This window comes from Hymenobacter qilianensis (assembly GCF_014489555.1).
GTDB classification, from domain to species: Bacteria; Bacteroidota; Bacteroidia; order Cytophagales; family Hymenobacteraceae; genus Hymenobacter; species Hymenobacter qilianensis.
On sequence record NZ_CP060784.1, the window covers coordinates 288,358 to 517,654 of the forward strand.

A 229,297-nucleotide genomic window follows, 5' to 3' on the forward strand; every position below is an offset into this window, starting at 1 on the left:
CTGCGTGGCGGCTTCTTTGGCCTGCCATAGTCGCCACCAAGGCAAATAGGGCTGATCATGGTGCTCATAGTGGTAGCCGAAGAAATAACAGCTCATAAAGGCCCACACGTGATGACGAAACTGGCTGCGCGACTTATGCGGGTTGTGTTCGGCGTGCTCGCCGCGGTGGGGCAGATAGGTACCAAAGAAAAACAGCTGTACCGTAGCCAGAATAGCCGGTATCATCCAGAAGGCAATGACATTCGCCTGTGGGAAAAACAGTTTTAGCACATTGTAGGTCACCGCCATAAGCACGACCTGCCACCACGTGACGTAGTTCCAGGCAAAGCGCGCCAACCAAGGCAAAAAACCGGGGTGATGCCCATCATGAAAATCGGGGTCGTCGAGGGTGCCTACGTGGCGATGATGCTGGTGGTGCTTGGGCAACATTCCAGGAAACCAATTGAAGGCAAATAGCAGCGCAGCCACGGTGCCCAAACCGTTATTTAGGCGCTTATCAGCGCTTACCACACCATGCATCGCGTCGTGGGCGGTGATGAACAGGCCAGTGTATAAGTGGGTTTGGATCAGCAATAGCAGATATGGCCACGGCGTACGCCAATTTGGCTCATAAAAAGCCAGCAGAAACGTCAATAAAGCCCCCCAACTCAGCATAATTACCCCCGCAACGAATACGCCCTTATTACCAACCGGAGCAGGCTTGAGACGAGTAACAGAAGGTTGAGCAGAGGTGGTGGCGTGCATTAAGTAGTGCTAAATTTATGTAGACCAGACGTTTGCTCTCGCAGACGTAGAGCCTTTTAAAGACCAAATACTGGTTTATAGTTCTTTTGACTATGGGTTTAAAGCGCCAGCAGAGCATCGCGCACATCTTCCATCAGCCACATAGGCGTGCTGGTAGCCCCGCAAATACCAACCGACTGCCCCGGCTCAAACCAACTGGCGCAGATTTCTTCCACCTTTGAAATAAAATGGGTTTGGGGGTTGGTATCCTTGCAGACCTGATAGAGCACTTTCCCATTGCTGCTCTTCGTGCCTGACACAAACACAATCTGGTCGAACTGGGCGGCAAACTTGCGCAGATCTTTATCCCGATTGCTTACCTGCCGGCAAATGGTGTCGTTGGCATTAATGGCGTAGCCTCGCTCCTCCAGTTCGCCCTTAATGCGGTAAAAGCTGTTGGTGCTTTTCGTGGTTTGGCTGTAGAGCGTGATGTTGGGGGCAATTCGTGACCCAGCAGTTCGTCCAGGTTCTCAAATACTACTGCGTTGCCGCTGGTCTGGCCCAATAGTCCCCGCACCTCAGCGTGCCCATGCTTGCCGTAAATGAAGATTTTCTCCTGCTTGTCGTAGCTGGTTTTGATGCGGTTTTGCAGCTTAAGCACCACCGGGCACGAAGCATCAATCAGAGTCAGGTTATTCTGTAAGCCGGTTTGGTAGGTGCTGGGCGGCTCACCGTGGGCCCGAATCAGCACCTTCTCGTCGCGCAACTGCGCTAGAGTATCGTAGTCGATGATGCGCAGGCCGCGCTCTTCCAGGCGCTCTACCTCCTCATCATTGTGCACAATGTCGCCGAGGCAGTACAGGTAGCCCTGTTCTTCCAGAATATCCTCGGCCATTTGAATGGCATAGATAACGCCGAAGCAAAAGCCAGAGTTGGGGTCGATACGGACGCTCAGATGGTGCGGCATAAATCGGTAACCAGGAAAACAGCCGGAAGGTTATTGGCCAAAACGTGTCATGCAGATAAGGTACGCAATAAGTTAGGCTTGTAGTTCAGCTTACGGCGCATAGAAGCTGATTATCTGTGTTCTACAATTTCGGAATTCCTGGCTTTTCTTCAAAAGGAAAATAACAAGATTAAGCAGTTGTGCACGTTAAAAGGCCTTGGGTGATGTAGCTTTGGGAGCCGATTTAGGTGAGCCTTCGCCCAGCCAACTGACCTTCCTTCTCTCCTACTGCCTCTTGCTTCGCTCCTTTTTTTCCATTACCCTGCTTCAAGTAATAGCATTCGTTTCGGCGGCCTCGGCACTCTGCTGTACCGGCACCACCGACTCCGATATGCCAGCCAGCCAGGCCATTAGCGGCAGCGTTACTAACCTGCGCAATGCTCGCGGCACCTGCTACGTGTCGCTTTATAATCGCAAAGAAGGGTTTCCGGGCAAAAAGTCCGTTGCCACTCAAAAAGTGCAGCTAACTGCCAAAGAGTGTGTTTTCGTCTTTGATAAGCTGCCCAAAGGCGACTACGCCATAGCTGCCTACCACGACGAGAACAACAACGGCCGCCTCGACACTAACTTTATCGGCCTTCCTACCGAAGGGTATGCCTTCTCTAATAATCCGCGCGCTCTGATGGGCCCACCGTCTTTTGCCGAGGCGAAAGTGGTGGTACACAGCAGCCGCGTGAAGGTGCAGCTAACGATGAAGTATTAGACTTCGGGATTAAGCTGCCAGTTGCTCTAGCTCTTGGGCCTGCTCAGCACTCACGTGGCCCCTGCCTATCAGGAAATTACGCACCGTATTGAACGCCTCTGCATCGAGGCCCGACTGTGGATGCTGCCGCAATGCATCCAGCAGATACTGCCGATCCTCTTCTACATGTGGGCTCAAACCCAAAAAAGCGGGTATATTACTTTCTACACTAAACCGTAAAAACCGGACCTCGGCACTGTTTGAGTCGGCAGCTACAGCTTGCTCGAAAATGCGAGCGGCCGCCTGCGCATAGGTCAACTTATTAAACATCGAAGCGTCGCGGGCCCTAATGGCCTCGGAGGCTGCTTTATAAGCCAGCGGCAAAGCTTCGCTGCCCTGGTAGCTGCTCATGAGCTTATAAAACTTCTCTCCGGCCGATTTATCGGCGGCGGCTTGCTCATAGTGGCTGCGTAGGGTAGCGAGGTCGTAAGAAGAATTCATAGGATGTGGGTGGGTTTCAAGTTCTGATGTGGAAGTGTCTGAAAAAGCCCCCCAACACCTAGCTGGGGGGCTTTTCTGAGATTATATAGCGCGAAGCCGGTAGCGGAAGTACGAGCCGACCAGCAGTAATAGTTTTGTATTGTCGGGAACGCGCACGCGGCCGCCAAGAATCTGCGTAGCTGGCAGCTGGCGAATTTTATGAAACAGCTTCAGGTAATACACATACGCCAGATATACGCCCAAGCGAGCCGACCGCGGCAACTGCACGATACCCGCGTAACCGGCCTCAAAATCAGAGCGAATGTCAGCCTCAATGTCGCGCTTCACGGCATCATTGAAATGCTCGTAGCTAACACCGGGGAAATACACTCGGCCCCGCTCCTCGTAGTCAGAACGGATGTCGCGCAGAAAATTGATTTTTTGAAACGCAGCGCCCAAGCGACGAGCCGGCTCGCGCAGGCGGTCAAACAAAGCAGTATCGCCCTCACAAAAGATACGCAAACACATCAGCCCTACTACTTCTGCCGAGCCGTAGATATAGTCATTATAGAGCGATTGATTGTAGTTGCGGTCCTCTAGGTCCATTTCCATACTCCGCAGAAAGGCCTCAATAAACTCCCGATCAATGCCGTAACGGTGCACCATCAACTGAAACGCGTGCAGCACCGGGCTCAGGCTGAAGCGCGTGTCGAGCGCCTCGTAGGTCTGGCGCCGAAAGTCCGCAAACAGCGCGGCTTTGTCGTGGTCATGGAAGGTGTCCACGATTTCATCGGCCCAGCGCACAAAGCCATACACGGCATACACCGGCAGGTGAAACCGCGGGTCGAGCGTGCGAATACCTAACGTAAACGACGTGCTGTAGCGCTTCGTAATCAGCTTACTACACGCCAAGCTGGTTTGATCAAAAAGGGCTACGTGGTCCAAGGCTATTGAAAGGCGAAGAGGTGAAATGGAGTGACTACCTCCCATAAGTTGGCTGGGGGGCAATTTGTTCGGGGCGGCTAGTCGATTGAGTATTCCTTGAATATTTCCCCTGCCACTACCTGCCCTGATATCAAAGAGGGCGGCACGCCGGGGCCGGGCACCGTAAGTTGCCCCGTAAAATACAGATTACTTACCTTTTTGCTTTTCAGCGTAGGCTTGAGAATGGCGGTTTGCTTGAGCGTATTAGCCAAACCATACGCATTGCCCTTGTAGCTATGGTAGTCGGCCACGAAATCGCTATGGGCGTAGCTTCGCTTGTATATCACCGCATCGCGGATGCTTTGGCCGGTAAGGCGCTCCAAACGGTCCATAATAAGATGGTAATAACGCTCGCGGGTTTTTTCCGGGTCAGCCAGGTCTGGGGCTACGGGCACCAATAAAAACAGGTTTTCGCAGCCTTCGGGCGCTACCGTAGGGTCGGTTTGGGAAGGCAGCGAGGCGTAAAACAGTGGCTTGCTGGGCCATTGTGGCTGCTCGTATATCTCCTGCGCGTGGCGGCCAAAGTCTTCATCGAAGAAGAGGTTGTGATGGCGTAGGTTCTTCAGGCGCTTATTTACTCCCAGATAAAACAGCAACGATGAAGGCGCCATCGTGCGCGAGTCCCAATACTTTTCGTCGTAGTGCCGATGCTGGGGGGCTAATAATTGCTGCTCCGCATGATGGTAGTCGGCCCCGGCCACCACAATGTCGGCCGGGCGGAAACCGGCAGCCGTTTGCACGCCCGTAGCACGGCCATTCTCCACCCGTATTTCCTGCACTTCCTGATTATACTCCAGCTTCACGCCTTGCTGCTGGGCCACCTGCACCATGCCCTCTACTATTTTGTGCATGCCGCCCCGCGGGTACCAAGTGCCCAGCGCTAGGTCGGCGTAGTTCATAAGCGAGTACAGCGCCGGTGTGTTTTCGGGCGTTGCGCCCAGAAACAGGACCGGAAACTCCATGAGCTTAATCAGCTTCTCGTGCTTAAAAAAGCGGCGCACGTGGCGGCTCATACTTTGCAGCACATCCAGACGCACGGCATCTACGAGCAAGCGCGGATCGGCAAACTCCAATAGGGAGCGGCCGGGCATATGCACGAATTTGTTGATGCCGACCTCATATTTATAAGCTGCCTGCCGCAAAAACTCATCGAGCTGAGCGGCACTGCCGGGCTCCAGCTGCTCAAACATGGCCCGAATGGCGGGCATAGCGGCCGGAATATCTAGAAAGTCGTTGTCGCCAAAAATCACAGCGTACGAAGGATCAAGGCGCACTAGATCATAGAAATCGGCTACCCGGTGCCCGAAGCGAGCGAAGTATTGCTCAAACACGTCGGGCATCCAGTACCAGCTCGGTCCCATATCGAAGGTGAAGCCCTCGGCCCGAAACACGCGTGCCCGGCCGCCAGGGCCTTCGTTTTTCTCCAGCACCGTGACCTGATAGCCGCGCTGAGCTAGGGAAGTAGCCGCTGACAGCCCCGCGAAGCCTGCCCCAATAACTAAAACGTGTTTACTCACAAAGTATCGATTATGCAGATCAAATGAGATAACCGAAGCCGAAGCCCCGCGTTTCCAAGCAAGTCAGAGTTCCTGACTGCCCTATCATACCGTTGAGTTGAGCAGAGGTTTACAGATTGCCACTTAAATCCGTGAATCGGCGACATTCTGCGAAATATGCGATAAAAAAAGCGGGCCGCAGACACGCCACCTTTCGGCTTTGTATTCTGCGGCCCGCTGTACGCCCGGGCGGCGGTATTATCTCTCCCTATACTCTACACACCGGGGCGTATACTTTCAATGCCTGCTTTAGCTCTTTGCGGGCAATGTGAATACGGTTTTTAACGGTACCAATCGGAATCTGAAGCTTCTCGGCAATCTCTAAGTACTTGTAGCCGATGTAGTACATCATAAACGGCGTCCGATAATCGGGCGAGAGCGTCGCAATTGCCTCGTTGATGTCGGTTACTACGAAGTCGCTCGAAGCGCCGTTGTGCGTGATGTAGTTCTCGTCGGTATTAAAGTATTGGAAATACTCCGTGCTGTCAATATTGCTATTACGCTTGGTGATCTTGTTATAGTTGTTGATGAAGGTGTTGCGCATGATGGTATACAACCATGCCTTCAAATTGGTACCAGCCTTAAACTTGTCCTTGTTCAACAACGCCTTGAGTAAAGTTTCTTGTACCAAGTCCTTTGCATCGTCAGCGTCGCGGGTCAGGTTCATCGCCACGGGCTTCAGCGAATAGGAAATCTTCTGTACTTGATTTGTGAATTCCAGAGAGGTCATGTTGTTTAGCTTTTCGTGGCAAAAAGTTAAACAAATATACGAGAATTTTTGAAAGTAGGATAGCTCGGAAGCAATTATTTTTCTGCGTCTTCTGTACTTGTTTTGATTAACCTAATGTACGAATGCGCTGATAATCAGGGGGAATTACAAAAGCTAAAATCGCTCTTCGCCTGTTTTTGGCTGATGAACTGTACACTTTGCCAGATCAACTCCCGTTTTCTCACGTTGGAGATTTCAAACCAGACTATACGAAAAATGCCTCGTAAAAGCGGGGCATTTTTCGTGTATTTGGGGCAATAAATTTTCTAAACCGCACGCCTTCAAGCCATACTGTGCAGCTTGGAAGCTATGTTGCTCCCTAATGGCGTCGCTCGTCGGCGAGAGCCAGAAAGTCGGTCATCAGGCGAAGGCGGGCGGCCTTGGGGGGCATTTCCAGCTCCTGATGCTGAGCCTGGCTCCCATACAGGATCACCTCACTTTCGGGACATAGCCTGGCTAGCTCATTCACATACGCCTGCACATGGTCGCGCTCAGGCAGCGCTGTCATTACACAGCATACAGCATGAGGCTTATATGTATTGTAAACCAATTCAAGGTCGTTAAGCGGCATGTTCTGCCCCAGATATAAGACATGGTGGCCACGGGAGCGCAGGGCATGGTTCATAAACAGCAGCGCCAGCTCATGCAACTCCCCTTCGGGCAGAAACAGCACCCAGCGCCTCGTGGTGGCCGGTGCTACCAGCGGCAGGCTATCGGTAGCAACCAGCATTTTCTGCCGCAAGAGGTTTGTTACTAAATGCTCCTGCGCCGGATTAACACTACCCGCCTGCCACAAAAGGCCGATCCGCTGCAAAAAAGGATACACCACGTACATGATGGCCGTTTCGAAGCCCAGCTGCCGGATGGTGCTGGTAAGCACTTTGGTTAGCTGGTGCTCGTTCATTTCGAGCATGGCGGCTAACAGCGCATTTACTTGGCGGGCATAATCATGCGGATCATCGGAGCCGGCCAGCACGGCCTGGGTCAACTCTTCCTCGCTAAGGCGGGCAACCTGCGAAATGCGCTGGCCACGGCCACATAAAGTAGCCACGTTGAGCAACCGACGCAAATCGGCGTCGCAGTAGGTCCGAATGTTGGTAGCAGTTCGTTCAGGGCGCAGCACATTATAGCGCTGCTCCCACATGCGAATAGTGGGCGCCTTAATACCTGAAAGATTTTCCAGGTCACTTATTGAGAATTGTCCCACTTGGCTTAATTATCAATTACTAACTACTAATTAATAATTTTCTTTCGGCGGCGGGCCAATGCAAAATACTTTGGTGATACCCATAGCATTCCAAACTCCTCGGAGCCGTCGCGGGCGGTGGTTTTGTGATGCATCTTATGGGCCATATTGAGAGCACGAAGGTATTCGCTGCGCGATTTGCGCCAGAATCGCAGACGCCCATGAATCAGGACATCGTGCACAAAGAAGTAAACGGTACCGTAGGCTGCTATACCAATTCCTACCCAAAAAGGCCAGTCTTTGGTTTCTGAGCTGTACATGATAAAACCCATGGACAGGGACCCATAAAACAGAAAGAACAGGTCGTTGCGCTCAAAGCGGTGCGGATGGCGCACATGGTGCGAGCGATGCAAAAACCATAATGCGCCATGGAGCACATACTTGTGCATAAACCAAGCGACAAATTCCATTCCCAGAAAGGTGGCCGTCGATACGGCAGCGGCTGCCAGTGGTGTCATGTGGAGTTAACCGAGGACCCGGATGGATGTTTAAAACGTGCTTTTGAACCTCAGCTGCTGAGCTTTAGAACCTCCACATGCTTTCAACGATTCGCATCCGTATCGGCATCCTCCCAGGTGATTTTCTCCTTATTTAAAAAAGCGGCAATACCCCGGCGGCAGTCGTTGGAGCCGCGGGCTTCGGCGTTCATCTGGGCCGCGTAGCGCAAGCTATCTTCCAGGGGCATTTCCGGAATGCGAGCCAGCATCTCTTTGGTCATTTCCATGCTTTGGGCTGAGTTTTCGACACAAAGCCGGCGCGCAAACGTGCGCACTTTTTCAGCCAGCTCTTCTTTGGGAGCCAGGAAATTAATCAGACCAAATTCAACCGCCGCCTGGGCCGAAATAACGTCGCCGGTGAGCAGCAGGTGCTTGGTGCGGGCCTCCCCGATTTTACGCAGCAGAAACACACTCACAATAGCGGGCAGGAAGCCAATCTTGACCTCGGTATAGCCAAACTTCGCTTCGGGCACGGCAAAGGCGAAGTCGCAGATGGTGGCTAGGCCGCAGCCACCGGCCAGGGCATGACCCTGAACCTGAGCAACAACGACCTTTTTGAGCGTATAAATCTGATGGAAAAGCTGCATCAGATGGGTGGAGTCCGACAGATTATCGGTGTAGCTGAATCCTTGCAGATCCTGAATATACGCCAGGTCGGCGCCGGCGCAGAACGCGTCGCCGTTGGCGCGCAGCACCACTACTTTGCAGGTCTCGTCGTCTTCGGCGTATTCAAAAGCCAGCTTCAGCTCCGATACCATATCAGAGTTGAGGGCATTGCGCTTTTCAGGGCGGTTGAGCGTGATGTATCCTATGGCTTCCTGGCACTCATAACGAATGTAGCGCAGGGCTTGCAGGTCCTCGGTTGGTGTGTTTTCCATGGTCGTTGGGCTTAGCAGTGTACGGGCAGCGCCGGGGAGTTGAGAAAAGCCCCCAGACGCCAAAGAGCCGGCGCGGTAGTCAAACCTAACAAAAATGGTGCGGTAAAAGAAACGGAACCAAGCGAAGCCGCCGCCCGCTTTCCGGAATTTACTGCCTCGGCTGCTGCCGAAAAGCCCCCTGCGCGGTCACGTCGTGGGTAAGGAATCCGGCCGCGCGCAGCACCGAATCCTGGCGGGCGACATACCAGCTCCGGCACGAAGAATCGAAGATGATGGGGGGCTTTTTGCCAAACACGGCCGCCAGCTCAGCCGGCCGCACGCGGGCATTGCGGCGCAGGATTACCACATCTACAGGCCAGGGCTGGCGGGCTGGGCTCAGATACCCCGTCACGAAAGCCAGCCGCAGGCCGCGCCACACTACCAGCACCAGTCCGTCATCGGCCTGCAAAGTAGCCGGAATGGGTGTCGCCTGCCAGCCCTGATGGTAGCTTACGCGGCGTGAAGCGCGCTGAATAGCGCCAGGCACGATGCGGTAAGTGCGCTCGGTTTCGGAAAGGGGCAGCGAATCGACGGATACGATGTCGGCGGCGGCTCCTTGCCAGAAGCCACACACCGAGCGGCGCGGAATACTGTAGATTATCAGCTCCTCATCGGTACTTGTGCGGTGGGCAGCCCACACGCGGCTGCCAGCAAATACACTCAGCAGCGCGCAGGCCAGCCCCAGCCAGGCAAGGCGTTTGACGGCCAAAAACAGGAGCAGCGAAAGGATGATGACAAACACCAGCCAGGTCTGGGGAGCCGTGAGCTGAACGCCGCTGATGAGGGCATGCGGCATTTGGCGCCCAATCCAGAAAATATATTCGTTGAACGCCCAGATTATATTTTCCAGCAGAACCGCTACCAGACGCGGCCCAGCTTCCACACTTGAAGCAAAGGCTGGCACCAATGCGCTGATGCCGTGCGTAATACCAGTCACGGCGAGCAGCCCCAGCCCCACATACAATGCCCCCGACGACAGCGGCACGGCCACCAGATTGGACAACAGAAAGCTAAGCGGAAACTGGTGGAAATAATACAGGCCCAGCGGAAACGTAGCCACCTGCGCCGCCAGCGTCAGGGCCGTGGCCTGCCATATCCATTCGGCCGACCAGCCGCCGGCCAGCCACAGATAGCGCACGGGGCGCGGCTGCCAGGGCCGTTGGCGGCGGGCTGCTAACTCCTGGAAGTCAAGCCAGCCGGCGATGCGCGGCTGTAGGTACACAATGCTGAGCACGGCCAGAAAGGAAAGCTGAAAGCCTACATCGGCCAGTAAATAAGGATCATAGCAGAGCAGCGCGAAAGCGGCCACGGCCAGTGTGTTGTACATCGTGCTTTGTCGCTCCGACACGCGCGCCACGATGATGAAGCTGAACATTACGGCCGCCCGCAGCACCGAAGCCGAGCAGCCCGTAATAAACGCGTAGCTCCAGATAACCGCCAAGCCCACGCCCGCCGACCAATATCGGAACCCCGGCGCCCCGCCAAACAACCGGCGCAACACCCAGGTAATCAAGCCAAACAGCAACCCCACCTGCAAGCCCGACACGGCCATAATGTGCGTGGTGCCGGTGTTGGCGTACGCCTGCTTGGTCTCTGAATCGATATCATTCTTGAGGCCCAACACCAGCGCCGAGGCAAGCGCATATTCCCGTTTGGCCGTGAGGTAGCGCCTAAAAACGCCATCTAGCACCTGCGCCACCCGCAAACTGACGGCGCGCACATAGCTGGGGGGCAAAAATGCGATTTGGCGGTATTGGTCGGGGTGAATAAACTGCTGATGATAGATCTGATGGTAAGCCAGATAGCGCCGATAGTCGAACTCGCCGGGGTTGAGGGGCGCTTTGGCCGGCGTGGGCTGCCCGCGCACCAGCCACACTTCGCCGTAGCGGGGCGTGGCTACGCCCACCTCGCGCGGCACCGAAACCCGAATGCCGCCCACCGCCGTTTGCCAGCGCCCGCCAACGCGTACCGCCGATACGCGCAAGGTAGTGGCGTAGGTAGCCGGCCGCACCACCGGGTTTTCATCCACCACCGCCCGATAAAACTCCACAGGACCCTGTAACTGACTTAAATGATTGGGCCTGCGCGACTCCGTGGCCAGCTGGGCGCTGGTAAGCCCCGCCAGAAACACGACCGCCAACGCCAACAACCCCATGGCATCGTTTGCACTAGCTGAACCGCTCTTGGCAGCCCACCATTGCCCAACAACAAAAAGAGAAATGCCCCCAGAAGCCAAGGCAGCAGTTCGGGCAGCGTGTGGCCGACATACAAATAAGTCAGAATGCCCGCCGCCAGCGCAACGACCAGCCGCACAAAAGCAAGTGGCGCCCAACTAAGCCGATTCTGCATGATAAGAAAAAAGGGCGGTGCTCCACCAAGAAAAATTAATAATCACGGGCACTAGTAACTGATAAAAATTCAAATCACCAACTGAAAATATGTATAGCGTCTGGGGGCTTTTTTGGAAAGCAAAAGTCCTTCCGACTTTACGTGGGAAGGACTTTTTACTGAAAGTGTGCAGGAGCAGCACAGCGGCTTACGCTGTCATTGTGCCGCGCCAAATCATCTTATAATGCTCAATATCACATTCCGTAAACTGCTCGCCCACTTTCTCAAACCCGTGGCGCTCATAAAAAGGAATGGCCCGCAGCTGAGCGTGCAAATACAGCGTGGCCTCGGGGTAAGCAGCGTGAGCATCTTCCAGCACCCGGTGCAGCAGCGCAGCGCCTACTTGCTGGTTGCGGTAGTCGGCGAGTACGGCGAAGCGCTCCAGCTTCACGCCTTTGTCGGTGGGGCGCCAGCGGGCAGCGCCGCAGGGCGTGCCGTCGGTAGCGCGGGCCAGGTAATGGGTGGCGTCGGTGCGGTCGTGCTCGTCGTATTCATCGTTCAGGGGCACGCCTTGCTCGTGCACAAACACGGTTTCGCGGATGGTAAAGGCGTCATCAAGGTCGCGCAGGTCGGTAATTCTTTCGGCGGTAATCATTAATCAGAAGTTTTGCAGATGCGGATAAGTCAAATTTCAGAGCTATTTGGCAAACAGCGTGATACCGGGCGTAGAGGCACAATATTTTGTGTCTCGTCATTGAACAGCTAATGCCTGCAACGACGAGACACAAAATATTGTGCCTCTACGCCCGGTATTGCAGGTTATTTTAAGTTGAACTACCAGGTCAGCTAAGGTACACGAAACAAAAAAGCTGCTTCCTGAGAGAAGCAGCTTTTTGATGCATTTCTAACTAATTACCGGCCAACAAAACTGGTCAGCAGCTATTAAAGCTACAACTGCTGCTCGTGGTTGACGGGCAGACTCGCATTGTTGGTTGAGGGGAAATCCGACTCAGGGCGCGAATCCGGATGCGGGCGGTACAGGTCGCGGAATGGGCGGGTGGCCTGCTCACGCTGCGTTTGCACGTCGTAGCGGTCGTAGGCGTACACGATTTCCTTGACCAAGCGGTGACGTACCACGTCCTCGGCCGTCATTTCCACAAACCCAATACCACGCACATCGCGCAGAATATCAAGTGCTTGCAGTAAGCCCGATTTCTGCTTGGTGGGCAAGTCGATCTGGCTGCGGTCACCGTTCACCATCACCTTCGCCGTGGGGCCCATACGGGTCAAGAACATCTTGAGCTGAGATGGCGTGGTGTTCTGGGCTTCATCAAGCAGCACGAACGCATTGTTCAACGTCCGGCCGCGCATGTAGGCCAAGGGAGCAATTTCGATGATTTTGTTTTCCTGGTAGAACTTCAGCTTTTCGGCCGGAATCATATCTTCCAGGGCATCATAGATCGGGCGCAGATACGGGTCGACCTTCTCCTTCATATCGCCGGGCAGGAAGCCCAGGCTTTCGCCGGCCTCCACCACGGGGCGCGAGATGATGATTTTCTTGACCTCTTTGTTCTTGAGCGCCCGCACGGCCAGCGCCACCGATACATAGGTTTTACCCGTACCGGCCGGCCCCAGCGCAAACGTCAAGTCGTGCTTCATGACCGTATCCACCAGCTTCTGCTGGTTGGGCGTCTTGGCCTTGATAACGCCACCTTTGGCCCCAAATACAATGACGTCGGCTATTGAGGCCGTGGCGATAATGCGCTCTTGCTGCTCATCATCGGCGGCGGCAATGTACTCGGTCACGTTGCGGTCGGTGATGGCGCCGTACTGGTGGTAGTGCTCAATGAGCGAGGATAGAATTTCGTTAATGCGGGCAATGACAGGCGTCTGGCCCTGGATTTTTATTTCGTTACCGCGGCTGATGATTTTGCTGCCGGGGAAAGCGGCCGCCAGCTGGCGTATGTTCTGGTTGTCGGGTCCGAGGAACTCGACGAGGGAGACATTTTCGAGGGTGATGATTTTCTCGACCAAATTATGAGTGCTTTAAGGCGAAGAAGATGATTAAAAAAACAAGCAATGGGGCGTTGGTAGGAGCAATTGCCTACTTTTGCCGCCCCCACCCCAGCTTATACCGGGGTCAAACAATAGTACGAAGAACTCAGGATTTCCGGCAATGGGGTTGATTACGTTTCTGTCCGATTTTGGCTACCGCGACCATTACGTGGCTGCCGTGAAGGCGCGCTTGCTACAATTAGCCCCCAGCAGCCCGTACTGGACATTTCTCATGCTATCGAACCCTTTAACATCGCGCACGCCTTACACGTTCTAAATGCGGTGTTTCGTGATTTCCCAACGGGCACAGTACACCTGCTGGGCGTCAATGATTACGGTGGAGCGCAGGGGCGATGGCATGCCGTAAAGTTTGAAGGCCATTATTTTGTGGCCGCCGATAACGGCTTGCTTACCCTGCTTACTGATGGTGGGCCGGCTGATGTAGTGCGCCTTCGCAATATGGAGACCCCCTCTCCCACCCGCGATATTCTGGCGCCTGCCGCCGTTCACTTAGCACAAGGCCATCCGCTTGAGCACTTGGGCCCCACCACCACAGAGCTATACCAGCTGCTCAACCGCCAGCTACGCATTCAGGATCATCGCATCACCGGCCACGTGGTGCACGTGGATCATTACGGCAACCTCATCACCAATATCACTCGCACCGCTGTGGAGGCAGTAGGCCACGGCCGTACGTGTGCCGTGCATTTCGGTCGCGAAACCGTGCGCGAAATTGCCCCCCACTTTCAAGCCACCGCGCCCGGCGAAGCGGTGTGCATTTTTAACAGCCAGGAAGTACTTTGCATTGGCATCAACCAAGGCAATGCGGCCGAATTGCTGGGGCTGTATTTTGATTCTCAGGTAGATGTGCGCTTCGCTCCCGAGCCAAGCTAGAGATCGACATCAGGAATAGCCGATCTTATTTAAAAACTGCATTTGCAGGCTCTAAACGCACATAATATTCTGTTTATATATTATGTTAAGTTGAATGCGCCAACCTGTCATGCCTTCAAATGCCTCCCCTGGGGGGCATTTCTTGTTTCATTTTAACTATTTCTCAATGCTTATCCGAATCGTGCGCATGACGTTTGCGGCAGAAAATACGCCTGCCTTTCTACAGCTTTTTCGCGCTACTGAACACCGCATTCGACAGATGCCGGGTTGCCAGCACCTGGAGCTTTGGCAGGATACTCATACGCCTCATATCTACTGCACGTATAGTCATTGGGAGTCAGAAGTGGCGCTCAATGCGTACCGCAAGTCGGCGTTATTCGGAGAAGTTTGGCCAGCCACCAAAGCCTTATTTGCAGCCCCGGCCCAAGCCTTTTCCGTACACCCGGTTGCCCCATAACCAGTTTGGCTAGGCTAATTCCTGCTTCCTTTTGTTTCTAGAATGCTTTCATTCATAGTCACCCTTGACTAGCGAGTTCATGTCATTCTCCAACTCAGCAATTCATGACCGATTACTTTGAATTCTACGATTTACCCGAGTCTTTTCTTCTGGATGAAGCTACGTTAAAACGGAAGTATTACGCCCTCAGCCGCGAGTATCACCCCGATTTTCATGCCACCGCACCGCAGGAGCATCAACAGGAAATTCTGCACCTGGCCACCCAAAACACCAACGCGTACCGCACCCTCTCCGACCCCGATCAACGTATGGCCTACATTCTGGGTCGCCATAATCTGCTGGAAGAAGGCAAACAGGAAATTCCTTCCGATTTTTTGATGGAGGTAATGGAGCTGAACGAACAGCTGATGGAGTTGGAGATGGAACCCGACCCAAATGTGGTGGCAAGCGTTGAGAATGAGGTAAATGCCATAGCCGATACCCTCGACGCAGGCATCGAACCAGTACTGGCTGGCTACCCCGGTTTGCCCCCCGATGTGCGTCCCCAAGCCCTGCAACAAGTGCGCACGTATTATTTGAAACGCCGATACTTGTTGCGTATTCGCGAAAGTCTGGCTAAGTTTGCCACCCGTTCCTGAGTCGTGGGAACGTAGTGAAGCCCAGATGGCGGAACCGGTAGACGCGTTGGTCTCAAACACCAATACCGCAAGGTGTGCCGGTTCGACTCCGGCTCTGGGTACAGAGTAGCAGAAACAAAAGCCTGAGAAATCGATAATCTGGAAGCAGATGCGGTTTTTCAGGCTTTTTGCATTCAGTGATTTAAAGCATTCACTCCGAATGACTCATTTAGAGATTGGCGGTTTTCAGATAGAGCTAGTGCGCAAAAACATTCGCACGCTACGCTTGACGGTATATGCCCCCGATGGCAAAGTGCGCGTGGCTGCCCCCATGCGTATGCCCGCCAGCACTATCGAAGACTTCATAATAGCGCGCCAAGTCTGGATTCTGAAGCACCAGGCAAAATTCGCGGCGCGGGAGCGACCTGTCGCGCATGCCTACGTCTCGGGCGAAACCCATTTCTATCAGGGGCAAGGCTACGAATTGCAGGTGCTGGCTACGACGGGGCGGGCCCGCGTGGCGCTGCGCGAGGAACTGGGGCAGTTGGAGCTGCACTTACCAGCAGAAAGCACGGCCGCCCAACGCCAGCAACACTTAGTCTGTTGGTATCGGGCGCAGCTGAAAGAGCAGGTGCCAGCGCTGCTGGCTAAGTGGGAGCCTGTAGTAGGGAAGCAGGCTACTACCTGGGGCGTGAAGCAAATGAAAACTCGCTGGGGTACCTGCAATATTCAGGCAAAGCGGATCTGGCTTAATCTGGAGTTGATAAAATGCCCCCCACGCTGCCTGGAATACGTGGTAGTGCACGAGTTGGTACACCTGCATGAACGCTATCACAACGCCCGCTTCTGGGGCTTCATGGACCAGTTTATGCCCGATTGGCGAACCCACAAGGCAGAGTTGAGCCAAATAACACTGGGCCCGGCTGCGGGGGCGGATGCAGATTAAAATATTGTTGTCAGTATAGCTTACATACAAAAATGGCCCGGAAGCAGGAAGCTCCCGGGCCATTTTCAGGTATTTGACTTATTTACTAAGCGCCTTCCGGGAAATCAGCTGAGTTGCCAGTTTCGGCTACTTCTTCCAACTCTTTCACCAAGCCAGTAAACTTGTCGCGGGCACCTTTTACGGCGGCTTTGCCGAGGGGCAGATGTAGCGGTGGATTCTCCTGACGCACGAGGTCATACATGATTTGGGCGGCGCGGTCGGGGTTGCCGGGCTGGCGGCCGCTGTAGCTCTGAATGCCTTTCAGGTTTTCACCTACCGTGGCGCGGTAGTCTTCAATCTGGGTATCAACGAAGCTGGCGGAACGGCCGGCCCAGTCGGTACGGAAGCCGCTGGGCTCAATGTTGGTTACTTTTACGCCCAACGGACCAACCTGCTGGGCCAGGCTTTCACCAATGGCTTCGAGCGCAAACTTCGAGGCATTATAGACACCCACGCCGGGGAAAGTTTTCAAGCCTCCAATACTGGTGATGTTGATGACGTGGCCGCTTTTGCGTTCGCGCAGGTGTGGCAGCACGGCCCGCAATACGTGCAGAGGACCGAATACATTCACGTCGAATTGGCGATGTACTTCGTCAGCCGTGATTTCTTCGATGCTGCCAAGAGAGCCATAACCGGCATTATTTACCACAACGTCGAGGTGGCCCAGTGCTTGAATGGCGTCGGTTACAGCCTGTTTTACCTCGGACTCCTTCGTAACGTCGCAGACGAAGCCGCGACCATTTTCACCGGCTTTTCTAGTAAACTCGTCGGCTTGCTCTTGCTGACGGAAGGTGGCGGCTACTTTGTCGCCTTTTTGTAAAAGCAATTCGGCCAGGGAAGCACCGAAGCCAGTGCTTACGCCCGTGATAAACCAGTTTTTAGTGTTGGTTGGCATTGTTCAGATAGACTAAGATTGGATAGGTAACGACCGTAAAAAGTAGGGCCGGCTTCTTTAACCCATAGGGGCAGCTTGAAGTTTTAAGAGTTGCCTTTAAGTGGTAGAAACGCGTATTCGCGTCTGCCCGTTATGTCGCCAGCTCTACCAGCACCGCCGTGGAGCCGCCGGCATCGTCGTCGGTGACGAGCAGCAACTCGTAGCGCTGGGGGGCAATTTCGCGGCGTACGGTTATGCTTTCCACTTTGCCGCGGTAGGGCTGGCCATTGGGCAAAATCAGTTGTGTGAAGCGCGTCTGTAAAGGCTGGTCCGAACGTTTTGCCAGGTCCAGCACGCCAACGAAACTACCCATCACTTCGCCATCGGCTACGGGGTCGCTGGTATCTTCTACGGAGGCTGTCACGAACAGCTTCTCCTTGTACGTGGTAGCACCAGAAAAGCCGGCCGGTTTCTCTGCGATGGCAGGCAATTGATAAAACTGCGTTTGAATAACAGGCAGCTGGCTTGAGCGGTGTTGAATGAACTCTAACGCCTCTTGCAGAGGCAGGCGAAATAACAAATTGCCCGCCCCCGAACCCACCGTACGCTGAAACAGCAGCAGCTCAGTAGTGGTGGCGGCCGCAGCCTCCAGATTTAGCACTACGCTCTTGGGCAAAACCTTGCGCAGGGCAGTGTATAAAGAACTCAGCGACAATGGGTATACCGTCGCTCCAGCACCCGCTTGCTTGGGAAGCGTTACCCAGAACCCCTTTTCCCGTTCCGCCGTGGCTCCCGATCCGCACACGAGCAGGGCCGCGTCGCCGCCGGTGGCGGGCACAGCCGTAAGGCACTCCAGGTCAGGCTTGAGGTTTTTGGGCAAGCGACCGGAGCTGAAATGCACCGTTTCGAAGAGAGTAATGCGGCCGTTGGGCTTCAGGGCCCGCGCATCGAAACAATAGAGGAAAGGCGAGTCGTCGCCGATTATGTAGGCTGTATCGCCCACTACTTCTATCCCTGAGGCGGAGGGTAAGTCGGGCAAATCAAACTGGCGCAGAATAGTTGCTTTCATGTGATAAGCTGCACAGGCTAACGTTGTTCTCGCGCTAGCATACGTACCCGCGCCGCTGGGGGGCATTTTTTGACACGAAACAGCCAACACCTCCCCTCTTCTACTTACGCGTATGCGTCTGTAGAATGAGCCAAAAGCCTCCTGGTTGAAAACGGCTTACTATTTCGTAATAGTGAACTCCACCCGCCGATTCAGGCGGCGGGTTTCTTCGCGCTCATTGCTGGCGCGGGGTTTCGAGCCGCCGTAGCCAACGGTGCTGATGCGGTCCTCGGCTACGCCACGGCTTACAAGGTAGCGCTTCACTTCCGCCACCCTATCCTCCGATAGCTTCTGGTTGAGAGCCGCATTACCTTGGTTGTCAGTATGGCCTTCCAGACGAATATTTACCGTGGGGTTATCGGTGAGAGTGCCAGCCAGTCGGTTCAGCTCCGCGTAGGATGCGCCAAGCAGATTGTATTTGCCTTGGGCAAAAATCAGCGTTGGCAACTCTAGTCGGGAGCCGACGCCTGCCGGTACCAGAAGAAGGTTGCGTGTGAGTGGCGCCGTAACAGTAAGCGTATCGGTGGCCGTGAGGAAGCCGCCACTTACGGCCGATAGCCGATAGCGGCCGGGCGGCAACGTGAACTGGTAGGTGCCGGTGCCGGCCTCTACGCGGGAGGTGGCATTGTACGAAAAATTGCCCCCCAGACTCGCAATTTTCACTTCGGCGGCTACTGACTGCTGGGTTTTAGCATTTATAACGCGACCCGATAAGAGCGCCCGCGGCGGGGCCACCGCAAACGTAGGCGCGGGCACTTTTTCCACTACCGAATCGGGCGGCACGACGCCCACTTCCGCCCGAAACAGGTCGGCGGGACCGTTGGCGGTGCGGGAGGCAGCGTAGTAGGCCTGCTTGCCATCGGGTGTGAGGCTGAAATAAGCATCAAAGCCCGGACCATTGAGGGTGGGACCCAGGTTGCGCGGCTCACTCCATTTAGTCCAGGAGTCGTCGAGGCGGGTGCTGGCGAAGATATCGGCGCTGCCGTAGCCACCGTGGCCGTAGGAGGAGAAGTACAGGGTTTTGCCGTCGGGCGAAAGCCAGGGGGCAAATTCAAAGCCCGGCGAGTTCACTACGTCGCCCAGGTTGCGCGGCTCCGACCACGAGCCTTTGCCCACGGGCTGACTGATATATATATCGTTGCCGCCGTAGCCCTCGGCGCGCTCCAGGGAAAGCAGCAGAACCTTCTCGTCGTTAGTTTGAAAAAAAGTGGTGGCCGTACCGGTGGAGTAATAGTTGATAATATCCAGCTGCTCGGTGCGGCTGCCATTTTTGCCCCCCACATTACGGGCAGCCCGCGAAATACCATCGTCGTGGAAGGTCCCGTCGCGCTCGTAGTAGCCGCGCACCAGCAGGTAGTAGCCATCCTTTACCACGGCCATCACGCCGTTGTGCTGGGGCGTATTCAGCCCATCGAAGCGCGTGGCTGGGTTCCAGGTGCGGCCCTGATCCACAGAGCGGCTCATCCAGATATCGCCCGATTCGGCGTTTCCTTCCATGTTGCCGGCAAACTTAGTGCGCACAAAAAACAAGGTCGCGTTGTCGGGAGCCAGCACGGGCTGCAACTCATTGCCGGAAGTGTTCAGCGTATTCAACGCTTGCGGCGGCCCAAAGCCGGGCAGGCTGGCATCCACGTTCAGACGAAGCTTAAATAAGCGCCACTGCTGCGTAGCCCGATTTGCAGGCTTCTGCGACACGATGGGCGTACCATTGGCCTTATCGGCCGAGGCTACGGAAATGCAGCGGTCGTTGCCCTTGCTGATGAGTTGCACGCTGCCTGCGGGGCCGCCCGGCACCAGGCGCCACTGCTGATAGAGGCTGCCCGTGTAGGGGCGCTGCACCAGGGGGGCATTTTCATCGGGTTTGTCTACTGTCAGGCACTTACCGCTTTGGCGCCCTTCAATTCGAAAATAGTCGCTGCCGGGCATCACGCGCACGAAGCGCCACTGCTGGCTGGGAGCGTGGGTAAACTCCCACTGCACCATGGCCGCCCCCGACTCAAGCGAGGAATTGGCTACGTCCAGCGACCGGCCGCTACTGCGGGCGGCAATGCCGTAGTAAGCCTTCTCGTCGGGAATGAAAGGCGTATTTTGGGCGAAAAGTGGGCCAGCCGTAGCGAAGGCTAATAAGAAGAGCAGAAAACGAAGCAGCGAAGGGAGCATGCACGCAAATGAATGGACTGAGCCGCAAGTTAGCGTAAATCTGAACTGGTTAGCCCCAAACAAGAACCGCCGCTCCTGCCAGAGGCAGGAGCGGCGGTTAATAATGATAAGTAGCTATAATAAATATCTATAAGGTTAAGCTCGCATAACCATAAAGCAGTAGTTAGCTAATAGCATTGTTAATGTACTTGAAGCGAACAAACCGGTCGTTCTCATAGATGGCCGCAAAGTGGCCGGTCGGAGCAGCGCTCTTTGCTTCTGACTTGCGCTCTGCAGAGCGGGTGCTAGGCATCGTCGGAACCGATGGATACGACCCAGGCATCATACCCGGCGCGTGGCAAATGAAGGAAAGGATCTTGGACGGCATAGTAAGTTTGCTTTATAGTGTGAAATTTGGTGTGTAAAAATTGTGGGGAAAGTGCTACCGGGGCGGAGGCAAAGCAGTTAATTTTTTGTGGTAGGCAACTATGAAGATTGATACATCTTTTTGAACGATGCTAAGGTAGATCATTTAATAGGCAAATGTAAATGCGTATAAGCCCGTAATTTTGTGTCTGGGGCAGTACGTAACCCTGTCTACGTACTAGCCCGGATGCCTCCTACGAATAGTGCATTTAAAGCTTAATTAAGGCCTTTATTGTCGCCGACTAAGTAGGTGGTCATTATGTAACCTAAAATAACGATTTGGCGTAGCGGCTGATTCCTGCACCAAAAAGCATAAAAAAAGCCCCTACAATCTGTAGAGGCTAGGCAGTTAAAAGAGGTTGCATTTACTGAATAAGTCTGTGGCGCAACGCATAGCGAATCAGGCCGATAATCGACTTTGAGTTGGTCTTGGTTAAGATGTTTTTGCGGTGCGTTTCCACTGTTCGCTCACTGATAAACAGCTTTTCGGCAATATGATGGTTGGAGTACTCTTTACTGATCAGCTCCAACACTTCCCGCTCACGTACAGTCAGTGGCACAGGATCATCGGCGGCCGGGGCTGGCCTCAATGCAGTGAGTTCCAGATTTTGCAGCAGCATAGAGCCTACTTCCGAGCTGAAGTACGTGCGGCCCGCAGCCACTTGCTCAATGGCTTGTACCAGTTCTTCCGGGCCCAGACTTTTTAGCATGTAGCCACAGCCACCGGCACTAAGCACGTCGGTTACGGAAGCGTGATCATAGAACATGCTGAGCGCCACAATACGCAGCTTGCTATTGATTTCACGCGCCGCCCGAATAAACTCCAGCCCCGACATCTGAGGCATACTCAGGTCAGTGAGTACTACCCGCACCTCCGGATGCTTAACCAGCAGTTGCAGCGCATCGGCGCCCCGGTTTGCTTCGGCCACCACCCGGATATTGGGTCTGGATTTCAGCAAGGTCTTGACACCCTCTATCACCATCTGGTGATCATCGAGCACCAAAACAGCAATAAAATCATCGGATACTAGCTCGTTCATATGGCGCAAATGGTCGGGCAGACAAACAATCTACGCAGTTGCCACACATAATAGATTGCAACCTGCCCGGATAAGTTGCCTACAACAGTAGATAGAAATATACGATAAATCTTCTAGTGTAATACTATTCCACGAGCCCCTATACCTCGCCTCAACGGCACATATCTGGCCTTACTTGGAATAGAAACTGGCAACGTCACTGGTTTTCTAAAGAGCCTAAACCTAGCGAAACTTTACCAAAGAAAAGCCTTTTTCCCCGTCCAAATGGCTTTTTTTATAAAACAAGCGCTACTGTCCTGTTTAACTTTTTCTGTTAAAAACCTCAACCTTTCGAATAAGCTGCTCGTTAACCAAACCCAGGAGTTTAATTATTCCGCTTGTCTTGTTTGACTTAAGTAGTTTATATGACTGATGCTCAGAGCAATATTATAACATCCGAATACTTTGATTTTATAAATACCAAAGAATTCCCATGTGTAGCTGCCAAAACCGCCCTTACCTGGAATCAGGTAAAATGCCTGGTGGTTGATCATATGGCTTGCCCTAAAGATGATGCGGCCATTCTGAAGTTCGTCTACGATTTTGTGGATGAGTACCGGCAGTCGACCAAGCTGTATCACAGTGTAGCAATAATCTTTAAAGGTCCGGAAGACCCGAATGAAGCCCAGTTTGAAGAGTTTCTGTGGCAGCGCCTACAGGCCCTATCCAACCTGGATGCGCAGCGCTACGGCTACGACAAGCGTGTAGTGTCCGATCCTAACTCTCCCGATTTTAGCTTTAGCCTGAAGGAGGAAGCATTTTTCATCATTGGTTTGCACCCCGGGAGCAGCCGGCTGGCACGACGGTTTAAGTACCCAACTTTGGTATTTAATGCCCACGCTCAGTTTGAGCAGATCCGGGCAAATAGTCGCTATGATGGCCTGCGCAACACCATCCGCACTCGCGATATGGCTTTTTCCGGCTCTATCAATCCGATGCTGGAAGATTACGGTCAAGCATCGGAAGTGTATCAATACAGTGGCAAGGTGTACGACCAAGCCTGGAAATGCCCTTTTTTAAGTCAACATGCAGCAGCTAACCATCATTCCGCCGCGTAGCGGCACTTCCTTCCTAGTAAAAAAGGGCCAGCATTTGCGAGTGGTCGATATTGAGGGCGAGCAGGTAGCCGATTTTGTGTGCTATAATTTGGCTGATAAGGCTGAATACCTGTCGTCGGGCCGCACGATTGACTACGCCGAAACCATCTTTCTGACCAAAGGCCACCCTTTCTACTCCAACCGCAGCAACATCATGTTCGACATGGTGGAGGATACGGTGGGCCGCCACGACTTTTTGCTCACGCCCTGTAGCGCCGATACGTTTCGCATCATCTACGGGCACCAGCAGCCGCATCGGGGCTGCTTCGGCAACCTGAGTGAGGCACTAGGCCAACATGGCATCAGCCCCGATGCTATTCCCATCTGCTTCAATATCTTCATGCACGTGACCGTGGATGGCAATACCGGCAAGGTGGATGTGCTGCCGCCCAAAAGCAAAGCAGGTGATTACGTGGTGCTTGAGGCGAAAATGGACTTGTTGGTAGGATTAACAGCCTGCTCGGCAGAAATGTCGAACAACTACGCGTTCAAGCCAATCGGCTATCAAATTGAAGACTGAATTGGTGGTTCTATCTAGCCAGCCTTACATATAAGACCGTCATGCAGGGCGGTAGCGCAGCATCTCGCGTGCTGATGTGAGGTTACTAATCTTACTAAACACGCGAGATGCTTCGTGCCTCAGCATGATCGCCTTGTTTAAAATAACCACACAAAAAAGCCCCCAGAATTCTTCTGGGGGCTTTTTTTGGCAGGTTAAATTAACTACTTCACTCCTACTGGCATTCCATACTTGCCCCGGAACTTCCGGTTCAGGTACACCTGCTTGTTTTCGGGACTGAAAGCGCGGCCCTCGATATAAGCGTGAGTGATGTTGTTGGTGCGCATGTCCAGCAGGTCGCCGCTGCTCACGACTAGGGTAGCGCTTTTGCCGTTTTCGAGGCTGCCGAAGTCTTTGTCGATGCCTAAGATACGGGCAGGGCTCAGCGTGACGGCTGTAATGGCCTGCTCTTGCGTGAGGCCGTGGCCAGCGGCCGTACCGGCAATAAAAGCTAAGTTGCGGGAGCCGGCCGTTTCCATACTTCCCTCATAATCAAGGCAGAAGCGAATACCGGCCTGCTGCAGCATCGCAGGCAACTTGTAAGGCAGATCGTAGTCGTCGCCGGGGCGGCGGGGCAGGGCGTGCGTGCGCGACAGAATTACGGCAATGTCGTGCTGCTTCAGGAAGTCCAGCATCATCCAGGCATCGCGGGCACCGATAACGGCAACTTTCTGCACGCCCAGGCGCTTGGCAAAGCTTACCGCTTCAATGATTTCCTTGCCGTAGTCAGCGTGGATAAACAAGGTCTTGGAGCCATCGAAAATGCCCCCCAAGGCAGACAGACGCAGGTTTTCGCGCCGGCTAGGGGGCAAATTCTTGTAAGCCGCCGCTTCCGTGAACATGGCTTCCAGCTCGCGCAGCTGCGTCTGCCGGTCCTTGATGCGCTTTTCCACCGCTTTCTCGTCTTCGGCCGGGTTCAGCTTCAAAATCATCTGCGGCCAGTTCAGGTGCATGCCATCATCGGTGCGCACGGCGGCATCCTGCCAGTTCCAGGCATCCAGTTGCACAATGCTGCTTTGGCCCGAAAGCATACCGCCGCGAGGCGTCACCTGGGCCAGCAGCACCCCATTGGTGCGCACCGTCGGGATGATGTCGGAGTCGGTATTGTAGGCGATGATCGAGCGCACATTGGGGTTCATCGTGCCCACTTCCTGCTCGTCCACCGTTGCCCGAATAGACTCGGTTTCGGTGAGCCCTAGTGTAGTGTTTGGCAAAATCAGACCCGGATAAATTTCCTGGCCTTTCACGTCAACTACCTCGTAGCCTTCGCGTTGGGTGAAGCCATTTTGGGCCCCAGCATACGTGATGCGGCCTTTATCGAAGGCCACGGCGGCATTGGGCACCACGGTGCCGTTGCCCACGTGCAAATTGCCCCCACCAGCAAAATGGGCCGACCTTGGGCCGGTGCGGGCATCGGAACCTGAGCCGCCGCTGATACGGCCGTGAGCAGGCTTAAAGAAAGAAGTATATGCTTCATGGTTGAGTATTCTATGGATGAGTAAGGCAGTTTGCCACCACAGAGGCGGAGAAAACCGACTTTACTTACTATTTATCAAGTTCTTTCTCCTCCCCTACCGAATCGCAGTGGAAATGGCCGGTTGCCTTGGTTACGGGCGTTTGGGTGGGCGCGCCACCCTTCTTGGCAGCCAGCATTTTCTGCACGATGCGCAGGCGCTCTTTCTCCATTTCCTGACGCATCACTTTGTCTGATTCGATGTCGAAGAGTTGACGGCCATCAACGAAAGTGCGCTCGGCGTGGGCATAAATGCTCAAAGGGTGAGCGCTCCACAGCACCACATCGGCGTCCTTGCCTTCCTTTATGCTGCCCATCTTGTTGTCGACGTGGAGCATTTTGGCCGGGTTAATCGTGACCAGCTTCATGGCTTCCTCTTCCGACAAACCGCCGTATTTCATCGTTTTGGCGGCTTCCTGGTTGAGGCGGCGGCTCATTTCGGCATCGTCGGAGTTGATGGCGACGGTCAGGCCGGCGTCGTGCATGATGGCGGCGTTGTAGGGAATGGCGTCGCGCACCTCGTTTTTGTAGCCCCACCAGTCGGCAAAGGTGCTGGCGGCTGCGCCGTGTGCCTTCATTTTGTCAGCCACTTTGTAGCCTTCCAGAATGTGAGTGAAGGTGTTCACCTTGAAGCCCAGGCGGTCGGCCACGTTGATAAGCATGTTGATTTCACTCTGCACGTAGCTGTGGCAGGTGATGAAGCGCTTGTTGTTGAGAATTTCCACCAGCGCATCCAGCTCCAGGTCGCGGCGCGGGGCTTCGGCTTTTTTCTGCTTGCCTTTGCTGAGCTTATTGTAAGCCGCCCACTCCTTTTCGTATTCCTTAGCCCGCGTGAAAGCATCAACAAATACCTGCTCTACGCCCATGCGCGACTGCGGGAAGCGCAGCACGTTGGCCTCACCCGCGTTCGACTGCTTCACGTTCTCACCCAACGCAAACTTGATAAACCCATCAGCGCCGGCCACTTTCAAATCCTCGGGAGTACCGCCCCAGCGAATCTTAATTAGCTGCGACTGGCCCCCGATGGGGTTGGCCGAGCCGTGCAGCAGTTGAGCCGCAGTCACGCCGCCCGCCAGGTCGCGGTACAGATCTATATCCTCCGGGTCGAGCACATCGCCAATGCGTACTTCCGAGGTAACGGCCTGTGTACCTTCATTTACGCCACCGATAACGGCAATGTGCGAGTGCTCATCGATAATGCCCGGCGTGAGGTGCTTGCCCGTCCCATCAATTAGGCGGGCATCTTTGGCTGATAGGTTCTTGCCTACTTTGGAAATTTTGCCCCCCACCAGCAATACGTCGGTGCCTTCCAGCTTGCCAGCTGCTTCGCTGGTCCACACGGTGGCATTTTTAATTAATACTGTTTCCTGCTGGGGCATGGCCGCGCGCCCGTAGGCTGCAAACGGATACAGCATAGAACCCAGCTGAATAGGCTCAGGTGCTTTGGCCGAGTCGCGCTTGGCGGCCTGGCTGGCTACCTCCTGCCGCTTCGCCGACCACTTCACCAAGGTAGCATCGGGCAGCTGGCCATCGCCCTGAAACTGGCGGGTTTCGGGGGTGAAGTAGCCGCTCAGGCGCACCGAAGCGGCTTTATCTTTAGGCGTCGGATTGTACACGATGGTTGCCAGCTCGCCCTGTACCGAAATTGCCCCCCGGACGGTGTCTTTCGGCGCCATGGCTATTTTCAGCTCCGGAGCCTCCGGCTTACCTGCCACCCGCATTTGCACGGCCGGGCGGTTGCCTACCTGCAACGTGTACACGCCACGGTAGTCGGCGGGCAGGTTGCTAAGCTGGTAGCGCTCTCCCTGCACCCAGTTGTCGAGCAGCACGTTATCCTCGGCAAACAGCCGATTCGAGCAAACCAGGAAATTGGCGGTCAGGCCGGGCTTCAGGCTGCCTACTTTGTCCTGGGCCTTAATCAGTTCGGCAGGCGTAGCCGTGAGGGCGCGCAGGGCCTGCTCCTCGCTCAAACCGTACTGAATGGCCTTGCGCAGATTAGGCAGAAACTTCTTTTTGTCCTTCAGATCGGTGGCTGAAAGTGTAAAAGGTACGCCAGCCTTCGCCAGTAAAGCCGCGTTGGCGGGGGCCATTTCCCAATGCTTCAAATCTTCCAGCGGAATGCGTGAGGCGTCGTACACGTCGTCCACATTGTACGCATCCGGGAAGTTGAGATTAAGAATAAACGGCGCGCCGGTAGCCTTAATGTCGGCGATGCGCTGGTACTCGTCGCCGCGGCCTTTGATGATGAATTGGGTTCTGAACTCGTCGCCAAGCTTGTCGGCCCGCAGCGCGTTCAGCTTGTCGCTCACCTCAAAAAGCTGGGGCAGGCGGCGCTGTTCCTGAAACGCACGCAACGACAGATTCTGTTCTTTGGTGGGGTTGCGCTGGTTCCATTCGGCGTCCAGGTAGGTTTGGCGCAGCAGCGCGATGCTGCCCATCAGGGAGCCGGGGTAGTTCTGGGTGCTGGTGCCTTTGTTAAAGGAAAAGCCCGCGGCGGCCCGATCCGTCAGAATAACTTCGTTTTCGCGGCGGCCGGTGGTGGCCAGCGTTACGAGAGCGGCCGTTCCACGCGCAATGCCATCGGGCTGCTGCGTGAGCACGGCTCCGAAGCCCAGCTTACGGTACGCATCGGCTTGTTCTTCATTGATTCTGAAGTCGCTGGCGGCGTCGGTTTCGGGATGCACGGCTTGGTTCCAGTCGTAGGCACCGCCTTTTTTGCTCTCAAACTGCGGCGGAGGCCGACGACCGGTTCGCTCGGCGGGCTTTACTTCGGGCAGACCATAGCCAGATGCCAGATCCACGAAGCCCGGATAGATGTATTTGCCTTTCAGATCCTGCACCACGGCGCCGGCCGGAATCTTCACGTTGGTGCCCACCGCCTCTACCTTGCCATCCCGAATCAGAAGCGTGGCGTCGGTGAGCTTGGTTTTGTAGTCAGTGAAAATGGTGGCGTGGGTGAAGGCGTACAGGCCCGGTCGCTGGTCGTACACGCCGTTGCGCGGGAAGGTGCTGGTTTGGGCGTAGGCGCCGAGGCTACTCAGCAGCAGCCCACTCACCAGCCCCAATCGGGGAATAGAAGTATGCATTAAGGGTTTGGGTTGATGGAAGAACGAAAAAGCAGGCAGACCAGCTGCGCAGCTGGCATCGAATCAAATGTAGAAAATAAGCCCCGTTACCGAACTGTATTTCAAAGTACTAATGCACAGATGATGAGCCCGCGGCCGGCCGGCTTTTACCTTTCTCTGCGGCCTTCATCGGGGAGCGGCCAATGCCGGCCCGCTTGCCCGATATTCATCCTTGCCTGCTGCGAAACAATGTGCTGACTACCTGAGTACAAGCTTTACTGCTACCTCAGCACTACGTACCAAGCACTAAGCCCCAAATTCCCATGCGCAAAGGCACCACCGTTACCTGGAAATACGGCACTGGCACAGCCAGCGGCAAAATCGAGGAAGTTCATAAGGAATCCATCACCAAAAAAATCAAGGGCAGCGACATCACCCGCAACGGCACCGCTGACAACCCGGCTTTCGTGATTGTGCAGGAGAATGGCGATAAGGTCGTGAAGCTGCAAAGCGAAGTGACGGCCGCCACTGACAAGAAGAAGTAACGTAAAGTTGGCTTCCACAAAAAAGCCCCCAGAGAATTTCTGGGGGCTTTTTTTATGCTCAGAATCGATCCTACAGGTTGTCCTTGTCGGGCTCGATGAAGGCTTGCTCTTCCATCTCCTTCGGCACTACTACAATGCCTTGCTGGAGCTTGCTGTTGCGCTGCCCGTAGATGAAATACACAATGATGCCGAGAATCATCCAGCCTAAAGCTACTTTCAGGGTGAATAAGTCGAGGGCGAGAATCATACCCAGACACACCACAATACCCATAATCGGTACGAAGGGGAAAACGGGCGACGAGAGCGGCGCACGGAACGGACGATGCTGCGCTGGATCGGAGCGGCGCATAATCCAAACCCCGCCGATACCAGCACGAAGGCCAGCAGCGTACCAAACGAGGTTAAGTCACCAGCCAAAGAGCCAGGTACGAAGGCGGCAAAACCACCCACAAACACCAGCAGCGCCAGGTTAGACTTGTAAGGAGTGCGGAACTTGGGGTGCAGCTCGGAGAAGGCTTTGGGCATTAGGCCATCATTTGCCATTGAGAAAAATACCCGACTCTGGCCCATGAGCATTACCAGAATTACCGACGAGAAACCGGCCAGAATAGCCACCGTCACGGCCGTAGCCAGCCAGCCGAAGCCCGGCATGTGCTGCGCAATAGCGTAGGTTACAGAAGCCTCACCGCCCAGAGCTGGGTCAGCGAATTCGCGCCAGTTAGCAACGCCCGTCAGTACGTGACCGAAGAGAATGTAAAGAATGGTACACACGGCCAGCGAGCCCAGGATACCGATTGGCATGTCACGCTTAGGATTCTTGGCTTCCTGAGCGGCAGTACTTACGGCATCAAAACCGATGAAAGCGAAGAATACGATGGCTGCGCCACCCAAAACGCCTCCCCAGCCGTGCTTATTCCAGGCTGTGTACTCGCGTACTACGGTGCCAGCAGCATTTTTCACTGGCTCCGCGTTTTCAGGAATCAGGTAAGGCGTATGGTTGGCGGGATCAATAAACTGCCAGCCAACTGCAATGAAGATCAACACGATAGCCACTTTCACCACCACAATAATGGCGTTGAACATAGCCGACTCTTGGGTGCCTTTAATCAGCAGCAATGACAACGCCACGATAACCAGCAAAGCCGGCAGGTTGATGATACCGTACTCCGTTACGCCATTTATCACGGCGCTCTCGAAGGGCGAGTGACACATGCTGTAGGGTATACTGGTGCCAAATTCTTCCAAGAGCTTGTTCAGATACTCGCTCCAGGCAATAGATACGGTGGCCGCGCCCAAGGCGTATTCCATAATCAGGGCCCAGCCGATAATCCAGGCTACAAACTCGCCCATGGTGGTGTAGGCGTACGTGTAGGCCGAGCCGGCAATCGGAATCATGGCCGCAAACTCGGCGTAGCACAAGCCCGCGAAGGCGCAACCAATAGCAGCCACAATAAAGGCCAGCGTAACGCCCGGCCCCGAGGCCTGCGCAGCCGCTGCTGCCGTGCGCACAAATAATCCGGCTCCGATGATGGCCCCGATGCCCAGCGCCATCAGGTTCAGGGCGCCCAGCGTACGCTTCAGCGTGCCTTCGCCGGAGGTGTTGGCTTCTCCCAGCAACTGAGCCAGGGGTTTTTTGGCGAAAATGTTTGCCATAGAAAAAGAAAAGAGGGGAGGTAGAAGGTGAGAATTGGAGTGAGAAGAGGCAATAGCGGCCTTAAAACAACGGCTGCGTGGCCCGAATATAGGCGATATTCCGGTTCAGGTAGCGCACGGAGGCATAATACCTCCTCGCTCCTACCCAATTAAACCATGGGGCGGCATCTGCATCCAAGCAGTAGAATTTCACCCACAGACTCTCTCCTAATGAAAAAGATGCTCATCCTGCTCGCCGCTTTCACATTAACTGCCGGCGCAGCTTCTGCTCAAACCCAACCTACCAAGCCTGCCCAAGCCCAAACCCAACGCGGTAAGAAATCGGCGGATCAGCGCACCAAAAAAACGCCCGAGCAGCGCGCCGAAGCACGTGCCGCCAACTTATCCAAATCGTTGGGCCTGAATGCCGAACAAACTGAAAAGGTGCGGCAACTGCATCTGACCCATGTCAAGGAAATGGACGCCGTACGGGCCAAGGATATTGAAAATCATCAGAAAGGTAAAGCCACCCGCGACCGTCATGAGGCCCAGCTCAAAACTATTCTGACTGCTGACCAATACGCCAAATACGAGCAGCAGCGCACCGAGCGCATGGCCAATCGCAAAGGAGGCAGAATGAAGGTCCGCGGCTAAGCCTGCACCATCGTAGCAAAAAAGCCCCCCAGTCAATTGACTGGGGGCTTTTTTGTGTCGGAGCAGAACAGTATCTGAGCAGTGCAATCAGAACGCTGGAAACGAGCCAACATGCTGAATCAGTTAGTATTCAAGCTCATCCGAACAGGATCTTACACTTAATTTAACCAAGCATTCGCTTGACAATCATTTGCTTAGTGGTTAAACTTAGGTTGGTTTTTTACAGTTTCTGTCAGAGAAGACCGCGCCTTCTTATATTTGAAAATGAGCGCCGGCCTAACCGCCGGCCGCATCTCCGCTACGGAGGGCGCCGCCTCGCCACCACAACCTACCACCATGAGCCCCTTGCCCAGTAGTACCGGGTCGGTACAGATTCAACAGTTTTATGATAAGGGCCTTGCCCACGCCAGCTACATTATCCGCTCCGGCCGCCAAGTGGCCATTATCGACCCAGCCCGCGATCCGCAACCTTACTACGACTTCGCCGACGAGCACGACGCTTCCATCGTAGCCATTATTGAGACGCATCCGCACGCCGACTTCGTCTCCTCTCACCTCGAAATAGCCGAGGAAACCGACGCCACTATTTATTGCAGCAAGCTGGTAAAAGCCCTTTATCCACACCAGTCCTTCGACGATGGCGACCGTATCACATTGGGTAATGTGGAGCTGCATTCCCTGAACACGCCCGGCCACTCGCCGGACAGCATTTCTATTTTGCTGATAGATGAAATGGGCCAAACCCGCGCCGTATTCACGGGCGACACGCTTTTTGTGGGCGACGTAGGGCGGCCCGACTTGCGCGAGGAAGAAGCCGTGAGTGGCCACAAGCGCGAAGAGCTTGCCGGCCTCCTCTACCAAAGCACCCGCCAGAAGCTGATGACTTTGCCCCCACAACGCGCGTGTATCCAGCACACGGCCCCGGCTCGCTCTGCGGCAAAACCACCAGCACCGACCTGGACAGCAGCATTGGCAAGGAGTTGAAAACCAACTATGCCCTGCAACCCATGTCGCAGGAAGAGTTTATTAAAGTGCTTTTGGAGGATCAGCCGTTTGTGCCCAAGTATTTCGGGCATGATGTGGTACTGAATCGCCTCGGCGCTCAGCCGTTTGAGGATAGCGTGCGGGCTGTACCGCGCGTGCATTCGGCCACCGAGCTGGTGCCCGGCACCCTCATTATTGATACGCGGCCGGCTGCTCAGTTTCGGGCCGGTCATTTGCCGGGGGCCATTAATCTGATGGACGGGGGCAAATTTGAAACCTGGCTGGGCTCTATAGTTGGGCCGAAGGAGAAGTTCTACCTGCTGGCCGACACTCAGATTGCCCTCGATACGGTGATTCGCAAATCGGCCAAGATTGGCTACGAAACCAACATTGAAGGCGCGCTGCTCACGCCCTCTCAGCTCCCGACCTCCAGCCCCGACCTCGACCTTGCCCGCGTGCGCGAGCGCCCCGACAATTTTACCATCGTGGATATTCGCAACCGTGCCGAAACTGAGCAGCCTATTTTCCCGGAAGCCCTAAAAATTCCGCTCCCGGAGCTGCGCGAACGAGCCCATGAAGTACCCACCGACAAGCCGATTCTGGTGCACTGCGCCGGTGGCTACCGTTCGGCGGCGGGCAGCAGCATTTTGCAAGTGGCCCTGCCGCAAGCTGAAGTATTCGATTTAGGCGAAGCCGTGACGGAGTTTCAGTCGCAGGCGGTGCATTAGTCGAGCCTTCTTAAAGACTTATTAGAGTAAAAACGCTGAGTCGCGCTGAGGTCATTTTATGATCTCTGGCGCGACTCAGCGTTTTTGTGCTGTGGGAACCTCCCGTTTGCGCTTTATCTTTGAAGTCTATGCGTGTACTACATACCGCCGATTGGCACTTGGGCCAACGCTTCAATGGCGGCCACGAGCGCACCGAGGAGCACCGTCACTTTCTGCGCTGGCTGGTCGAAACCATTCAGACGCAGCGCGTGGAAGTGCTGGTGGTGGCCGGCGACATCTTCGATACCGGCTCGCCCTCCAACGCGGCTCTGGAGCTTTATTACTCCTTTCTGCTGCAAATGCAGGCCACAGCCTGCCGCGACATCGTGCTGGTGGGCGGCAACCATGATTCCCCGGCTACGCTCAATGCACCGGCTCGCCTACTCCGCCATTTGCGCGTGCACGTGGTCGGCTGCGTACCCGATTGTTTTGAAGACCAGGTAATTGTACTGGATAACGCCGATGGCAAGCCGGGTCTCGTGGTGTGCGCTATCCCCTTCCTGCGCGACCGGGATGTGCGCCTGTCGGTGCCCGGTGAGGAAGCCGAGGAGCGGGAAGCCCGTATTCGCCAAGGCATTGCTGATCACTATTCGCGCATTGCGGAGGTAGAAATCGTGTGGCAGCTGAAAGCGGCCGGCGTGCCCGTACTGGCCACTGGCCACCTCTACGCGGCCGGAGCCTCACCCTCCGATTCAGAGCGCACCATTCATGTCGGGAACCTGGGCCAGGTCACCGCCGACCACTTCCCAACGGTGTTCGACTATGTGGCTCTGGGGCATTTGCACCGCCCGCAGCGAGTGGGCGGGCGCGAGCATATTCGCTATTCGGGCTCGCCTATTCCGCTGTCTTTTTCTGAGGTAGATCACCCCAAGGAAGTATTGCTGCTGGAATTTACCCCCCAGAGCCTTGCTATCGAAGCCGTGCCCGTGCCCGGCGCGCGGCGGCTGGTTCGCTTCCACGGCCCGCTAGATGAAGTGCTGGTGCGCCTGGCTGCTTACGAAAACACTGGCTACCAGCTACCTGCCTGGGCCGATGTAGAAGTTCGCTCTGAGCTTTCGCAACTGGAAGTAGCTGAGCAGCTCCTGGCCGTCATCACCCAGCTCGACCGCACCCAGCTGGAAGTGCTGGCGCGCCGCCACTTCCGCATGCTTACGCTCCGCCCTCTTGGCGAGGAGCCCGAACCGCTCACCCGCAGCCTCCACGATTTTACTGAACGCGAGGTATTCGAAAAACGGTTGGAGGAAGAGCCGGAAGAAGCACGGACGGAATTACTGAGCGCCTTTGATGAGTTGTTGGAATTGATGCGGCAAGGGTAGAAGGAAAGCGTATTATCCATACAATAAAAGGCTACACAAAAAGCAAAGTTTTACAAGAACATCATGCAGAGCGCCGCGAAGCATCTCGCATGCTTAAGTGAGAGTAGTAATCAGACGTCAGCACGCAAAATGCTTCGCGGCGCTCTGCATGACCGCCTGTCGACTGTCTGCTATTTGAGTTTATAAGTACATGAAAATACTCCGCGTCCGTTTTTCCAATCTTAACTCGCTGCGCGGACAGCACGAAATTGATTTCAGCCACTCGCCTCTTTCCGACGCGGGCCTATTTGCTATTACTGGCCCCACGGGCGCGGGCAAAACCACGATTCTCGACGCTATCACGCTGGCTTTGTATGGGCAGGTGCCGCGCCACGAGGGCGGCGTGGAGCAGGTGATGAGTCATGGAACGGGAGAAAGCTGGGCCGAGGTAGAGTTTCAGGTGAATGGGCGCCGCTACCGCTCGAAGTGGGGTCAGTATCGGGCCCGCAAGAAAGCCGAAGGCAAGCTCCAGGACTCGCGCATGGAGCTAAGTGAAGAGCCCATTGGTCCGACTGCTGATGCTTCTGATGAAAATTGGCCCATTATTGAGAGCTACAAATCCAGGGTGCCGGCCCGGGTGGCGGAGCTGAGCGGTTTGGAGTATCGGCAGTTTTTGCGCTCAGTGCTGCTTGCTCAGGGTGAGTTTACGCGGTTTTTGAAGTCAACCGCCGGTGAGCGGGCGCAGCTGCTGGAGAAGATTACGGATACGCGCAAGTACTCTGACATTTCGGTTTTTGCCTTCCGAAAAGCCAAGGAAGAGGCCCAACAGGTGGAGGTGCTGCGGACAGGGCTGGCGGGCGTTACGCTTTTCTCAAATGAAGAAGTAACAGCCATCGAAACCGAAATGGCGGCTATTGAGCAACAGGCGCAAACCAGCGCAGCCGCCCAGCAAAATCTACAGGAAGCCCAAACCTGGCTCACCAAGCTTGCTGACTTAGCTACCCGACAGCAGCGGGCCCAAACAACGCTGGCTACTCTCGCCGCTGAGGCGGAAACGTTAGCTCCTTTGCGTCAGCGCCTAACTGCGCACGAGCAGGCACTACCCTTCCGTACGCCGTGGGAATTGCTGCAAGCTGCCGATACCCGGTTGCAGCGGATGCAGCACGAAGCCACCCAAGCGCGGGAGCAGCGCCCACAGCTGCAACAGCAGCTAGACGCCGTGCAGGCTAGCCGAGCCACGACGCAACAGGCCCGCGACGAGGCTCTGGCGAATCAGGAGGAGCAAAACCCGAAGCTGCTGGAGGCGGAAAAGCTGGATGCCGTTATTCAGGCTGAGGAAGCCCAGATCACAAAGGAAAAGCAGGAATACGAACAGCGCAACGAGCAGTGCAAGCGGCAGAAGGCGGAATACGAGCAAGCCACTTGCCAGACACGCCGTCTGGGTGAGGAGCTGAAAGAACTTACCGCCTGGCTCACCTTGCATAGCCGCCGAACTGAACTACCCAACATCCGGCCCCAACTTGGCAGTCACCTGGAAGATCTGGCCGACGTAGACCGGGAGCTGCAAGAGCTGACAACCCAGCAAAAAGCTCAGAATTTGGCGCTGCAACAAGCCCGGCTGCTAGGCGCGCAGGCCACCACCCGCCAGGCCGATGCTGAAAAGCAGACCACCGAATTAGCAGCTGCCCAGCAGCAAACAGAAGCGGAGCGCGACACCTGGATGGCGCGCTTGCAACAGTTTGCAGCAGGCTTGCAGGCCCAGCACGCCGACCAGGAAAAACACCTGGCTGATTTGCGTAAGCTGCTTCAAGCCCAGCAGCTGATCTTAAGCCATGAGGAAGCGCGCCGCTACCTGGTAGCCGGCGAGCCGTGCCCCTTGTGTGGAGCCGCCGAGCACCCATTTGCGTTGGGCGCACTAGGTGTTACCACTGACTCTTTGCAGCGTGATAAAGAGCGGGAGGAATCGTTGGGCCAACAGGTTAGAGCCCTGAATGGACGCGTGCAGAAGCTGCTGACGGCGGCGGGCATGCTGGAGAATGCTGGGGGGCAAATTTCGGCGGAGAACCTACAAATTCACCGTCCGCTGACAACGGAGGAGGAAGAAATGGCCCCCAGGCAGGCGCGGGCCCTGGCGCAGCGCCTGCGTGAGTTGCAGGAGCAGCACCACGCGGCCATGGTGCTTCGCACCAAAGCCCACGGGGAGCAGCAGCTGGCCAGCGAGCAAAAGCGGCAGGCGGAAGCAAAGCTGAATGAGCTCACCGAAAAGCTGGAAGATGCCCGCGACCGGGCTCCCAAGATTCGGGAGCAGGTAAGCAGTATGCTGGCGTATTTCCAGCTCACCTTCACGGGCGATAATGGAGCAGCCCTGATGGGGCAGCTAGAGCAGCTTACCACGGAGTATGAGCAGCAAAAAGAGGCGATACATAAGGCCGAAAGCCAGCGCGCCGCTGCTCAGGCGCAGGGAGAAGAGCTAAAAAAAGCATTGGCCGAAACGCAGGAATGGCTTACTACCCGCAAAGCGGAGCTGGTGCGCCACCACGAGGCAATTCAGCGGCAACGCCAGCAGCGGCAGCAGTTCTTTGCCGGCCTGCATGTAGCGCAGGCACGCCAGCAGCTGATGGATACTGTAAAAGCTCTTACGGATGCCTACGAGCGGAGCCACCAAACATTCTGTGAGCACGAAAGCCAATTATCCCGCACCGATGAGCGGCTGCGGCAGTTGGAGCAGGAAACAGCCCGCGAGCAGCAGGAGCGCGACCAGCTCTACACTAAGCTGATAGCTGACCTGCAAGCCGCAAATTTACCCCCAGCCCGGAGGAGCTACGCACGCGCCTCCTTCCCGACGCCGAAGCGCGCCGCCTCTTCGATCAATTGCATACGCACGAGCGCGCCTTGCTCACCACGCAAAGCACACTTACGGAGGCCCTTCAGCAGCTGGATCTGGAGCAGCGCAAAGAGCTAACGGCTGAATCAGCGGAGGCAATACGGGAGCAACTGCGCGCGGCGGAGCGAAACCTGGCTGACCTGCACCAGCAGCTTGGGCAGCGGCGGCAGCGCCTCCACGACCACCATCAGGGACTGGCTCGTCACGCTGAGCTGGCAGCTACCCTGGAAAAGCAGCAGCAGGAAGCCAAGCGTTGGCGCCAGCTGGCGGAGCTTATCGGTTCGGCTGATGGCAAGAAGTTCAGCGAGTTTGCCCAGGGCCTCACCCTCACGCGTCTCACGGAGCTGGCCAACCGCCACCTCACCCGCCTCACCGACCGCTACCGCATCGCCCGCAACCCGCACGAGTACCTCGATCTGCTGGTCGTGGACCATTATCAGGCCGACAGTACCCGCTCCATGAGCTCGCTTTCCGGGGGCGAAAGCTTTCTGGTGAGCTTGGCGCTGGCGCTGGGCTTATCGGAGTTGGCTGGCCACAAAACCCAGATTGAGACGCTGTTTATCGACGAAGGCTTCGGCACCCTCGACGCCGATGCGCTGGAAGTGGCCCTCACTGCCCTCGAAATTCTGCAAGGCACGGGCAAGATGATCGGGATTATCTCGCACGTGGAAGCCTTGAAAGAGCGCGTAACCACACAGATTAATGTGCGCAAAGGTGTAGGGGGCATTAGCACCCTGCGCGTGGTTGGGTTTGGGGAAAGTGAGTAGCCATGCGCGGAATTCAGCTGAGGAGGGGAACTAGCTCTAGCTTTCTAACCCTAATTTCGCAGCACCAAATTCAGGTCACTTATTTGCAGCTTTTTACTCCTTCTCGGCCGCTTTCATCTCGGCCCACGTCCAATAGCGGCGGGGCGTAATACTCGCATAGCCTTTTCGGAAAAAGGTCACTACTTCCCGCTCCATCGTTTCGGCATCAATAGAAGAAATTTCGATTGGCCGCTGGTCGGGGTCGGCGTAGCGCTGGGCTTTGCTGAGCTTTTTGCCCCCCAGGCGCAGTAGCGGGCCCGTATCGGTGATGGCGTCGAAAACCCAGGCGCTGGGGGGCTTTTCTTGGCTAGTCAGACGCTCAGCTAGGGCGTTGAGCGGCAGGCGCGGCAGCGTGGGCCGCGATTCCAGGTCAATCCAGGTGGTGTACTTGTATTCCAGCTCGTAGCGCCGGTCATTGTAGCAACTTAGCACGATATCGAAGCCAGCAGTGGGGCCGAACAGGGCGTAATACGGCAGCGGCTCGGGCGTGTGCACAACCACCAAACCCAGCTCCGGGTAGCGCACGAGGCGCGTAGCAGAGCTTTGCATCACCTCGATAGCACTGCGTATCCGCGCGTATTCAGGTTCCCAGGCGGCGCGCCCCAGCTCCGGGTTTTCCAGAATGTCGCCGAAGGCAGGCAGAAACCAGGCGAATTTCTCGGCCGAAGCTTCGGCTTCGTTGCGTCGCAGAGCCGGCGCACCGAAGGGCGGATAAAACAGCTCCTTTTCCCTGGCATTGAGCCAGCAAACCAGCTTCAGAGCATCATCGGCCAGCGGATTAGTCCAGTCCAGTTCGCGGAAGTCGCCGAGCGTGGCTACCAGACGCAGCAATGGCTCGTGGAGCAGAGCTAACGCGGGATTGAGTAAACTCCACACGCCCACGAAACCATCCACGTCAAAATGGTTGGCACTCACGGCCTGTGCTTCCATCCCTGGCGTGTGGGGCGCACGCAAAGCTTTGAGCACCGAGCCAGCGCTGGTATCGTCGCGGAGGGCGACGGGCGTGGCGGCTCCGCGCCAGTGGGCCAATACCAGCGCCGCCCGCAGGCCCGTACTATCGACTAAAATGGTGGGCTGGTGCTTCGCCTTCGCGTAGGGAACGAAATAATGCGCCAAAAGCAGAACCTGTTGAGTGGAGATTGAGGAATTTCAAGAGCGAGAACAACTTCTCTCCTGAAACGATGCGCGCAGGTTAGCGCCGCCGCCGACGATTGGAGATATGCTCTATACGACTACGACGCACCCAATGCAAATATTTTTGAAGCTCCTCCGCTTCCCGCAAAGCCTCAACTGAAAAATATTTTTTAGCCAGCTCCCGGTTGGTGAGCAGCAGGTGTACGGTACTATGGCAAGGTTGGCAGAGAGCCACTGTAGGCCCATGCCGACCGCCTTCTTCACGCGGAATGAGGTGGTGGCGCGACACAAAACGCACATGCCGCTCACATAACTCACACTGAGACTCAGGACTTGCCACAGAATTAGTAGCAACATTTTCAAAGCGCCGACGAGACATAAAATGCAATTATGTAAGAAGTTGGCCCGATGATAGCAGAGAGATTTAGCGGAAGCGTGTTGTAATAAACAAGTTTCACCCTGAATGCTTATACTCGAATAAATTCTAAATCTGGTTTCAGAATCTCAACAGTCAAAACAAGTTCTCATATTTGCTATATTGCTTCTTTTACCATTATTCAGGGTATAATCAACCAATTTACCAACAACTGAAGTTCAAAAATTCATTAAAATAGTTCTAAACACAAATTTTGTCTTTTTCACCTCTTTTACCAATTTCCCTATGCAAACTCTTACTCTTCGCTTACCTCGGCGCTTTGCACTTTTACTGCGGGTCGCTGGTTTTTTCCTGGCTTTGATCTTGCTGACGCCGACCAAGGCCCACGCGCAAACCTGGTTGGTTTCGACCGATGCGTACATCAAATTGGGTGTAATGGACAAATTTGGGCAGTTGGGTACGTACTCCGCTACGTTTATTGTAGTAGATCAAACATCGGGTAGGGAGTATTTGCTAACCAAGGAAGTGGAGAAGGGCAAAAATGGAATAGATGTGCTGTTCCCATCGGAGCCTTCCGAGCCCGAGTACTTTAAAACCGAGAAAGGTGAGGCCGCCCGTGCTGTACCAGGTAAGTATGCCTGGGAGTGCCGGGTAGCGGGAAAGCGGGTTGTTGGGGGGCGTTTTGAGCTTCCTGCGGTAGCCAACGATGTGACGGTAGTGGATAACCGCAAATAATTCGCTTTTTTTGTTTTCTCCTTTCCTCACTTAGTACTAGCCCGGCGTTGCAGCGCCGGGCTTTTTTTGTGTGTCTGTGGTAGCAACGCGTCCCTTTTTGGTCGCAATTGCGTAGTAACAGGTTGGGCTGGGGGGCTTTTTGCTCGCCTGGCGGTTACTTATTTTCATAGTTCCAGCGTCGTTTATACCTCAGATCATGCCTAAAAAGTCTTTCGCCGAACTCATCAGCAGCCCCGGAATGCCGGTGCTGGTCGATTTTTATGCCGACTGGTGCGGCCCCTGCAAAACAATGGCTCCTATTCTGGAGCAAGTAGCCAGTCAGCACCAGGGAAAAGTTAAAGTGATTAAAGTGGACGTAGATAAGAACCCGGCGGCGGCCCAGCAATTCCGGGTGCAGGGCATTCCCACGCTTATTCTCTTCCACAAAGGCCAGCCCGTGTGGCGGCAGTCGGGGGTGGTGCCGGCCCAGCAGCTTAGTCAGGCTATCGGGTCTGTGATTCAGTAACGCACCAAATTTGCCCCCCAGCCGCCTTTTTTTCTTTTCGGCTGTTATCCCGCTGTAAAGTGGGCTAGCTTGTTTTGTGGCTATTACTCTCAGACCGAGAAGCTTCGTTTGTCAACCTGCCCAGAGCCAAGCACTTGTCTTTTGCAGTTGTTATCTTGTTTTTGTCTCCAAATGCCTTCCAGCCCGCATAGTACATTTATGATCCTGTTCGTTGTCAAGCTATGCGTGTAGTAGTACCCTTTGTTCAGTCCTTACTCTTCTTACTGATTCTGTGCACGTTGCCCCAGCTAGCATTGGCCCAGGCCACCGTTACGCTGAGTGGCTTCGTGCGCGACGCCACTGATCAAGGCGTGTTGCCGGGCGCCTCCGTGGCCGTGCCGGCTCTAAATACGGGCGTAACGGCCGATGAGCGGGGCTTTTATTCCCTGCCCCTGCCAGCGGGGCGCTACACAGTGGTTATCTCCTTCATCGGGTACGAAACGGTGACGCGGGAGATAAACGTGAATCGTACGCAGCGCATTTCCTTTGTTTTGCCGCTGGCCGCCAATGAGTTGGGCGAGGTGATAGTAGAGGGCTCGGGCACTTTGGAGCAAAAGCTGCAAACCACCCAAATGAGCGTGGAGCGCCTCACCACCCGCGAGGCCAAGCTGCTGCCGGCCTTGTTTGGGGAAGTCGATTTGCTGAAAACCTTACAGCTCAAACCGGGAGTGCAGAATGGTGGCGAGGGCACCAGCGGTCTTTTCGTGCGCGGCGGCTCCTCTGACCAAAACCTGTATCTGCTCGATGAGGCAGTGGTGTACAATCCTTCGCACTTGTTTGGGCTGTTTTCGGTGTTCAATCCGGATGCCGTGCAAAGCGTGGATTTATACAAAGGTGGCTTTCCGGCACAGTTTGGGGGGCGTTTGTCGTCGGTGGTGGATGTGAAGCTGCGCGAGGGCAACACCAAAAAGCTGGGGGTGAGCGGAGGTCTTGGCCTCATTTCCTCGCGCCTCACAATGGAAGGGCCCATTGTAAAGGATAAAGGCTCTTTTATCGTGTCGGGGCGGCGCACGTACTTCGATGTATTTACGCGCCAGATCAATAAGCTGAACGTTGACGATCCGGAGTACAATCCCATTCCCAATTATTACTTCGCCGATTATAACGCCAAAGCCAACTATAAGCTCGGCGCCAAAGACCAGATTTTTCTAACTGGCTACTACGGCCGCGACGTGTTTGGCTTCAACAGCGCGGGCAGCTTCAACTTCGATTTTACCTGGGGCAATACGGTGGGCGCCCTGCGCTGGAATCACGTGTTTTCGCCGAAGCTGTTTGTGAATACCACGGCGTCGTTTACGCGCTACGAGTACGACGTCACTAACAAAATCGACCAGTTTAGCTTCAACCTCGCCTCCGATATTCGCGATATAGCTCTGCGGACTGACTTTGAATACCAGCCCAATGAGCGCCACACGCTTAAGTTTGGCGCCACCGCCACCGACCATATTTTTGGCGTGGGGCGCCTGCAAGCCGGCAGCGACGATGGCCGCCTGGATATTGGCTCCGATGTAAGCTACCGCGGCCAGGAGGCCGCCCTCTACGCCAGCGACAACTTCAAGCCCACCGACAAGCTGCAACTTGAATACGGCCTGCGACTGACCGGTTTCCAGAGTGGCTCCGACCGTTACGCGGGCCTAGAGCCGCGCGCGGCGGCGCGCTACTCGCTTACGCCCAATACGTCGTTGAAAGCCAGCTACGCCCTTATGTACCAATATGTGCATTTGGTCACTAATTCCGGCGCTTCGCTGCCTACTGATATCTGGTACCCATCGCGGGAGTCGGTGAAGCCGCAACGCTCCCAGCAGGTAGCTACCGGGGTGAGCTTTTTGCTTGGTGGGGGGCAATTTTTGCTAACCAACGAGGTGTACTACAAGTGGGCTCAGAATCAGATTGACTTCAAAGATGGCGCCCAGCTGTTCGTGAATCCGGATCTGGATGAGGAGTTTCTGTTTGGCAAAGGCTGGAGCTACGGCAACGAGCTGTATCTGGAAAAGAAAACGGGTCGAACCACTGGTTGGATAGGCTACACATTGGCTTGGAGCCAGCGCAGATTTGCCCCCCAGCGCGGCACGACGGGCATTAATAACGGCGACGACTTCTATCCTACTTACGACCGCCGCCACAACCTCACCGTGGTGCTATTGCATCAGCTCACCGAACGTCTGAACCTGACGGGCTCCTTCGTGTATAGCTCTGGGGCGCCCACTACCCTGCCCCAAGGTCGTTTTGTATTTCAGGAAGTGTACGGGGCTGAAGCCGTGGCCGTACCCATTTACCCCGCCCGTAACTCATACCGTTTGGCCCCCTACCACCGCCTCGATCTGGGCCTAGTTTGGAATATGAAGCCCAACCGCTGGTTCGATGAGTCGGACCTGACTTTTAGCGTTTACAACTCCTATAATCGGCGCAACCCTTACTTCGTGTATTTCGACCAGGTAAAGGACCCCGATACGGAGCAGGTAACCGGCTACCGCGCCCGGCAGGTGTCGCTGTTCCCCATCATTCCTTCCGTCACCTACAATTTCAAATTCTGACCGATGGCTGTGGTTCAATCTATGGGACTTTATTTGAATAACATGCTGACTTTCAGCATCCGGCGCTTATTGCCCCTGGTGCTGCTGGCAGGGCTCGCGAGCTGCGATAATTTGCAGCAGGACATTGACGTGGTCATTCCCGATGGGCCAGCCCAGCTGGTGGTGGAGTGTTATCTGGAACCAAACCAACGCGCCCAGCTCACGGTAAGCGAAACGGCTCCTTATCTGTCATCGCCCATACCGGTGGTGCCGGAAGACGTGACGGTGGTGATAGCGGGCCCAAACCGGCAGCGCGAAACCCTGCTCTATGACCCCGGTTTCAACTTTGTGACCGGCAAAGTGTACACGCACCGGGGCCGAAACCGCCTTCTAATTCAGCCCGGCGATGTATTTACGCTGGAAGCAAAGGATAAGAAAGGTCGGGTAGTGACGGGGACTGCTAAAATGCCCACCCCGTGCCACTCGATACGGTTGAGTTCAACTTCAACGACCGGCCGGCTCAGCTGCGGGAGGCCATTGTGCTGGCTCGTTTCCGCGACCCGCTGGAAACGCTCGACTTCTACCGCTTCCAGATTCACCGCGACAGTATTTCCCAAGACCCGGAGGTAGACTACACCATTGAAGATCGCCTCAACGAGGGCAAGGAAGTGACGCTGGGTACTGCCTACATTTTCGACCCCGGCGACAACCTGATTATCTCGCTTTATCATTTCGATGAGCCGTATTACCGCTTTCTGCAATCGACTCAGAATGCGCGCAATGCCAACGGCAACCCCTTCGGCCAGCCCGCCGCCGTGCAGTCCACGGTGCAGGGCGGCATAGGCGTATTCACGATTCTGAGCTACGAAAGGCGCTCACTAGTGATTCCGTAAAGCAGCCATACCGCAAACCTTATCATATAAAAAAGCCCCCAGAAAATATCTGGGGGCTTTTTTGAAATGTTTAACCAGAATCTACTGGCGCTCCAGCACCGCCCGAATCAGGGCGGTGAGGCGGGGCTCGGCGGCGGCGGCGGCCCGCAGAATATCGGCTATGTCAACCTTCTTCAGCTTGCCGGGCGAGCACAAATCGGTGATGACGGAAATGGCCAGCACGGGCAAATTCATATGGCGAGCGGCAATGACCTCCGGCACCGTGCTCATGCCCACCGCATCGGCCCCGATGGTGCGCAGGTAGCGGTATTCGGCGGGCGTTTCGAGCATAGGGCCAGGCAAGCTGGCGTACACGCCACGGCGCACATAGTTGGTGAATCCCAGGTCGTGGGCGGCGCGCTGGGCCTGGGCCAGCAGCGTGTGGTCGTAGGGCTCCAGCATATCCGGAAAGCGCGAGCCCAGCTCGTCGAGGTTCGGCCCGATGAGCGGATTGGTGGGCAGCAAGTTCAGGTGGTCTTCAATGAGCATCAGGTCGCTCATCGCAAAGTCCGGATTTAGCCCCCGGCGGCATTGCTCACAAACAGTTTCTGAATGCCCAGCAGCTTCATCACGCGCACCGGAAACACCACCTGTTGCATGGTGTAGCCCTCATAGTAATGAAACCGGCCCTGCATTACCAGCACCCGCCGCCCGGCAAAAATGCCTCCCAGCAGCTTCCCCGAGTGGCTTTCGACGGTCGAAGTTGAAAAGTGGGGCAAGTCGTCGTAAGAGAACTCGTGCTGGATTTCCAGCTCCTTCACCAATGCACCAAGGCCGGTGCCGAGGATAATTCCGAATTCCGGTTGGAAGTCGCCGAGCTGGCGGCGGATAAAGTCAGCGGCTTCGCGCAGTTGCTGCATGGGGGGCTTTTTTGAACAAGAATTAGGGTAAAACGAATAGAAAGCAATTTGCTCAATTTGGTATAATTAAGAATGTCATGCAGAGCGCAGCGAAGCACCGCGCGTGCTGATGTTGCCAAGCTAAACAACTAAACACGCGAGATGCTTCGCTGCGCTCTGCATGACGTTCTTTTAAGAGATTGCGTTACTCAATGTTCATTTCAAACGGCATGCGGGCCTGCACGCCTTCCAGCTTGGTGAGCTTCTGATACTGCTCATACATAGGATAGAGCGGGCCTAGCTCCTGCTTCACCATTTGCTGCCGCGCTTCCAGGCCGAAGCTCTCGAAGATGTTTTCGACAAACGTTTTCTGGCGGGGCAAGCTTTGCAAGCGGTAGTCGCCCTCGTCTAAGTTGGCGCGCCGAGCGGCGATGCTCAGGGCATCCTCAAACGAGCCAAGCACATCCACCAATCCGCGCTCCTTGGCTTCCGAGCCCGACCACACACGGCCGGAAGCGTAGCCGCGCAGCTTTTCTACGGGCATGTTGCGACCCTTGGCGGCTTTGGTGGTGAAGTCGGCGTAGATGCGGTTCACTTCCGCTTGCAGCTGCTGCTGCTCGTAGGCCGAGAGCGGACGCGTGATAGTGGGCAGATCGGAGAATTTGCCGGTCGTTACGCGGTCGGTAGTAATGCCGAGCTTGTCGCGCAGCAAAGGCTGAATATTGGGTAACACGCCAAACACGCCGATGCTACCCGTAATGGTGTTCGGGTGGGCTACAATGGTGTCGCAGGCCATGGCAATAAAATAGCCCCCGAAGCCGCCACATCCGACATGGAGCACACAATAGGCTTCACTTTTTTGGTCAGCACCACTTCGCGGTAAATAATATCGGAGGCCAAAGACGAGCCGCCGGGCGAGTTCACGCGCAGCACCACGGCTTTCACTCTGTCGTCGAGGCGGGCCTGGCGGATGGCTTCGGCAAAACGGGTGCTGCCGATATCGTTGTTGCCGCCCTTACCGGTCACGATGTCGCCATCGGCATAGATGACGGCAATGCGCTTGGAGCCGCTGCCGCTGGTTTCGTCTTCGCCCCGCTGGTAAGTACCCAGGCTGACGAGGCCGAGCTTTTCGTCCTCGTCCACACCCACTTTCTTTTTCATAAAGCTCAGGGCCTGATCGTAGTAGCCGAGGTTGGTAACCAAGCCGAGGCGCTTGGCGTCGTCGGCGTTGTGCACCAGCATGGAGTCGGAAATCACGCGCAGACGGGCAGGCGCAATTTTGCGCGACTTCGCCACGTGGCTGAGCATGAAGTCGTTCATGGAATTGAGAAACGACGAGGTTTGCAGCCGCGCCGAATCCGACATGTTTTCTCTAAAATAAGGCTCTACCGCGCTTTTGAACGAGCCTACCCGGAAGATATACGGCTCGACGCCCAGCTTCTCAAACAGGTTTTTGTAGTAGTACGTCTCCGAGCTCAGGCCATTAAATTCCAGCGTGCCCTGCGGATTCAGGTAAATTCGGTTGGCGACGGAAGCCAGATAGTAGCTTTTTTCAGAAGCCAGATCATTATAAGCCACCACAAACTTGCCCGACTTTTTGAAGTCAATCAGCTCATTGCGAATCTCTTCCAAGGTGGCCATGCCGGCTTGCACCAGCTCCACGTTCAGGAAAATACCCTTGATGTTGTCGTCGTTTTTGGCGCGCCGTATGGCTCCTTTTATCTGATCCAGGCCACTGCTGGCACTGCTTCCGCCGCCTAGCAGGCTCCCGAGCGACTCCGGGTTCTCCCGCTCTGAAATAGGCTGGTCGAGCTTCAACTCCAGTACCGAGTTTTTGGCTACTTCCACCTCATCCTCGGAGCTGGCGGCCGTCACCAGGATGCCCACAATTATCAAAAAGCCGACGAAGGCAAACGCCATCAGACCGACCAGCGTGGCTAGTACGAATTTAAAAAACTGTCTCATTGGAAAGGGGATTATCTGAGTGCTTAACAAATGTAGAAGGGTTTGGTCAACGAAGCCTCACGCCTTCTTCTTCGCACCATCAATACTCGTATTTTGCCCCCACCACTGCCGCAGCCGCTCGCGCAGCTTTTGCTCGCTGGCATTGTGGCCGGGGTCGTAGAAGCGGGTGCCGCTGAGGGCCTCGGGCAGAAACTCCTGGGGGGCAAAATTGCCCTCGTAGTCGTGCGAATACTGGTATTGCTGGCCGTAGCCGAGCTGTTTCATCAGGCGGGTGGGCGCGTTGCGCAGCGGAATCGGGACGGGCTGCACGCCTTGCTCCCGCACCAGCGCCCGCGCTTCCCGGATGCCTTTGTAGCTGGCGTTGCTTTTCACGCTGGTAGCCAGATACACCACCGTTTGCCCCAGAATAATGTCGCTTTCGGGCAGACCAATAACCGTGACGGCCTGAAAGCAGCTTTGGGCCAGCATCAGGGCATTGGGGTTAGCATTACCAATGTCTTCGGAGGCCAGAATGAGCAGGCGGCGGGCAATGAACTTCACATCTTCGCCGCCTTCCAGCATCACGGCCAGCCAGTACAACGCCGCGTTGGGGTCGGAGCCGCGGATGCTTTTGATAAAAGCCGAAATAACATCGTAGTGCATCTCGCCACCTTTGTCGTAGCGCGCTAGGTGCTGTTGGGCCAACTCCTGCACAATGGCGTCCGTAATGACTGTTTCGCCGGTTTTCGCGTCTGCCGGGCTGGCTTCTACTACAATTTCCAGCAGGTTGAGCAGCTTGCGCGCGTCGCCGCCGGATATGGTGAGCAGAGCGTTGTACTCGGCCACGCGCACGTTTTTGCGCTGTAGAATCTCGTCTTCAACCAAGGCTTTATCCACCAAACCCGTCAGTACTTCCTTGCTCAGCGGCTCCAGCACGTACACCTGCGCCCGACTCAGCAAGGCCGGAATTACTTCAAACGACGGGTTCTCTGTGGTGGCCCCAATCAGCGTAACTACGCCGCGCTCCACCGCTCCCAGCAACGCATCCTGCTGCGATTTGCTAAAGCGGTGAATCTCGTCAATAAACAGCACCGTACCCGGCCGCGACTTGGCTTTCTCAATCACTTCGCGCACGTCTTTCACGCCGGCATTTATGGCGCTCAGGGCCACGAAGGGCTGTTTTAGCTCGTCGGCCAACAAGTGCGCCAGGGTAGTTTTGCCCACGCCGGGCGGCCCCCACAGCACAATGGATGGCAAACGCCCCCCGGCCAGATAGCGCCGCAGCACACCCTCCGGGCCTACCAAATGCTGCTGCCCGGCGTATTCGGCGAGCGTATGAGGCCGCCGCCGCTCGGCCAGGGGAGCATTTTGGGAAGGCTTGGCGGGTTGGGTCGGAGTAGGTACGGGGTCGAAGAGGGAGCCGGTAGTCATAATAAGTGCGGGAAGAAGTAAAAGTACGCGCAAGTAGAGCGTGCGGCCGAGGTGGTACCACGACTTTTCTCGTCGTAGTACCACTATCGTTGCTGATGCCCGCCAAAGCGCTGGATTGTTCAACGATAGTAGTATTACGAGGCTCGCTGGGCAACTCGTAGTACCACATGGTTACCCGTACCTTTGCGGCCGATGAAAAATTCCCTGCGCGTGCACGCGGCTTTGTTTCTGGTGGCCCTCATTTACGCCGCCAACTACAGTCTTTCCAAGGATGTAATGCCCGAGTACATGGGCCCCTTCGGCATCGTGACGCTGCGTATCGTGGGGGCCGCGCTGTTTTTTGCCGTCCTCAGCCGCCTAATTGCCCCCAGGACCGCATTCAGGGCCGCGCCGATAACGTGCGCTCCATCATCTGCGGAATCACGGGAATTGGAGTGAATCAGCTGCTGTTTTTCTCGGGACTGAATTACACGTCGCCCATTAATGCGTCTTTGCTGCAAACCATTGCGCCTATCGTGGTGGTCATTGCTTCGGCCGTTTTGCTGGGCGAAAAAATAACGAAGGCCCGCGTGGGGGCATTTTACTGGGTGCTGTGGGCGCGGCCACACTCATCATGAGCCGTAGCCCCACCGATGCCATTTACCCGAACGCTACGCTGGGCAATATTCTTATTCTGCTCAATGCCACCGCATTCGGCGTGTATCTGGTGCTCGTTACGCCGCTCATGCGCAAGTACAATGCCTTCACCGTGCTGGCCCGCATTTTTCTGGTAGGCGCGATAATAGCGGTGCCTTTCGGCTGGCGCGATGCCCTTACCACCGACTACGCGCACTTCCCGCTTTACATCTGGGCCGAGGTTGTTTATATGGTTTTGTTCCTGACCATTATTGCGTATCTGCTTAATAACTGGGCGCTCAAATACGCCTCTCCTGCCCTGCTCGGCGTGTATATCTACTTGCAGCCGGTGCTGGCCGTGCTTATCGCCGTGAGTTTGGGCAAAGACCATTTCACCTGGGGCCGCGCCCTGCAAGCCGCGCTGATTTTTGGCGGCGTATTTCTGGTAAGCCGCAAGCCAAGGCCCCAGGTACCGCTGGAGCCTGTGTTGGATTAAATGTTAACAAAAAAGCCCCCCAACATTGTGCTGGGGGGCTTTTTTGTTAAAACTGTGTCGACTTACAAGTGAATCACCTCGCCATAAGCCGCCGCCGCCGCTTCCATCACGGCTTCCGACATGGTGGGGTGCGGGTGTACCGACTTGATGATTTCGTGGCCGGTGGTTTCGAGCTTGCGGGCTACCACTACCTCAGCAATCATCTCAGTCACATTTGAGCCGATCATGTGGGCGCCGAGCCACTCGCCGTACTTAGCGTCGAAAATGACTTTCACGAATCCGTCTTTTACGCCGCCGGCGCTGGCTTTGCCTGAGGCGGAGAAGGGGAATTTTCCCACCAGAATATCGAGGCCCTTGTCGCGGGCTTCTTTTTCGGTCATGCCCACGCTGGCAATTTCGGGCTGGGCGTAGGTGCAGCCGGGAATATTCTGGTAGTTGAGCGGCTCGGGGTGGTGGCCGGTAATGGCTTCCACGCAGATAATGCCTTCAGCCGAAGCCACGTGCGCCAACGCCGGGCCAGGCACGATGTCGCCGATGGCATAGATGCCGTCCACGTTGGTTTTGTAGAACTCGTCAACGATGACGCGGCCCTTTTCTACTTTGATGCCCAGCTCTTCCAGGCCCAGGTTTTCGAGGTTGGTTTGCACGCCCACGGCGGAGAGCACTACGTCGCACTCAATTTGCTGGTCGCCCTTGGCGGTTTTCACCGTCACTTTGCAGCCGGCGCCGCTGGTGTCCACGTTGGTTACTTCGGCGCTGGTGAGAATGGTCATGCCCATCTTCTTGAAGGACTTTTCCATCTGCCGCGAAACCTCCTCGTCCTCTACGGGCACGATCCGGGGCATGAACTCCACGATGGTCACCTCCGAGCCCATGGCGCGGTAGAAGTACGCAAACTCAACGCCGATGGCGCCCGAGCCCACTACCACGAGGCGCTTGGGCATTTGCTCCAGCGTCATGGCCTTGCGGTAGCCGATGATTTTCTTGTTGTCGATGGGCAGGTTGGGCAGCTCGCGCGAGCGGGCACCGGTAGCCAGGATGATGTGCTTGGCCTCCACAGTTTCTTTCGAGCCGTCGGCTTTGGTAACTTCTACTTTGCCGGGAGCCAGCAGTTTGCCGGTGCCCGACACCGTTTCGATTTTATTTTTCTTGAACAGGAAGTTGATGCCCTTGCTCATGCCATCGGCCACGCCGCGGCTGCGCTGTACTACTGCCCCAAAATCGTAGCTCGGGTTTTCCACCTTCAGGCCATAGTCTTCGGCGTGTTTGAAATACTCGAATACTTGGGCGCTTTTGAGCAGCGCTTTGGTGGGGATGCAGCCCCAGTTGAGGCAAATGCCCCCAACGATTCGCGCTCTACTACACCTACTTTCAGCCCCAGTTGGGAAGCCCGAATAGCGGCTACGTAGCCACCCGGCCCACTGCCCACCACGACCAGATCATATTGCAATGCCATATTCTTGTGCTTGAGAAGAGAAGAAAAATTTCGTCCGGAAGGCCAGCCGCCCGAGCCGGGCAAAGATAACCAGCGTTTGTTACTCTCAACAATAAGGTTTTGGAGAGCTGATTTTAAGTTAAAAGCGCGTGAATTTGCCCCCCAGCCGTAGCCTCACCGTACAATACACAACCACGTGACAGCTGGTCCGGTTTGAGCTCCATTTTTACTTTCTGGTGTTATGAAAACCGCCTTACTCTCTTTATTGGGGGCCGCCGCGCTGCTGCTCACTACGCAATGTACCTCCACGCCCGAACAGGAAGCGCCAACCAAGTATAAGTCGACTCCATCGGCGCGCCGGGCCATAGAGCGTGAGCCCGCCGCTCCCCGCAACCTCGACTCCCTCAACACCACCCCACCTGACTCGACGCCTTAAAATTGGCTTATAAAGCTGCCCTCTAGACCGTCATGCAGAGCAAAGCATCTCGCGTGCTGAGGTTGGAGTACTAATCTAATGTCAGCACGCGAGATGCTTCGCTTTGCTCTGCATGACGGCCTTTTTGTGCTTTTGGTGTTTGAATTGCACAATTATTTGCCCCCCAGCAGCAGCTTCACATAGAAACTGGGCTGCCGCAGCCGCTCGCGCAGATTCAGGTCGAGGAACATATTGCTGATGGTTTCGGCCAGCGTAGGATTGTTGGCGGCGCGATTAGCTACCACATTAAACAGCCACGGAAACGCCAGCAGGCGCTGCATCGCCCGGCTCAAGCGCAGTTCCTGCCATAGCCGATTGTATACGGCCGCGTCGTAGCCTTTGAGGAAATCAGCGGAGAAATTATGCGCGGCTAAGGCGCGGCTGGCCCAATCGGCAGCGTGGCGGCCGCTGACCATAGCGTGGCTGATACCTTCACCGGAAAATGGGTCGATGAGGGAGCCCGCATCGCCGAGCAGCATGTAGGCCTCGCCTGAGAGAGAGCGGCGCTTGGAGCCCAATGGTAAGCCGAACCCGCGCACCGGCCCCAGGCGCTCCGCGTCTTTGAATCGCTCGCGCAGGGCGGGGTGCGTTTCCAGGATTTCCGCGAGCCGCTGCCGTAGGTTTATCTTCTTCTGCGACACGGTTTTGCTCAGCATTCCCACACCCACGTTGGCCTGCCCATTAGGCAAGGGAAAAACCCACAAGTAGCCGGGCAAAAACTCTTTGATAAAGTGCAGCTCGATAAAGTTGTCTTTGCTCAGGCCCGTCACGCCCTGATAATATGCCCGCAAACCCGCGCAATGATGGTCAGGCTCCAGTTGATGGCCGCCAATCTGGCGTGCAAACGCTGATTGCGCTCCGTTGGCCACGAGTAGCAGCTTGGCTTTAATTTCCACCGCTCCATCCGAAGTGCGTAAGTGCCAGCGGCCGTCAGCGGTACGCTCGTGGTGGGTGATGTCCACAGATTCCAGCAGCTCGATTTCGGGACGCTGGCGGACTTCATTTACCAAGAAATTATCAAAATCGATGCGCTTGGCGATGTGGCCAGCGGCGGGGTCGGTGGCTTTGTTGAAGTTGGGCCGAAACGGAATACCAAGGCGACGACCGTTGGGCGCAAAAAAGTCGATGCCCCAGGCGGGTAGCTGCGCGGCATCGGCGGCGAGTCTGGGGGGCAAATTTTCGTTGATACGGCGCAGCTCGCTCACTACTTTGCCGCTGAGCGCATCGCCGCAAATTTTGTCGCGGGGGAAGGTGGCGCGGTCGAGCAGCAGGCAGCGCTGGCCGGCGTTGGCCAGGTGCAGAGCCGCCGTAGCGCCGCCCGGTCCGGCCCCCAGAATGCAGATATCAATTTCACGCATAAGTCGGGGGCGAAGGTACGATGCCTTTTGAATGACAAGTAGCTGCCTCGCTCCGATTGGTTAGCGGATAATGCCCAGCCTTACTACCTTCGCCCACATGACAAAACTGCTCGACGGAAAAACCGCCCTCATCACTGGCGCCTCCAAAGGAATCGGCCGCGCTATTGCTACCCATTTCGCCCAACTTGGCGCCAATATCGCCTTCACTTACCTTTCCAGTGTGGAGAAAGGCCAACAGCTCGAACAGGAGCTTGCCGCCCACGGCACCAAAATCAAAGGCTTCCGCTCCGACGCCTCCGTGTATGCCGATGCTGAGAAGCTGGTCGATGATGTGATGACGGAATTTGGCCGCCTGGATATTCTGGTCAATAATGCTGGTATCACGCAGGATGGTTTGCTCATGCGCATGAGCGAACAGAACTGGGACCAGGTGCTGGCCGTCAACCTCAAATCGGTGTTCAACCTGACCAAAGCCGCCATCAAGCCCATGATGCGCGCCAAAGCCGGCAGTATCATAAATATGACATCCGTAGTAGGTATTAAAGGCAATGCGGGCCAGGCCAATTACGCAGCATCCAAGTCGGGTATTATTGGCTTCACCAAATCCGTGGCGCTGGAACTGGGCTCGCGCAATATTCGCTGCAACGCCATTGCCCCCGGCTTCATCGAAACCGAAATGACCGACGCCCTCGACCCCAAGCAAGTGGACGAGTGGCGCAAAGCCATTCCGCTCAAGCGAGGCGGCACCCCCGAAGATGTGGCCAAAGCCACCGCCTTCCTGGCTTCCGATGACAGCAGCTATATCACCGGTCAAGTGCTTCAGGTTGATGGCGGTATGCTGACCTAAACGTTAAGCTCACAAGCTAGCTTTAGTTTAAATAACCGTCATGCCGAGGCGGAGCCGAAGCATCTCGCGTGCTGATGTTGGGTTATTAATCCAGCTAAACACGCGAGATGCTTCGGCTCCGCCTCGGCATGACGGTTTTTAGTTATCATAGCTAATCTTACTGCTTCTGTGAGTAGCGATTAATAAGTCAGCTATCTTCTCCCCTCTTTTAGCAATTCAACATCCCTACTCTTCAACTCCCTAACTTCGCCACCAATCCCAGCATTTTCGGAGCCTTGTCTAAGGCACGCAACTCTATAGCCTATTTCGGGGTTTTTGGTACTCACACTCGCTGCTATTCTTTCTTTGGTTTCTGTCGCTGCTTCTCCCTGGTTGATTTTGTTGTGCCTGGCCGTGGGCGCGGGCTACGCGGCCCTGCTCTACTCGGCTAAAGCGCCCTGGAGCAAGGCCCTGAACTATGGGCTGGCCGCGTTGCGCTTCGTGGTCGTGAGCTTTCTGTGCTTTCTGCTGCTCTCGCCCTTCGTCAAAACGACCACGACCACGACTGAAGCGCCCACCATTATCTTGGCCGTCGATAACTCTCAGTCGGTGGGGCTTTTTACGCCGGCGGCGGTGCTGCGCCAAGCTACTACTGGCTTGCAGCAATTGGCTACTACATTGCAAGAAAAGGGGTTTCGGGTCGAGACGCAGATTTTGCCCCCCAGCCCGGCCCGTGCTGTCCGGCCCGATTCGGTGCGGTTTCAGGCACCTGCCACCGACCTGGACGGCTTGCTGACCAACGTGCGTGAGGGCTACGAAGGCCGCAATCTGGCCGGTGTGGTGCTCGTGTCGGATGGACTGGTGAACCAGGGCCGCTCGCCAGTATATTCCGAATTCAACTTCCCGATTTACAGCGTGGCCGTGGGCGACACGGTTCCTAAGCGCGACCTGAGTGTGCCCACGCTGAACTACAACCGGGTGGCTTTCAGCGGCAACCGCTTCCCGATTGAGGCCGAAATCGGATACGAAGGTTTTGGCGGCGGCACAGCTACGGTGCAGCTGCGCGAAAATGGCCGGGTGCTGCAAACCAAGCAGGTGAATTTGCCCCCCGGTCGGCGCCGGCAGAAAGCCACCTTCCTGCTGACTGCTCCGGCTCCCGGTAAGCGTCGCTACGAAGTTGCTATTCAGCCTCAATCCGGCGAATTTACGCCCCTCAATAACAGCCGCAACGCCTACATCGAAGTAGTGAAGGGCAAGCTGAAAGTGCTGCTGGCAGGCGCTGCGCCCCACCCGGATATCAAGGCGCTGCGGGGGGCAATTCTGCAGAATGACAACTTCGACCTGACCATTTATCTGCCTGGCATTGCGCCTCTCAAAGCCCAGGATTATGATGTGGCCATTTTGCACCAATTGCCGGCCCGCACGGGCGAAGGCGCCGACGTACTGGCCCAGGTGCGAAATCGTCGCATTCCGGCGCTCTTTATCATTGGCGCGCAGTCCGATTTGAATGCCTACAATAACCTTGGTGCCGGCCTTACCGTCGCGCCGCGCGGGCAGCAGACGGATGAGGTGACACCCGTGTTGAATGCGTCATTTTCGCGGTTTTCGTTTGAAGAAGATGCCTTGCGACGCTTCGCGGCGTATCCGCCCGCGCCGGTGCCGTTTGGCGAGTATCGTTTGGGCGGCGGGGCCGAAGTAGCGCTGTATCAGCAGGTAGGGCGGCTGAAAACGCAGAAACCACTGCTGGTGTTTGGGGGCTCGCCCGAGCAGCGCCGCGCTACCCTGCTCACCGACGGCGGCTGGCAATGGCGCCTGCAGGAAGCCGCCGACCACGCCGACCGCCCCGACGCTTACGACCGCCTTATCACCCGCACACTTCAGCTGCTGACGGCCAACGCCAACAAGAAGCGCCTCGACGTGTATCCCACCCAGGATGCCTTCACCACAGCCGACGAAATCACATTTGGGGCCGAAACCTACAACGCCATTTTCGAGCGCATCTACGGCCAGCAAATAGAGCTGACGCTCACCGACGAGCAGCAGCGCACCCGCAACTACTCCTTCACGAATAGCGAGGACGGCGCGCCGTTGCGCCTCGGCACCTTGCCCGGCGGCGTGTACCGCTACGTGGCCCGCGCCACGCTTGGGGGGCAAAATCAGCAGGATCGGGGCGAGCTACTGGTGCAGGAGCAGCAGCTGGAAGCCCTCAACGCCCGCGCCGACCACAACTTACTCTACCAACTCGCCCGTCGCAGCGGCTCGCGTCTGTACTATCCGCAGCAGTTCGACCAGCTCAGCCAAGATATTCAGAAAGCCAACTACAAGCCCGTGATTTACAGCCAGGAAAGCATCAAGGACCTGATAAATCTGAAGTGGCTGTTTTTCCTGTTGATGGCGCTGGTAACGGCTGAATGGGCGGCGCGCAAGTATTCGGGGGCATTTAATCGATCTGAAACTCCATTATTGGACCATAAACACTTCGTTTAACATGTCCATACCAGGAACGGTCGGATGCGAATAAGCGTCTCTATGGCTAGCTACAATATCTCCCCTACTTTGCTTACCCTATGAAATCCGCCCTTTTCTACACCTTCGCGCTAATTGCCTTACTGACCAGCTGCGAGCAGGCGCCCGCCGAACACGCGCAGGCCGCCGTTTCGGAATACGTGCAGCAGGGCATGAGCAAAACGGGCAACTACCGCTCCGAAACCTTTTACATTCAACCCTTTACCCGCCAGGACTCAATTGCCTATGTGGTGAAAGTGAATCAGCGCAACGAGGCCGCTGTTACGGCCGTGGCTAACAACGCGCAGGCCCCAACGGCGGACTTTACTCGTCGGGCTCAGGAGCGGCAGCAGTTGCTGGCGCGGCAGGCCGACACGTCGCGCATCGGTCTTTTCGTGCGCCATGTGTACCGCAGCGAAGACGGCGACGGAACCACACATCGTGACAGTGTAGATGCCGTGGTGTACCCGCCGCGCGACGTTGTGGTGCTGTTCAGTGGTCAGGTGGCGCTACAGCCAGCCAATCGCATAAAGGCCGAATAAAAGCCCCCCAGCCGCCTACTTTCTCCTTTTAGCTGAGTTCTAGCGCTAAAGCGGCTGCTTCTGCCGACCTTTGCTTTTTCGCTGCCTTTTGCGAAACTTGATTGAGGGCAGGGAAATCAAATCTGCTTTTACCTTTCCGCCTCATGCGCTACGTCCTGCTCAACAAACCTTTCGAAGTTCTTACCCAATTCACGGACGAAAACGGCCGCGCCACTCTTAAGGACTTCGTACCCATCCCTAAGATTTACCCCGTTGGTCGGCTGGATTTTGACAGCGAAGGTCTCGTGTTACTCACCGACGACAAGCCCCTGCAGCATCGCCTGTCGGAGCCGCGCTTTAAGGTGCCGAAAACATACTGGGTGCAGGTAGAAGGCGTACCCACGGAAGAAGCAATAGCTACTTTGCGGCGGGGCGTTGACATCAAAACCAGCTTCACGGCACCGGCCGAAGTAGAACTGCTGCCCGAGCCACCGGCTATCTGGGAGCGCGCTAAGCCTATCCGCTTCCGGGCGAATATTCCTACATCCTGGCTGCAAATCACGATTTCGCAGGGCATTAACCGGCAGGTACGCAAGATGACGGCCGCTGTAGGGTTTCCTACGCTACGCCTCGTTCGGGTGAAAATTGCTCATTTGGAAGTAGAAAATTTGGCCCCCGGACAATGGCGCGAGCTAACTGCCCCGGAAGCAGCCAAATTGAAAGCGGCTTTTTCGGCTACCAAAATGCCCGCTGAGCGTCAGGTGCAGTCGAAAGAGGCGAAAAGCAAAACCGCTTCCGGCCTTGCCGCACCCGGCCCTGGTGCGCCGGCCCGCAAAACCTTCAAGCCGGCTTCCTCTAGTTTTAAGCGCCCCGCCGGCTCAGATCAAGGCCCGAAAGGCTCCGGCGACCGACCAAAGCGCGGCCCCAAAACTTCCCGCCCCCGATGAAACGCCGCTGGCTGACCGCGGGTGCGTTGGCCTTCGTACTGGTCAACGCGGTAGCCTTCTTTCATGCCTGGCGCTTCACCCATTTCTCCGACGAAACCGGCGCCAAGCAGGCTAGTCCGGAGCAGCTTTCCGCTTTGCAGAAGGCGGCTTTGTTGCTCACGGGCGTTCAGAACCCCAAGCCGGTTAATCAGGCCACGCCAACCAAACGGTTGTGCTGAACAGCCCCAATGGGCGGCTGGAAGCCTGGTTTGGCCCCGTGTCCGATGCGCTGGGCCAAGTGGCGCTGTTTCACGGCTATACCGGCGACAAGTCGAAGCTCCTGACGGAGGCGGAGTTTTTCCGGAATCAGGGTTTTTCGGTTTTGCTGCTCGACTTTGCTGGCAATGGCGGCTCCGAAGGCGTGCAGACCACCGTGGGCTACCGCGAAGCCGACGACGTAGCCGCCGCTTTCGCGTTTTTGAAAGCGCAGCAGCCAGCGGCACCGCTCTTTGTGTATGGGGTTTCGATGGGCGCGGTGGCAATTCTAAGGGCGGAGAGCGAACTGGGCGTGCGGCCGACGGCGGCTATCCTGGAATGCCCCTACGGCAGCATGCTCCAGACTGCCAAAAACCGCTTTCATGCCCTGCAAGTGCCGGCTTTTCCGCTCGCTAACCTGCTGGTATTCTGGGGCGGCGTGCAAAACGGCTTCTGGGCTTTCGACCTCGATGCCCGCGCTTACGCCCGCCGCATTCAAACGCCCACGCTCCTACTCTACGGCCTCACCGACCCGCGCGTAACGCGTGAGGAAACAGACGCCATCTACGCCGCCCTCAGTGGCCCGAAGCAGCGCCGCTACTTTGCAGGCGTAGGCCACGAGCCTTATCACAGTAAGCACCAAGTAGCTTGGCGCAGCACTATTCAACGGTTTTTGCAGCGCAACATGCTGTAAAAAAGCCCCCCAGCCGCTTTCTCTGTTCTGAAGTAATGCAACCAGAACGTCATGCAGAACGCCGTGAAACATCTCGCCAGCGGTAGTCAGGATTATTAACTTTACATCAGCACGCGAGATGCTTCACGGCGTTCTGCATGACAAGCGATACTATAGGGGCGAGGCTCAGCTTTAATTCAAAACTACTCTAGCAATTCATCTACCTGACAGGTGCCGACAACTCTATGCTTACCACAAAGCCAGAGCGGCGGGAAATGGCTGGTTGAGGTATTCAAAAATGACAATGTGTCACGGAAATGGGCTGATTCAGCGGCTGGTACGCTGCTTGTCATTCACCCCACGCGAGCAAATCGCACGATACACTCTGACATTTCCACTTACTTAACTATACCATTCAGATGGGCAAAATAATTGGTATTGACCTCGGCACCACGAACTCCTGTGTGGCCGTTATGGAAGGCAACGAGCCGGTGGTTATTCCGAATAGCGAAGGCCGCCGTACGACGCCATCCATTGTAGCGTTTCTGGACGGGGGCAAAGGCGAGCGTAAAGTTGGTGACCCGGCTAAGCGTCAGGCCATTACCAACCCGCAGAATACGATTCAGTCGATTAAGCGCTTTATGGGCCGTGGCTTCGGCGAAGTAACTGAGGAATCGAAAATGGTTTCTTATGCTTTGGAGCGTGGCTCTAATAGCACAGTGGCTGTAAAAATTGGCGACCGGCAGTACACGCCGCAGGAGATTTCAGCAATGGTGCTTCAGAAAATGAAGCAGACTGCTGAAGACTATCTGGGCCAGACTGTTACGGAAGCCGTTATTACGGTTCCGGCTTACTTCAACGATGCTCAGCGTCAGGCTACGAAAGAAGCTGGTGCTATTGCTGGCCTTGATGTAAAGCGTATTATCAACGAGCCTACGGCAGCTGCGCTGGCTTACGGCCTCGATAAGAAGCACAAAGACCAAAAAATCGCGGTGTATGACCTCGGCGGTGGTACGTTCGATATTTCTATTCTGGAGCTTGGCGACGGGGTATTTGAAGTACTAAGCACCAACGGCGACACGCACTTAGGTGGTGACGACTTCGACCAGGTTATCATTAACTTCCTCGCCGACCAGTTCAAGAGCGACAACGAAGGCCTCGACCTGCGCCAGGATCCAATGGCTCTGCAGCGCTTGAAAGAAGCCGCTGAAAAAGCCAAAGTGGAGCTTTCCAGCTCGACTGAGACTGAAATTAACTTGCCTTATGTAACGGCTACCGCTTCGGGTCCAAAGCACTTGGTGGTAAAACTGAGCCGCGCTAAGTTCGAGCAGCTTGCCGACAACTTAGTGAAGCGCTCGATGGAGCCTTGCAAAAAAGCCCTCCAGGATGCTGGCTTGAGCACTTCGGATATCGATGAAGTAATCTTGGTAGGTGGCTCGACTCGTATTCCACGCATTCAGGAAGAAGTAGAGAAGTTCTTTGGCAAAAAGCCTTCGAAAGGTGTAAACCCCGATGAAGTAGTAGCCATCGGTGCTGCTATCCAAGGTGGTGTATTGACCGGTGAAGTAAAAGACGTGCTTCTGCTCGACGTGACCCCGCTTTCGCTGGGCATTGAGACCATGGGCGGCGTAATGACCAAGCTCATCGAGTCGAACACCACGATTCCGACCAAGAAATCGGAGACGTTCTCGACTGCTTCTGACAACCAGCCTTCCGTGGAGATTCACGTGCTGCAAGGCGAGCGCCCATTGGCTTCGCAGAACCGCACCATCGGTCGTTTCCACCTCGACAGCATTCCGCCAGCACCCCGTGGCGTACCGCAGATCGAAGTAACATTCGACATTGATGCCAACGGTATCCTGCACGTATCGGCCAAGGACAAAGGCACTGGTAAAGAGCAGAAAATCCGCATCGAAGCCAGCAGCGGCCTGACCGACGCCGATATCGAGCGGATGCGCAACGAGGCGAAAGCCAACGAAGAAAGCGACAAGCAGGAGAAAGAGCGTATTGAGAAGGTGAACGCTGCCGACTCGATGATCTTCCAGACTGAGAAGCAGCTTTCGGAGTATGGCGATAAGCTGAGTGGCGGCAACAAGACGGCCATCGAGAATGCGCTTGCTGACCTGAAGAAGGCGCACGAAAGCAAAGACCTCGGTGCTATCGAAGCCGCAATGACCGCTATCAATGCTGCATGGCAGGCTGCCTCGCAAGAGATGTATGCCGCTACGCAAGGTCAGGACCAGGGCCAGCCGCAAGGCTACCCCGGTGGCGAAGGCCAGCCAAACGGCAACGGCCAGCAAGGCCAGCCTGCTGATAACGTGACCGACGTTGACTACGAAGAAGTAGGCGGCAACAAGTAAGTTGCCGATGATAATAAAGCCCCCAGCCGCTGGTTGGGGGGCTTTTTTGTTGTATAGTCTCACTGTGGAGACGCGATACTTCGCGTCTGATCGTTGCTGACCTTGTTTCGTTAGCGCATTTTTAGTTGTTCAACCATTAGACGCGAAGTATCGCGTCTCTACATCATTCACTTAAATTTCCGGAAATAACAGCGTCACTAACACATGAATTTCATCATCGCTGGGGCGGGAATTGGAGGATTGGCCACGGCTTTGGCATTGCGTCAGCAAAACCATGGAGTGCAGGTAGTAGAGGCGGCCACTGAGCTGCGCGAAATTGGGGCAGGCGTAGTGCTGGGCGCCAATGCTATGCAGGCGCTGGACCGCCTGGGCGTGCACGATGCCGTGCGGGCTGCCGGGTTTCCTATTACCCGCATCAGCCTGCTTGACCGCCACGGCCGCATACTCAACGATATTGACACCACGCCCTTCACCCGCCGCATCGGCTACGAAAACCTCGCCATTCACCGCGCCGACTTGCAGCGTATTCTGCTGGCAAATTTGCCCCCCGGCATCGTGCAGCTAGGCAAGTCGCTGGAACGGTTTGAGGAAAAAGACAACCACGTAACTACCTACTTCACCGATGGCAGCCACCTTAAAGGGCAGGCGTTGATTGGGGCAGACGGAATTCGCTCCCGCGTGCGTCAGCAACTGCTTCCCGCGAGTCGGGCGCGCTACGCGGGCTACACCTGCTGGCGCGGCGTAATCGAAGCTCAGTCGCTGGGGTTACCGGCGGGACGCTCCACCGAAACCTGGGGCGGCAACGGGCGCTTTGGCGTGGTACCGTTAGGCAATGGACAGGTCTATTGGTTTGCCTGCATTAATAGCGCGCAAGCTCAGAATCCGCACTATCGCGCCTTCCGGCTAACTGATTTGCAGCGCCATTTCGCCGATTACCACCCCCCTATTCCGGAGCTGCTGGCCCTTACCACGGACGAGCAGGTTATCTGGGGAGATATCATTGATTTGAAGCCGTTGAAGCGCTTTCACTTCGGTCGTGTGCTGCTGCTGGGTGATGCGGCCCACGCCACCACGCCCAATATGGGGCAGGGCGCAGGCCAGGCCGTAGAAGATGCAGCCGTATTGGCCAGCTGTTTGGCCCAGGCAAAAGGCATCGAATCCGCCTTTCAAGCCTTTGACCATCAACGGCGCCCACGCACAACCCGCATTGTAAATCAGTCGTGGCAGTTGGGGAAAGTGGCCCAAATGGAACAGCCGTGGCTGGTGAGCCTGCGCAACGCCGTCATGCGCCGCGTGCCGGCCTCGGTGAACAACCGGCAAATGGAGTTTCTGTACAAAACTGATATTTAAGTCGCTAGCTCTTTCTTTTGGCCTGCGGCTTCCTCTAATTCCTCTTCACGCTCCTCCTGGAAGCCCTCCTTTATCTTTTCAGCGGCCTCTTCGTGATCCTCTTCGTCAGCTTGCTCCGCATTCTCCTTCTGAATGTGCTTATCGTGCGGTTCGTAGCTGAGCTTGATGTAGATGGGAAAATGATCGGAGCCAACGTAGTTCAGGCGTTGAATATCGTCTACTTTGAAGTCAGGCGACACGAATACGTGGTCGAGGGGCCAGCGCAGAAGGGAATAATCGGCGTGGAAAGTAGGCAACAGACCGCGGCCCACGCGCGGGTCCATCAGGCCGCTGATGCGCCGAAACAGCTCAGACGTGTGTGACCATGCCACGTCGTTCATATCGCCAAAAACGACTGTAGGTTCGTCTTTCTTTTCTATTTCTTTGCCTACCAACAGCAATTCAGCATCGCGCTTGGTGCTGGTTTTGGCTTCCTGAGGCGCTGGTGGTTTGGGGTGCAGGCCATACAGCCGAATCCACGTTTTGCCGTCGGGAAGCTGCACGTGGGTGTGCAAGGAAGGCACGTCATCATCGAGCAGATACTTGACGTGACAGTCGCGGACGGGCAGCCGCGAGAAGAACAGCAGGCCGTAAGTGTTGTCGAGCGGCTCGTGGCAAGTATAAGGGTGCGTTTTCTCCAGCGGGCGCAGCTGCTCGAGCCACCATTTATCGGTTTCTACGGCCATAATAATATCCGGGTCAATGCGCTCAAGCTCGGCCAGGGCTTCTTTGCCTTGCTTATTGTACTGAAGCACGTTCATCACGGCCAGGCTGAGATGGCGCCCGTCGTCGGGCTGGGTACTATCGCCCACTTGCTTGCCAGCCAGCGGAGTGTAGGGCACGATACGAATCAGTTGGTACACCACGGCAACGGCTAGCGCTACCAACAGGCCTATGCCCCAATAGTCAGGCAATTTGTGCCATTCCAGTACCAATCCGGCGGCAAGGGTAAGCAGGGCCAGACCAACAATTTGCAGACGTGGAAAGTCAAAAACCCGAATCCACCAGGCCTCCTCGCGTAGCAAAGGAAGAAGTGTGGCCACGAGCGCCGCAACCGAGAGCAGCAGCACGAGGCCGTGCGCAAGCAAAATCCAAAGTGGCGCGTCGAGGTCAGGCATGGGGCAGAAAATGTTCGGAATTTAAAATTTAATTGGTGAAAGAAAAAGCCCCCCAGCCGCCGCTGGGGGGCTTTTTCAGCTATTCTTCATTGAAGCCGCCCTTCCGCAGCTCATCAATTGTGCGCATCACTTTATCCTTCAGTGAGGTACGGTATTTCTCCAGCGCATCTACCAGGCGGGCATTGGTCAGGCCCAGAATCTGCGTAGCCAAGATGGCAGCATTGGTAGCTCCGTCAATCGCAACGGTGGCCACGGGCACACCGGCCGGCATTTGCAGCATGGAAAGCACCGAATCGAGGCCGCGAATGGAAGTAGAAGAGTTGATGGGCACGCCGATAACGGGCAGCGTGGTGAAAGCGGCCACCATGCCGGGCAGGTGAGCCGCCCCGCCCCCACCGGCAATAAGCACGCGCAAGCCACGCTTGCGGGCCGATTCGGCATAATCAATCAGACGGTGCGGGGTGCGGTGAGCCGACACCAGGGTGAATTCATGGGGAATATTGAACTGCCGAAACAGCTCGGCGGCGGCCATCATTACTTTGATATCAGACTGACTGCCCATAATGATGCCCACAATAGGGTTATCACGGGTTTCTTCAACAGGGCTCGGGGTAGCGGGAGTAGCGGGTGCGTTTGGGCTCATAGAAACAAAAGGAAACGATACGAGCCTCTTACGGCTGTATGCGACTTGTACGCGGCATTACTTCCGCGGTTGGTTCGTCAAACATAGCACTTTCCCGCCTTGCACCTCTCCTGCCGCCTCGTACCTTTATTCGCCTTTACCATGCCCCGCGCTTCATGGAAATTCTGCTTGCCACGTTTACTACGCTGTTTTCGGTCGTCAATCCCTTCGGGGCCATGCCCGTTTTTCTGACCCTGACCGAAGAAGATTCGGCCCAGGAGCGTCGCCAAATTGGACTGCGGGCCTGCCTTTACATGATAGCCGTGCTGACCGTGTCGTTTTTTGCGGGCCAGTATGTGCTCAATTTTTTCGGCATCAATATTCACCATCTGCGCATTGCGGGGGCATTTTGCTGATGCGTTCGGCCTTTGATCTGCTCACGCCCGGCGGCAACCGCGACCGGGTGTCGCCGGCCGCGCTGGAGGAGAGCATGCACAAGAACGACATTTCCTTTACACCGCTGGCCATGCCCATGCTTTCCGGCCCCGGCTCTATTGCGGTGTGTATCAGCTTATTCACGGAGCGCCTCAGCTACTTCGATATGGGCCTGATTTTCGTGGGCTTCGTGCTGGTAGCCCTGGCCGCTTATATTATTCTGATGTCGTCATTGCGGCTCACGCGCTTTCTGGGGCGACCCGGCATGGCCGCCTTGGCGCGGATTATGGGCTTTATTACGCTGGCCATTGGGGTCAACTTTATGGCTACGGCAATTAAGGCGCTGTTCCAGGAGTAGCTGAAACCAGCGGCTTTTGTTGGCTTCTGGGAAGCTGGTTGGCTAACAAGTTTGCGGGTTGTTGCAGCTATTGCCCTGGCTACGGCTGCATTCCTGCGTTGCTAACCGTACCTTTGCCTTCACGCCGCCTTCCGGCATAGCATCCGCTCAAATCAGCAAACCCTGTGATTAAAAACGACCTCTTACTTCGGGCCGCCCGCGGCGAACAAACCGAGCGTACGCCCGTGTGGCTGATGCGCCAGGCCGGCCGCATCTTGCCTGAATATCGTGCCCTGCGCGCCCGCCTCAGCGGCTTTAAGGAATTGGTTGAAACGCCCGAGCTGGCCGCCGAAGTCACGATCCAGCCCGTAGATGCCCTGGACGTAGACGCCGCCATCATTTTCTCCGACATCCTGGTAGTGCCCGACGCGATGGGCCTAACCTACGAGATGGTGGAAGCCCGCGGGCCCCTTTTCCCCGAGACCGTTCGCTCCGCCGCCGACATTCAGAAGTTGCGTATAGCTGATCCTGAGGAGCATTTGGGCTACGTGCTGGAAGCTATTCGGGTAACCAAACGGGCGCTGAATGGTCGGGTTCCGCTTATTGGCTTTGCCGGCGCCCCCTGGACTATTCTGGCTTATATGGTGGAGGGCCACGGCTCCAAAACCTTCTCCAAAGCCCGCCGCATGCTGTACGCCGAGCCCGCATTAGCGCACCAGCTACTGGAGAAAATCACCGCTACTACTATTGCCTACCTCCAGGCCCAGGTGCAGGCGGGCGCCAACCTCATTCAGGTATTCGACTCCTGGGCCGGAATTTTGCCCCCCAACCACTACCGCGAGTTCAGCACGCGCTACATTGCCCAAATCTGTGAGGCGCTACCCGATGTGCCCGTGACGGTGTTTGCCAAAGGCGCTTTTTTTGCGCTCGAAGACTTTGCCCAGCTCGATTGCCAGACCATCGGCCTCGACTGGAACCAGGACCCCCGCGCCGCCCGCGCCATCATCGGCGACAACTATACGCTGCAAGGCAACCTCGACCCTTGTGCGCTTTATGGCTCTCGCGAGCAGGTGCAGGCCGCTACCATCGAGATGCTTCGCCAGTTTGGTCCTCAGCGCCACATCGCCAACCTCGGCCACGGCGTGTACCCCGACACCGATCCGGCTAATGTGAAGGTGTTTATTCAAACCGTGAAGGAGTTCAGCGCTTTGGCCCGCGAGGGAACGATATAGTCTTCAAATTCATAAAAAAGCCCCCCAGACTATTATCTGGGGGGCTTTTTTATGAACCTATGCCTTAGTCACGTATTGAAACTGACCCTTCTTTCTGTACTATAACGCTCAATAAGCCTGCTTCCTGAGCTTCTTCCAGCAACCGGTCTTTCTCAATTGGCACCACGCCCACTTGCTCGCAAACCAACCCGCCACCCAGGTTGGCCAGAGCAGCCAACACTGGTGCCTCCAAGCCCAACGCCACGCATAAAGCAGCAATGCTGATAACGGTGTCGCCGGCGCCGGACACGTCGGAAATGGCGCGCAAGTGGGCAGGAATGTAGTTGCGGCCGGTGGCCGGAGCATCGCTGAACACGCCGCGATCGGAGAGAGTCACTAGAATGATGGCGGGCGTGAGCAACTCACGCAGACGCTGCACGGCGGCCTCAAACTGCGGACGGTCGGCGTCGGTATCATCAAAATCGAGCTTCAAGCCCTCACGCAGCTCTTTCAAATTTGGTTTGAAGAGCGTGCAGTGACGATAGGCTAAGAAGTTTTTACGCTTGGGATCAACAACAGTGGGGATGTTGCGCTGCCGGGCCTGCGCGATGAAATGCTGAATTAGGTTTTCATTGAGGACACCTTTGTCGTAGTCTTCGAACACGACCACGTCGGCTTGGGGCAACAGGGCTTCATAGCGCGCAATTAAATCGGCGGCTTCCGTGGCGTTCAGGTCCGTTTCTACCTCCGAATCAATGCGCAGCAGGTGCTGGCCGGCCGCCAGTATGCGCTGCTTTACGGTGGTTGGCCGGTGAGCGCTGCGCACAATGCCTTCCGCCGACAAGCTTTTATCTTCCAGCAAGCCCAGCAGTTGGTCGCCGCCAGCATCTTGGCCTACCACCGCGCACAGCAAAGGAGTCGCGCCCAGGGCCTGCACATTCAGCGCCACATTGGCGGCGCCGCCGAGGCGCTGCTCGGTGCGGCTTACATGCACGATGGGGACTGGTGCTTCGGGCGAAATACGGCCGGCTTTGCCCCAAACGTATGCATCCAGCATCACGTCGCCCACGATGAGGACCCTCAAATGGTTGAAAGCAGCAAATAATTCGGGCAGCGAGGTGGGCGGTACGGTGAGGGGCATTTTGACGACTTTCGACGAAGGAAGCCGCAAAGGTAGAAACTAGCCCGATGTAACGCAGTGCATCGACGCGGCCAATCGGTGCAGACGTTGCTTCAGGGATTCAACTTCTACTTCGCAAATCACCGAACAATTCGCTGGGGGGCTTTTTCACGAACGACCGCAACGAGACGCGAACAAAAGAGCAGCGCAACTAAATTCGGCGCTCCTCCATCATCCGGTTCAACGATTTCTCAAGCTGGAAACCTGCGGAGTTATTGCAGCTTTTCTAAACTGGCTTTGATGCGAATGAAGGCTTCGCGCAGCTTCTCATCGGCGGCAGCGGTGCTGAAGCGCATGCAGTTCGGCGCCCCAAACGCCTCACCCGAAACAGCAGCAACGTGCGCGTCATTCAGCAGAAACATAGCCAAGTCGGTAGCGTTTTCGATTGTCTCGCCCTGGGGGGCTTTTTTATCAAAATAGGCGCTCACATCCGGGAAAACGTAGAAAGCACCGGCCGGCGTTGGCGTCTGGAAGCCCGGAATTTCCTTAGCTAACTCCAATACCAGGTCGCGGCGGCGGTGGTAGGCGGTTACCATTTCATCGGCGGAGCTGCGGCCGCCTTCTAGGGCAGCCAGCGCAGCGCGTTGAGCAATAGAGCAGGTACCTGAGGTAATCTGGCTCTGCATTTTCTCACAGGCGCTGGCAATTTCTTTCCGCGCGGCCAAGTAGCCCACACGCCAGCCCGTCATGGCGTAGCCTTTGGAAAACCCGTTTACGGTAATTACCTGGTCTTTAATCTCATCAAACTCAGCTAGGCTCACGTGCTCGCCTTCGAAGTTGATGTACTCATAAATCTCGTCGGCCATGGCAAATACCTGCGGATGGCGCGCTAGTACGGCCGCAATGTCGGCTAGCTCTTCGCGCGAGAATACAGAGCCCGTGGGGTTGCAGGGCGACGAGTACATAATGAGCTTGGTGCGGGGCGTGATGGCCTCTTCTATTTGCGCAGCCGTGGCTTTGTAGTCGTTTTCCAACGAGCCCATCACACGCACCGACACTCCTTCGGCTAGGCGCACCATTTCCTCGTAGCTTACCCAGTACGGAGCTAGCACAATAACTTCCTCGCCGGGGTTCACCATGCTCATCACGGCATTAGCCAAGGCCTGCTTTGCGCCCGTACTCACCACAATGTTTTCGCACTGATACTCTAGTCGGTTTTCACGACGCAGCTTATCGGCAATGGCTTGGCGCAGTTCTACGTAGCCAGGCACGGGCGTATACTTGGTATATCCCTCGTCAAGAGCGCGCTTGGCGGCATCCTTGATGTACTGAGGCGTTTGAAAATCAGGCTCACCAAAGCTCAGGTTAATCACGTTGTGACCCTGAGCGGCTAGCTCACGCGATTTTTTGGCCATCGCAATGGTCTGCGACTCTTGCAGAGCGCTGATGCGATCAGAGAGAAAGGTAGTAGCAAGCGTAGCGGAAGCTGACATAGACTGACGGGCTTTGTAGATATACGAAAGTACGGATTCAAGTTGAACCGTTCTTCAAATGCTACACAACTCTGTTCGTTAGGTCGATACAGCTATTCCTGCCCCAGCCACCGAAAGCGTCGCACCAAGATATTAAGGTCAGTGGAGGGCGTATAATCTTTAGCGTAAAGCAACTCCAAGCGGCGGCGAGTAGCTTCAGGCAGCGGCGCCGCGGCAGTATCGGCAGAGTCAGCAGGAGAAAATACGGCGGGCGTGGTGCGGCGCGAGGCGTCGGCATGGCGCAGGCCCACCCAGGTGCGCTTACCCAATAGAACCCGCAAACAGTTGCGTAAGTAACCTGATTTTTCGCGGGTAAACCATACAAGCAATGGCGCCGCCAGCAGCAAACTCAGGCTCGTGAGTACATCCAGCAAGCGTTTGGTGCGGGCACGTTGGGGCTGAAACAGGTTAAGGGCAATATCGAGGGCGTAGTACTCGCCGGGCGCATCTTTTGAGGAGCTGCCGATGATATACTCACTGTCTTCGGGCAAAATCTTGTAGGCTACCGGCGGGTATTGGGGCAGCCGGATCATGAGGGAAATGATGCGGGTTGCCGACAAATCTTTGCCGCAGAAAATCAGCTCATCCAAGGCATGAATCCGAATAATTTCGTCTAGCTGATGCAGTTGGCCGAGTAAATAGCGGCTTGGTGGGGCAGTTGGGTCGGCTATGGGAGTCACGTGACCTACAATGCGCGCCTGTACTCCGGCCGTTTCAAGTAAGTGGCGCACACGTCGGCTTTCTTCCGCCGAACCCACAATGGCAATTTTTTTCTGGTGGCTTTGCATGAGGCGCAGATTGCGGTGCTGCACCACATGGCTAATCAGTCGCCGGCCAATGAGCGCCAGTATGCTCCAAATGCCCCCAGCAAAATTAAAGCGTTGGAATAGCGGTACGATTCCAGAAAATTGGAGCCGGCCGAAATAAGCACCGTACCAATCACAATGCCCCTAATGATACGCCAGGCACTGAAAGGCTTATCGTAGCTGCCGCTGAGGTAGGCGCAGCCCAGCCACACAAGCACGTAAGCCGGCACTACCACTTGCATCAGCGGCGACGGATAATCGGCCGGCCCCTGCTTCTGATACTCTTCCCAGTAGTTTTTCAGCAAATACATGCCGCCATAGAGCAGGCTCGCATCCAACAGAACAGGTGCAACGCCCGCAAGCACACGGCGCCCCACGGCCATGCCCGCACGCAGCCAGATAGCCAGGTGAATGAGCAAGGAAAAAACGCCGGCCTGATTGGGAGCGAAGTGCTTGCGGGCAAACACAATCATGGCTCTATAAAACACGAACACGTAGTTGACGCTCGTGCGCTTGGTGCTTTCGCCTTTGTAGTGAATGATGCGGGTGCCGGGGAAATAATAGTTTTTCCAGCCGCCGCGCGTGAGCCGGTACGAGAGATCAATGTCCTCGCCGTACATAAAGTAGTCCTCATCGAGCAGGCCCACCGCATCCAGCGCCTTTTTGCGCAGCAGCATAAAGGCTCCGCTCAACACATCTACTTCGTGAGTTTGGTCTTTGTCGAGGTAGCCGAGGTGGTAGCGGCCGAAGGTGCGTGAACCGGGAAACAGGGCCGCTAGCCCAAAAACCTTGTAAAAAGCCACCCGCGGCGTGGGCAAGCCGCGCTTGCTCTCGGGCAAAAACTTCCCTTGGCCATCCAGCATCTTCACGCCCAGCCCGCCGCCCTCGGAGTGATTGTCCAGAAATTCGCAGCAGACGCGGAAGGTATCTTCTTCTACTACCGTGTCGGGGTTGAGCAGCAGGATGTACTCCCCCTGCGCTTGCCGGATAGCCTGGTTGTTGGCCTTGGCAAAACCAGGGTTATGCTTGTTTTCCAGCAGGATAACCTCCGGAAACCGCGCCCGTACCATGGCCACAGAGCCATCAACGGAGTTGTTATCGACCACAAAAACTTCGGCGGGAGCGTCCAGTTTCTCCAAGGCCCGCCGTACCGACAACAACGTCTGGCTCAGGAAATAGCTGACGTTGTAGTTGACGATGATAACGGAGAGCTTCACGGCGGGCGGCAGCGGGAGTAGGAGGGCCGGGGAAAGTTACGGACTAAACAGCATCCCCAGATTCATATTTCTCTTATCGAGGAAGCTGCACTGTGGAATTAGGCAAGAATTGCCCAAATAAAAAAGGCCTGCCGCGCGCGACAAGCCTTTCCAACTAAATCAGGCGGCCAAAAAAGCCCCCCAGAGCAGCTACCGCGCCTGGCGCTGCCGCTCCACAATGCTGCGGCCCAGGGTTATTTCGTCGGCGTATTCCAGTTCGCCCCCAACCGGAATGCCGCGGGCAATGGTGCTGATGTGCACGTCGGGGAACTCGCGGAGCTTGCGCGTGAGGTAGAAAGCGGTGGTATCGCCTTCCATTGTGGGGCTGATGGCGAGGATAACCTCTTTTATTTCCGACTCAGGAATACGCTTGAGTAGAGAATCAATCTGCAAATCGGAGGGGCCAATGCCCTCAATGGGTGAAATAACGCCCCCCAGCACGTGGTACACGCCTTGGTACTGGCTGGTGTTCTCAATGGCAATTACGTCGCGAATGTCAGACACGACGCATACCATGGCATGGTCGCGGAGCTTGTTGGCGCAGATGCTGCACTCTTCAGTATCGGCGATGTTATGACAGGTGTGGCAATAAGTGATTTCGAAGCGCATTTTGGCCAGCGCCTCCGCCAGTGAAGCGGTGCTGTCGCTCTCCGCCTTCAGGAGGTGCAGAGCTAAGCGCAAAGCCGTTTTGCGGCCAATGCCGGGCAGCTTAGAAAGCTCCGCCACGGCGTTTTCTATCAGTTTGGAAGGAAACTCCATCTAGGTTGAATGAGTGAACGGGCGAACGAGTAAGTGGGTGAATGTTTATCGCACTAATAATCACCGACTCACCCTTGCAGCCATTTATAAAATATCGGCCGAGATACCGCGGTCGTGGATGGCGGTGCACATGCCGGCCAGCTCATCGTAGGCGCCGTGCTTTACAGTACACTGACCCTTGTAATGAATCAGCAGGGTGCACTGTTCGGCCTGTTCAGGCTCGTGCCCGCATACGTCGATAAGGGTTTTGATTACATGATCGAAGGTGTTCACGTCATCGTTGTACACGATCAGGTCGCGCACGTCGATGGTTTCTTCGAGCAGTAAAACGTCCTCGTTATAGTCAATCTGCGGCTTGGTGTCCATGGCGCAAAAGTACGGATTATCAAGGAAAAAGGCGCAGATTTGGGCCCGCACCGGCCTAGTATAACCACCACGCGGGCAGATTCGTTTCGGGGGTTATACAATCATTTACCGTGTAGCGCACAGCGTCAGACAAGGCGGCCCGCTTGCCTCTCCTCCCTCCTATGCCCGTTCCCTCCACCGATTTTAAAAAAGCCCTCAAACAGCTCCCCGACAAGGAAAAAGAAGCCTTATTGCTGCGCGCCGTGCGCCGCGATGCGGAACTCTACGAAACATTTGCCTTCGAGCTGCTGCCCGATGTGACCGTGGAGCAGGTGTATGAGCAAACCGCCGACCGCATTCACGAGCTATTCAACGTGGCCGTGACGGGGCGCCTGCTGAATCGTAGCCTGAATAAAGCGCTGAGCAAAGCCACCAAAGAAACCGCCCGCGCCCGCCGCATCACCAAAGACAAGCGCCTCGAAATCGACCTGATTCTGTACACGCTGCGCCTGATTTTTGACAACTATACGGGTCAGTTCGATAGTCCTTACAACGGGTTTTACGTGAGCACCGCCCGCCTGACAACCCGCGCCGTACAGCTCGTGCTCACCAATCTGCACGAAGACCTTTGGCTGGAATACAAATCAGAACTCGATGACTTCCTGACCCAGCTCCACAACCGCAGCAAAAGCCGCAACCTGCGCTTCGATATGCCGCGCGAGTTGGTAATACCAAACTAAAAAAGCCCCCCAGACCAAGTCTGGGGGGCTTTTTTAAGCTTAAGAAATCAGGCTACTTAGTTAGCAGCAACACCATTGCCTTTCTTGGCAATCACGTTGAAGCTCAGCGTGAACTCATCGTAGATGGCTTTGTCGCCGATGCCTTCAAAGAACGACTTCGAGCCGTACTTGATGTCGTACTTAGTTCGGTCGATGGTAGCAACGCCGGTGGCAGCAGCCATACCGTTCTTCACGCCTATCTTGGCGGGGAAGGTGATGGGCTTCGTGATGCCTTTGATGGTCAGGTCGCCGGTGATGGTGGCGTTGTTGGCATCAGCAGCAGCACCTTTGATCGGGGTGATGTTCGTGATTTTGAAGATAGCCGTTGGGTTTTTCTCAACACCGAAGAAGTCATCAGCCTTCAAGTGACCTACCAACTTGCCGTTGCTATCAGCATCCTTTAGGTCGGTTACTTTCAGCGAATTCATGTCAACTGTGAAAGTACCGCCTACAAGTTGGTTGCCGCGCACGATCACGTTGCCTTCTTTGAACTGAACGGTACCGCTGTGCTCACCGGTTACTTTTTTACCTACCCAGCCCAAGGTGCTCAGCTGAGGCTGAACCGCATAAGCGTTGCCAGCAGCTTTGGCAGTGCCGGGAGTAGTTTTCTTAACAGCTGGCTGTTGAGCCATTGCGGGAGCAGTAAACAGGGCAGCAGCGAACAGGGCTGACAGAGCAATTTTTTTCATGATCGGGGAAAGAGAAAAATGGAGAATTAAGCTTGAGTTAACTGAGAGCCGTCAGTCACGGATTTTATCGAGCAGGTCGCTCAGCTGAGCGGCTTCTTCGGGGGTAAGATTATGTAAGCCGGTATTCTGGTGACTAACCACACTTTCCATATTGTGCAGTAGCTCCAGACCAGCCTCGGTAATATGAATATCGACGGCGCGGCGGTTGCTAGGGCACACAGTGCGGGTAGCGTAGTTTTTGGCAACCAACTTATCGACAATGCGGGAGGCGTTACTGGTTTTGTCGAGCATGCGCTCAATGAGCAGATTCACGGTGGCGGGCTTGGGGTGCTGACCACGCAGAATGCGTAAAATATTATACTGAGGCAGCGTGACGTCAAACTCGCGGAAAGCCGCTGCCTGACGCAACTGTATCCAGCCCGTAGTATATATCAGATTGATATGGGCCTTCTGGTACTCGTCTTTGAAAGTGGGCTGCTTGATTTCGTCTTCTATTTTCATGATCGGCGGCGTACTCTTGCCGAATGATGCTACAAATATATGTACATACATTTAATGTTGCAACATAGTTCGCAAGAATATTTTTTATTAGGTATTACAGATATTATTTATCCTCACATCAACTGAGTGTTTAGCAAGCCAGAGCCAAAACCTATAATTCAACGGCAAAGCATAGGCAAAGTCTCTGTAGCCATTTTATAGTTGCATCGTCACAAGCTTAATGGCCTTACTTGTGCTTTTGTTTATTTGAGGCTGATCGGAGAATTTAACAGGCTATCCAGCAAGAGAGTACTTGCCCAAAGCTACTGGCTCTTCATTCACCTGGGAGCAGAAGCACAGATGTTTGGCTACTATACCCCCGACGAAACATCTGTTAGTCCCAACGTATTCTTTCGTTGCCAGTCATGTCAACTGATACTGCTGCATCCTGCCTGAACACCGGCTTTCGGTAGCCCATGTGGCGCAGGAAGTATTCCACGTTTTTACCTACGCCCACATCTGTATGTAGTCGTTGGGATACTTTACCTAACTTTTTTAGGCAAGCACGCTTTTGAGCTTGGTTAGCCTGGCGCAAAGTGGCTTTCCTTCTTATCAATTCTGCTCAGTATGGCAGTCAGTTATGCAATTAATATCTTGGTATTCCGCTGTTATGTATTCGGATGAGGAAAGCAACTAAGTATGAATCATGGTAAATCCATTCTGCCAATTTTATCGCCCATGTCCTGCGCTTCAGCCCTTCATCAGCAATTACATGCTCATGCATGTTCAGTTGGATCCGCGTGCTCCTAGGGTAGTAAATCCTTATCCAACTAACCCAGAGCAATGCTTGTTTTTCTACGCCCGCGACCCGATTGAAGTATTTAATTACAGCAAGCGCCAAGAAATAACCAGCCCGCATAGCGTAATAGTTGGCCCACAGGTAGCGCGCGTAAACCTGCGTATGGGCTACAACCAGCTGACCATCAAGGTGGGTTTTCAGCCTGGGGGGCTTTTTCGGTTGTTCCGTACGCCCATGTGGCAACTCCTCGACCAGACAGTAGATAGCTACGATCTGGTAGGCCGCGAAATCAACCAAGTAAATGAGCAGCTGCGCGAGATAAACGACTATGCGCAGATGATTGTCTTGGTAGAAACCTACCTATTAAGCAAAGTAGCCGCCCACAAAATTGATGCGCACGCGGTAGATAAGGTAGCGCGGCTTATGCTTCAAAGCCATTCGCGGCAGTACTCCTTAGATTGGCTAGCCGACCAAGCCTGCCTGAGCCCTCGACAGTTTGAGAGGAGGTTTTTGGAGCGTATTGGTATGAGCCCCAAGCTATTTATGCGGGTGGTTCGTTTTGCTCAGGCCTACCGCTTAAAGGACCGGCAGCCGGAACTAGACTGGCAGGACATCGTTCATCAGTGTGGCTATTATGACCAGATGCACTTGATCAAGGATTTCAAGCTGTTTGCTGCCGTCACACCTACTATTCTGCTAAAAGAAGAAGCTGCCTCTCCCCTCCGACTCTTTGCGGGCAGCCCATTCTAGATGTCGTTTTTTTACTATTTCCCCCTTGGCTGAGCCTCTACCTTCGATTCATCACTTTTAAAACGATGAAACGATATGAAAAAGCTACTCAGCCTCCTCCTGCTTTTGTGTCTGACCAGTGTCGCTCACGCACAGATCCCTACCACAAAGTATTCAGCCGATGAAAAGGCTGTGCTGCAAGTAAATGAAGGCCTTGCCGAGGCATGGAATAAGCACGACTTAGACCTTTATTTCAGCTACTTCGCTCCTGATGCACAGTGGGTGAATGTAGTAGGCATGTGGTGGCGCAACAAAGCAGAGCACCAATACGCCTTGGATGTATTTATGAAGCTCATGTTCAATAAAACCAAGCATACGATCCTTCACACGGAGGTTAGAATGTTGCGGCCGGACTTAGCTATTGTGCGCCACAACTGGGAGTTGGAAGGCTGGGTAATGCCCGATGGCCGCGACATGAGCGATGTGTCTACCGGCGTAATGACGCTGATTGTGGAAAAGCGAAAGGGGAAATGGCTCGTCATCGACGGACATAACACATCCATTGATAAGAACGCCAAGGATCCCGTACTGACAATGAAGAAATAAGGGTAGTCAGAGATATGAACGCCGCTCGCTAGAATAGCTTAGCGAGCGGCGTTCATATCCTTATTGCTGCGCCTAAACAGTAAGAATATCTTTTGAGAAAAGTTATCTCTCAAGATCAGGCACGGATGTTTGAGCCCGGAGCAAGCCATTTTTCTCCTGCACCAGCCCAAACGGCTCGTCGCGGATAATGATGAACCCGTCTAGGTCACAGACTTGCGCCTGGCTGCTTACCTGAATTGCCCCCCAGATGCCTAGCGTCGTCTCCACCATGCAGCCGATCATCGTATCGAGGCCGTGGGCGCGGGTTTGCTTGAGCAGGCGCAAGCCATTGCGGTAGCCGCCGGCCTTCATCAGCTTCATATTCACACCATGAAATTGCTCAGCAATGTCGGCAAAGTCGGCTTCGTTGGTTACCGATTCGTCGGCGAAAACGGGATACGGCGAGCGGGCGCGCAGGTAGCGGTAGTGGTCGGTGCAGGCGGCCGGCAAAGGCTGCTCTAGCAAGCGCACCGCGAGGCCGGGCAGGGGGGCAATTTTTTCCAGAAACTGTAATAGCGCGTCGGCGTCGGTCCAGGCTTCGTTGCCGTCAATGATAAGCTGGCGGCCTGGGAGGGCGCGCGTCACTTCGCGCAGCAGGTCAAAGCCGCTGGCTTGGTCTACCTTTATTTTAAGGATAGAAAACCGCCCCATATCCTGCTCCCTAATAAACTCTGCCACGTCGCCGGGGGCATTATGGGCAATGTTAAAGCGGTGAGCAAGGAAGCGGCCGGCTCCGGCAAGCCCAACACCGCCGCCACCGACTGCCCCGTGTGCGCGGCCTGCCAGTGCACGTAGGCCGACTCCAGAGCAAAGCTCAACGCGTGCGCTACGGAGTGCTGCTCTAAAAATTCTGTTAGTTCATCCAGCGAAGTTACGTAGGCCAGTCCTTTTGCTACTAACTGCTCAAACTCCGCTTGCAGCCCTTCCGGCGACTCGCCGTAGCGCACATTGGGCGCTGCCTCCCCCCAACCTACCGCTCCGCCAGCTTCCTGCTGCACCCGCACAAGCAGGTTGGTTTTGGCAGTAGAGGCGTTGCGCGATATTTTCCAGGTATAGCGCAGCTGCAGCTCACGCGTTTCGATGGTCCAGAGCATAGGAAGGATATTGGGAGCAGGCCGCCGGCATGGCACGACCAAGCGCAAAGCTACTTTTATAGAGCGCTAAAATCAGCGATGCAGCGCAGTATAAAAAGCCCCCCACCACGATTAATAAACTGCACACTATTCAAACTCTGCAACTGTTGACTGAAAACTTATCTTTGCTGACAATCCCCGGTAACCCCCACCCTATCCTGCATGAAGTTTTCGCGCATTGTTCCGCTCATTCTGATTTTGTCGCTGGTGGCCATTGTGCTCACCGTCCTATCAGCTTATAATATGGTGGCGCTGCCACTCGCCGTGCCCCGCATAGCCCGCTGGCTGGCACTGGCCGCGCTAGTAGTGTATGGGTATCAGCGCCGCTCGCTTACCTTCTGGATAGTAGTCAGCATGTTTGTGGGGGCCGAAATTGGCAATGACTATCCGGTCTTCGCCCAAAGCCTGAAGGTGCTCAGCGACGTATTCCTGCGCTTGGTGAAAACCATTATTGCTCCCCTCGTATTCGCCACATTGGTTGTAGGCATTGCCGGCCACGCCGACTTGAAGCAAGTAGGCAAAATGGGTATTAAAGCCTTGGTATACTTTGAAGTAGTTACCACGTTTGCCCTGTTCATCGGCCTGGCAGCCATCAACTTGAGCAAAGCCGGTGTTGGCATCAGCCAGGCCGGGGCCGATACGAGTGAGAAGCTTCAGGCCGTAGAGCAGTCCACCTCTGACATTATTCTGCACATCTTCCCCGAAAACATTGCCAAGTCGGTAGCCGAAGGGCAAGTGTTACAGGTAGTTGTGTTCGCTATCATTTTCGCCATTGGTTTGGCCATGGTGCACGGCAAGCATCGCCGGCCAATGCTGGAAGTAATGGAAAGCTTGTCGGAAGTGATGTTCAAATTCACTAACGTGGTTATGATATTTGCCCCCTGGGTGTAGGCGGTGCGCTAGCTTATACCGTGGGCAAAATGGGCTTTGCGCCCCTCTTCAACGCGTTCCAGCTGCTGCTCACCCTGTATGTGGCGCTCATTGCCTTTATACTGCTGGTGCTGGTGCCCATTGCCTTTATTGCCCGTATCCCAATCAAGCGCTTCGTGCAGGCTATTGCCGAGCCGGTGAGCATTGCGTTTGCTACTACCAGCTCGGAGGCAGCGCTGCCACGGGCCATGGAAGCGATGGAAAGCATTGGGGTGCCCCGCCGTATTGTGGCCTTCGTAATGCCGACCGGCTATTCGTTTAACCTTGATGGCACTACACTTTACCTTTCGCTGGCGGCCGTTTTTGTAGCGCAGGCGGCGGGCGTGGAGCTGAGCTTTGGTCAGCAGCTGGTAATGGTGTTTACGCTGATGCTTACCAGCAAAGGCGTGGCGGGCGTGCCCCGCGCTTCCCTCGTAATTCTGCTGGCGACGGTGGCCTCCTTCAACCTGCCCTCCTGGCCGGTATTCATCATCCTGGGCATCGATGCCCTCATGGATATGGCTCGCACCGCCGTGAACGTAATCGGTAACTGCCTGGCAACAGCCGTAGTAGCCCGTTGGGAAGGTGAATTTGTAGATAACTACGTAGCCGAACCCATTGACGACCTCGCTGAGGAAGACAGCGCCCTGGCGCAGCATACACACTAATCCTCTATATCCTTAACGGTAGTTTGCTGCTCAAGCAGCACCAAGCATGTTCTTGCTTTATTGAAAAAGTAAAAGAGGCCTCCTTAGAAATAAGAAGGCCTCTTTTACTTAAATGAATGTCGTGCAGCTTATACATAGCCAATCTGGTATTTATTCAACTAAATGTATTATTTATTGAATAAGCATACATTATGCCTTATAATCGGTGCTAAAATTGTCTTATTTTTGATATAGCCATGTGCTTATCGCTCTGAATGACAACGTTTATGAAACACGCTCTACGGTGCTTAACCCTCTTGCTGCTGTCCGGAATTATCCTGTCAGGCTGCAAATCGGCGGATAAAGTATTGTTTAAAGCTTCGTCAGCTAGCCTCACCAGCCGTCTGCCGGCCCTGCAGGTCGATGTTGACAACAGCTTGCTCATGGTGACCGAGGCCACAGAGTATGACGATGCGCGCAAGATGTTTGAGCAGGAGTTAAATCAAAACATCATCGACGCCGGCGACAGCACCAAGTTTGGCTATGTGAAGCTGCAAATAATGGAAGCCTCCGTGTCGCGGCCAGGCCGGGCCTTGCAGGTTTTTCAGATGATGACCTTGCTTACTCCCTCTATGATAGGCATCCCACTCGGCTGGTATTGCAGTCGGGTGAGGGCCGAAGTGCAGCTGTATGATGCTCACGGTGAGCTACTGGGTACTTATGCCGGCACGGGCCAATCATCGGTGCGGGTGGCCATGTACCATGGCTATTCTCAAAGCGACGCCCCCCGCTTGGCCGATGTATTAGCCCTTCGCCATGCCCTCGACCAGATTCGGCCCCAGCTGGAAGTAGACGCCGCCGCCTTGAAAACGGAGTTTGCAAACCGTGGCCCCGTCGAAGTTATCATGGGCCAGACCGTGGCCACCAGTCCTAACTAAAAAAGCCCCCAGCTACGTAACTGGGGGATTTTTTTATAAAAATCGTTGCCTGAATCTTACTCAAAAGCCAACTCCTGGGGCTGTTCGCGCAAGGAGCGTAGCCCCGACAGATCGACAATACTGAACCCCACCTTCGAGAGGATAGGGACCACGACGAATAATAGCTTCTCGGTGAAAGAATCGAGGACACCGATGCCGATGGGCCCCAGCGCCCAGATGACAGGGTAAGCAATCCAGAGAATAGTCAGAAAGCTGAGCGCCTTATTGTAAACAGCAGCCAGTGCGGGGCCCTGGCTATAAGCGCGGCGCCGTAGTGGCCCCAGAGCGTCCACATGATGCCAAGAAAAGCCATTACGCCCAAGCCGTACCACACCCAACGCACAGAGCCGGTAGATAAGTCAGCAATGAGGCCGGTGAGAATCATGAATATATCGGCCAGCACCAGGCCGCCAATAATAACCCGGTCCTTTTTGATGTAATACATGCCCGTGGATGCCAGGGCAAACAACAGCAACGGTGTCGTTACTACCCAGTCGAGGTAGCGGGCGAAATGAGTGGTATCGCCTACTTCGGTGGTGCCTTGGCCTGTAGATAAAGCAAAGTAGGCCGTAGCCGACCACACCGGAATCAGAAAAGCCACCAGATACTCGGCCCGAGGTACGCCACGCCGGTCAGCCAAGCCCCAGTACAGAAATAAAATGGCCCCAGAATCATGCAGACAATATAAATGGAGTAGAGCGTAGTGTCAGTCATAGTAGGAGTTTCGGTTGGTGTGTCTGCTTGCTAATACCCTAGCTTATTTGTATATGTTACAATTTAAATATAATTAATCCTATTTTAACCTCGACCAGGCAAAGCAGATTATTCCCTTTGATTTGTTTGAAAAAGCGTGGGTCCGCATAAATTTCAACCATTGTCCGCTGACTTTATAAAGCCTTGGGGAACATCTGTATTCTCATCTCACCCCTATCTTTACCGGCTATGAGGCGTAAATTATTTACCTGGCTGCTGGGGCTATTTGTAGCCATAGCGGTAAGTGCCTGCTGCGGCAGCGTATCCTGCGAGTGTAACGACACCTTCGAAGATGCGATCTACTTTCAGTTTAACCTCGCTGATTCACAAGGCACCAATGGCTTCCGTCCCGCCGATGTTGATACCGTTGTGTTGGTGCGCTACCCTTACGTTGATCCGTTGGTGCAGCTACCGCCAAACGCGCCCAAAGTGCCCAACGATACCGCCCGCATTATCCGCTCGTTAGATCTGGTGACTGAGCCTATCATACTCAATACTGCCGCCCCTTTCACGGCGGGCGGTGCGCGCAAGCTCGACGCTTACAAGTATCAGCTCTACGTCGTTCGACACTTCCCAGGGACCGCTACTCCTCCCGAAACCGTCTTCTTCTCGCTCGATTCTATTATGCTGGCGGGCCGTTTCGTAGGCGACGGGTGCTGCACCTGCTATCAGAACGAGGGCAAAAAGCTACGCGTGACGAAGGCCGAAAAGCCTGGTACCTCAGGCACTATTTTGGATATAACCCCTGCCGAAGGCGACGAGCCAAAGACTGTTGTGCTTAGCCGCTAAAATATTGGCAATGAACGCGCAACAAGCGGTATTCAGACTTACATATCTTACGTATACTAGCCTTGCCGGGCTAGATATAAATGGCTGCTGTTTGTAAATCAAAAAATCATTATCGGGGTTATACGCTTTATCATGCTGAAAGAATTATCACCCCACGTCGCCACGGCCTTTCCGTTTGCCACGACTCTGAGTCTGGAGCCGCTGATTGCGTATTGGCAAGCCCGCGAGACTGATCCTAATGCGGGTATAGCGCTGCTCGCGCGCTCCATCGGCGAGCAGGTGGCCGCTGCCGAATGGGCCCGCGGCCCCATCCTCGACCATGCTACCATTGAGTGCAACTGCGACTTGGTAGAAACCCTTATGCTGGCCGTCATTCCGGCTGCATCTTTCCAAACGGCTATTAGCGGCGTTATTCCGCCTTTCCAGCGCTACAGCTTCTACCATACGCCACGCTTTGCGGAGGTGCTGCTCAATCCACAGCAGAACATCAAGCAGCCGCTGAACGTGGATGCGCGCACCATGGAAGTATACATGGCGCGAATGGCTTATGCCCTGATTCTGGATAAGATATACGGCGTGCAGCTGCCGATTACGGGCTCTATCACGTTTACAGTACCCGATTATAACATTGGCCTATACCGTCACTACAGTGTCGATTTCGACTCTACATTTCTGGATGTGCGCGTGATTGGTGAGCGCCCCGCGCTTACGTCGGCGCAGCTGGACACGCTGACACACAACCTGCACCGCACCGACTTGTGGCAGGAGCTTTTGCCCCCAGCAGCTTTGAACTGGTAGGTTTTAACATCCTGAACCTGGCTGATGTCACGGAGCAGGAAATTCTCTCGGAGCTGAAGTACGATCTGCTGGAGCGTGATGTTCTGCAAGCCTCCGACCGCCTCGAGCAAATTCAGGAAAAGCTGCGGGTGCTGTTCGGACGCCCTTTCTTGCAGCTCGGCATTGCCGCCTATGACGAGAAGAAAAAGGCGTTTGTAGACTTTGGGCGCAAAATCAACCACAGCTTTCTAACCAAGCAACTAGCTCACCAGGAGGCTGGTAGCGGCTTCCGCCAGATTTACTCTCAGCTCTGGCAAGACCGCCAGCCGCTGGTATTGGAGGACGTAGAGCAGGCCGACATTCCCGAAGATTTGCGCCAGCAGATTCTGGGCATCGGTATTCGCAGCGCAATTCTGGCCTTGCTCCCGTACGGCGACGACACGGTGGGTTTGCTTGAGCTGGGCTCGCCGAATGTGAACGATCTGGATGAGTTTTGCCTGGAGAAGGTTAATCAGTTTGTGCCCCTGTTCGCGGTAGCGGTGAAGCGCAATGCAGAAGAAATTCAGACGCGTGTACAGGCGATTATTAAGGAGAAGTTTACAGCCATTCACCCGACTATGGAGTGGCGCTTCACTGATGCAGCATTGAACCTGCTGGCTAAAGTGGAAGAAGGCAACAAAAACGCTGAGATAGAGCCCATCGTGTTCCATGACGTGTATCCGCTACACGGCTCCAGCGACATTCGCAGCAGCAGCACCGCCCGCAATGACGCTATTCAAGGCGACTTGATCGAGCATCTTACCCTAGCTAATAAGGTACTGAAAAAGGCTTCGGAGTTTCAGGCCTTGCCTATTCTGGACGAGCTCAAGTTTTACGTAACCAAGCACCTACGCCGCTTGCGCCAGGGTATCCTGACCGGCGATGAAGTAAGCATTTTTGAGTCGTTGAAGACGGAGGTAGAGCCCCTGTTCGAATACTTGTCTCAGAATACTCCCGATTTGCGGCCCGTCATTGCCAACTATTGGTCTAATATGGACCCTGATCTGGGCATTCTGTACAAGCGTCGTAAGGAGTTTGAGCAAAGCGTAACGCTGCTCAATGATACCGTAAGCGACTACCTTGATGAGGAAGAGGAAAAGGCCCAGGAGATGTTTCCGCACTACTTTCAGCGCCTCAAAACCGACGGTGTAGAGCACAATATCTACGTCGGTGCTTCGCTGGTAGAGAATAAGCCCTTCGACCTGGTTTTCCTGAAAAACCTGCGCCTGTGGCAACTGCTGGTAATGATAGAAATTACCCGCCGGACTGCGGAGCTTCGTGATAAGCTGCCCGTACCACTAGAAACCACCCAGCTGATTCTCATTCATGGTCAGCCGCTTAACATCCGTTTCCGCCTCGATGAGCGGCAGTTTGATGTAGATGGCGCCTACAACATCCGCTACGAAATTATTAAGAAGCGGATTGATAAGGCCACGGTGCTGGGCACTGGCGAGCGGCTAACGCAGCCGGGCTACATCGCCCTTGTTTACGCGCAGCAGCGCGAGGCCGATGAGTATCTTGAATACCTTGATTATTTGCAGGACCGTGGCCTTTTGGAGCCGGAAGTAGAAGAGCTGGAGCTAGAGGAACTTCAGGGCGTGAAAGGGCTGCTGGCCCTTCGGGTGAAAGTGAAGCTCGGATAATTTATTGGATGGAGAAGCGGGTCTACTCGGCCTCTTCCTCATCTAATAACGCCTCCTCGCGCCACCATAGGTGCAAGCCTGTGCGCAGCAGAATAAGCCACGCCAACCCCGCCGCGAAACCTGCCAGAACATCAGTGAAGTAGTGGACGTGCAAATACACCCGGCTCAGACCAATTACGAAGGCCCAGAACAATAGCGCTGCTGCCCAGGCCGGGTGGCGGCCATGGCGCCATAGCAGCCAGGCCAGACAGCCGTACAGCGCTAACCCAATCATGGAGTGGCCACTGGGAAAGCTGAGTCCATATTGCTGGAACAGAGCACTATCGGGGCGCAGGCGTTGAAAATGGGTTTTTAGCAATTGATTGAGCAGCGCCGCGCCCACAATGGCCCAGAACACTTCCAGGCCTTCGCGCCGGAAATTGCGCAGCGCCAACCCCGAGGGCAGCAGGATGGCGGTGGCCACCAAAAACGGCGCAGAAGCAAAAAATGTAATTCCGCGCATCAGTGGCGTAAGCACGGGCCAATTGGTTCGGTGCGCATCTATCCACTGAAACGCCGCCTCATCCATCGCCTTCGATTCATGCTCAAAGACGATGCGCGTGAGGTAAAAAAACACCACGAATGCCGTTATAAACAACACACTGACCAACACAACTTCTGCGGTCAGCAGCCCTAAGAGCTTCAAAAATCGGGCAGTGAGGTTTTTCATACCGGAAAATAGCGCTTCAACTGCTTTCTTTCCACTATTCTCTTTTCTAAAGAATAGGAAGATCAGCTTTCTAGCCTTCGGGTATAAACAGGAGCCTCATGCTAGTCAAAGCCTGAAATACTACTTCTGGGGGCTTTTTGCTGGCCCGAAAACAAAAAAAGCTGGCCCGAAGGACCAGCTTTTTTGTTGTGCGCTCGGGGAGACTCGAACTCCCACACCTTGCGGAACTGCCGCCTGAAGACAGCGCGTCTACCAATTTCGCCACAAGCGCAGCATTAGCTAAAAGGCACTTTCCTCGTTGGAGGTGCTTTTAACGCTGCAAAGATAGGAGCCGCCGAGGCTTTCCGACAATTCTTTTCTCAAAAATTTCTACTCACTATCCGCCCGTTCTAGCTTGCGGGCTGTTCGTCAAGGGATTGCAAGGGACGACGGAGTCGCTTTTTTGTTTCAAACTCTACGCGCCGCAGCACCGGAATGGCAATTAGCAGCCACACGATACCGGCAGTGAAGCCCGCCAGCACATCGGTGGCGTAGTGCACACGCAGATACACGCGCGTGAGGCCAATAATCAGAATCAGGAGCCCCAGCACACTGATTAGGAGCCAGCGCCAGACCGGGCGGCGCACGTGGGTATACACCAAGTAAATCAAGAGGCCATAAAAGGAGGCGCTGATCATGGCGTGGCCGCTGGGAAAGCTCAGGCCCGACGCGGAGGTAAGCGGCAGCAAGGGCCTGGGGCGATTGTAAAAATTCTTCAACACCAGATTGAGCGAAATACTGCCCAGGGCTACCACCGGAATAAGCAGAGAGTACCATCGGTGACGGCGCAGAAACAGAAACCAGCCAATCAAAGCGAGGGCCACCGTGGTAATGAAATTGCGTGAGGCTAGAAACGTGATGGCTTCAACCCACACCTGCTGCTCGGCTCCCATCAGGTCGCGCGCCCAGCGAAATGCCTGCGCATCGAAGCTGGCCGCATCCTGGTCGAATACTTCCCGGCTGACGGCTAAAAAGACCACCACGCCCACGACCCCTAGCGTGAGCATAATGGCAAATTCGGTGATAAATAATAAGAAGCCCGCCAGCAAGCGGCGCAAAGCATTAGTCATAGAGAATGAGTACGGGTGCTGAAGTGAGTACGCTGCAGACTTTGGTATGTTTACGCAATCCAGGAAAGCACACCCTGAGCACCAGCCCCAGCTAATGGCTGTTCTGGTGGGCTGCAACCTCAGCCGCTTGCTTTCAACAACTACACCATTCACTTCAAACACGGTACCCATCGAACGCAACTCAGCCTCTTTCGATTTTGTGGCGGCGTTCTACGATCCGCTGGCCCGCTTGGTGTTTGGCTCGGCCTTGCAGCGGGCGCAGCAAGCCGCATTGGCATATTTGCTCCCCAGTGCGCCGTCGGTGCTGATTGTGGGCGGCGGCACGGGCTGGGTGCTCTTAGAAACACTAAGATTGCGGCCGGCAGCGCGCATTTTGTACCTGGAAGCCTCAGCGGCTATGCTGCGCAAGTCGCAGGCTTTGCTGCAGCGGCATGCGCCGGCTCACGTGGCGCAGGTTGAGTTCAGGCTTGGTACGGAAGCGGATTTGCCCCCGGCGCTCAGTTTGACGCGCTTATCACCTTTTTTCTGCTCGATTTATTTACTCTGCCTGATCTGAGGCGGCTGCTCCAGCGCTTGCAAGCAGCTAGCCTGCCCGGCGCGACCTGGCTAGTCGCCGATTTTTGTCCCCCAGAAGTGTGGTGGCAACGCGGGCTGCTGACGGTGATGTATGCATTTTTTCGCCTGACAGCGAATATTAAGGCCCGGCGCCTGCCGCCCTGGCCCGAGGAGCTGGCGCGGCTAGGGCTTAGTCGGATAAGTCAGGAGCGTTTTTTTAGCGGGATGATAGAAGCGGCGGCTTTTAGGTTTCCTCTATAATGCCTCCCTGCCCGAAAATTTTTGCCGCTTTTTTCATCCGAAACGCTCTTTGGTGCAAATCAGCAGCATTGGGGGCTTTTTCATTTGAACAGCACAACACATTTTTCGCTTCGGGGTCTGAAAATCACCCATTTTTACCTTTCCAACCTCCCTGTCCACGTACCTGTTCCGATGCATAAAATTGCTACTTCCCTTCTCGTTGCGCTGGCTATTTCCGGGCGGCACTGGCCCAGGCACCAATACAGTACAGCGTGGCTTTCCCGAATGCGGTACACCACGAGGCGCAAGTGACGGTGGTTTTCTCCGATCTGAAGCCCGGTCCGTTGCAGGTACGCATGGCGCGCAGCTCGCCAGGACGCTATGCCCTGCACGAGTTTGCCAAGAACGTGTACGCCGTAAAAGCCACCGACTCCAAAGGCAAAACACTGACTATCAGCCGTCCCGATCCTTCCGGCTGGGATGTAACCGGCCACGATGGCACGGTGCGCTTTAGCTACACCCTCTTCGGCGACCGTACCGACGGCACCTACGCGGGCATTGATGAGCGTCACGCCCACCTGAATATTCCCGCCACTTTGGCTTACGGTCGCGGCCTCGAAGATCGCTCCGCCCAAGTGCGTTTTGAGCTGCCCACCGGCTGGCAGGTAGCCACGCAGCTGCGCCCCGAAACGACCGCCAACACATATTTTGCCCCCCACCTGCAATACCTCATGGACTCGCCTACCTCGCTGGGAGTCCAGCAGGTGCGCACCTGGCAGGAGCAAGGCAAAACCATTGAGCTGGCGGTGCTGCACGAAGGCACGGCGGCTGAGCTCGACACCTACGCCGACCAGACGAAGAAGATTGTGCGGGAGGCCAGCGCCGTTTTTGGGGAGCTGCCGGCTTTCGATTTCGGGCGCTATACATTCATTGCCAACTATTTGCCCCAGACCAGCGGCGACGGTATGGAGCATCGCAACTCCACCTCGCTTACCAGTGCCCGCCCCTTGCGCGGGCAAGGGGCAATTGACAACCTCGGCACCGTATCGCACGAGTTTTTTCATGCCTGGAACGTGGAGCGAATCCGGCCGAAGTCGTTGGAGCCGTTTGACTTTGACCGCGCCAACCAGAGCGAGGCATTGTGGTTTGCGGAAGGATTTACCATGTATTACGGCGACTTGCTGTTGCGCCGGGCTAATATTCTGACGGAAGATCAGTACATGAAGGAGCTGACAACCATCGTCAACAGCATGGTAAACTCGCCGGGGGCCCGTTTGTATTCGCCGGTGCAGATGAGCCAGCAGGCGCCTTTCGTGGATGCGGCGGCGGCAATTGATCCGAATAACCGCGTGAATACCTACCTCTCGTATTACACCATTGGGGGAGCAAATGCGCTGGCGCTCGATCTGATGCTGCGCCAGAAGCACCAGACGGATCTGGACGCGTATATGCGGGCCGTATGGCAGCAGCACGGGCAGGGCCAGCAGAATTTTGCCCCCAACGCCCCTACACGCTCCCGGATTTGCAGCGAATTCTCGGGGAAGTGGCCCGCGACACAGCCTTCGCGGGTCAGTTTTTCCGCACTCATATTACCGGGCACGAACTACCTAATTACGAAGAGTTGCTGGCTCCTGCCGGCCTGTTGGTGCGCCGTGCCCGCCCCGGCCAGCCCAGCTTAGGTTTCCTCGACTTAACTTTTGCCCCCAGGGCGCTACCATTGCCGGCAGCACCTTGGTCGGTAGCCCGCTTTATCTGGCTGGCATCGATCGGGAAGACGTGCTGCTTAAGCTCGATGGCAAAAAGCTGAAGGATCGGGAGGCGCTGCAAAAACTGCTCAAAAAACACAAGCCCGGTGACGTGGTTCCCGTGGAGGTTCGGACCCGCGCGGGAGTGCGCACCGTGCAGGTCACGCTGGCCGAGGTTCCGTCGGTAGAAGTAGTGCCGGCCCCCACGGCTACGCCCGAGCAGCTGGCGTTTCGGGCGGCGTGGCTGGGAAGTAAAGTGAAGTAGAGAGGCTTACGTTTTGATTGAGAATCCCCGGCTCGCGCTTATTTACGCGGTTATTCTGCTCGATGTGATTGTGGGCTCGGCTATCGGTCCGATTCTGCCGGAGTATGTGCGCGCGTTGCCGCAGCCACAGCTGTGGCTGTCATTGGGTACGGGTCTGTTTTTGGGTGTGCAGCTGTTTTCGGCCCCGCTCCTGGGCCGCCTTTCCGACGGCTACGGCCGGCGGCCCATCCTGATTTTGTCGGCGGCGGGTACGCTGCTGGCTACGGCTTTGCTGCTGCCGGTGCGCACGGGCCTGTATTTCGTCAATCGGCTGAGCGACGGCCTCACCAACGGCATGTACGCCACCATCCGCTCCTCTATTACGGACATTTCGAATAAAGACGACCTGTTCAAAAATCTGGGAATTGAGGGGGCAATTATCTCCCTGGGTTTCGTGCTGGGGCCCATGGCGGCCGGCTTGCTCCTGACCACGCTGGAGGTGCCCCGAGTTGAAGAAGCGGCTTATGTCTCGGCCTTGGCGGTGGGCCTGGCGGCAGTGAATGTGCTGCTGAGCTTTCTTCTCCCCGAAACCCACCGCCAACGCTCGCCCGTGCGCGGAGCCGAGCTGCGCGCCGAGCTAAGCCGCGGCCTGAACCCCTTAACCCTGTGGACCCGCCTGCGTGCCCTGGATACTCCTAGTAGCGACCTGCGCCGCATTGTGCTCATGCAGTTGGCCCTCACGCTGAGCACAGGCTATTATTTTTACTTCGTGCCTTTCGTGAGTTTGGGCGAGCAGCAGATGAACGCACAGGAGATCTCCTACTTTTTCATGTTCTTCGGAGCCTTGAGCATTGTGCTCAACTATGTGTTTTACACCTACTTTGCCGATCGTATCAATCAGCGGCGGGCTATTTTCTGGCTAGCGATACTGGGCGTACCGGTGCTGGCTGGTTATGGTCTCATCGGCTCGTCGCGGGTGGGCCTATACGTGCTCGTGACGCTGGATTGCCTTACATTCTCCCTTATTCTGGGCTTGCTGGAAGGCTTGCTGGCCCAGCGCACAACTGAAGCAAACCGCGGTGAAGTATTTGGCTTGAATCAGGCGTTGCAGGGGCTGGCCAGCTTTGCTACTACGTTGGTATTCGCTGGCTTATCCGTGCTGGATCTGCGGCTGCCGTGGGCGTGGTTTGCGCTGTGCCTGGGAGCCGTAGCGTGGCAGGCCCGCCGCGGCACAACGCTGAGCCCGGCTACTCATCCACGAATCTAAAGCATGATTTGGGAGTTTTCTTCGTATCAAAGAGCAACCAATTCTCCCTGAGTGGGGTCTGGTAAGTTCCAGCTTCGTAACTTGAAGCTGCTTTCTGGTTTTGCGCTTTTCGCTTTGATCTATGGTTTCTAAAGTATCCGCTTTCCTGATTGGAGCCTGCCTTTGCCTCGCAGGCAGCGTGCTGGCCCAAACGCCCACTGAGGCAGAAGCTGGCTCGCCAACGCCCAGCTTACTTCGCTCGCGGGTTTCTTATAACCTGAGCGCTGGGGCTATGTTCGCCGGCCGCCTTGGCTCTGCCACTTACCTCAGCCCAACGATGAGCTACCAGGCTACCAACCGGCTTCGACTATTCACCGGCCTGACGTATATACGCTCCTTACCAGGCGTATACTACTCCCCTACTGCTATTACCGATGGCGGCGGCCCCATCACGAGTGCTCCGATGGCCACCAACCATTACCTGGTGCAGGCTGGCGCCGAATATGCGCTCAGCCCGCGCGTTTCGTTGACTGGTACCGCCTGGCGCGACTTCTCCAATTTGCCCCCCGCACCTGGTATCCGAGGTTTTAGCGGTGGCAACATGGGTTCAGGGGTCAATGTGCGGGCTGATTATCACATCACCGAAAACTTCTCCATTTCGGGTGGGGTACGCTACTCTACCGGCGCTGCTCCGGGTTATGGCATGGGTATGGGTCCGGGCTCGCCCTACGGGTGGTAACTCTTTGCACTGCTTAACAGTTAGTTAAAAAAGCCCCCCAGTCACGACTGGGGGCTTTTTAGCGTTTTGAACAGGTTGTTTGTTTACCTTTCCACGCCGCTTTCCACTTCTATTTCGCCTATTATGGCCGCTCGAACCACGTATCGTCGCAACAAAAACCTGAAAACCATTCGCCCGAATTATCCGGGCAACAAGATGATTGGCGGCGAGTTCTGCAACGGCGAAGCGCTGTACGAGCCCAAGTTCAGCAACGTAATCCGCTGGCAGCTAAGCGAGAACCCACAGAAGGCTGAGAAGAAGTCCGACACCTGGACGCCGGCCGTAGTGCCGTGCGCCGAGGCCTTTACCTCAAATGAAGATATGCTGGTGTGGCTGGGCCACGCCACGTTTTTGTGGCGCGTGGCCGGCGTCACGCTCTTATTCGATCCGGTGCTGTACTCGTCTCTGGGCCTGCGGCATCGGCATGCCCTTCCCTGTCGCCCCGAAGAAATTACCGGCATCGATTATCTGCTGCTCTCCCACGGTCACCGCGACCATCTCGACGAAGCTTCCATAAAACTGGTAGCCCGGCAAAACCCCAACATGCAGGTGCTGGCGCCGCTTCATATGACCAAGCTGCTGCGCGGCATGGCTCCCAATATGTCAGTGCAGGAGGCGGGTTGGTGGCAGCAATATGATCTGGGGGGCAATTCTGCGCTGGAAATCACCTACCTGCCCGCCTCGCACTGGCACCGCCGCGGCCTGCTGGATATGAACCAGGTGCTCTGGGGCAGCTTTATGCTGCGCGTGGCGGATAAGCTGCTCTACTTCTGCGGCGACAGTGGCTTCGGCGACCATTTTGAGCTGATAGAGAAGCACTTCGGCCCCCTCGACATCTGCATTATGCCCATAGGCGCCTACAAGCCATCTTTCATGATGCAGCAGAGCCACATGGACCCGCACGAGGCCGCCAAAGCCGCCAATATTCTGCGCGCCGGCCATGTTGTTCCCATGCACTACGGCACCTTCGACCTGTCCGATGAGCCCGCCTCCGAGCCCCTACGCACTCTTCAGGAGGTAGCCCACGGCCAGATGCTGCGCGGCGAGCTGCACGCTCCGGCCGTGGGCGAAGTGCTGCGCTGGCAGGACTGGGAATAGGGTAGCTGCCGGGCCACCAACCTATATTATTGCTGTAAATAAGGCATTGCTGCTTAGCTTTACTCTTTATTACGAGCCGGCCGGCCGACGAAACCCAGCGTTTTTACCCGGCAACATCCTTCGTTCAATCTCAGCACTTCCGAATGTCGCCCACCCTTATTTTGAGCCTGATTGCGGGCTACTTTGTCATTCTTATCGTCATTGCGCTGCTTACTTCGCGCAAAGCCACCAGTGAGAGTTTCTTCGTTGCCAACCGAAATGCCCCCTGGTATATGGTGGCCTTCGCCATGATCGGCACCTCGCTATCGGGCGTCACGTTTATCTCGGTGCCGGGCATGGTGCAGGCGCAGTCGTGGAGCTACATGGCGGTAGTGATGGGTTATACGGTTGGCTATCTGGTTATTGGATTAGTATTAATGCCCTTGTATTATCGCTTGCGGCTGATGTCTATTTATGGGTATCTGGAGCAGCGCTTCGGGTTTTGGAGCTACAAAACCGGGGCGCTTTTCTTTTTGATCTCGCGGGCGGCGGGTTCTGCCTTGCGCCTGTATCTGGTGGCGGGCGTGCTGCAACTGGCCGTATTCGACGATATGGGCGTGCCTTTCGTGGTCACGGTTATTGTCAGCATCATGCTTATCTACCTCTACACCTTTCGTGGGGGCTAAAAACCATTCTCTGGACCGATACTTTCCAGACGCTGGCCATGCTTACCTGCGTGGGCGTAAGTATTTATCTGGTGTCGTCGGAGCTGAATCTGGGCTTCGCTGATCTGGTGCGCACGGTGAAAGAAAGCGACATGTCGCAGATCTACTTCTCGGATATCAAGGACGACAAGTTTTTCTGGAAGCAATTTGCCTCCGGGGCCTTCATCACCATCGTCATGACCGGCCTCGACCAGGACCTGATGCAGAAAAACCTGAGCTGCCGCAGCCTCGGCGATGCGCAGAAGAACATGTTCTGGTTTACTATCGTGATTGTATTCGTCAACATCTTGTTCCTGACGCTGGGCGTGCTGCTGTATAAGTTTGCGGCCGAAAAAGGCATTCAATTGCCAACCAACGCAGCAGGCAAGATTATCGGCGACGACGTATTTCCGCTGCTGGCCACCGAGCACTTCACCTTGTTTGCGGGCATCATCTTCATCCTCGGCATCGTGGCCGTCACCTACGCCTCCGCCGATTCTGCCCTCACGGCGCTTACTACGTCGTTTTGCGTCGATTTCCTTTCCATCCAGCAGTATCCGGAAAAGAAGCAAACCCAACTGCGCCAGCTTACACACCTGGGCTTTTCGGTTGTGCTCATTGTCATTATTCTGATTTTCCGCGCCATCAACGACCAGAGCCTTATCACGGCCGTGTTTAAGCTGGCGGGCTACACGTACGGGCCGCTGCTCGGCTTATTTTCCTTCGGCATCATGACCAGCCGCATGCTCCGCGAGCCGCTCGTGCTGCCGGTTTGCATCGCGGCGCCGTTGCTTACTTTGCTCATCAATGCCAATTCGGAGGCGTGGCTGGGGGGCTATAAGTTCGGATTTGAAATCCTGCTGCTCAACGGCTTACTTACATTTCTGGGGCTATTAGCTATTTCGCGGTCAGCAGTGCCAGAAGCAGTACCAGAGTTGAACCCTGCGCGCTAATAGTTGTTGGAAAAAGGATGGCCCGCTAACTGGTTTGTACCTTTGTCGTACGCCGCTAGTTGGGGTATTTTGCCCCCCAGTCTGGTTTTATCCTTTTCGCCCCGTGAAAATCTTTCCTCTTCTGTTGCTGCTTGTGGGTTTACCGACGGCCGTATGGGCTCAGCAGCCGGCTAAAGCTCCCGTTGTGTTAAAGCCCGGCCAAATGCAGGCTCAGGCCAAACCGGCCGCTAACCGGCCCGATGTGCCTCCGCAGTTTCCGGGTGGCGCACAGGCAATGAATGATTTTTTTCAGAAGCAGGTAAAGTATCCGGCCGTCGCACGCGACAAGTCTATTACGGGCAACGTGGTTACCACTTTCACCGTGGAGGCCGATGGGCGCGTCAGCAACTCGGCGGTTACTACCAGTCTTTCCCCGGAGTGCGACGCGGAAGCCCTGCGCGTGCTTTCGCAGATGCCGGCCTGGAAGCCTGCCACCCGCAAAGGGCAGCCGGTAGCCGTGCAGGTGCGCTTGCCCGTGCCATTCGGCAATTCAACGATTATCGAAGTGGAGAAGCCCAAGGGCAAAATGAAATACGAATAAATAAGACATGAGTACAGAGAGGTGAGAAGTGAGACTCTGTTCCGCCATAATCACGGAGACAGAACAAGGTCTTACTTCTCACCTCTCTGTACTCACTTCTAAGATAGAATGGCCAGAAGTGGAATGAATACCAGCGGCACGACCCTTGATCCGGACGTGCCCAAGAAGAAATTAACGAAGGAAAGCTTCCGACAGGGCCTGCGAATATTTCGCTATGTGCTGCCCTACCGCACCAAATTCATTGTGGGGATGGTGCTGCTGGCTTTGTCCAGCGCCACGGTGATGGCCTTTCCCTGGGTTATCGGCAAACTAACCGACGCGGCCAATGGTCAGCCGTTTGTGTTGCCGAATGGCGGCGCGCTTACGATCGATACAATCGCGGTGGGCCTGTTTGTGATTATCCTGTTTCAGGGCGTTTTCTCTTTTGGGCGGATCTGGTTTTTTACGCAGGTCAGCGAGTTTACCGTGCGTGATATCCGGCAGGCCTTGTACCGGAAGTTCGTAACACTGCCTATTCCTTACTTCGAGAAAAATCGCGTAGGTGCTATCACCTCACGCATCACCTCCGATGTGGGCCATATTCAGGACACCTTCTCGCTTACGCTGGCTGAGCTGTTTCGCCAAATCACGACGCTGGTTGTCGGCACCGTGTTTATCATGATGGTGTCGGTGAAACTGTCGCTGTTTATGCTGGCGACGTTTCCGCCTATTGTGCTGCTGGCCATGTTTTTTGGCCGTAAAATCCGGATATTAGCCAAGGCAACGCAGGATGAGCTGGCCAAAACCAACGTTATCGTAGAAGAAACGCTTCAGGGAATTAATACGGTGAAGGCGTTTACCAATGAGCAGTTTGAAACCAACCGCTATACCGCTTCGCTCACCAATACCGTCAGAGCCGCTTTGCGCAGCAACCGCTACCGCGGCGGCTTTGTGTCGTTTGTGATTGTGGGCCTTTTTGGGGGCATCATTCTGGTGCTGTGGCGGGCTGCTTCCTTGGTGGCGGCGGGCCAGATGACTATTGGCGACCTGACGTCTTTCGCCCTTTACACCATCTTTATCGGTGCTTCGGTCGGGGGCTTGGGTGAGCTGTATGGCAAGGTTCAAACTACGCTGGGCGCCTCAGAGCGCATCCTGGAAATCCTGGATGAGCCCTCGGAGCCCACGCACCGCCCCCGCATGGTAGGCATGGCCCCCCTGCAAGTGCGCGGCGACATCGACTATCAAAACGTAGCCTTCAGCTATCCTACCCGCCCCGATTTGCCGGTGCTCAAGGATATCAGCTTCGATATTCAGGCCGGCGAAAAGATTGCGCTGGTGGGCCCCAGTGGTGCCGGTAAAAGCACCATCGTGCAGCTGCTCATGCAGTTTTATGAGCTGAGCGCGGGCAAAATCCTCATTGATGGCCGCGACGTGCGCCTGTTTGACCTCACGGAGCTGCGCGGCCACATCGGCATTGTGCCCCAGGAAACTTTGCTGTTTGGTGGCTCTATCCGGGAGAACATCGCCTACGGCAAAACCGACGCTACCGACGCCGAAATAACGGAAGCAGCTCGCAAGGCTAACGCCTGGCAGTTCATCTCTTCTTTTCCCGAAGGTCTGGACACGGTGGTGGGCGAGCGGGGCATTAAGCTTTCGGGCGGACAGCGGCAGCGCGTAGCCATTGCCCGCGCCATCCTGAAAAACCCCGCCATCCTCATCCTCGACGAAGCCACTTCTTCCCTCGATTCGGAGTCGGAGAAGCTGGTGCAGGACGCGATGGATGAGCTGATGAAAAACCGCACCAGCATTATCATTGCCCACCGCCTCAGCACCATCCGTAAAGTGGATAAGATTCTGGTTATCGACGGGGCCGCATCGTGGAGCAAGGCCGGCACGAAGAGCTTTCGAACAGCGAGAACGGGCTATATGCGAATCTGCTGAAGCTCCAGTTTGAGTTGTCATAGACTAGCGGGGCGTTTGTAGTCGTTAACTTCTATATTTAGAAGAAGCTACCCGCAACCGCTCTACCCATGACTTATCGTATTTTAGCAAAGCTTCAGGCAGGCCGGAAGTCACGCATTAGCCTTTCCGCGCCCAACGTAAGTATGATTGGGGGGCTTTTTGTTTGGCCCTTGCTGTGTTTTTTCTTAGCTACTGCCCGTTTCAAATCCCCTGAACCTTATGTGCAATTGCCAACCTCTAGCGGGAGCGGGTGCCTTAAAATGCCTGAAGGAAGACTAGGTATCATAAGTATTGACAAGCAGAAACGTCTGTACTTTTCGTTTGATGAGCCCTATCAATCAGAAATAATTAAACGGGTTGCTGCTAGACGTAGAGTTCGTTTCACTGCTACTCAATTAGCTGAGTTGGATAAAATGCCGTTCCTTTTTATGGATGTTCGGCAGCTTCCATGGTACTTGTCACTTTCTTTACTTAAGCGTAATAACATCACCCTGTTGGGTATCCCATCTAGACTTGATAATGATGTGGATGACCAATTGGCTGAATGCATTGCAGCAGCTCAGTCTGCTCTTCACGATAAGAATGGTCTGTACCCTTTCTTTTCCATTCGTGCTGATGCTAATCTTGAATTTCACGAAGTGCAGCGTGTATTCACTTTGTTGCAGAAGCATAATGTGAATAGGATCAACCTTGCAACTATTATGGAAGAGAAGGATTCAGCTCTGCTTTTCTAAAGCTGTACCATCAGGCAGTTTTGCCTACTTTTACTGCATTCAAACACCCATCTATTCCCTTCCATGACCAACATTTTCAAGACTGCCAGCGCAACGTTAGCCCTGAGCGCCTTACTGCTGGCCGGCAACGCCCAAGCTCAGATTAATACCCCCAGCCAAGCCCGCTCAGCACCGTGACCCAGCGCGTAGGCCTGACGGATATCACGATTACGTATTCGCGCCCCAGCGCCAAGGGCCGCACCGTAGCTGGCAACCTCATTCCGATGGGAAAGCGCTGGCGTACAGGCGCTAACGCCACCACCAAAATCAAGTTTTCGGACGAGGTGATTCTGGAAGGCAAAAAGGTGCCTGCCGGCGAATACGGCCTGTACACCATCCCCAACAAGGATAAGTGGACGGTGGTACTGAGCAAGAACACCAAGCAGGGTGCCAACGTGGACGACTTCAAGGATGAGGACAACGTGGCTTCCATCTCGGCCAAAACCTACAACCTGGCCAACAAGGTGGAAACCTTCACCATCAACTTCAGCGACCTTACGCCCGCTACTGCCAACGTGGATATGCAGTGGGAAAACATCGGCGCCAAGTTCCGCATCACGACGGAGGTTGACGCCAAGGTGATGGCCCAAATCAATGAGAAAGTAATCAACGGAGCAGCCACCGCTACTCCCGCCGATTATGCTGCCGCTGCCGTGTACTACCTTGACAATGACAAGGATATGAAGCAAGCCCTGGCCTGGATGCAGAAAGCCAACGAGAAAGATCCTAAGTTTTGGAACATGCACACGGAGGCCAAAATCCGCATGAAAATGAAGGATTACAAAGGTGCTACCACCGCCGCTGAGCAGTCGAAGAAGCTGGCTACCGAAGCCAAGAACACTGACTATGTAAAGATGAACGACGAGCTGATTGCCACCGCCAAGAAAGGCGGCACTACCAAGTAAATCTGCGTTCCATAAGTTAAAAAAGCCCCCAGACAGTTTCTGGGGGCTTTTTTTGTATTGGTATTCAGCGTATCAAAACGGCTAGCGGCCTGCCTGTGGACCTCTGGGCAGAACTTGTTGCCCTAGCGTAGCCAGCAGCATCACCAGAGCACATCCAATAATATTGTACCATAGATAGGCAATGTTGGTGGTCTGGAAGAGCAGAAAAATCAACGCTTGCGTAACGACAGCAGCCCAGAAAACGGCGTTTCCCCCGATTTTCTTCATAAAAAAAGCCACCACGAAAATGCCCAGAATGGTGCCGTAAAACAGGGAGCCCAGAATATTAACCGCTTGAATCAGGTTTTCCAGCCGGGCGGCGTACAGGGCGAAGGCGATGCCCAGCACGCCCCACGTGATGGTAGCCCAACGAGACACGCTTACATAATGCCGCTCATCGGAGCGCGGGCGGGCTGGTTTATACAAATCGATAACGGTGGTGGAAGCCAGAGCGTTAAGTCCGGCGGCGGCGCTGCTCATGGCCGCACTCAGCACCACCGCAATGAGCAAACCCACCAGCCCGCGAGGCATGTATTGGAGCACGAAGGTTAGGAAGACATAATCAGTGTCTTTGGCTTCGGCTAAAGGAGCCGCCTGCTTGAAGAACGTCTGCGCTTCTGTGCGCAACTCGCGAATAGCGGTTTGAGCGGTTTCTAACTTGTTTTGGGCAGCGGCCAACTCTACTGCGTTATCTTCTTGTTGAAGCGCAGCCACAACTTGTTCGGTGGCGGCGCGCTTCCCTTCAAAAAGCGAAGCGTGGCGCTGCTCCAGACCCTGAAGCTGGGGGCAAATTCGGCCTGATTCGCGATTTGCTCGCGTACAGGCCGGTTGAAGGTGAGAGGCGGCTGGTTGAACTGATAAAAGACGAACAGCAATACTCCAATCAGCAAAATTCCAAACTGCATGGGCACTTTCACCAAGCCGTTCATGAGCAAACCCAGGCGGCTCTCAGTGATGCTGCGGCCCGCCAGGTAGCGCTGCACCTGGCTCTGGTCGGTACCGAAGTACGACAAGGCCAGAAAAAGCCCCCCAGTCATGCCCGTCCAGAAATTATAGCGGTCGGAAGGGTCGAAGGTAAAGTCAATGAGGTTGAGCTTGCCTTGGTTGCCAGCTACCTGCATGGCCTCGCTAAATCCCACGCCGGGGGCAAATAATGTACGAGCAGATAGCCAGCCACCACCATTCCCGTAAAAATAACCGCCACCTGCCCCTGCTGCGTTACAGCTACCGCGCGGGTGCCGCCCGCCACCGTATAGCTGATCATCAGGCCCCAATCAGCCAGACGGTGAGGTTGATATTCCAGCCCAGAATAGCCGATAGCACCAGCGCTGGCGCGTACAGGGAGAGGCCGTTGCTCAGCCCGCGCTGCACCAGAAACAAGCCCGCCGCCAACGTCCGGGTGCGCCGGTCGAAGCGCGTTTCGAGGTATTCGTAGGCCGTAAAAACCCGCAGCCGGTGATAAATGGGCACGGCTACGGCCGCAATAAGCACCATAGCCACCGGCAGCCCGAAGTAGAACTGAATGAAGCGCATCCCGTCGTCGTAGGCCTGTCCGGGCGTACTCAGAAAGGTGATGGCGCTGGCTTGGGTGGCAATAATGCTCAGGCCGATGCCCCACCAGTTAGCCTGGCGTCCGCCTAACAAATAACCGTCGAGGGTGCGGCCGGCGGTACGCGTGCGCCACGTGCCATAGCCTACAATAAAAAGCAGTGTGCCCCGAGTACCAGCCAATCGAGTGCACTCACGCGAACCAGTAAGTTAAAATCGTGAACCCAATCAACTCTATCACTAGTGCGCTAATAACCAGCGTGTACCAGCCGCGCCACGTAGCAAAAAGCGGCGGTTTGTTCGTATCAGTGAGCGGCGGAGCGGATGGTTCGGGGGTGGGGGGCATTTTTACTGGTGAAACGTGGGGCGGGAAGCAGTAAGGAGCGAGCGGACGACAGAAGGTTGCTTTTGGGCGCGGGAAATGGGTTATAGCATCTTACTTACCCAATGAAATCATATTCGTGAGCAGGCGGTAAGCACCGGGCACACCAGCCGGCAGCTCTCTGAAAAACGACAACCCAGTGTAGATATAGTGGCCCTTGCCGTAGTCAGCGACCAGAATAGCGCCGTCTTTGGGCGACTCGCCGGGGTCGTTGCTGCTAATGATGGGCTGATACTTCGCGTCCCATTGGCTCGGATAGTACAGGCCCTGCTCCTGCACCCACCCTTGAAAGTCGCGACTGGTAATTTTGTTCGGCGTGTTGAGCAGCGGGTGCTGGGGCTTCAGGAAGCGGACTTCGGCATTTTCTACAGTCACCCGGTCGTTGGACAACTTAAATGGATACGGCCCGATTTCGGGCAATACGGTGCCCCGATTCACGGTGTACTGCACAATCAGATTGCCACCGCCCTGCACGTATTCCAGGAGCACCGACTGCAGAAACCGCAGACGATTCACGGTATTATAGGCGCGCACGCCCAGCAGCACGGCATCGAAGCGGCGCAGGTTAGCGGGCGTGAGGTCGGTTTCCTTGAGGGTCGTTACCTGGTAGCCAATCTGGCGCAACGCATCCGGCACTTCGTCGCCGGCGCCCATTAGGTAGCCTATCTCATTGCCTTTGCGCTTGAGGTCCAGCTTAATAAGCGGCGCGGCGGCCTCAGGGAAAAGGGTTTGGGTGGGAATATGGGTATACACAATCGGCTGATAACCGCGAGCGTATGTCTGCCCGTCCACGGTAGCTACCGCGCGCAGCTGACCAGCGCTTTCAGTAGTGCCCGTAGGCCGCACCCGAAACTCCAGTGTTTGCTCCTGCTCCTTGTTTTGCAGGACGAACGGCAACGAAGCAGGCTCAGCTACCCAACCGGGGGGCAAATTCAGCGCGACGGTGCCCCGCACCCCGGCTCGGCCGGCTTTCACCGTCACGGGTACCAGCTTAGGCTGGTTATCCGCAAACACATAGGCTTTGCCTCCTATGTTTACGGCTACCGGCGGCACTACCGTCAGGGGCCGATATAGCTCGCCTTCCACTGGATCAGTACGCTTGTACTGCACCGGCACCGAATAGAAAATGGGCGTACCCGCTACGTTCAACAAGCAACCAACATAGGCGGTGGCGGGGTTCTCGGGCGTCCCAATGAGGTTTTGCCGATTGATCAGCAGGGCAGCAGGCTCTTTTTGCCCCCAGCCGGCACTATGCGCTGACCAGTTACAGGACCAAGCAATGCTGTGGAACTGCTTTCGGCTACCAGCAGCTTTTCAGGCACCGTATACATTCCCACCGTACCTGGCAGCCGTAACCAGTAAGGCTGCGACGCCTCTACCTGCGAGCTAACCTGGAAGCGCAGCCGAACCCGGTTCAGCTCATTCACGACCAGGGGCTTATTCAAAGTAGTATCGCGCTGGTAAGCTATCAAACCAGTTCCCACCCACGTCACAGGCACAGCAGAGCGATTAATAGCTTCCACCGTCACGGTAACGGGTTGGCCGGGCGAGGTGGTAGCCTCGGCAGCTGTAGCCTCCAGGTATAGTCCCAGGCAGGCTTTTATCAGTTGTTCTACCTGCTCCTGCTTTTCTTTTTTCCAGAATCCATCATCCGGGGCCTTCAATAAAGCCTCGCGCACTTTCAACAAACCGGCTACGCTGGCGGCGGGGTTGGCCGGGTCAAACTCCTTTATAGCTTGGCTCACCAGTTTGCCGACGGGCGCACCACCTTTTATGCGGTTCCAGCTCAGATCAACGCCTTCCAAAAGATCCTTCTGCGCCTTCTCCCCTTTCAACGGCTCCAAATATTCGATGGCTTCCCCCCGCGTGGCGGCCGAGCCAAAGCCCTGGCTTTTATGCTGAGAGCGGCTGGTAGCTGCAATTTCACCATAGCTTTTGCCCAGTAAGGCGTTGTAGCTGCCTGCATCTACCACGATTTTGCCAGTGGCGTCAAACTTCTGGCCTGGCTGAATAAAAAAAGAAGAAGTGTTCCAAAATAGCCGCTTGGGCTGCCACGCCTGCACATATTGAAGCTGCTCCGGAAAGCGCTTGGGGTCGCCGGCTGCATCAAAGGCATCGAGGGCGAGCTGGGCGCTGGCGGTATGGTGGCCATGTGTGCCGCTGGGCTGAGGCGAGAAGCGCGTGATCAGTACATCGGGGCGGCGCTGCCGAATAACCCAGACCATATCGGCAAGTACCTGCTCCCGGTCCCAGATAGTAAAGGTTTCCTCGGGCGTTTTGGAAAAGCCAAAATCGTTGGCGCGGGTAAAAAACTGGCGGCCGCCATCCGTACGGCGGGCCGCCAATAGCTCCTGGGTCCGAATGACACCCAATCCTTCCCGAATCTCCGGACCCACCAGATTTTGCCCCCATCGCCCCGCGTGCAGCTCAGGTATCCAGTCTCAAGCAGGCGGCCGTTCGCTAAGTAAGCAATCAGTCGGGTATTCTCATCATCAGGGTGGGCGGCAATATAAAGTGCCGAGCCCAGCACATTCAGTTTGCGCAAGCCCAAAGCGATGTCGGCAGCTGAATATGATTTTGGAGTTTGGGCTGAAGCCAACAGCGGCAAGAACAGCAAAAGCAGCGCAGCGCGCGAAAACACGAAAGTCATTGTGTGATAGTTAGCAGCAGAAAGCCAAAGGTAGCGGATAAAAAAAAGGAGTCGAAACACACAATCCAGCCTATCTACAAAACTCACATTTGATTAAACAACTTCTCACCAATAGCACTTTAATTATATTTATTAATTTTTAACACAAAAATTATACAAAATAATATAACTTCTTACCTACATTTGCCCGTATCAGGACTTTAAAAAACAATTCTGCCTATATGAAATCTTTACATATTGCATTAACGGCTTTAGGGGCCGTTTTTCTCTCGCTGGGGGTACCTGAGAGTGCGCAAGCTCAGTTCCGTACACCTGTTGTTGATGGGGCCTCAAGCCTTGCCGAATATGGCAATCAATATGCAAGCCCCAATGGTGATGATCCGAATCTCCTTTGGCGTATGACCTGGGATGATAACAACCTTTACGTTGCGGTTCAGGAGGCTAACTTACAAGAAGGAACTGCTCTATACATAGATACTGATCCTCAGACGCCAGTAAACGTAGGAGGTGGTAATGTCCTTAAAGGCTATCCTGTCTTCAGTATAAATGGCAACCTGCCCATTCAGGCTGACGTCTATATATATATTGAAAAATTCTATCGGGAGTACCGCATCTATAACAAAGAGTCAGGCCAGTGGGGCCCTGCACAGGAGTGGGGCAAACCGTTAGAAGCAGACAAAAACATTGGCCAATATGCCGATAATGGTGGAGCCGACGGTGAACGATGGAGCAGTCAAGAACCAGAGACAAACTTTCCTGGTACGATAAAAGAGTTTTCCCTTCCCTGGTCCCGCATCAGTACTACCCTTGCACGCCCAAAAAATTTCAACTGGTTTGGTTACAACATTTATGGCTTTGACCCAATCAGCTTAGAACCATTTATTCCTAATCCAATTCGGGGCGGTATATATGGTCAAGTACCTAGAGATAATGAATCCTCCTTTCGCTTTAACGACGTTGGGGACGGGCGGTATGAGGACTACAACTGGACCCGCTACTTCACGGTTTTAAATACTGACACAGAAGGCGCTACCACAGCTTTTGGCCCCAATGGCCTTGACAGCTATGCCCATACTGGTCCTCTTACCAGTACTCTACAGAGTATTTCAGTTTATGACTTTACGCTGAATACAGCTGGTGCTCTTATCACCCGCACCGGCGACGGTGATGGTTCTATCTGGAATATTCAAAACAACTTAACTGTTGCTAGCAATAGCACTCTTAACTTTGGATCTACAACTGCGCCTGTCATAGTAGGTGGTGATGTACTTGTTGTAGGAGAAGGTACACTCCGTTATCCTGTCGCTGCAGGAACCCTAAGGGTTGGTAGAAATATTCGATTAGCTACTGGAAATTCGCTCCTTGTCAATGCTGGTGTTACATTAACAGGAGCAGGTGCCCAGACAATTTCTACGGACAATAGTGCTCCTGTAGACTTCCGTTTGCTGACGGTGCAAGACGCTGGCGTTAAGACAATAGCTTCTAACCTTGATATCAGGGAAGCGTTAATCATAAATAATGGGATTTTGTCTACCGGTGCCAATGAGGTTCGGCTACGAGGAAGTGCTCGCCTGACTGAAAATGCAACTGGCTATTTGCTAGGTAGAGTTTCGACCTCAGCCCTTATTACTAATACTCCAGGAGCTACCTCTGATTTTGGCGGTATTGGTTTGAGAATTACCCAGCGTGGCAATGATCTTCCGGGCAATATAGATGTACTGCGCATTACAGGCGGCAGAGGCTTATTACAAAGTGGTACCCAAAATGCTCCTCTCCAGACGATTGCCCGTCGCTTCTTCATCAATAACAACCCGACGAATAATAGCGGCACCAATGTCACGCTGGAGTTCACCTATCGTGATATTCCTCCTACGGAGCTGAATGGTAACTCAGAATCTCAGTTGCGTTTATATGAGTCGAATAACATCATATCTGATCCTGTAAACGGTTATCAGTTGGTAACTCCTAGTAGCTCAAGTGTTCCTAGCCCAGAGACTAACACCTTAACGTACACAGGTCCACTGCGGCTTAACCGCTACTTCTCGCTCGCCGATGGCACTACGCCTCTACCAGTTGAGCTAATCAGCTTTACGGGTAAAGTTGAGGGGAATAACGTACGCCTGAACTGGGCCACTGCTTCGGAGCTACAGAACAAGGGCTTCGAGATCGAACAACGCACGGATCTGAGCGAGTGGAAGACCATTGGCTTCGTGAAGGGCAATGGCACGACCAACCAGCGTAATAACTATACTTACCTCGACCGCTCGGCAACGGCCGGCGTGAATAACTACTACCGCCTGCGCCAGATCGATCTGGACGGTAAGTCAGTATACTCGCAGCCAGTAACGGTGCAGCTTCGTGGTACTGGTCCGGTGGCCTTCTCAGTAAGCCCGGTGCCTACTACTGATATATTGACCCTCAATGGACTGGGAGCCGGCAAGCATGTCGCGGAGATTTATAATGCGCGTGGTCAGCGGGTAATGAGCCAGGAATTCAATGATTCGGCTCCTGCTACTTTATCTGTGCGCGCCTTGCCTGTTGGCGTATACATGGTACGCGTGCTGGATGCTAATCGGAGCGTAAAAAATGCCCGCTTCATAAAGCAATAACAGCTTCGCTTCATTTTCTTATAGCTTCGGCGCAATGGCTTCCATTGCGCCGAAGCTTTTTTTATAATTGCCCCACACGCTAATCTGGGCTACATTTAATTGTCTGAGCTTACCTTCGCCGCATGTCCAACACCCTGCATCTGCAAGACCTTTATATTTATCCTGTTAAGTCGCTGGGGGGCATTCGTCTTCAAGAAGCTACAATCGAAGCCCGCGGATTACGCCATGACCGTCGCTGGCTGATTGTAAACGAGCGTAACCAATTTATGACGCAGCGCCAAACGGCTGAGATGGCTTTGCTTCAGGTAGCGCCGGCACATAACGGTTTCATTATTACGCACCGCAACCGTCCAGATCTATTACCGCTATTCGTGCCGTTTGAGGCTACGCCAGAGCGCAGCTTGTTCGTTACTATCTGGGATGATTTTGTGTTTGCCTGGCGCGGCGAGCTGGCAGCCGACGAATGGCTCTCAGAAGCGCTCGGCTGCATCTGTCGCTTGGTGTATATGTCTGATATGGCCATGCGACCTGTTGATCCTGAGCTTAATCCAGCCGACGCAGTGGTGAGCTTTGCAGACGCTTATCCTTTTTTACTTATTGGGCAAGGCTCCCTAGATGAGTTGAATAATCGCCTTACGGAGCCGGTACCAATGAACCGCTTTCGACCCAACCTGGTGTTTAGCGGCGGCCTTGCCCACACCGAGGATACCTGGCAGGAGTTCCGAATTGGCGACCTGAGTTTTCGGGCTGTGGAGGCCTGCGGCCGATGCGTAGTAACAACCATCAACCAGAATACCGCCCACAAAAACCCTGAAACGCTACGCACACTTGCCTCCTACCGCACGCTGGGGGGTAAAGTTATGTTTGGCCAAAACGTGACAGGTCCGGGTTATGGCCAGCTACAAATTGGTGACGAACTGACGGTAGTCACCTATAAATAGTAGTTACTTTCTTGCTCGCTTTTCTCTTTGCTACAATTAAGTAGTAAGGGGAAAATGAGCGCATAAAAAATTATTAGGCTTAGGCTTATAAGAAGTATATAAAATCTACCAAAATTGGTACTTATAGAAGAATATTTATTATATATGATTTTCCAAACACAACCTTATCTGGTTTACAATCTATATTAGCGCATCTTATAAACATAATAAATATTGCCTATATGGAATTTTTACCTAAAGTATTAACGGCATTTGGAGCCGTATTTTTTTCATTGAGTACGTTGCAGGTAGCTCAGGCACAGGTTCCGGTTCTTGATGGACAAATCGCCCCCGGTGAATATGGCAGTTCGTATGAGACTGGAGGACAAACGTGGTACATGACTTGGGATGACACCAACTTATATGTTGCTACGATTAATGCTAGTGTCAGCGAAGCGTCAATTCTTTATTTTGACACTAATCCGTTGCCAATCGTTAATGCGGGCGATGCAAATAGTGGAACAACAACAGGTGTTACGTACGATAATACTAATGGCACTTTACCCTTCCGCGCTGATGCCGTTTTCTCTATAAAGGCTGCTAGCAATTCAACCGATAGTGGTAATAACGGTGGCCCTACGCGCCGGGTGGCCCGAAAATTCAACACAGAATCTGGATTATGGGGAGACGAAACACCAAACGTTGGATCAGTAGAACTTGGTCCTGGTGGGGTCCGAGAGTTTTCTATCCCTTGGTCAGCCATCAGCACTACCAATGCTCGGCCAGCAGCTTTCAATTGGTTTGGCTATATCGCGAATGGTAATGGCTTTGTATATGCTCAGGCTCCACGTTTAAGCACAAGTGGCACCATTGGTACCAATGCTTACTTTCTTCGCTACTTCACTGTACTGAATACAGTCGCCGGAAGTAATAACAGGGCTTTTGGTCCGAACAATATTGATAGTTATTCATATTCTGGTTCTGGCTTGCCTGAAAATATCTCTGGGCCTATAACTGTCTATGATTTTACCCTTAATAGCCCCAACGGTTTACTCACCCGAATTGGCGAAGGTTCGGTGTGGGACATTCAAGGAAGTTTACGAGTTGAAAACGGCACTTTAAACATTGGGGCTTCAAGTGCTGCAATTCGTGTCGTTGGGGATTTAACTTTTAGAGATGCAACTGCTTTCAGTGCTGGCAGTGCTCCTGTTATTCTTACAGGTACTGGTAACCAGACTATTAGTGGAGATACTTATAATTCCCTAATTATTCAGGGTCCAGGAGTAAAAACGATAACGAGTAACCTCACTATCAATGAATCACTTGTAATAAATAGTGGCACCTTAGCAACCGGTCCAAATACAGTTCAACTCGGAACAACAGGTCGGTTAAGCGAATCGTCAAATGGTTACCTGCTGGGAAGAGTTTCTTCATTAACGCCTATTCCTTTAGCCAGTGAGGGTAACTCCCATGACTTTGGCAATATTGGCCTCACCCTAACTCAGGGCCGGACCCAAGGCCAGGGTAATATTCTAAATACTGTCAGCGTGTTACGTGTAACAGGCTTACCGGGTACTCTACGAGGAGGATCTGAACTCAGAAGAACTATAAGTCGGCGCTTCTCCGTCAATGCCAATCTTAATAATAATGCTGGTAATCAGGCCTATAATGTATCAATGGACTTTAGATACCGTACGGACGCATTCGATGAGTTAGGCGGCAACAATCCATCTTTGTTAGAACTGTATCAATCTGAAAATGCTTCTAATTTTACTGGTTCATATACAGGTGTCAGTAATGTTCTATACGACCGTACTGTTCCTAACGTACTGAGGACTACTGGCTCCCTACGCCTTGATGGCACTTTCTTTTCGCTTGCTGATGGTGTTACCCCCCTCCCCGTTGAGTTAAATAGCTTCACGGGCAACGCAGAGAACAACGCGGTGCGTTTGACTTGGGCGACCGCCACGGAGCTCCAGAACAAAGGCTTCGACATTGAACACCGCACGGATTTGAGCGAGTGGAAAAAGCTGGGCTTCGTCAAAGGCAATGGCACGAGCAACCAGCGCCACAGCTACACCTACATAGACCGCGCGGCCGCGGCGGGCAACAACTACTATCGTCTGCGCCAGATCGATCTGGACGGTAAGGCAGTGTACTCGCAGCCGGTAACGGTGCAGTTAGGAGTTGTAGCCTTTACTTTGAGTCCGGTACCAGCTACCGATGTTTTGACCCTCAATGGATTGGGAGCCGGCAAACACACAACTGAAATCTATAATGTCCGCGGTCAGCGGGTGATGAGCCAGGAATTCTCGAATGAAGCGGCCACTACGCTCACCGTGAGCATGCTGCCCGCGGGCGTATATATGGTGCGGGTACTTAGCCCCGACCGGAGCGTGCGCCAGGCGCGCTTCATCAAGCAGTAAGTTCGCTTCCCTCTCTTGCTAGCTTCGGCGTTCTGGACTATCCAGGACGCCGAAGCTTTTTTATGGAACCTTACGACTTTACAGACTATTGATTGCTCGACAGTAATCCGTAAATCACTCTCCCATCTGGAAGGAAACGTATCTGACCGGATGTCCATTGAAATTTGCCCCCCATGAATCTTGCCCCCGTCCTGAGTTTTCTGCGCGAGCTGGCCAACAACAATAACAAGCCCTGGATGGATGCCCATCGGGGCGAATACCAGCGGGCGCGGGCCGAGTTTACCGAGTTGGTAAAAACGGCGCTACAGGGTTTGCAGCAGTTTGAGCCGGAGCTGGCGGGCCTTACCGCCGCGGCCAGCCAGTATCGCATCAATAAAAACGACCGGTTTCAGCAAAGCGATGAGCCTTACAAAAAACACATGGGTGCAGGCTTTGCCCGCGATGGGCGGCACTCCCCATGGGCCGGATATTTTCTGGCGGTTGGCCCGAATGGCACCAGTTGGGTAGGAGCCGGCAAGTGGCGCCCCGAAACGCCGGCCGTAGCCCGTATCCGACAGGAGATTCACTACAATGCCCCTGCGTTTCATGCGTTGCGCGAAGAGGCAGATATGGTCCGCTTCTATCCCGACGGCTTGGAAGGCGAACGGCTACAGCGCCCGCCCAAAGGCTACGACAAGAACGACCCCGACCTGGAATGGCTGAAGCTGAAGGATTTTTTTGTGTCGCGCTCTTTCACCGATGCGCAGGTGCTGAAGCCGAATTTCGCGCAAGAAGTAGTAACGTCTCTGAGGGCTGCCCAGCCGTTGGTTCGCTTTCTGAATCAAGCGCTTACTGAAGGCTAAGTGCTTGTCGGTTCCGTGAGGATGTTCTACTTGTGTTCAAACACAAAAAAGCCCCCCAGATGTGCTCTAGGGGCTTTTTTCATACGGATGCTTATAACTAGAACAGACCAAACAAGGTGCTATTGATCCGGTCGATGATGACGCCGAGGTCCTCAGGGTTATTCACGTAGTCGAGGTTGTTTACGTCAATAATAAGCAGCTTGCCATCCTTATAGCTGCCGATCCACTGCTCGTAATGCTCGTTGAGGTGCTTGAGGTACTCGATTTTGATGTTGTTTTCGTAGTCACGGTTGCGGCGCTCAATCTGCTGGATGAGCTTGGGCAAATCGGCGCGCAGGTAGAGCAGCAGGTCCGGCGGATCGACCATGCTGATCATGGAGTCGAACAGGTTACGATAGTTGTCGTAATCGCGCTCGGCCATCAGGCCCGACTGGTGCAGGTTGGTAGCGAATATATGCGCATCTTCATAGATCGTGCGGTCCTGAATAACACCTTTATTTGCCGTCTGAATCCGCTTGATATGCTGGGTTTGGCGGAAGCGGCTATTGAGAAAATACACCTGCAAATGAAACGCCCAACGGGGCATATCATCGTAGAAATCCTTCAGATAAGGATTATGATCAACGTCTTCGAGAAATACTTCCCAATTGAAGTGATGCGCTAACTTATTGGCCAGTGTGGTTTTGCCGGCTCCAATGTTTCCGACGATGGCGATGTGCATGAGCGAGGGGGACAGCTAAAATGTGAGGCGCAAAAGTAGCGCATCGGCACCGAAGCCCACCTACAATCTCCCACGAACCGCCTCAACTTGCTCAAATAGTAGCTCAGCGGTTGTCAATGATTTCTTTTACGTCGCGGGCTTTCTCCAGCGTCCTAAACTCGGCCTGCCACGAGCGCACGTCTAAGCGGTCTTTGGTGGGCAATTGGGTGCGTACTTCCTCGTAGCGCGCATTGAGGCGAGAAAGCACGGCGGAAGCCTGGCTCCATTCGGCGGCAGTCCAGCGGCGGCGCTGGTCGTGGGTAGTTTCCAGCAGACGAGCGTACAGACCAGGCAATTCCGTGGCGCGGGCCCGATTGATGTTCACGTTTTCCCCCAAAAGGCGGCTCTGAACCTGGGCCACTGTTTCGGGCTGGCGGGCAGCGCTATCGAGGCGCTGCTGCTCGGCGGCCCAGGTTTGGTAGCGGGCTTTCTGGGCGGCGTACTCGCGGCGCGACTGCACCGACAAGCTATCGGTGGCGCGGTCGAGGCGGGCACTTTGGCGGTCGTAGTCGGCCATCACGCTGGGCCACTCGCGGCGGGCGCCTTCTTCGGCGCGGGTTACTTTCTCACTTACCCAATCGCTGAAGCGGCGCAGGTCGCGCTCTACGGCAGAAACGGGCTTGGTAGAAGAAACAGGCTCCTGCGTCTGCTGAGCGGCGGCGGTCAACGGAACGAGCACTAAGCTAGCGGCTCCGAGGAGAGTTGAAAGCAAAATATTTTTCATGGTGACTGAGTAGAGAGTGGCCTGAAAACGCCCCCCAGGGGGCAATTTATTGCTGGCACAATACAATTTCCGTCCCAAAATGCCTCCTACCAGCAAGAATGCACGTTTGTTATCTTAAAATTTGCGTTTTTGCAGCTTATGCCCGCCACCGATACCGCTTCCGTCAGCATTCAGCCGGCCACCTTGGCTGATATTCCGACTATAATTCAGCTGGCCGAAGCCACCTGGGAACCCACTTACCGCTTCATTATCTCGAAGGAGCAGATTGACTACATGTACCGCGTGATTTATACGCCGGCTTCGCTGGAGCGGCAAATGACGACTGAAGGGCACGTGTTTCTGCTGTTGCGCACCGATGGCCACCCAGCAGGCTACGCCTCCTTTTCCCGTTTGCCGATGCCAGCTGAAGCGGTGTTTAAGCTGCACAAAATCTACGTTCTGCCTTCTCATCAGGGCCAACGCCTGGGGCAGCAATTAGTGCTGGCGGTTGAAGAAGCTGCCCGCGCCGCTGGCGGCGAGGCCCTGGAGCTGAACGTAAACCGCTATAACCCAGCCATCAGCTTCTACGAGCGCCAAGGTTTCCAGCAGCACCGCGAGGAGGATATTGCCATCGGGCCCTACTGGATGAACGACTACGTGATGCGCAAAGAGCTGAAGTAAGCTTTTCCGTTTCCGGCATTCCATCGTATAGAGTATGGCTCACTGCACTGAGATACCCCTCAGCGCATCGCGCATCATCAGATAAAATTCATCAACCAACCAAGACATGGCTACTAAACTCACTGTACTAAGCAACGGCTCTCTTCGCGTAGAGGGCGACATCGAAATCGTTGATGCTCAAGGCAATACCTATGGCCTCGGCGGCCGCGAGCGTGTTAGCATCTGCCGCTGCGGACTTTCCAGCAACAAGCCTTTCTGCGACGGCTCGCACAAAGGCCACTTTGAGCACGATGCCGTTGCCTTCGACCTGCCTGCCCCAAAAGTATAGAACGCCCTTTTTCGACCACTAAAAAAGCCCCCCAGAACTATTCTGGGGGCTTTTTTAGCTAATTAGTGCCAAGGGTTTATGCGTCAGCCAGAAAATTCACCAAATCCACGTACTCCTTGCGGGCATCGTCCTGCGACTTGCCGCTGATGCCGGCCCAGGCGTCGTATTTGGCTATGGCCTTAAAGTCGAAGCCGCCGGGACGGTCGCCGGATACGTCGCCTTCAGTTGCTTGTTTGTAGAGGGCGTAGAGCTGGAGCAATACTAAGTTGGAGGGCTTGGTGGGCAGCTGTTGGGCGCGCTGGGCGGCAGCTTCAAACTCTTCGGTAGTGGCCATGAGGGTCAGGTTTTGAGGTAAGAATATTTGGTTATCAATTGGGAGTTGCGAGTTACGAGTTTTCTGCTGCACCTTGCAAATAGTGCGGCGGCCCGATATGGATCGGGGCAGCCGGCATTAGCCCACTCCCAACTACCAAAACCCCTACCCCATGCGTCTTTTTACTGCGCTCCTGGGGGGCTTTTTATTGAGCCTCTCTTCTGCTCACGCCCAAAAAACCTACGTGCAATGCGGTCGTCTGCTCGACGTGCGCACCGGCCGCATTCAACCCGAAATGACTATCGTAGTCGAGAAAGGGCGCGTGGCTGGCGTGCAGAACGGCTATGCGGCCGGCAGCGGCACCGATAAAGTGATTGATCTGAAGAATAAAACCGTGATGCCCGGCCTGCTGGATATGCACGTGCATTTGGAGCACCAAACCAGCAAAACCAATCAGCTCGACGAGTTCATCAAGAACCCAGCCGACGTAGCGTTTGAATCGCTCGAATATGCCCGTAAAACCCTTATGGCGGGCTTTACCACCGTTCGCGACCTGGGCGGTTCAGGCGTGAACGTGGCGCTGCGCAACTCCATCAACCGCGGCCAGGTAGCCGGGCCGCGCATCTTCACGGCTGCCAAGTCGCTCTCCGGCACCGGCGGACACGCCGACCCCACCAACGGCTACCGCCAGGATCTGATGGGTAATCCCGGCCCTAATGATGGCGTAGTGAACAGCCCCGACGAAGGCCGCCAAGCCGTGCGACAGCAGTATAAAAACGGCGCCGACCTAATCAAAATAACGGCTACCGGCGGTGTGCTCAGCGTGGCCAAAGACGGCAGCAGCGCCCAGATGACCGAAGCCGAAATCAAGGCTATTGTCGAAACCGCCCGCGATTTGGGTTTGAAAGTGGCCTGCCACGCCCACGGTGCCGAAGGCATGAAGCGCGCCATCCGGGCCGGCGTAAACAGCATTGAGCACGGCACGCTTATGGACGACGAAACCATGAAGCTGATGAAGAAATACGGCACCTGGTATGTGCCCACCATCACGGCCGGCAAGTCGGTGGCCGATTCGGCTAAAATCGTGGGATATTATCCGGCTTTGGTAACGCCAAAAGCCCAGAGCATCGGGCCGAAGCTGCAAGCCACGTTTGGGCGGGCGTATAAGGCGGGCGTTAAAATTGCCTTTGGCACCGATGCCGGCGTATTTCGCCACGGCGCCAACGGGCTGGAGTTTGCTTACATGGTGGAGGCTGGAATGCCGCCTATTGAAGCGCTACGCGCCGCTACCGTTTACGCCGCCGACCTGCTCGGCCAGAGTGATCAGCTAGGTACCCTCGAAACCGGTAAGCTCGCCGACATCGTAGCCGTAGATGGCGACCCGCTTCAAGACATTACTGCTATGCAGCGCGTACGTTTTGTGATGAAGCAGGGCATGGTATTTAAGCAGGAATAGGCATGAAGCTTGCCTAGCACCTCTAGGCACTGAAAACCGAGGATGAATCGGCTATGACGAGCTACTGGAGCACGTAGTATAGCCGATTCATCCTCGGTTTTCTTTTGCATTAAATTTATCTTCTACCTTTTTTATCGCATGAAAATTTTTACTACAGTAGCCACGCTATTGGCCTTGTCTGCCGGGTTGCCTGCCCTGGCTCAAACGCAGTTGAATACCCAGCCGCCGGCTCAGCCCTCTTCCCCCATGGCGCCCGCTAGCCGTCCTACCATCTATGCCGGGCAGGAGGCACCCGTTGCCGGCCCTGCGCTTAGCCGCTACCGTACGTCCTCGCTGGGCATCGACCTGGGCTGGGGTGGGCCATACGGAGGCATCGGTTTTTACTACGCGCACATGATTGGCGCCGGCACAGATGTGAATGCAGGCATTGGCTTGGGCGTGGGGGGCAAAATTGGCGTTGGCGTGCGGCATTTCTTTAGCCCGGCCAAAACCGTTTCGCCTTATATCGGCGCCAACTTGTCCCGCTCGGGCAAAATCAATGATGTGCGGATTGCGCTGAATGAAGGCACACCTTCCGAAGAAGAAGCATATTATAACTTGTCGTCGAGCGGCGTGCTTAACCTGCGCACGGGCTTTCGCTGGCAGCCGGGCCGCGTAGGACTCATTGGCACGCTCGGCTACGGCGTGCGCTTCACTGGCGACCCCGTTACGTACACCAACGGCTACCGCCCCTCCCAGGAAATGCGCGATTTAGTTGATGCCGTGAGTCCTGGCGGCGTAGAGATTTCCTTGGGCATGAGCATCGGCTTTGGCCAGTAGTTACTCAGAAGCTTCCCATAAAAAAGCCCCCAGAAACGTTTCTGGGGGCTTTTTTATGGAAAATTTATTCGGGGCGAGGTCGGCCTAGCATCAGCCGCAGATTCAGCCGCACGATGTCGCCCATGGTGCGGCAGCGGTTAAACTGCGTGGTGTGGTGATGCTGATTCAGCTCCTGCTGCAAAATGCTCGTCTTCTCGGGCGTCGATAGCTCGTCGGGGCGCATACAGTCCATCAGGTCCTTGAGGCGGTAGCGCTCGGCGCGGGCCCGGCGGGCCATCAGGGTGCGCTCTTCGGTTTGGTACTGCCGGATGCTTTCGCCCGTAAGCAGCTTGCTGCACAGCTGCACCACGGCCCGGTTATCCTTGAAAAACTGCGGCAGATACATGGTCTTTTTGCCCTCGTAGCTCTGCTGATCGAAGTCGATGGCCCGCACGCGATACTGCTCGTCCTCGAAGTCAGGCGTCACGTCAATCACGTAGTTGTAAGCGCGCATATCGCCCAGCAAGCGAGCAAAGCAGCGCTCATTAAACTTGACAAACTCCTTCGCAATCCGCACCTGATTGAGGTGGGGCCGCTGCAAATGGTCGCGAATGAAATCGTCGCCCGGAATGCCGGCAATGTGCTCTTCAATCAGCGAGTCGCCACTGACCAAGTAGTTGATGCTGTTGGGCGACAAAATATGCTCCAGCTCCAGCCCGTACACCCGCGAGGCGTCGGCGCGCTTCACGTAGAAATAGTCATAGTTGTCGTTAAACTGATTGACGATACGCACCCGAAATGGATTAGAATTGCCAAACCGGCAATAGTCAATTCTATCCGTGAGCAGGTGCTCGCTGAACGACAGGTCGCCGTCGGTTTTCAGCAGCGCATACACCTCCGTGAGGCCCGCCGCCAACTCCTGCAACGCGGAGGGTTCGTAGTAAACCGTTTCCCAGAGCGTATCGCGGCCGTTGCGGTCGAGCAGCGGATAAGCCCCGCTGAAGCGCGTCAGGTCTTTATACGTGACGGGCAGGCGGGTTTCGCGATCGAACTCGTGCAGGTAGCGCCGCAGCGGCTCCCCGATGGGGTAGTAAAGTTTCTTCTTGGAGATATTGGTCATGGGTGGGGCGGCGGAAGAAGCGAAGTTACTAAAAGGCGGAAGGTGGTCATGCAGAGCATTCCGCGCATGAAGCGGCGACGAAGCATCTCGCATGTTTAACAGGATTAGTAATCCAACGAGCGCTGGCGAGATGCATCGCTGCGCTCTGCAGGACGTTCTTTTATAACAAGCCGTTTTTTCATCTACTGACTCCGAAAAATACCGAACTTCGCGGCATCCTTCTATTTGGCTTTTCGCTGCCGTTATGAAAAAACTCTTTATCACACTTACGTTGGTGCTGGTGCTGCCGGTGCTATCCAATGGCTGGGGCTTTTTTGCCCACAAAACCATTGCCCAGGTAGCCGTGTATGCCCTGCCTGGCTCTATGCAGGCTTTTTACTTTCGTCATCTGAATGAGATAGTGAAGAAGTCGATTGCGGCGGATGAGCGCCGCGAAGCCGACCCCGCCGAGGCCCCACGTCACTTCATCGACATGGACCACTTCGGCGACGACCCGTTTGGCGACATGCCCAAAGCCTGGGATGACGCGGCCGCCAGATATACCGCCGACACGCTGCGTAAGTACGGCACCGTGCCGTGGACAGTGTTGGAGGTGAAAGAGAAGCTAACCGAAGCATTTCGCCAGCGTGACACAACTGCTATCATTGCCCTGTCCGCCGACCTTTGCCACTACATTTCGGATGCGCACGTGCCGCTGCATACCACCATGAACTACGATGGCCAGCTCAGCAACCAAACCGGTATGCACAGCCTCTGGGAGTCGAAGCTGCCGGAGCGCCACATTGCGAAGTACAAGCTGGACAGCAAGCCTGCTAAGTATATCAAAGATCCGCAGGCGGCTATCTGGGCCGTGGTGCAGGAGTCGTACGGCTTTTTGGGGGCTACTTTCGATCTGGAAGAAGCCGTAACCCGCAACTTCACGCCCGAGACGAAATACACGTTTTCGCACCGCTACGGCAAAACGCGCCGCTCCTACTCCGATGCCTTCGCCGATGCTTACCACGATAAAGTAGGCGGCATGGTGGCTTACCGGCTCAAGCAGGCGCCCACGGCCGTAGCTTCTATGTGGCTCACCGCCTGGCAGGATGCCGGCAAGCCCGACCTAAACGCCCTCATGGCCCGCAAGCCCGGCAAGGAAGAGAAAGCCAAGCTTGCGGCCGAGCTCAAGCTTTGGGACAAGAACGAGCTGGTGCCGCAGAATATGCTGCTGGCCATGCAAAAGGAAAAAGTAGTAGAAAAGGCCGACGAGATTAACTCAGCCGACCAAGCGCCCGCCGCCCCTGCTGAGGCGGCTCCGGCTCCGGCCGCTGCGCCAGCTATTGTGCCAGCACCTACGCCAGCGCCAGTGCCAGCCGCTCCCGAAAAAGTAAAAACCAAAGTAAAAACGGAAGCTGGCAATGTGAAGCAAAAAGCTAAAGCCAAAAAAACCGACGACGGCTGGTAAAATTGCCTCAGCGCCGCTTTTAGCGCCCCTCCCGACCTCCCCCACTTATTTGCCCAGGCAAGTTGGTGGGGAGGTTTTTTTGTTCCAATGAGGAAAGGAAGGTCTTTGCGGAGTTAAAAACACGGGCGGCAGTGGCGCTGGCAGGGTTATACTCAGGTAGTTAGCGCCCAAATGACATAATTATATAGTTGAGCTTCAGCTAATTACAACGAACTAAGGGCAGACAGAACCGTAAGGTTAATAGGCTTTGCCGCGCTTTTGAGCCAGACGAGGTACTATATTCTTTCACTTCCATCCTTTACCACACTACCGCTATGATCTTACGCTATGATCGGCTGGCCGTTGAGCTGCCCAAGCCCAAAAATCCCTCGCCCAATGATGCCGCCGCCATTCAGGAGCTGCTGGGGGCAAATACGGGGAGATGTCGACTCTGATGAACTACACGTTTCAGTCGTTCAACTTTCGGGGCCGCGACCGGCTCCGCCCCTTCTATGACCTAACGTGCAGCATCGCGGCCGAAGAATATAGCCACATCGAAGCCGTATCATACGCCATCAACCTGCTGCTCACCGGCCAGACGGTGCGCGGAAAAGACCCGGTGTCGGGCCCGCTGAAAGGTGCCGTAGATGCCCGTAATAGCTACCATTTCTTGAGCAGCGCGCAAACCGCCATGCCTTTCGATTCGATGGGCAACCCCTGGACCGGCCAATACGTGCACAGCAGCGGCAACCTGAAGCTGGACTTATTGCACAACTTTTTTCTGGAGTGCGGCGCCCGCGCCAACAAGATGCGGGTGTATGAAATGGTGACCGATCCCTGCGCCCGCACCATGGTGGGCTATCTGCTGGTGCGCGGCGGCCTGCACGTAGTAGCCTATGCCAAAGCCCTCGAAAAGCTGACTGGTGTGGAAGTAACCAAGCTGGTGCCCGTACCCGAGCTGAGCAACGATGCTTTCCCCGAAGCCAAAAAGCTTCAGGATCAGCAGAAGCTGCACCTCAAGCTATATACATTCAGCCCAGATGATTACAAGCAGGCCGGTATTATCTGGAATGGCAATCATCCGGAAGATGGCCAGCCGCTGGAACTGATTCAGGGTGGTTTCCAGGGTGTGCCGTACCCCGAGCTGGAAGAGGAGCCCCAGCTCAACTCGCCCGGCGCCGACGACTACGACCCGCAGATGTTCAAGGACATTGCCAAGAAAATGGGAATGAAAATGTAGTCGTTCGCTTTTAGCGCCAGCTACTTAGATTTGGGTGTTGTCTTCCTGAAGGGAGGGCAACACCTTTTTTTAGGCTTCACCCAACGGGCCACAGGCTGAATCTGGTCCGTGCATCAGCGTAGTTGTATGCCGTTTTTCTTTACTGACCTAAGAATTTGCCCCCCAGGAAGGCACTGTGCGGTGCTGGCTTGCTGGCTGACCATCGGGCTACTGACAGGCTGCGGCCAAGCCGAAAAAAAGCCCCCCACCGAGCCTGAAACGCCCGCCGCACCCAGCCTTCCCGGCCCCGACCTTACGGCCCTGGCCGACAGCAACGTGGCCGCATTGCTCACCCCTTACCTAAATCAATATCCTGGCGATGAAGTAGTTATCCGCACGCGCCACGGCAATATGCGCGTGCGCCTCTACGATGATACGCCAATTCATAAAGCCAACTTTCTGCTATTGGCGCGTCGGGGCGTATTCGATGAAACGGTGTTTAATCGCGTAGTTAAGGGCTTCGCGATTCAGGGCGGGCGGGGCGAAAATCGCACCATCCGGATTGCCCGCTACCGACTGCCGCCGGAGTTTCGGCCCCAGCGCTTTCATAAGCGTGGCGCCCTGGGCATGGCCCGCTACGACGACGATCAGAACCCCGACCGCCGCTCTTCCTCCACCGACTTTTACTTTGTGCAAGGCGAAAAGCTGACCCCCGACCAGTCGCGCCAAATGGCTGGCCGCGCCCTCACTCCCGAGCAGGTGCGCACCTACGCCAGCGTAGGCGGCGTGCCCGCTCTGGACGGAAAGTACACTGTGTTTGGAGAGGTAGTGGAAGGCTTGGAAGTGATTGATAAGATAGCCGCCGAGCCCGTCGACCCCTATAAATGGCCGCTGAAAGACGTACCGATTAAGGTAGAAGTAGCAGAGAAGTAGCTTAAATCTTAAGCTAATAACCCCAATCCGTCATGCAGAGCAGCGCGAAGCATCTCGCGTGCTGATGTTGTGGTAGTAACCCCACGAAGCGAGCTAGATGCTTCGCTCCGCCTCTGCATGACGGTCTGGTAAGGAGGTTCCGCTTATTCACGGCGAATAGCTGTGAGCAATATCTTGTAGGCGTCGCCTTGCTGCGCTTGGGTAAACTCTCGCAGTTCCTGGCGTGAGAAGCTTTTAATATCATCAGGGTTGAATAAATCAGGCTCCTTTTCCAGGCTTATATCAGCAGAAGGCACCTCGCGGCGTGCAGGATGAAAGAAAGCGCTGTCGGCAGTGAAGCGGACGAGTTGATAGTAAAAGTAGCTCGGCTTGGTAGTGCCCGCAGGCTGGTAGCTCACCACATACACATCCCCGGCCTTCGGATTGGCCAGATGATCCTGCAGTTTTTCCTCGGCACTCTGACAGCCGACCAGCAACATAAGCCAAACGAGAATACTGGGCAAAAAATGCCGTAGCCGCGACGATTGATTTTTCATAAGCTTCTGGGGGCAAATTTGATGACGACATCTAGCTATTACGGACACTAATATGGCTCGCTTATTCCAGCAATAAAAAAGGCGGCTCGCATCATGCGGGCCGCCTTTTTTATGTAATTCAAGAGCCAAAAGCTCTACCAGATAACGGCACGTCTGGTTTCAGCGCGCACCATTTTAGCGTCGTCCTTGCAGCCGAATGCCTCATAGAATTGGGGCATATTCTGGAGCGGACCATTGGTACGGAACTGACCTGGGGAGTGCGGATCAGTGAGCACCTGCTGGCGCAGAGATTCAGGCCGGGCGTTAGTACGCCAGATCTGGGCCCAGGCCAGGAAGAAGCGCTGCTCGGGCGTGAAGCCGTCTATCTTGGTTTTAGGCTTGCCTTCCAGCTGCTTCTGCAAAGCGGTATAAGCAATGCTCAGGCCGCCGAGGTCGGCCAAGTTTTCACCCATGGTCAGCTTGCCATTCACAAAAACCGAGTCGAGGGGCGAGAACGCGCTGTACTGCGCCCCTACAATAGCGGCGCGGGCTTCAAACTTCTCTGCATCTTCCTTCGTCCACCAGTCGCGTAGGTTGCCTTCAGCGTCATACTGACGGCCTTGATCATCAAAACCATGGGTCAGCTCGTGGCCAATTACTGCGCCCATACCGCCGTAGTTTACCGCGTCGTCAGCGTTGGGGTCGAAGAAGGGCGGCTGCAGGATACCGGCCGGAAACACAATCTCATTCATCGACGGGTTATAGTAGGCATTCACCGTGGGCGGCGTCATGCCCCACTCCTTCCGGTCGATGGGCTTCCCGAACTTGCTCACGTTATCATTAAATGCCCAAATGCGGGTATTAATAAGGTTCTGAGCGTAGGAATCGCGGCTGATATTCAGGGCCGAATAATCTTTCCACTGATCAGGATAGCCGATTTTCACAGTGAAGGCATCCAGCTTTTTCTGGGCTTCTGCTTTGGTGGCCGCGCTCATCCAAGTGTTCTTCTGAATGTGCTCCGAGAAGGCCGCGCGCAGGTTGTTCACCATCTCCAAAGCCTTGGCCTTGGCATCGCCGGGGAATGCTTTGTCAACATAAAGCTGACCGAAAGCTTCGCCTAATGCCCCATCGGTAGCGCGTAGCATGCGCTTCCAGCGAGGCTGTTGCTGCTTAGCGCCGCTCAACACCTGGTTGAAGCGGAACGACTCATCCACAAATGACTTTGGCAGCGCCGAGGTCATAGAGGTCACGAAGTGCCAGCGCATGTAGGTCTTCAGGTCAGCCAAGGGCGTGTCCTTCATGAGGGAACTAGCCTCCTTAAAGAATGCAGGCTGTCCTACGATAACTTCCTTTGCGGCGCCCAACTTATTGTTAGCCAACAGAGTAGGCAAACCCAAATTGGGGAATTGCTTATTCGCTTCGGCCACCGTCATTTTGTTGTAGTTGGCGTAGGGGTCGCGCAGATCCACGCGGGCTTTGCTGGCTTTGGCAAGGCGCGTCTCGATGCGCATCACCGTGGCCGCATTTTTCGCTGCGGCAGCCTCACTATCACCGGCGAGCTTAAACGTATTGGTCAGATACGTCTGGTAAGCCGTGCGGATAGCTTTAGAGCGAGCGTCGTCCTTCAGGTAATAATCGCGGTCGGGTAAGCTAAGGCCGCCTTGGTACAGATTGACAGCATATTGGGTGCTAATCTTGTCATCCTGACCCACATAAGCGCCGAAGAAGGCACCCGTGCGCAGCATCTGATGACGAGCCAGCAACGTTTGCAGTCCTTTTAGGTCCTTCACGGCCGCAAGGCGGTCCAGCTCTGGCTTCAGAGGCGTCATTCCAGCCTTCTCAATCGCCATTGAGTCCATGGCAGTGAAGTAGTAGTCGCCTACTTTCTGCGCGTTGGAACCCTTGGTGGCGCTAGTGTTGGCAGCAGCTTCGTCCAGAATCTGCCGCATTACGGCATTGTTTTTATCAAACAACTCATTGAAACTTCCCCATGACGACTCAGCCGCCGGCACGGGGTTGTTTTTCATCCAGTTACCGCTAGCGAACTGGTTGAAATCTTGGCAAGGATCAACCGTCTTATCAATGTTCGCAACATCCAGACCTACTCCTTTTACCATAGGCTCTTCGGCCGGGGCGGTAGTAGTGGTGGCGGTTGTGTCGGTGGTGGCTGGCGGAGTGCTGGTTGCACAGCTAGCCATGGCTAACCCAGCCGCGGCTACCATAGCCAGGGTCAGGCTTTTTTGTTTTTTCATAAGTGGGTGGAAATGCGAAAAAAGAGGGGGAAATAGACAATTCAGTGAAGAAAGATAAAGAAAAAGCTGGAGCGCAATAGTAATGCGAACAACAACAAGGCACAAAAAAGCCCCCAGAGGTCTCTGCGGGGCTTTTTTTAAGCTTTAATTAACGAAGCTGCTTCTTACCAAATACGGGCGCGCTGATTCTGAGCGCGTACCATTTTAGCATCTTCTTTACAGCCGAAAGCCTCGTAGAACTGGGGCATGTTCATCAGCGGGCCGTTGGTACGGTACTGCGCTGGCGAGTGCGAATCGGTGAGCACTTGCTGACGCAGATACTCGGGGCGGGCGTTGGTACGCCAGATCTGAGCCCACGACAGGAAGAAGCGCTGCTCGGGCGTAAAGCCATCGTACTTAGGCACATCGCCGTTCGGATACTTCTTCTTTAACTGCTTCTGTAGGGCAGTAAACGCAATGTTCAGACCGCCAAAGTCAGCCAGATTTTCGCCCATCGTCAGCTTGCCATTTACAAATACCGAGTCGAGGGGCGAGAACGCGCTGTATTGGGCTCCCACCATGTCGGCGCGCTGCGTGAACTTCTCCGCATCTTCCTTCGTCCACCAGTCGCGCAGGTTGCCTTCAGCATCAGACTGACGACCACGGTCGTCGAAGCCGTGGGTGATTTCGTGACCAATTACGGCACCCATGCCGCCGTAGTTTACCGCGTCATCGGCCTTCGGATCGAAGAACGGCGGCTGCATGATGCCAGCGGGGAACACAATCTCATTCAGCGAAGAGTTGTAGTAGGCGTTCACCGTGGGCGGCGTCATGCCCCACTCGCCCCGATCGATGGGCTTGCCAAACTTGCTCACGTTGTACTTATAATCCCACTGGCGGGCGTTCAGCACGTTTTGCACATACGAATCACGCGAGATGTCCAGCGCGGAATAGTCCTTCCACTTATCAGGATAGCCGATTTTCACTACGAACGCGTCCAGCTTTTTCTGAGCCTCCGTTTTGGTGGCCGCGCTCATCCAGTCCAGCTGCTTGATATGCTCAGACATCGCTTCACGGATGTTGTTGACCATTTCCATGGCCTTCTCCTTGGTTTCGGGCGTGAAAGCCTTGTCCACGTAGAGCTGGCCGAAAGCTTCGCCCAACGCGCCGTCAGTCGCACGCAACATGCGTTTCCAGCGGGGTTGCTGCTCTTTAGCCCCGGTCAGCACTTGCGTGAAGCGGAACGACTCATCATTGAATGACTTCGGCAAGGCATCGGCCACCGATGATACCACGTGCCAGCGCAGATAGGTTTTCCAGTCGGCAAGCGGTTCCGACTTCAGCGCCGTGCTGGCTTCTTTCAGGAACTCGGGCTGCCCAACAATTACTTCTTTCGCCGAACCTACGCCAAGCTGCTGCAACAGGCCGGGTACGTTCATGTTCGGGAATTGCTTGTTGGCCTCAGCCACCGTCATTTTGTTGTAGTTGGCATACGGGTCGCGCATGGCTACGCGGTCCTTCGAAGCTTTTGCCAACCGCGTTTCCAGACGCATCACGGTGTTTGCGTTCTTGGCAGCGGTAGCTTCATTATCGCCGAGCAGCTTAAACATATTGGTCAGATATGTCATGTAAGCCGTGCGGATGGTTTTAGAGCGGCCGTCCTCCTTCAGATAGTAGTCGCGGTCGGGCAACGTCAGGCCGCCCTGCGACAGATACACCGCGTACTGGGTGCTGATTTTGCGGTCTTGAGCCACACCTGCGCCGAATACGGAACGGGTCCGCAGCATCTGCTGCCGCGCCAACGACGCCTGCAGACCTTTCAAGTCTTTGATGGCCGCAATGCGGTTTAACTCAGGCTGAAGCGGCTTCAGGCCGGCAGCATCAATAGCAGCCGAATCCATAGCGGAAGCGTAGAAGTCGCCTACCTTTTGCAGGTTGCTGCCTTTTGGGGCGCTGGTATTGGCGGCGGCATCCTGCAGAATCTGGCGCATCACGGCCTCGTTCTGGTTGATGAGCCCGTTCCAAGAGCTCCAGCGCGATTCGGCGGCCGGGATGGGGTTATTCTTCAGCCAAGTGCCGGAAGCATACTGAAAAAAGTTGTCGCAGGGGTCTACCGACGTATCAATATTGGCCGGGTCCAGGCCCACGCCCTTTACTACGGGAGCCGCAGTAGTAGTGGTAGTCGCGGTGGTAGTAGTCGAAGCGGTATCCGAGGTGGTCGGCGTCTTCGACGAGCTACACCCGGCCCAGGCAAAACTCGCCGCGGCCACGGCGGCCAGCGTCAGACTGTTCAGGTTTTTCATATGAACTTGGATGAGTGAAAAGTAGGTTGAGGCAAGAAAGATAAGCGAAAGCGTGCAAATGGATGAGGGCTAAGTTCTACTTTCTCAAATTCAGACAGCTATATACTCCACGGCTTTTCCTTGCTCCCGCCGCCCTCAATTGCGTACTTTGCTACCTATGCCGCCGCTCTTTAATCGTCGCCCCGAGCCAAATTTGCCCCCAGCCGTCCGCCGCTGGCTTTGCCCCTGGCCGAGCTGCTGCTGCGCGTAAAGCAAACCCTCACTGACCGCTTTGCCGAATCATATTGGGTACTCGCCGAAATTGCGGAGCTGACCCCGCCTCGCCACGACGGCGCCCACTGCTACCTCACCCTCACCGACCAGCACCGCACCGGCCGCGGCGCCGAGCTGAAGGCCCAGGCCCGCGCTACCATCTGGAGTCAGCGCTATCAGGCGTTGGCACCAGCTTTTTATGAAGCCACTGGCCAGGAGCTACAGCCGGGCCTGAAGGTGATGCTGCGGGTGCAAATCAAGTTTCATGAGCAGTACGGCCTGAGCCTCGATGTGCTGGCTCTCGACCCGACGTATACCGTCGGCGACCTGGCCCGCCAGCGCCTTGATACCGTGCGCAAGCTCACCGCGAAGGGCCTGCTCGATAGGCAGAAGCGGCTGCCACTTGCCATTGGTCCCCAGCGCCTGGCCGTTATTTCGTCGCCCACGGCCGCTGGCTTTCAGGATTTTATGCAGCAGCTCAGCGAATCGGTGTTTGATTTTTCCGTAACGCTGGTGCCTGCGCTGATGCAAGGCACGGAGGCGCCCGCCAGCATTCGGGCGGCGCTCGACCATATACGGCCCCGGCGACGCTACTTCGATGCGGTGGTTATTATTCGGGCGGTGGGGGAAAAACCGACCTGCTGGCCTTCGACGATTATGGGCTGGCGGCCGCCGTGGGAGCTTTTCCCGTGCCCGTTATTACCGGCATCGGCCACGAGCGCGACGAAGCAGTAGTTGACCTGACGGCGCACACGGCCCTGAAAACGCCTACGGCCGTTGCTATTTTCTTCCTGGATCGCCTGGCTCGCCTCGATGCTGCTTTTGATGGCTACGCCGAGCGTATTCGGGAGCTGTCATTAGGTCAGGTTCAAACCGCTGCCGACCAGCTGCACCGGCTTGTGCGCTACACGCACCAAGCGGCTCAAACGCAGTTTATAGAGCAGCGCACCCTCCTGCATCAGCGCATCCGGCAGGCGGCCACGGCTCCGCGGGCACAGCTGAGGCAGCAGCACCGCATTCTGGATCGGACCCGTCATGTAGCGCAGCGGGCGGCCCAACAGGCGCTGGCTGGTCAGCAACGACAGCTGCGCACGTTTGGCCGGGCCTTGGCCCAACGGTTTCGGCGCCACCAGCAGCGACGCCAATTACAGCTGCTGCGTCGGCGCTACCAGTTGCAGCTGGCCACTGAGCGCCTGCTGCATCGGGCCGAGCTACGACTGGCGCAGTTGCGGCCCGCAGCAGTGCCTGAAGCGCTGGGGGCTTTTTGGCAGGCACTGCAACCGTACTTCCATCACAAGACACTGCTGCTTCCGGCTAAACTCTCAACCCTGGCTTAGCTAGCGTAATACAGTATAAAAGCAGCATAGCCGGCTGTAACGATGCTTTTACTTATAAAAAAAGCCCCCCACTTTATATTTCCATTACTGTGCGGCCTACTTAGTTTGCTAAGCGCTGCCTGACACCTTTCCCCATGACCAACGACCTGACTTATCGCCAAGCTATTGAAGAGCTGGAAACCATTCTGCGAGCCCTCGAAACCGATACAATAGACGTGGACGACCTTACGGCCCGCGTGCAGCGCTCCGCCGAGCTGATCCGGCTGTGCAAGCAAAAGCTCCGCTCCGCCGAATCGGCTATCGACCGTGTGTTTGAAAACCTGGACGACGAAGACGAACTGCAAGAAGATTTCACGGACGAAGATGATGCGGATCAGACTCCTCCCCCGCCCGTTTCAAGTGGTCGGGTCTTGCGTCCTCGTCCTATGGCTCCGCCGCCCGATGCCTCTGGCCAGCTGCCTTTCTAAGTGGCCCTGAGGCACTCCGAATTTGAGTGTGATATGTAATAGCTTATTTTCAAATGATACAGGTGTGGCATGTTTTAATCCAACAGGCCATACTTATATTTGGATCCGCCAATATGCTTATGGTGTATCTGGCTTCATTTCTATTCCTAACACACCTATTTCACACTCACTTTTATGGACGTTACTATACCCCCATTTGACCCCTGCGCCGGCAAACGAATGAAGCTAAAAGATGCGGTTCGCTGGACTGAGAAATTTCGCCGGGACCACAACCAACCAACCGACAAGCCTACATTATCGCACTATTTCGGCAAAGATTTTCTGCTTGATATGCTAAATGAGAAGCCTGAATGTGCCGGTTTGCGCTTCTATCAGGCCATCGATGATTTGGGCGTAGGCCGGGTGGTAGTAGTTGGCGTCGATGACAAAGGCAACGACTTGCTGCCTCACCGTATGAGTGACGGTACTTTACCAGACGACGGAGACGATGCAGTGGGCGATACCCCTATGGGGTGCCCTGATAATTGCGACCCCAATAGTCCGCTGATGCAGTAGCACTACTGTTATTTACGACCAATCAAATTACTATGGACTCTTGGGCGCGGCTTCATCTCGTTAATCGGGTTTTAGAGGCCGCGCCTTTGTTGCCGTTTGCGGTGGCTTTTCTAAGGCGGCGCAATATTCCTTACAAGCTCAAGCCAGTCTACTACTACATTGGCGCCGAAGCATTTTTCTTTTTTTTAGATAGAATAAGTCGAATCACAATTCATAACAACATCTATATCTATCACTTAGGCACGCTTCTGCTCGTTTTTTTCGTAGCTCAGACATACCGCCGCCTGCTACCTCCTAGTCGCGTTCGAGCAGCTATTCCGATAAGCTTAATTCTCTTTTCAGGAGTTGCCTTCCTAGATGCCGCTTTCTTAAGTGGCTTGTTCACTTATCTCAATACCTATTCGCATTCTTTTGGCTGCACTATTCTTATTGTTTTGGCATTGGTTCATATTTCCCATTTAATTAACTCATCCCCCTATACTGCGCTGGAAAAACAACCAGACTTCTTTTTGAGTGTGGCGGTGCTACTATACAGTTCGTGCTCAATTATCTCTTTTGTAGCAGTCAAAACAATCTATATTTCTGACTATGACTATCATACAAGGCTGAATTTAGACAGGCTTTTTACTACGCCAGATGTACTGCTTTTTGCCATTGCTATGGCGCTATTAGCTTGGATGTTCGCCTTTTATCCGCTTAGCACTGCTCCCCGCCGTGCCCTGCCTAAATGGCTGCATTACAGTAGTTGGCAGCCGCGCCCTTTCCGCTTGCTGTACCAGCCGCTTTCTGAGCAGCTACGGAATGAGGAACTTCGAAAGTGTTAGGTATTTAACATTCGCTCTTAGTTACCTTTATCCGTACTATGGGGGCATTTCTCCATATTCTTGGCTGTTGTTTTAATCTAATACTTTCTTCCCACTAAGTACGCGTCTGTTAGCAGATGGTGAGACTTGGTGAAGTTGCCCATTATGTCGAAGGAGCTTATTGCCCTCCTGCTTATCACACCCATTCTGCTGCTGCTGGCCGGCGGCATTGTGACGTTTGTGATCCGGGATCAGCGGCGGCGCATGCGACAGCAGCTGGAGTTGCAGAAGATGCGCGAAGATGGTCAGCAACAGGCACTTGAAGCCGCTCTGCTTGCCCAGGAAGAAGAGCGCCAGCGCATTGCTGCCGATCTGCATGATGGGGTGGGCACCACACTGGCCATTGCCAAAATGCACTTGCACTCTCTCGGCGACCCCGCCCGCACAAAGGAAGCCACCGATCTGCTCGACCAGGTAATTACGGAGGTGCGACGGATTTCTCGTAATCTGTTGCCGGCAGCTTTACAGAAGTTCGGGCTGCCCTTCGCGCTGGATGCGCTGGCCCGCACCGTACCGCCTGATGCGCAAACGAAGGTCTTTATAGAGCAGGAAGGCACCCCCCGCCGCCTCGATCCTGCCCTGGAATTGATTGTGTACCGCATTGCGCAGGAGCTGCTGGGCAATGGCCTCAAACATGCACAAGCCGATACGTTGCGCATTGCTGTTAACTTTCAAGAGCAGCAGCTCAGCTTACATTACAGTGATGATGGAATAGGATTTAACCCCATTGCCAACGAGAGTGTGCCCGCCCCCGGCACCCGTACTGGGCTGGGGCTTACCAACTTACGAAGCCGGGTGGCCGTGCTGCGCGGCACCCTTCACCATGAGTCTGCTCCGGGCGATGGTACTCGGGTTTGGATTACACTCCCAATTCCCTATCTTGTTAATGATCAGGCAAATATAAATGCACATATCCATGAATAGTGATATTATTCGCGTCGCGGTTGTTGATGACCATTTGTTATTTCGTAAAGGTTTACGGGCTTTGGTTAGTGGTTTTACTGGTATGGAGGTCCTGTTCGAAGCCGGCGACGGACAAGAGCTTCTGGAGCGATTGGACTTTGGGGTAGTGCCCGACGTGATTCTGATGGACTTGCAGATGCCCGTGCTCGACGGTTTGCAAACGATTCGGCTGCTTCGGGTTCAATACCCGTATGTGCGGGTCATTATTATTTCTATGCATGATGAGCCTGAATTGATCGACAATCTGCGGGCCGAGGGCGCGCATGGCTATCTGCTCAAAAACGCGAACCCGGAAGAGGTGCGGAAGTCTATCGAAGTTGTTATTCGTCAGAAGATAGCCCGGCCTGCTTCGTTGCTTAAGAAATGATTCATAATATATTACTGCTTCACTAAAAAGCCCCCAGCAAATATCTGGGGGCTTTTTAGTGAATTCGCCAGCTGATTTTGCGTGGTCAGCGGCTGGCGCTACATACTAGATTAACTCCTGCGCTGGGTCCCAGAAGACCTTTTTAAAATCCTGCACCTGATCGTCGGCTACCCGTACGCCTTCGGCTTCCAGTGTTTCCTGCATGGCGGTAGGCGTAGCAAAATGGTGGCGCCCCGTAAGCAAACCGTTCCTATTGACGACGCGTTGGGCCGGTACCTGCTCCAGTCCGCGGGCCGGCACGGCAGCAATGAGGGCATACCCTACCATACGCGCCCCGTGGCGGGCACCGAGGTAGTGCGCGATAGCGCCGTACGTACTCACCCGGCCGGGCGGAATCAGCCGAACAACTTCGTGCACATCCTGAAAAAAATTGCGCTGGCTGTCTGCCTGTTCTTTGGGTGTGTTCATAGGGCAAAGTAAACGGAAAACCGCGTCCAAACCGGCCAGCAAAACAAGCTCCACTGTAGCAAAATACCGTTTTTTTATACTAACCCGACTCCCCTTACAGTCGTACCATAGCAGGACGAGGCTTAGCAAGAGCCTCGTTTTGTTTCTCGTTTTAATTCCTCAACCCATCCAACCTAACAAACTGCTATGTTCGACAAACTAGAAAGCCTCGACGATTTATTCGAAATGCAACTCAAAGACCTTTACAGCGCCGAGAATCAGCTGGTGAAGGCCCTGCCAAAAATGGCGGCTGAAGCTAAAGATGGGCGTTTGCGCCAAGGTTTTGAGAAGCACCTGCAGGAAACCAAAAACCAGGTGGCCCGACTGGAGCAAATCGGTAAGGCAATGGACCTGAAGCTGAGCGGCCACACCTGCAAAGCAATGGAAGGACTGATTGCCGAAGGCAATGAAACCATGTCGGAGAATGCAACCGACGAAGTAATGGACGCTGCCCTGATTGCCTCCTCCCAGCGCATCGAGCACTACGAAATTGCTGGCTACGGTACGGCTGCTCACTACGCCGAGCGCCTGGGCCACAGCGAAGCGGCTTCTTTGCTCCGTCAGTCATTGCAGGAAGAGCAACTGACTGATACCAAACTCAACGACCTGGCGAAGAACTACCTGAACCAGAAGGCGATGTAAGCTTTCTGAATATTTTTACAAAAAAGCCTGCAACCTGCAGGCTTTTTTTGTGTCATAAGTGGCTAGGCGAACCATTTTAAAAAGGGCAGCTAATGCCACTGGGGGGCAAAATCGGCTTGCGGATACTTTATCTGAACCACTTATTTACCCCTCCCGACGGCTACAACTAAACTTACGAAGGGGCCGCGGCGTTGATATACATCGCTGCCCCAAAGGTCTTTATAACACTGATACTGAGTTGGGAATAGCTCCCTCATCACATGCAAACTAAGGAGAAAGAAGTACTTGTGCCCGAAGAGATAGAAGAGTCGCGCCCCGGGCGCAGAATACTCTGGATTGTCCTGACTGTAGCAGCCATTGCCGCAGCGGTTTTTGTTAAGATGCGTTACTTTCCTTCCCCCACGGCGGGTGGAAAAGGAGGTCCAGGGGGCAAAAGTGCTCCGGGCGGTGGCCGTGGGGGCGCGGGTGGCGGTGGAGGCGCTAAAGCTCCAGTGCAGGTGTATGTGGTACAACCCACCAATTTATCTGATCAGGTGGCCGCTACCGGCTCAGTTCTCCCCGACGAATCGGTAGTTATTAAAAGCGAGCTTTCTGGCAAAATCACCAGCCTGAACATCAGGGAAGGCCAGCCGGTGAAGAAAGGCCAGTTGCTTTTCAGCATCAATGCCGATGAAGCGCAGGCAGCTATTCGCAAGCAGGAATACAATATTAAGCTCTACCGCGACCAGGAGCGGCGCCAGCGCACGCTGCTGGAGAAGGAATATATCAGTGCTCAGGAATATGAGCAGGCCAATAACCAGTACCTCACGGCCCAATCGGACTTGCAGGCGCTACGGGCCACCCTCGACCGCGCTTTCGTACGTGCTCCCTTCGATGGAGTGCTTGGCCTGACGACTGCCACCGTTGGCACTTATGTGAGCCCTGGCTTTGAAATCACGACGCTTTCCCGCGTGCGGCCCGTCAAGATTGACTTTGCCGTGCCCGGCCGCTTTGCTAACAATGTGCGCGTCGGCGACGTGGTGAAGGTGACTGATGAAGGTACCAATAAGCAGTACGACGCTAAGGTTTACGCCATCGATCCTCAGATTGACCCCGTAAGCCGCACCCAACCCGTGCGTGCCCGCTACGCCAACACCAAAGACGAGCTGCGTCCCGGCGCTTTCGTAAAAGTGAACCTGCAGCTCGGCGCATCAACTGATGCTTTGCAGGTGCCCACCGAGGCCGTGATTCCGGAAGCCAGCGGCTACAGTGTGTACACGGTAGAAAACGGGAAAATGGCCCCCAAGAAGGTAAAAATCGGTATTCGCTCTGATAAAGTGATTCAGATAACCGATGGCTTGGCCGTAGGTGACTCCGTGATTCGAACCGGTATTCTACAAGTGAAGCCCGGCGACGCTGTACGCGTGATTAAGTAAGCCTACCTCTGCTTTTATAAGCGGGGGGCTTTTTTACTCTTCCAATCCTTATGAGCTTATCCTCAACCAGTATCAACCGGCCCGTTCTCGCCATCGTGATGAGCCTCGTCATCGTGATATTTGGCGTTATTGGGTTCCGGTATTTAAGTGTTCGGGAATATCCCAGCGTTGATCCGCCTATTATCACTGTTTCGGCCAGCTACACCGGTGCTTCGGCCGATGTAATGCAGGGACAGGTAACGGAGCCGTTGGAGGAAGCCCTGAACGGCATTGCCGGTATCAAAAACCTGACTTCTAACTCCCGCGACGGTCGTACCCAGATTACGGTAGAGTTTGACCTCGATGCCGACCTGGAAACCGCTGCCAACGACGTGCGCGACAAGGTTTCGGGTGCTCAGGGCCGCCTGCCCCGCGATATAGATCCGCCGGTAGTTAGCAAGGCCAACGCCGACTCGCAGCCCATTGTAATCACTTACCTGAGCTCGAATCGGCGCAACCTGCTGGAGTTGACTGACTATGCCAACAATACCCTAAAGGAGCGCCTCCAAACCATTCCGGGCGTATCGGAAATCCGGGTGTACGGCGAGCGCAAGTACTCTATGCGTCTGTGGCTGGACCCAGTGAAGCTATCGGCCCTGGGCGTGTCGCCTGTTGACGTGCAAGCGGCCCTTAGCCGTGAAAACGTGGAATTGCCCAGCGGTGCCGTAACGGGCCAGAATACGCAGCTCACCCTGCGGACTATGGGCCGCCTTACTTCCGTTGAGGAATTCAACAATCTTATAATTCGGAAAGACGCTTCTTCCCTGGTACGGCTTTCCGACATTGGCTACGCTGAACTGTATCCAGAGAACGATCAAACGATTTTCCGGGTGAACGGAACCCCCGGAGTAGCCTTGGCCGTGGTACCACAGCCGGGTTCCAACCAGATCGATATTGCCGATGAGTTCAACAAGCGCATTGAGCTTTATAGCAAGGATTTGCCGAATGATTTAAAACTTCAAACGGGTGTTGACTACTCTATCTTCATCCGTCAATCTATTGCCGAAGTAGAGCACACAATTATCGAAGCCTTTGTGCTGGTGGTTGTTATAATCTTTCTATTTCTGCGCGATTGGCGCTCCACCCTTATTCCGGTGGTGGCCATTCCGGTGTCCTTGGTGGGTATATTCTTCGTAATGTACTTGCTAAACTTCTCCATCAATGTGCTCACGCTACTGGCCATTGTACTGGCTATTGGCCTGGTGGTAGATGATGCCATTGTGGTACTGGAAAATATCTATTCCCGCATTGAAGACGGCGAAGACCCTAGAACGGCCGCCATCAAAGGCTCCGAGGAAATCCTGCTGGCTGTAGTCAGCACGACGGTGGTGCTGGCGGCGGTATTCCTGCCCGTGGTTTTCCTGACAGGTATTACGGGGCGCCTTTTCCGCGAATTCGGGATTGTGGTGGCCGGTTCGGTACTGATTTCCGCTTTTGTCTCGCTCACGCTTACGCCCATGATGTGCTCGGTGCTACTGAAGCGTCAGGAAAAGCACAACTGGTTTTATCGCAAGACGGAGCCGTTTTTTGAGCGCATGACTTCCGGCTATGAAAACAGTCTCAACACCTTTCTGCGCAACCGCTGGATGGCGTGGGTGATGGTGGTAGGCACGGGCGTCGGTATTTGGGGCTTCCTGCAACTTATCCCTTCCGAATTGGCCCCCGTGGAAGATCGTAGCCGGATCAACATCAACGCTACCGGGCCAGAAGGAGCCTCGTTTGAGTACATGGAGGATTATATGGCCGATCTTACGAAGCTCATTACCGACTCGGTCAGCAAGGAAAATTTAAACAGTGTCTATACGGTCACCTCTCCCGGTTTCGGCGGTGGTAGCAACTCAGGTATTGCCCGCGTGATGTTGGTTGAGGCCGATAATCGGCCGCTAAACCAAGACCAGATTGCGGCTACCTTATCGAATGGAGTGAAACGCCTTTCCGCAGCGCGTACTTCGGTTTCGCAGGATCAAAGTATCGGTAATGGCGGGGGCGGCTTACCGGTTCAGTTTGTTATTCAAACCCAGGATTTTGAGAAGCTGCGGACGGCAGTGCCGAAATTCTTGGCGGCAGCCCGCGAAGACCCTACTTTCCAGTTTGTGGACGTCAACCTGAAGTTTAATAAGCCAGAGCTTCGCATTACCATTGACCGCGAAAAGGCGCAGAGCTTAGGCGTATCGGTGCAGAGCATCAGCCAGACTCTTCAAGCGGGCTTGAGCGGACAGCGTTACGGCTACTTTATTCGGGGCAGCAAGCAGTACCAAATCATTGGTCAAGTAGCCCGCGAAGATCGGAATCAACCCTTGGATGTGCGTCTGCTGTCGGTGAAAAGCACCGACGGCACACTGGTGCAATTGGACAACGTGATTCGCCTGACAGAAAGTAGCACGCCGCCGCAGCTCTACCGTACGAACCGCTACAACTCGGCTACTTTTTCTGCTTCGCTGGCACCTGGCCAGACACTCGGTGGTGGTATTGCCGCCATGCAGGCAATTGCCGATAAGCAGCTGGACGAAACCTTTTCTACCGAGCTTTCAGGTGCTTCCCGCGACTTCCAGGAAAGCTCTTCTTCCCTGGTTTTTGCTTTCGGCTTAGCGCTGGTACTCATTTATCTGGTGCTGGCGGCGCAGTTTGAGAGTTTCCGCGACCCACTGATTATCATGGTGACGGTGCCGTTGGCATTATCGGGGGCCCTGTTGAGCTTGTGGTACTTCAATCAGAGCCTGAACCTGTTTTCGCAAATCGGTATCATCATGCTTATCGGGCTGGTGACCAAGAACGGTATCCTGATTGTGGAGTTTGCTAACCAGCGCGTAGAGCAAGGGGCCGACTATATGACGGGCTTGATAGAAGGCTCGACTGCCCGTCTGCGGCCCATCCTGATGACCAGCTTATGCGCCATCCTGGGTATTCTGCCTATTGCCATCGCTACCGGTGCGGGCGCGCTTAGCCGCCGGGCCATGGGTATCGGGGTGGTTGGGGGCTTTTTTTCGCCACTGGCCTCACGCTGTACGTGGTACCGGTAATGTACTCGTATTTTGCCACGGCTAAGAAGCACAGCAAAAAGCAGGAAGAGGTTGAGAAAGCCTTAGCCGCCTGATAACTGCCCCCAGGGTGCTCATCCGAGGTAGCGGTTGATACGTAGCCCTGACGGCCCATATTTTTTAGTAGTCTGCCTTTTCTTGGTAAGAATGTCCTTGTTTTCCCGTTCGCTGTTTTTCTCTTTTTTGCTGTTCAGTATTTCGCCGCTGGCGTGGGGGCAACAAGACCAGACTGCTAAGCCCCAAACCGTAGCTCCTGCCCCGCCGCTCACCTTGCAGCAGGCCATTCAGATTGGGTTGGAAAACAACTACGGCATTCGGCTAGCGCGCACCGACGAGCAGATCGTCAGCAATAACGTGACGCGCGGCAATGCGGGTCAGCTGCCGGCCGTGAACGGAAATTTCACCCGCACCTTCAACATTAATGATGTACGTCAGCAACTCGGTGACCAGCCCCCGCGGATTTCCAACGGGGCCGAGTCGAACTTTCTTAACGCCAACGTAGCGCTCAACTGGACTATTTTTGATGGCCTCGGCATGTTCATCGCCTACGACCGTCTGAAAGCCTTGGAGCGCCAGCAGCAGATAATCACGCGGGCGACCATTGAGGAGAGCGTGGCCAACATCACCGACGCGTACTTCAACGTAGTGCGCGAGTCGGGCAAGATTCGCTCGCTGGAAGAAGCGCTCAACATCGGACAGCAGCGCATTGACCTTACGCAGGGCCGCGTAGACGTGGGCGTGAGTGCGAAAGTAGAAGTGCTGACGGCCCGCGTAGACTATAATGCCGACCGTTCCTTGCTCCTGCAACAGCAGGAATTGCTGAATACCGCAAAAATTAACCTCAATAGTCTCATCGGCCGCACCACCCTTACCGACTTTCAGCCCATCGACTCGATTGTGGTGGTGACGGGCTTGCAGGCGGAAGAAATTGTACAGGGCGTAATTGACCAAAACCCACGATTGCAGCAGGCACGCCTCGGCGTGGACGTGGCCCGCTACGAGCGGCGCCTGGTGCGCTCGGCGCGCTGGCCCCGCGTGAACCTCACGAGCGGTTACGTTCTGTCGCGCAACATCAATAACGCCGCTTTTTTCGGTACACAGCTGGCTACCAACATTAGCCGCAACGCGGGGCTGAACTACGGAGTGACGGCGACTGTGCCTCTTTTCAACGGCTTCGAGCAGCGCCGCCTAGAGCAGAATGCCCGCGTAATTGAGGAGCAAAGCCAGCTGCTGCTCGATCAGACCCGCCTGAACCTAGATGCTGAAACCGAGCAGGCCCTGAACCGCTACCAGAACCGCCTGCAACTGTTACAGCTGGAGGAAGAAAACATTCTGCTGGCCCGCGAAAACATAAACATTGCCCTGGCCCGCTACCGCCTGGGTCTGCTCACGCCCCTGGATTTGCGCGTGGCTCAGCGCAGCCAACTCGATGCCGAAGTGCGTTTGCTTGACATTCGCTACCAAGCTAAGCAGGCCGAAACCGCTCTGCGTCGCCTTAGCGGATATCTGGTGCAGGAAGCTACTTCCCGACCCTAGCCGAGCAGAAGCCCAAAAAAGCCCCTAGATTGAATCAGGCGCAAATACAAGCGTGTTTAGGGATTTGATTTCCCTGTCATGCTTCGACAAGCAAATGCCAGATAAAACACGACGCAAACGACGTTGCGTGAATTCTCTGATACGCTCTAAGCAAACAGCCTGAGGGCAACACGCGTTGGGTCTGTTTACCGGCTAAGGCTTCTCTTCCTTCACTACGGGCGCCTGCATGTTTCGCAGCTCTTCGAGTGCTGCGCGGGTTTTTTCCAGGTTCTTGGCTTCCTTTTCCTCCTCATCCACGGGCAGCTTCGACATATCACCAAAGAAAGCCAGGATGTTCTGCCGCTGTGGGGCCGAGATGTTGTCGAACTTCTTGTCGGCGAGTTTGCGCACCCATTCCCCGTAGGTTTCGTCGGCGAGAGCATACTCGCCCGCGCGTGTGGGACGCCCGGTATCGAAGTCGGCATTCGGCAGTGGGGGCGATTTAGCCGTTTGTTCCTGCTGCGCCAGGTTGCAATACTCCCTCATCACGATGCGGACGCTTTTCTTAAACAGCTCTTGCGCCTCAGGAGTAGGCAGTTTGAAGGCGAAAGGCTGCAGGGGGCCAATTTTGGGCAGCACCCGCACCACCAGCGATAACATCCGGGCTCCAAACCCAGGCTTCTGGTAGTCAGTGCCATACTGGCGGCGATATTCCCGCTCACTTTGCCGGTACATATAGTCGCGGCGCCGGGCCCGGGGCTCAGCTTCCTGATTTCGTCGCGCTCGGCGTGCCAGGCCGCGCGGGCGGCAATCGGAATGAGCTGGCGCACGGCAAAGCGGTAGCTGCCCACCGCCAAGTCTACATTGGCTAATACCTGCCCCAACTCCAAGCCATAGGTTTTCAAAAAAGCGCGCTCCAGAACGGGTTTGCTCACCTGAAAACCAATAAAGCTTTGGTAGTCGGCCGAGCGATACCGACCACTGGCCAACTGCACCACATCGAAGGCAAACTCGAGCTGAGTATGCTGCACGGGCGCTTCGTGGTAGGTAATAGCCGAACCAAACTTAGCCTTCAGATCGGGGTACACGGAGGCCATAGCTACGTTGGTACCCGCCGGATGGCCTTTGATATCAGCTACATAATGAGCCAAGGCACCCAAAGCGAAAGCATACTCATTGCGGTCATGGGCCTCATCGAGCAGATTGCGCACGAAGTCGCCGCTGCGTACGTAATGTGTCAGATTGGTAAATAACTTAGAGCCAAATGGATAAAAGCCCATATCCTGAATAATTGCCCCCCCGTAGGCGTATGACTTGGCCTCTATCCACTCCTCGCGGGTGGCAGCGCCAAAGCGGCTTTTAATAAGCGGCACTAGGCACACGTCAAACGTCGAATCGATGTTGGCCTGATGAGTGAGTACAGAGTAGGCAGAAGCGGATGGCGCACAAAACAACAGAGCTGCCAGAGCGGAAAAAAGCCATTTCAGCATAGTAGTGTTTAGAAGCAAGAGGTAAGGTGCTGAAAGTTGGACTTTTAGAATAGGCAGTACGCGAAAGCTGAACAGGAGTTATCTAACCCCTACACCTATTTCGCTGCTTTGTCTATTTGGCTTAAAAAGCACTGGGGGCATTTTTATCTAAAGATACCGGCCTTCTTGATTTGTGCGCCATATGCCGCTTTTATCGACTACGAAGAGCAGAGGTTTATTCCACTTTATCAGCAATAACCTCGGGTACGCCAAAGCTGCTGAGCATGCCATCAACCACGGCCACGCGCCACACCCGAAACACCGAGTAGCGTAGGTCGCGGTCTATCTGTACCGGGCCGGGCTCCAGACGCTGACTGGGTTTGCGCGGATTATTATCGCGCACGATGAAGGTGTTGGTCAGCAAGGAGCCCGCGCGGGTGAGCAGATTTTTCTTATCGGGGCCCGGTTTCTTTTTCAACAACGAAACTTTCAGATCTGAGTAGCGCGCCCACAGCGTGCCATTGGCGCCCTGCTTAGTAAACTGCACCTTACACAGAATTCGCTCCACGCGGCCTTTGTCAAAACGAATGAACGCCGCAGGTTCGCTCACGGAATTCAGAATAGCAAAGGGCGCCGGCCCGAAGCTCCCGGTAAAGCTGTGCCCACCCTGGGGGTCGCGCAGATTGAAGCGAAACACGCCTTCCACCAGACATTTATCTTGCAGCCATCCTGACACGCGCCCGATACTTGGGTGGGCAGCAGCAACGGCGGGAACATTGGTCAGATGCGTAATGCTGGCGTTGAACCGGGTGAGAGTAAATATGCCCGGCACGGAGCCGCCCTTGACGATTTCGGCGCTGCGAAAGTTGAAGTTGACGATTCGGGCCAGCGCTACATTCAAGCGAAAAGGCAGCTTTTGCAGCTGCTCCGGCGTAACGGAGGAAGGCCGCGCCGGCTGCGGATAATTGGCGTTGCTGGTTACCTGAAAACGCGGGTTGCGCAGCTCCAGCAAACCCGCCACCAGGTTTCCTTCGCGTGCTAATAGGCCATAATCGAGGCCCGCGAGCCGTAGCTGCGGAATCTGGACGACCATGCGGGGCACAGACTGGGCTTTGCGGAGGGCAAACTCCGGCGTACTCATGGTGGGTGTAAGCGTCAGGCCATCAGCCTGGGCCAGGCCCGTGCTAGTATCCAACACCAGCTTTTCGTAGCGGGCCCGGTAATAAGGAGCATCGATCAGGCCCGTAGCAGGCCCGGTGCTTACCCGCCAGGCGCGGGCATAGAAAATGCGCTTTGTATCGAGGGCGCTCAGCGAATCAACCCATAAATCATTGCCTTTTACTTCAATGGCCCGAACTACAGGCGCCACGCTCAGGCCGGGCAGCCGCATTTGCCCCCAGATAAGGCTACGTAGCGCAAAACGCACCGACGCAACCAAGGCGGCAGCTGCTCATGTATCGCTTTGGTTTTGGTGGGCTGCTTGCTGGTGCTGGCGATAAAAGTAACGTCGGGAGCCGTGAGGATAAGCGAATCGGCTTGTAGCTGCTGCCGGGCTAGCTGCATTGCTTTCAGGCCCGTGAGGCGCAGGCGGGGCAAAGCGAGCGTAAGCCGTGGCGCGGATCCAGTGCTGGTATTCTGCACCGGCTGCACTCGCAGAGAATCCAGTTCCAGCCGCTGCCGATCTGTGGAAAAGCGGAGGGCTCCGAAGCTCCCTTTATGCTGCCGGGCCTGCCCCTCCACATTGGCGAGGTGAAATGCGAGGCTGCGCGCATACCCTAGTCGCTGCGAGTCTTGGGCACCGGCCGCGCTAATAAGAATATCGCGCGCTATCAGATCTGCGCGGCGCAGTGTAGCTATGGGTTGTTGAGCAGGCGAATAATTGCCCCCCAGATTAATCAAAACAAGATTTTCTACCCGAATCCCTTCCATTTGCAGCGGCAGCTGCTCGTGCAGTGCTTTAGATGAACCGGGAGATCTGGGGGCATTTTACCAACTCCCAGACGCGCGTTTTGCACGAGCACGGTATCCAGGGGCACTTCCTTGCGCCGCAACAAAGCCAGCAGCCCGATTCCTTGCAAACGCACCAACTCAACATCGGCCCGCAGGCGGGGAAGCCGGCTGTGGTTGGCAGGTGTGGCAGCAGAGCGCAGCCGGAGCCCCCGCAAGGTCAGTGAGCGGTGCCATAAGCTGGTTTTCAGCTCTCCTATCTGTAGTTGGTAATAGCCTTTAGAAGCCGTTGTGACCTGACGCTCCAGCGTGCGGCGCAGCCAGGGATCAAGCAAAAAAAGTACGGTGCCAACCACCGCCACAAGTATGACGGCTGCTATAAGCAACCCTTTGCCCCACCGCCGCGACTTTTTCTGGGCTATAGGTGGAGCCAGGACGGACGCAGAACTGGTGTTATCAGGCACAGTTTGGTTTGTAAAGCTCACTAAACGGCAAACTCCACGTTTGTGGCCATTGTTTACATTAAAATACTCAAGGTATCATCTAGTATCTTAACCGGATAAGACAAAAATTTAGCAATCGGCCACGCCAGATGCGACTCCCTAATTTTCAGTTGTGCTTCGTACCAAAGCCGCACCTACCACGTTTAGTCACTATGTCATTCATCAAGCTCCTTATAATCAGCTCATTCTTGCTACTAGCTACGCCGGGCCAGGCCCAGCAAGTGGAAGTAGTAAAGTTTCCGGCCTTGCAAAAGCGCCTGAGCCAGCCCAACGATACAACGTATGTGGTCAATTTCTGGGCAACGTGGTGTGGCCCCTGCATTAAGGAGCTGCCATATTTTGAACAGGCCAATAAAACCTACGCCGGCCAAAAAGTAAAGGTGCTGCTGGTAAGTTTGGACTATGCTTCTCAGCTGGATAAAAAGGTAAAGCCGTTTGTGCAGAAGCGTGGGCTTAAGTCGGAAGTGCTGCTGCTCAACGAAACGGACCCGAACACCTGGCTCGGTAAAGTAGATGATAATTGGTCGGGGGCAATTCCTTTTACGCTGATGCTCAACAACAAAAAACAAAAGCGCGCCGGCTTCGAGCAGGAGTTTACCCAAGCCGAGCTAACCGCGCAGCTCACCAAGTTTTTGCGCTAGCCAGGTGGTCTGGCGCGTATTTTTCCACTTTTAACCCGTTTGCCTCCCGATGAAAAAGCTAACCTCCTTCTTCGTCCTTTGCTTCGGCCTCGTGTTGCTGAGCGCTTTTGTCCGGCCTTCCGGCGGCTATCAGGTAGGCGACACCGCCACCGACTTTAAGCTAAAAAACGTGGACGGCAAGCTCATGTCGCTGGCCGACAACAAGGCGGCCAAGGGCTTTATCGTGGTGTTTACCTGCAACACCTGCCCTTACGCTCAGGCCTATGAAAGCCGCATTATTGATCTGCACAAGAAATTTGCCCCCCAGGGCTACCCCGTAGTGGCCATCAACCCCAACGACCCAGCCGTAGCGCCCGGCGACTCGTTTGAGAAGATGCAGGCCCGCGCCACCAGCAAAAAATACCCCTTCCCCTACCTGCTCGATGAAACGCAGAACGTAGCGCAGACTTATGGTGCTACGCGCACACCTCACCTCTACGTGCTCACCCGCCATGGCAACGCTCTAAAAGTGGCCTACATCGGTGCCATAGATGATAATTCGGAGGAGCCTACGGCCGTGAAAACCAAGTACGTAGAGAATGCCCTCACCGATATTATGGCTGGCAAACCTGCTGCTACCAACTCAACGAAAGCCGTTGGCTGCACTATTAAGTGGAAAAAAGCTTAAAAAAAGCCCCCAGCGATAATAAATACGCCTACTTTAGAAGTAAAAGAAAAGCCCCCCGCTTCCAAAATGGAAGCGGGGGCTTTTTGTAGAGAGCGAGGGATTCGAACCCCCGGAGGTTTAACCCTCAACGGTTTTCAAGACCGCCGCAATCGACCACTCTGCCAGCTCTCTAGGTCACGCGTACTAACTGTTCTTGCAGAGAGGGGGGGATTCGAACCCCCGATACCGTTGCCGGTATAACGGATTTCGAATCCGTCGCATTCGACCACTCTGCCACCTCTCTAACGTTCCCCCAATTAGGCGGTTTGGGGACGGCAAAAGTAAGAGGCAATTGACAATTAGCAATAACTACAGCGTAATTATAGTAGAAATTTTACGCTTTGTGCCTTTTATGCTTTTCCAACCGCTGCCAGATGCCGGCCGCTCAGGGCTACTGGCAGGTTTGCAACGGTTCGCAAACGCCCCGTAACGGCATCAATACTGACGTTTACCTCGAAGCCCAGAATCAGAGTCATGCACACAAAATCCAGCCACACCATAAAGCCCACCAGCGTACCTATAGAGCCATAAAAGTGGTTGTAGCTGTCAAAAATCTTGATGTATAGAATGAACAGAAAGGACACCAGAAAGATCAGCAGCGTAGCTACTACAGCGCCTGCCGACAGGAAGGGCCATTTGTCGTGCACGGGCGGCACGTAATAATAAATCACGCATGTAACGAGAAGAAACAGCCCGGCCACTGACCCATATTTCAGTAAACTAATGAGCTGATTAGTCAGCTCAGCAGGCACTATTTCGTAGAATACCAGCGTGTCGATGATGTAAGTGCCGAAGAAAATGCCCGCTATGGCGAACAATAGCACGAACGACAGCACGATGGTCAGCAGGGTGGCAATGACACGCTTGCGCACGTAGGTTCGGCGCTTGAACGACGGATATTTCTTCTCGAATGCATCCAACAGGGCCATAATGCCATTGGAGGATAGCACCAGGGCCGTCAGAAAACCAAAAGACAGCAACCCGCCGTGCGGAATATTGATGATATCTTCAATGGTATCGGCGGTGGCTACATACATTTCGCGGGCATGATATCGCGCAGAAACTGCAGAATATCAATGTTTAGCTGCGGAATAGGGATATAGGGAATGAGCGTGAACAGGAAGATGATAGTGGGAAAAATGGCGATGGTGAAGTTGAACGCCATATAGCTGGCCCGCTTGGTAACGCTGTCCAGCTTCAACTCCTGAATCATACGGTCGAGCACATCATATACCGACGCCTGGCCGTGGTTGAAGCGCAGGCGCTTGAGCCACACGATGAACTTGCGGTATGAACGCCGGCGGCGCACCTCGGAGTAGTGGTAGCGGCGAACGGGGTTTCTCATAGATCAACGGTCAACGTACAATCGGCATAACAATTTGTCCCCCAGAAGGTGTTCATTGCTTCTTACTTTCCTTCTTTGCCGCCGTTTTTCACAAGTAGAAGCTGCTTGGAAATGAGAGCTATTACTTATTCTTTTTGGGAGCAAATGCCGCTGGCGCAGGCGCGTCGGGGGGCAATTTGGACGATGCAGGCGTTAGCGGCCCAGCCTTTTCGTCGTCGGTAAAGTAAGGCGCGAGCTTGTTTAGGATAGCCTCCGGGATAGGAACCGGCCGCCCCGTCGCTGTGCTTACAAACACCATCAGCGTGTGGCCTTCGGTGAGCAACTCCAGGGCTTCATTGTAAATCTCGTACTCGAATAACACTCTCGACCCTTCCGCCGGCTGGCGCAGCATTAGTCGCACCGTCAGCAGGTCGTCGTAGCGGGCGGGCCGGCGAAACCGGGTGCGTATCTCTCCTACCGGCATGCCAACTCCATCAGCCTCCAAATCTTTATACCGGATTCCTAATTGCCGAAAAGCTTCCGTACGGGCTACTTCGAAGTAAGCGGCATAGTTGCCGTGGTACACGTAGCCCATCTGGTCGGTTTCGGCATAGCGGACGCGGATTTGGATGTCGGAAGTGTACATAGTTATTCCTCTGTTAAGCTGTACATCTCAACTAAGTTGAGTAAGTAATGACCTTGAATTTTCAATTCGCTTGTGTTTATAATAATTACCAAAAACACGTTTTTGTCTTGCGTCCCAATGAACACATGCTCAAAAAGTCCATTAGGATTTAGATAAACATATACTACATCCATAATTTCAAATCCATCCAAATCAATAGCTGGTATCACGTCAACATACGGCCATATATCTACTATTTGCTCTGCCGTACTAGTAACATCTTGCATTGGTGATTGAAAGGTTTGATTGTAATCTTCCAAACTCAACTTATTCGTAATCACCTTAATCCCGAGTAAAAAATATTTACTTATTGTTTACCAAAACGAAGCTCAGTTACTTCATAATGCCGCTCCGCGTGAGAGCAGCCTGATAACGGCGGGCATTCAGTAGGTGGTCGCGCTCGTTGGTGGCGAAGGCGTGGTAGCCGCTGAAGTCCTCTTTGGCGCAGAAATAAATGTATTGGTGCTTTTCGGGGTTGAGCACGGCATCGATGCTAGCAATGCTGGGCAAGTTGATGGGTCCGGGGGCAAACCTTTGTATTTGTACGTGTTGTATGGCGAGTCTTTGGCCAAGTGTACGTTGAGTACGCGTTTGATGCCGAAGTCGCCGTTGGCGTATACCACCGTGGGGTCGGCCTGGAGCAGCATGCCGCGCTCTAAGCGGTTGAGGTAAACACCAGCCACGCGTGGGCGCTCGTCGGCGTGCTGCTGCTGCTCGGCTTCCACGATGCTGGCCAGGGTGCTTACCTGAGCCCGGGTCAGGCCCAGCGCTTTGGCTTTGGCGTCGCGGGCCGGGGTCCAGAACTTTTCGTACTCCTTTTTCATGCGCTGCATGAGGTTTTCGGCCGAAGTATTCCAGTACAGCTCGTAGGTATTAGGGATAAACATGCCCAGAATACTTGTCGTGTCGAAGCCCAGGGAGCGGGTGTAGCTGGGGCTACTGAGCAGGCTATCGAACTCGTGCGGCCGGGCGTCGATGGTGGTGCCGAGCTTCTTGGCCAAATCTTGGCGCAGACGGATATTCTGAAAAGTCAGGCTGAGCGGCGACTGAATACCGCGCCGTAAGTCGTTGATCATTTCGCGGTTAGTGTAGCCATCTTTCAGCTCGTAGCGGCCGGGCTTCACCAGTTCATCATACTTCATCAGCTTGGCCACGAAGCGAAAAGAAAGCCGGTCAATGATGACGTTCTTGGCGTCAATCGAATCCATCACGGCCTTGTAGCTCTGTCCCTGCCGAATAAGCAGATACGTCGGCTGGCCTTTCGTTTCGACGTTGGGCGTGTAGAAAACCTGGTAGAAATAATACGAGAACGACACGAACAGCACGCCCAGCACCGCTACCACGGCAGCGTAGCGGTTGCGGCGTTTCTGGGCTTTGGCTTTGGATTCGGCACGGGAAATTTGGGACATAAGCGAAGAGAGATACGGCTAATAAGAATAAACCGGCGGCGCGCAGCACGCCTTTAGCCAGCTTGATTTTTCGGGCCCAAAAGTACACGTTCTAGACTTCCGGTTTTGCTAACGCGAAAAAAGCCCCCCAGTGTTCGATTACGTTTGGTTGGGGGCTTTTTTTGGATTTAAAGAGTGCAAACAGCAACCTTCAGCAAAAAAAATGCGAAGGAGTGACTGTTAATTAGCGCCCGCAGTATCTTGCCTGATCCCGGCCCGGCGCCAGTTTCTTTTCGTTTTTCACCTTATATCCGCCCGCTCATGTCCGCTACCCTGCTTCGCATCCACCCCGATAATCCGCCCCAAAACCGTTTGCTGCAAGCCGTAGAAGTGTTGCGCAAAGGAGGAGTAATTATTTATCCCACGGATACGATTTATGGCCTGGGCTGCGACATTCACAACGCGAAAGCCGTCGAAAAGCTTTGCCGCATCAAGGGCATTCATCCTGAAAAAGCCAACCTGTCGTTTATCTGCAACGACCTTTCGCACATCACCGATTACGCCCACGGCATCACGACGCCGGTGTACAAAGTGCTGAAAAAGGCCCTGCCCGGTCCGTTTACGTTTATTTTTGAGGCGAGCCCAAAAGCCCCCCGCTACGGCGGCGTAAAGCGCAAAACGGTGGGCATCCGCGTTCCCGACCATAATATTTGCCTGGGTCTGGTGCGCGAGTTGGGCAATCCCATCGTCAGCACTTCCATTCACGATGAAGATACGCTGATTGAATACTCTACCGACCCGGACCTGATTTTTGAGAAGTATCGCCCGCTGGTAGATCTGGTTATTGATGGCGGCTTCGGCAACAACATCGCCAGCACCGTCGTCGACTGCACCAATGATGATTTCGACATCATCCGCCAAGGCGCCGGCGATATTGAGCAGTATCTGTAAGGTAAAATTGTGAAGTGGTGAAATGGTGAGTTAGCTGTTCTGAAGGCACAAACTGCGCCGCTGCAACAGCTAACTCACCATTTCACCACTTCACAATTTCTCCCTTTTGTGTTTCCAGCGCCGATGCGACCAGAGGTAATCAGCCGGAGCAGCTTGTATATCAAGCTCCAGCTGGCGGGCAAACGCTTCGGTTATTTGGTGGCCGTCTTTGGGTAGCGGGGTTTCGCCATCGTAGAGTTCCGTGAGGTGCATCTCATAATACCCGCGCCGCTGCCGCCGAATGCTCACGTACACGACGGGGCACTTAAACTGGGCAGCCAGCTTATCGGCGCCGGTATAAAAGGCGGTATCCTGGTGCAGAAACGTTGTCCAGTATTGCTGGTCGGCGCGGCTGGGGCTTTGGTCGCTGAGCATGCTTAGCACCCGGCCTTGGTTGCGGTGGCGCACCAGGTGGCGCAGCGTATCGCGCATGGGCACCAGTCGGGCTCCCGTTTGGGTGCGCAGCCGGTACACAAAGTCTTCAAAAAACGGGTTTGTAAGCGGCTTATACACCCCATCGGCCCGCGGCCCCAGCCACACGGCGCCAGCCGTAATAATCCATTCCCAGTTGCCGGCATGCGAGCCCAAAGCCAGCACCGGGCCCCCTTTGGCCAGCAGCTTCTCCAGCACTTCCGGGTTGGGCATAAATACCCGTTGCTTCAACTCAGCCGCAGAAATGCCCCCCAGCTTCAGAATTTCGATCAGCAGTTCAGCAAAGTGTCGGTAAAACTTCTTCGCCAACTGCTGAATCTGCGCCTCGGTTTTCTCCGGAAAAGAATTACGCAGGTTTTCCAGCACCACCCTTTGCCGATAGCGCAGCCCGTAGGCCATCACCAGATAAAACCCATCGGCCACCACGTACAGCACTGAGAGCGGCAGATGCGCCAGGCCAGTCAGCAGCCACTCCAAGGGGCAGTAATACCACGGATAGGTGTTCTGGGGGCTTTTTTCATCGGGGCAGGGTAGCCGCGGCGGGCGCGTATTCGTCGGGGCGGCGTTGCAGGCGCGTGGTAATTGAAGTCAAAAGTTTGCCTTTGGCGTCGCGTACTTCCATGATCAGATCATAGTCGCCGGCCATCAGGTTGGCAATATTCATATCCCCTAATACCAGATGCGGTCCACCAGCCACGGCGCGGGCCAGGCCGGCAGAAGTTAGCACATCAGCGCCGCCCGCTGCCGGGCGTATGCGGCAGCGAGTAGCCAGCACAATGGGCGAAGGTGCATCGTATAGTTCGGCGTACCAAGCCAAGCGGTCGGCACCGCGGGCGTATAGGCCGTTGGGCGTACGCGCAAGGCTATAGCCGCCACGGGTAAAATTATCTCCCGGCACGGCAGAGCGGCCGGCTGGTCGCGCTAGCAGCACAATGTCGCTCAAGCGCGTTTTAGATTCATTAAAGTCCAGCACAAGCGGTTGCTCGATGGTGGCGAGGTTCTTTTTACTCGTTTGATCCTGCACTTTAGCCCGAAGTGTATACTGCCCATCGGGAAGTTCGATGCGCTTCTGGAAACTGATCGGGTTTTTCAGCGCGATACTCGTGTCATTCAGCACAGGCGGTTTCAGCGTAATGGTTTCCTGATAGGCCGCCGAGCCATCCGCGCGCACTGCTTCCAGCGTAACCGCCGCCGCCGCCTGAAATATTTTGGGAGCCCGTTTACGATAAATCAGAGCGTTGCCGGGCACCGTCACGTACAATTCTACTACGGCGCCTTTCGTAACGGTATTTTCATTGCGAAAGCGGACTACATCGAGCAGTAAGCCCGTTTTTTGAGCTTGAGCTGCTAAGGTATTGCTGAGCATAAGCAATGCTACAAGCAACCGAAGGGCAAATGATTTTGTCATTTTGGCTGATTAATGGCGGTCAAAAGTACTCCCGATCTGCTTACTATTGCAGCGTTTCCGCTTTCCGCGCCCGACTTGCCAGCATCATGCCCGTTTTATCTGAATTACCATATAATCCGCCGATTGCTTTCTTTGCCGAACTAGTAGGGACCGACTCTTTGTTAGTAGAGAGTCAGGAAAACTATCGCAAACAAACCTATCGTAATCGGTGTCTTATACTTACTGCTCAGGGCGTAAAGCCCCTGACAGTGCCTGTAGTAGATGGTAATCGCAGCAAGAAAGTCAAAACCGCGGAGCTAGAGATAGATTATCGGCAAAATTGGGTGCACCAGCACTGGCGCACCCTGCAAACCGCGTATGGCGGCAGTCCGTATTTTGAATATTACGCCGACTATTTGCACGATATCTACGTACAAAAACCACCGCTGCTTTTTGACCTCAACCTTAACCTACTGCACTTCTACCTACGATGCCTGCGGATGCGAATTCCGGTGGTATTTACTACAGAGTATCACCCCTCCTACCCCGACCCTACGGTGCGCGACCGACGCGATTGGCTGACACCCAAAGCGCCCGCTTACCCCGAACCTGACACTCCGTCCGAACCCAGCCGGGTGCGGGCTTATTCGCAGACCTTTGGCCTGCAATTTGTTCCTGATTTAAGCATATTGGACCTGCTCTTTTCGCAGGGTCCTAACGCCGGCAGCTATCTCGCGTAGATTTCCTTAGCGCTGCCCCCGAACCTTCGCCCGCCCTTTCCTGTTTTCAGGTTGATCCGGCCCAACCCGCTTTACCCGGCGGGGATCTATATTTTCTTCACTACCTTATCTGCATGGAAGCTAAATTCTCAAATCGAGTCAAAGAGGTCATCTCTTTGAGCCGGGAAGAAGCCATCCGGCTCGGGCACGATTATATCGGCACCGAACACCTGCTGCTGGGCATGATCCGCGAAGGCGAAGGCACTGCCATCGGACTGCTCAAGAAATTGGGTGTGTCGGTGGAAGAGCTTAAGTACGCACTGGAACAAGCAACCCGCAACACGGCTACGCAAGGCACGAGCATCACCGGCTCTATTCCGCTGACCAAACAAACCGAGAAAGTACTCAAGATTACCTATCTAGAGGCTAAAATCTTCAAGAGCGAAATTATCGGCACCGAGCATCTGCTGTTGTCGATTCTGCGCGATGAAGACAATATTTCTTCGCAAATTCTCAGCAAATTCAACGTGAACTACGAATCCGTACGCGACTCGCTGGACTATCACGGCAACCCTGCCCCCACCGACCGCGCCCCTGACACCGACGACGACGACAACGACAAGCTCTTTGGCGGCTCCAGCCGTGGTAGCAGCTCGGGCAGTAGCTCAGCTGCTAAAAAGCCCGGCGAGAAGTCGCGCACGCCTGTGCTCGATAACTTCGGCCGCGACCTGACCAAACTGGCCGAGGAAGATAAGCTTGACCCCATCGTAGGTCGTGAGAAAGAAATCGAGCGCGTAGCTCAGATTCTGTCGCGCCGCAAAAAGAACAACCCTATCCTCATCGGTGAGCCTGGTGTTGGTAAAACTGCTATTGCAGAAGGCCTCGCTCTGCGCATTATTCAGAAGAAAGTATCGCGTGTACTGTTCGGCAAGCGCGTGGTGACGCTGGATCTGGCTTCGCTGGTGGCTGGCACCAAGTACAGGGGGCAATTTGAGGAGCGCATGAAGGCCGTGATGAACGAGCTGGAAAAGTCGCCCGACGTTATCCTCTTTATTGACGAGCTGCACACGATTGTAGGCGCTGGTGGAGCTTCCGGCTCACTTGACGCTTCCAACATGTTCAAGCCGGCTCTGGCCCGTGGCGAGATTCAATGCATCGGTGCTACTACGCTCGACGAGTATCGTCAGTACATCGAGAAAGATGGTGCCTTGGCACGTCGTTTCCAGATGGTAATGGTAGACCCCACTACACCTGAGGAAACGATTGAAATCCTGCACAACATCAAGGACAAGTATCAGGATCACCACCACGTTATCTATACTGATAAGGCTATTGAGTCGTGCGTGAAGCTTTCTGATCGTTACATGTCCGACCGTTTCCTGCCAGACAAAGCCATCGATATTCTCGACGAAGCTGGTGCCCGCGTGCACATCAACAACATTGTGGTTCCCGAAGATATTCTCAAGCTCGAAGAGCAGATCGAGAACATCAAGGTGGAGAAAAACCGCGTGGTAAAGTCGCAGAAATACGAGGAAGCCGCTCAGCTTCGTGACAAAGAGAAGAAGCTTCTGGAACAACTCGACTCAGCTAAGAAAAGCTGGGAAGATGAGACCAAGAAGAAGCGCTACACTGTGAAAGAGGAAAACGTGGCCGAGGTAATCGCCATGATGACCGGCATTCCGGTAGTACGTGTTGCCCAGAATGAAAGCGCTAAGCTGCTCAACATGGGTGAGGAACTGCAAGGCAAAGTAATTGGCCAGGATAAAGCCATCAAGCAATTGGTGAAAGCTATCCAACGTACGCGTGTAGGCTTGAAAGACCCAAAGAAGCCTATCGGCTCATTCGTTTTCCTTGGCCCAACGGGTGTAGGTAAGACGGAGCTAGCTAAGGTCCTGTCTACTTATCTCTTCGACAAAGAGGATTCACTCGTGCGTATCGACATGAGTGAGTACATGGAAAAGTTCAGCGTATCGCGCCTGGTGGGCGCACCTCCCGGCTACGTGGGTTACGAAGAAGGCGGTCAGCTGACGGAAAAAATCCGTCGTAAGCCTTATTCGGTTATCCTGCTCGACGAGATTGAGAAGGCTCACCCCGACGTGTACAACCTGCTTCTGCAAGTACTTGACGACGGTATCCTAACTGACGGCTTGGGCCGCAAGGTGGACTTCCGCAACACGATTATCATCATGACCTCTAACATCGGTGCCCGCGACTTGCAGGACTTCGGTGCGGGTATCGGCTTCGGCACGAAAAACCGGATGGAGAACATGGATGATATCATGAAGGGCACCATTACGAATGCTTTGCGCAAGACCTTCTCACCGGAGTTCCTCAACCGTTTGGACGATGTGATTGTCTTCAACTCTTTGGAGAAGAAAGACATCCACAAGATCATCGACATCTCGCTGGCTAAGTTGCTGTCGCGTATTCAGACACTGGGCTACAAAGTTGAGTTGACGGAAGCCGCTAAGGACTTTGTAGCTGACAAAGGCTACGATCCGAAGTATGGTGCACGTCCGCTGAACCGGGCTATCCAGAAGTACATCGAAGATCCGATTGCGGAGGAAATCCTTAAAGCTGAGATTGCGCAGGGTGATATCATCACGGCTGATTACGCAGAAGGTGCTGAAGAGCTAGTCTTTGCGGTAAGCAAGAGTGGTGAAAAGACGAATCTGGCCAGCGACGAGCGGCCAGAGGAAGCCCCCGAGACAGACGCCGATGACGTGACCGACAAGGGCAAGGGCAAGTAAATTGTAGATTACCGAAAGGGCCGACTTCTTCACAGAGGTCGGCCCTTTTACTTTATCAATCATTTTCTGCTTAGATCTAAAAAAGCCCCCCGAGTTCTGTGCATCAATTTTGCGCCCTTCGGTTACCTTTGAGTTCACAACCTAAGTAGCTACATCAATTCCCACCCATATATGTCCGATCCCCACGCCGACGCCCAACTCAGCAAACTTGAAGTACTCGACCGAAAAAATGCGGAAGCATTGCTTGGTGGGGGGCAAATTCGCATCGATGCCCAGCACAAAAAAGGTAAGCTGACCGCTCGAGAACGGGTAGATTTATTGATGGACGAAGGCTCATTTGAGGAAATCGGCAAGTTTGTAATGCACCGATCCAAGGATTTTGGCCTCGACAAAGAGTATTATCTCGGTGATGGTGTCGTGACAGGATACGGTACCGTAAATGGCCGCTTGGTGTACGTTTTCTCTCAAGATTTCACGGTTTTCGGTGGCTCTCTGAGTGAGACTCATGCCGAGAAAATCGTGAAGATCATGGACTTGGCCATGAAGAATGGGGCGCCGGTTATTGGTTTGAATGATTCGGGCGGGGCCCGAATTCAGGAAGGCGTCGTGAGTTTGGGCGGGTACGCTGATATATTCTACAAGAACACGCTGGCTTCGGGTGTCATTCCGCAGCTGTCAGCCATTATGGGGCCGTGCGCGGGTGGTGCAGTGTATTCGCCGGCCATTACCGATTTCATTCTGATGGTGGAAAACACGAGCTATATGTTCGTGACGGGCCCCAACGTGGTGAAGACGGTAACGCACGAAAACGTGACCAGCGAAGAGCTTGGTGGCGCCAGCACGCACTCAGCCAAAAGCGGCGTGACGCACTTCAGCTGCGCCAACGAGGTGGCCTGCATAACTCACCTCAAGCAGCTGTTGAGCTATATGCCGCAGAACTGCGAAGAAAATGCCCCCCACCTCCCCTACGAGCCTCAGGGCGACGAATCGCGGCCAGCGCTGAACACCATTATCCCAGAGAATCCTAACCAGCCTTATGATATTCGGGAGGTGATTGAGGGTATTATTGATGCAGATTCCTTTCTGGAGGTTCACCAGAATTTCGCTGAGAATATAGTAGTTGGCTTTGCCCGGTTAGGTGGTCGCAGCATCGGGATTGTGGGCAATCAGCCGGCTGTGCTGGCTGGCGTGCTTGACATTAATGCCAGCACCAAAGCAGCTCGTTTCGTACGTTTTTGCGATTCATTTAACATTCCGCTCTTAGTGCTGGAAGACGTGCCCGGCTTCTTGCCAGGTACCGATCAGGAGTGGCGAGGCATCATCACTAATGGAGCGAAACTGCTTTATGCTTTCTGCGAAGCTACTGTGCCGCGTATCACGGTTATCACGCGCAAAGCATATGGCGGCGCCTACGATGTGATGAACTCTAAGCACATTGGGGCCGACATGAACTACGCTTGGCCTACCGCTGAAATTGCGGTGATGGGAGCAAAAGGCGCAGCTGAAATCATTTTTAAGCGTGAAATAGCCACTGCTGATGACCCAGAAGCCAAGCTGGCCGAAAAGGTAGACGAGTATCAGCAGAAGTTTGCGACACCTTACCGCGCGGCACATCGCGGCTTTGTAGATGAGGTGATTCTGCCAGCCCAAACGCGCCAGAAACTGATTCGCGCGTTTAAAATGCTGGAGAACAAAGTAGATGTGTTGCCGCGCAAAAAACACGGCAATATTCCGTTGTAAGCCAGCCTTCAACCCTTTACCTCATTTGGAAGCGCATTTAGTTTAGCCATCCTGAATGCGTTGACTACAAAGTATTTATGATTGCTCAATGAGTATTCACACTCTTTTGGGCCATTTATATTTCTTCCCGGATGGCAGCTATTTCAATCTGATCCACCCATGCGTAACGAATCATTCGATTTTCTTCAGAAATACCTAAATAACCCTTCCCCTACTGGTTTTGAGAAGGAAGGGCAAAAGCTGTGGCTCGACTATATCAAGCCATACATCGACGAGTATTTCGTGGATACCTACGGCACGGTAGTCGGTGTAATTAACCCGGAAGCCAAGTACAAAGTCGTTATCGAGGCGCACGCCGATGAGATTTCTTACTTCGTGAACTACATCACGAAAGAAGGCTACATCTACGTGCGGCGCAACGGCGGTTCAGACGCTTTGGTGGCTCCATCCAAGCGCGTGAATATTCACACCGATAAGGGCATTGTAAAGGCCATTTTTGGCTGGCCAGCTATCCACGTGCGTAAGGTAGAGCAGGACAAGGCGCCTACTATCGAAACCATTTTCCTGGATTGTGGCGCCACCTCCAGAGACGAGGTCGAACGCATGGGCATCCACGTGGGCTCGGTCGTCACCTTCGAGGACGAGTTTATGGTGATGAACCGGCAATACTTTGTGGGGCGTGCGCTGGACAACCGTATTGGTGGTTTTATGATTGCGGAAGTAGCCCGGCTGCTGAAAGAAAACAAGCAAAAGCTGCCTTTTGGCCTCTACGTAGTGAATGCCGTACAGGAGGAAATCGGCCTGCGGGGGGCTGAAATGATAGCGCACCGCATTCAGCCGGACGTTGCCATTATTACGGACGTAATTCATGACACGCAGGCGCCGATGTACGAGAAGAAAACCAGCGGCGATTTACATTGTGGCAAAGGCCCGGTGGTCACCTACGGTCCGGCTGTGCAGAATAACTTGCGTGAGCTGATTATAGAAACCGCTAAAACCTCTGACATTCCGTTTCAGCGCGCTTCCGCAACCCGCGCCACCGGCACCGATACGGATGCCTTCGCTTACTCTAACGCCGGGGTGGCTGCTGCGCTTATTTCATTGCCACTCAAGTACATGCACACTACCGTAGAAACGGTACACCAGGACGATGTGGAGAACGTAATTCAGTTGATCTACCAAACTTTGCTGCGAATCGAGGACGGCCACGATTTTCGTTATTTCAGTTAGCAGTACACAGTAGACCAAAAAGCCAAGACGCCGGTTTGACACGATATTGTCAGGCCGGCGTCTTGGTTTCGTATAAGGCTTTATCGTGTTTTTGACTTTGTATGTCTCAGTTCCTTCCTTCCCCTCCTGCTCTGCCCCTCACGCTCACCGACCAGATGGGGCGCCGCGTGGTGGTGCCGTATCCGCCACGTCGTATCGTGTCGCTGGTGCCTTCGCAGACGGAGTTGTTATTCGATTTGGGTCTAGGGGCAAGAGTAGTTGGGGTGACAAAGTTCTGCATACACCCAGCCGAAGCGCGGCAACAGGCCACCATAATCGGCGGCACCAAAAACTTTGATTTTGAGAAGATTGCCGCGCTAAAGCCCGATCTTATCATTGGCAATAAGGAGGAGAATTATCAGGAAGGCATTGAGCAGTTGGCTGCGCATTATCCAGTGTGGCTAAGCGACATTAGCAACCTCACCGATGCTTTGCGCATGATTCGGCAGGTGGGCGTGCTGGTAGGTGCCAAGGCCAAGGCGGACCAACTCGCAGCAAATATTAAGCTTGCCTTTGCGCAGCTTTCACCTCCCCAGAAGCCCGTGCCAGCCGCTTATTTTATCTGGCGCAAGCCGTATATGGTGGCGGCGGCGGGTACCTTTATTGATGATATGCTGGGGCGGGCGGGTTTTGCCAACGTATTTGCCCCCCAGCAACGCTATCCGGAGGTTTTGGCTGAACAGTTAACTGCGGCCACGCCGCGCGTTATTCTTTTATCATCGGAGCCTTATCCTTTTGGGGCAAAGCACATTGCGGAGTTTCAGGCAATTTGCCCCCCGGCCCAAATCCAGATTGTTGATGGAGAACTATTCAGCTGGTATGGCAGCCGATTGCAACACTCAGCCGCTTATTTCACTGAGTTGAGGGCGGCTATTGTGTCATAAAGCGTAAAATGCGGTCATGCTTCGCTTTGGCTCTGCATGACCGCATTTTACGCTTTATGCTTTAAATCCTGCTTGCTCTAACTCATCCCAGAAGCTAGGATAGGACTTGCGGACAACTTGGGGGGCATTTATGGTCAGCGGGCCTCGTAGCGCTAGTGGGGCGAAGGCCATAGCCATGCGGTGGTCGTGGTAAGTGGCTACGGTTTGCCCATTCACCTCAAAATCGGTGGTAGCTACGCGGAATACATCTGGTTTTTCTTCGGTGAGGGTAGCGCCGAATTTGGCAACTTCCGTTTGCAGGGCCAAGATGCGGTCTGTTTCCTTAATGCGTAAGCTTTCCAGGCCGGTCATTTCTACGCTTATGCCTTGGGCAGCAGCTATTACGGCCACGGTTTGGGCTAGGTCGGGGCAATCGGTGAAATCCTGGGAGAAAGCACCGGTTGGGGGCTGCTGGGTAAGCAGTACGCCATCGGGCACGAACTCGGTAGCTACGCCAAGCTTTTCCATTATGCCGACAATTGCCTGGTCGCCTTGCAAGGAGTGGCGGCGCAAACCCGGCAAATGAATTTGCCCCCCAGCAGGCGACAAAGCCACCATACTATACCAATAGCTCGCCGCCGACCAGTCGGCTTCAATGGCGTAATCGGCGGGCTTATAAGAAGTGGGGCGAACTTCCAGCACGGAGCCTAAATCCCGGCAATCGGCCCCGAAGTGCTGCATGAGCGATAGGGTCATGCGGATATAGGGGCGCGAACCGACTTTGCCCGTCAGAAATAACCGCAAGCCACCGGGTAGTTGGGGCCCGATCATGAGCAAAGCTGAAATGTACTGGCTGCTGATGTCGCCGCGTACGGTTAGCTCGGCCATTTCTTCGGCGGGCAAATTTGCCCCCCAGCCCTTGATATTGAGTGGTGGATACCCTTCCTTTTCCGCGTAATCAATCTGCATTCCGAGCTGGCGCAGGGCATCGACGAGGACGCCAATAGGCCGCTCCCGCATGCGGGCAGTGCCGGTGAGCAAGGCTTGTCGGTTAGTAACGGACAAATACGCCGTAAGAAAGCGCATCACGGTGCCGGCATCTTCCGCGTCGAGGGTATCGGCGATGGAGTTGGCCAGCAGGCGGCGCATGAGTTGGGTATCGTTGGCGTCGGAAAGATTCGAGAGAGTGCCATTGCCGGCCAAGGCCTGAATAATCAGGGCGCGATTGCTTTCACTCTTGGATGCTGGTAGTTGGGCGGTGCCCTGTAGGGGGCCGCCGGGCCAGGCTAACGTTATTGAATCGGGCATTTGGAGTACTTAATAAGGAACACGCAGCGCGTGGCAGTCTTGATTTATTTAGCTCAACAGGCGATGATAGTAGCGCAGGGAGCTCGCTATTTCATCCACGCTAACGGGCTGGTCGTAGATGGCATTGCCGATGCCTTCCAGCAACGTGCAGTTGATGGTGGAGCCGGCATTTTTCTTATCCTGTAAAGCCAGTTCCGCAATTGCATCGGTTTCGAGCGTAACAAACTGAACCTTCTCGAATACGGAGAACAGGAAAGTCTCAATCTTGTCCAGCTCTTCTTCGGTTAAGATGCCTCTTGTTATGGAAATCCAGCTTTCGCAAATCATCCCAACGGCAACCGCTTCGCCATGCAGAATTTCGCGGCCGGGCTGGCTGAGCAGGTAGCTTTCGAGGGCGTGGCCCACAGTATGGCCGAAATTGAGCACTTTGCGCAAACCACTCTCCAGCGGATCGGCGGCCACAATGCGCTCTTTGGTCAGCACTGACTCGTGAATAATTGGCCCCCACTCATCCACGAAAAAACCGGTGCGCCGATGGTGTTCAAACGCGGCCGCGTCGGCAATCAGCCAGTGCTTCACCACCTCCGCGTAGCCCGACTTGAGTTGGCGAGGTTCGAGCGTATTCAAAAATCGCGGCTCGATAAACACAGCCGCCGGCGTCTGAAAAACGCCGAGCTGGTTCTTGAAATTCTGAAAATCGATGCCGGTTTTGCCCCCCACGCTGGCATCTACCTGCGCCAGCAGTGTAGTGGGCACCTGCACGAAGCGAATGCCGCGCTTGTACAGCGCCGCGCAAAAGCCCCCCAGATCGGTGACCACGCCCCGCCCAGGTTTACGAGCACGGCAAAGCGGTCGGCGCGGGCTTCGGTAAGCGCTTCCCATACGGTTTCGCAGGTAGCCAGCACTTTATATTCTTCCCCGTCCGGAATCTCGATAGTAATATGATTCTCAGGCAGAAACTCGCGCAGACGCGGGTAGCAGAGCCGGATGGTGTTCGCGTCGGCTAACACAAACACCTGACTTACCGCCGGCTGGCGCAAGAGGTCGGCGAGTTCGATTAACGCGTGAGGACCGATGGCAGGAGTGTCTTGCAAGGGATAAAGGGGTTATCGAGGAACAAATGATAGAACAGCTGTAAAAGACGGCTATTCGGGGTTCTGGTTCATAATCTCGGTTTGCTTGCGAATGCTTTCCAGATGAATCAGCTCGTAGAGCTTGGCCACAAACGGATCATTCAGGCGCAATTTTGCCCCCCAGTCTCGCCGCGACGCGAATATTTCCTGCCAGCGGTCCATCTGCAAAATCTTCACGTTGTTCTCCTTCTTGTACTCGGCCAGCTGCTCTACCAGCGCCATGCGCGCGGCCAAAGCCTCCATCAGCTCGCGGTCAGCCGTATCGATTTGCTGCCGCAGCTCTTCCGCTTTATTCAGAAAATCGGCATTGTTGGAGGAGCGGTAACGGTATTTCAGCTCGGTGAGAATTTCGGCCAGTCGAGCCGGCGTTACCTGCTGCGCCGCGTCGGAAAGGGCATGATCAGGATCCGGGTGCGTTTCAATCATCAGGCCGTCGTAGTCCAGGTCGAGGGCCTTTTGCGACACGGGCAGAATCAGGTCGCGGCGCCCACTGATATGGCTGGGGTCGCAGATGAGAGGCACTTCGGGAAAGCGTGCTTTCAGCTCGAAAGCCAGCTGCCAGGTAGGCGCATTGCGGTAGCGTGAGGGAGCAAACGTGCTGAATCCGCGGTGAATAGCGGCCAGATCGGTGATGCCCACGCGCTCCAACCGCTCCAGCGCCCCGGCCCACAAGGCCACATCCGGGTTCACCGGGTTCTTGACCATCACGGGCACGCCAGTACCAGCCAAAGCATCGGCTAACTCCTGCACGGCAAAAGGATTAACCGTGGTACGGGCCCCAATCCAAAGCACATCAATGCCATGGCGCAGAGCATCTTCTACGTGGCGGGGCGTGGCTACTTCTATGGTTACGGGCAAGCCAACTTCCTCCCGTACCCGCTGCAGCCATGGCAGCGCGGCGCCGCCCATGCCTTCAAACCCACCGGGCTTGGTGCGCGGTTTCCAGACGCCCGCGCGAAACAGGTCTACGTTGCCCATCGCCTTCAAGGCGCGGGCGGTGGCAAGCACCTGGTCTTCGGTTTCGGCGCTGCATGGCCCCGCAATAAGCAGCGGCAGCCCTTTGCTGGCCAGCAAACGGGCAAAAAAAGTAGTGGCGGAGGACGTATTCATGAAAATAAACGCGGGTTCGGTAGTGAGCGGGCGCAAAAAGCCCCCCAGCTCCTCCGGTAAGGGTACAGGAAAAAGAGCGGGCTGCAAGGTAACTCTACCAGTCAAAACGTTGTTTAAAACCTATCTTCGCCCACCCAAAAGCGTTGTTTAAAAACCACCCGCTCTATGCTAGCTACCCACGCCCCGTCGCTTTCCTTCAACGATACCGCTGTTGCCTTTGCCTCTAAGTCTGATGCCGAACTGCGCCAGATGTACGCGTTGTTTGCGGCTATGAATAATAATACGCTGGTGAAAGCCGGCGGCGGCATGATGAAAGCGGCGCTGAAATGGGGCCTGCCGGTGAAGTTTCTGATCAAGAAAACCATCTTTGAGCAGTTCTGCGGCGGCGAAACCATTCAGGAGTGCCTACCCGTAATTGAGGAGTTGGGCCGCTACAACATCGGCACCATCCTCGACTACTCGGTGGAGGGCGAAGGCAGCGACAAAAGCTACGACCACACGCGCGACGAGATTCTTGCCACCATTGATCTGGCTCATCGCTCCACCCATATTCCCTTCTCCGTATTTAAAGTAACGGGCCTTGCCGACAGCGTTATCCTGGAGAAAGTGCAGGCCAAACAAACGCTTACCCAAGCCGAACAAGCCAGCTTTGAACGCTCCAAAGCGCGGGTCGATGCCATCTGCGGCCGCGCTCACCAGTATGGCGTGCGGGTGTTTGTGGATGCGGAAGAAAGCTGGTTTCAGGAAACCGTCGACAACTTGGCGTATGAGATGATGGCCAAGTACAATCGCGAGTCGGCTATTGTCTGGAACACCTACCAGCTCTACCGCCACGACCGTTTAGAAGCCATTCAGCAAGCCTGCGAAACCGCCAAGCGCGAGGGCTACTATCTGGGGGGCAAATTGGTACGGGGCGCGTACATGGAAAAAGAAAGCCGGACCGCGGCCCAACGCGGCTACCAGAACCCGATCAATCCCACCAAAGAAGCCACGGATCAACTCTATAATGAGTCGTTGCGCTACTGCGTGACCCACGTCGACCGCATCAGCATTTGCGCCGGCACCCACAACGAGGCCAGTTCTTTACTGCTCACGGAGCTGATGCAGGAGCACAATCTGCGGCCCCAGGATACGCGCATCTGGTTTGCTCAGCTCTACGGTATGAGCGATAATCTGAGCTACAACCTCGCCAACGCAGGCTACAATACCGCCAAGTATGTTCCCTACGGCCCAGTAGAAGCGGTTATGCCTTACTTACTGCGCCGCGCCGACGAGAATACCGCCATTGCAGGGCAAAGCAGCCGGGAGTTTTCGCTTATTCAAAGAGAAATGACTCGACGTAAGAGCAAAAAATAGGACGTACAAAAGGAGCCCTTACGTCGGCACAGTTTTGGTTTGCGCTCACATGACTGCTCAAATATGTTAGTTTTGAACAGTACATTGCCAAATCTTTCCCGCCCGACTACTCCCGTTGCTCCAATGAATGCTCGTGTCCGCAGCCACTTAATTCGATTTGCCCGTAACCAGGTAGGTACTACCAGCTACCTGAATCTGGTACAAGAAGCCGAGTTAGGCCTCAATCTGGAGATTTCGCACGAAAAGTCACGGCTGAACGAGATTCTAAGTGAGATATCAGAGAAAGAATATCAGAATGGGCGCCCTATCCTGAGCTGCTTGGTAAAAGTGGCTGGCTCAAAAGGGCAAGGTGATTCCTTCTTTAAGCTGTGCGAGCGATTGGGTTTAGGCGAATGGCGCACCCTAAAGCAGGACCCGGAATTTTTAAAAAATCTTCGGTATGAGTGTCGGGAGTTTTGGCAGATAGATGCCAATTATGAGAAATTTGGCTGATTTAAGCTGAGCAATCAGCTCATCTGTAGGCTGTAATAAGTTAGAATCTGAAGATAGAATAGCAGCTATACTGAAATTTCTGTAACCCCTGCATGAAACGCGCCGTTTAGCTACTCAACTGGCTAGTCGAGCGCTTTTCTGTTTTAAAGCATTCGTAGCCAGCCAAACTCTCCCTTAATCACAATCTAATCTACCCTACCCAAATGGAAACGAACAACAGCAACAACCCGGCGAACACTGGAACAGGCTCAGGCGCTAACTACGGAACTGGCTCAGCCGGTACTGGCACGAGCAACAGCACGACGGGTAATACAACTTCAAGCGGTAACATGGGCAACTCCAGCACTGGAAGCTCTAATGTAGAAGGTGATGATTTCAGCGCTACTGCTAAAGGTGCCTCTATCGCTGGTACTCCTGGTGCTGTAGTAGGCCGTGGCATTGATGCAGTACAGAACACTGCTGACCACGCTGCACACGCAGTAACCGGCCAGCCTTACGACTCCAGTAAGAGCAGCGGCATGATGACTAGCTCATTCCGCGACCGTGATAGCGCTGAGCGTGCTTACAGCACCCTGTCTTCACGTGGCTACAGCAAAGATGACGTCAACTTGTTGATGTCGGATGAAACCCGTAAGCGTCACTTCGGCGAAAACACTCCTGACACTGACCTAGGCGACAAAGCTATGGAAGGTGCTGGTGTAGGTTCGGCCATTGGTGGTACTGCTGGTGCTATTATCGGTGCCATCGCCGCTATTGGTACTTCAGTTGCACTTCCTGGCTTAGGCCTTGTAATCGCTGGTCCTATCGCAGCAGCTTTGGCTGGTGCCGGTGCTGGTGGCCTGACTGGTGGCCTTGTAGGTGCACTAGTAGGTTCAGGTATTCCTGAGGAGCATGCTGCTGAATATGAGCAGGACATTAAGCAAGGCGGCATTGTAATGGGCGTAAAACCCCGCAACGATGAAGATGCCCGTTATTTCGAAGAGGAATTCCGTCGTCATAACGCCGACCGCGTTCGTCGTTACTAGTAGCTCCTTTATAGCTAGCTAGGTTTTTATAAAAAGCCCCCTCTAACCTAGAGGGGGCTTTTTTGTTGTATATGATGATTGAAGTAGAACTGTCGCCTTATTTTAACTATAATGCTTTGGTTTCCTTATCCAAATGGCATCATGTTGCGTAACTGTAGCTGTTTGGTGAGTCCGGCTTATGTGGAGTAGTGCAACCCTACCGGCAAAGCCGCTTCCTTTCCTGTGATTTTGGGCACTTATTTGCCAATAGCTAGCGTTTTAAGCTCGTAACCGGCTCCAAGCTTGATAGCTGATAAGTGGCTCGCGGTTCATTTCCTTTTGATTTCTCCATTTCACGCTGATTTCCATGTCTTCTCCCCGCTTAAGAATAGGGCTCTATGCCTCGCTGGTGATGGCCATCTTTGTGCTTGCTTCATACAAGCTCTACCGGCGAACCGATGCCCGGGCGCCGCAGAAAGATGAAGTCCTCATCAAAGCCATGCTTCAGGGTTTGACTGTGGCCCATTACCAACCGGAAAAAGTGGATGACGCTTTCTCCAAGCGGGTGTTTGACCTATACCTGAAGCGCATTGATTATAATAAGAAGTTCTTGTTGCAGTCGGATGTAGCCCAGCTTCGCAAGTACCAAACGTCCATCGACGACCAAGTAAAGGCTGGTACCCACGAGTTTCTGGATATGAGTACGCAGCTCATGAACCAGCGCATGAAAGATGTGCAGGTCATGTACCGCGAGATTCTCACGCAGCCCTTCGAATTTTCGAAGGAAGAGTCGTTTGAAACGGAACCCGAAAAAATGACTTACGCAGCCGACAAAGCGGCACAGCGTGAGGAGTGGCGCAAGTATCTGAAATACCAGACGATGTCGCGGGTTTCGGAGATGATGGACGAGCAGGCCAAGCGCAAGGAGAAAGCTTCCGCCCCCACCGCTTCTATCAGCAAAACTGCCGTGGTAGCTCCCAGCGAGCCAAACCGCACACCCGCCGAGATGGAGATTGAGGCCCGTAAGCGCGTGTTGAAGTACTTCGACAGCCAGTTTCAGGATATGATGCAGACGGATGACAGCGAGCGTTTGGCGCTCTATGCCAACGTTATTGCAAACACTTATGACCCGCATACCGAATATTTTGCCCCCGGGACAAAGACAAGTTCGACGAGCAGATGACCGGCCAATTTGAGGGTATTGGCGCTTCCTTGCAGGAAAAGGATGGCCAGATCAAAGTATCTGATCTGATTCCTGGCAGTGCCTCGTACCGTCAAGGCGACTTGAAAGCCGGCGATATCATTTTGCGTGTAGCGCAGGGTGCCGCCGAGCCGGTTTCGATTGAAGGCCTGCGCCTAGATAAAGCCGTAGCGCTGATCAAAGGCAAGAAAGGCACGGAAGTACGCCTTACGGTGAAGAAAACCGATGGTAGCACCCAGATTATCCCCATCATTCGGGATGTGGTAATTATCGAGGAGACGTTCGCCAAATCAGCTACCATTGATGACAACGGTAAAAAGATAGGTTATATCCGTCTGCCTGGTTTCTATGCTGACTTCAACGACAATGGCGGCCGTAGCAGCGCCACCGACGTGAAAAAGGAACTGGAGAAGCTTACCAAGGAGAACGTTCAGGGCGTTGTGCTCGATCTGCGCTCCAATGGCGGCGGCTCGTTGCAGGATGCGGTAGAGATGGCCGGTCTTTTCGTAGAAAATGGCCCTGTAGTGCAGGTTCGCTCCAGCCAGGGCGCGCCAAATATCCTGAATGACCGCGACCCCCGCGTACAGTATTCTGGTCCGCTGGTTGTACTGGTGAATAAGTACAGTGCTTCCGCCTCTGAGATTTTGGCCGCAGCCATTCAGGACTATAAGCGTGGCATCGTAATGGGCTCGGCCAGCACGTATGGTAAAGGCACGGTACAGCGCATCTTCGACTTAGATGATGCAATGCCAGCCGAGTTCAACAACATCAAGCCTTTTGGCTCGCTGAAGTTGACGACGCAGAAGTTCTACCGGATCAATGGCGGCTCTACGCAGTTTAAGGGCGTGGTGCCAGACATTATTCTGCCCGACCTGTACAGCTACCTCGACCAAGGCGAGAAAGAGCAGGATTACCCCCTGAAATGGGACGAAATCAGCCCTGCCCGCTACCGCCCGTGGAGCGGTGCTCCGGCCGTAGCTAAGCTAACTGAAGCCAGCAAGAAGCGTGTAGACACTAGTGAAAGCTTTAAGCTGATCAACGGTATGGTGCAGCGCATGATCAAGCGCAAGAACGATACAATGGTCAGCCTGAAGCTGGATACCTATCGTGCCGAGCAGCAACTGGCCAAAGCCGAGTCAGATAAGTATGAGCAGTTGCAGAAAGCTGCGCAGCCGCTTAACATTGCTCCTTTGACTGCTGACCTGCGTCAGCTAGGTTCCGACACGGTACAAGTAAATCGGGCCACCCGTTTCACTCGCAACCTGAAGAAGGACATCACTTTGCGTGAAGCTGTAGCTGTCGTGAAGGATCAGATCTAAGCACCTTATGTGAGAGCCGTCAAATCTTACTAAAAAAGCCCCCCAGAGCGATTCTGGGAGGCTTTTTTTATGCGCTTAAGTTGATGACAACTAAATTAGTAAATCGACCCTGAAAAGCATTACTAAAAATGCTGCTTATTAATTATGCAACTCATTGATTTACAACATACTAAATAGCTATAATATTTGCGATTATTTTTAGTAAATATGCAACTCAGACCACCCCTTTACTGTTTACTTAGCATGACGACGATATTAGAGAACAACATCATTCCGCTCGTTACAGACGAGCAGCGGCAAGCAGAGGAAACGTGGCGCAAATCGATTCCTGCCCAGGTTTTTCTCAATTACTTCTTTGCCATAAACTACCACATTCAGGAAAACGACGACGCGACTGGCGGCTTGCAGCATCTGCCCTATTTCCGGGCGCATCAGGCCGAGCTAACCGACGCCTACTTCCCGAATATCACCAAGCTCCTGCACGCCTGCTGGAGCACGGAGTACGCGCTGCGTGCTACCGCTGAGCTAGGCGACGAAGATTACCTGCGTAACGCCCTGCACTGGACGTTCCCGCAGGCTTACCATACCATTCTGTCGGGTTTGCAGGCTTTTCTGTACACCACCGGCGTACGCTCCAACAACTCTTCGCTGATTCAGCGTGAGGTAGGTCGTTTGGTTGTGCGCAATGCCTACCCACGCCCGGTGTCGTTCTACGCCGCCGGTGCCTACGGCGACTTTAGCATCCATCGTCTGCCGCTGGCTGGCTACAAGGCGGGCTTGCACATTGCCGGCAAAGAGATTGAAGCCCAGGCTCAGATCGGCCAGTTTCTGCGCACTACGCGCAAGATGAAGGCTCAGATCACGCGTCAGCAGGTGCAGGCTAACCCCAACACCGCGCTGCGCAGCCAGAAGACCGGCAAGGTGCTCGACAAGTGGACTCCGCAGCATTGGCAGCAGATTACGTGGCGCTTAGGCTACACCACCATCTTCGATCTGCTGAGCCGCCTGCGCATTTCGCAGACCAGCCGCGAGATCGAGCGTTACGTGGAAGCTGAGATTGACTTCAAGCTCTTCCATCAGTCGCTGCTCAACATTGTGAGCTACCTCAATGGTATTCACGAGAGTTATGTGGCGAAGGCTATGGGCTTGGAGCGCTATCAGCAGCTTATTGCTGATCTGCCCAAGCACTTGCAGCACAGCTTCGTGGCTGATCGTCTGCGCAATCGCATCGAGCCGCTACTGACCGGCGAGGCACCTGCGCAAATGAACATCGCGGCTTAATCCGCTCTATTTACAGTCTTACTCCTAATACACGTAAGCGCTGCTCCCCTGGGGCGGCGCTTTTTGTTTCTGTATAATCCGGGCGGCGGGCGTAACTTCGCGGCCTTATTTTTAAGCCCTTGACCATGCACCATCTCAGCGAACAGGAACAGCAACGCCGCCACAAACTCGATGAGCTACATAAGCTCGGCATTGAGCCGTATCCGTCCGAGCTGTTCGACGTGAATTTCTCAGCGCAGGAAATCCATGACAACTATCACGTTGAACTCAATAATTTCCAGGAAGTGAGTCTGGCGGGCCGCATCATGTCGCAGCGGGTGATGGGCAAGGCTTCGTTTGCAGAGCTGATGGATTCGTCGGGTCGCATTCAGCTTTATATCAACCGCGACGAGATTTGTCCCGGTGAGGATAAGGAGCTGTACAACACGGTTTTCAAAAAGCTGATTGACCTCGGCGATTTCGTGGGCGTGAAAGGCCGCGTGTTTAAAACCCAGGTGGGCGAAACGTCGGTGCACGTGACAGAGTTTAAGCTGCTGTCGAAAGCTCTCCGTCCGCTGCCAGTGGTAAAGGAAAAAGACGGCCAGATCTACGACGCATTCACCGACCCGGAACAGCGCTACCGCCAGCGCTACGTGGATATGGTGGTGAATCCGCACGTGCGCGAGACGTTTATGAAGCGGACGCTGCTGGTGCAGGCCATGCGCAACTATCTGAACGACAAAGGCTACTTGGAGGTGGAAACGCCTATCCTGCAGCCCCTATACGGTGGTGCGGCGGCTCGTCCGTTTAAAACCTTCCACAACACCCTGGACATGACGCTGTATCTGCGCATCGCCAACGAGCTGTACCTGAAGCGCCTGATTGTGGGTGGTTTTGATGGGGTGTATGAGTTCAGCAAAGACTTCCGCAACGAGGGCATGTCGCGGTTTCACAACCCCGAGTTTACCCAGATGGAGCTGTATGTAGCCTACAAGGACTACTACTGGATGATGGACCTGGTGGAGGAAATGGTAGAGCGCGTGGCCTTCGAGCTGCATGGCAAAACCGAAGTGCAGGTAGGCGACAACCTCATCAACTTCCAGCGGCCGTGGAAGCGCTTCACCATGTTTGAAGCCATTCAGCACTTCACCGGCGTCGACATCACCAATATGGACGAAGCGGCGCTGCGCGAAACGGCTCAAAAGCTCAACGTGCACCTGGACCCCAGCATGGGCAAAGCCAAAATCATCGATGAGCTGTTTGGTGAGCTATGCGAGCCTAAGCTCATTCAGCCCACGTTCATCACTGATTATCCGGTGGAAATGTCGCCGCTGGCGAAGAAGCACCGCTCCAAGCCCGGCTTGGTGGAGCGCTTCGAGGCAATCTGCAACGGCAAAGAAATCTGCAACGCCTTCTCCGAGCTAAACGACCCCATTGACCAGCGTCAGCGCTTCGAGGATCAGCTGGAGCTGGGCAAGCGCGGCGACGTGGAGGCTATGGTGCTCGACGAGGACTTTCTGCGGGCCCTGGAGTACGGAATGCCCCCCACGGCTGGCCTCGGCATTGGCATCGACCGCCTGAGCATGATTATGACCAACTCCAATTCCATTCAGGACGTGCTCTTCTTCCCCCAAATGAAGCCGGAGAACAACTAACAGCACAATCATTCAGCAAAACAAAAAAGCCCCCCAGATACATCTGGGGGCTTTTTTAATTAAAACAATCACAGCTAGCGACTCGCCACGCTTCAATTCAGAAGATATAAAAATCAGAAAGCCTCCCGCAAAAATCACGAGAGGCTTTCCTTTATAACTGACTTACCCTTCTAATCGGGGTGATAGGAAGAAGCTTGCGATGAACAATCTGATTTTGCTACTAAGTCTGTTTGACCAATACTTAGCAGAAGCTCCTACTGTCGGCAATTTTACTTCCGATACTTCTCCGATTTTCTTTCAAGCCAGTTACGCTTTCTTCAACGTAACCAAGTAGTTAAGGTTTCAAAAAGCGAAAAAACTTTTCAGTTTTTAAAGGCCGCGAGTCGGGCCTTCCTGGTTGAGGATATCATCGGCGTTGGTGCCACCGATGGCGCCGCCACCTACCGAACCGGTACCGGTAATGTCTTGGCCGCCCCGACGACCGGCGCTAGGTGCGCTGGCTACGTCGCCGCTTTGGTCGCCGCTCAAGCCAACCGTTGACTTCAGGGAGTTAAGAATGTCGTCGGCGTTGGCACGGTTGGCCAAGTCCTGACCGGTTTGCACAACACTGCCCTTCAAATCATTAACCTTCGCCAGGCTATCCTGGAATAGCTTGGTCAGGTCGTCGCTGAACTTAGAAGCCGATTTTTTGAGTGTGGTGCGCGTTTCCTCGCCTGTTTCGGGCGCCAGGAGCAAGCCTGCAATGATGCCAGCACTTGCGCCAGCCAACAGGGAAAGAATGATTTTGCCGTTTTGGTCTTTCATGAACGTAAGCAGTAAAAAATAGAAAGATGAATACGGATCGGCCCTGCGGGCTGCGTAGGCCGCAGGGCCGATCCGCCACTTGTAACGCTATTGCGCGGCGAAGGTTATCACAAAAAAATCCCCTCCTCTAGTGTAGAGAAGGGGATTTTTTAGCGTTCAAAAGCCAACGTTGGCTTACAGATCGTTCAGCATTTTGGTGATTTCACGCTTGCCTTTGCCGAGCTTCTGCTGCAGGCGGCCTACGAGATCTTCTTCCTGACCTTCAGCATATTGCAGGTCCTCGTCGGTGAGCTGAGCATATTGCTGACGCAGCTTGCCTTTGCTCTCGTTCCAGTCACCTTTCAGCTTCAGGCTGCTGCCTGCGCCCGTGATGCCCATATCTTCGAGCTTCTCTACGTAGCCTTTAAACTGAGAATCAAGCTGTTCGCCATATTTGGAAAGCTGCTCGCCCAGCTGGCCGCTGTACTTAGCAGCAGCGTTCTTCAGATTGCCACGAGTAGCAGTGCCTTTGTCAGGAGCCATCAGCAAACCTGCGATGATGCCGGCGCTAGCGCCAGCTAATACGGCTAGAAGAATTTTTCCTGAGTTGTCTTCTTGTTGATACGACATGTTGGTAAGGAGAGAAAGTGAATACTTGAAAACAGGCGGCAAAATCGTTGGCTCCAAAAGGTGGAAACAGCGAAGTGAGGGCGCGCCTGGCTTGCTAAGCTGATTGCCTATACGAACACTGTTAAGCTGGGTTATATTTAAGGAATAAAAAATAGCTAAAATAAAATATACCGTTAGTCAGGAAGGCATTTTGCCCCCCAGCCCGTACTTTGACTTACCTACCCAAGTTGGGCAGGCAGGTTATTTTCCTTTATTCGTACATGAAAAACCTACTTTTTGCAGCTGCCTTTCTGCCACTGCTGGCTATGTGCAGCCAGCCGCCAGCCGCCACTACCGCTACCACTCCGGCTGCCTCTACCGCCGCCTGCATCGATTCTGCCAAAATCGATCCGGCCGGTATCTGCACCATGCAGTACGACCCCGTGTGCGGCTGCGACGGCAAAACCTACAGCAACGACTGTGTAGCCTCCAATGCGGGCGTGCTCACTTTCACGAAGGGCGAGTGCCCCACCACTCCGAAAAACTAAGAATTTGCCCCCCAGCCTTATGTCTGAACAGAAAAAGTACTTCCGCCAGCAAGCACCCTTCCGCGTGCCCACCACCGACGGCAAGCTCATTGAGGAGCACATTGGCCTGGCTAGCACGCACACCGCCCAATACAGCGTGGCGCACATGGTGGCGCCGCCCCAGTGGAGCGAGCCTCACCAGCGTCCCGAGTTCGATGAAATAACCATCGTGGTGCGCGGCCGCAAGCGCTTTGAGGTAGATGGCGACATCATTGAGTTGAGCGCCGGCGAATCGCTGCTGATCAAAGCCGGGGCGCGGGTTCGGTATTCCAACCCGTTTGATGCGGAGTGCGAGTACTGGTCGATCTGCGTGCCGGCCTTTTCCATGGACACCGTTAACAGGGAAGCGTAGCGCTGAGATATGAGAAGTAAGATACACGTCTGCTTCTTTCCCTCGAAGTTGTTTATCTTATAATCACATCTCTCATTCTCACTTCTCCTATATCATGGACCAGCGCATCATTAACCTCTTCGACGAGTACACCCACGCCCCGCTCAGCCGCAAGGAATTTATGGAGCGCCTGCTGAAAATAACGGGTGGCGCGGCGCTCGCCACGGCCGCGCTGGCGGTGCTGGAGCCCGGCTATGCCAACGCCGCCACCGTGCCCGTGCAGGATGCTAAGCTGGAAGAAGAAACCGTGAACTGGCCCGGCGACGGCACCACCATGCAGGGCTACCTGGTGCACCCGAAAGGCAAAAAGAAGCGCGGCGCCGTGGTAGTCATTCATGAAAACCGCGGCCTCACACCCCACATCAAAGACGTAACGCGCCGTGTGGCCCAAGCTGGCTACCTGGCTCTGGGCGTCGATGCGCTTTCACAATTCGGCGGCACGCCCACCGATGAAGACCAGGGTCGTACCCTCATCGGACAGCTCGACCCACAGAAAACGCTCAATAACTACCTCGCTGCCCTCACTTACCTGCGTCAGCGCCCGGACAGCAACGGCAAAACGGGCTGCGTGGGTTTCTGCTGGGGTGGCGCTATGGCCAACCGCCTCGCCCTCAGCGACCCTAAGCTAAATGCCGCTGTAGCCTACTACGGCACCCAGCCCAAAGACGCGGACGTTTCCAAAATTAAGGCGCATTTGATGCTGCACTACGCCGCCCTCGATGAGCGTGTAAATGCTGGGGCTGCCGCCTATGAAGCTGCTCTGAAAGCCGCCAATGTGAAGTATCAGCAGTTTATGTACGAAGGCGTAAACCATGCTTTCAACAACGACTCGTCCCCTGCCCGCTACAACGCCGAAGCTGCTAAGCTGGCTTGGGAGCGGACGTTGGGGTTGTTTAAGAAGGAGTTGAGCTAGGCGATTCTAGCTACATGACACTTCTATCCAATTTTAAGGTGAGACTATTAGCGGTTTTGTGCTGGACGGTATTTTTTGCAGGTTGTCAGGAAAAGCCCTCCACGCAAACCCCTACGGCTCCAGTTGGCACTGTCTCACCAGCCCTTGATACATCGGCAGTCAGTCAGGCACCCGAAGCGGTGGCAGCGCCGCCAGATTCGGTTGACGAATACTTGGATTAGGACGCTGCTAAAATTAACGGAAAACTGCCACTGGTTAGCAAAACGGAGGATCTGTATAAGCTGTTAGGCCAGCCTGATAGTTTAGCAAACCCAGACTTTCGGGATGTGTGCGTTAACTACTTCGATAACAAGGTTTTTCAGTATGCTTATTTCAAAGAAAGCCGGGCAGAAGTATATGGTGATACGGCAGTTATTACCTCCATTAATTTCCGCCAAAACCCGGCATTAGAGCTAACAACTCCTACTCTTACGCTAAACAGTAAGACCACTTTAGCGGAGCTTGCTAAAATTTATCCGCTAGCTGTAAAAAATCAGGGTGAACTGGACGTGCATAGAGTCGGCAAGCGAACTCAGGTTTCTCTGGCAATGAGTAAAATCATGAGTGAAGAATCTTGGCTTTTACTTTTCGATAAAGGACTATTAGTAAAGATACTGTGGACAATGCAGTGCTAGAGTGAAGCTACACTGAACTCTCATAGGAACAGAGATTTACATTGACTGCGTATACACCCAACCTCTACTATGAAAAGGTATTGCTTACGATTCTTATTAGTGCTTGTGCTTCTGCATCAGCTACCGCAGCTTGTCTGTGCCCAAACGGTGACGCCAAAGCCCAGCAGTTATATGCAGATCTTCTATCACGGCACGAAAAGCTTTCCTGGGTCTGCTTACATGAGCTTTGCTCCGGCTTTTCGTAATCAAACAGATATCCGGTTGAATGAACCGGATTTAACGAGAGCGACGGCTAATTCTAATCTTGGCAAATCAGATCAAATAGTCGAAGTAAGAGCGACTAATGGAAAAGACGATCCTAAGTTGAAAGTAGCTGAACAAGAGCAGCAAAAGGAGCAACAGAGTAGTCTGGCAACTATGATAAAAAAACAGGAAGAGCGCGGACAGAAAATGCGTGCTCAACTAATGGTATCATTAAATGAGGCCGCCTCAGAAGGCTGGGAAGTTGTACAGATGAGTTCGTACGGAGACGGCGGCCTAGTGTACCTGCTTCGTCGAGCCAAGTAATGCAATCTGGCGCTTAATGCCACATATCTTTGAACTAAGTAAAAAAGCCCCCAGAAACAGTCTGGGGGCTTTTTTCGACTTAATAACCAAAGTTTACGACTTCGGAACGGCTGCGGGCAGCGGCTTGCGTGGCAGCTTCTGGTCGCGCATAGCGGTGTGGTACACGAAGGAGGCTACAATGACGGAGGCCTGCTTAAGGTCATCGGCCTGCAAACGGTCGAAGGTATCCTGGTTGGTGTGGTGGGTGCGGGTGTTGTAGTCGAGGCCGTCCTGCACGAATTGGAAGCCGGGCAAGCCTACTGCGTCGAAGGCCAGGTGGTCGGTACCGCCGGTGTTGCGGGGCGTTACGGTCGTGGCACCCATGTCGGCGAATGGCTTTAGCCACGCGTCGAAGATGGGCGCAACGCCTTCGTTGCCCTGCAAATAGATACCGCGGATTTTACCGCCGCCGTTATCGAGGTTGAAGTAACCAGCCAACTTTTCGTGGTCGGGCAGCAGCTTCATAGTAGCGGGGTCGGCGAAATGGTTCTTCACGTAGTTGCGCGAGCCGTGCAAGCCCTGCTCCTCTTCACCCCACAGGGCAATGCGAATGGTACGGCGAGGCTTTACGCCGGTAGCCTTCAGGATGCGCATGGCTTCCATCATCACGGCGCAGCCTGCTGCATTATCCGTAGCGCCAGTGGCAGCGTGCCAGGAGTCCAAATGCCCCCAAGCATCACAATTTCCTTTTTCAGCTTCTTGTCGGAGCCAGGAATCTCGGCTATAACGTTGTAGCCTTTTAGGTCGGTGTTCTGGAAGCGCGTCTTGGTTTCCATCTCTACTTCTACCGGAATACCAGCTTCCACCAACCGAATTAGACGCAGTTGGTCCTCGGGCGACATTTCTATTTCGGGCAATACAGGCTTCGCGTCAGCGGCGTATGGAGCACCATTGCTAGTGAAGAAAGTGCCGTGCGAACCACCACGCGTACTTAGCACCGCGGCAGCGCCTTCGCTCATCAGCATTTCGTTGAGCTTAGTACGCAACGCTGCCTGAGCACGACGGGCGTTCATTCGTTCCGTCATAGCTGGGTCTTCGGTCGTTGGGCGCGCGGGCTGAGCTTCCATCATTTTGGTTAGCTCATCATCGGTGTAGCGCTTTGCGTCGGCCTCAAAGGTGGTTTTGGGCGGTGTGGCTACGGCCGTCAGCACAATTTTATCGCGCAGCTTACCTTGAAACTTAGCTAAATCAGCTTCGGTAGTAGCATTCACATATACTACCTGCTTTTTCACGTTGCCGGTAGTAGAGGGCGTCCAGGCTTTGGGCGCGCCAATCATGGCGTGGTAGTAAGGCGCCGTCATAGCCACATACGACTTCTCGATGTCCCAGCCGCGGCCGAAGTCGCCCCAGGGCTCGATGTTGGCGTTGCTCATACCCCACTTGGTGAGCTGGCCTTTGGTCCACTCGTTGGCACGCTTCAAGCCGTCGGAGTTGGCTAGGCGCGGGCCGCAAACGTCGGTGAGGTAAAAGGCCGTTTCCATTACCTTGGAGCGGTTCATGCCTTCATCTTTGATCTTGGCAATCATAGCCTGATCAACTTTTTCGGCTTGTTGGGCCAAGGTAGGCGCGGCCAGAGCCAGGCCCCCGGCCAAGGCTAAGAGTCGGAGTATCGTCATGTGGTTTGGTTGGTGGTGAAAGATAGTTTAGGGGTTAAAGTACCGAGAAAAGCTTAAGAGTTGCAGACAGTCATACTTTAGAACGTCATGCAGAGCAGCGCGAAGCATCTCGCCCGCTTCGTTGAACTGGCGTTGAGTACTACTCAGTAGAGATACTTCGGCTTCGCTCAGCATGACCGCCTTTTTACAATCTGACGACCGCGAGCGAGATGCTTCGCTACGCTCTGCATGACATTCAATTTTATGCTTTTCTATTTAGAGCACGACGGACATAATAATACTATTGTGTCCAAAGGCCGATAACCCCACTCCCATCTCTCGCGTCTAACTCAGCAGCTTCCACTGTTCCGCTGCTGCTATGAGTCTTTGGCAAATTATTCGCCGCCTGTACCCGTACGTGTTGCCTTACCGCGGACTGGTTATCAGCACGTTGCTGCTAACGCTGGTGGGGTCGTTGGCGGCGCAGGTCAATCCATTTGTGCTGCGCTACACCGTGGATACCGTGCAGGGACTGGTGGATAAAGGCCTTGGGTTGGCGCAGGGGCAAATTTGCTGCTGGCGGTAACCGCGCTGCTGTTGGGCAAGGAGGTAATCAACACCTTTATTCAGTTTGGGCAGAAGTTCTACGGCGAGAAAATCCGCATCAACGTCTCGAGCACCCTGCACCAGTCGGCCGTGGATAAAATTCTGAGCTACCAGCTCGGCTTCTACTCCGACAGCGGCAATCAGACCGGCAAGCTCCAAACCCGCATCGACCGCGGCGTGGAGAGCCTGATGAAGCTGGTCCAGAACTTCTTTATCGACATCCTGCCGCTGTTTGCCAACTCCATTGTCGCCCTCATCATCATGTTCATGGCCAACATGTACGTGGGGCTTGTGGCGCTAGGCATCCTTCCTATTTACTTCTGGATCAGCTACCGGCAGGCCGATAAGCTCAACGGCGTGCGTCGCAGTCTGCGCGGCTTGCGCGAGCAGCGCAGCCAAGGCCTCATCAACATCATCGACTCTATTGTGGTGATTAAGAGCTTTGTGCGCGAAGACTACGAGGGCGAAAAGCAGGCCGGCATGCAGCGCAACCTCGTGACCACCCAGCTCGAAACCCGCAAAACCAACTTCCTCTTCGACGGCCTAAAAACCTTCGTCGAGCAGATTGGCGTGGTGCTCATCATCATCTTGACCGCTTACCTGGTGCTGGATCGGCAGATTTCCATTGGGGCCATCATGTTTCACATTCTACTCTTCAACAACGTGTCGGCGCCCATCCGCCAGCTCCACCGCATCTACGACGAGATGAACGAGGCTCTCACCTACTCCGAAGGCTTTTTCGACATCCTCGACGCCACCACCGAAACCGAGCGCACCGGCCCCACCCCGCCCGACCAGCTCCGGGGGCTTTTTCGCTGCGCCACGTCGACTTCACCTACCCCAGCGGCACCCAGGCCCTCCACGATGTCAGCCTGACCATTGCGGCCGGCCAAACCACTGCATTGGTAGGCCTCTCAGGGGCGGGCAAAAGCACTATTCTCAATCTGCTGTGCAAGTTCTACGAGCCCAACAGCGGCGAAATGCTCCTCGACGGCCGCCCCCTCTCCGACTACGACACCCACGCCCTGCGCCAGCGCATCGGGCTGGTGCTCCAGAAAAACCACATTTTCAAAGGCAGCATCGAGGAAAACATCCGCTACGGCAACTTCGAGGCGACCTTAGACGAGATAAAAGCCGCCGCCAAGCAGGCCTACCTCCACGATCAGATTATGGCCCTGCCCCAGCAGTATCAGTCCGATGCACAGCAGCTATCGGGCGGGCAGCAGCAGCGCATTGCCATTGCCCGGCTCTTCCTCAAGAACCCGCCCATTATCTTCCTCGATGAGCCCACCGCCTCCCTCGACGCCATTGCCACCGAGCAAATTAAGAACTCGCTTGACGCCATCAAGCAGGGCCGCACGGTGGTCATCATCTCCCACAGCCTCGCCCAAATCGTGGACTCCGACTGCATCTACGTCATGAAGCAGGGCCGCGCGGTAGAAAGCGGAACCCACGACGAGCTATACGACAAACGCGGCGCCTACCGCGAAATCTTCGACGCCTCGGCTCGCAGCCTCAATATCGAGAAACTAGCGCGGGTGATGGTGGATGATGGGGATGAAGTGGAGGATACGGCAGCGTAAGAGAGAAATTAATTACTAAAATTGGTATAGTCTTAAATTTAGTAGTTTCACACTTCACTGATTTGTAAAACCGAATACATGGCTTGGGAAATCATAAACGATCCACCCATTATAGATCACAAACTAATAGCAGATAGTATCAAAATTGGTAAAAAGGTAATTATTCAATTTTCTAACCCACGATATAATAAAGCGCTGTTAAAAGATTTAGACAGTTTATGTGCTGTTAGTGACGCTAATCTTGCAATCAGATTCTATGGGCATTATCAATCAGGATTTGATTGCAAAGCACTTAAATATATACCACAAGTCAAATCTTTGTCGATTGATTGCCTTCAAAAGGCAATCAATATCCCTGAACTATCCAATTTAAGCAATTTAGAATCGCTAGCAATTGATATTTTCGAGCTTCAGGAAGATGATATAATAGGATCAAATAATTTTAAAACAATTAAAGAACTAAGAATAGGCGACACCAAGACAAGAAAACTAGACCTGATTCATTTAAAAGAATATACAAAGCTTGAAAAGTTATCAGTGACTGGACAAACCAGAAATATAGATGTAATAGGCGACCTATGTATCCTTGATAGCCTTAGACTCAACTCGATCAGTAAAGTACGAGTTGATTTTATTAACAGATTAAATAGACTAAAATTATTAACATTCTTACTGGGTGGCAGAAATAATATAGATGAAATTGAGCGTAACCACATCGAACACCTTGAAATAATAAGAGTGCGCGGCTTTAACAGTTTTAATAATTTAGATAATTTTGAAAAACTTAAATTCTTACAAATAGAAGATCAAATACAATTAAAAAATCTTTACTTCTCTAAACAACTAAAAGACCTCCAAAACCTTAGGATTCTAAACTGTAAAAATCTTTCATCAATCACAGGATTAGAGAACACAGGAAAATTAAATAGTTTGATAATATATAAAACCATGATTGAATTTAATGCCTTTATCGTAAATGCCTTACCTAAATCATTACAGCATCTAGGGTTTTATACAGATAAAGAAACAGTTAACAAAGAGATAAAAAAGCGCCTTGAATCATTAGGTTATAATAAAGCTGCGTTTTTGCCCCAAACTGGCGCGAGCTTGTAGCTCGTGACCAGCCATGAAGATGAGATTGTATCTCATCGGCCGCGCTAGCGGCAAGACGGCTTCGGAATCGTTGCAATGGCAATGTTCTGGCGGGGAGGCACAGCCTCCCATCATAGTTGGTCACGAGCTACAAGCTCGCGCCAGTGGTGCCATTGATTGAGCTTGTAGAGATTAATTGTTGCGCGTCGAGTGATATAACCCAAATTAAGAAGCTGGGGGGCATTTCTAGTTGCTTGTGTCCAGCTTACGTACACAGAATACACGCGGGCCAGTCCCGCCCGTGGCCAACGCTGGCCACACCACGTATTCCTGATCATGCAAAAATTCACCGTAGAGCGCCTTTCCTTCGACACCCTTACGGAGCTGCCGAACGCTTGGCAGCCCCAAGACTACAAAGCTCTCTTGCTCAAAACCGGCTACGATAACCCCGACGAAATAGCCTCCGACGAGCTCAAAACCATGTGTCACATGGCCCTCACCGACCTGGAGCCCACGGAGGCGGCCCAGCTCGTATTGGAGTACCTTTTCGAGGACCAGCTCACAGCCGGCCAGATAGAAAACCTGGCCCACCAGATGCTCACCGAGAAACTGTGGGAAGAAAACCCCGAGCTAGACCAGCACGAAGGGTTTTTTAAAGCCACCCAACTGCTGTACACTGCCTACAACGGCAAGTTTCCGCGGGCCGAGGCCGTGCAGTTTCAGGTTAAGGTCACCGCCGCCGACGCCGAAGCCCTGGCCCTGCTCGAGACGCAGCCGGAAGCCCCGCTTCTGCGCCTCCTGGCCCAAGGTATGCCCGACAGCACCCTGCTCAAGCGCCTGTTTCACGAGCAGCTCGACGGCACTAGCTTCCCCGAAGCACCGGCTATCATCTGGCAATTGAAGCCCCTGAAGCGCGAGGAAAAATCCGTCGTGTTTGACGTGGTTAGCTCCGCCTACTGGCTCGATGATTTCAAGTACGCCGACACCTACGAAGCCACTACCCAAGCTGACACGTTAGTAGAGGAAGAAGATTAATAAACGAAATATAGCAGGCCCCAACGCCAAGCTACCTGAAGGCAAAAAGCCCCCAGCAGAGTAAAATACTCTCTAGGGGCTTTTTATTAGTTTAACACTAGTTACTGATGCTTTTTGAAATAGCTGAAGTACTGAAAACGAAGCGCTGGAAATGAATCTCTGTATCGGTCTTTGGTGCGGGGAAACAGGAGAAAATAGCCCGCGTCGATGGTCCAGCCTCTATTCGCTTTTTTTGATTTTAAATCGATACCCAACGACAATACGCCTGCGCCTTCTTCACCTTCTGTAAAATAAGTAGCGCCTTGGCGGAAGAATAATTTTCGGCGGTTGGTACTCGCTTGCACGTTCCCAAAATACAGGCGGTGCTCTGCACTTAGCGCCGGCCACACGCCACCCATCGTAGGCCCCACCCCAACGGTAAAACCCAGTTGATTGTACGTAGTTAAATCGAAGCCAACGCCAGCATGTAGCAACTCAGGCACCGATGCGCCAATCACGAACTTGGTTTTGGACAAGCCCGCATCTTGGGCAAAAATCCCTAGCGCCACCAACTGAAATAAGAGCAGTAAACCGAGCTTTTTCATTTGATTAGGCTATAGCGGTTAGACGGTCAACTTGGGTTTAAGCTGACCGTCAGGCAGAGCAGCGCGAAGCATCTCGCTCGTGGTAGTGAGATTACTACTCCTGCGTCAGCACGCGAGATGCTTCGCGCTGCTCTGCATGACCGCCTTTTTTTCGCTCCGCATGACCGTCTATTTATTAAGTGTTAATTCACTTGACTTCCCTATCCCTCACGACGAAAAAGAAAACACACGATTCGAGGGGTTGTGGTGCGGTCGTCGTCGTCAAACCACTCTTGCAGGGTTATGCAGCTAAAGCCGTGGCGGCGGGCCGTTTCGGTGAAGTCGGAGATGTGGTGCACGTAGCATTCCAGCTCAAAAATGCCCCCCGCAGCCGTATCAAAGCGGGCTTTGCTGCCCTGGTATTGCTTCAACGGGTGCAGCTCACCGATGTAAAAATGCCCTTGTGGTTGGAGAGCTTTGCTGGCCTGGGCAAATACGTGGTTTAGGTCCTGGATGTGCTCCAGAATAAGGCTGCACGTAATAAGGTTGGCGGGCGTGCGGCTGAACTTCCATGCCTGCGTAATATCCGCCTGATGGAAGGTAATGTGCGGCTGCTGCAGCTTCTCCTGAGCCCTGCGCAGCATTTCGGCGGAGAAATCGACGGCGGTAAGATGAGTGGTGCGAGCAGCCAGCCATTCGGTGTTTTTGCCGGTGCCGCAGCCCAGCTCTATTACTTCATCAAAATGCCCCCCAGGCACTAAGGAGCGAATGGCTTGCGCTTCTAAGTCGCGGGTTTTGTTCTGGACATCGTCGTAGCTGTCGGCCCAGGAGTTGTAGGCTTCTTGAATATTCATGGTTGAAAATTACTAGTGATCCTGGCGGTTTTAAAGGACGTTTTTTGCTTGGGATGGCCCTCATTTTCGTGCTTTTATAACGCTAGCATTCTGTGAGTTTAATGCTGATATTCATTCTCTTAGACGGCTTTTCTCCCATTCTACTCTTATTCTACAGCCATGCGTACTTCTACTGCTATTCTTTCTACGGCGTTGTTCACACTTTTTCTAACCAGCTGTCAGCAGCAAGCCGATGACCAACTGAGCCCACAGCCCAAAGCGGACCCCACCGAAGCGCTGACCACTCAACAGCTCGACTCGCAGATACTCAGCCGCCTGCGCGAAACGGGTCGGTTCGACTGGAATCAGGCGTCGGAGCACTTTGTGTGGAGCGCCCTCACCCGCTCCGACTACGTGCTCTCGGTGGGCTATAAGCCAGCGGGATTTGTGGGGGAATTGCCCCCGATGCTGCCTCGTCGCCGGCTTGGCAAGCCGCCCGTGCGCAGGTGCTGGAGCTGATTTTGGCCGAGGAGCGCAAAGCCAATCCCGACTTAACCCAGACACAGGTAGTTGCTTTCGAGGAAAATGTGCTGCCCGTACTCGACGTGACGGTGCGTGAGCTGAGCACGATTCAGAAACTAAGGGCCTCAGAGCTGGTGCGCTACGCTGAGCCGATAGGCTACGAGCCCAACCGCCGCCAGGCAGTGACAGCTAACAGCAGCGCGGCCATTCTGAGCAGCAGCGGCTGCGACAATAATGTGCCGAACCCCGATTTGGTGGCCGGCTCCGACTATACGGTGCTTGCCAACGGCAGCAAATCTTCCTGGAATCAGTCCGATCAGTTTCACGGCATTCGAGCTAGCTGGAGCCAGAGTACGGGCCAGGGCATCAAAATCGTTATTATTGATTCGGGCTCCTCCGATGCCCAGGAAAATCTGGGATCCGCTTTCAATCAGGGGTTGAGCCAGGGTCGCACTATTGAGCGACTGGTAACGCTGCCGCGCGCTTCCATCTTTGGCATTCCTACGGGGCCGGTAGAAACGCCCAACGACGGTTGCGGACACGGCACTAGCATGGCCGGCGCAGCTGCTGCGCCGCGGGGCACCGATGGTGCAGCCGTGGGCGTTGCCTACAATGCTAATCTAATTACGATTCGCGCCGCGCAGGATGTATTTCTTGATGCCAGCCGTGAAGTGAAAGGTGTGTCCGACGCTTACATTCTGGCTGGTAACCGCACCGACGTGCGCATTATCAGCATGAGTATGGGCCGCCTGACCAGCTCGTCGCAAATGACTGACGCGATACGTTATGCCTACAACCGCGGCAAGCTCATCTTCTGCGCCGCTGGCACTTCCTATGATTGGTCGTCGGGCTTTGTAGGAGTTACTTACCCGGCCACGCTGCCCGAAGTGGTGGCCGTGACCGGTCTGCAAGACAACCTTACTTCCCGCTGCGATGATTGCCACGTAGGAGCCAAGGTTGAGTTTGCGGTAGTGATGCAGAAGCCCAGCAACGACCGCGCGGTGCTATCGTTGGCCATGAGCGGCGACGCTCCGAGCACCGTGGGGGGCTCTTCGGTTGCTACGGCTACGATGGCTGGCATTACGGCCCTTGTTTGGGCACAACATCCTGCCGAAACCCGAGCCCAGATTATGAGTCGCCTGGTAGTCGCCAGCTCCAACCGGACGGCGCGTAGCAGCAGCTTCGGCTGGGGCCGCGTGAATGCGGCGGCGGCCGTGGGTGCGCTGCCACTGTAGAGACGCATACTTGCGTCTCGTCGTTGTTTAGTTGGTTAGGCTATAACAGATTATCCAACGACGAGACGCAAATATGCGTCTCTACAATGTTCAGCTTTCCTAGTTATTTAAAAAAAGCCCCCCAGCTCAACCACAGCCTACTTCCTGTCGGGCTCGTAGTAACTGGGATGGAAACATATGCCCTTGGTGACATTCACGGTGCCTTCCGCGCGCTGGAGCAGGTATTGGAACGCAGTCCTTTTCGACCCGGAATTGACCGTCTAATTCACTTAGGCGACGTATCTGACGGCTGGCCCGACACAGCAGAATGTGTGGAGCGCCTGCTCAATATCCCCAACAGCATCTGGCTACAAGGCAACCACGACTGGTGGACGGCAGAGTGGATGGCGACCGAGTCGCCACGGGAGGAGGTAAATATGCTGTGGTATCAGCAAGGCGGAAGGGCAACTTTTGAATCGTATGAGCGGAAACCGAAAGAGCAGACTGAACGGCACTTTCGCACTTTCTTTGGCAAGCAGCTGCCATATTTTGAGGATGAAGTAGGCAACCTCTACGTGCACGGCGGCTACGACCCCGACCTGCCAATAGCTGAGCAAGACCCCTACAGCCTTATCTGGGACCGGACGCTGTGGCGCAATGGCATGTTCGCCGAAGACTACCACGAATGCTTCATTGGCCACACGCCTACCTGGCCCGCTAGCGCAGTGCCCTGCCAGCGCGCCAACGTGTGGAACTTGGACCAGGGCGCGGCTTACGGCGGGCAGCTAAGTCTTATGAATGTGCGCACCAAGGAGTTTGTACAAAGTGATGTAGTTCAAACACTTTACCCCGGCGTGAAGGGCCGCTGACAAGCACTCAGCGCTACTTCACCGTAGGCGGATTGCGGTTGCCTCCCGTTGGTGCGCCACCGGCAAGCTGGGTTACCATGTCATCCAGTATTTCCTTGCTGTAGCCGATGCGGTTGGCGTATTCCATGCACAGGCCGTACTCACGAGGGTCAATCTGGCCGTCCTGCAACATCATCTGCACCAAAGTTTGCAGTTCCAAGGTGCGCTGCATGCCTTCGGAAGCCACCACGAAGCTGAGCACACTGAGGTTATCGGCAATGGGCTTCACGTCTTCGGCCGTCAGGCCAAGTTTCTTGCCTATTTGCAGCAGAAATTCTCCTTCACTCTTATCAAGTATGCCGTCGGCGGCGGCAATCAGTACCAGGTTTTGGAAAAAGCTCAGCTTCTTTTGCTGCGTATTCAGCAGCGTTTCGAGGTTGTGATAATCTTGCATGAGTGATAAAATAGGGTGGTTTTATAATCCCGACTAGCCTTGAGTGAATGAGCATGTACCACTCAGCTCCAGCACAGAACGCGTACCTTGCCGGCCCCACATGCTGGCAGCGGGGTGGTTGAGCCACTAGTTCTAAGAGAGTTGCAAGTGTAGCGAGGCATGAGTGGAATAATACATACTGCAGGCACCTGCCTGGGTTTCAGTGATCCTTACGTAGCATTTATGAAAAACGCTTACCTATTTCTGATCCTTTTTGCCTTGGGCTGCACAACCACCAAAATGCCCCCCACGCCTTCGCAGGACTTTTTTGGGCGCTTGAGCACCCTATGCAACCAGGCGTATGAGGGTAAAGTGGTGTTTCCGGAAGGCGGCAAAGACCCATTTGGGGGCAAAGCGTTGGTGATGCGGGTGCAGAGCTGTTCACCCACCGAAATCCGGGTTCCTTTTCAGGTAGGCGAGGATAAATCCCGCACCTGGGTATTCACCAAAAGTGACCAGGGTCTCCTGCTTAAGCACGACCACCGCCACCCCGATGGCACTCCCGATTCAGTGACTATGTATGGGGGCTACGCCAAGGCCGGCAGCACCCTGTATAGTCAAAGCTTTCCGGCCGATGACTACACGGCTAAGCTAATCCCAGCAGCGGCCACCAATGAGTGGTCAACGGTATTGAGCGAAGACCGCAAGACGTTCAGCTACATTTTGAAACGCGATGGGCAGCTACGGTTTCAGGCCGATTTCGACTTGACAAAACCACTGAGTCAGTAGATTGTATAGAAGTAGTCTCAAACTACTTGCTGATGCTGCGCATTGCCTTCTACCTTTTTTGATTGCTGGTGGGAGCCGGGAGCATTCAGGCCCAACAGCTGAAACCTGGTTTTGATAAAGCGGAGTACGTAGAGCTGCAGCTGCTACGCCTGCACGCACGCATCGCCGATACTACGTTTTTTGGCGCGATTCCGCGTCCGGCCCAATTTCGCATGGTGTACCGCTCGCCCGTCGTGGGCCTCGATAACCGCTGGGATTTGTGGACTAATACCAACTCGGTGGCTGTTATTAGTCTGCGCGGCACCACGGCCAACTCGGTAAGCTGGCTAGAGAATTTTTATGCCGCTATGCTCCCGGCCACGGGTGAGCTGCGCCTCACTCCCACTCGCACCTTCAAATACGCGCTGGCTACCAATTCGCAGGCGGCCGTACACACGGGCTGGCTGCTGGGCACGGCGTTTCTGGCCGATGATATTCTGGCCAAAGTCGATTCTCTGTACAAGCGCGGCACGCACGATGTCATCATTATGGGCCACAGCCAAGGCGGCGCGCTGGCTTATTTGCTCACGGCGCATGTGCGCTCCCTTCAGAAGCAGGGACTCCTTCCAGCTGACATTCGATTCAAAACCTATTGTAGCGCCGGCCCCAAACCAGGCAACCTCTACTTTGCTTACGATTATGAAGCTGCAACACAAGGCGGCTGGGCCTTCAATGTGGTAAATCCGGTCGACTGGGTGCCGGAGTTCCCGCTCTCCGTCCAGACGTTGAGCGACTTTAACCCTGTCAATCCGTTTGTGGGGGCCAAATCAATGATTAAAAAGCAGAAGTTCCCTCAAATCCTGGCGATGGGCTTTGCTTATAATCAAATGGAAAAGCCTTCGCGACGGGCACAGCAGCGGTATCAACGCTATCTAGGCAACTTTGTAATGCGGGCTGTAAAAAAGCAGGTGCCTGACTACCAAGGACCTGCTTTTTATTCCAGCAGCCACTATGTGCGGGCTGGCACTAGCATCGTACTACCCGCCGACTCGGCCTACCACACCAGGTTCCCGGACAATCAGGAGCAGCTATTTATGCACCACCTTTTTCAGCCCTATTATTATCTGGCTGAACGACTACACTAAGGCAAAAAAGCCCCCCAGCCAACAATAGCTTACTATCTTAAAAAAAAGCCTACTCTATTTAAAGAGTAGGCTTTTTCAGGATTTCTGGTTACCAGAAACTAGCTATTCATTTTCATCAAGGCCTCCACTACATCTTCCGAAATTCCGGTGCTACTGAAGCCACCGTCGTGGAGCAGGTTCTGCATAGTTACGTAGCGGGTCAAGTCGGAGAAGAGGGTAATGCAATAGTCGGCGCAAGCTTCAGCGGGAGCATTGCCCAGCGGCGACATCTTATCAGCGTAGTCGTAGAAGGCATCGAAACCGCCTACACCGGTGCCGGCTGTGGTTTTGGTCGGCGACTGCGAGATGGTGTTCACGCGCACCTTTTTGAGCTTGCCGAGGCGGTAGCCGTAGTTGCGGGCGATGCTTTCGAGCATGGCTTTGGCCTGCGACATATCCGTGTAATCGGGGAATACGCGCTGAGCGGCAATGTACGAGAGGGCCACAATGCTACCCCACTCTTTCATGGCGTCCTGACGTTCGGCTACAGCCATCATTTTGTGAAACGACAAGGCCGACACGTCCAGAGTTTGCTGGAAGAATTTATAGTCCAGTTCGCCGTAATGTTTCTTCTTACGAATGTTCGGGCTCATGCCAATGCTGTGCAACACGAAGTCCAATTTGCCCCCCAGGTGCTCTGTAGCCTGCGAAAACAGGTTTTCCAGTTCCTCCACAGAGGTAGCGTCGGCGGGCACGATAAGAGCGCCGCACTCCTCGGCTAGTTGCTTGATTTCGCCCATGCGCATGGCCAGCGGGGCGTTAGTCAGCACAAAGCGGGCACCTTCGGCGTGGGCTTTCTGGGCTACTTTCCAAGCAATGGACTTGGAATCAAGGGCGCCGGAGATAATGCCGACTTTGCCAGCGAGTAGGTTATTGGACATGTAAGGGAGATTGGAAGTTTAGTTGGGTCAGGTTGCGAAGGGTTCTTATCACGAAATAGGGTTATCCCATTTCCGGACAAGTGCCGGCAATTTAGCCAATCCTTTTCCTTTTGCCTCCTACTTCGAGTGAGCTATATTCTTATGATAAAACTACTCACTTATGGAGCGACTGTTCACTCTGTAGGTTATGAATGAGACCTGTAGCTATAAAATGTAGTCGCGCTTACTTATCTAATTGCATATGATATGCAATTAGCCATTTAATTGAAGATACTATTTGTAGATGCTTATAAAACATGAATGATAAGGGGAGCAGCATAAATAGAGAGACAAAGACAGTTCTTTTGGTATTACCGGAATAATATGGAAATAATATCACCCCGAATCCTGCAGCCATAAACAAGCTTGATAACATCTCCAACCTAAGGAATAAGATAGTATTGTTCGCTGGGTGATTGAGGTCGATGAGATGCTTAAAATAGTAGAATCCAATAATCCCTAATAGCCAAGTTATCTTGCCAAATAATTTAATTCGCTTGCCTTTGACGATTTCCATGTTAGTAAGGTGCGAAAAAATAAAGAGTTTCTATCCCTAATATTTAGTTTAGGCGGCCATTGGCTCACCACGCATAGCCAGCAACTCCCGTGCGCTTTCGAAGGCATTCTCACTAGGCTTGGCGCCGGCAATCATGTGAGCAATTTCGCGGATGCGCTCCTCAGTGCTCAACTGACGGATGCGGCTGATGGTACGGTCGGCACGGTCTTCTTTGTACACGAAGTAATGTGCGTCGCCGGCGGCGGCCATTTGAGGCAGGTGAGAAATAGCGACGAGCTGATGCTTCTTGGCCATCTGCTGCATCATACGGCCCACTTTCACCGCAATTTCACCGGAAATACCGGTATCAATCTCGTCAAACACAATTGTGGGCAAAGCCGTCTTATCGGCTAGCATGTACTTGATGCAGAGCATAAGGCGAGAAAATTCGCCCCCCGAGGCTGCCTTGCTCAGCGTTTGAGGTTGGGCACCTTTGTTGGCCGTGAACAGAATGCTCACCACATCGGTGCCGCTGGCGCTGGGCTGACTAGTGCTGTGCTGCACCACAATGCGCGAATGGGGCATTCCCAGCTCAGAAAGCAAAGCCGCCAGCTCTTTCTCAAACTTAGGAAATGCTTTCCGCCGACTTTCGGAAAGGCGCGCGGCTTGCTTGGTCACAGTAGCCAGGGCGCCGTCGGTGTCTTTGCGCAGGCGGGCAATTTCTTTGTCAAGGTTCAATACCGAGCCGACTTGCTGGCGCAGCTGGTCGCGCACTTCGATAAGGGCCGTCAGGTCGCGGACCTGGTGCTTGCGCTGGAGGTTATATAGCACGTTCAGGCGGCCCTGAAGCTCGTCGATGCGGGCCGGATCGCCTTCGGTGCGGCGCTCGGCGGCTTCTACTTCATCAGCAATATCGTGCAACTCAATAAGGCAGCTGTCGAGGCGGGCTTTCAGAGCTTGGAAAGAGTCAGCGTAGGCGGCAATCTGGCCCAGCATTGTAGCGGCCTCTTTCATACTGCCCGTAGCGCAGTACTCGCTTTCCGACAAGCTTTGATACGCTTGGCTGAGCTTGTACTTGATTTCCTCAGCGTGTTCGAGCTGCTTTATTTCTTGCTCCAACTCCTCTTGGTTTTCCTGATCTAAGCGCGCTTCTTCCAGTTCACTGAGCAAGAAGCTGTGGTAATCCAGCTCCTTGTTGGCCTGCGCTACCTGATTTTCCAGGGTTTTCAGGTCAGCCTCGAGCTTGCGGTATTGACGATAGGCATTGGAGTACTGACCCCGCGTGGGCACCAAACCGGCGTACAAGTCAAGCAGATTAAGTTGAAATACGGCATCACCCAGCAGCAGCGTGTCATGCTGGGAGTGGATGTCCATGAGGTTGGCGCCAATTTTCCGCAGCGTTTCCAAGGTCACCGGCGTGTCATTCACGAAGGCCCGCGACTTGCCCGTGGGACTGATTTCGCGGCGCAGAATACACTGAGCGTCGTAATCGAGGTCTTCGGAATCGAAGATATCCTGCAACTGGTAGTTGGAGATGTCAAACTGGCCTTCAATCACGCACTTGCTACCCGTATTGAACAGCATACGTGAGTCTGCCCGATTGCCAAGCAGCAAGCCAATGGCGCCCAGCATAATAGACTTGCCCGCGCCCGTTTCACCAGTAATTATATTGAGAAGGGCCGAAGGCCGCAGCTCCAGCGCCTCAATCAGCGCGTAGTTTTGAATGCGAAGATCAACCAGCATACAAGTTTGAATAATAAAGACAGCAGCGGCTCAATCTGAAACTTCACACGAAACGCCGGTGCTGGGGGGCTTTTTTTAAGAGTATGCTATAATGAAAGAGGCAAAAGATGACCTTCCACTTCCTTTCAGAGCATTAACACAAGAATCAACTAATAAAATTAGTTGATTCTTGTGATTCAACAAAAATAAGCCAAATTATTTAGCAACACCCACTTAGCTACAGTTCACCAACTAGCGCTGCAAAATCGCCTGATACTTGGCCGTGTTGGTAGGGTCAACTTCCGTGAGCAGGGCTACTACCTGCGCTTTCTGCTGAGGGTCGGAAGCGGTGCGGAAAATGTTCGCTATTTCGTCGGCTTTCGTATCGAAGAAAGCGCGGGCCAATAGCGTGCCTGGCCGGCGAACGGTGGCAGCTTGTACACCTTGAAGAGCCTTGAAAATACTAGCACGGGCATCCTCCGGCTTCTCTACAAAAATATCCAGGCCCTGCCGATAGTAGGCATACACCCCATTGCGGAAAGCAGATAGTTGTGGGTCCTGTAAATCATTGAGCAGCCAATAGCGATTGCGTGGCTCTGTGTTGCGCCAGCCTTGGTCGCCCTCCTGGGTTTGGGAAGCGGCTGTAGTCAGTATGTTTCGGGCGCGGTCGTAGTAAGGCGAGCCTCCCAGCGGCGAAAAGCTGTCCTGATCCATCCCGATCACGATATAAGCGTAATAGCTCAGCAGCGACGACAGATTCGACACAAATACATTGTCGGAATAGTCGAGCGGATTTTGCGGTGAGTAATTGAAAGCCCACCCTCTGTCGGCAAATGACAGCAAATTGGTTTGGTACCCCGTGCCATACACGGGACGCTCCGTAATGATGCGGGCAGTAGCCTGGTAAGAGCCGGTTTGGGGAATCCCAGTAATACCTATAAACAACCGGAAACGAATACGCTCTTCGGGTCGATACGTGATGCTGGTCCAGGTACGCGTGTTCAGAAACGACTGGATGTCCGTCCGCATTTGCTGCACGAGCTGCTGATCGGCAATGGTCACGTTTTCGGTAGTCACGCTTACTTCAGCCAGTAGCTCTTGGGCTTGAGACGGGCGCGCAAGCAGCGAGAGCAGACAGCAAAGTGAGAACAGCAGGTTACGCATGGGGAGTAGATATAGCAGAGAGCGAAGCCAAAACGGTTTGCACAATGTCGCGGGCCACTTCAGCTTTCGGCTTCAATTCAAAGATAGTCATTTGCCCCCCAGCGGTCAGCAGCGTCACTTTGTTGGTGTCGTGGCCGAAGCCGGCACCGGCGTCGCGCAGGGAATTGAGCACGATGAGGTCGAAATTCTTGCGCTGTAGCTTGGCGCGAGCGTGGGCTTCCTCATCATTCGTCTCCAACGCAAAACCCACCGAAAATTGTTCAGGCCGCTTCTGCTTGCCCAGTGTAGCGGCAATGTCAATGTTCTTAACTAGTTCCAAGGTCAGCGTATCGCCGTCCTTTTTGATCTTGTTTGTGGCCATTGACCGCGGCTTATAATCGGCCACGGCGGCGGCAAACACCCACACATCCGCCTGGGGGCAATTTTTGCAGCCGCAGCGTACATCTCGTCAGCCGTTTGCACCGCAATCACCTCAATTCGCGGATGTTGAATATGGAGTTGCGTTGGGCCACTGACCATCGTCACATCTGCCCCCGAGCCGCAAATGCTTCGGCCAGCGCGTAGCCCATCTTGCCAGTTGAGCGGTTGCCGATAAAGCGCACCGGATCAATGGGTTCGTAAGTAGGGCCAGCCGTGATGAGAACGCGCATAAAGAAGATTTTGAAAGAACGTCATGCAGAGCGCAGCGAAGCATCTCGCGTGCTGATGCTAGGTTACTACTCCTACTATCGTGAGCGAGATGCTTCGCTCCCGCTCTGCATGACAAACGTTGGCCTAGTTACCAAAAAACTCCTCCAGCTTCCGCATAATGTCCTCCGGCTCCAACATCCGGCCGGGCCCTGAAAGGCCGCTAGCCAGCTCACCGGGAGGCGAATCGAACACATGGTTGCCGAAACTGCGGAGGCGAGCGAGGTTTTCGGTTACGGCAGGGTGCGCGTACATGTCCAGGTCCATAGCTGGCGCCAAGAACACGGGGCAACGGGCCGATAGGTAAACGGCAGCCAGCAGATTGGGGCAGTGACCGTTCGCTAGCTGGGCCACGGTATTGGCACTAGCCGGAGCAATCACTAGCGCATCAGCCCACAAGCCTAAGTCCACGTGGTTGTGCCACTCACCCGCCGCTTCGTTCTTTAAAAAACCCGTCAGAACCGGATTTTTAGACAGCGTACCAAGCGTAAGGGGCGTGACAAAGGCCGAGGCCGAGGCAGTCAGAATGACTTGCACCTCAGCCCCGGCCTTAACAAGGAGCCGCACCAATAGGGCGGACTTATACGCAGCAATGCTCCCGCACACGCCCAGCAAAATTTTACGGCCTTGCAGCGCCATTGTGCGGTAGTTAGGAAGCGAAGTTTACTCGGCAGCGCGGGCTGGCGTTTCGCCTTCAGCGGGCATCGAGAAGTGTACTTTGCCTTCCAAAAACTCTTCTACAGCCAAATTGGTGGGCTTGGGCAGACGCTCGTAGTACTTGGAAATCTCGATTTGCTCGCGGTTCTCAAATACTTCTTCCAAGTTGTCAACCGTGGTGGCAAATTCGGCCAGTTTGCTGTTCAACTCTTCTTTCAGCGTGACCGAAATCTGGTTGGCCCGCTTAGAGATGATGGCCAGCGACTCATATACGTTGCCGGTCTGGTCAGCAAATTCCGACAGGTTGCGGGTTACGATGGAAGCGGGGACGTTATTCGGAGTTTTCATCTTAAATCAAATGGTTTACTGGTTGGATGGGTACATGCATGGCTCATGTACCCATTAAAATCTAGTTGACAGCAGCATCGGCGGCAGGTTTGAGCCTTGCTACCTCGGCGCGGGCATCATCATAGAATGATTCAGCCTGTTTCAGGTTTTTGCTCTGCGGATATGTATCAATGAAGCTCTGGTAGAAGGCAATAGCCTCCAAATAGCGCTCCCGCTGCTTTTGCTCAACACTTTCTTTCGCGTAGTAATACTGGGCAGCTACCTTCAAATAAGCCGCTTCCTCATTGTAAACAGAAGCCGGAAACTGCTGCTGAAAAGCTGTAAAAGCAACTACCGCCGATTGATAATAGCGCAGCTGATAATAAAGCCGGGCGCTCTCAAAGGCTTTGATATCCAGCTTCTTCTGTAGCTCCTGCGACATGCTCTCTGTCTCGGGGCGGAACTGGCTGGTGGGGTAGCGGTTCAGGAAATCCTGAATAGCCTCCAGCGCCGTGAAGGTGTTGGTCTGATCAAGCTCAAACTCCGGTGAGTCACGAAACAGCGACTTGGCGTACATAAACGAAGCCTCTTCAGCGTAGGTCGAATTGGGATACGTCTCGAAGAACGACTTGAAATAATACGAGGCCAACGTATAGTTACGCTGGCGGAAGTTCGTGTTGGCGAAGTAAAACTGGGCCTTCTCTGCCTCTGGGCGGCCACGGAGCAGCGGAATTAGCTCTTCCAGCAAGGTGCCGGCTTTAAAGAAGTCGCCTTCCTCATAGTATTTGAGAGCAGCGGTATATTTTTTATTCACGTCGTCGCTCTTGAGCAGCTTTTGGTAGCCGCTGCACGAGCCGAGCAGCAAAGCGCTCAGTAACAACAGAAAGAAGGTAGGGCGAAACAAGGGCATAAGGACGCAAAGGTAACGGAATACGGAGCCGAATCAAACGGCAGGAAGCGCGGACGAAGCTAGCAGTAGCGGAGCGCTTCTTTTAATTGACGGCCGCACGAACGGGTGTAGGGCGGCTGGGGGGCTTTTTGGCGTTCGGAGCGGCTTTTGGTTTTGCCTTTGGGGGGCTTTTTTTGGTCTTAGTATTCGTCTTTTTTGGTTTTGCCTTGGCGGGCAGATTGAAGTGCTTTCCTAACGTAGCCCGGCGGCTTGGTCGTTCCTTGATGCGCCACTGCATGCCTTTCAGAGTCTTGTCTTCCTCTTTGAGCTCGTGGGGCGGAATGAAGCTAGCGTCGGGGTTGGTTTGGAAGGTGATGGTTTGAAGTTTATTGTCGGCAAAGCGTAGCGCCATCGTGGCGCTAACTGCTTTGTTCATGCCGGTCGTGGTGGTGTCACCCTCAAGAGCAAAGTAGAGGCTCTCCGCGTTGCCAACCACATCAACTTTTTTTATTTTATTATCCCCGAAGTAGGCCACCATGTTGCGGCCTTTCACTTGATTAAAGTTGAGCAAGGTATCCTGGCCCACGATGAAAGCGTTGGCATACAGGCGCATCTGATCAATTTTGCCGCGGCGCTGCTGTATTTCCATGCTATCCGAGGTGAGCTGATTTTTATCGCTCCACAGAATCGGATTGCGGTTCAAGTAAATAATCGAGTCCTGCCGGTCGTATGTTAGCGAGTCGCAGCGGCCCTGCAAGTCGGCGCGGAAGATGCGCACTTTGGGAAAGGCATAAATAATGCCCCCGACGTTTGTCCCGGCTGCCCTTCCACGCTCATCAGCGTATCGGCGGCCAGAAACAGCGTGTCGCGGTCAGAAATATTGCGCATCACGGGCGCGCCGTACACTTTGGCCTTGCCCAAGGCCCGCCAGTAGCGCCCCACATCGCCCCGAATCAGGATGTTGTCCTTCTTGGAAGTCATGGACACATTGCCCGTGGCTACGCCATACTGTCGGGCCTCGTCGTACACTAGCTTATCACCACCAAGCAGATAATCCGGGGTTTCAATCTTCGCGTTACGCTGAAAGTTTGAGACCCGCGTAATCGTATTGTAGTAGCCATTCTCGGCGTATAAGCTCCGCCCTTCCTGCCCCGTAATGCGCGTTGGGCCAAAGAAGTAGGCAATCTTCGACACCGTGTTGTACTGCAAAGAGTCAGTGGTGATAAGGTTGTCTTTGGTAGTCAGGCGCACATCGCGCCGAAAGCTGAACACCTTCGATGCTGTATTATAATATCCCCGTTGGCTGGTCAGCGTGTTTTCGGGGTCAGTCAGGCGGCCGCCGTTGGTATAGTAGGCCTGCTTGCGGTTCAGATCGTAGTCGAGGGTTTGCGTGATTAACGTCATCCGCGGGTCACGCATCACTACGTTGCCCGTCATGCGTGCCTTGCGGGTGTCGCCGTCGTAAAAGGCTTGGTCGCCGGTAATTGTCAGCGTATCGTTTTCAACAATGCGCACATTGCTGAATGCTTCCAGTGCATTACGCCCGATATATTGGTAAGCCGAGTCGCAGTAGATAAAGGTGTTCTGCTGCTTAAAGCTCACATTGCCAATCAGCTTGCGAATTTCTACCCCGTTAAAATCACCGCCCACCAGCTCGCCCGCCGTCAGTAGTTCAATACGTTGGCCTTTGGGTGGAGTGCCGCCTTTTGGGGCCGGGCGTTGCTGGGCCAGTACAGCCAGGGGCAGCAACAACAGAAAAAAGAGGAGTCGTAGAAAACGCATTTCACCGCAAAGGTACAGAAGGCCCGGTGGTAACGCCCATCTTTGCAGCGTAGTGCCTTCGTAGTAGATTTCGCCCCCACCAGGAGCTTTCACCGCTGCTAAATTATTGACATTTCATGCTCGACCGTGTCCGCCAGTTCATCGAAGAAAAAAACCTCTTCTCCCCCACCACCGATCAGCTGCTGGTCGCGGTGAGCGGAGGCATAGATTCCGTAGCCCTGGCCGATGTGCTGCACCGGCTGGAAGTGCCGTTTGCCATTGCGCATTGTCATTTTGGGCTGCGCGGCGAAGAGGCCGACGCCGACGAGCAGTTTGTGCGCAAGCTGGCTAAGAAGTACGATGTCCCCTATTTTGCTGAGTTCTTTCAAACCAAAGAATTTGCCGCCCGAGAAGGCATTTCTACTCAAATGGCAGCCCGCGCCCTGCGCTACGAGTGGTTTGAGCGTATCCGCCAAACCCAGCAGCTTAGCTACATTGCCACCGCTCACCACCAGCGCGACGCCGCCGAAACCATGCTACTCAACCTAACGCACGGTACTGGGCTAGCTGGCCTGCACGGTATTCAGGCTAAAAATGGCTACGTGGTTCGCCCTTTCCTCAGCATTGGCAAGGAAGAGCTGTTCGAGTATGTGATGGAAAACCGCTTGGTGTGGCGCGAGGATGCCTCCAACGACAGCACCACGTATCAGCGCAACCGCCTGCGCCACGATGTGCTGCCTGTGCTGCGCGAAATCAACCCTAACCTCGACCAGACCTTGGAATACACTGCCGAGCGTGTGGGTGGCGCTGAAGAAATTGTGCGCCGCTACGTGGCTGATACTGCTGCCCAAGCCCGGAAAGAGGAAGACGAAGTAACCTACTTCAACATCGCGACGCTACAGGCTACGGCGGCCATTACACTGGTTTTGCACGAGCTGCTGCGACCGTTCAACTTCTCCTTTCCGGTTACGAAAGAAATTGTGGCTGCCTTCAAAGCCACTGCCGGCCGCCGCTTCGAGTCGCCGACGCATACGCTGGTGAAGGACCGCGACCAACTGGTTATTACCCGCAAAAACCTCACGAGCTTCGGTACCTACCAGCTTCAGGCGGGCCAAACCAAGCTTGTTGCCGAGGGACTACACCTCACCGCCAACTTACAGGAAGCAGAAGGATTTGAGGTTCCCCGGAAGAAAAACGAAACCGCCCTCGACGCCGACCGCCTGCAATTTCCGCTCACCGTGCGCCGCTGGCAGGAAGGCGACTGGTTTATGCCCATTGGTATGAAGGGCAAGAAGAAGATCAGCGACTTTCTCATCGACCAAAAAGTGCCGCTTAACCTCAAGGATGACGTGCGTGTGCTGGTTACGGCCGACCAGCGTATTGCCTGGGTTATTGGCTTCCGGCCCGATGAGCGGTATAAAGTGACCGAAGAAACCCAGCGGGTGTTGGTGCTGCGCCGGATGTAACCTTTACCTTCGCTTAACTATATCAATACCTATGAAATTATTGTTGATCAGCTTATTAAGCTTGTGTATTTCTCTCTCCGGGTGCAGCATTCTTGGCATTGACCAATGCGAAGGTCCACGCAATGCACGGGAGACATATTTTTCAATAGTCTACCTCAATTCAAATAACACTCAAAGCATATTCATTCCGCCGCTAAGCTACTCTCGCGACTCTGTGCGTGTGCTTGATGAAACCGGCAATATTGTCCCCCAGGATCAGCCAATAAATCCGTCAACCTACACCTTGATCTTCCCCTTGCTTGAACCAGGAAAAGACCATCAATTAGGCACCCCTATAACGCGTCAGTTTATTATTTATCTCACTCAAGCTGATCAGGATACTATACGCGCATCATACGAGCTATTCGAAAACGACTGTAACAAGCTTGATTTCAAGGTCTTAACAGTTTTTACAATAACGAAAAGGTACATGATAGCAATAATCCATACGTAAACGAAATAAGAGTTTTCAAGCCATAGATATGAAAGCAGTATTTGAAAAGACTGCAAAAACCTCCGGCATGGAAAGCGTTTTCGCTTACTTTTACCACGCGAATCCAATATTTCACTCCCAATTCCTCACCCGATGAAAGTTACCGTAGTTGGGGCTGGCAACGTGGGCGCAACTTGCGCTGATGTACTCGCCACCCGCGAAATCGCCAACGAAATTGTTCTCGTTGATATTAAGGAAGGCTTCGCCGAAGGCAAAGCGCTGGACATCTGGCAGAAGTCGCCCATTATCGGCTACGACTCCCGTACCGTAGGTGTCACCGGCGACTACAGCCGCACCGCCGACTCGGAGGTAGTTGTTATCACCTCGGGCCTGCCCCGTAAGCCCGGCATGAGCCGCGACGACCTGATTTCGACCAACGCTGGCATCGTAAAATCGGTGACGGAGCAGGTAGTGAAGTACTCGCCCAACGCTATTATCATCGTCGTTTCTAACCCGCTCGACGTGATGACTTACCAGGCCCACCTCACCTCCGGTTTGCCCCGTGAGAAGGTGTTTGGTATGGCCGGCATCCTGGACACGGCTCGCTACCGCGCTTTCCTGGCTGAAGCGCTGAATGTGAGCCCCAAAGACATTCAGGCCGTACTTATGGGCGGCCACGGCGACACCATGGTGCCCCTACCCCGCTACACCACAGTGGGCGGCATTCCGGTGACGGAGCTTATCGGCAAAGCCGAGCTTGACGCTATCGTGCAGCGCACTGCTGTGGGTGGTGGCGAGCTAGTGAAGCTAATGGGTACTTCGGCCTGGTACGCTCCCGGTGCTGCTGCTGCGCAAATGGTAGAAGCCATTGTGCGCGACCAGCGCCGCGTGTTCCCTGTCTGCATCAAGCTGGAAGGCGAATACGGCATCGACGGCGTGTACCTCGGTGCACCTGTTATTCTGGGTAAAAATGGTATCGAGCGTGTTATCGAACTGCAACTCAATGATGAAGAGAAGCAATTGCTCGAAACTTCGCGTGGCCACGTGAAAGAAGTAATGGAAGCTCTGGACAACATGACCCAGACCGCTTAGTCTCCATTCAGCAGATAAAAAAGCCCCCCAGACCAAGTCTGGGGGCTTTTTTATTGCGTATCATGCAGAGGCGCAGCCGAAGCGTCTTGCGCGTTTGCTTGCAAAAGTACCTGTCATGCAGAGCGGAGCGAAGCATCTCGCGTGTTTATCAGGATTACTACTCCCACATCAGCACGCGAGATGCTTCGCTCCGCTCTGCATGACAGGTACTTTTGCAAAGACGGCACGTATGGTTACTTCTGACTTGCCCTGAACAGCTTCTGTTTTTCGTCCTTCGACAAGCTCTCGTAGCCGGAGCGGGAAATCTTATCCAGAATCAAGTCAATCTCGTCTTGCTCGGGCTTAACGATAGTGCCTTTGCGCGCAGCAGCAGGCGAAGCAGGCTGACTACGGTGCGTAACCTTTAAGCGCGGACGGCCGCTGAAAAGCCCCCCAAGCCAATCACCGACAGCCTGTACTGGCCGCCCCAAATCGGTGCCGCGCTGCAGCATCTTGATGAAGCTAAAGCCAAAGATTGCCCCCCGATATGAGCGATTTCGCCCCCTGCATTACTTCCATCAATACCGGCTAGGGATATTAGCACAACTACAAAAGCGATGTACTTGATCTTAACCGGCCCAATCAGGATCAGACTGAAAGTGTAATCGGGCAACAAAGTGGCGGCGGCCACAATGATAGCCGTAACCGCCCCAGATGCACCCAATACTTCAGCCAACGGGCCATTGCGGTAAGCCGGCACCAAGTTATAAGCCAGCAGGAACAACGCTGCGCCCGCCAAGGCACCCAGGATATACAGGCTCACGAGCTTTCGGTCGCCGAGGTATTCGCGTACCAGGGAGCCAAACCAATACAGGTTCAGTAGATTAAAAATGATGTGCAGAAAGCCTTGGTGCAGAAAAGCATACGTCAGCACCGACCACGGCCGGCGAACCAGCGCACCCAGGTCGGCAGGCAGGCTGAACAAGCGCACGATGCTCTCATAGATGCCCGCGCCCCAGCCAAAAACGTTACCGCCTTGATCAGAATCAACACGACGAATACCAGGATGTTGATCAGCAGCAGCTGATTCAGGGCATTGTCGCGGCGGCTAAAGGCGGTGCGGATATCGTTTACAATACTCATGAAAAACGCAGCAGGTATTAACCGTTATTAGTACATCCGGGTGCGGTTGCGCTCCCAGAGTTTCAACAAAATGAACCCTATCAATATTCCACCCAAGTGAGCGAAGTGCGCCACATTGTCGCCCGGCACCCGCTTGAAGCCCGCATAAAGCTCATAGATGCCATACAAAGCGACAAAGTATTTGGCCTTGATAGGAAAAGGAAAGAACAGAAGCATGAGCTCCGTATTGGGGAACAAATAGGCGAAGGCGAACAAAATACCGAACAGCGCCCCGAAGCGCCCACCATGGGTGAGTTGAAGCTGCGGCTAAAAATGGCATCAATGGTTTCATTAGCTGAGGCTATCAAGCCAGCATCATCAGGGTTGCGCTGCAAGGCGGCGGCCACCACTTCAAAGCCTCGGGCCTCGGGCGCATTATCGCGGAAGAAGTCGGCGAAAGCCACACCGGAAGGCTCCTGCTGAAAGGCAAGCCGCGCCTCGTTCATTTTATTCAGCTCATAAAACCGCACGCCCGAATACAGAATACCAGCTCCAATTCCGCAGATCAACCAGAATGTCAGAAACCGCTGCGGCCCCCAGCGCTGCTCCAATAGTGGCCCAAAGGAAATAAGACCGAACATGTTGCCGAAAATGTGCCCTAGGCCGCCGTGCATAAACATATAGGTCAGAAACTGCCAGGGCTGAAAGCTTTGCGAGCCTACAGGATACAAAGCCAGCCAGCCGAGCCCAAGCTGCGTAGCGAGCAGAAACACGCCAATATTTATAAACAGTAGAATGCGAACTGTAGGAGTCAGATTGAACATGAAGCGTAGGGAGGCAAATGAAATGAGTTGCGCTACTAGTAACAGCAAACCGCGGCTATAGTCAGGCAGATTATTACGGCTTAAACGGTATTATCGCCTGAAACGATAACCAGGCTGAAAGCAGCGTAATTTATTTGCCTATCGGGTGAAGAAAGCTTGCAATTGGTCAAGCTCCAAAAGCACCAATGTTTTGCGGCCATCGGGCGTGTAGCCGGGCACGGCGCAGGCAAAAAGCCGATCAACCAAGGCGTTCATCTCTATTTCTGAAAGGCGGGCGTTGACAGCGACGCTGGCAACACGGCGCGCCAGGGCTCGTGCCATTTGCTCCCGTCGGTCTAGCTTTACGGGGCCAGCGTGGGTGCGAAACTGCTCAATCAGTCCTTCGAATAGCTCCTTTTCGTCGCGGGCGGGCACATCGGCCGGAATGCCTTCCACGGCAATGGTGTGGGGGCCAAATTCGGTGAAGCGGAAACCCAAAGCGTGCAGCGCATCCGTGACTTCGCGCAGCACGGCAAAATCGGCGGGCGAAAAAGTGACGGTGCGCGGGAAAAGCAGGGTTTGAGAAGCGCCGCCTTCCCGCTCCAAAGCTTGCGTATACTGCTCATACAGAATCCGCTCACGGGCCGCCAGCTGGTCGATCAGCATCACCCCCGATTTCACCGGCACCAGCACGTACTGCTGATGCACCTGAATAACCTTGCTGCCCGGTCCCGCCTGATTTTCTCGCAAGGGCAGCTCAGGTGTGGCAGTCTCTACCAATGCCAGCGCATCATCTGAAGGTGGGAGCGCGTCGGTGGCTTCGGCTTCTATATCAGGAAGGGCCGTCTGGCCGAGCGAGCGGTAGAAGTCTTCCAAATCCCGTTTGGCCTGATCGGTAGGTCTGGGGGCAAATTCCGATCTTGGGGGGCAAATCGGTCGGGCTGCCGCTCACGTGGAGAAGGCGAGGCCGCCTGCGCTGCCGCTGCTGATAAGGCATCGGGCCGGTACTCGTCGGAAAAGGAATTATGGCTGGCGCCCGAACTACGCAAGGGACGAATCGGAGCGAAGTTCACATCGCCCTCGAAGTCCAACGACGGCGCCATATTATGTATCCCTAAGGACTGCTTCACGGCGGCCCGCACAATGGCATACACCGTTTTCTCGTCCTCAAACTTTATTTCCGTCTTGGTCGGGTGCACGTTGATGTCGATGGTCTTGGGATCAAGCTCCAGAAACAGCACGTAAAACGGATGAGTATCGCGAGGCAACAGGCCTTCGTAGGCAGCCAGCACCGCGTGGTTGAGATAAGCCGAACGGATAAAGCGGTTGTTCACGAAGAAAAACTGGTCGCCCCGGCTCTTCTTCGCCGACTCCGGCTTACCGATAAATCCTTTGATGGTAATAAAGGGCGTTACCTCCTCGCAAGCCGCCAGTTGCTCCTTGTAGCCATTGCCCAGCAAGGCCACAATGCGCTGACTTAGCTTGCCGGCCGGCAGGTTGAACACCTCCAGCTCATTCTGATAAAGCGAAAATGTTGTCTGCGGATTTGCCAAGGCTACATGCTGAAACTCATCCAGAATGTGGCGCATCTCTACCGCGTTGCTCTTCAGAAAGTTACGCCGCGCCGGCACGTTGTAAAAAAGATTCTTTACCGCAATGCTGGTACCATCCGGGCAAGCCACGGGCTGCTGGCTCATCACTTGGGAGCCTTCTACCAATAACAAGGTGCCTGTGTCGTATTCGCGTTGTTTAGTGCGCAATTCCAGCTGAGCTACGGCGGCAATAGATGCCAGCGCCTCTCCCCGAAAACCAAGGGTACGAATTCGAAACAAATCTTCGGTGGAACGAATCTTGCTCGTGGCGTGGCGTTCCAAACTCATGCGGGCATCGGTAGGCGACATCCCGGCTCCGTTGTCTACCACTTGCACGAGCTGCTTGCCGGCATCTTTGATAATTAGCTGCACCTGCGAAGCACCCGCGTCCACGGCATTTTCCAGTAATTCCTTCACCACGGATGCCGGACGCTGGACCACCTCGCCGGCCGCAATCTGGTTAGCGAGGTACTCGGGTAGCAATTGAATCACGTCCGCCATCGACCGGGAACTGAGGAGGTTAAGAATGAAGTTAGCAGGAGTAAAAAGGCCTTAAATACCGCTAAAACAGTCCAAGGCCGAGAAATTATCCGTAAGTTCGCGGTCAACTTCGGTTTGTGCAACCCCGTCCTGGGAAGCCAAACCAGCTACCTGAGCAGTGCGAAAACCGGGTGCCCTGGGTCAGCCAAAACGACTACAGCCCCACTCGCCAGTGCTTCCTGAAAGGGACAAAAGTAGGGCTATTTCCGCTCGTTTTCAACGCTACTATTACACCAGCCGAGCCAATGCTCAAGGATTATTCGATTAGACTTTTGCTGCTACTGCTGGCCATCACGGGTCTGATCATTTCGTCTTCGTCTCCGATTGACAAAGATGTACGCCCCATGTCGCCGGCTGAGCAGAACTGGGTGGACAGCGTGTATAGCTCTCTCACCCCTGACCAGCGTTTGGGTCAGTTATTCATGGTGGCCGCATACTCCAACAAGGACCGCAAGCACGTACTCCAGATTGAGGAGTTGGTGCGCAATTATCACATTGGGGGGCTCATGTTTTTGCAGGGTGGTCCGCGTCGGCAAGCCTCTCTTACCAATCGATATCAAAAGCTAGCTAAGTTGCCCTTGCTTATCGCGATGGATGCTGAGTGGGGCCTTGATATGCGCCTCGACAGTTCCATGCATTTCGCCAAGGCCATGACCCTGGGTGCCATGGACGACGATCAGTATGTGTATCAGATGGGCCGCGAAATTGCGCTCAACATGAAAGCCCTTGGCGTGCATGTAAGCTTTTCGCCGGTTATCGACGTCAACTCCAACCCCGATAATCCAGTTATTGGCAATCGTTCTTTCGGAGAAGATAAGGAGCAGGTTTCCAAGCGCGGCGTGGCCTATATCCGGGGCTTGCAGGACCACGGCATCATTGCCGTAGCCAAACACTTCCCCGGTCACGGCGACACCGACACGGACTCCCATGTGGCTCTGCCAGTGGTGAATACCGATATGGCGCGCCTTACCAATGTCGACTTATATCCCTTTCAGCAGTCCTTCGAAGCGGGTGTAATGGGCGTGATGGTGGCTCATCTTTACATGCCGCTCTTCGATACGTTGCGTACGCAGACGACAACCCTGTCGCACAACCTGGTGACGGGTCTGCTGAAGGAGAAGATGGCCTATAGAGGGCTCGTTTTCACCGATGCTTTGAACATGAAGAGCGTCTCTAACCTGTACAAGCCAGGGGAAGTAGATGCGTTAGCGTTGGCGGCGGGCAATGATGTGCTGCTCTTCTCTGAAGATGTGCCGGTTGCCCTGCAGAAAATTCGCGAAGCCATCGCGGGGGGCAAAATTCAGCCGGCTGACCTTGAGTACAGAATACGTAAGATTCTGCGGGCCAAGTACTGGGCCGGACTTAACCGCTACCGCCCGGTTGAGCTAACCAATTTGATGGCCAGCCTCAACCGGCCGCTGAGCCGAATGGTGCAGCAGCAGATTTATGAGCACGCCGTTACGGTCGTTAAGAATCAGGACAACCTCTTGCCTTTCCACCGGCTTGATACGCTGCGCATTGCCTCTGTCACCATTGGTACGCCGGCCAGCGGGACGTACGCTACGCTGATGAATAAGTATCAGGGTGGCACGGTGTATTCAGTACCCAACCGCTACGCTCCCGACTCAACTTACGCGCGCATTCTATCGCGCCTCGGGCCCTATAATACGATAGTTGTAAGCTTGCATGGCATGAACAGTACGCCCGTGCATAAGTATGGCATGGGTGATGGAGCCTTGAAATTCATTCAGCAGCTACAGGCCAACCCGCGTGTAAAAACGGTGGTGGTAGCCATGGGTAATGCCTACTCGCTCAAGTACCTGGAGGCGGCCCGAACCCTGGTTTGTGCTTATGAGGATAATTACCCTTCCCAGCTGGTAACTCCGCAGGTATTGTTTGGGGCTTTGCCTGCCAAGGGCCGTCTGCCCGTCACGGTATCGCCGACACTGAAGGCTGGTACCGGCCTGCCTACGCCCGACTTCCGTCGTCTGCGCTATGCAACGCCGGAAAGCGAAGGATTAGATTCCCGTGTTTTAGCCCAGATAGATAATATCGCCCTCGAAACGGTAGCTTATGCTGCGGCCCTGGCTGCCAGGTTTTGGTGGCCAAGAATGGCGCCGTGATATTTGATAAAAGCTATGGCTTCAATACCTACGACCGCACTCAGCCAGTTAATAACAGCACGCTCTACGACCTAGCCTCGGTAACAAAAGTGGCCGGCACGTTGCAGGCGGCTATGTATCTTAAAGATCAAGGCAAGCTCAGTCTCGACGAAAAAGTATCGACGTATTTGCCGGAGCTACGCAATACCAATAAGAAGGACATCATTGTGCGCGACTTACTGCTCCACCAAGCAGGCCTGAAGGCGGGTATTCCGATCTGGGAGCGCACCGTCACTAAGACTGGTCTTAAGCCGACTTTCTATGCCAGCACCCGCACTTCTGACTTCCCTAATGAAGTGGTGCCCGGTACTTACAGCGTCAAAACCGCCGAAGATTCTGTGTGGTTGTGGACGATGCGCTCGGGCTTGTTACCTAAGATTAAAGGCAAGTATCCCTTGGAGTACAGCGACCTGACCTTTGTAATCGTGAAGCGCTTGTGCGAGAAGCTATTGCAGCAGCCGATTGAAGAGTTTCTGGCCAAGCAGTTTTATCAGCCTTTGGGACTGAATACCATGACTTACAATCCGTTGCAGCGGTTTCCGAGCTCCTGCATCGCCCCTACCGAAAACGACACGTACTATCGTCGCTCCCAGCTGCGCGGCACGGTGCACGACCAGGGCGCGGCTATCGTAGGCGGCGTGGGTGGTCACGCGGGTTTGTTTGCTAACTCCAACGATCTGGCCATTCTTATGCAGATGAATCTGCAGAATGGTCGCTACGGTGGGGTGCGCTTCTTTCAGTCGCCGGTGGTAACGGAATTCTCACGGCCGCAGATTGCGGGCAACCGTCGCGGGCTGGGCTGGGACCACGGTACTCCTGAAAAAGGACCGGGCCAGGGCCCAACATCAAGCATGGCGCCGCCCGCTACTTTCGGCCACACCGGCTTCACGGGTACGTGCGTGTGGCTCGATCCTGAAAACAAAATCGTCTATATCTTTCTTTCCAATCGAGTGTACCCCGATGCGGGCAACAACAAATTGATTCAAAACAACGTCCGCACACGCATCCACGACGTTATTTATAAGTCTTTCAGCAAAAGCATTTCCAAGACATGACCTGTTGTCCGTCGTTTTTACACAACCTCTGATCCGTATGTGGCGGTAAGACATCTACCTGATGGCTTACCGCCAATTTTTTGCCCCCCACACAGAGTAACCTACTGCCTAGGCACTCGTTGAGCAATAGCATACCCGCGTTCGGGCCAACTACCCGACTTGTGTCTGCTCAAGAAGACTGCTGGGGGCTTTTTTAAGAATTATCGCACCACTCCAGCGCTGATTGCACTGCCACTCTCACCATTCACCAACCAATGACAGTCCACCTGAATTTTGGTGAAACCTCCCCTATCATGAACATCGGCATTGTTTGTTATCCCACCTTTGGAGGTTCCGGCGTAGTTGCTACGGAGCTAGGTAAAGCATTGGCTCTCAAAGGTCATCGTGTCCACTTTATCACGTACAGCCAGCCCGTCCGCCTCGATTTTTTCAATGAGAACCTCTTCTATCATGAGGTGTATGTGCCGCCGTATCCGTTGTTTCAGTTTCCGCCTTATGAGTTAGCCTTGGCTAGCAAAATGGTGGACATTGTGCAGCACGAGAAGCTGGATGTGCTACATGTGCACTATGCCATTCCGCACGCGTCGGCGGCTTATATGGCCAAGCAGATTCTGCGTACCAAAGGCATTCAGATTCCGGTCATAACGACTCTGCACGGCACCGATATCACGCTTGTGGGCAAAGATGCCAGCTACGAGCCGGTGGTGACATTCAGCATCAATCAGTCGGATGGGGTGACAGCGGTATCCGCCGATTTGCGGGCCGAGACCTATCAGTACTTTGCTATTGAAAAGGACATTGAAGTCATTCCCAACTTCATTAATCTCGAGCGTTTCAAGAAGCAGAACAAGTCGCATTTCAAGGCCGCTATTGCCCCCGAAGGCGAGAAGCTGCTCATTCATACGTCTAACTTCCGCTCCGTGAAACGCGTGGAAGACGTGGTGCGCATTTTTGCGGGCGTGCGCAAAGAAATTCCGGCCAAGCTCTTGCTCGTGGGCGATGGCCCCGACCGGCCCCGCATCGAAAAGCTGTGCCGCGAAACCGGCTACCTCAGCGACATCCGCTTCCTGGGCAAGCTTGAAGCCGTAGAAGAAGTACTCAGCATCAGCGACTTATTCCTGATGCCTTCAGAAAAGGAAAGCTTCGGCTTAGCGGCGCTGGAAGCCATGGCCTGTGAGGTACCAGTTGTCAGCACCAATGCGGGGGGCATTCCGGAGCTGAATGTGGATGGCGTAACGGGCACCACCAGCGCCGTTGGCGATGTGGAGGCGATGGTTAAAAACGCCCTCTTTATTCTGGCTGATGAAAACCTGCCCCGGTTCAAAGCTGCCGCCCGGGCCCGAGCAGAGGAGTTTGCCGTGGAAAAGATTGTGCCGCTGTACGAAGCCTGTTATCAACGTGCCATTGATTCTCAGTTGGCAGTAGTGTAGTTGTTATTAACTCACAAAAAAGCCCCCAGAGAACATCTGGGGGCTTTTTTGTGAGCACTAACGGAATTTAAAATAGACTCGCTGCCTCTCGCTTTACTACATTCAACGCCCGGGCCGTAGGATCTACTTCTTCGGCAATTAATGTTTCAAGCACACGCTTAGCGAGTTCGGTGCCACGGGCCTGCTGGGGCGCTGGCAGTGCATGGTATGATTTATTGATCATGGTGAGCACATTTTCGCGGGCCTGCTTTACGTGGTCCCAGGCGTCGGGGCTCATGTATAGCTGCTGAGAAAGGTTGTGCTCAAACTCGGCGCGAATTTCCTGGAGCAGCAGGCGGTGAAACTCAGGAGCCGTTTGGCCGGCGCTGCTCAGGCGCACCAAGATATTATTGGGCGTGATTCGCTCCAGCAGCAACGTTACACGCTCATAGGCTTGCAGACGAATGGGCAGCGTTTCTTTGCTGCTTTGCAAGCGCAATTCGATCAGCCGCCGCTGCTGCTCCTTTTCAAAATATTGCTTGATGAGCAGAAACACCGAACCGGCCACAATAATGGCGGGCAGAATGATTTTGAGTAATTCAAAAATATAGGCAGTAGTATCCATGCGAGAGTATCAGGCCAAATTTGGCCAGGTGTAAAGGATAAATGGCTGTAAATGTTGACCGTAACTACCAAGCGACTGGCGTGGTCTTTGGGCAAAGATAACCAGTGAACCGGACCGGCCAACCGGCTGTTCTAACACTATACGAATCCTATAGTCTTCGTATCTTTGCACCAGTCTTCTCTTAACCACGAACTCATTATGGCAACGGCCGTTTCAACCAAAACTGCTCCCATCAGCCTCACCTCGCGGGCTTTGGTAGAAGTCAGAAATATCATTGAAGAAAAGAAAGTGCCCACCGAATACGGTTTGCGCATCGGTGTGCAGGGCGGCGGCTGCTCGGGCATGAGCTATTTGCTCGGTTTCGACAAAGCAAAAGACAACGATGAAGTGTACGACCTTGACGGTCTGCGCCTTATCATGGACAAGAAGCACGCGATGTACGTGCTAGGCATGGAGGTAGACTTCCAGGACGGCCTGAACGCTCGCGGCTTTGTCTTCAATAACCCACAGGCTAAAAGCACCTGCGGCTGCGGTTCGTCGTTTTCAGCTTAAGAAACGAACAGCTTCGCTTTTATCGTAAAGCCTTGCTTACATTCTGTAGGCAAGGCTTTTTGTTTGTCCTTATGCTGTTAAAAGCCGCGTAATCAGCAGGATCATTTCTTCAAAATAATGTCCCGGCGACCCGTCCAGCCTTTTGCTGTCCGCTTTAACTCGACTACACCGGTACCACCCACCGCCACCGACGGTATTGATGCGATATACTTCGGTGTTACCAACGGGTCGTCTTCAAACACAAAGTCGGTGATATAATACGGGGGACGGCCCCCTGGCTCCTGAATAACGGCGTGAATATGAGCCGGATCCGTGCGGCTTGGGTATGATGCCGGCCGGACGGAGCTAATGACGTACCGGCCCTGCTTGTCTGACTTTGCCCAGCCGTGCAAGTGCCCATGCCACTTTTGAACCCCTCTTTCACCGCCTTTTTTGGTGTAACGGCCCGTGTGGTCAGTTTGATACGCGTAGAGGATTACGCCCGCATACGGGCTTTTGCCATCGGCCTGTAGCAACGTACCGGTAATTAGTAGCGGGTCGCCCGGCTCATTTGGCCCGCCCATTGTGAGGGTAGAGCTTAATGCGGCCGGCATGTTCACGAAGCTACACGCAATGGCAGCATCCGGACTGTCGCAGGAATCTGCTGAGTCAGCCATACCACTAGTGCTGCCCATAGCCTGTGCGCTCGTTTCGGACTTCGTTTCGCTACACCCATTAGTCAGCAAGCCGACGCCACTGAGCAGCAGCGTGCCAAGCATGTATTTGCAGAATTTCATAACTCTGACCAGCTAGTTAATTGCCTCTGAGTTACTTAAGTTACGATTTTACTTACATACTTTTTTGATAACCAAAGATCAATACGTTTTGGTCATATCCGTCGGCACAACCAGCACAAAGTCGGCCTTGCGCAGGTGCTCCTTCTCCAGCTTCTTCAGCTGCTCCTGCGACACGGTGGAGATAGTACGAATGCGCAGCTTGGGCTCCGCTTGCTGCAGATACCAGTTGATGCCATCGTGGTTGTCGGAGTGGTAGCTGCCGTTGAGGTGAAGCAATAGCTGGCCGGGCTGACGATTTTTCAGAATAAAGTGCGCCATGGTAGCGTCTTTAAGCGCTTGGGCCTGAATAATATTCTGGGCACCTGCACCGCCGTGGGCCGCGTCGCCAAACATCTTCGCCATGTTGGCATAGCCGGGCAGCGTGTAATCGACCGTGATGGGCAGTGGCGCCAGCCATTCGCGCTCGTTGGGGGGCAAATTTTCAAGGGAAGCCAAACTGCCTTTCGCCACTTGAGATGCGTAGCGCCGCGGCACATTTGTGCCCACTACGCGCAGCTTGTTTTGCCGCGCCAGTTGGAGCAAGGGCTTATAATCGGTGGCGTAATTGGGCCAAGGGCGGCTTTGTTCTTCAAACGCTTTATCGTCCAGCTCACCGGTGTTGTATTGCTCCACGAACGGCTGTACGTCGCGCTCAAACATTTCCAACCCCAGCACCAGCTGACCCGCTTTGCGCTGAGCTAAGTCGCGGGCTACTTGCAACTGTAGCCAGTGTGCAATGGGGTCGTTGTGTTGCTCGCCGAACAGCACGACATCGGCCTCGGCTAGCTCCTTGAGCATCTTATCGTAGCTGGCCGTTTTGCCGGCGGCGTTGTAGAGGCGGTAAGCAGGACGGTCGTCGGTGCGGAAGCTAAGCAGGCTAAGCAAGATTGGCAGGAAGAATAGTCGGCGCATAAGCAAGGTAAGTAATGTACTAGCAAGTCAGTTAGCAGGCTTCTTGTTCCTCCTAAAGCGCAAAAAGCCCCGTCGATGTTGCCGTAGGGCAAATGACGGGGCTTTTAAAGAAACCGCAACTATCCGTTTGGCAGTTACGCAGTGCTGGGGGGCTTTTTGGTCGGTTTACCCTTTATAAAACATCCAGCGCGACAGCTCCTTGTAAGTCACCTTCTTGCCATACAGCAAAATACCCACGCGGTAAATGCGGGCGGCTATCCAGATAGTAGCCACGAAGCCCGCCACCAGCAGCGCCATAGAAAGCAGCAATTGCCCCGCTGTAACGCCGCCAAACGGAATGCGAATGACCATGGCAATAGGCGACGTGAACGGAATCATCGACATCCAGTAAGCTATGGGGCCGTTCGGGTCCCGAATCATCACGCTTTGGGCTACAATGAAGGTCAGAATCAGGGGCATCGTGATGGGCAGCATAAACTGCTGCGTATCCGTTTCGTTGTCCACGGCGGCCCCAATTGCCCCAAATAAAGCGCCATAGAGTAAATAGCCCCCCAGGAAATAAAACAGAAAGCTGCCGATGATAAGCGGCAAATTCAGGTTAGAAAAGCCTTCCATGGCTGATTTATACATTACGGCGGTTTTGTCTTCCGTCTCTTTGGGAGTGGCTCCGGCCGACTGAGCTACGGTTTCTAGTTGCTGCGTACGCGAGGCAGCCACTGTATCTATCCCCGCAACAGCCGAAACGCCGGTTATAACGATGCTCGACAGCGCCACCCACAACAGCAGTTGGGTAAGGCCCACGGCGGCAATACCGATTACTTTGCCCATCATCAGCTGAAACGGCTTCACCGACGACATAATCACCTCTACGATGCGGCTGGTTTTCTCCTCAATTACCCCACGCATAATTTGTACGCCGTAGAGGAAAATGAACAAGTAAATCAGGAAGGCCATGAAATAAGCCACTCCTGACGTCACCATCGAATTGCTCGATTTCTCGCCTTCGTCGCTCAGATTCACCGTATCCATATCGACGTCGGCTTTCAGATTGTCGAGCACTTGCTGGTCGATACCTGACTTTTGCAGGCGCGCAGCCTCTACCTGCCGGTTCACCGTCCGCTGTATGCTGGTTTGGAGCGTCAGGCTCAGATTTTCGCGGCCAAAAAGCTTGATACCCGTTGGGTTAGCCAAGTCGAAAGGCGGAACGTAGAGCAGCGCTGAATTTTTACTTTTCTTGAACTCGGCTTTGGCCGCTTCCAGATCAGTGGGTGCGTGCACATAGCGAATGCTGCTCTTCTCATCCTGAGGCAACTTGCCGGAAAAAAGCCCCCCAGCATCGGCTACGGTCACTATTTTCTTTTCATCCGATGACATCTGCATCAGAAATATCGGCACCACAAACAGAGCCGACATAAGCAGCGGCCCCACAAAGGTCATGATGATGAAGCTCTTTTTGCGCACCCGCGTGATGTATTCACGCTGCACGATAAGCCAGATTTGATCCATTGAAGTAAAGGTTTTTGATGCTGATTAAGAAGGCGGTCATGCAGAGGCAGAGCCGAAGCATCTCGCTCGCGGTAGTGAGGTTAGTAATCCTGCGTCAGCACGCGAGATGCTTCGGCTCCGCCTCTGCATGACGTTCTACAAGTTCGTATGAAACGCTACACGTTCTCTTCTACCAATGACTCTGGCATCGTCTCGCGCACGCGGCGAATGAAGATCTCGTTGATGCTCGGAATCTGCTCGCGGAAAGCATGGATTTCCACTTGCCCGATGAGGTAGCGCAATAAGTCGTTGGGCGTCACGCCCTCGTGCAGCCGAATACGGTCGTAGAAGTAGCCGTTTTCGCGCTCCTTGTGCTCCAGCACTTCAAAATCGGGGTGAATGACCATCAGGCGGCCTTTGCCTTCTACCTCGTAGGTGTTTGTTTTGAAGGTGTCTTTAATGGTGCCTACGGGGCCATCGAGCACTTTGCGCGAGCGGTTTATTAGCGCAATAGAGTCGCACATCTCCTCCACCGATTCCATGCGGTGAGTGGAGAAAATGATGGTTGCGCCTTTTTCGCGCAGCTCCAGAATCTCGTCTTTTATCAGGTTAGCGTTAATTGGGTCGAAGCCCGAAAACGGCTCATCGAGAATGATCAGGCTCGGCTCGTGCAGCACCGTGGCAATAAACTGAACCTTCTGCTGCATGCCTTTCGACAGATCTTCCACGTTTTTGCTAACCCACGGCCGCAGATCAAAACGATCAATCCAGGCTTTGATGCGTTTGGTCGCGTCGGTTTTGTTCAGGCCTTTCAATTGGGCCAGATAGAGGAGCTGCTCCCCTATCTTCATTTTCTTGTACAGCCCGCGCTCCTCCGGCAAATACCCGATTTGGGCAATGTGGCTGGGATTGAGCCGCTCGCCACGAAACCGGATTTCACCCGAATCAGCCCCCGTAATCTGGGTTATAATGCGGATAAGAGAGGTTTTGCCTGCTCCGTTGGGCCCCAGCAGCCCGAAGATGCTGCGCTCCGGAATATCGAGGCTGACTCCGCTCAGGGCTACGTGCGCATCGTAGGCTTTGCGCACATCAATTGCTTGTAGAATGTTGCTCACGGCTGTTGGTAAGGTTTGTCGACGTTAAATGTATTCATTTATAGCTATTCTACTGTTCTGTTTCTAAGCTGGGGGCAAATTTCACTCGGCCTGAAGCTCATGCAGGTAGCCTTCGAGCCGGTCGAGGTGCTGACCGTAAAGCTTTTGCAAATACCATTTGGTAAACTTGATCATCAGCCAATACAGGACAGTGCCGGTCAAAAACATGATAATGACCGTCAGTCCGATGCTCCAAAACAGCTCCCCTCCGTCGTATTTCAGCGTAAGCCTGTATGCCCGGTAAGAGGTGGTAGCTATAATGGCGGCAATGGTAACCCAGAGCGAGAGGCGCAAATAAATGGTAAGCAGGCCGCGCAACCCCAGAATCAGCGTCTGCAAATGCCCGCGCACGTCCTTGTCTACATGATCCATCCGGCGCAGCAGCTTAAACTTGCGGTAGTAGTAATATAGAAAAGCGACCGACAGCAGCTCAAAAGTCAGCAGGTAGCCCTTAATGAATTGATTGTTAAAGTAGTCAATACCAAAGGGTAAGGCGATGATTACGTACACGATAGACCCCACTTCCCACCATGCGTTGCGGCGCAGCCTCGTTACTACACTATCTGACTTGCGCGCCACCATGCGCGCCACGCTGTGCGCGCTGAGCGGAGTAGGCTCATCTGTGGCATGGCGGTTCCACATTTGGCGGAGTTCGTTTAATTCCATTGCTCAGAGCGGCTGAAGATCTTGCGTAGTTTTTCCTGAATGCGGTGCATCTTAACCCGCACATTGTTCTGTGTAATTCCCAGAATGTCAGCCATTTCCTCGTAGGTGTGCTCTTCCAGATACAGCAGCACAAATGCCTTTTCCACTTCCGAAAGCCACTCGATGGCCCGGTAAAGCGTGGCGATTTCCGTGGAGTCCGTTCCGAGATCGGGGGCTTGAGCTACTTCCAGTACCTGCGGGTTGAGGCGGTCGGGAGCGGGCTTGCGGGTGCGCTGGCGCAAGTCCGACACGGCCACGTTCAGCCCAATGCGGTACATCCAGGTGCTGATTTTTGCCCCCCGCACCTCATAGCGCGGATATGCGCGCCATAGCTGCAGCACGATTTCCTGAAACAAGTCCTGCTGATCGTCCGCGTCGGCGCAATACAGCCGACAAATTCGCCGGAGCATGGCCTGATGCGCATTCACGAGCGTCAGAAATTCAGCGGTATTCGGATCGGGAGCCAAGTGCGAGAAGATAGCCAGGATTCACTACATATATCGCCGCTATGAGTAAGGTATTACAGCGTCGGCAAAAAATATTTCGGGTGTGCTATATGCCGCTCGTTGCGGCAATACTGAGGGAGCACAAATTGGGACTTTACTTAATTCTCTTAACAAAAAAGCCCCCAGAAATGCTCTGGGGGCTTTTTAAACTGAGCTAAATCAAGCTCAATGGTTACTTATTGGAAGTACTCCTTTACTTTCTCAAAGAAGCCTTTCTCATTCTTGCCCGGATTAGGCGAAAAATTCTGCGAGTCGCGCAGCTTTTCCAGTAGCTCACGCTCCTGGCTATTCACCACCTTGGGCGTCCAGACGTTGATATGAATTAACTGGTCGCCGCGGCCGTAGCCGTTAAGATCCTTGATGCCTTTACCGCGCAAACGCAAAATCTTGCCGGGCTGAGTGCCGGGGTCAACCTTGATCTTCACCTTGCCTTCGATAGTCGGAACCTCAATGCTCGCGCCCAAAGCGGCATCAACAAACGTGATGTACTGGTCGAACATGATGTTGTTGCCATCACGCTTGAGGAATTCGTGAGGCTCCTCTTCAATCTGAATAAGCAGGTCGCCGGGTACGCCGCCGCGCTCGGGGTAGTTGCCTTTGCCGTTCATGCTCAGCTGCATACCCTCAGCCACGCCCGCCGGAATGTTGATCGGGATGATCTCTTCCTGTAGCTGGCGTCCGTCGCCGTGGCATACGTCGCACTTGCTGGTCACTACTTTGCCTTCGCCGTTACAGGTAGGGCAGGTTGAGCTGCTCACCATCTGACCCAGCATCGTGTTCACCACGCGCTTCACCTGGCCTTGGCCGTGGCAAGTGCCGCAATCCTTCAGGTCGGTGCCGTTTTTGGCACCCGTACCCGAGCAGGTGTTGCAGGCCACGTAGCGCTTCACCTTGATCTTCTTCTCGATGCCGTTGGCCACTTCCTCCAGATTAAGCTTGAGCTTGATACGCAGGTTGGAGCCTTTTTTCATGCGGCGTCCGCCACCGGAGCGGCCGCCACCAAAGAATCCCTCGAAGCCGCCGCCACCGAAGATGTCGCCGAACTGCGAGAAGATGTCTTCCATGTTCGGGCCACCGCCGTTGCTGCCCATGCCCTGATGGCCAAACCGGTCGTAGCGGGCGCGCTTCTGCTCATCCGACAATACTTCGTAGGCCTCAGCGGCCTCCTTAAACTTGTCTTCGGCCGTTGGGTCGTCGGGGTTTTTGTCGGGGTGAAACTTGATGGCCACCTTGCGGTACGCCTTCTTTATCTCCTCAGGCGACGCGGTTTTGGCTACGTCCAACACCTCGTAATAATCTCGCTTCTGCGCCATATACTTTAATCTGTGCGTCGTTTATTGGCCCAGCACCACTTTGGCGTGGCGGATTACTTTATCACCCAAATAATATCCCTTCTCCACTTCGTCTACCACTTTGCCCTTCAACTCCTCACTTGGAGCCGGAATCTGGGTGATAGCCTCGTGCAAGTCAGAATCAAAATCGCCACCCTTGGTTTCCATCGCGGTCAAACCTTTCTGCTGAAGAGTTTTGACGAGCTTGTTGTAGATGATGTCCACGCTCTCACGCACTACCTGCACATCTTCCGACACTTGGGTGTGGTTGCGAGCGCGCTCAAAATCATCAAGCACGGGCAGCAAAACCGCCATCAACTCCTGATTGGCAGATTTGAACAGATCGGAGCGCTCCTTAGCAGTGCGGCGCTTGTAGTTATCAAACTCAGCCGCTAAGCGCAGGTATTTATCTTTTAATTCCGCAAGCTCGGTCTCAGTCCGGTTCACTTCAGACTGGGGGCTTTTTCAGTTTCAGCAGTTACTGTAGCCTCACCATCAGCCATTTCGCCAGCTATGTGGTCGGGGTCAACGGTCAAGTTGTCGTCCTGCGGTACGTGTTTCTCGTCAGCCATCTTATCGAATATTCGTCGAAACGGGTTTTTCACTTCATTTTAGCCGATTGGCAAGAAGCGGGAACAATGAGTTTGCCAAAGGCAGAAGGGCTGCCATAGTGGCACTGAAACCACTAAGGAGCAATGATTAGTTCAGCACAAAAACGGGCATGCTTGCACCGCCAGACTTATCTCGAGCTACTCCTTCGCGTTCAGCTCCTGCCAAATCATATCCTTCAACCGCTGGATATTCTTGTTCGCCAGGCTGGAAATAAACACGCTGGGCAGGTCAGTGGGCAGCGTGGCCCGGATTTCGGCTTCCAGCTCGTCGTCGATGAGGTCGGCTTTGGTGATGGCCAGCACTCGGCGCTTTTCCAGCAATTCCGGGTTGAACTGCGTTAGCTCATTGAGCAGCACCTGATACTCAGCGGCAATGTCGTTGCTGTCCACCGAAATCATGAACAGCAACATAGAGTTGCGCTCGATGTGCTTCAGAAAGCGCGTACCCAAGCCGCGGCCTTCAGCGGCGCCCTCAATAATGCCCGGTATATCGGCCATTACAAATGACTTGTAATCGCGGTAAGCCACCACGCCCAGGTTGGGCACCAAGGTAGTGAAAGCATAGTCGGCGATTTTAGGCTTCGCAGCCGATACCACGGAGAGCAACGTGCTTTTGCCAGCATTCGGGAAGCCCACGAGGCCTACGTCGGCCAGTAGCTTTAGCTCCAGCACTACCCACTCCTCAATACCGGGCTCGCCGGGCTGAGCGTAAGTAGGCGCTTGGTTGGTAGCGGATTTGAAATGGTCATTGCCGAGGCCACCGCGCCCACCGGGCGTGAGAATAATGCGCTGGCCGTGCTCCGTGATTTCTACTTTCTTCTCACCGGTTTCCGCATCACGGGCAATGGTTCCCAGCGGTACTTTCAGGATAACATCCTCACCCTGAGCACCGGTACGCAGACTTTCAGCGCCGCCCTGCCCATGGCCGGCAATTACGTGCTTCTGATATTGCAGGTGCAATAGGGTCCAGAGTTGGGAGTCGCCTTCCAGAATAATATGCCCCCCACGGCCGCCGTCGCCGCCATCCGGACCGCCGTTCGGCAGGCCTTTGGCCCGAAAGAAATGAGAAGAGCCCGCGCCGCCCTTACCCGAACGGCAGCAGACTTTAACGTAGTCGATGAAATTATTAGAAGCCACTGGTAATGGGTATTGAATGAAAGGGATTGGGAAGAACCCAAAAAACGTCTGTCATCCTGAGGCACGAAGGACCTTACCGGATAAGAACAGGCTGTTTAGGGTAACAACCGTTCTTACGTGATAAGGTCCTTCGTGCCTCAGGATGACAGATAAAGGCGGTTTAGCCTACAAAGTTACGCTTTTACTTCGTCTGCGGCCTGCTGACCATCGGAGATGGAGGGCGCAACCTGTTTCTGGTCAATGATATCGCAGATTTGAGTAAATATTTCTTCAATAGCGCCAATGCCATTTAACGCGTGAAACTTTTGCTGCTCAGCATAATAGCCGGCCACCTGAGCGGTTTCGGTGTTGTAGACGTTTACGCGGCGGCGAATTTTGGCTTCGTCCTGATCATCGGGGCGGCCGCTGGTTTTGCCGCGCTCCAGTAGGCGCTTTACCAACTCTTCCTCAGCTACTTCCAAGGCAATCATGCACGACACACCGGTATCGTAGCGCTGGGTAAGCTCATCCAGGCTTTGGGCCTGGGGCACGGTGCGCGGAAAGCCATCGAAGATAAACCCAGCAGCCGTTGTATTATTGGCCAGTTGGCTTTCAATCATACCAATTACTACTTCATCGGGCACCAATAGGCCTTCATCCATCAGTTTTTTGGCGCGCAGACCCAGTTCGGTGCCTTGCGTGATTTGGGAGCGAAGCAGGTCGCCGGTCGAGAGGTGTACCAGATTATATCGGGCAATCAACTTCTGACTTTGCGTTCCTTTGCCGGCGCCGGGCGGGCCGAAGAGCACGATATTGAGCATAGAGCGAGGATTTTCGCAGGGAAAGAAAAGAAGGTGTTTGGGAAAGATAGCGAATCGAGGCTAAAGTGCCCCATACGGCAGGGGGCAAAAGTAGGCTGAACCCAGCAGATTACAACGCTTTGTACAGATCAGGGTAGTTTCGGCCTAAGCCGTCATAATCAAGGCCGTAGCCTACCACAAATTCATTGGGAATACTAAGCGCCGCGTAGCGGATATCCAGTTCGTGCTGCAGGCAATCAGGCTTAATCAACAGGCAGGCCACCTCCAGAGAAGCCGGGTTTTTGCCCCCAGCGTATCGAGCAGGGCCCGAATGGTATGGCCAGTGTCTACGATATCTTCCAGCACCACCAAATGCCGGCCCTGCACTTCTTCACGCAGCCCCAGCAATTCCTTTACTGCCCCGGTACTGCTGGTACCTTCGTAGGAAGCCATTTTGACGAAAGATATTTCGCAGTCGATGGTCAGCTCTTTCAGCAAATCGGATGCAAACATGAACGAGCCATTGAGCACCGCCACAAATAAGGGGGTCTTGGTGGCGTAATCCGCAGTAAGGCGGGTGGCCAGCTCCCGCACGGCGTCTGCCAGCTGCTCTGAGGTGAGGTAGGGGGCAAACTGCTTGTTGTGCAGAGAGATAACAGATTGAGGCATACCGGGCAAGGTTGAAAACCGTACGAAGGGATGGCCAAAGGTAGGACAAAAAAAAGCAGCCTCTTCCGTGTGAAGAGGCTGCTTTCCAGACTTTGATCAACTCAATGTGAGTGCTACGATCTTCTCACAGATGCAAAAGTGAATGAACTACCCCCTATTTCTGCGTGCGTTGAGGTAGTACGTAAGCCGTTTTGGTGGCAGCTACGGAATCATCGGCATATGCAGCTTTGGGCTCCATTACTCGCTCCACAGGCTTTACTCCTACCGGGGCCACACCCTCGCGCACCGTATCATCGGTAACGGCAATGTGGGGGGCAATTACCAGCGACACGATGCTCATCAGCTTGATCAGAATATTCATGGAAGGACCTGACGTGTCTTTGAAAGGGTCGCCTACAGTATCGCCCGTTACAGAAGCTTTGTGCGCATCGGAGCCTTTGAACTCCATTTTACCGTTTACCATCACACCTTTCTCAAACGACTTCTTAGCGTTATCCCAGGCACCACCAGCATTGCTTTGAAACATTGCCATCAGCACCCCTGATACTGTTACGCCGGCCAATAAGCCCCCCAATACCTCCGGACCGAAGGCAAAACCAACGATAATGGGAACGATGAGCGCAATTGCGCCCGGCAACATCATCTCACGAATGGCGGCCTGCGTCGAAATGGCTACGCACTTCTCGTACTCCGGCCGGCCCGTACCTTCCATGATGCCGGGAATCTCACGAAACTGCCGACGCACCTCCTGCACCATTGCCATAGCCGCCCGACCCACCGCCGAAATTGCCAGTGCTGAGAAGATAAATGGAATCATTGCGCCAACAAATAGGCCAGCAAGCACGCGGGCATTGCTAATGTCGATGCTGGAAATGTTGGCCGTGCCCATAAAGGCCGCAAACAACGCCAGCGACGTAAGCGCAGCCGAAGCAATGGCGAAGCCTTTGCCGGTAGCCGCAGTGGTGTTGCCCACCGCATCCAGAATATCGGTGCGCTCCCGCACTTCCTTGGGCAGCTCGCTCATTTCGGCAATACCACCCGCGTTATCGGCAATAGGTCCGAAGGCGTCGATTGCCAGTTGCATGGCCGTAGTCGCCATCATGCCGGCGGCGGCAATAGCTACCCCATACAAACCAGCACACTCGAAGCTAAGCACAATACCAGCCGCTAACACCAGAATCGGCAGTACCGTTGACTCCATGCCCACGGCCAAACCACCAATGACGGTGGTAGCGTGGCCGGTGCTGCTTTGCTGCACAATGCTCATCACGGGCCGCTTGCCCATTGCCGTGTAGTACTCGGTGATGATACTCATCAGGGTTCCTACCACCAGACCCACCAGGATAGCGTAAAACACGTCCATAGAATCGAAGGGAACAGAGCCGGGACGGTTGATGACCAACTCGCCCGATGGCAGCATCCAACGCACCAGAAAGTACGACGAAATCGCCGTCAGCACCACCGACACGTAGTTGCCAAAGTTCAGCGCGCCCTGCACGTTACCACCTTCCTTTACCCGCACGGTCAGAATACCAAGCAGCGAAGAGATGATGCCAATACCGGCAATCACCATTGGCAGCAGGATGGGAGAAAGGCCATTAAACTGGTCATTGGTAGCAGCAACCTCGCGACCCAGCACCATCGTAGCCAGAATAGTAGCCACATAAGAGCCAAATAAGTCGGCGCCCATACCGGCCACGTCGCCCACGTTGTCGCCTACGTTGTCGGCAATAGTGGCAGGGTTGCGGGGGTCATCTTCCGGGATGCCAGCTTCTACTTTACCCACCAAATCGGCCCCCACGTCAGCAGCTTTGGTGTAAATACCTCCACCTACGCGAGCAAAAAGCGCGATGCTTTCAGCGCCCAGCGAGAAACCCGTCAGCACTTCTAATGCTGTTTCCATTTCAATACCGTTGGCGCCGGCTCCTTTGCTCAGTACAAACATATTGTAGAACACAATAAACAGAGAGCCAAGGCCTAACACCGCTAGGCCAGCTACGCCCATGCCCATAACTGAGCCACCTGAAAAGGATACATTCAAAGCTTTGGACAAGCTAGTGCGGGCGGCCTGCGCCGTACGCACGTTGGCTTTAGTGGCAATCTTCATCCCGATGAAGCCCGCCAGCGCCGAAAACACAGCCCCAATCAGGAACGCAATGACAATAACAGGGCTCGACTTTTCGCCCGTGGTACCCAGGTACCCTAAAAAGGCGCAGGCAATAAGGGCAAACAAAGCCAGCACTTTGTATTCAGCTTTCAAAAAGGCAATAGCGCCATCGGCTATGTAGCCGGCAATGGTGCGCATGCGTTCGTCGCCGGCATCTTGGCGGGCCACCCAGCCCGAGCGCAACCACGTGTACAATAGGGCCAGCACGCCAAGCGCGGGAGCTACGTAAAGAATTTCCATCATAGAAGCGGAGGTGAGAAGTAAGCGTTTGGGTTTAAGATTGATGAATGAGGGTTTTGGGTTGGTAAAATAGAGTTTATTACCTAATCCTCAAGTTCTCATCCTGCAAAAGTGGGCCGAGACCCATCCTTATATTTTACAATCAACTCTCAATTGTTACCTATTGCGTTCGACCATATGCTTACCTCCTTGCAAAAAAGCCCCCAGAGGATTTCTGGGGGCTTTTTTGTTGAGTAATGATTGAGTGGAAAGGCTACAGCTCTTGCATGAGCACCTGATACAGCGCCAGCATACTAGCAATGTCGCGCTTGTCCACGATTTCGTCGGGTGAATGCACATTGTCTTCGGGGGCACCTACAAAGCACCAATCCCAGGGCTGAGCGCTGTGCTGTAGCTCCTTGGCATCAGAGCCGCCACTGCCCTCCACCTCCAACTGATGAGGAATGCCCGCCGCCTGAGCAATTCGACGAATACGCTCCACGTATGAACGGCGCGGAATCAGCGAGTCGCGCAGGGAAATAGCTACCCCTTGACCGGCATGCACGCCTTCCGTTACCCAGGTAATATCCGAAATCAACGCCTGTCGCACCCCATATTTCTCGTAGATGTACTTAGCCAGATACGCAACGGAGCCCCCACCGTGCTCTTCCCAGCAGCTAAACACCAGAATACCATGCTCCAGCGTTTCGGCCAGACGCAAGGCATTCCACACACCCAACCGATTGTCGAGGTAGCAGGATTGCACGGTATCGACCGTTTCGCGGAAGTCGCAGGCGAAGGTTAGCTCAGTGCCCCGGTCGATGTCGCGAGTGAACTCATAGCTTAGTTCCCCCGTTTCGTCGTCTACTGCGAGCGTACAGGCAATATCGCCCTGCGTATCGTGACCCACCAGCCGGTAGCCGGTTTCAGCATGTGGCCCTCCGATTCGCACCAGTTGACGTCCGTACCGAACCGTAAATCCAATGCTGTCCAGATGAGCAAATACCGCTGTTCGCGGCTCTCCAAACACCAATAGTATGCAATCCTGCCACTCTTCTCCCTGTATTACTGTTGGTTGCACACGCCAACTTGCCTGATTTTCGTTAATGTAGCGTAGTAAGAATTCTGTTAGAGGAGCTTCGTTGCCTGCTGGTGCCGAAATCTCACATAAGGTTTTTAGCAAATGCATATGCAATAGGTTGTTTGTCCAAAACTAGGATAAAAGCCATACTTTAGCCCTCTTGTCAGCCGTATAGCCTCCAAACCTAGCTTAGCCGACGATTGCAGTAGTATATCCCATGATCCGAGAACTTCGATTAATTCTGTTACTCCTTTTTCTGGCGACTGGTGTCCAGGCCCAAAAAAAGGGTAGCACTCCTACCCCACCTCCTATCCGCACGATCGAAGTAGAGAATGTAGATGTTCTGCCTACAGCCAATACCAAAGGCTGGCTGCTGCTGGATAAAGACATTCAGACCGAGCTTGATGGCGCTGTACAGAATCTGTACAACTTCAAGTATGATAAGGCGGAAAAGCAGTTCCGTTCGCTGCGGCGGCGCTACCCCGAGCATCCGATGCCGTACTTCCTGCTTGGCTTAAGCACTTGGTGGAAAATTGTACCCACCAATGTTCAGACGAAACAGTATGACAAGCTGTTTTTCGCCTATATGGATACAGCCATAACCTACGGCGAGAAGTTGTACAAAGCTGACAAGAAGAACTACGAAGCCTGCTTTTTCCTCTCCGCGGCCTACGGCTTCGATGCTCGCCTGAATGCAGAGCGGGCCAATTGGCGCAAAGCGACCGTGAGCAGCCGGCGTGCCCTTGAGTATCTGGAAAAAAGCAAGGAAGCAAACGGCCTAAGCCCAGAGTTTCTGTTTGGTCAAGCCCTGTTCAACTACTACGCCGTCTGGATTTCAGAAGAATATCCGCTTTTGCGGCCCGTTCTTTTATTCTTTCCTAAAGGCAACAGAGAACTTGGGCTGCAACAGCTCAAAAACGTGGCTGACAACGGTTTTTACACCGGCATAGAAGCGAAGTTCTTCCTGATGCGCATTCTCAATAATGAGGAAAATAAACCGGCTGACTCTATGCCTGTTGCTCGCTTCTTAGCCAGCAACTACCCCGACAACGGATATTTCCAGCGCTTCTACTCCTTACTGTGCTTCAACGAAGGTGATTTTCGGGAGTGTGAGCGCGTAAGCCGCGACATTCTGGACAAGCTCAACCGTGGTATGCCGGGCTATGAAGGTATTAGTGGTCGTTACGCCACCTATTTCCTAGGTTGGCTAATGCAAAACAAATACAAGGACCTTGAAAAAGCCCAAGACTATTATCAGCGCTGCATTGTATTTGCAGAAAGCACCGATGAAACTAGTGGTGGCTTTTATGTTTACGCCAACTTCAACCTAGCCCGCATAGCTGCTAAAACTCCAGATGTAGCTGCTGCCCGTCGTTATTATGAGGTCGTTCGTGACAAAGCCAGTCACAAGTCAGAGCAGTATCGCGAAGCGAAAGCCTATCTAAAGAAAAATAAAATTTAGCCTCCTGGCTAACACCAAAAAATGGAGCTAAAAGATCTTTTTCTGACACCACTCTATCTGGGCATTTTCTATGCTTTAGCATTTGCCTTGCGGCCACGTTTCACAAATGTTCTAACCAAAAAATATTTTATTCCTGCCCTATCGCTCAAATTTCTTGGTGCTATAGCATTAGGTCTTATTTATCAATTTTATTATGATGGGGGTGATACCTATAATTACTTTTATCACTCCACCATAATGCATGAGGCATTTGACAAATCATGGTCGGTTGGGATGAAGTTGCTTACCTCTGATGGCGTCAGATCTTCAGATATTGCGACCTACGCATCAAGGATGTATTGGTTTGAGCCGGGCTCGAGCGAAATGGTTATTGTACGCATAGCTACAGTAATAGGCATGCTGTGCTTTAATACTTACACAGTAGTAGCACTGATTTTTGCCATCATTAGCTTTAGCGGCATGTGGGCTATGTTTCTGACCTTTATGAAGATTAGACCGCAGGTTTATAAGCAATTGGCAATAGTCGTGTTTTTTATTCCCTCCGTCTTTTTTTGGGGATCCGGACTAATGAAGGATTCCTTATGTATAGGTGCTCTTGGTTGGATTTTCTACACTTTTTACGAGGGCGCAATTGAGAAAAAAAGAATATTACGAAATATAATAATAGGTGGAATTGCAGCGTATTTTTTATCTACCACCAAAGTATATATTTTATTATCCTTTTTGCCTCCGGCCGTACTTTGGGTTTTCAACGAGAATAGCCAGCGAATTCGCAATCAATTAATTAGGATTTTAGCAAAACCTATTCTGCTTGGAATTGGTGCTGTCATAGCCGTATATGCTATGACGAACCTGACGAAAGGGGACGAAAAATACGACTTAGATAAAATTGGTGAACGCAGTAAAATAACGTCCGATTATTTATATGAAGTATCGGTGAAGCAGGATGGATCTGCTTACACGCTAGGTGAACAGGACGGTAGTATTGGCGGAATGGTAAAGCTTGTGCCTCAAGCAATAGTTGTTTCGCTGTTTCGGCCTTTTTTGTGGGAGGCCCGCAATCCGGTAATGTTGCTCTCTGCTTTAGAAGCTACTTTCTTTTTGGTTTTTACACTTCGAATGCTATTCAATATCGGCCCTCGCCGCTTTTTAAATTATATAATACGCACTCCAGTACTAAGCTTATGTATTGTTTTTGCGTTAATATTTGGAGCCTCAGTCGGTATTATTTCTTATAATTTCGGCACACTCGTTCGGTATAAAATTCCGCTGATTCCGTTTTACTTGGCGGCGCTTTATATTATGCAGAGCTTAAGCCAACAGCCTAGTAAACCCAAAATACGCCGCAAAATTCCACCTACTCCGCGTCGTCTGGCAACTGTTTCCTAACGACTAACACAGAGACGACGGCGTTTAGTAACATCACTAAACGCCGTCGTCTCTGTGTTAGTCGCTATTGCTATTGAGTGCCATTCATGCGACGGTAGCGCAGATACTCCGCTAACGTCGGATGCGACCACAGCCGCGATTCACCCGTGGGGGGCTTTTTTAATTGAACTTCTCCACGAAGTGCATCATAAACAGCCTGCTTTAGCAAGGGAAGACCAGCAGCCAATTGCAATAAGGGATACGTCACAAAATTATCCTCCGATGTGGGCTCAATTAAAGCCTGAGCGATAATAGCTCCAGTATCAATGCCGGGGTCAACTAAGTGTACAGATACCCCACAGTGCGCACGGTCGTTCTGAGTCAGCGCCCAGTAGCCGCCATGCACTCCGCGGTAAAGCGGTGTAATACCAGCATGCGTGTTGATAAATGGGCACGAAACGCTAGTAAGCACTTTCTTACTAATAATACGTGTGCCATTTACCACAATTACATCCGCCTGTAATTCCTGGAGAGCTGCTATGCACTCTGCGGAATTTACCGAGGCAACACTCAGCACACGGTCATCAGGAACCGGCCGGTTATCAAGTTTAGCCTGAAGGCGAATATTCTTTAAGCGTAGCTGAGAAGCTTTGGCCAGAGGCACAGCTATCAGCAGCTTGAAAAGGATTTGGCCTGCTACGGTGGCATACCCGAGTTTCTGGGTTCGCCGCTTTAGTAACTGCTGCTGACTTATGGGCGTCTCAATAATGACTCGGTGTACGCCAAACTCCTCATCAAGTGCGTGAAACAGAATATCTGTCGACTCTCCTGGGCCCGCCAGCAATACGATTTTTTTGCCTGTAGCAACAGCACTCATGCGACGGTAGTAGGATGTGAGGTCCGAGCCTGTAACAGTTCTGCTACATCGGCCATTGTTTGGCTTTCAAAACCATATGCCTTATGCAAAGCCTGGTAGTGGTCAGCAATTCGGCGTAGTACGGCCATATTTTGAGAAAGATTCACCCCAAAATTATGTGGGTGCCACCACAGATGAAACACAAGCCCATGCTGTGCGGCGTGGGTCATACCACTCAAAATCCGACTTAACCGCAGCTGCTCCAAAGCCTGCAAGCGCCCCGACCAAGGACGCAAAAAGCGGCTAGCCGGAATATTATACGGAAAGGTCTTGGCAATATCCGCTAAAGCATAGCAGTTGTGGCCCGACACATTCAGATAGGCATCCAACAATCGGGCGCCGCGCTTGTATAGGCTTTGTTGCTCCTCGGTGCGCTCCTTATAAATCCAGGAAGCTTCATTACCACGATAACTCGTAATACCAAGCTCTGCACAGATAGGCAGGTACGCAGGATTAGCTTGGTTACGTGGGAATACCAAGCTACGCATCTCCAAGCCTTGATTACGCGCTACTCGAATGGCCGCTTCTAGGTCCGCCCGAAACTCTTCGGCTGTTTGGCCTCGCTCTAAGCAGTAATAGTGGCAAAAGGTATGAGTAGCCATTTCTTGGCCAGGCGTCTGGCGAATCTGAGCAATCAGAGAGCTACCAAAATGGTACGGATCATTCTCTTCATCCTCGCCTACTACATCAAGGGCCAGATAAGGTGATAAATTAGAATCAGCGTATTGGGGCCGGACGGTGGGCAGGTTTTCCAGAAGCGTCTTCTTATCCTCAAAAAACAGTAAGCCAACTGTAGCCCAGGTTACGCGCAGGCTGTATTCTTGGAAGAGGGTTAGCAGAGCGGGCACCACTTGCCGAACGCCCCGCAGATTGGCCCCATATTGCGCCAATGTCTGCTGGTCACGTACGCCCCAGTTGATTTCAAAGTCAAGCGAAATGACGAATCTACCCGGCTCTTTTGACTTTTTTTCCATTATCTGCTCGTTCGTACTTAGCCGCTTCTACTGGAAGAGAGCCAAGAAGTTATTTTTATTTGAAGCCACTGAGTAGCGCTCTACAATGGTTTGGCGAGCTGCTCTTCCCTGACTTGCCCTCAATTCCCCGTCCATCAATAAGCTACGCAATGCAGTGTACCATTGTCCATCGGTAGCGCAGATAAACCCATTAGCGCCATCCTGTACTACTTCTGTATTCATGCCTACCGGCGACACTAGCGCGGGTATACCCAATGCCATGTATTGCAATGCTTTGAAAGCACATTTACCTCTCGCCCATGGATCATCTACTAGCGGCATCAGGCCCACATGAAACTGGAGTAAGTCCTGAATTTCACTAGCCTTGCGCCAAGGCGTGTAGCGGAGCGCTCGTAGGTTTGTATACTCTGGGGGCTGATTCGATATGACATGAAAAATGAAGCTGTGACCTTCGCTTTCCAGTCGCTCCAATACGGGCCACACTATATCCAAATGGCGCAAAGTAGTGTGGGTACCCGTCCAGCCAATGACCGGCGTAGAGGCCTCATTCTGGTCCCGTACTTGGTTGTGCAGATTGTCAGTATCCAGTGTAGTTGGATTAATGATAGCATTAGGATTGAACTGCTTTGCATAGTCTCGCAGATAGGCATTGCCACAGCTGATTTTATACGCCCATCGACAGATACTTCCAACTTTTTCCTGCCACTTTAGCTGACTAACGAGCGTACGCTCTCCAGCCGGGTCCTTCATCCAGATAGCGTCGTCAAAATCATATACAATCCGCTTTCGCAGCACATTCGCCACGATCCATTCAAAGAATGGTGGTCCGATGGGAGTTGCCTCCCGGTGAATGAAAATGAAATCGTAGCTGGAAACTGAAAACAATAAAGCCAAGCGGCGTAAAAAGCCCCCAGAATTCCAGCTACCTTGGCTAAAGTATGACCAGGCTTATAAAGAATAGCCCAAGTGCTTGCGGAAATAAAGGGTGCCAACTTATAAGTATGTCCAGCTTCGGTTAAGAAATGTAGATACTGCTCAAAACGAAACCGTTGGGATGGTGCCTGACCGTGTGGGTAAGGAACAACAAATAGAATACGCATAGGCAAAATTAAGACGCTATTACCACCTGAAATGCACTTTATCTCTTATCCTTTCAGCGGAAGCAGTATCCGTTAAGAGCGAAAGCCAGAGGGCCACTTGATGCAGAAACGGATATAGGACTGGTAAGTGCTAGACAGCTTGGGGGGCAAAAAACTTTGCGTAAGCCAGCGTGGCACGATCTAATGAGCGGTGACGCTCTGCCAGTTTTACCGTGTGCTGTCGGTAATTGGGGCTCTGCAGCAAAACCGCAATTTGCTTAATAGCTGCAGGAACGCTGGAAGGCTGATCGAGATTGAAGACAGCACCTCCTCCCTCCTGCCGAATGATAGCGCTGTCGTCGCCAACACCCTCCGTAAGCAACACAGGTAAACCAGCCGCCCAATATTCACCCACCTTAATTGGTGAGCAGAAAAGCCGACACGGTGCGGGCTTTATAGGAGCAAAAGCAAAATCAGCTGCCGATAAATAACCTGGCACATCGGCGTGGGGGGCTTTTACTACGAACACCTCGTCTTTGCTAAAACCAACCCTTGCTAACTTAGAACGAACCTCGGCTGGCGGATTGGGCGTCAGGATAATCAAGCGAAAAGCTGGTCCGAAATGATCAGCTGCTGCTTTGAATAAATCAAATGCTTCGGTATCGTAATAAATATCTCCAAACTTGCCCACATAGATTCCTACAGGAGCAGTAGATGCAAACCCTAGCTGCTCACGTACCTGTTTGCGCCTTGCTTCATCGAATTTGAAGGCCGCAACGTCTACCGAGCAGGGAACGGTCACGATACGTTCCCCAGAAACTCCCTCACGAATAAGTTGCTGCCGGTAATTTTCGGCTACCGGCAACAGGCCAAGAGCTAACTGCTTTTGCTTTTTCTCCCAATAACGCTGGAATAAATAGCGCGGATCGTAGGATTTCCACACACCCGACTCAAGCATATAGTCAGCATGCGGCTCGAATGACTCCACATAGAATGGAAGCTTATTCCGCTTCCAAACCAGATAGGCGAGTGCTCCAGCTGGTGCCCCCGGGCTAATAGGAAGTCGCTTCTGTGTTGTGTCGCCAGTTCTACTAGCGTCTTCGGAAACCGTAGGAAATCGTCTGTTTTTGTAACTAACACGTTTCGCCCTGGCTCCGAAATTAGTGGCGCGTACTCTACTTTGCTTATAGGAAAAGGTGGGTTAAATACAGGCTTCCTTCCATCTCGCTCGATAGTGACAAGAAGAATAGACTCTATATCAGAACGCTGTATAAGCAGTTGCAGATGCGGAAAAACGGTAGAAATGGTAAGCGGATCGTCTAGTCCCCAATAACTCAAAAACAGAATGCGCATTCAAATAGGAAAACGACGAAGCAAAAGCGTCAGGTGCGAATCTTCTTTAACCATTCCACAGCGCGTAGTCCAATCAAACAGCGAATCAGGAGAGTTATCGCCTGACCTCTCGGCAGATTAGGAGCAGCACGGCGTGCATAATGCAAGGCCTCTTTCCGATGATCGTCGGCGTATGCATGAATGGCACAAAGATAATACACTCGTCCTATCAGTGTCCGCTGTTGCTCGGGTGTCAGCGCCACCCGAGCTAGCATCCAATCTAATGCTAGTTGTAGCTTTCTAACTAAAGCAGTATTGTCGGAGCGCATAGAACGGGCATCATGGTCGTTCATTGTGAGCGTCAACGCATCCACAATATAAACCCGATCACGTTGCATATTTTCCAGCATAAACATCCAGTCTTCCACAGCAGCATAGCGTCGATCTTCTTCGAAGAGCCGCAAATCTTGGTTCTCACGACGCACACAGATGTTACAAGCTAATGCATTGCCCCGAACGAAGAAGTCCAACCCATACCACCCTTCAGCTACTGACGCTAAGTCGCTATCAGCTAAAGTGCCATCTCGATCAAAGTTGTATTTAGTGGCAATGAAATTTGGGTGATTTAATTTCTGAATGTTATCATGTAGCACCTTCAGATGATTAAACAATAACCGATCATCCGAATCCAAAAACAATACATATTCGCCTTTAGCACGCGCTAAACCATAGTTGCGAGCTGCTCCTCTTTCCCCGTTTACTTTAGCTATGTATTGAATACGAGTATCAGATAGAGCGTTTACTCGCTGAGCTGTCTCGTCAGTACTACCATCATCAATCACTAATACCTCCCAATTAGCAAATTTCTGTTGCACTACCGACTCCAAGGTCGTGGTAATAAAACCAGCTCTGTTATAAGTAGGAATAATGACGCTAAAAAAAGGGCTATTCAATGTATTAGTGTTCATTAAAAAATTTGCAGATAGCAAATAGAATTAAATTAGTTAGGCATCTTGGCTTTAGCACCATAGATAGAATTGGCCTAGCGATTTATCCGTACATCCGCTAGCTAAGTAGCAGTTCTGCGCTAATACGTATACTTTTAAGTATAACCAAGGTAACACCAACAATCAGGACAGTGCGTAAAGCAATTTTCCAAACTGGTAGATTAAGCAATGACAGTACCTGTAAGTCAATCAAGAAAGTTGCTACTAAGCTACCCAAACCAAAAAGCAGTAAGGCTAAATTTAAGTCGTTATTAAGTAAACCAATAGCTAGTCCAAGCCCACGCATTAACAGTAGAAATACGTTACTCCAAAGGATATAGCGCTGTTTGCTTAAAATATTATAAATTGGCGAGGTAGCCAGGGACATCAATTTAAATACATAATAATACCCTAGGTAACCAGTATATAAGCCAGCCATTTCCCAGCGATGACCAAATACTAGCTTAAATAGCACATCGCCATATACCGTAATTATACCGAAGGGGATTAAGCCCATGTAAAGGAGCTTATAGAAAAGGCTTAAAGTGATTACAGAAAGGCGTTCTGGTTCATTCTGATATGTTTCAGTGGCTTTCTGCCAGAACACAGGTAAAATTGCATTTCCAATTAAGTTGATCGGCAATTCTAATAAACTAACGGAAAACGAATAGAGACCTACCGGTGTAGGACCGAATCCTGTGGTTAGAGCAAATATGGGTAGTTGAGCCGACAGGACATTAATGAAGCTCGCTGGTAGGTTGTATTTCGGAAAGTCTTTATACTCTATGGCAACCTCACGCATAGATTGCCACGAAATAGTACGCCAAAGCATACCCAATGAGTGCCGCAAAGTACCAGTTACTAGACTGATCGTGCTTGTTAGGCGATTAAAAGCCTCGCCTAATAGTAGCCCTGCTACGTTACCACCCATCCACCACCCGTATCCTATGGTAAAGCCACGACCAGCTAAAGCTGTTGCTACCTCTACACTAGACCTTTTTACGAATTGTTTTTCACGTAGATACCAACCATTCATGATGGTATTAAAATTAAAGAGCATCAATAGAATTGGTAACGTGTAAAACCAATTTCCAAGAGCTTCAATTTTAAGGAAATGCTGTATTGCTGGTCCGCTGATTAATAAAGCACCTACTAGAAGCAATGACATTGCAAGCGTTAGTGCTACTGTAAGTTGTACTAACGCAAAAAATCTATCTTGCCGTCGGGGTAGAAGAAATGCCCCAGTGTAAGTGAGAGTAGTCAGCATGCTTAAATTACTACTCAAGGAATTAAACACCGCAAATTGTCCATAAGCCGCCGGTGGATAGAGGCGCGACATCACTGGTGTGAGCAAGAAGCCAATAACCGTAACTGCAGCTGAGCCCGAAAGGGTTACGGCAAAATTTTGCGCAAATGACCCTTTCTGTAATAAAGAATGCAGATTGTGCTTTATGAATTGTTGAATGCGTTTTTTCAATTATTATTTGAGAGAGATACTTTTTGATTAAAAATTTTACTAATTTCTTTTTGTTTATACAAAAAGTTTATTGGTCGATTTGCATTCTGAAAATGCAGAAAAGAATCACAAACGTTGAACGCCGCTTCTATCGCATCTTGGCCAGGTTCAAAGACATACCCCGTATCAAACCGTTCAGGATCTTGATACTGTTTCCAACCCATATTATTAAAGAAATCCCTTTTAACAGGACGTAAGGGACGCTTAATAGCTTCAACTGTATCGCGGACCACAGTAGTAATACTCCTGCGCGTGTGCTTAGTAATAAAGAAATTTCTAATGCGATTGTATTCTGCCATACGGTCTTTCGAATTCATGCGATTAAAATTACCGTTGGGATTACTTACATGCATACTTAATACAGCAGTACACCAAGCTATATTTATATTTAAGCTAGTAATACGATATACAAATTCTAGGTCAACTAGCACTACTCCAGTATTAAACATACCTGTGAGTGCTAGAGTTGAACGACGAATCAGAATAGGTAACCCGATCATCCAAAAGGGGTCTCCATATTCCAGCCAACGCTGATAATCATTAGATGGATCTTCCTTTATTTTGGCGAAAGTCAGGTCATCTGACTGAGTAGCCGCATTATACCCCGTTACCACATCAATCGCAGGATTTTTAATCATGAAGCTAACCGCTTCCCGGATAGCCGGGTAATAGAAGGCATCATCATCGGTGATGAGTTTGATGATCTCCCCGCGCGCCATTAGCATGCATTTATTAAACCCGTGCGCCTCGCCCTTGTCCCGCTCGGAGATGAATTGCTGGATCCGACCGGCGGCATACAGGCCCTGCAGATACTCGACCGTCCCATCCTTGCTGCCCCCGTCCGCCACGACGATCTTCATCCTCCTGACGCGCCGCCATCAGCCGCTCCAGCACCTGCTTCACGTAAGGCAGCTTGTTGTACGTGGTCAGTATGTAGGAAAGGGCGTATGCCATAATGCGAGAAGAAAAGTGACTACAGGCTAAGAAATTGCTTTGAACAAAAATCTTTACCTATTGAGATTTATTACTGTATGAATCGCTTGCTTAAGTAATACTAGGTCAGCAGTAATATCAGCATAAGCTTGCTCAACATTTAATGGTGATCCTAATCTGGAAGGAACCACAGAGTAATAGATTCCAACACTTGATGCCATGGAAAGGTAGCTTGGGTTTAGATACGTTTCGCTCATCATTTCAATAACATTGGTTTTAGGTGCCATAAACATTAAATTAGTCATGTTTGCGCCATGTATACCTATGAACACTGCTGTCTCATACATTGTCTTTACCTGTTCAATGAAGCTCAGATCCTCAAAGTATACAGTTTCAAAGTTATATTTTTGAAGTAATTGAACTACTTCGTCTTCATTTGTTAAATGCCGCCACTGTTGTCGGTTTCTCGACACATAAATGCGGCGTGTAGCTTTAAGTGATGGATCAAGATAATGCTTTAGATAACTCATTATTGCCTCACGCACTTCTCGTACCAGCGCAGGCACCATGTACCCATGGCGACCTGGACGTACAGGCATCCAGAGTTCTGGCACTTGCACCATCTCCCCTGGTTGTATGACGTATTTATTCTCAAAGCCGAGTGCATCTACCGTGTGAGTAACATATTCAGGCGGCGTTGGTCCGGGCAATAAAATTAAACAGTTGGGGTGCTGCTTGCGGAGTAGCGCTAATCGTGGCAATACTTCTGCTATCCAATGGAAGTAATTACCTGACCAACTATCAAAAGCTAAGCCTACAGGCCCTGCTTTTAATTTTGCAATTTCACGACTGCGTAGCTGTCTTAATAAGAAAGTTCCTGTAAACTCCGCTTCCAAATGCGGCTGCGGCAGGCTGGCAACCAACACTCTCAGTCCTTTCGACACAGTGCCATTCCATGCAACATTCACGTTTTGTGCACGATATATAACTTGTCGAAAATTTGGTGTTACTTCAGTAAATACCGCTTTATAAAATTGAAGAAAGTTTGGTGGTACCATTGCAATGTTCAATGGTAATGGACAAATAGCATCAGTAGGAATAGGCGCTACCTCGTGCTCTGAAGCCTTCAGTGGACCACTTAGTGATTGTCCTATTCTACTTAACTGAAAATCGATAATCTTCTTAACTCTTTGGTATTTACTAGGGCGCGGACGAGGCGGTGTAGC

General features: G+C 53.9%; 213 protein-coding genes, 4 tRNA genes and 15 pseudogenes (2 of these 232 running past the window's edge). 113 read left to right on the forward strand and 119 right to left on the reverse strand.

Annotation, left to right across the window (positions count from 1 at the left end; genetic code table 11):
* Positions 1-744 carry the 5' portion of a fatty acid desaturase gene (locus H9L05_RS01275; protein WP_187732705.1) on the reverse strand. It extends 3 nt beyond the left edge of the window, so 744 of the gene's 747 nt are visible here — the first part of the coding sequence; its start codon is at positions 742-744; the stop codon falls past the left edge of the window.
* 98 nt (positions 745-842) lie between these two features.
* A pseudogene (locus H9L05_RS01280) lies at positions 843-1,690 on the reverse strand (4-hydroxy-3-methylbut-2-enyl diphosphate reductase).
* A gap of 211 nt (positions 1,691-1,901) precedes the next feature.
* Between H9L05_RS01280 and H9L05_RS01285 the strand changes: the two are divergent.
* Positions 1,902-2,432 carry a DUF2141 domain-containing protein gene (locus tag H9L05_RS01285; RefSeq protein ID WP_187732706.1) on the forward strand — a complete coding sequence of 177 codons (531 nt, stop codon included), beginning with the start codon at positions 1,902-1,904 and terminating at the stop codon, positions 2,430-2,432.
* A gap of 9 nt (positions 2,433-2,441) precedes the next feature.
* Here H9L05_RS01285 and H9L05_RS01290 read toward each other — a convergent pair whose 3' ends face one another.
* The 8 genes from H9L05_RS01290 to H9L05_RS01325 all read right to left on the reverse strand — a co-directional run bounded on the left by H9L05_RS01290 (position 2,442) and on the right by H9L05_RS01325 (position 11,096).
* Positions 2,442-2,912 (reverse strand): hypothetical protein, encoded by a 471-nt coding sequence (locus H9L05_RS01290; protein WP_187732707.1) that lies wholly within the window; start codon positions 2,910-2,912, stop codon positions 2,442-2,444.
* 81 nt (positions 2,913-2,993) lie between these two features.
* The gene (locus H9L05_RS01295) at positions 2,994-3,836 is read right to left on the reverse strand and encodes a phytoene/squalene synthase family protein (RefSeq protein ID WP_223284662.1); all 843 of its coding nucleotides are present in this window, start codon (positions 3,834-3,836) and stop codon (positions 2,994-2,996) included.
* A gap of 77 nt (positions 3,837-3,913) precedes the next feature.
* The gene (locus H9L05_RS01300; RefSeq protein WP_187732709.1) at positions 3,914-5,392 is read right to left on the reverse strand and encodes a phytoene desaturase family protein; all 1,479 of its coding nucleotides are present in this window, start codon (positions 5,390-5,392) and stop codon (positions 3,914-3,916) included.
* A 247-nt stretch (positions 5,393-5,639) separates the two neighbouring features.
* Positions 5,640-6,161 (reverse strand): sigma-70 family RNA polymerase sigma factor, encoded by a 522-nt coding sequence (locus tag H9L05_RS01305; RefSeq protein ID WP_187732710.1) that lies wholly within the window; start codon positions 6,159-6,161, stop codon positions 5,640-5,642.
* Between the two features lie 358 nt (positions 6,162-6,519).
* Positions 6,520-7,407: a MerR family transcriptional regulator gene (locus tag H9L05_RS01310; RefSeq protein ID WP_187732711.1), complete on the reverse strand. Its 888-nt coding sequence runs from the start codon at positions 7,405-7,407 to the stop codon at positions 6,520-6,522.
* A gap of 26 nt (positions 7,408-7,433) precedes the next feature.
* Positions 7,434-7,904 (reverse strand): sterol desaturase family protein, encoded by a 471-nt coding sequence (locus tag H9L05_RS01315; RefSeq protein ID WP_187732712.1) that lies wholly within the window; start codon positions 7,902-7,904, stop codon positions 7,434-7,436.
* Between the two features lie 83 nt (positions 7,905-7,987).
* On the reverse strand, positions 7,988-8,821 hold the full coding sequence (locus H9L05_RS01320; RefSeq protein WP_187732713.1) for an enoyl-CoA hydratase/isomerase family protein: 834 nt from the start codon (positions 8,819-8,821) through the stop codon (positions 7,988-7,990).
* A gap of 148 nt (positions 8,822-8,969) precedes the next feature.
* Positions 8,970-11,096, reverse strand: coding sequence for a ComEC/Rec2 family competence protein (locus tag H9L05_RS01325; RefSeq protein ID WP_187732714.1), 2,127 nt, complete (start codon positions 11,094-11,096; stop codon positions 8,970-8,972).
* A 20-nt stretch (positions 11,097-11,116) separates the two neighbouring features.
* Between H9L05_RS01325 and H9L05_RS24620 the strand changes: the two genes are divergently transcribed.
* On the forward strand, positions 11,117-11,248 hold the full coding sequence (locus H9L05_RS24620) for a hypothetical protein (RefSeq protein WP_262892602.1): 132 nt from the start codon (positions 11,117-11,119) through the stop codon (positions 11,246-11,248).
* A gap of 148 nt (positions 11,249-11,396) precedes the next feature.
* Here H9L05_RS24620 and H9L05_RS01330 read toward each other — a convergent pair whose 3' ends face one another.
* Entirely contained in the window at positions 11,397-11,843 is a 447-nt protein-coding gene (locus tag H9L05_RS01330) for a GNAT family N-acetyltransferase (protein ID WP_187732715.1), read from the reverse strand.
* Between the two features lie 293 nt (positions 11,844-12,136).
* Positions 12,137-13,222 (reverse strand): PhoH family protein, encoded by a 1,086-nt coding sequence (locus H9L05_RS01335; RefSeq protein ID WP_187732716.1) that lies wholly within the window; start codon positions 13,220-13,222, stop codon positions 12,137-12,139.
* A gap of 132 nt (positions 13,223-13,354) precedes the next feature.
* On the opposite strand from H9L05_RS01335, the gene H9L05_RS01340 reads away from it, so the two are divergent.
* The 5 genes from H9L05_RS01340 (at position 13,355) to H9L05_RS01360 (ending at position 16,157) form a co-directional block, all read left to right on the forward strand.
* Positions 13,355-14,137, forward strand: a complete 783-nt coding sequence (locus H9L05_RS01340) for an SAM hydrolase/SAM-dependent halogenase family protein (RefSeq protein ID WP_262892672.1) — start codon at positions 13,355-13,357, stop codon at positions 14,135-14,137.
* Positions 14,138-14,303: 166 nt separating this feature from the next.
* A complete protein-coding gene (locus H9L05_RS01345) occupies positions 14,304-14,594 on the forward strand; it encodes a putative quinol monooxygenase (protein WP_187732717.1) in 291 nt (96 codons plus the stop codon).
* Between the two features lie 104 nt (positions 14,595-14,698).
* Complete coding sequence (gene hscB, locus H9L05_RS01350; protein ID WP_187732718.1) at positions 14,699-15,232, forward strand: Fe-S protein assembly co-chaperone HscB; 534 nt, start codon at positions 14,699-14,701, stop codon at positions 15,230-15,232.
* A gap of 19 nt (positions 15,233-15,251) precedes the next feature.
* Positions 15,252-15,333 (forward strand) — tRNA-Leu (locus H9L05_RS01355).
* Between the two features lie 98 nt (positions 15,334-15,431).
* Complete coding sequence (locus H9L05_RS01360) at positions 15,432-16,157, forward strand: M48 family metallopeptidase (protein ID WP_187732719.1); 726 nt, start codon at positions 15,432-15,434, stop codon at positions 16,155-16,157.
* A gap of 85 nt (positions 16,158-16,242) precedes the next feature.
* Here H9L05_RS01360 and H9L05_RS01365 read toward each other — a convergent pair whose 3' ends face one another.
* The 5 genes from H9L05_RS01365 to H9L05_RS01385 form a co-directional block, all read right to left on the reverse strand.
* Positions 16,243-17,091, reverse strand: coding sequence for an oxidoreductase (locus H9L05_RS01365; RefSeq protein ID WP_187732720.1), 849 nt, complete (start codon positions 17,089-17,091; stop codon positions 16,243-16,245).
* Positions 17,092-17,221: 130 nt separating this feature from the next.
* On the reverse strand, positions 17,222-18,139 hold the full coding sequence (locus H9L05_RS01370; RefSeq protein WP_187732721.1) for a DUF6929 family protein: 918 nt from the start codon (positions 18,137-18,139) through the stop codon (positions 17,222-17,224).
* Positions 18,140-18,298: 159 nt separating this feature from the next.
* Entirely contained in the window at positions 18,299-20,338 is a 2,040-nt protein-coding gene (locus tag H9L05_RS01375; RefSeq protein WP_187732722.1) for an RICIN domain-containing protein, read from the reverse strand.
* A gap of 163 nt (positions 20,339-20,501) precedes the next feature.
* On the reverse strand, positions 20,502-20,705 hold the full coding sequence (locus H9L05_RS01380; RefSeq protein ID WP_187732723.1) for a hypothetical protein: 204 nt from the start codon (positions 20,703-20,705) through the stop codon (positions 20,502-20,504).
* Positions 20,706-21,108: 403 nt separating this feature from the next.
* Positions 21,109-21,783, reverse strand: coding sequence for a response regulator (locus tag H9L05_RS01385; RefSeq protein ID WP_187732724.1), 675 nt, complete (start codon positions 21,781-21,783; stop codon positions 21,109-21,111).
* A 404-nt stretch (positions 21,784-22,187) separates the two neighbouring features.
* Between H9L05_RS01385 and gntA the strand changes: the two genes are divergently transcribed.
* Positions 22,188-22,880, forward strand: coding sequence for a guanitoxin biosynthesis heme-dependent pre-guanitoxin N-hydroxylase GntA (gene gntA, locus H9L05_RS01390; RefSeq protein ID WP_187732725.1), 693 nt, complete (start codon positions 22,188-22,190; stop codon positions 22,878-22,880).
* Positions 22,849-23,439, forward strand: coding sequence for a DUF1989 domain-containing protein (locus H9L05_RS01395; RefSeq protein WP_187732726.1), 591 nt, complete (start codon positions 22,849-22,851; stop codon positions 23,437-23,439). The genes gntA and H9L05_RS01395 overlap by 32 nt, the downstream gene beginning before the upstream one ends.
* 203 nt (positions 23,440-23,642) lie before the next feature.
* On the opposite strand, the gene H9L05_RS01400 is transcribed toward H9L05_RS01395, so the two are convergent.
* Entirely contained in the window at positions 23,643-24,839 is a 1,197-nt protein-coding gene (locus H9L05_RS01400) for an amidohydrolase family protein (RefSeq protein WP_223284883.1), read from the reverse strand.
* Between the two features lie 184 nt (positions 24,840-25,023).
* Positions 25,024-28,077, reverse strand: a complete 3,054-nt coding sequence (locus H9L05_RS01405; protein WP_187732727.1) for an amidohydrolase family protein — start codon at positions 28,075-28,077, stop codon at positions 25,024-25,026.
* Between the two features lie 302 nt (positions 28,078-28,379).
* Here H9L05_RS01405 and H9L05_RS01410 point away from each other — a divergent pair, with 302 nt between their 5' ends.
* Positions 28,380-28,601 carry a hypervirulence associated TUDOR domain-containing protein gene (locus H9L05_RS01410; protein ID WP_187732728.1) on the forward strand — a complete coding sequence of 74 codons (222 nt, stop codon included), beginning with the start codon at positions 28,380-28,382 and terminating at the stop codon, positions 28,599-28,601.
* A gap of 70 nt (positions 28,602-28,671) precedes the next feature.
* On the opposite strand, the gene H9L05_RS24625 is transcribed toward H9L05_RS01410, so the two are convergent.
* A complete protein-coding gene (locus H9L05_RS24625) occupies positions 28,672-28,848 on the reverse strand; it encodes a hypothetical protein (protein WP_262892603.1) in 177 nt (58 codons plus the stop codon).
* On the reverse strand, positions 28,845-30,254 hold the full coding sequence (locus H9L05_RS01415) for an amino acid permease (RefSeq protein WP_223284664.1): 1,410 nt from the start codon (positions 30,252-30,254) through the stop codon (positions 28,845-28,847). The genes H9L05_RS24625 and H9L05_RS01415 overlap by 4 nt, the downstream gene beginning before the upstream one ends.
* A 210-nt stretch (positions 30,255-30,464) precedes the next feature.
* On the opposite strand from H9L05_RS01415, the gene H9L05_RS01420 reads away from it, so the two are divergent.
* From H9L05_RS01420 to H9L05_RS01440, 6 genes are all read left to right on the forward strand, one after another.
* Positions 30,465-30,887, forward strand: a complete 423-nt coding sequence (locus H9L05_RS01420) for a hypothetical protein (RefSeq protein ID WP_187732729.1) — start codon at positions 30,465-30,467, stop codon at positions 30,885-30,887.
* Positions 30,888-31,151: 264 nt separating this feature from the next.
* Entirely contained in the window at positions 31,152-31,871 is a 720-nt protein-coding gene (locus tag H9L05_RS25650) for an MBL fold metallo-hydrolase (RefSeq protein ID WP_317175061.1), read from the forward strand.
* Positions 31,790-32,599, forward strand: coding sequence for a rhodanese-like domain-containing protein (locus tag H9L05_RS25655; protein ID WP_317175062.1), 810 nt, complete (start codon positions 31,790-31,792; stop codon positions 32,597-32,599). Before H9L05_RS25650 ends, H9L05_RS25655 begins: the two co-directional genes overlap by 82 nt.
* Positions 32,600-32,727: 128 nt before the next feature.
* The gene (sbcD, locus tag H9L05_RS01430) at positions 32,728-33,954 is read left to right on the forward strand and encodes an exonuclease subunit SbcD (protein ID WP_187732730.1); all 1,227 of its coding nucleotides are present in this window, start codon (positions 32,728-32,730) and stop codon (positions 33,952-33,954) included.
* A 190-nt stretch (positions 33,955-34,144) separates the two neighbouring features.
* Positions 34,145-36,895, forward strand: coding sequence for an AAA family ATPase (locus tag H9L05_RS01435; protein WP_187732731.1), 2,751 nt, complete (start codon positions 34,145-34,147; stop codon positions 36,893-36,895).
* The gene (locus H9L05_RS01440; RefSeq protein ID WP_187732732.1) at positions 36,805-37,584 is read left to right on the forward strand and encodes an SbcC/MukB-like Walker B domain-containing protein; all 780 of its coding nucleotides are present in this window, start codon (positions 36,805-36,807) and stop codon (positions 37,582-37,584) included. Before H9L05_RS01435 ends, H9L05_RS01440 begins: the two co-directional genes overlap by 91 nt.
* Positions 37,585-37,677: 93 nt before the next feature.
* On the opposite strand, the gene H9L05_RS01445 is transcribed toward H9L05_RS01440, so the two are convergent.
* Both H9L05_RS01445 and H9L05_RS26640 read right to left on the reverse strand, forming a co-directional pair.
* On the reverse strand, positions 37,678-38,739 hold the full coding sequence (locus tag H9L05_RS01445) for a DUF6687 family protein (RefSeq protein WP_187732733.1): 1,062 nt from the start codon (positions 38,737-38,739) through the stop codon (positions 37,678-37,680).
* A gap of 76 nt (positions 38,740-38,815) precedes the next feature.
* Positions 38,816-39,136, reverse strand: coding sequence for an HNH endonuclease (locus H9L05_RS26640; protein ID WP_373285363.1), 321 nt, complete (start codon positions 39,134-39,136; stop codon positions 38,816-38,818).
* Between the two features lie 282 nt (positions 39,137-39,418).
* Here H9L05_RS26640 and H9L05_RS01450 point away from each other — a divergent pair, with 282 nt between their 5' ends.
* From H9L05_RS01450 to H9L05_RS01465, 4 genes and pseudogenes are all read left to right on the forward strand, one after another.
* Positions 39,419-39,868 (forward strand): hypothetical protein, encoded by a 450-nt coding sequence (locus H9L05_RS01450; RefSeq protein WP_187732734.1) that lies wholly within the window; start codon positions 39,419-39,421, stop codon positions 39,866-39,868.
* Between the two features lie 196 nt (positions 39,869-40,064).
* On the forward strand, positions 40,065-40,373 hold the full coding sequence (gene trxA, locus H9L05_RS01455) for a thioredoxin (protein ID WP_187732735.1): 309 nt from the start codon (positions 40,065-40,067) through the stop codon (positions 40,371-40,373).
* A gap of 221 nt (positions 40,374-40,594) precedes the next feature.
* Positions 40,595-42,946: a TonB-dependent receptor gene (locus H9L05_RS01460; RefSeq protein ID WP_187732736.1), complete on the forward strand. Its 2,352-nt coding sequence runs from the start codon at positions 40,595-40,597 to the stop codon at positions 42,944-42,946.
* Between the two features lie 42 nt (positions 42,947-42,988).
* Positions 42,989-43,818 (forward strand): annotated as a pseudogene (locus tag H9L05_RS01465) (DUF4249 domain-containing protein).
* Between the two features lie 81 nt (positions 43,819-43,899).
* Here the strand turns inward: H9L05_RS01465 and H9L05_RS01475 are convergent.
* The 4 genes and pseudogenes from H9L05_RS01475 to H9L05_RS01485 form a co-directional block, all read right to left on the reverse strand.
* Positions 43,900-44,717, reverse strand: a pseudogene (locus tag H9L05_RS01475) (purine-nucleoside phosphorylase).
* A gap of 184 nt (positions 44,718-44,901) precedes the next feature.
* Entirely contained in the window at positions 44,902-45,492 is a 591-nt protein-coding gene (locus H9L05_RS25660; RefSeq protein ID WP_317175063.1) for a S49 family peptidase, read from the reverse strand.
* Positions 45,471-46,661, reverse strand: a complete 1,191-nt coding sequence (locus H9L05_RS01480; RefSeq protein ID WP_317175064.1) for a S49 family peptidase — start codon at positions 46,659-46,661, stop codon at positions 45,471-45,473. Before H9L05_RS01480 ends, H9L05_RS25660 begins: the two co-directional genes overlap by 22 nt.
* 57 nt (positions 46,662-46,718) lie before the next feature.
* Complete coding sequence (locus H9L05_RS01485; RefSeq protein ID WP_187732739.1) at positions 46,719-48,071, reverse strand: replication-associated recombination protein A; 1,353 nt, start codon at positions 48,069-48,071, stop codon at positions 46,719-46,721.
* A gap of 192 nt (positions 48,072-48,263) precedes the next feature.
* Between H9L05_RS01485 and H9L05_RS22895 the strand changes: the two genes are divergently transcribed.
* From H9L05_RS22895 to H9L05_RS22905, 3 genes are read left to right on the forward strand one after another with little or no spacing between them, the layout of a single operon-like run.
* The gene (locus H9L05_RS22895) at positions 48,264-48,509 is read left to right on the forward strand and encodes a hypothetical protein (protein WP_223284665.1); all 246 of its coding nucleotides are present in this window, start codon (positions 48,264-48,266) and stop codon (positions 48,507-48,509) included.
* Complete coding sequence (locus H9L05_RS22900) at positions 48,506-48,688, forward strand: DMT family transporter (RefSeq protein ID WP_262892604.1); 183 nt, start codon at positions 48,506-48,508, stop codon at positions 48,686-48,688. Before H9L05_RS22895 ends, H9L05_RS22900 begins: the two co-directional genes overlap by 4 nt.
* On the forward strand, positions 48,664-49,182 hold the full coding sequence (locus H9L05_RS22905; protein ID WP_223284667.1) for a DMT family transporter: 519 nt from the start codon (positions 48,664-48,666) through the stop codon (positions 49,180-49,182). Before H9L05_RS22900 ends, H9L05_RS22905 begins: the two co-directional genes overlap by 25 nt.
* A gap of 62 nt (positions 49,183-49,244) precedes the next feature.
* Here H9L05_RS22905 and lpdA read toward each other — a convergent pair.
* Positions 49,245-50,638: pseudogene (lpdA, locus tag H9L05_RS01495) on the reverse strand (dihydrolipoyl dehydrogenase).
* A 220-nt stretch (positions 50,639-50,858) separates the two neighbouring features.
* Between lpdA and H9L05_RS01500 the strand changes: the two are divergent.
* Entirely contained in the window at positions 50,859-51,053 is a 195-nt protein-coding gene (locus H9L05_RS01500; RefSeq protein ID WP_187732740.1) for a hypothetical protein, read from the forward strand.
* Between the two features lie 152 nt (positions 51,054-51,205).
* On the opposite strand, the gene H9L05_RS01505 is transcribed toward H9L05_RS01500, so the two are convergent.
* Complete coding sequence (locus H9L05_RS01505; RefSeq protein WP_187732741.1) at positions 51,206-52,450, reverse strand: NAD(P)/FAD-dependent oxidoreductase; 1,245 nt, start codon at positions 52,448-52,450, stop codon at positions 51,206-51,208.
* 97 nt (positions 52,451-52,547) lie between these two features.
* Here H9L05_RS01505 and fabG point away from each other — a divergent pair, with 97 nt between their 5' ends.
* From fabG to H9L05_RS01545, 8 genes are all read left to right on the forward strand, one after another.
* Positions 52,548-53,297, forward strand: coding sequence for a 3-oxoacyl-[acyl-carrier-protein] reductase (gene fabG, locus H9L05_RS01510; RefSeq protein ID WP_187732742.1), 750 nt, complete (start codon positions 52,548-52,550; stop codon positions 53,295-53,297).
* Positions 53,298-53,669: 372 nt separating this feature from the next.
* A complete protein-coding gene (locus tag H9L05_RS01515; protein WP_223284668.1) occupies positions 53,670-55,763 on the forward strand; it encodes a VWA domain-containing protein in 2,094 nt (697 codons plus the stop codon).
* A gap of 80 nt (positions 55,764-55,843) precedes the next feature.
* On the forward strand, positions 55,844-56,323 hold the full coding sequence (locus H9L05_RS01520) for a hypothetical protein (RefSeq protein WP_187732743.1): 480 nt from the start codon (positions 55,844-55,846) through the stop codon (positions 56,321-56,323).
* A 143-nt stretch (positions 56,324-56,466) separates the two neighbouring features.
* Positions 56,467-57,249 carry a pseudouridine synthase gene (locus H9L05_RS01525; protein WP_223284669.1) on the forward strand — a complete coding sequence of 261 codons (783 nt, stop codon included), beginning with the start codon at positions 56,467-56,469 and terminating at the stop codon, positions 57,247-57,249.
* Positions 57,246-57,467 (forward strand): hypothetical protein, encoded by a 222-nt coding sequence (locus H9L05_RS01530; RefSeq protein ID WP_187732744.1) that lies wholly within the window; start codon positions 57,246-57,248, stop codon positions 57,465-57,467. The genes H9L05_RS01525 and H9L05_RS01530 overlap by 4 nt, the downstream gene beginning before the upstream one ends.
* Entirely contained in the window at positions 57,461-58,177 is a 717-nt protein-coding gene (locus tag H9L05_RS01535; protein WP_187732745.1) for an alpha/beta hydrolase, read from the forward strand. Before H9L05_RS01530 ends, H9L05_RS01535 begins: the two co-directional genes overlap by 7 nt.
* Positions 58,178-58,575: 398 nt before the next feature.
* Positions 58,576-60,516 carry a molecular chaperone DnaK gene (dnaK, locus tag H9L05_RS01540; protein ID WP_187732746.1) on the forward strand — a complete coding sequence of 647 codons (1,941 nt, stop codon included), beginning with the start codon at positions 58,576-58,578 and terminating at the stop codon, positions 60,514-60,516.
* Between the two features lie 204 nt (positions 60,517-60,720).
* On the forward strand, positions 60,721-61,866 hold the full coding sequence (locus H9L05_RS01545; protein ID WP_187732747.1) for an FAD-dependent monooxygenase: 1,146 nt from the start codon (positions 60,721-60,723) through the stop codon (positions 61,864-61,866).
* On the opposite strand, the gene H9L05_RS01550 is transcribed toward H9L05_RS01545, so the two are convergent.
* Positions 61,863-63,023, reverse strand: a complete 1,161-nt coding sequence (locus H9L05_RS01550) for an endonuclease/exonuclease/phosphatase family protein (protein WP_187732748.1) — start codon at positions 63,021-63,023, stop codon at positions 61,863-61,865. The genes H9L05_RS01545 and H9L05_RS01550 overlap by 4 nt on opposite strands.
* A gap of 79 nt (positions 63,024-63,102) precedes the next feature.
* Complete coding sequence (purE, locus tag H9L05_RS01555) at positions 63,103-63,666, reverse strand: 5-(carboxyamino)imidazole ribonucleotide mutase (protein ID WP_187732749.1); 564 nt, start codon at positions 63,664-63,666, stop codon at positions 63,103-63,105.
* A gap of 215 nt (positions 63,667-63,881) precedes the next feature.
* Here purE and H9L05_RS01560 point away from each other — a divergent pair.
* Both H9L05_RS01560 and hemE read left to right on the forward strand, forming a co-directional pair.
* A pseudogene (locus H9L05_RS01560) lies at positions 63,882-64,438 on the forward strand (MarC family protein).
* 164 nt (positions 64,439-64,602) lie between these two features.
* Entirely contained in the window at positions 64,603-65,649 is a 1,047-nt protein-coding gene (gene hemE, locus H9L05_RS01565; RefSeq protein ID WP_187732750.1) for a uroporphyrinogen decarboxylase, read from the forward strand.
* Positions 65,650-65,713: 64 nt separating this feature from the next.
* On the opposite strand, the gene H9L05_RS01570 is transcribed toward hemE, so the two are convergent.
* The 6 genes from H9L05_RS01570 to H9L05_RS01595 all read right to left on the reverse strand — a co-directional run bounded on the left by H9L05_RS01570 (position 65,714) and on the right by H9L05_RS01595 (position 71,467).
* Entirely contained in the window at positions 65,714-66,769 is a 1,056-nt protein-coding gene (locus H9L05_RS01570) for a bifunctional heptose 7-phosphate kinase/heptose 1-phosphate adenyltransferase (RefSeq protein ID WP_187732751.1), read from the reverse strand.
* A gap of 251 nt (positions 66,770-67,020) precedes the next feature.
* Positions 67,021-68,241: a pyridoxal phosphate-dependent aminotransferase gene (locus H9L05_RS01575; RefSeq protein ID WP_187732752.1), complete on the reverse strand. Its 1,221-nt coding sequence runs from the start codon at positions 68,239-68,241 to the stop codon at positions 67,021-67,023.
* A 92-nt stretch (positions 68,242-68,333) separates the two neighbouring features.
* Positions 68,334-69,092 carry a hypothetical protein gene (locus H9L05_RS01580; protein WP_187732753.1) on the reverse strand — a complete coding sequence of 253 codons (759 nt, stop codon included), beginning with the start codon at positions 69,090-69,092 and terminating at the stop codon, positions 68,334-68,336.
* Between the two features lie 11 nt (positions 69,093-69,103).
* The gene (locus tag H9L05_RS01585; RefSeq protein WP_187732754.1) at positions 69,104-70,303 is read right to left on the reverse strand and encodes a glycosyltransferase family 2 protein; all 1,200 of its coding nucleotides are present in this window, start codon (positions 70,301-70,303) and stop codon (positions 69,104-69,106) included.
* A gap of 189 nt (positions 70,304-70,492) precedes the next feature.
* Entirely contained in the window at positions 70,493-71,101 is a 609-nt protein-coding gene (gene recR / locus H9L05_RS01590; RefSeq protein WP_133273675.1) for a recombination mediator RecR, read from the reverse strand.
* Positions 71,102-71,185: 84 nt separating this feature from the next.
* Positions 71,186-71,467, reverse strand: a complete 282-nt coding sequence (locus H9L05_RS01595; protein ID WP_187732755.1) for an ATP-dependent Clp protease adaptor ClpS — start codon at positions 71,465-71,467, stop codon at positions 71,186-71,188.
* A gap of 161 nt (positions 71,468-71,628) precedes the next feature.
* On the opposite strand from H9L05_RS01595, the gene H9L05_RS01600 reads away from it, so the two are divergent.
* Positions 71,629-72,186, forward strand: a complete 558-nt coding sequence (locus H9L05_RS01600) for a hypothetical protein (protein ID WP_187732756.1) — start codon at positions 71,629-71,631, stop codon at positions 72,184-72,186.
* 56 nt (positions 72,187-72,242) lie between these two features.
* Here H9L05_RS01600 and H9L05_RS01605 read toward each other — a convergent pair whose 3' ends face one another.
* Together H9L05_RS01605 and H9L05_RS01610 are read right to left on the reverse strand one after the other, a co-directional pair.
* Positions 72,243-72,914, reverse strand: coding sequence for a YceI family protein (locus H9L05_RS01605; RefSeq protein ID WP_187732757.1), 672 nt, complete (start codon positions 72,912-72,914; stop codon positions 72,243-72,245).
* Positions 72,915-72,965: 51 nt separating this feature from the next.
* On the reverse strand, positions 72,966-73,415 hold the full coding sequence (locus H9L05_RS01610; RefSeq protein ID WP_187732758.1) for a MarR family winged helix-turn-helix transcriptional regulator: 450 nt from the start codon (positions 73,413-73,415) through the stop codon (positions 72,966-72,968).
* 685 nt (positions 73,416-74,100) lie between these two features.
* On the opposite strand from H9L05_RS01610, the gene H9L05_RS01615 reads away from it, so the two are divergent.
* Both H9L05_RS01615 and H9L05_RS01620 read left to right on the forward strand, forming a co-directional pair.
* Entirely contained in the window at positions 74,101-74,943 is an 843-nt protein-coding gene (locus H9L05_RS01615) for a helix-turn-helix domain-containing protein (RefSeq protein WP_308422013.1), read from the forward strand.
* A gap of 75 nt (positions 74,944-75,018) precedes the next feature.
* Complete coding sequence (locus H9L05_RS01620) at positions 75,019-75,528, forward strand: SgcJ/EcaC family oxidoreductase (protein ID WP_187732760.1); 510 nt, start codon at positions 75,019-75,021, stop codon at positions 75,526-75,528.
* Positions 75,529-75,630: 102 nt separating this feature from the next.
* Here the strand turns inward: H9L05_RS01620 and H9L05_RS01625 are convergent, their stop codons facing one another.
* Both H9L05_RS01625 and H9L05_RS01630 read right to left on the reverse strand, forming a co-directional pair.
* Positions 75,631-76,245 (reverse strand): enolase C-terminal domain-like protein, encoded by a 615-nt coding sequence (locus tag H9L05_RS01625; protein WP_187732761.1) that lies wholly within the window; start codon positions 76,243-76,245, stop codon positions 75,631-75,633.
* A complete protein-coding gene (locus H9L05_RS01630) occupies positions 76,191-76,661 on the reverse strand; it encodes an enolase-like domain-containing protein (protein ID WP_187732762.1) in 471 nt (156 codons plus the stop codon). The genes H9L05_RS01625 and H9L05_RS01630 overlap by 55 nt, the downstream gene beginning before the upstream one ends.
* A 393-nt stretch (positions 76,662-77,054) precedes the next feature.
* On the opposite strand from H9L05_RS01630, the pseudogene H9L05_RS01635 reads away from it, so the two are divergent.
* Positions 77,055-78,277 (forward strand): annotated as a pseudogene (locus H9L05_RS01635) (dicarboxylate/amino acid:cation symporter).
* Positions 78,278-78,543: 266 nt separating this feature from the next.
* Positions 78,544-79,194: a hypothetical protein gene (locus H9L05_RS01640; protein ID WP_187732763.1), complete on the forward strand. Its 651-nt coding sequence runs from the start codon at positions 78,544-78,546 to the stop codon at positions 79,192-79,194.
* A 56-nt stretch (positions 79,195-79,250) separates the two neighbouring features.
* On the opposite strand, the pseudogene H9L05_RS24640 reads toward H9L05_RS01640, so the two are convergent.
* Positions 79,251-79,873, reverse strand: a pseudogene (locus tag H9L05_RS24640) (bacteriorhodopsin).
* Between the two features lie 302 nt (positions 79,874-80,175).
* On the opposite strand from H9L05_RS24640, the gene H9L05_RS01655 reads away from it, so the two are divergent.
* The 3 genes from H9L05_RS01655 (at position 80,176) to H9L05_RS01665 (ending at position 83,234) form a co-directional block, all read left to right on the forward strand.
* Positions 80,176-80,775: a hypothetical protein gene (locus H9L05_RS01655; RefSeq protein WP_187732766.1), complete on the forward strand. Its 600-nt coding sequence runs from the start codon at positions 80,176-80,178 to the stop codon at positions 80,773-80,775.
* Between the two features lie 132 nt (positions 80,776-80,907).
* Positions 80,908-81,573, forward strand: a complete 666-nt coding sequence (locus H9L05_RS01660) for a hypothetical protein (protein ID WP_187732767.1) — start codon at positions 80,908-80,910, stop codon at positions 81,571-81,573.
* Positions 81,534-83,234 (forward strand): hypothetical protein, encoded by a 1,701-nt coding sequence (locus H9L05_RS01665; RefSeq protein ID WP_187732768.1) that lies wholly within the window; start codon positions 81,534-81,536, stop codon positions 83,232-83,234. The genes H9L05_RS01660 and H9L05_RS01665 overlap by 40 nt, the downstream gene beginning before the upstream one ends.
* A 22-nt stretch (positions 83,235-83,256) precedes the next feature.
* Here the strand turns inward: H9L05_RS01665 and H9L05_RS01670 are convergent, their stop codons facing one another.
* The 3 genes from H9L05_RS01670 to H9L05_RS01680 all read right to left on the reverse strand — a co-directional run bounded on the left by H9L05_RS01670 (position 83,257) and on the right by H9L05_RS01680 (position 85,052).
* A complete protein-coding gene (locus H9L05_RS01670) occupies positions 83,257-83,943 on the reverse strand; it encodes a phosphatase PAP2 family protein (RefSeq protein ID WP_187732769.1) in 687 nt (228 codons plus the stop codon).
* Between the two features lie 189 nt (positions 83,944-84,132).
* A tRNA-Leu gene (locus H9L05_RS01675) sits at positions 84,133-84,214 on the reverse strand.
* A gap of 118 nt (positions 84,215-84,332) precedes the next feature.
* Positions 84,333-85,052 (reverse strand): phosphatase PAP2 family protein, encoded by a 720-nt coding sequence (locus H9L05_RS01680; protein WP_187732770.1) that lies wholly within the window; start codon positions 85,050-85,052, stop codon positions 84,333-84,335.
* A gap of 46 nt (positions 85,053-85,098) precedes the next feature.
* Between H9L05_RS01680 and H9L05_RS01685 the strand changes: the two genes are divergently transcribed.
* The 11 genes and pseudogenes from H9L05_RS01685 (at position 85,099) to H9L05_RS01735 (ending at position 96,793) form a co-directional block, all read left to right on the forward strand.
* Positions 85,099-85,608: a class I SAM-dependent methyltransferase gene (locus tag H9L05_RS01685; protein WP_187732771.1), complete on the forward strand. Its 510-nt coding sequence runs from the start codon at positions 85,099-85,101 to the stop codon at positions 85,606-85,608.
* 511 nt (positions 85,609-86,119) lie between these two features.
* A complete protein-coding gene (locus H9L05_RS01690) occupies positions 86,120-87,526 on the forward strand; it encodes a M61 family metallopeptidase (protein ID WP_187732772.1) in 1,407 nt (468 codons plus the stop codon).
* Positions 87,527-87,578: 52 nt separating this feature from the next.
* Complete coding sequence (locus tag H9L05_RS01695) at positions 87,579-87,857, forward strand: PDZ domain-containing protein (protein WP_187732773.1); 279 nt, start codon at positions 87,579-87,581, stop codon at positions 87,855-87,857.
* Positions 87,858-87,870: 13 nt separating this feature from the next.
* Positions 87,871-89,103 (forward strand): MFS transporter, encoded by a 1,233-nt coding sequence (locus H9L05_RS01700; protein WP_187732774.1) that lies wholly within the window; start codon positions 87,871-87,873, stop codon positions 89,101-89,103.
* Between the two features lie 121 nt (positions 89,104-89,224).
* A complete protein-coding gene (locus H9L05_RS01705; protein WP_187732775.1) occupies positions 89,225-89,821 on the forward strand; it encodes a hypothetical protein in 597 nt (198 codons plus the stop codon).
* Between the two features lie 123 nt (positions 89,822-89,944).
* Entirely contained in the window at positions 89,945-90,958 is a 1,014-nt protein-coding gene (locus H9L05_RS01710; RefSeq protein ID WP_187732776.1) for an MBL fold metallo-hydrolase, read from the forward strand.
* Between the two features lie 143 nt (positions 90,959-91,101).
* Positions 91,102-92,594, forward strand: a pseudogene (locus H9L05_RS01715) (sodium:solute symporter).
* A gap of 103 nt (positions 92,595-92,697) precedes the next feature.
* On the forward strand, positions 92,698-93,174 hold the full coding sequence (locus tag H9L05_RS01720) for an energy transducer TonB (protein WP_187732777.1): 477 nt from the start codon (positions 92,698-92,700) through the stop codon (positions 93,172-93,174).
* 108 nt (positions 93,175-93,282) lie between these two features.
* Positions 93,283-95,117 (forward strand): annotated as a pseudogene (locus H9L05_RS01725) (ABC transporter ATP-binding protein).
* A 66-nt stretch (positions 95,118-95,183) separates the two neighbouring features.
* The gene (locus H9L05_RS01730) at positions 95,184-95,849 is read left to right on the forward strand and encodes a biopolymer transporter ExbD (protein WP_187732778.1); all 666 of its coding nucleotides are present in this window, start codon (positions 95,184-95,186) and stop codon (positions 95,847-95,849) included.
* Positions 95,850-96,022: 173 nt separating this feature from the next.
* The gene (locus tag H9L05_RS01735; protein ID WP_223284670.1) at positions 96,023-96,793 is read left to right on the forward strand and encodes a DUF2911 domain-containing protein; all 771 of its coding nucleotides are present in this window, start codon (positions 96,023-96,025) and stop codon (positions 96,791-96,793) included.
* A gap of 81 nt (positions 96,794-96,874) precedes the next feature.
* On the opposite strand, the pseudogene H9L05_RS26645 reads toward H9L05_RS01735, so the two are convergent.
* From H9L05_RS26645 to H9L05_RS01750, 3 genes and pseudogenes are all read right to left on the reverse strand, one after another.
* Positions 96,875-98,577, reverse strand: a pseudogene (locus tag H9L05_RS26645) (sodium:solute symporter).
* A gap of 239 nt (positions 98,578-98,816) precedes the next feature.
* The gene (locus tag H9L05_RS01745; RefSeq protein WP_187732779.1) at positions 98,817-99,914 is read right to left on the reverse strand and encodes a hypothetical protein; all 1,098 of its coding nucleotides are present in this window, start codon (positions 99,912-99,914) and stop codon (positions 98,817-98,819) included.
* 59 nt (positions 99,915-99,973) lie between these two features.
* The gene (locus H9L05_RS01750; protein ID WP_187732780.1) at positions 99,974-101,158 is read right to left on the reverse strand and encodes a PIG-L deacetylase family protein; all 1,185 of its coding nucleotides are present in this window, start codon (positions 101,156-101,158) and stop codon (positions 99,974-99,976) included.
* A gap of 475 nt (positions 101,159-101,633) precedes the next feature.
* On the opposite strand from H9L05_RS01750, the gene H9L05_RS01755 reads away from it, so the two are divergent.
* The 4 genes from H9L05_RS01755 to H9L05_RS01770 all read left to right on the forward strand — a co-directional run bounded on the left by H9L05_RS01755 (position 101,634) and on the right by H9L05_RS01770 (position 108,209).
* On the forward strand, positions 101,634-104,021 hold the full coding sequence (locus H9L05_RS01755; protein WP_187732781.1) for a T9SS type A sorting domain-containing protein: 2,388 nt from the start codon (positions 101,634-101,636) through the stop codon (positions 104,019-104,021).
* A gap of 122 nt (positions 104,022-104,143) precedes the next feature.
* The gene (locus H9L05_RS01760) at positions 104,144-104,962 is read left to right on the forward strand and encodes an MOSC domain-containing protein (protein WP_187732782.1); all 819 of its coding nucleotides are present in this window, start codon (positions 104,144-104,146) and stop codon (positions 104,960-104,962) included.
* Between the two features lie 221 nt (positions 104,963-105,183).
* Positions 105,184-107,367, forward strand: coding sequence for a T9SS type A sorting domain-containing protein (locus H9L05_RS01765; protein ID WP_187732783.1), 2,184 nt, complete (start codon positions 105,184-105,186; stop codon positions 107,365-107,367).
* Between the two features lie 173 nt (positions 107,368-107,540).
* Positions 107,541-108,209 carry a DUF2461 domain-containing protein gene (locus tag H9L05_RS01770; protein WP_187732784.1) on the forward strand — a complete coding sequence of 223 codons (669 nt, stop codon included), beginning with the start codon at positions 107,541-107,543 and terminating at the stop codon, positions 108,207-108,209.
* A gap of 97 nt (positions 108,210-108,306) precedes the next feature.
* On the opposite strand, the gene H9L05_RS01775 is transcribed toward H9L05_RS01770, so the two are convergent.
* Together H9L05_RS01775 and H9L05_RS01780 are read right to left on the reverse strand one after the other, a co-directional pair.
* Entirely contained in the window at positions 108,307-108,930 is a 624-nt protein-coding gene (locus H9L05_RS01775; RefSeq protein WP_187732785.1) for a deoxynucleoside kinase, read from the reverse strand.
* 103 nt (positions 108,931-109,033) lie between these two features.
* Positions 109,034-109,693 carry a hypothetical protein gene (locus tag H9L05_RS01780; RefSeq protein WP_187732786.1) on the reverse strand — a complete coding sequence of 220 codons (660 nt, stop codon included), beginning with the start codon at positions 109,691-109,693 and terminating at the stop codon, positions 109,034-109,036.
* Between the two features lie 138 nt (positions 109,694-109,831).
* Between H9L05_RS01780 and H9L05_RS01785 the strand changes: the two genes are divergently transcribed.
* Positions 109,832-110,353 (forward strand): GNAT family N-acetyltransferase, encoded by a 522-nt coding sequence (locus H9L05_RS01785; RefSeq protein WP_187732787.1) that lies wholly within the window; start codon positions 109,832-109,834, stop codon positions 110,351-110,353.
* 106 nt (positions 110,354-110,459) lie between these two features.
* Positions 110,460-110,681: a CDGSH iron-sulfur domain-containing protein gene (locus H9L05_RS01790; RefSeq protein WP_187732788.1), complete on the forward strand. Its 222-nt coding sequence runs from the start codon at positions 110,460-110,462 to the stop codon at positions 110,679-110,681.
* 76 nt (positions 110,682-110,757) lie between these two features.
* On the opposite strand, the gene H9L05_RS01795 is transcribed toward H9L05_RS01790, so the two are convergent.
* On the reverse strand, positions 110,758-111,015 hold the full coding sequence (locus H9L05_RS01795) for an acyl-CoA-binding protein (RefSeq protein WP_187310760.1): 258 nt from the start codon (positions 111,013-111,015) through the stop codon (positions 110,758-110,760).
* A gap of 151 nt (positions 111,016-111,166) precedes the next feature.
* Here H9L05_RS01795 and H9L05_RS01800 point away from each other — a divergent pair, with 151 nt between their 5' ends.
* Positions 111,167-112,450, forward strand: a complete 1,284-nt coding sequence (locus H9L05_RS01800; RefSeq protein ID WP_187732789.1) for an amidohydrolase family protein — start codon at positions 111,167-111,169, stop codon at positions 112,448-112,450.
* A gap of 138 nt (positions 112,451-112,588) precedes the next feature.
* A complete protein-coding gene (locus H9L05_RS01805; RefSeq protein WP_187732790.1) occupies positions 112,589-113,269 on the forward strand; it encodes a hypothetical protein in 681 nt (226 codons plus the stop codon).
* Between the two features lie 64 nt (positions 113,270-113,333).
* Here H9L05_RS01805 and H9L05_RS01810 read toward each other — a convergent pair whose 3' ends face one another.
* Positions 113,334-114,368 (reverse strand): hypothetical protein, encoded by a 1,035-nt coding sequence (locus tag H9L05_RS01810; protein WP_187732791.1) that lies wholly within the window; start codon positions 114,366-114,368, stop codon positions 113,334-113,336.
* A 244-nt stretch (positions 114,369-114,612) separates the two neighbouring features.
* Between H9L05_RS01810 and H9L05_RS01815 the strand changes: the two genes are divergently transcribed.
* From H9L05_RS01815 to H9L05_RS01825, 4 genes are all read left to right on the forward strand, one after another.
* Positions 114,613-115,812, forward strand: coding sequence for a zinc dependent phospholipase C family protein (locus H9L05_RS01815; RefSeq protein ID WP_187732792.1), 1,200 nt, complete (start codon positions 114,613-114,615; stop codon positions 115,810-115,812).
* Positions 115,813-116,126: 314 nt separating this feature from the next.
* Positions 116,127-116,246, forward strand: coding sequence for a manganese catalase family protein (locus H9L05_RS22915; RefSeq protein ID WP_223284671.1), 120 nt, complete (start codon positions 116,127-116,129; stop codon positions 116,244-116,246).
* Positions 116,246-117,031, forward strand: a complete 786-nt coding sequence (locus H9L05_RS01820) for a manganese catalase family protein (protein WP_262892605.1) — start codon at positions 116,246-116,248, stop codon at positions 117,029-117,031. The genes H9L05_RS22915 and H9L05_RS01820 overlap by 1 nt, the downstream gene beginning before the upstream one ends.
* Before the next feature lie 180 nt (positions 117,032-117,211).
* Entirely contained in the window at positions 117,212-117,943 is a 732-nt protein-coding gene (locus H9L05_RS01825; RefSeq protein WP_187732793.1) for a peptidylprolyl isomerase, read from the forward strand.
* Between the two features lie 143 nt (positions 117,944-118,086).
* Here H9L05_RS01825 and H9L05_RS01830 read toward each other — a convergent pair whose 3' ends face one another.
* The 3 genes from H9L05_RS01830 to H9L05_RS01840 all read right to left on the reverse strand — a co-directional run bounded on the left by H9L05_RS01830 (position 118,087) and on the right by H9L05_RS01840 (position 122,992).
* The gene (locus tag H9L05_RS01830) at positions 118,087-118,479 is read right to left on the reverse strand and encodes a hypothetical protein (RefSeq protein WP_187732794.1); all 393 of its coding nucleotides are present in this window, start codon (positions 118,477-118,479) and stop codon (positions 118,087-118,089) included.
* Between the two features lie 134 nt (positions 118,480-118,613).
* Positions 118,614-120,710 (reverse strand): M13 family metallopeptidase, encoded by a 2,097-nt coding sequence (locus tag H9L05_RS01835; RefSeq protein ID WP_187732795.1) that lies wholly within the window; start codon positions 120,708-120,710, stop codon positions 118,614-118,616.
* A 164-nt stretch (positions 120,711-120,874) separates the two neighbouring features.
* A complete protein-coding gene (locus tag H9L05_RS01840) occupies positions 120,875-122,992 on the reverse strand; it encodes a M13 family metallopeptidase (RefSeq protein ID WP_187732796.1) in 2,118 nt (705 codons plus the stop codon).
* 219 nt (positions 122,993-123,211) lie between these two features.
* On the opposite strand from H9L05_RS01840, the pseudogene xseA reads away from it, so the two are divergent.
* From xseA to H9L05_RS01875, 6 genes and pseudogenes are all read left to right on the forward strand, one after another.
* A pseudogene (xseA, locus tag H9L05_RS22920) lies at positions 123,212-124,581 on the forward strand (exodeoxyribonuclease VII large subunit).
* Positions 124,582-124,715: 134 nt separating this feature from the next.
* Positions 124,716-125,048 carry an exodeoxyribonuclease VII small subunit gene (gene xseB, locus H9L05_RS01855; protein ID WP_187732798.1) on the forward strand — a complete coding sequence of 111 codons (333 nt, stop codon included), beginning with the start codon at positions 124,716-124,718 and terminating at the stop codon, positions 125,046-125,048.
* Between the two features lie 174 nt (positions 125,049-125,222).
* A complete protein-coding gene (locus H9L05_RS01860) occupies positions 125,223-125,603 on the forward strand; it encodes a hypothetical protein (RefSeq protein WP_187732799.1) in 381 nt (126 codons plus the stop codon).
* A gap of 32 nt (positions 125,604-125,635) precedes the next feature.
* Positions 125,636-126,427: a hypothetical protein gene (locus tag H9L05_RS01865; protein WP_187732800.1), complete on the forward strand. Its 792-nt coding sequence runs from the start codon at positions 125,636-125,638 to the stop codon at positions 126,425-126,427.
* Positions 126,428-126,556: 129 nt separating this feature from the next.
* Complete coding sequence (locus H9L05_RS01870) at positions 126,557-127,390, forward strand: sensor histidine kinase (protein ID WP_223284886.1); 834 nt, start codon at positions 126,557-126,559, stop codon at positions 127,388-127,390.
* Positions 127,383-127,796, forward strand: a complete 414-nt coding sequence (locus H9L05_RS01875; protein ID WP_187732802.1) for a response regulator — start codon at positions 127,383-127,385, stop codon at positions 127,794-127,796. Before H9L05_RS01870 ends, H9L05_RS01875 begins: the two co-directional genes overlap by 8 nt.
* A gap of 105 nt (positions 127,797-127,901) precedes the next feature.
* Here H9L05_RS01875 and H9L05_RS01880 read toward each other — a convergent pair whose 3' ends face one another.
* Positions 127,902-128,264: an MGMT family protein gene (locus tag H9L05_RS01880; RefSeq protein ID WP_187732803.1), complete on the reverse strand. Its 363-nt coding sequence runs from the start codon at positions 128,262-128,264 to the stop codon at positions 127,902-127,904.
* 186 nt (positions 128,265-128,450) lie between these two features.
* On the opposite strand from H9L05_RS01880, the gene H9L05_RS01885 reads away from it, so the two are divergent.
* From H9L05_RS01885 to H9L05_RS01900, 4 genes are all read left to right on the forward strand, one after another.
* Positions 128,451-128,945 carry a YciE/YciF ferroxidase family protein gene (locus H9L05_RS01885; protein ID WP_187732804.1) on the forward strand — a complete coding sequence of 165 codons (495 nt, stop codon included), beginning with the start codon at positions 128,451-128,453 and terminating at the stop codon, positions 128,943-128,945.
* 260 nt (positions 128,946-129,205) lie between these two features.
* Complete coding sequence (locus tag H9L05_RS01890) at positions 129,206-130,360, forward strand: efflux RND transporter periplasmic adaptor subunit (RefSeq protein WP_187732805.1); 1,155 nt, start codon at positions 129,206-129,208, stop codon at positions 130,358-130,360.
* Positions 130,361-130,410: 50 nt separating this feature from the next.
* Positions 130,411-133,419 carry an efflux RND transporter permease subunit gene (locus H9L05_RS01895; RefSeq protein WP_317175068.1) on the forward strand — a complete coding sequence of 1,003 codons (3,009 nt, stop codon included), beginning with the start codon at positions 130,411-130,413 and terminating at the stop codon, positions 133,417-133,419.
* 165 nt (positions 133,420-133,584) lie between these two features.
* Positions 133,585-134,973: a TolC family protein gene (locus tag H9L05_RS01900; RefSeq protein ID WP_187732806.1), complete on the forward strand. Its 1,389-nt coding sequence runs from the start codon at positions 133,585-133,587 to the stop codon at positions 134,971-134,973.
* A gap of 192 nt (positions 134,974-135,165) precedes the next feature.
* On the opposite strand, the gene H9L05_RS01905 is transcribed toward H9L05_RS01900, so the two are convergent.
* The 5 genes from H9L05_RS01905 to H9L05_RS01925 all read right to left on the reverse strand — a co-directional run bounded on the left by H9L05_RS01905 (position 135,166) and on the right by H9L05_RS01925 (position 138,703).
* Positions 135,166-135,501 (reverse strand): hypothetical protein, encoded by a 336-nt coding sequence (locus H9L05_RS01905; RefSeq protein WP_187732807.1) that lies wholly within the window; start codon positions 135,499-135,501, stop codon positions 135,166-135,168.
* Positions 135,498-136,442: a zinc dependent phospholipase C family protein gene (locus tag H9L05_RS01910; RefSeq protein WP_187732808.1), complete on the reverse strand. Its 945-nt coding sequence runs from the start codon at positions 136,440-136,442 to the stop codon at positions 135,498-135,500. The genes H9L05_RS01905 and H9L05_RS01910 overlap by 4 nt, the downstream gene beginning before the upstream one ends.
* A gap of 214 nt (positions 136,443-136,656) precedes the next feature.
* On the reverse strand, positions 136,657-137,811 hold the full coding sequence (locus H9L05_RS01915; RefSeq protein ID WP_187732809.1) for a hypothetical protein: 1,155 nt from the start codon (positions 137,809-137,811) through the stop codon (positions 136,657-136,659).
* Positions 137,793-138,350, reverse strand: a complete 558-nt coding sequence (locus H9L05_RS01920; RefSeq protein ID WP_187732810.1) for a hypothetical protein — start codon at positions 138,348-138,350, stop codon at positions 137,793-137,795. The genes H9L05_RS01915 and H9L05_RS01920 overlap by 19 nt, the downstream gene beginning before the upstream one ends.
* On the reverse strand, positions 138,332-138,703 hold the full coding sequence (locus tag H9L05_RS01925) for a hypothetical protein (RefSeq protein ID WP_187732811.1): 372 nt from the start codon (positions 138,701-138,703) through the stop codon (positions 138,332-138,334). Before H9L05_RS01925 ends, H9L05_RS01920 begins: the two co-directional genes overlap by 19 nt.
* Before the next feature lie 320 nt (positions 138,704-139,023).
* On the opposite strand from H9L05_RS01925, the gene H9L05_RS01930 reads away from it, so the two are divergent.
* On the forward strand, positions 139,024-139,512 hold the full coding sequence (locus tag H9L05_RS01930; RefSeq protein WP_187732812.1) for a TlpA disulfide reductase family protein: 489 nt from the start codon (positions 139,024-139,026) through the stop codon (positions 139,510-139,512).
* Between the two features lie 49 nt (positions 139,513-139,561).
* Entirely contained in the window at positions 139,562-140,179 is a 618-nt protein-coding gene (locus tag H9L05_RS01935; RefSeq protein ID WP_187732813.1) for a thioredoxin family protein, read from the forward strand.
* Between the two features lie 86 nt (positions 140,180-140,265).
* Here the strand turns inward: H9L05_RS01935 and H9L05_RS01940 are convergent.
* The 7 genes and pseudogenes from H9L05_RS01940 to mltG form a co-directional block, all read right to left on the reverse strand.
* Positions 140,266-140,350 (reverse strand) — tRNA-Ser (locus H9L05_RS01940).
* 25 nt (positions 140,351-140,375) lie between these two features.
* Positions 140,376-140,462, reverse strand: a tRNA-Ser gene (locus H9L05_RS01945).
* 106 nt (positions 140,463-140,568) lie between these two features.
* Positions 140,569-141,255: a YihY/virulence factor BrkB family protein gene (locus H9L05_RS01950; RefSeq protein ID WP_223284673.1), complete on the reverse strand. Its 687-nt coding sequence runs from the start codon at positions 141,253-141,255 to the stop codon at positions 140,569-140,571.
* Positions 141,246-141,563: a YihY/virulence factor BrkB family protein gene (locus H9L05_RS22925; protein ID WP_223284674.1), complete on the reverse strand. Its 318-nt coding sequence runs from the start codon at positions 141,561-141,563 to the stop codon at positions 141,246-141,248. Before H9L05_RS22925 ends, H9L05_RS01950 begins: the two co-directional genes overlap by 10 nt.
* Positions 141,564-141,684: 121 nt before the next feature.
* Positions 141,685-142,188 (reverse strand): acyl-CoA thioesterase, encoded by a 504-nt coding sequence (locus tag H9L05_RS01955; RefSeq protein WP_187732814.1) that lies wholly within the window; start codon positions 142,186-142,188, stop codon positions 141,685-141,687.
* Positions 142,189-142,190: 2 nt separating this feature from the next.
* Positions 142,191-142,508 (reverse strand): hypothetical protein, encoded by a 318-nt coding sequence (locus tag H9L05_RS01960; RefSeq protein ID WP_187732815.1) that lies wholly within the window; start codon positions 142,506-142,508, stop codon positions 142,191-142,193.
* 52 nt (positions 142,509-142,560) lie between these two features.
* Positions 142,561-143,636: pseudogene (mltG, locus tag H9L05_RS01965) on the reverse strand (endolytic transglycosylase MltG).
* Between the two features lie 300 nt (positions 143,637-143,936).
* Here mltG and H9L05_RS01970 point away from each other — a divergent pair.
* Positions 143,937-144,566, forward strand: coding sequence for an L-threonylcarbamoyladenylate synthase (locus H9L05_RS01970; protein WP_187732816.1), 630 nt, complete (start codon positions 143,937-143,939; stop codon positions 144,564-144,566).
* A 90-nt stretch (positions 144,567-144,656) separates the two neighbouring features.
* Here H9L05_RS01970 and H9L05_RS01975 read toward each other — a convergent pair whose 3' ends face one another.
* A complete protein-coding gene (locus H9L05_RS01975) occupies positions 144,657-145,514 on the reverse strand; it encodes a lysophospholipid acyltransferase family protein (protein WP_223284675.1) in 858 nt (285 codons plus the stop codon).
* Positions 145,515-145,554: 40 nt separating this feature from the next.
* Positions 145,555-146,403: a hypothetical protein gene (locus tag H9L05_RS01980; protein WP_187732817.1), complete on the reverse strand. Its 849-nt coding sequence runs from the start codon at positions 146,401-146,403 to the stop codon at positions 145,555-145,557.
* Between the two features lie 128 nt (positions 146,404-146,531).
* Between H9L05_RS01980 and H9L05_RS01985 the strand changes: the two genes are divergently transcribed.
* The 5 genes from H9L05_RS01985 (at position 146,532) to H9L05_RS02005 (ending at position 153,786) form a co-directional block, all read left to right on the forward strand.
* On the forward strand, positions 146,532-147,164 hold the full coding sequence (locus H9L05_RS01985; RefSeq protein ID WP_187732818.1) for a WbqC family protein: 633 nt from the start codon (positions 146,532-146,534) through the stop codon (positions 147,162-147,164).
* A 113-nt stretch (positions 147,165-147,277) separates the two neighbouring features.
* Positions 147,278-149,893, forward strand: coding sequence for an ATP-dependent Clp protease ATP-binding subunit (locus H9L05_RS01990; RefSeq protein ID WP_187732819.1), 2,616 nt, complete (start codon positions 147,278-147,280; stop codon positions 149,891-149,893).
* 171 nt (positions 149,894-150,064) lie between these two features.
* Positions 150,065-151,633, forward strand: a complete 1,569-nt coding sequence (locus H9L05_RS01995) for an acyl-CoA carboxylase subunit beta (protein WP_187732820.1) — start codon at positions 150,065-150,067, stop codon at positions 151,631-151,633.
* 159 nt (positions 151,634-151,792) lie between these two features.
* Positions 151,793-152,863, forward strand: a complete 1,071-nt coding sequence (locus tag H9L05_RS02000) for a M42 family metallopeptidase (RefSeq protein ID WP_187732821.1) — start codon at positions 151,793-151,795, stop codon at positions 152,861-152,863.
* A 101-nt stretch (positions 152,864-152,964) separates the two neighbouring features.
* Positions 152,965-153,786 carry an ABC transporter substrate-binding protein gene (locus H9L05_RS02005; protein ID WP_223284676.1) on the forward strand — a complete coding sequence of 274 codons (822 nt, stop codon included), beginning with the start codon at positions 152,965-152,967 and terminating at the stop codon, positions 153,784-153,786.
* Between the two features lie 54 nt (positions 153,787-153,840).
* Here the strand turns inward: H9L05_RS02005 and H9L05_RS02010 are convergent, their stop codons facing one another.
* From H9L05_RS02010 to H9L05_RS02020, 4 genes are read right to left on the reverse strand one after another with little or no spacing between them, the layout of a single operon-like run.
* Positions 153,841-155,073 (reverse strand): 3-phosphoshikimate 1-carboxyvinyltransferase, encoded by a 1,233-nt coding sequence (locus H9L05_RS02010; protein WP_187732822.1) that lies wholly within the window; start codon positions 155,071-155,073, stop codon positions 153,841-153,843.
* A gap of 48 nt (positions 155,074-155,121) precedes the next feature.
* Complete coding sequence (locus H9L05_RS02015) at positions 155,122-155,892, reverse strand: 3-dehydroquinate synthase (RefSeq protein ID WP_223284677.1); 771 nt, start codon at positions 155,890-155,892, stop codon at positions 155,122-155,124.
* Positions 155,802-156,167, reverse strand: a complete 366-nt coding sequence (locus H9L05_RS27150; protein ID WP_223284678.1) for a dehydroquinate synthase/iron-containing alcohol dehydrogenase family protein — start codon at positions 156,165-156,167, stop codon at positions 155,802-155,804. The genes H9L05_RS02015 and H9L05_RS27150 overlap by 91 nt, the downstream gene beginning before the upstream one ends.
* 51 nt (positions 156,168-156,218) lie before the next feature.
* Positions 156,219-157,316: a chorismate mutase gene (locus tag H9L05_RS02020; protein ID WP_187734159.1), complete on the reverse strand. Its 1,098-nt coding sequence runs from the start codon at positions 157,314-157,316 to the stop codon at positions 156,219-156,221.
* Positions 157,317-157,481: 165 nt separating this feature from the next.
* Here H9L05_RS02020 and H9L05_RS02025 point away from each other — a divergent pair, with 165 nt between their 5' ends.
* The 7 genes from H9L05_RS02025 (at position 157,482) to lysS (ending at position 165,603) form a co-directional block, all read left to right on the forward strand.
* Positions 157,482-158,672 (forward strand): proline dehydrogenase family protein, encoded by a 1,191-nt coding sequence (locus tag H9L05_RS02025; RefSeq protein WP_187732823.1) that lies wholly within the window; start codon positions 157,482-157,484, stop codon positions 158,670-158,672.
* Positions 158,673-158,795: 123 nt separating this feature from the next.
* Positions 158,796-159,164: a hypothetical protein gene (locus H9L05_RS02030; protein ID WP_187732824.1), complete on the forward strand. Its 369-nt coding sequence runs from the start codon at positions 158,796-158,798 to the stop codon at positions 159,162-159,164.
* Between the two features lie 203 nt (positions 159,165-159,367).
* Positions 159,368-160,189, forward strand: coding sequence for a hypothetical protein (locus H9L05_RS25685; protein ID WP_308422014.1), 822 nt, complete (start codon positions 159,368-159,370; stop codon positions 160,187-160,189).
* A 346-nt stretch (positions 160,190-160,535) separates the two neighbouring features.
* Entirely contained in the window at positions 160,536-161,351 is an 816-nt protein-coding gene (locus tag H9L05_RS22935; protein WP_223284679.1) for a hypothetical protein, read from the forward strand.
* Positions 161,348-162,688: a carboxy terminal-processing peptidase gene (locus tag H9L05_RS22940; RefSeq protein ID WP_223284680.1), complete on the forward strand. Its 1,341-nt coding sequence runs from the start codon at positions 161,348-161,350 to the stop codon at positions 162,686-162,688. The genes H9L05_RS22935 and H9L05_RS22940 overlap by 4 nt, the downstream gene beginning before the upstream one ends.
* 243 nt (positions 162,689-162,931) lie before the next feature.
* Positions 162,932-163,969, forward strand: coding sequence for a hypothetical protein (locus tag H9L05_RS02045; protein WP_187732825.1), 1,038 nt, complete (start codon positions 162,932-162,934; stop codon positions 163,967-163,969).
* A 125-nt stretch (positions 163,970-164,094) separates the two neighbouring features.
* The gene (lysS, locus tag H9L05_RS02050) at positions 164,095-165,603 is read left to right on the forward strand and encodes a lysine--tRNA ligase (protein ID WP_187732826.1); all 1,509 of its coding nucleotides are present in this window, start codon (positions 164,095-164,097) and stop codon (positions 165,601-165,603) included.
* Between the two features lie 369 nt (positions 165,604-165,972).
* Here lysS and H9L05_RS02055 read toward each other — a convergent pair whose 3' ends face one another.
* The gene (locus tag H9L05_RS02055) at positions 165,973-166,407 is read right to left on the reverse strand and encodes a YtxH domain-containing protein (protein ID WP_187732827.1); all 435 of its coding nucleotides are present in this window, start codon (positions 166,405-166,407) and stop codon (positions 165,973-165,975) included.
* A gap of 174 nt (positions 166,408-166,581) precedes the next feature.
* Positions 166,582-167,016: a YtxH domain-containing protein gene (locus H9L05_RS25690; protein ID WP_187732828.1), complete on the reverse strand. Its 435-nt coding sequence runs from the start codon at positions 167,014-167,016 to the stop codon at positions 166,582-166,584.
* 305 nt (positions 167,017-167,321) lie between these two features.
* Between H9L05_RS25690 and H9L05_RS02065 the strand changes: the two genes are divergently transcribed.
* The 5 genes from H9L05_RS02065 to H9L05_RS02085 all read left to right on the forward strand — a co-directional run bounded on the left by H9L05_RS02065 (position 167,322) and on the right by H9L05_RS02085 (position 170,127).
* Positions 167,322-167,543: a Kazal-type serine protease inhibitor domain-containing protein gene (locus tag H9L05_RS02065; protein ID WP_223284888.1), complete on the forward strand. Its 222-nt coding sequence runs from the start codon at positions 167,322-167,324 to the stop codon at positions 167,541-167,543.
* A gap of 19 nt (positions 167,544-167,562) precedes the next feature.
* On the forward strand, positions 167,563-167,934 hold the full coding sequence (locus H9L05_RS02070; protein WP_187732830.1) for a cupin domain-containing protein: 372 nt from the start codon (positions 167,563-167,565) through the stop codon (positions 167,932-167,934).
* A gap of 94 nt (positions 167,935-168,028) precedes the next feature.
* Positions 168,029-168,886, forward strand: coding sequence for a dienelactone hydrolase family protein (locus tag H9L05_RS02075; RefSeq protein WP_187732831.1), 858 nt, complete (start codon positions 168,029-168,031; stop codon positions 168,884-168,886).
* Positions 168,887-169,212: 326 nt separating this feature from the next.
* On the forward strand, positions 169,213-169,560 hold the full coding sequence (locus tag H9L05_RS02080; protein WP_187732832.1) for a hypothetical protein: 348 nt from the start codon (positions 169,213-169,215) through the stop codon (positions 169,558-169,560).
* Positions 169,561-169,731: 171 nt separating this feature from the next.
* The gene (locus H9L05_RS02085; protein ID WP_187732833.1) at positions 169,732-170,127 is read left to right on the forward strand and encodes a hypothetical protein; all 396 of its coding nucleotides are present in this window, start codon (positions 169,732-169,734) and stop codon (positions 170,125-170,127) included.
* 93 nt (positions 170,128-170,220) lie between these two features.
* Here the strand turns inward: H9L05_RS02085 and H9L05_RS25695 are convergent, their stop codons facing one another.
* Together H9L05_RS25695 and H9L05_RS25700 are read right to left on the reverse strand one after the other, a co-directional pair.
* Positions 170,221-170,829, reverse strand: coding sequence for a M20/M25/M40 family metallo-hydrolase (locus tag H9L05_RS25695; protein ID WP_317175070.1), 609 nt, complete (start codon positions 170,827-170,829; stop codon positions 170,221-170,223).
* Positions 170,772-171,782, reverse strand: coding sequence for a zinc-binding metallopeptidase family protein (locus tag H9L05_RS25700; RefSeq protein ID WP_317175071.1), 1,011 nt, complete (start codon positions 171,780-171,782; stop codon positions 170,772-170,774). Before H9L05_RS25700 ends, H9L05_RS25695 begins: the two co-directional genes overlap by 58 nt.
* 358 nt (positions 171,783-172,140) lie before the next feature.
* Between H9L05_RS25700 and H9L05_RS22955 the strand changes: the two genes are divergently transcribed.
* The 5 genes from H9L05_RS22955 (at position 172,141) to H9L05_RS02105 (ending at position 176,077) form a co-directional block, all read left to right on the forward strand.
* Positions 172,141-172,347 carry a hypothetical protein gene (locus H9L05_RS22955; protein ID WP_223284681.1) on the forward strand — a complete coding sequence of 69 codons (207 nt, stop codon included), beginning with the start codon at positions 172,141-172,143 and terminating at the stop codon, positions 172,345-172,347.
* Entirely contained in the window at positions 172,332-173,243 is a 912-nt protein-coding gene (locus H9L05_RS22960; RefSeq protein ID WP_223284682.1) for an ABC transporter transmembrane domain-containing protein, read from the forward strand. The genes H9L05_RS22955 and H9L05_RS22960 overlap by 16 nt, the downstream gene beginning before the upstream one ends.
* 26 nt (positions 173,244-173,269) lie before the next feature.
* Complete coding sequence (locus H9L05_RS22965) at positions 173,270-173,950, forward strand: ABC transporter ATP-binding protein (RefSeq protein WP_262892606.1); 681 nt, start codon at positions 173,270-173,272, stop codon at positions 173,948-173,950.
* A gap of 78 nt (positions 173,951-174,028) precedes the next feature.
* The gene (locus H9L05_RS02100; RefSeq protein ID WP_187732834.1) at positions 174,029-175,063 is read left to right on the forward strand and encodes a hypothetical protein; all 1,035 of its coding nucleotides are present in this window, start codon (positions 174,029-174,031) and stop codon (positions 175,061-175,063) included.
* Between the two features lie 315 nt (positions 175,064-175,378).
* Positions 175,379-176,077, forward strand: coding sequence for a hypothetical protein (locus tag H9L05_RS02105; RefSeq protein ID WP_187732835.1), 699 nt, complete (start codon positions 175,379-175,381; stop codon positions 176,075-176,077).
* A 101-nt stretch (positions 176,078-176,178) separates the two neighbouring features.
* On the opposite strand, the gene H9L05_RS02110 is transcribed toward H9L05_RS02105, so the two are convergent.
* A complete protein-coding gene (locus H9L05_RS02110; RefSeq protein ID WP_187732836.1) occupies positions 176,179-176,661 on the reverse strand; it encodes a hypothetical protein in 483 nt (160 codons plus the stop codon).
* Between the two features lie 200 nt (positions 176,662-176,861).
* The gene (locus H9L05_RS02115; RefSeq protein ID WP_187732837.1) at positions 176,862-177,494 is read right to left on the reverse strand and encodes a class I SAM-dependent DNA methyltransferase; all 633 of its coding nucleotides are present in this window, start codon (positions 177,492-177,494) and stop codon (positions 176,862-176,864) included.
* A 159-nt stretch (positions 177,495-177,653) separates the two neighbouring features.
* Between H9L05_RS02115 and H9L05_RS02120 the strand changes: the two genes are divergently transcribed.
* The 3 genes from H9L05_RS02120 to H9L05_RS02130 all read left to right on the forward strand — a co-directional run bounded on the left by H9L05_RS02120 (position 177,654) and on the right by H9L05_RS02130 (position 180,078).
* Positions 177,654-177,992: a hypothetical protein gene (locus H9L05_RS02120; protein WP_187732838.1), complete on the forward strand. Its 339-nt coding sequence runs from the start codon at positions 177,654-177,656 to the stop codon at positions 177,990-177,992.
* The gene (locus H9L05_RS02125) at positions 177,980-179,230 is read left to right on the forward strand and encodes a S8 family peptidase (RefSeq protein ID WP_187732839.1); all 1,251 of its coding nucleotides are present in this window, start codon (positions 177,980-177,982) and stop codon (positions 179,228-179,230) included. The genes H9L05_RS02120 and H9L05_RS02125 overlap by 13 nt, the downstream gene beginning before the upstream one ends.
* A 167-nt stretch (positions 179,231-179,397) precedes the next feature.
* Positions 179,398-180,078 (forward strand): metallophosphoesterase, encoded by a 681-nt coding sequence (locus H9L05_RS02130; protein ID WP_187732840.1) that lies wholly within the window; start codon positions 179,398-179,400, stop codon positions 180,076-180,078.
* Between the two features lie 13 nt (positions 180,079-180,091).
* On the opposite strand, the gene H9L05_RS02135 is transcribed toward H9L05_RS02130, so the two are convergent.
* Entirely contained in the window at positions 180,092-180,511 is a 420-nt protein-coding gene (locus tag H9L05_RS02135; protein WP_187732841.1) for a TerB family tellurite resistance protein, read from the reverse strand.
* A 222-nt stretch (positions 180,512-180,733) separates the two neighbouring features.
* Here H9L05_RS02135 and H9L05_RS02140 point away from each other — a divergent pair, with 222 nt between their 5' ends.
* Positions 180,734-181,279 (forward strand): hypothetical protein, encoded by a 546-nt coding sequence (locus tag H9L05_RS02140; protein WP_187732842.1) that lies wholly within the window; start codon positions 180,734-180,736, stop codon positions 181,277-181,279.
* Positions 181,280-181,347: 68 nt separating this feature from the next.
* Positions 181,348-182,403 (forward strand): lipase family protein, encoded by a 1,056-nt coding sequence (locus H9L05_RS02145; protein WP_223284683.1) that lies wholly within the window; start codon positions 181,348-181,350, stop codon positions 182,401-182,403.
* 98 nt (positions 182,404-182,501) lie between these two features.
* Here the strand turns inward: H9L05_RS02145 and H9L05_RS02150 are convergent, their stop codons facing one another.
* The 8 genes and pseudogenes from H9L05_RS02150 to H9L05_RS02190 form a co-directional block, all read right to left on the reverse strand.
* Positions 182,502-183,323, reverse strand: a complete 822-nt coding sequence (locus H9L05_RS02150) for an enoyl-ACP reductase FabI (RefSeq protein WP_133273772.1) — start codon at positions 183,321-183,323, stop codon at positions 182,502-182,504.
* A gap of 604 nt (positions 183,324-183,927) precedes the next feature.
* Positions 183,928-185,601: a DNA repair protein RecN gene (gene recN / locus H9L05_RS02155; RefSeq protein ID WP_187732844.1), complete on the reverse strand. Its 1,674-nt coding sequence runs from the start codon at positions 185,599-185,601 to the stop codon at positions 183,928-183,930.
* Positions 185,602-185,832: 231 nt separating this feature from the next.
* On the reverse strand, positions 185,833-186,744 hold the full coding sequence (gene porD, locus H9L05_RS02160; protein WP_187732845.1) for a type IX secretion system protein PorD: 912 nt from the start codon (positions 186,742-186,744) through the stop codon (positions 185,833-185,835).
* A pseudogene (locus tag H9L05_RS26650) lies at positions 186,737-188,070 on the reverse strand (bifunctional phosphopantothenoylcysteine decarboxylase/phosphopantothenate synthase). The gene porD and the pseudogene H9L05_RS26650 overlap by 8 nt, the downstream one beginning before the upstream one ends.
* Positions 188,071-188,094: 24 nt before the next feature.
* Entirely contained in the window at positions 188,095-188,436 is a 342-nt protein-coding gene (locus tag H9L05_RS02175) for a DNA-directed RNA polymerase subunit omega (RefSeq protein ID WP_187732847.1), read from the reverse strand.
* 61 nt (positions 188,437-188,497) lie between these two features.
* A complete protein-coding gene (locus H9L05_RS02180; protein ID WP_187732848.1) occupies positions 188,498-189,325 on the reverse strand; it encodes an outer membrane protein assembly factor BamD in 828 nt (275 codons plus the stop codon).
* Positions 189,326-189,407: 82 nt separating this feature from the next.
* The gene (locus tag H9L05_RS02185) at positions 189,408-190,082 is read right to left on the reverse strand and encodes a hypothetical protein (protein ID WP_187732849.1); all 675 of its coding nucleotides are present in this window, start codon (positions 190,080-190,082) and stop codon (positions 189,408-189,410) included.
* The gene (locus tag H9L05_RS02190) at positions 190,037-191,179 is read right to left on the reverse strand and encodes an OstA-like protein (protein ID WP_187732850.1); all 1,143 of its coding nucleotides are present in this window, start codon (positions 191,177-191,179) and stop codon (positions 190,037-190,039) included. The genes H9L05_RS02185 and H9L05_RS02190 overlap by 46 nt, the downstream gene beginning before the upstream one ends.
* Before the next feature lie 23 nt (positions 191,180-191,202).
* Here H9L05_RS02190 and tilS point away from each other — a divergent pair, with 23 nt between their 5' ends.
* Entirely contained in the window at positions 191,203-192,531 is a 1,329-nt protein-coding gene (gene tilS, locus H9L05_RS02195; RefSeq protein WP_187732851.1) for a tRNA lysidine(34) synthetase TilS, read from the forward strand.
* A 625-nt stretch (positions 192,532-193,156) separates the two neighbouring features.
* Positions 193,157-194,095 carry a malate dehydrogenase gene (gene mdh, locus H9L05_RS02200; protein ID WP_187732852.1) on the forward strand — a complete coding sequence of 313 codons (939 nt, stop codon included), beginning with the start codon at positions 193,157-193,159 and terminating at the stop codon, positions 194,093-194,095.
* 233 nt (positions 194,096-194,328) lie between these two features.
* Here mdh and H9L05_RS25705 read toward each other — a convergent pair whose 3' ends face one another.
* The 6 genes and pseudogenes from H9L05_RS25705 to mutL form a co-directional block, all read right to left on the reverse strand.
* A complete protein-coding gene (locus H9L05_RS25705) occupies positions 194,329-194,586 on the reverse strand; it encodes a DUF6576 domain-containing protein (protein WP_317175072.1) in 258 nt (85 codons plus the stop codon).
* Positions 194,499-195,059, reverse strand: coding sequence for a rhomboid family intramembrane serine protease (locus H9L05_RS25710; protein ID WP_317175073.1), 561 nt, complete (start codon positions 195,057-195,059; stop codon positions 194,499-194,501). Before H9L05_RS25710 ends, H9L05_RS25705 begins: the two co-directional genes overlap by 88 nt.
* Positions 195,002-195,217 carry a hypothetical protein gene (locus H9L05_RS25715; protein WP_317175074.1) on the reverse strand — a complete coding sequence of 72 codons (216 nt, stop codon included), beginning with the start codon at positions 195,215-195,217 and terminating at the stop codon, positions 195,002-195,004. Before H9L05_RS25715 ends, H9L05_RS25710 begins: the two co-directional genes overlap by 58 nt.
* Positions 195,218-195,244: 27 nt before the next feature.
* Positions 195,245-195,472, reverse strand: coding sequence for a rhomboid family intramembrane serine protease (locus H9L05_RS02210; RefSeq protein ID WP_317175075.1), 228 nt, complete (start codon positions 195,470-195,472; stop codon positions 195,245-195,247).
* A 311-nt stretch (positions 195,473-195,783) separates the two neighbouring features.
* Positions 195,784-196,020: pseudogene (locus tag H9L05_RS25720) on the reverse strand (rhomboid family intramembrane serine protease); the annotation flags it as partial.
* A 138-nt stretch (positions 196,021-196,158) separates the two neighbouring features.
* A pseudogene (mutL, locus tag H9L05_RS02220) lies at positions 196,159-198,092 on the reverse strand (DNA mismatch repair endonuclease MutL).
* 116 nt (positions 198,093-198,208) lie between these two features.
* Between mutL and H9L05_RS22975 the strand changes: the two are divergent.
* The 3 genes from H9L05_RS22975 to bshA all read left to right on the forward strand — a co-directional run bounded on the left by H9L05_RS22975 (position 198,209) and on the right by bshA (position 202,778).
* Positions 198,209-200,254 (forward strand): glycoside hydrolase family 3 protein, encoded by a 2,046-nt coding sequence (locus H9L05_RS22975; protein WP_223284684.1) that lies wholly within the window; start codon positions 198,209-198,211, stop codon positions 200,252-200,254.
* On the forward strand, positions 200,233-201,348 hold the full coding sequence (locus H9L05_RS22980) for a serine hydrolase domain-containing protein (RefSeq protein WP_262892608.1): 1,116 nt from the start codon (positions 200,233-200,235) through the stop codon (positions 201,346-201,348). The genes H9L05_RS22975 and H9L05_RS22980 overlap by 22 nt, the downstream gene beginning before the upstream one ends.
* 293 nt (positions 201,349-201,641) lie before the next feature.
* Positions 201,642-202,778, forward strand: a complete 1,137-nt coding sequence (gene bshA, locus H9L05_RS02230) for an N-acetyl-alpha-D-glucosaminyl L-malate synthase BshA (RefSeq protein WP_187732856.1) — start codon at positions 201,642-201,644, stop codon at positions 202,776-202,778.
* Between the two features lie 67 nt (positions 202,779-202,845).
* Here bshA and H9L05_RS02235 read toward each other — a convergent pair whose 3' ends face one another.
* Positions 202,846-203,382 carry a DUF7935 family protein gene (locus H9L05_RS02235; RefSeq protein ID WP_133273785.1) on the reverse strand — a complete coding sequence of 179 codons (537 nt, stop codon included), beginning with the start codon at positions 203,380-203,382 and terminating at the stop codon, positions 202,846-202,848.
* 198 nt (positions 203,383-203,580) lie between these two features.
* Between H9L05_RS02235 and H9L05_RS02240 the strand changes: the two genes are divergently transcribed.
* Positions 203,581-203,934, forward strand: coding sequence for a HesB/IscA family protein (locus H9L05_RS02240; protein WP_084444422.1), 354 nt, complete (start codon positions 203,581-203,583; stop codon positions 203,932-203,934).
* Positions 203,935-204,035: 101 nt separating this feature from the next.
* Here H9L05_RS02240 and H9L05_RS02245 read toward each other — a convergent pair whose 3' ends face one another.
* The 15 genes from H9L05_RS02245 to H9L05_RS02305 all read right to left on the reverse strand — a co-directional run bounded on the left by H9L05_RS02245 (position 204,036) and on the right by H9L05_RS02305 (position 217,613).
* On the reverse strand, positions 204,036-204,692 hold the full coding sequence (locus H9L05_RS02245) for a dioxygenase family protein (protein WP_187732857.1): 657 nt from the start codon (positions 204,690-204,692) through the stop codon (positions 204,036-204,038).
* A gap of 96 nt (positions 204,693-204,788) precedes the next feature.
* Positions 204,789-205,661, reverse strand: coding sequence for a ChaN family lipoprotein (locus H9L05_RS02250; protein ID WP_187732858.1), 873 nt, complete (start codon positions 205,659-205,661; stop codon positions 204,789-204,791).
* Between the two features lie 165 nt (positions 205,662-205,826).
* Complete coding sequence (locus tag H9L05_RS02255; RefSeq protein ID WP_187732859.1) at positions 205,827-207,167, reverse strand: ABC transporter permease; 1,341 nt, start codon at positions 207,165-207,167, stop codon at positions 205,827-205,829.
* Between the two features lie 155 nt (positions 207,168-207,322).
* Positions 207,323-208,261 carry an ABC transporter ATP-binding protein gene (locus H9L05_RS02260; RefSeq protein WP_187732860.1) on the reverse strand — a complete coding sequence of 313 codons (939 nt, stop codon included), beginning with the start codon at positions 208,259-208,261 and terminating at the stop codon, positions 207,323-207,325.
* A gap of 81 nt (positions 208,262-208,342) precedes the next feature.
* Positions 208,343-208,966 carry a hypothetical protein gene (locus tag H9L05_RS02265; protein ID WP_187732861.1) on the reverse strand — a complete coding sequence of 208 codons (624 nt, stop codon included), beginning with the start codon at positions 208,964-208,966 and terminating at the stop codon, positions 208,343-208,345.
* The gene (locus H9L05_RS02270; protein WP_223284686.1) at positions 208,957-209,472 is read right to left on the reverse strand and encodes an RNA polymerase sigma factor; all 516 of its coding nucleotides are present in this window, start codon (positions 209,470-209,472) and stop codon (positions 208,957-208,959) included. Before H9L05_RS02270 ends, H9L05_RS02265 begins: the two co-directional genes overlap by 10 nt.
* A 215-nt stretch (positions 209,473-209,687) precedes the next feature.
* A complete protein-coding gene (gene dnaJ / locus H9L05_RS02275; RefSeq protein ID WP_187732862.1) occupies positions 209,688-210,824 on the reverse strand; it encodes a molecular chaperone DnaJ in 1,137 nt (378 codons plus the stop codon).
* Between the two features lie 21 nt (positions 210,825-210,845).
* Complete coding sequence (locus H9L05_RS02280) at positions 210,846-211,289, reverse strand: nucleotide exchange factor GrpE (RefSeq protein ID WP_187732863.1); 444 nt, start codon at positions 211,287-211,289, stop codon at positions 210,846-210,848.
* Entirely contained in the window at positions 211,286-211,414 is a 129-nt protein-coding gene (locus H9L05_RS24650; RefSeq protein ID WP_262892609.1) for a hypothetical protein, read from the reverse strand. The genes H9L05_RS02280 and H9L05_RS24650 overlap by 4 nt, the downstream gene beginning before the upstream one ends.
* 177 nt (positions 211,415-211,591) lie before the next feature.
* Positions 211,592-212,590 (reverse strand): GTPase ObgE, encoded by a 999-nt coding sequence (gene obgE / locus H9L05_RS02285; protein WP_187732864.1) that lies wholly within the window; start codon positions 212,588-212,590, stop codon positions 211,592-211,594.
* Between the two features lie 173 nt (positions 212,591-212,763).
* A complete protein-coding gene (locus tag H9L05_RS02290) occupies positions 212,764-213,390 on the reverse strand; it encodes an adenylate kinase (RefSeq protein WP_187732865.1) in 627 nt (208 codons plus the stop codon).
* A gap of 109 nt (positions 213,391-213,499) precedes the next feature.
* Entirely contained in the window at positions 213,500-213,652 is a 153-nt protein-coding gene (locus tag H9L05_RS25725; protein ID WP_317175076.1) for a hypothetical protein, read from the reverse strand.
* Positions 213,637-214,038, reverse strand: a complete 402-nt coding sequence (locus H9L05_RS02295) for a phosphoribosyltransferase (protein ID WP_317175077.1) — start codon at positions 214,036-214,038, stop codon at positions 213,637-213,639. The genes H9L05_RS25725 and H9L05_RS02295 overlap by 16 nt, the downstream gene beginning before the upstream one ends.
* Positions 214,039-214,192: 154 nt before the next feature.
* Positions 214,193-216,448 (reverse strand): sodium-translocating pyrophosphatase, encoded by a 2,256-nt coding sequence (locus H9L05_RS02300; protein WP_187732866.1) that lies wholly within the window; start codon positions 216,446-216,448, stop codon positions 214,193-214,195.
* A gap of 250 nt (positions 216,449-216,698) precedes the next feature.
* Positions 216,699-217,613, reverse strand: a complete 915-nt coding sequence (locus tag H9L05_RS02305; RefSeq protein ID WP_187732867.1) for a M20/M25/M40 family metallo-hydrolase — start codon at positions 217,611-217,613, stop codon at positions 216,699-216,701.
* A gap of 109 nt (positions 217,614-217,722) precedes the next feature.
* Here H9L05_RS02305 and H9L05_RS02310 point away from each other — a divergent pair, with 109 nt between their 5' ends.
* Both H9L05_RS02310 and H9L05_RS02315 read left to right on the forward strand, forming a co-directional pair.
* On the forward strand, positions 217,723-218,967 hold the full coding sequence (locus H9L05_RS02310; RefSeq protein WP_223284687.1) for a tetratricopeptide repeat protein: 1,245 nt from the start codon (positions 217,723-217,725) through the stop codon (positions 218,965-218,967).
* 21 nt (positions 218,968-218,988) lie between these two features.
* A complete protein-coding gene (locus H9L05_RS02315; protein WP_187732868.1) occupies positions 218,989-220,356 on the forward strand; it encodes a hypothetical protein in 1,368 nt (455 codons plus the stop codon).
* A 70-nt stretch (positions 220,357-220,426) separates the two neighbouring features.
* Here the strand turns inward: H9L05_RS02315 and H9L05_RS02320 are convergent, their stop codons facing one another.
* From H9L05_RS02320 to H9L05_RS02355, 8 genes are all read right to left on the reverse strand, one after another.
* Positions 220,427-221,212: a formyl transferase gene (locus tag H9L05_RS02320; RefSeq protein ID WP_187732869.1), complete on the reverse strand. Its 786-nt coding sequence runs from the start codon at positions 221,210-221,212 to the stop codon at positions 220,427-220,429.
* A complete protein-coding gene (locus H9L05_RS02325; RefSeq protein WP_187732870.1) occupies positions 221,209-222,225 on the reverse strand; it encodes a polysaccharide deacetylase family protein in 1,017 nt (338 codons plus the stop codon). The genes H9L05_RS02320 and H9L05_RS02325 overlap by 4 nt, the downstream gene beginning before the upstream one ends.
* Positions 222,226-222,252: 27 nt before the next feature.
* The gene (locus H9L05_RS02330) at positions 222,253-223,110 is read right to left on the reverse strand and encodes a glycosyltransferase family 4 protein (RefSeq protein WP_223284688.1); all 858 of its coding nucleotides are present in this window, start codon (positions 223,108-223,110) and stop codon (positions 222,253-222,255) included.
* A gap of 345 nt (positions 223,111-223,455) precedes the next feature.
* Positions 223,456-224,247 (reverse strand): glycosyltransferase, encoded by a 792-nt coding sequence (locus H9L05_RS02335; protein WP_187732871.1) that lies wholly within the window; start codon positions 224,245-224,247, stop codon positions 223,456-223,458.
* A 439-nt stretch (positions 224,248-224,686) separates the two neighbouring features.
* Entirely contained in the window at positions 224,687-225,625 is a 939-nt protein-coding gene (locus H9L05_RS02340; RefSeq protein ID WP_187732872.1) for a glycosyltransferase family 2 protein, read from the reverse strand.
* Positions 225,626-225,701: 76 nt separating this feature from the next.
* Positions 225,702-227,099 (reverse strand): lipopolysaccharide biosynthesis protein, encoded by a 1,398-nt coding sequence (locus tag H9L05_RS02345; protein ID WP_187732873.1) that lies wholly within the window; start codon positions 227,097-227,099, stop codon positions 225,702-225,704.
* A complete protein-coding gene (locus tag H9L05_RS02350) occupies positions 227,096-227,998 on the reverse strand; it encodes a glycosyltransferase (RefSeq protein WP_187732874.1) in 903 nt (300 codons plus the stop codon). The genes H9L05_RS02345 and H9L05_RS02350 overlap by 4 nt, the downstream gene beginning before the upstream one ends.
* 147 nt (positions 227,999-228,145) lie before the next feature.
* Positions 228,146-229,297, reverse strand: the 3' portion of a protein-coding gene (locus H9L05_RS02355; RefSeq protein WP_187732875.1) for a glycosyltransferase family 61 protein. Its footprint extends 3 nt past the window's final position; the window shows 1,152 of its 1,155 coding nt (coding positions 4-1,155); the start codon falls outside the window, past its right edge; it ends in the stop codon at positions 228,146-228,148.

Excerpts from the sequence above, each read along its gene's own strand:
- H9L05_RS01290 (WP_187732707.1), bottom strand. The coding sequence starts at position 2,912 with ATGAATTCTTCTTACGACCTCGCTACCCTACGCAGCCACTATGAGCAA.
- H9L05_RS01305 (WP_187732710.1), bottom strand. The coding sequence starts at position 6,161 with ATGACCTCTCTGGAATTCACAAATCAAGTACAGAAGATTTCCTATTCG.
- H9L05_RS01315 (WP_187732712.1), bottom strand. The coding sequence starts at position 7,904 with ATGACACCACTGGCAGCCGCTGCCGTATCGACGGCCACCTTTCTGGGA.
- H9L05_RS01320 (WP_187732713.1), bottom strand. The coding sequence starts at position 8,821 with ATGGAAAACACACCAACCGAGGACCTGCAAGCCCTGCGCTACATTCGT.
- H9L05_RS01330 (WP_187732715.1), bottom strand. The coding sequence starts at position 11,843 with ATGATTACCGCCGAAAGAATTACCGACCTGCGCGACCTTGATGACGCC.
- H9L05_RS01345 (WP_187732717.1), top strand. The coding sequence starts at position 14,304 with ATGCTTATCCGAATCGTGCGCATGACGTTTGCGGCAGAAAATACGCCT.
- hscB (WP_187732718.1), top strand. The coding sequence starts at position 14,699 with ATGACCGATTACTTTGAATTCTACGATTTACCCGAGTCTTTTCTTCTG.
- H9L05_RS01360 (WP_187732719.1), top strand. The coding sequence starts at position 15,432 with ATGACTCATTTAGAGATTGGCGGTTTTCAGATAGAGCTAGTGCGCAAA.
- H9L05_RS01365 (WP_187732720.1), bottom strand. The coding sequence starts at position 17,091 with ATGCCAACCAACACTAAAAACTGGTTTATCACGGGCGTAAGCACTGGC.
- H9L05_RS01370 (WP_187732721.1), bottom strand. The coding sequence starts at position 18,139 with ATGAAAGCAACTATTCTGCGCCAGTTTGATTTGCCCGACTTACCCTCC.
- H9L05_RS01375 (WP_187732722.1), bottom strand. The coding sequence starts at position 20,338 with ATGCTCCCTTCGCTGCTTCGTTTTCTGCTCTTCTTATTAGCCTTCGCT.
- H9L05_RS01380 (WP_187732723.1), bottom strand. The coding sequence starts at position 20,705 with ATGCCGTCCAAGATCCTTTCCTTCATTTGCCACGCGCCGGGTATGATG.
- H9L05_RS01385 (WP_187732724.1), bottom strand. The coding sequence starts at position 21,783 with ATGAACGAGCTAGTATCCGATGATTTTATTGCTGTTTTGGTGCTCGAT.
- gntA (WP_187732725.1), top strand. The coding sequence starts at position 22,188 with ATGACTGATGCTCAGAGCAATATTATAACATCCGAATACTTTGATTTT.
- H9L05_RS01395 (WP_187732726.1), top strand. The coding sequence starts at position 22,849 with ATGCAGCAGCTAACCATCATTCCGCCGCGTAGCGGCACTTCCTTCCTA.
- H9L05_RS01405 (WP_187732727.1), bottom strand. The coding sequence starts at position 28,077 with ATGCATACTTCTATTCCCCGATTGGGGCTGGTGAGTGGGCTGCTGCTG.
- H9L05_RS01410 (WP_187732728.1), top strand. The coding sequence starts at position 28,380 with ATGCGCAAAGGCACCACCGTTACCTGGAAATACGGCACTGGCACAGCC.
- H9L05_RS24625 (WP_262892603.1), bottom strand. The coding sequence starts at position 28,848 with ATGATTCTCGCCCTCGACTTATTCACCCTGAAAGTAGCTTTAGGCTGG.
- H9L05_RS01415 (WP_223284664.1), bottom strand. The coding sequence starts at position 30,254 with ATGGCAAACATTTTCGCCAAAAAACCCCTGGCTCAGTTGCTGGGAGAA.
- H9L05_RS01420 (WP_187732729.1), top strand. The coding sequence starts at position 30,465 with ATGAAAAAGATGCTCATCCTGCTCGCCGCTTTCACATTAACTGCCGGC.
- H9L05_RS25650 (WP_317175061.1), top strand. The coding sequence starts at position 31,152 with ATGAGCGCCGGCCTAACCGCCGGCCGCATCTCCGCTACGGAGGGCGCC.
- sbcD (WP_187732730.1), top strand. The coding sequence starts at position 32,728 with ATGCGTGTACTACATACCGCCGATTGGCACTTGGGCCAACGCTTCAAT.
- H9L05_RS01435 (WP_187732731.1), top strand. The coding sequence starts at position 34,145 with ATGAAAATACTCCGCGTCCGTTTTTCCAATCTTAACTCGCTGCGCGGA.
- H9L05_RS26640 (WP_373285363.1), bottom strand. The coding sequence starts at position 39,136 with ATGTCTCGTCGGCGCTTTGAAAATGTTGCTACTAATTCTGTGGCAAGT.
- H9L05_RS01450 (WP_187732734.1), top strand. The coding sequence starts at position 39,419 with ATGCAAACTCTTACTCTTCGCTTACCTCGGCGCTTTGCACTTTTACTG.
- trxA (WP_187732735.1), top strand. The coding sequence starts at position 40,065 with ATGCCTAAAAAGTCTTTCGCCGAACTCATCAGCAGCCCCGGAATGCCG.
- H9L05_RS01460 (WP_187732736.1), top strand. The coding sequence starts at position 40,595 with ATGCGTGTAGTAGTACCCTTTGTTCAGTCCTTACTCTTCTTACTGATT.
- H9L05_RS25660 (WP_317175063.1), bottom strand. The coding sequence starts at position 45,492 with ATGGCCTGCGACACCATTGTAGCCCACCCGAACACCATTACGGGTAGC.
- H9L05_RS01480 (WP_317175064.1), bottom strand. The coding sequence starts at position 46,661 with ATGAGACAGTTTTTTAAATTCGTACTAGCCACGCTGGTCGGTCTGATG.
- H9L05_RS01485 (WP_187732739.1), bottom strand. The coding sequence starts at position 48,071 with ATGACTACCGGCTCCCTCTTCGACCCCGTACCTACTCCGACCCAACCC.
- H9L05_RS22895 (WP_223284665.1), top strand. The coding sequence starts at position 48,264 with ATGAAAAATTCCCTGCGCGTGCACGCGGCTTTGTTTCTGGTGGCCCTC.
- H9L05_RS01500 (WP_187732740.1), top strand. The coding sequence starts at position 50,859 with ATGAAAACCGCCTTACTCTCTTTATTGGGGGCCGCCGCGCTGCTGCTC.
- H9L05_RS01505 (WP_187732741.1), bottom strand. The coding sequence starts at position 52,450 with ATGCGTGAAATTGATATCTGCATTCTGGGGGCCGGACCGGGCGGCGCT.
- fabG (WP_187732742.1), top strand. The coding sequence starts at position 52,548 with ATGACAAAACTGCTCGACGGAAAAACCGCCCTCATCACTGGCGCCTCC.
- H9L05_RS01520 (WP_187732743.1), top strand. The coding sequence starts at position 55,844 with ATGAAATCCGCCCTTTTCTACACCTTCGCGCTAATTGCCTTACTGACC.
- H9L05_RS01525 (WP_223284669.1), top strand. The coding sequence starts at position 56,467 with ATGCGCTACGTCCTGCTCAACAAACCTTTCGAAGTTCTTACCCAATTC.
- H9L05_RS01530 (WP_187732744.1), top strand. The coding sequence starts at position 57,246 with ATGAAACGCCGCTGGCTGACCGCGGGTGCGTTGGCCTTCGTACTGGTC.
- dnaK (WP_187732746.1), top strand. The coding sequence starts at position 58,576 with ATGGGCAAAATAATTGGTATTGACCTCGGCACCACGAACTCCTGTGTG.
- H9L05_RS01545 (WP_187732747.1), top strand. The coding sequence starts at position 60,721 with ATGAATTTCATCATCGCTGGGGCGGGAATTGGAGGATTGGCCACGGCT.
- H9L05_RS01550 (WP_187732748.1), bottom strand. The coding sequence starts at position 63,023 with ATGCCTGACCTCGACGCGCCACTTTGGATTTTGCTTGCGCACGGCCTC.
- purE (WP_187732749.1), bottom strand. The coding sequence starts at position 63,666 with ATGAGCCCAAACGCACCCGCTACTCCCGCTACCCCGAGCCCTGTTGAA.
- H9L05_RS01570 (WP_187732751.1), bottom strand. The coding sequence starts at position 66,769 with ATGCCCCTCACCGTACCGCCCACCTCGCTGCCCGAATTATTTGCTGCT.
- H9L05_RS01575 (WP_187732752.1), bottom strand. The coding sequence starts at position 68,241 with ATGTCAGCTTCCGCTACGCTTGCTACTACCTTTCTCTCTGATCGCATC.
- recR (WP_133273675.1), bottom strand. The coding sequence starts at position 71,101 with ATGGAGTTTCCTTCCAAACTGATAGAAAACGCCGTGGCGGAGCTTTCT.
- H9L05_RS01595 (WP_187732755.1), bottom strand. The coding sequence starts at position 71,467 with ATGGACACCAAGCCGCAGATTGACTATAACGAGGACGTTTTACTGCTC.
- H9L05_RS01600 (WP_187732756.1), top strand. The coding sequence starts at position 71,629 with ATGCCCGTTCCCTCCACCGATTTTAAAAAAGCCCTCAAACAGCTCCCC.
- H9L05_RS01605 (WP_187732757.1), bottom strand. The coding sequence starts at position 72,914 with ATGAAAAAAATTGCTCTGTCAGCCCTGTTCGCTGCTGCCCTGTTTACT.
- H9L05_RS01610 (WP_187732758.1), bottom strand. The coding sequence starts at position 73,415 with ATGAAAATAGAAGACGAAATCAAGCAGCCCACTTTCAAAGACGAGTAC.
- H9L05_RS01615 (WP_308422013.1), top strand. The coding sequence starts at position 74,101 with ATGGTAAATCCATTCTGCCAATTTTATCGCCCATGTCCTGCGCTTCAG.
- H9L05_RS01620 (WP_187732760.1), top strand. The coding sequence starts at position 75,019 with ATGAAAAAGCTACTCAGCCTCCTCCTGCTTTTGTGTCTGACCAGTGTC.
- H9L05_RS01630 (WP_187732762.1), bottom strand. The coding sequence starts at position 76,661 with ATGCTCTGGACCATCGAAACGCGTGAGCTGCAGCTGCGCTATACCTGG.
- H9L05_RS01640 (WP_187732763.1), top strand. The coding sequence starts at position 78,544 with ATGAAACACGCTCTACGGTGCTTAACCCTCTTGCTGCTGTCCGGAATT.
- H9L05_RS01655 (WP_187732766.1), top strand. The coding sequence starts at position 80,176 with ATGAGGCGTAAATTATTTACCTGGCTGCTGGGGCTATTTGTAGCCATA.
- H9L05_RS01660 (WP_187732767.1), top strand. The coding sequence starts at position 80,908 with ATGCTGAAAGAATTATCACCCCACGTCGCCACGGCCTTTCCGTTTGCC.
- H9L05_RS01670 (WP_187732769.1), bottom strand. The coding sequence starts at position 83,943 with ATGAAAAACCTCACTGCCCGATTTTTGAAGCTCTTAGGGCTGCTGACC.
- H9L05_RS01680 (WP_187732770.1), bottom strand. The coding sequence starts at position 85,052 with ATGACTAATGCTTTGCGCCGCTTGCTGGCGGGCTTCTTATTATTTATC.
- H9L05_RS01685 (WP_187732771.1), top strand. The coding sequence starts at position 85,099 with ATGTTTACGCAATCCAGGAAAGCACACCCTGAGCACCAGCCCCAGCTA.
- H9L05_RS01705 (WP_187732775.1), top strand. The coding sequence starts at position 89,225 with ATGGTTTCTAAAGTATCCGCTTTCCTGATTGGAGCCTGCCTTTGCCTC.
- H9L05_RS01710 (WP_187732776.1), top strand. The coding sequence starts at position 89,945 with ATGGCCGCTCGAACCACGTATCGTCGCAACAAAAACCTGAAAACCATT.
- H9L05_RS01730 (WP_187732778.1), top strand. The coding sequence starts at position 95,184 with ATGACTTATCGTATTTTAGCAAAGCTTCAGGCAGGCCGGAAGTCACGC.
- H9L05_RS01755 (WP_187732781.1), top strand. The coding sequence starts at position 101,634 with ATGAAATCTTTACATATTGCATTAACGGCTTTAGGGGCCGTTTTTCTC.
- H9L05_RS01760 (WP_187732782.1), top strand. The coding sequence starts at position 104,144 with ATGTCCAACACCCTGCATCTGCAAGACCTTTATATTTATCCTGTTAAG.
- H9L05_RS01765 (WP_187732783.1), top strand. The coding sequence starts at position 105,184 with ATGGAATTTTTACCTAAAGTATTAACGGCATTTGGAGCCGTATTTTTT.
- H9L05_RS01770 (WP_187732784.1), top strand. The coding sequence starts at position 107,541 with ATGAATCTTGCCCCCGTCCTGAGTTTTCTGCGCGAGCTGGCCAACAAC.
- H9L05_RS01775 (WP_187732785.1), bottom strand. The coding sequence starts at position 108,930 with ATGCACATCGCCATCGTCGGAAACATTGGAGCCGGCAAAACCACACTG.
- H9L05_RS01780 (WP_187732786.1), bottom strand. The coding sequence starts at position 109,693 with ATGAAAAATATTTTGCTTTCAACTCTCCTCGGAGCCGCTAGCTTAGTG.
- H9L05_RS01785 (WP_187732787.1), top strand. The coding sequence starts at position 109,832 with ATGCCCGCCACCGATACCGCTTCCGTCAGCATTCAGCCGGCCACCTTG.
- H9L05_RS01790 (WP_187732788.1), top strand. The coding sequence starts at position 110,460 with ATGGCTACTAAACTCACTGTACTAAGCAACGGCTCTCTTCGCGTAGAG.
- H9L05_RS01795 (WP_187310760.1), bottom strand. The coding sequence starts at position 111,015 with ATGGCCACTACCGAAGAGTTTGAAGCTGCCGCCCAGCGCGCCCAACAG.
- H9L05_RS01800 (WP_187732789.1), top strand. The coding sequence starts at position 111,167 with ATGCGTCTTTTTACTGCGCTCCTGGGGGGCTTTTTATTGAGCCTCTCT.
- H9L05_RS01805 (WP_187732790.1), top strand. The coding sequence starts at position 112,589 with ATGAAAATTTTTACTACAGTAGCCACGCTATTGGCCTTGTCTGCCGGG.
- H9L05_RS01810 (WP_187732791.1), bottom strand. The coding sequence starts at position 114,368 with ATGACCAATATCTCCAAGAAGAAACTTTACTACCCCATCGGGGAGCCG.
- H9L05_RS01815 (WP_187732792.1), top strand. The coding sequence starts at position 114,613 with ATGAAAAAACTCTTTATCACACTTACGTTGGTGCTGGTGCTGCCGGTG.
- H9L05_RS22915 (WP_223284671.1), top strand. The coding sequence starts at position 116,127 with ATGATCTTACGCTATGATCGGCTGGCCGTTGAGCTGCCCAAGCCCAAA.
- H9L05_RS01820 (WP_262892605.1), top strand. The coding sequence starts at position 116,246 with ATGAACTACACGTTTCAGTCGTTCAACTTTCGGGGCCGCGACCGGCTC.
- H9L05_RS01830 (WP_187732794.1), bottom strand. The coding sequence starts at position 118,479 with ATGAAAAATCAATCGTCGCGGCTACGGCATTTTTTGCCCAGTATTCTC.
- H9L05_RS01835 (WP_187732795.1), bottom strand. The coding sequence starts at position 120,710 with ATGAAAAAACAAAAAAGCCTGACCCTGGCTATGGTAGCCGCGGCTGGG.
- H9L05_RS01840 (WP_187732796.1), bottom strand. The coding sequence starts at position 122,992 with ATGAAAAACCTGAACAGTCTGACGCTGGCCGCCGTGGCCGCGGCGAGT.
- xseB (WP_187732798.1), top strand. The coding sequence starts at position 124,716 with ATGACCAACGACCTGACTTATCGCCAAGCTATTGAAGAGCTGGAAACC.
- H9L05_RS01860 (WP_187732799.1), top strand. The coding sequence starts at position 125,223 with ATGGACGTTACTATACCCCCATTTGACCCCTGCGCCGGCAAACGAATG.
- H9L05_RS01865 (WP_187732800.1), top strand. The coding sequence starts at position 125,636 with ATGGACTCTTGGGCGCGGCTTCATCTCGTTAATCGGGTTTTAGAGGCC.
- H9L05_RS01875 (WP_187732802.1), top strand. The coding sequence starts at position 127,383 with ATGAATAGTGATATTATTCGCGTCGCGGTTGTTGATGACCATTTGTTA.
- H9L05_RS01880 (WP_187732803.1), bottom strand. The coding sequence starts at position 128,264 with ATGAACACACCCAAAGAACAGGCAGACAGCCAGCGCAATTTTTTTCAG.
- H9L05_RS01885 (WP_187732804.1), top strand. The coding sequence starts at position 128,451 with ATGTTCGACAAACTAGAAAGCCTCGACGATTTATTCGAAATGCAACTC.
- H9L05_RS01890 (WP_187732805.1), top strand. The coding sequence starts at position 129,206 with ATGCAAACTAAGGAGAAAGAAGTACTTGTGCCCGAAGAGATAGAAGAG.
- H9L05_RS01895 (WP_317175068.1), top strand. The coding sequence starts at position 130,411 with ATGAGCTTATCCTCAACCAGTATCAACCGGCCCGTTCTCGCCATCGTG.
- H9L05_RS01900 (WP_187732806.1), top strand. The coding sequence starts at position 133,585 with ATGTCCTTGTTTTCCCGTTCGCTGTTTTTCTCTTTTTTGCTGTTCAGT.
- H9L05_RS01910 (WP_187732808.1), bottom strand. The coding sequence starts at position 136,442 with ATGCTGAAATGGCTTTTTTCCGCTCTGGCAGCTCTGTTGTTTTGTGCG.
- H9L05_RS01915 (WP_187732809.1), bottom strand. The coding sequence starts at position 137,811 with ATGCGGCTGCCCGGCCTGAGCGTGGCGCCTGTAGTTCGGGCCATTGAA.
- H9L05_RS01920 (WP_187732810.1), bottom strand. The coding sequence starts at position 138,350 with ATGGAAGGGATTCGGGTAGAAAATCTTGTTTTGATTAATCTGGGGGGC.
- H9L05_RS01930 (WP_187732812.1), top strand. The coding sequence starts at position 139,024 with ATGTCATTCATCAAGCTCCTTATAATCAGCTCATTCTTGCTACTAGCT.
- H9L05_RS01935 (WP_187732813.1), top strand. The coding sequence starts at position 139,562 with ATGAAAAAGCTAACCTCCTTCTTCGTCCTTTGCTTCGGCCTCGTGTTG.
- H9L05_RS01950 (WP_223284673.1), bottom strand. The coding sequence starts at position 141,255 with ATGTATGTAGCCACCGCCGATACCATTGAAGATATCATCAATATTCCG.
- H9L05_RS22925 (WP_223284674.1), bottom strand. The coding sequence starts at position 141,563 with ATGAGAAACCCCGTTCGCCGCTACCACTACTCCGAGGTGCGCCGCCGG.
- H9L05_RS01955 (WP_187732814.1), bottom strand. The coding sequence starts at position 142,188 with ATGTACACTTCCGACATCCAAATCCGCGTCCGCTATGCCGAAACCGAC.
- H9L05_RS01970 (WP_187732816.1), top strand. The coding sequence starts at position 143,937 with ATGTCCGCTACCCTGCTTCGCATCCACCCCGATAATCCGCCCCAAAAC.
- H9L05_RS01980 (WP_187732817.1), bottom strand. The coding sequence starts at position 146,403 with ATGCTCAGCAATACCTTAGCAGCTCAAGCTCAAAAAACGGGCTTACTG.
- H9L05_RS01985 (WP_187732818.1), top strand. The coding sequence starts at position 146,532 with ATGCCCGTTTTATCTGAATTACCATATAATCCGCCGATTGCTTTCTTT.
- H9L05_RS01990 (WP_187732819.1), top strand. The coding sequence starts at position 147,278 with ATGGAAGCTAAATTCTCAAATCGAGTCAAAGAGGTCATCTCTTTGAGC.
- H9L05_RS01995 (WP_187732820.1), top strand. The coding sequence starts at position 150,065 with ATGTCCGATCCCCACGCCGACGCCCAACTCAGCAAACTTGAAGTACTC.
- H9L05_RS02000 (WP_187732821.1), top strand. The coding sequence starts at position 151,793 with ATGCGTAACGAATCATTCGATTTTCTTCAGAAATACCTAAATAACCCT.
- H9L05_RS02005 (WP_223284676.1), top strand. The coding sequence starts at position 152,965 with ATGTCTCAGTTCCTTCCTTCCCCTCCTGCTCTGCCCCTCACGCTCACC.
- H9L05_RS02010 (WP_187732822.1), bottom strand. The coding sequence starts at position 155,073 with ATGCCCGATTCAATAACGTTAGCCTGGCCCGGCGGCCCCCTACAGGGC.
- H9L05_RS02020 (WP_187734159.1), bottom strand. The coding sequence starts at position 157,316 with ATGAATACGTCCTCCGCCACTACTTTTTTTGCCCGTTTGCTGGCCAGC.
- H9L05_RS02025 (WP_187732823.1), top strand. The coding sequence starts at position 157,482 with ATGCTAGCTACCCACGCCCCGTCGCTTTCCTTCAACGATACCGCTGTT.
- H9L05_RS02030 (WP_187732824.1), top strand. The coding sequence starts at position 158,796 with ATGAATGCTCGTGTCCGCAGCCACTTAATTCGATTTGCCCGTAACCAG.
- H9L05_RS25685 (WP_308422014.1), top strand. The coding sequence starts at position 159,368 with ATGGAAACGAACAACAGCAACAACCCGGCGAACACTGGAACAGGCTCA.
- H9L05_RS22935 (WP_223284679.1), top strand. The coding sequence starts at position 160,536 with ATGTCTTCTCCCCGCTTAAGAATAGGGCTCTATGCCTCGCTGGTGATG.
- H9L05_RS22940 (WP_223284680.1), top strand. The coding sequence starts at position 161,348 with ATGACCGGCCAATTTGAGGGTATTGGCGCTTCCTTGCAGGAAAAGGAT.
- H9L05_RS02045 (WP_187732825.1), top strand. The coding sequence starts at position 162,932 with ATGACGACGATATTAGAGAACAACATCATTCCGCTCGTTACAGACGAG.
- lysS (WP_187732826.1), top strand. The coding sequence starts at position 164,095 with ATGCACCATCTCAGCGAACAGGAACAGCAACGCCGCCACAAACTCGAT.
- H9L05_RS02055 (WP_187732827.1), bottom strand. The coding sequence starts at position 166,407 with ATGAAAGACCAAAACGGCAAAATCATTCTTTCCCTGTTGGCTGGCGCA.
- H9L05_RS25690 (WP_187732828.1), bottom strand. The coding sequence starts at position 167,016 with ATGTCGTATCAACAAGAAGACAACTCAGGAAAAATTCTTCTAGCCGTA.
- H9L05_RS02065 (WP_223284888.1), top strand. The coding sequence starts at position 167,322 with ATGTGCAGCCAGCCGCCAGCCGCCACTACCGCTACCACTCCGGCTGCC.
- H9L05_RS02070 (WP_187732830.1), top strand. The coding sequence starts at position 167,563 with ATGTCTGAACAGAAAAAGTACTTCCGCCAGCAAGCACCCTTCCGCGTG.
- H9L05_RS02075 (WP_187732831.1), top strand. The coding sequence starts at position 168,029 with ATGGACCAGCGCATCATTAACCTCTTCGACGAGTACACCCACGCCCCG.
- H9L05_RS02085 (WP_187732833.1), top strand. The coding sequence starts at position 169,732 with ATGCAGATCTTCTATCACGGCACGAAAAGCTTTCCTGGGTCTGCTTAC.
- H9L05_RS25700 (WP_317175071.1), bottom strand. The coding sequence starts at position 171,782 with ATGACGATACTCCGACTCTTAGCCTTGGCCGGGGGCCTGGCTCTGGCC.
- H9L05_RS22955 (WP_223284681.1), top strand. The coding sequence starts at position 172,141 with ATGAGTCTTTGGCAAATTATTCGCCGCCTGTACCCGTACGTGTTGCCT.
- H9L05_RS02100 (WP_187732834.1), top strand. The coding sequence starts at position 174,029 with ATGGCTTGGGAAATCATAAACGATCCACCCATTATAGATCACAAACTA.
- H9L05_RS02105 (WP_187732835.1), top strand. The coding sequence starts at position 175,379 with ATGCAAAAATTCACCGTAGAGCGCCTTTCCTTCGACACCCTTACGGAG.
- H9L05_RS02110 (WP_187732836.1), bottom strand. The coding sequence starts at position 176,661 with ATGAAAAAGCTCGGTTTACTGCTCTTATTTCAGTTGGTGGCGCTAGGG.
- H9L05_RS02115 (WP_187732837.1), bottom strand. The coding sequence starts at position 177,494 with ATGAATATTCAAGAAGCCTACAACTCCTGGGCCGACAGCTACGACGAT.
- H9L05_RS02120 (WP_187732838.1), top strand. The coding sequence starts at position 177,654 with ATGCGTACTTCTACTGCTATTCTTTCTACGGCGTTGTTCACACTTTTT.
- H9L05_RS02130 (WP_187732840.1), top strand. The coding sequence starts at position 179,398 with ATGGAAACATATGCCCTTGGTGACATTCACGGTGCCTTCCGCGCGCTG.
- H9L05_RS02135 (WP_187732841.1), bottom strand. The coding sequence starts at position 180,511 with ATGCAAGATTATCACAACCTCGAAACGCTGCTGAATACGCAGCAAAAG.
- H9L05_RS02140 (WP_187732842.1), top strand. The coding sequence starts at position 180,734 with ATGAAAAACGCTTACCTATTTCTGATCCTTTTTGCCTTGGGCTGCACA.
- H9L05_RS02150 (WP_133273772.1), bottom strand. The coding sequence starts at position 183,323 with ATGTCCAATAACCTACTCGCTGGCAAAGTCGGCATTATCTCCGGCGCC.
- recN (WP_187732844.1), bottom strand. The coding sequence starts at position 185,601 with ATGCTGGTTGATCTTCGCATTCAAAACTACGCGCTGATTGAGGCGCTG.
- porD (WP_187732845.1), bottom strand. The coding sequence starts at position 186,744 with ATGCGTAACCTGCTGTTCTCACTTTGCTGTCTGCTCTCGCTGCTTGCG.
- H9L05_RS02175 (WP_187732847.1), bottom strand. The coding sequence starts at position 188,436 with ATGAAAACTCCGAATAACGTCCCCGCTTCCATCGTAACCCGCAACCTG.
- H9L05_RS02180 (WP_187732848.1), bottom strand. The coding sequence starts at position 189,325 with ATGCCCTTGTTTCGCCCTACCTTCTTTCTGTTGTTACTGAGCGCTTTG.
- tilS (WP_187732851.1), top strand. The coding sequence starts at position 191,203 with ATGCTCGACCGTGTCCGCCAGTTCATCGAAGAAAAAAACCTCTTCTCC.
- mdh (WP_187732852.1), top strand. The coding sequence starts at position 193,157 with ATGAAAGTTACCGTAGTTGGGGCTGGCAACGTGGGCGCAACTTGCGCT.
- H9L05_RS25705 (WP_317175072.1), bottom strand. The coding sequence starts at position 194,586 with ATGCTGCAGCGCGGCACCGATTTGGGGCGGCCAGTACAGGCTGTCGGT.
- H9L05_RS25715 (WP_317175074.1), bottom strand. The coding sequence starts at position 195,217 with ATGAGTATTGTAAACGATATCCGCACCGCCTTTAGCCGCCGCGACAAT.
- bshA (WP_187732856.1), top strand. The coding sequence starts at position 201,642 with ATGAACATCGGCATTGTTTGTTATCCCACCTTTGGAGGTTCCGGCGTA.
- H9L05_RS02235 (WP_133273785.1), bottom strand. The coding sequence starts at position 203,382 with ATGGATACTACTGCCTATATTTTTGAATTACTCAAAATCATTCTGCCC.
- H9L05_RS02240 (WP_084444422.1), top strand. The coding sequence starts at position 203,581 with ATGGCAACGGCCGTTTCAACCAAAACTGCTCCCATCAGCCTCACCTCG.
- H9L05_RS02245 (WP_187732857.1), bottom strand. The coding sequence starts at position 204,692 with ATGCTTGGCACGCTGCTGCTCAGTGGCGTCGGCTTGCTGACTAATGGG.
- H9L05_RS02250 (WP_187732858.1), bottom strand. The coding sequence starts at position 205,661 with ATGCGCCGACTATTCTTCCTGCCAATCTTGCTTAGCCTGCTTAGCTTC.
- H9L05_RS02255 (WP_187732859.1), bottom strand. The coding sequence starts at position 207,167 with ATGGATCAAATCTGGCTTATCGTGCAGCGTGAATACATCACGCGGGTG.
- H9L05_RS02265 (WP_187732861.1), bottom strand. The coding sequence starts at position 208,966 with ATGGAATTAAACGAACTCCGCCAAATGTGGAACCGCCATGCCACAGAT.
- dnaJ (WP_187732862.1), bottom strand. The coding sequence starts at position 210,824 with ATGGCGCAGAAGCGAGATTATTACGAGGTGTTGGACGTAGCCAAAACC.
- H9L05_RS24650 (WP_262892609.1), bottom strand. The coding sequence starts at position 211,414 with ATGGCTGACGAGAAACACGTACCGCAGGACGACAACTTGACCGTTGAC.
- H9L05_RS02290 (WP_187732865.1), bottom strand. The coding sequence starts at position 213,390 with ATGCTCAATATCGTGCTCTTCGGCCCGCCCGGCGCCGGCAAAGGAACG.
- H9L05_RS02295 (WP_317175077.1), bottom strand. The coding sequence starts at position 214,038 with ATGCCTCAATCTGTTATCTCTCTGCACAACAAGCAGTTTGCCCCCTAC.
- H9L05_RS02300 (WP_187732866.1), bottom strand. The coding sequence starts at position 216,448 with ATGATGGAAATTCTTTACGTAGCTCCCGCGCTTGGCGTGCTGGCCCTA.
- H9L05_RS02305 (WP_187732867.1), bottom strand. The coding sequence starts at position 217,613 with ATGCATTTGCTAAAAACCTTATGTGAGATTTCGGCACCAGCAGGCAAC.
- H9L05_RS02310 (WP_223284687.1), top strand. The coding sequence starts at position 217,723 with ATGATCCGAGAACTTCGATTAATTCTGTTACTCCTTTTTCTGGCGACT.
- H9L05_RS02315 (WP_187732868.1), top strand. The coding sequence starts at position 218,989 with ATGGAGCTAAAAGATCTTTTTCTGACACCACTCTATCTGGGCATTTTC.
- H9L05_RS02320 (WP_187732869.1), bottom strand. The coding sequence starts at position 221,212 with ATGAGTGCTGTTGCTACAGGCAAAAAAATCGTATTGCTGGCGGGCCCA.
- H9L05_RS02325 (WP_187732870.1), bottom strand. The coding sequence starts at position 222,225 with ATGGAAAAAAAGTCAAAAGAGCCGGGTAGATTCGTCATTTCGCTTGAC.
- H9L05_RS02350 (WP_187732874.1), bottom strand. The coding sequence starts at position 227,998 with ATGAAGATCGTCGTGGCGGACGGGGGCAGCAAGGATGGGACGGTCGAG.